Origin of the sequence: Streptomyces sp. NPDC086147, assembly GCF_040702165.1 — a bacterium.
Taxonomy (GTDB): Bacteria; Actinomycetota; Actinomycetes; order Streptomycetales; family Streptomycetaceae; genus Streptomyces.
Genome location: NZ_JBFBJO010000005.1, coordinates 171,135 through 399,940 on the forward strand (window position 1 = coordinate 171,135; position 228,806 = coordinate 399,940).

General features: G+C 72.8%; 191 protein-coding genes, 6 tRNA genes, 4 pseudogenes and 2 riboswitches (2 of these 203 cut by a window edge). Of the genes and pseudogenes, 81 read left to right on the forward strand and 120 right to left on the reverse strand.

Annotation, left to right across the window (positions count from 1 at the left end; genetic code table 11):
- The 7 genes from AB0398_RS13925 to AB0398_RS13955 form a co-directional block, all read right to left on the reverse strand.
- Nucleotides 1-86, reverse strand: partial view of a hypothetical protein gene (locus AB0398_RS13925; RefSeq protein ID WP_366374768.1) — the start only. Its footprint begins 586 nt before the window's first position; the window shows 86 of its 672 coding nt (coding positions 1-86); its start codon is at nt 84-86; its stop codon lies beyond the left edge, outside the window.
- Nucleotides 83-508 (reverse strand): thioesterase family protein, encoded by a 426-nt coding sequence (locus AB0398_RS13930; RefSeq protein ID WP_366374769.1) that lies wholly within the window; start codon nt 506-508, stop codon nt 83-85. Before AB0398_RS13930 ends, AB0398_RS13925 begins: the two co-directional genes overlap by 4 nt.
- 7 nt (nt 509-515) lie before the next feature.
- On the reverse strand, nt 516-2,180 hold the full coding sequence (ettA, locus tag AB0398_RS13935) for an energy-dependent translational throttle protein EttA (protein WP_053648792.1): 1,665 nt from the start codon (nt 2,178-2,180) through the stop codon (nt 516-518).
- A 265-nt stretch (nt 2,181-2,445) separates the two neighbouring features.
- A complete protein-coding gene (locus tag AB0398_RS13940; protein WP_366374771.1) occupies nt 2,446-3,918 on the reverse strand; it encodes a Cys-Gln thioester bond-forming surface protein in 1,473 nt (490 codons plus the stop codon).
- Between the two features lie 225 nt (nt 3,919-4,143).
- Nucleotides 4,144-4,722 carry a single-stranded DNA-binding protein gene (locus AB0398_RS13945; protein ID WP_366374772.1) on the reverse strand — a complete coding sequence of 193 codons (579 nt, stop codon included), beginning with the start codon at nt 4,720-4,722 and terminating at the stop codon, nt 4,144-4,146.
- A 186-nt stretch (nt 4,723-4,908) separates the two neighbouring features.
- On the reverse strand, nt 4,909-6,786 hold the full coding sequence (locus AB0398_RS13950) for a GTPase (protein ID WP_366375224.1): 1,878 nt from the start codon (nt 6,784-6,786) through the stop codon (nt 4,909-4,911).
- Nucleotides 6,787-6,793: 7 nt separating this feature from the next.
- Nucleotides 6,794-8,404 carry a dynamin family protein gene (locus tag AB0398_RS13955; protein WP_366374773.1) on the reverse strand — a complete coding sequence of 537 codons (1,611 nt, stop codon included), beginning with the start codon at nt 8,402-8,404 and terminating at the stop codon, nt 6,794-6,796.
- Between the two features lie 301 nt (nt 8,405-8,705).
- Between AB0398_RS13955 and AB0398_RS13960 the strand changes: the two genes are divergently transcribed.
- A tRNA-Arg gene (locus AB0398_RS13960) sits at nt 8,706-8,778 on the forward strand.
- Here AB0398_RS13960 and AB0398_RS13965 read toward each other — a convergent pair.
- The 3 genes and pseudogenes from AB0398_RS13965 to AB0398_RS13975 form a co-directional block, all read right to left on the reverse strand.
- Nucleotides 8,740-9,228 carry a DUF317 domain-containing protein gene (locus AB0398_RS13965; protein ID WP_366375226.1) on the reverse strand — a complete coding sequence of 163 codons (489 nt, stop codon included), beginning with the start codon at nt 9,226-9,228 and terminating at the stop codon, nt 8,740-8,742. The two genes, AB0398_RS13960 and AB0398_RS13965, sit on opposite strands and share 39 nt — an antisense overlap.
- A gap of 140 nt (nt 9,229-9,368) precedes the next feature.
- Nucleotides 9,369-9,650 (reverse strand): annotated as a pseudogene (locus tag AB0398_RS13970) (DUF317 domain-containing protein); the annotation flags it as partial.
- Between the two features lie 220 nt (nt 9,651-9,870).
- A pseudogene (locus tag AB0398_RS13975) lies at nt 9,871-10,172 on the reverse strand (hypothetical protein); the annotation flags it as partial.
- 266 nt (nt 10,173-10,438) lie between these two features.
- On the opposite strand from AB0398_RS13975, the gene AB0398_RS13980 reads away from it, so the two are divergent.
- On the forward strand, nt 10,439-11,338 hold the full coding sequence (locus AB0398_RS13980; RefSeq protein WP_366374775.1) for a GNAT family N-acetyltransferase: 900 nt from the start codon (nt 10,439-10,441) through the stop codon (nt 11,336-11,338).
- 668 nt (nt 11,339-12,006) lie between these two features.
- On the opposite strand, the gene AB0398_RS13985 is transcribed toward AB0398_RS13980, so the two are convergent.
- On the reverse strand, nt 12,007-14,160 hold the full coding sequence (locus AB0398_RS13985; RefSeq protein WP_366374777.1) for a HEAT repeat domain-containing protein: 2,154 nt from the start codon (nt 14,158-14,160) through the stop codon (nt 12,007-12,009).
- 230 nt (nt 14,161-14,390) lie between these two features.
- Nucleotides 14,391-15,325 (reverse strand): annotated as a pseudogene (locus AB0398_RS13990) (LysR family transcriptional regulator).
- An 89-nt stretch (nt 15,326-15,414) separates the two neighbouring features.
- On the opposite strand from AB0398_RS13990, the pseudogene AB0398_RS13995 reads away from it, so the two are divergent.
- The 3 genes and pseudogenes from AB0398_RS13995 to AB0398_RS14005 all read left to right on the forward strand — a co-directional run.
- Nucleotides 15,415-15,708, forward strand: a pseudogene (locus AB0398_RS13995) (alcohol dehydrogenase); the annotation flags it as partial.
- Nucleotides 15,709-15,833: 125 nt separating this feature from the next.
- A complete protein-coding gene (locus AB0398_RS14000) occupies nt 15,834-17,075 on the forward strand; it encodes an FAD-dependent oxidoreductase (RefSeq protein WP_366374779.1) in 1,242 nt (413 codons plus the stop codon).
- Between the two features lie 55 nt (nt 17,076-17,130).
- On the forward strand, nt 17,131-18,072 hold the full coding sequence (locus AB0398_RS14005) for an RNA polymerase sigma-70 factor (protein WP_366374781.1): 942 nt from the start codon (nt 17,131-17,133) through the stop codon (nt 18,070-18,072).
- A 40-nt stretch (nt 18,073-18,112) separates the two neighbouring features.
- On the opposite strand, the gene AB0398_RS14010 is transcribed toward AB0398_RS14005, so the two are convergent.
- Nucleotides 18,113-19,462 carry an esterase-like activity of phytase family protein gene (locus AB0398_RS14010; protein ID WP_366374783.1) on the reverse strand — a complete coding sequence of 450 codons (1,350 nt, stop codon included), beginning with the start codon at nt 19,460-19,462 and terminating at the stop codon, nt 18,113-18,115.
- A 240-nt stretch (nt 19,463-19,702) separates the two neighbouring features.
- Here AB0398_RS14010 and AB0398_RS14015 point away from each other — a divergent pair, with 240 nt between their 5' ends.
- The 3 genes from AB0398_RS14015 to AB0398_RS14025 all read left to right on the forward strand — a co-directional run bounded on the left by AB0398_RS14015 (nt 19,703) and on the right by AB0398_RS14025 (nt 23,648).
- A complete protein-coding gene (locus AB0398_RS14015) occupies nt 19,703-20,851 on the forward strand; it encodes a winged helix DNA-binding domain-containing protein (protein WP_366374785.1) in 1,149 nt (382 codons plus the stop codon).
- A 244-nt stretch (nt 20,852-21,095) separates the two neighbouring features.
- Nucleotides 21,096-22,013 carry a factor-independent urate hydroxylase gene (gene pucL, locus AB0398_RS14020; protein WP_366374787.1) on the forward strand — a complete coding sequence of 306 codons (918 nt, stop codon included), beginning with the start codon at nt 21,096-21,098 and terminating at the stop codon, nt 22,011-22,013.
- A 375-nt stretch (nt 22,014-22,388) separates the two neighbouring features.
- Nucleotides 22,389-23,648: a transposase gene (locus tag AB0398_RS14025; protein ID WP_366374789.1), complete on the forward strand. Its 1,260-nt coding sequence runs from the start codon at nt 22,389-22,391 to the stop codon at nt 23,646-23,648.
- Between the two features lie 33 nt (nt 23,649-23,681).
- On the opposite strand, the gene AB0398_RS14030 is transcribed toward AB0398_RS14025, so the two are convergent.
- The 4 genes from AB0398_RS14030 to AB0398_RS14045 all read right to left on the reverse strand — a co-directional run bounded on the left by AB0398_RS14030 (nt 23,682) and on the right by AB0398_RS14045 (nt 29,327).
- A complete protein-coding gene (locus AB0398_RS14030) occupies nt 23,682-25,712 on the reverse strand; it encodes a helix-turn-helix domain-containing protein (protein ID WP_366374791.1) in 2,031 nt (676 codons plus the stop codon).
- 260 nt (nt 25,713-25,972) lie between these two features.
- Nucleotides 25,973-26,854 carry an AfsR/SARP family transcriptional regulator gene (locus AB0398_RS14035; RefSeq protein WP_366374793.1) on the reverse strand — a complete coding sequence of 294 codons (882 nt, stop codon included), beginning with the start codon at nt 26,852-26,854 and terminating at the stop codon, nt 25,973-25,975.
- 332 nt (nt 26,855-27,186) lie between these two features.
- Nucleotides 27,187-27,648 (reverse strand): anthrone oxygenase family protein, encoded by a 462-nt coding sequence (locus AB0398_RS14040; protein WP_366374795.1) that lies wholly within the window; start codon nt 27,646-27,648, stop codon nt 27,187-27,189.
- Between the two features lie 68 nt (nt 27,649-27,716).
- On the reverse strand, nt 27,717-29,327 hold the full coding sequence (locus AB0398_RS14045; RefSeq protein WP_366374797.1) for a von Willebrand factor type A domain-containing protein: 1,611 nt from the start codon (nt 29,325-29,327) through the stop codon (nt 27,717-27,719).
- A gap of 214 nt (nt 29,328-29,541) precedes the next feature.
- Between AB0398_RS14045 and AB0398_RS14050 the strand changes: the two genes are divergently transcribed.
- On the forward strand, nt 29,542-30,267 hold the full coding sequence (locus AB0398_RS14050) for a DNA-binding response regulator (protein ID WP_366374799.1): 726 nt from the start codon (nt 29,542-29,544) through the stop codon (nt 30,265-30,267).
- A gap of 15 nt (nt 30,268-30,282) precedes the next feature.
- On the opposite strand, the gene AB0398_RS14055 is transcribed toward AB0398_RS14050, so the two are convergent.
- Entirely contained in the window at nt 30,283-31,176 is an 894-nt protein-coding gene (locus tag AB0398_RS14055; protein WP_366374801.1) for an ABC transporter permease subunit, read from the reverse strand.
- Nucleotides 31,173-33,974, reverse strand: coding sequence for an alpha/beta fold hydrolase (locus AB0398_RS14060; protein ID WP_366374803.1), 2,802 nt, complete (start codon nt 33,972-33,974; stop codon nt 31,173-31,175). Before AB0398_RS14060 ends, AB0398_RS14055 begins: the two co-directional genes overlap by 4 nt.
- 188 nt (nt 33,975-34,162) lie before the next feature.
- On the opposite strand from AB0398_RS14060, the gene AB0398_RS14065 reads away from it, so the two are divergent.
- Nucleotides 34,163-34,600, forward strand: a complete 438-nt coding sequence (locus AB0398_RS14065; protein WP_366375228.1) for a GNAT family N-acetyltransferase — start codon at nt 34,163-34,165, stop codon at nt 34,598-34,600.
- Between the two features lie 134 nt (nt 34,601-34,734).
- On the opposite strand, the gene AB0398_RS14070 is transcribed toward AB0398_RS14065, so the two are convergent.
- The 5 genes from AB0398_RS14070 to iolC all read right to left on the reverse strand — a co-directional run bounded on the left by AB0398_RS14070 (nt 34,735) and on the right by iolC (nt 41,132).
- Complete coding sequence (locus AB0398_RS14070) at nt 34,735-35,544, reverse strand: zinc-binding dehydrogenase (RefSeq protein WP_366374805.1); 810 nt, start codon at nt 35,542-35,544, stop codon at nt 34,735-34,737.
- 190 nt (nt 35,545-35,734) lie between these two features.
- A complete protein-coding gene (gene mmsA / locus AB0398_RS14075) occupies nt 35,735-37,246 on the reverse strand; it encodes a CoA-acylating methylmalonate-semialdehyde dehydrogenase (RefSeq protein WP_366374807.1) in 1,512 nt (503 codons plus the stop codon).
- A gap of 14 nt (nt 37,247-37,260) precedes the next feature.
- Nucleotides 37,261-39,126, reverse strand: coding sequence for a 3D-(3,5/4)-trihydroxycyclohexane-1,2-dione acylhydrolase (decyclizing) (gene iolD / locus AB0398_RS14080; protein ID WP_366374809.1), 1,866 nt, complete (start codon nt 39,124-39,126; stop codon nt 37,261-37,263).
- Nucleotides 39,127-39,228: 102 nt separating this feature from the next.
- Complete coding sequence (iolB, locus tag AB0398_RS14085) at nt 39,229-40,095, reverse strand: 5-deoxy-glucuronate isomerase (protein ID WP_366374811.1); 867 nt, start codon at nt 40,093-40,095, stop codon at nt 39,229-39,231.
- 11 nt (nt 40,096-40,106) lie between these two features.
- Nucleotides 40,107-41,132, reverse strand: coding sequence for a 5-dehydro-2-deoxygluconokinase (iolC, locus tag AB0398_RS14090; protein WP_366375230.1), 1,026 nt, complete (start codon nt 41,130-41,132; stop codon nt 40,107-40,109).
- Nucleotides 41,133-41,339: 207 nt separating this feature from the next.
- On the opposite strand from iolC, the gene AB0398_RS14095 reads away from it, so the two are divergent.
- Together AB0398_RS14095 and AB0398_RS14100 are read left to right on the forward strand one after the other, a co-directional pair.
- The gene (locus AB0398_RS14095; RefSeq protein WP_366375232.1) at nt 41,340-42,251 is read left to right on the forward strand and encodes a sugar phosphate isomerase/epimerase; all 912 of its coding nucleotides are present in this window, start codon (nt 41,340-41,342) and stop codon (nt 42,249-42,251) included.
- Between the two features lie 274 nt (nt 42,252-42,525).
- A complete protein-coding gene (locus AB0398_RS14100; protein ID WP_121828166.1) occupies nt 42,526-42,723 on the forward strand; it encodes a MerR family transcriptional regulator in 198 nt (65 codons plus the stop codon).
- A 139-nt stretch (nt 42,724-42,862) separates the two neighbouring features.
- Here AB0398_RS14100 and AB0398_RS14105 read toward each other — a convergent pair whose 3' ends face one another.
- On the reverse strand, nt 42,863-45,178 hold the full coding sequence (locus AB0398_RS14105) for an MMPL family transporter (protein WP_366374814.1): 2,316 nt from the start codon (nt 45,176-45,178) through the stop codon (nt 42,863-42,865).
- A 165-nt stretch (nt 45,179-45,343) separates the two neighbouring features.
- Here AB0398_RS14105 and AB0398_RS14110 point away from each other — a divergent pair, with 165 nt between their 5' ends.
- The 3 genes from AB0398_RS14110 to AB0398_RS14120 all read left to right on the forward strand — a co-directional run bounded on the left by AB0398_RS14110 (nt 45,344) and on the right by AB0398_RS14120 (nt 48,644).
- Nucleotides 45,344-46,021: a TetR/AcrR family transcriptional regulator gene (locus tag AB0398_RS14110; RefSeq protein WP_366374816.1), complete on the forward strand. Its 678-nt coding sequence runs from the start codon at nt 45,344-45,346 to the stop codon at nt 46,019-46,021.
- Nucleotides 46,022-46,070: 49 nt separating this feature from the next.
- Nucleotides 46,071-46,295 (forward strand): heavy metal-associated domain-containing protein, encoded by a 225-nt coding sequence (locus AB0398_RS14115; protein WP_366374818.1) that lies wholly within the window; start codon nt 46,071-46,073, stop codon nt 46,293-46,295.
- Nucleotides 46,296-46,394: 99 nt separating this feature from the next.
- Nucleotides 46,395-48,644, forward strand: coding sequence for a heavy metal translocating P-type ATPase (locus tag AB0398_RS14120; RefSeq protein ID WP_366374820.1), 2,250 nt, complete (start codon nt 46,395-46,397; stop codon nt 48,642-48,644).
- 386 nt (nt 48,645-49,030) lie between these two features.
- On the opposite strand, the gene AB0398_RS14125 is transcribed toward AB0398_RS14120, so the two are convergent.
- The 5 genes from AB0398_RS14125 to AB0398_RS14145 form a co-directional block, all read right to left on the reverse strand.
- The gene (locus tag AB0398_RS14125; protein ID WP_366374822.1) at nt 49,031-50,320 is read right to left on the reverse strand and encodes a citrate synthase; all 1,290 of its coding nucleotides are present in this window, start codon (nt 50,318-50,320) and stop codon (nt 49,031-49,033) included.
- Between the two features lie 179 nt (nt 50,321-50,499).
- Nucleotides 50,500-52,725, reverse strand: coding sequence for an ATP-dependent RecD-like DNA helicase (locus tag AB0398_RS14130; RefSeq protein ID WP_366374824.1), 2,226 nt, complete (start codon nt 52,723-52,725; stop codon nt 50,500-50,502).
- A 109-nt stretch (nt 52,726-52,834) separates the two neighbouring features.
- Nucleotides 52,835-53,638, reverse strand: a complete 804-nt coding sequence (locus tag AB0398_RS14135; RefSeq protein ID WP_366374826.1) for a sugar phosphate isomerase/epimerase family protein — start codon at nt 53,636-53,638, stop codon at nt 52,835-52,837.
- Entirely contained in the window at nt 53,635-54,786 is a 1,152-nt protein-coding gene (locus tag AB0398_RS14140) for a dihydrodipicolinate synthase family protein (RefSeq protein WP_366374828.1), read from the reverse strand. The genes AB0398_RS14135 and AB0398_RS14140 overlap by 4 nt, the downstream gene beginning before the upstream one ends.
- 112 nt (nt 54,787-54,898) lie before the next feature.
- Nucleotides 54,899-56,050, reverse strand: coding sequence for a Gfo/Idh/MocA family oxidoreductase (locus AB0398_RS14145; RefSeq protein ID WP_366374830.1), 1,152 nt, complete (start codon nt 56,048-56,050; stop codon nt 54,899-54,901).
- Nucleotides 56,051-56,184: 134 nt separating this feature from the next.
- On the opposite strand from AB0398_RS14145, the gene AB0398_RS14150 reads away from it, so the two are divergent.
- Complete coding sequence (locus tag AB0398_RS14150; protein WP_366374832.1) at nt 56,185-57,231, forward strand: LacI family DNA-binding transcriptional regulator; 1,047 nt, start codon at nt 56,185-56,187, stop codon at nt 57,229-57,231.
- 52 nt (nt 57,232-57,283) lie between these two features.
- On the opposite strand, the gene AB0398_RS14155 is transcribed toward AB0398_RS14150, so the two are convergent.
- The 14 genes from AB0398_RS14155 to AB0398_RS14220 form a co-directional block, all read right to left on the reverse strand.
- Entirely contained in the window at nt 57,284-57,658 is a 375-nt protein-coding gene (locus tag AB0398_RS14155) for a nuclear transport factor 2 family protein (protein WP_366374834.1), read from the reverse strand.
- Between the two features lie 104 nt (nt 57,659-57,762).
- A complete protein-coding gene (locus AB0398_RS14160) occupies nt 57,763-58,965 on the reverse strand; it encodes a PLP-dependent aminotransferase family protein (RefSeq protein WP_366374836.1) in 1,203 nt (400 codons plus the stop codon).
- Entirely contained in the window at nt 58,962-60,347 is a 1,386-nt protein-coding gene (locus tag AB0398_RS14165; RefSeq protein WP_366374838.1) for an MFS transporter, read from the reverse strand. The genes AB0398_RS14160 and AB0398_RS14165 overlap by 4 nt, the downstream gene beginning before the upstream one ends.
- Nucleotides 60,344-62,965 (reverse strand): ATP-grasp domain-containing protein, encoded by a 2,622-nt coding sequence (locus AB0398_RS14170; RefSeq protein WP_366374840.1) that lies wholly within the window; start codon nt 62,963-62,965, stop codon nt 60,344-60,346. Before AB0398_RS14170 ends, AB0398_RS14165 begins: the two co-directional genes overlap by 4 nt.
- A gap of 99 nt (nt 62,966-63,064) precedes the next feature.
- Nucleotides 63,065-64,315, reverse strand: a complete 1,251-nt coding sequence (locus AB0398_RS14175) for a biotin carboxylase (protein WP_366374842.1) — start codon at nt 64,313-64,315, stop codon at nt 63,065-63,067.
- Nucleotides 64,312-65,601, reverse strand: a complete 1,290-nt coding sequence (locus tag AB0398_RS14180; RefSeq protein WP_366374844.1) for an amidohydrolase — start codon at nt 65,599-65,601, stop codon at nt 64,312-64,314. Before AB0398_RS14180 ends, AB0398_RS14175 begins: the two co-directional genes overlap by 4 nt.
- Before the next feature lie 7 nt (nt 65,602-65,608).
- Nucleotides 65,609-67,039, reverse strand: coding sequence for an MFS transporter (locus AB0398_RS14185; RefSeq protein ID WP_366374846.1), 1,431 nt, complete (start codon nt 67,037-67,039; stop codon nt 65,609-65,611).
- Complete coding sequence (locus AB0398_RS14190) at nt 67,036-67,752, reverse strand: hypothetical protein (RefSeq protein ID WP_366374848.1); 717 nt, start codon at nt 67,750-67,752, stop codon at nt 67,036-67,038. Before AB0398_RS14190 ends, AB0398_RS14185 begins: the two co-directional genes overlap by 4 nt.
- A gap of 61 nt (nt 67,753-67,813) precedes the next feature.
- Nucleotides 67,814-69,160, reverse strand: coding sequence for a diaminobutyrate--2-oxoglutarate transaminase family protein (locus AB0398_RS14195; RefSeq protein WP_366374850.1), 1,347 nt, complete (start codon nt 69,158-69,160; stop codon nt 67,814-67,816).
- A 4-nt stretch (nt 69,161-69,164) separates the two neighbouring features.
- Nucleotides 69,165-71,540: a carbamoyltransferase HypF gene (gene hypF, locus AB0398_RS14200; protein ID WP_366374852.1), complete on the reverse strand. Its 2,376-nt coding sequence runs from the start codon at nt 71,538-71,540 to the stop codon at nt 69,165-69,167.
- A gap of 29 nt (nt 71,541-71,569) precedes the next feature.
- Nucleotides 71,570-72,598, reverse strand: coding sequence for a hydrogenase expression/formation protein HypE (gene hypE / locus AB0398_RS14205; protein ID WP_366374854.1), 1,029 nt, complete (start codon nt 72,596-72,598; stop codon nt 71,570-71,572).
- A 29-nt stretch (nt 72,599-72,627) separates the two neighbouring features.
- Nucleotides 72,628-73,212, reverse strand: a complete 585-nt coding sequence (locus AB0398_RS14210) for an isochorismatase family cysteine hydrolase (protein WP_365538520.1) — start codon at nt 73,210-73,212, stop codon at nt 72,628-72,630.
- Between the two features lie 269 nt (nt 73,213-73,481).
- Nucleotides 73,482-74,069 (reverse strand): GNAT family N-acetyltransferase, encoded by a 588-nt coding sequence (locus AB0398_RS14215; RefSeq protein WP_366374856.1) that lies wholly within the window; start codon nt 74,067-74,069, stop codon nt 73,482-73,484.
- A gap of 205 nt (nt 74,070-74,274) precedes the next feature.
- A complete protein-coding gene (locus AB0398_RS14220; RefSeq protein WP_366374858.1) occupies nt 74,275-75,075 on the reverse strand; it encodes a hypothetical protein in 801 nt (266 codons plus the stop codon).
- A gap of 409 nt (nt 75,076-75,484) precedes the next feature.
- Here AB0398_RS14220 and AB0398_RS14225 point away from each other — a divergent pair, with 409 nt between their 5' ends.
- Entirely contained in the window at nt 75,485-76,408 is a 924-nt protein-coding gene (locus AB0398_RS14225) for a LuxR C-terminal-related transcriptional regulator (RefSeq protein WP_366374860.1), read from the forward strand.
- 18 nt (nt 76,409-76,426) lie between these two features.
- Here the strand turns inward: AB0398_RS14225 and AB0398_RS14230 are convergent, their stop codons facing one another.
- Nucleotides 76,427-77,386, reverse strand: a complete 960-nt coding sequence (locus AB0398_RS14230; RefSeq protein WP_366374862.1) for an EamA family transporter — start codon at nt 77,384-77,386, stop codon at nt 76,427-76,429.
- A gap of 108 nt (nt 77,387-77,494) precedes the next feature.
- Here AB0398_RS14230 and AB0398_RS14235 point away from each other — a divergent pair, with 108 nt between their 5' ends.
- Both AB0398_RS14235 and AB0398_RS14240 read left to right on the forward strand, forming a co-directional pair.
- Nucleotides 77,495-78,406, forward strand: a complete 912-nt coding sequence (locus AB0398_RS14235) for a LysR substrate-binding domain-containing protein (protein WP_366374864.1) — start codon at nt 77,495-77,497, stop codon at nt 78,404-78,406.
- 304 nt (nt 78,407-78,710) lie between these two features.
- On the forward strand, nt 78,711-80,573 hold the full coding sequence (locus tag AB0398_RS14240) for a glycoside hydrolase family 3 protein (RefSeq protein ID WP_366374866.1): 1,863 nt from the start codon (nt 78,711-78,713) through the stop codon (nt 80,571-80,573).
- Between the two features lie 59 nt (nt 80,574-80,632).
- On the opposite strand, the gene AB0398_RS14245 is transcribed toward AB0398_RS14240, so the two are convergent.
- From AB0398_RS14245 to speB, 5 genes are all read right to left on the reverse strand, one after another.
- Complete coding sequence (locus tag AB0398_RS14245) at nt 80,633-82,102, reverse strand: aminopeptidase (protein WP_366374868.1); 1,470 nt, start codon at nt 82,100-82,102, stop codon at nt 80,633-80,635.
- A gap of 99 nt (nt 82,103-82,201) precedes the next feature.
- A complete protein-coding gene (locus tag AB0398_RS14250; RefSeq protein WP_366374870.1) occupies nt 82,202-82,624 on the reverse strand; it encodes a hypothetical protein in 423 nt (140 codons plus the stop codon).
- Nucleotides 82,625-82,707: 83 nt separating this feature from the next.
- The gene (locus AB0398_RS14255) at nt 82,708-86,427 is read right to left on the reverse strand and encodes an ABC transporter ATP-binding protein (protein WP_366374872.1); all 3,720 of its coding nucleotides are present in this window, start codon (nt 86,425-86,427) and stop codon (nt 82,708-82,710) included.
- A gap of 215 nt (nt 86,428-86,642) precedes the next feature.
- The gene (locus AB0398_RS14260; protein WP_366374874.1) at nt 86,643-88,325 is read right to left on the reverse strand and encodes a thiamine pyrophosphate-binding protein; all 1,683 of its coding nucleotides are present in this window, start codon (nt 88,323-88,325) and stop codon (nt 86,643-86,645) included.
- Nucleotides 88,326-88,431: 106 nt separating this feature from the next.
- Nucleotides 88,432-89,409, reverse strand: coding sequence for an agmatinase (speB, locus tag AB0398_RS14265; RefSeq protein ID WP_366374875.1), 978 nt, complete (start codon nt 89,407-89,409; stop codon nt 88,432-88,434).
- A 143-nt stretch (nt 89,410-89,552) separates the two neighbouring features.
- Between speB and AB0398_RS14270 the strand changes: the two genes are divergently transcribed.
- The gene (locus AB0398_RS14270) at nt 89,553-91,079 is read left to right on the forward strand and encodes a PucR family transcriptional regulator (protein WP_366374877.1); all 1,527 of its coding nucleotides are present in this window, start codon (nt 89,553-89,555) and stop codon (nt 91,077-91,079) included.
- 9 nt (nt 91,080-91,088) lie between these two features.
- Here AB0398_RS14270 and AB0398_RS14275 read toward each other — a convergent pair whose 3' ends face one another.
- Together AB0398_RS14275 and AB0398_RS14280 are read right to left on the reverse strand one after the other, a co-directional pair.
- Nucleotides 91,089-91,403: a hypothetical protein gene (locus AB0398_RS14275; RefSeq protein WP_366374878.1), complete on the reverse strand. Its 315-nt coding sequence runs from the start codon at nt 91,401-91,403 to the stop codon at nt 91,089-91,091.
- Nucleotides 91,404-91,567: 164 nt separating this feature from the next.
- Nucleotides 91,568-91,765, reverse strand: coding sequence for a hypothetical protein (locus tag AB0398_RS14280; protein ID WP_366374879.1), 198 nt, complete (start codon nt 91,763-91,765; stop codon nt 91,568-91,570).
- 199 nt (nt 91,766-91,964) lie between these two features.
- Between AB0398_RS14280 and AB0398_RS14285 the strand changes: the two genes are divergently transcribed.
- Together AB0398_RS14285 and AB0398_RS14290 are read left to right on the forward strand one after the other, a co-directional pair.
- Entirely contained in the window at nt 91,965-92,759 is a 795-nt protein-coding gene (locus AB0398_RS14285; protein ID WP_366374881.1) for a helix-turn-helix transcriptional regulator, read from the forward strand.
- Nucleotides 92,752-92,967 (forward strand): DUF397 domain-containing protein, encoded by a 216-nt coding sequence (locus AB0398_RS14290; RefSeq protein WP_366374883.1) that lies wholly within the window; start codon nt 92,752-92,754, stop codon nt 92,965-92,967. The genes AB0398_RS14285 and AB0398_RS14290 overlap by 8 nt, the downstream gene beginning before the upstream one ends.
- Nucleotides 92,968-93,122: 155 nt before the next feature.
- On the opposite strand, the gene AB0398_RS14295 is transcribed toward AB0398_RS14290, so the two are convergent.
- The 3 genes from AB0398_RS14295 to AB0398_RS14305 form a co-directional block, all read right to left on the reverse strand.
- A complete protein-coding gene (locus AB0398_RS14295) occupies nt 93,123-93,782 on the reverse strand; it encodes an RloB family protein (protein WP_366374885.1) in 660 nt (219 codons plus the stop codon).
- Nucleotides 93,782-95,041 (reverse strand): ATP-binding protein, encoded by a 1,260-nt coding sequence (locus AB0398_RS14300; RefSeq protein WP_366374886.1) that lies wholly within the window; start codon nt 95,039-95,041, stop codon nt 93,782-93,784. Before AB0398_RS14300 ends, AB0398_RS14295 begins: the two co-directional genes overlap by 1 nt.
- A gap of 108 nt (nt 95,042-95,149) precedes the next feature.
- Nucleotides 95,150-95,755 carry a hypothetical protein gene (locus AB0398_RS14305; protein ID WP_366374888.1) on the reverse strand — a complete coding sequence of 202 codons (606 nt, stop codon included), beginning with the start codon at nt 95,753-95,755 and terminating at the stop codon, nt 95,150-95,152.
- A 164-nt stretch (nt 95,756-95,919) separates the two neighbouring features.
- Here AB0398_RS14305 and AB0398_RS14310 point away from each other — a divergent pair, with 164 nt between their 5' ends.
- From AB0398_RS14310 to AB0398_RS14325, 4 genes are all read left to right on the forward strand, one after another.
- Nucleotides 95,920-97,068, forward strand: coding sequence for a helix-turn-helix transcriptional regulator (locus tag AB0398_RS14310; RefSeq protein ID WP_366374890.1), 1,149 nt, complete (start codon nt 95,920-95,922; stop codon nt 97,066-97,068).
- A 104-nt stretch (nt 97,069-97,172) separates the two neighbouring features.
- Nucleotides 97,173-98,330 carry an acyl-CoA dehydrogenase family protein gene (locus tag AB0398_RS14315; RefSeq protein WP_366374892.1) on the forward strand — a complete coding sequence of 386 codons (1,158 nt, stop codon included), beginning with the start codon at nt 97,173-97,175 and terminating at the stop codon, nt 98,328-98,330.
- Nucleotides 98,331-99,215 (forward strand): acyl-CoA thioesterase II, encoded by an 885-nt coding sequence (gene tesB / locus AB0398_RS14320; RefSeq protein ID WP_366374893.1) that lies wholly within the window; start codon nt 98,331-98,333, stop codon nt 99,213-99,215.
- Nucleotides 99,216-99,234: 19 nt separating this feature from the next.
- Nucleotides 99,235-100,218, forward strand: a complete 984-nt coding sequence (locus AB0398_RS14325) for a cation diffusion facilitator family transporter (protein ID WP_366374895.1) — start codon at nt 99,235-99,237, stop codon at nt 100,216-100,218.
- Nucleotides 100,219-100,252: 34 nt separating this feature from the next.
- Here AB0398_RS14325 and AB0398_RS14330 read toward each other — a convergent pair whose 3' ends face one another.
- Nucleotides 100,253-101,032, reverse strand: a complete 780-nt coding sequence (locus AB0398_RS14330) for a phosphatase (protein ID WP_366374897.1) — start codon at nt 101,030-101,032, stop codon at nt 100,253-100,255.
- Between the two features lie 66 nt (nt 101,033-101,098).
- On the reverse strand, nt 101,099-101,698 hold the full coding sequence (locus AB0398_RS14335) for a TetR/AcrR family transcriptional regulator (RefSeq protein WP_366374898.1): 600 nt from the start codon (nt 101,696-101,698) through the stop codon (nt 101,099-101,101).
- 87 nt (nt 101,699-101,785) lie between these two features.
- Here AB0398_RS14335 and AB0398_RS14340 point away from each other — a divergent pair, with 87 nt between their 5' ends.
- From AB0398_RS14340 to AB0398_RS14380, 9 genes are all read left to right on the forward strand, one after another.
- The gene (locus tag AB0398_RS14340; protein ID WP_366374900.1) at nt 101,786-103,393 is read left to right on the forward strand and encodes a carboxyl transferase domain-containing protein; all 1,608 of its coding nucleotides are present in this window, start codon (nt 101,786-101,788) and stop codon (nt 103,391-103,393) included.
- Nucleotides 103,394-103,491: 98 nt separating this feature from the next.
- The gene (locus AB0398_RS14345; protein ID WP_366374902.1) at nt 103,492-105,432 is read left to right on the forward strand and encodes a biotin carboxylase N-terminal domain-containing protein; all 1,941 of its coding nucleotides are present in this window, start codon (nt 103,492-103,494) and stop codon (nt 105,430-105,432) included.
- A gap of 14 nt (nt 105,433-105,446) precedes the next feature.
- On the forward strand, nt 105,447-106,364 hold the full coding sequence (locus tag AB0398_RS14350) for a hydroxymethylglutaryl-CoA lyase (RefSeq protein ID WP_366375234.1): 918 nt from the start codon (nt 105,447-105,449) through the stop codon (nt 106,362-106,364).
- Nucleotides 106,365-106,372: 8 nt separating this feature from the next.
- Nucleotides 106,373-107,533 (forward strand): acyl-CoA dehydrogenase family protein, encoded by a 1,161-nt coding sequence (locus AB0398_RS14355; protein ID WP_366374904.1) that lies wholly within the window; start codon nt 106,373-106,375, stop codon nt 107,531-107,533.
- A gap of 173 nt (nt 107,534-107,706) precedes the next feature.
- Entirely contained in the window at nt 107,707-108,630 is a 924-nt protein-coding gene (locus tag AB0398_RS14360; protein ID WP_366374906.1) for a siderophore-interacting protein, read from the forward strand.
- A gap of 191 nt (nt 108,631-108,821) precedes the next feature.
- The gene (locus AB0398_RS14365; protein WP_366374908.1) at nt 108,822-110,261 is read left to right on the forward strand and encodes an aspartate aminotransferase family protein; all 1,440 of its coding nucleotides are present in this window, start codon (nt 108,822-108,824) and stop codon (nt 110,259-110,261) included.
- A 55-nt stretch (nt 110,262-110,316) separates the two neighbouring features.
- Nucleotides 110,317-111,576, forward strand: a complete 1,260-nt coding sequence (locus AB0398_RS14370; protein WP_366375236.1) for a SidA/IucD/PvdA family monooxygenase — start codon at nt 110,317-110,319, stop codon at nt 111,574-111,576.
- Nucleotides 111,573-112,103: a GNAT family N-acetyltransferase gene (locus AB0398_RS14375; protein ID WP_366374910.1), complete on the forward strand. Its 531-nt coding sequence runs from the start codon at nt 111,573-111,575 to the stop codon at nt 112,101-112,103. Before AB0398_RS14370 ends, AB0398_RS14375 begins: the two co-directional genes overlap by 4 nt.
- Nucleotides 112,100-113,890, forward strand: coding sequence for an IucA/IucC family siderophore biosynthesis protein (locus AB0398_RS14380; RefSeq protein ID WP_366374912.1), 1,791 nt, complete (start codon nt 112,100-112,102; stop codon nt 113,888-113,890). Before AB0398_RS14375 ends, AB0398_RS14380 begins: the two co-directional genes overlap by 4 nt.
- A gap of 480 nt (nt 113,891-114,370) precedes the next feature.
- Here the strand turns inward: AB0398_RS14380 and AB0398_RS14385 are convergent, their stop codons facing one another.
- The 3 genes from AB0398_RS14385 to AB0398_RS14395 all read right to left on the reverse strand — a co-directional run bounded on the left by AB0398_RS14385 (nt 114,371) and on the right by AB0398_RS14395 (nt 115,160).
- The gene (locus AB0398_RS14385) at nt 114,371-114,628 is read right to left on the reverse strand and encodes a cupin domain-containing protein (RefSeq protein ID WP_366374914.1); all 258 of its coding nucleotides are present in this window, start codon (nt 114,626-114,628) and stop codon (nt 114,371-114,373) included.
- Entirely contained in the window at nt 114,582-114,827 is a 246-nt protein-coding gene (locus AB0398_RS14390) for a DUF397 domain-containing protein (RefSeq protein WP_366374916.1), read from the reverse strand. Before AB0398_RS14390 ends, AB0398_RS14385 begins: the two co-directional genes overlap by 47 nt.
- 180 nt (nt 114,828-115,007) lie before the next feature.
- On the reverse strand, nt 115,008-115,160 hold the full coding sequence (locus AB0398_RS14395; RefSeq protein ID WP_366374918.1) for a hypothetical protein: 153 nt from the start codon (nt 115,158-115,160) through the stop codon (nt 115,008-115,010).
- Nucleotides 115,161-115,338: 178 nt separating this feature from the next.
- Between AB0398_RS14395 and AB0398_RS14400 the strand changes: the two genes are divergently transcribed.
- A complete protein-coding gene (locus AB0398_RS14400; RefSeq protein WP_366374919.1) occupies nt 115,339-115,977 on the forward strand; it encodes a DUF5753 domain-containing protein in 639 nt (212 codons plus the stop codon).
- Entirely contained in the window at nt 115,974-116,159 is a 186-nt protein-coding gene (locus AB0398_RS14405; protein ID WP_366374921.1) for a DUF397 domain-containing protein, read from the forward strand. The genes AB0398_RS14400 and AB0398_RS14405 overlap by 4 nt, the downstream gene beginning before the upstream one ends.
- A gap of 41 nt (nt 116,160-116,200) precedes the next feature.
- On the opposite strand, the gene AB0398_RS14410 is transcribed toward AB0398_RS14405, so the two are convergent.
- Both AB0398_RS14410 and AB0398_RS14415 read right to left on the reverse strand, forming a co-directional pair.
- Nucleotides 116,201-116,824 (reverse strand): LysE family translocator, encoded by a 624-nt coding sequence (locus AB0398_RS14410; RefSeq protein WP_366374923.1) that lies wholly within the window; start codon nt 116,822-116,824, stop codon nt 116,201-116,203.
- 132 nt (nt 116,825-116,956) lie between these two features.
- Entirely contained in the window at nt 116,957-118,588 is a 1,632-nt protein-coding gene (locus AB0398_RS14415; protein ID WP_366374925.1) for a beta-N-acetylhexosaminidase, read from the reverse strand.
- 193 nt (nt 118,589-118,781) lie between these two features.
- On the opposite strand from AB0398_RS14415, the gene AB0398_RS14420 reads away from it, so the two are divergent.
- A complete protein-coding gene (locus AB0398_RS14420; RefSeq protein WP_030210307.1) occupies nt 118,782-119,057 on the forward strand; it encodes a hypothetical protein in 276 nt (91 codons plus the stop codon).
- Between the two features lie 71 nt (nt 119,058-119,128).
- A complete protein-coding gene (gene glmS / locus AB0398_RS14425) occupies nt 119,129-120,946 on the forward strand; it encodes a glutamine--fructose-6-phosphate transaminase (isomerizing) (RefSeq protein WP_366374927.1) in 1,818 nt (605 codons plus the stop codon).
- 124 nt (nt 120,947-121,070) lie between these two features.
- Here the strand turns inward: glmS and AB0398_RS14430 are convergent, their stop codons facing one another.
- Together AB0398_RS14430 and AB0398_RS14435 are read right to left on the reverse strand one after the other, a co-directional pair.
- Nucleotides 121,071-121,640, reverse strand: coding sequence for a GPR1/FUN34/YaaH family transporter (locus AB0398_RS14430; RefSeq protein ID WP_366374928.1), 570 nt, complete (start codon nt 121,638-121,640; stop codon nt 121,071-121,073).
- A 162-nt stretch (nt 121,641-121,802) separates the two neighbouring features.
- Nucleotides 121,803-122,324, reverse strand: a complete 522-nt coding sequence (locus AB0398_RS14435) for a universal stress protein (protein WP_030210300.1) — start codon at nt 122,322-122,324, stop codon at nt 121,803-121,805.
- Between the two features lie 433 nt (nt 122,325-122,757).
- Here AB0398_RS14435 and AB0398_RS14440 point away from each other — a divergent pair, with 433 nt between their 5' ends.
- The 7 genes from AB0398_RS14440 to AB0398_RS14470 all read left to right on the forward strand — a co-directional run bounded on the left by AB0398_RS14440 (nt 122,758) and on the right by AB0398_RS14470 (nt 130,951).
- Nucleotides 122,758-123,093, forward strand: a complete 336-nt coding sequence (locus tag AB0398_RS14440; protein WP_366374930.1) for a hypothetical protein — start codon at nt 122,758-122,760, stop codon at nt 123,091-123,093.
- A gap of 422 nt (nt 123,094-123,515) precedes the next feature.
- On the forward strand, nt 123,516-124,685 hold the full coding sequence (locus tag AB0398_RS14445; RefSeq protein ID WP_366374932.1) for a helix-turn-helix domain-containing protein: 1,170 nt from the start codon (nt 123,516-123,518) through the stop codon (nt 124,683-124,685).
- 154 nt (nt 124,686-124,839) lie between these two features.
- Complete coding sequence (gene orn, locus AB0398_RS14450; RefSeq protein ID WP_366374934.1) at nt 124,840-125,442, forward strand: oligoribonuclease; 603 nt, start codon at nt 124,840-124,842, stop codon at nt 125,440-125,442.
- A gap of 139 nt (nt 125,443-125,581) precedes the next feature.
- Nucleotides 125,582-125,654, forward strand: a tRNA-His gene (locus AB0398_RS14455).
- A 202-nt stretch (nt 125,655-125,856) separates the two neighbouring features.
- Entirely contained in the window at nt 125,857-127,539 is a 1,683-nt protein-coding gene (gene aspT / locus AB0398_RS14460) for an aspartate-alanine antiporter (protein ID WP_366374936.1), read from the forward strand.
- Between the two features lie 9 nt (nt 127,540-127,548).
- The gene (gene aspT, locus AB0398_RS14465) at nt 127,549-129,252 is read left to right on the forward strand and encodes an aspartate-alanine antiporter (protein ID WP_366374938.1); all 1,704 of its coding nucleotides are present in this window, start codon (nt 127,549-127,551) and stop codon (nt 129,250-129,252) included.
- Nucleotides 129,253-129,301: 49 nt separating this feature from the next.
- Complete coding sequence (locus AB0398_RS14470) at nt 129,302-130,951, forward strand: bifunctional aspartate transaminase/aspartate 4-decarboxylase (RefSeq protein ID WP_366374940.1); 1,650 nt, start codon at nt 129,302-129,304, stop codon at nt 130,949-130,951.
- A gap of 90 nt (nt 130,952-131,041) precedes the next feature.
- Here the strand turns inward: AB0398_RS14470 and AB0398_RS14475 are convergent, their stop codons facing one another.
- The 3 genes from AB0398_RS14475 to AB0398_RS14485 all read right to left on the reverse strand — a co-directional run bounded on the left by AB0398_RS14475 (nt 131,042) and on the right by AB0398_RS14485 (nt 134,837).
- Entirely contained in the window at nt 131,042-132,550 is a 1,509-nt protein-coding gene (locus AB0398_RS14475; RefSeq protein ID WP_366374942.1) for a cellulose binding domain-containing protein, read from the reverse strand.
- Nucleotides 132,551-132,708: 158 nt separating this feature from the next.
- Nucleotides 132,709-134,139 carry a HAMP domain-containing sensor histidine kinase gene (locus AB0398_RS14480; RefSeq protein WP_366374944.1) on the reverse strand — a complete coding sequence of 477 codons (1,431 nt, stop codon included), beginning with the start codon at nt 134,137-134,139 and terminating at the stop codon, nt 132,709-132,711.
- On the reverse strand, nt 134,136-134,837 hold the full coding sequence (locus tag AB0398_RS14485; RefSeq protein WP_366374946.1) for a response regulator transcription factor: 702 nt from the start codon (nt 134,835-134,837) through the stop codon (nt 134,136-134,138). Before AB0398_RS14485 ends, AB0398_RS14480 begins: the two co-directional genes overlap by 4 nt.
- A gap of 87 nt (nt 134,838-134,924) precedes the next feature.
- Here AB0398_RS14485 and AB0398_RS14490 point away from each other — a divergent pair, with 87 nt between their 5' ends.
- Nucleotides 134,925-135,533 carry a hypothetical protein gene (locus AB0398_RS14490; RefSeq protein WP_366374948.1) on the forward strand — a complete coding sequence of 203 codons (609 nt, stop codon included), beginning with the start codon at nt 134,925-134,927 and terminating at the stop codon, nt 135,531-135,533.
- Nucleotides 135,534-135,557: 24 nt separating this feature from the next.
- Here the strand turns inward: AB0398_RS14490 and AB0398_RS14495 are convergent, their stop codons facing one another.
- Together AB0398_RS14495 and AB0398_RS14500 are read right to left on the reverse strand one after the other, a co-directional pair.
- The gene (locus tag AB0398_RS14495; protein WP_366374950.1) at nt 135,558-136,421 is read right to left on the reverse strand and encodes a fused MFS/spermidine synthase; all 864 of its coding nucleotides are present in this window, start codon (nt 136,419-136,421) and stop codon (nt 135,558-135,560) included.
- Nucleotides 136,422-136,487: 66 nt separating this feature from the next.
- A complete protein-coding gene (locus AB0398_RS14500; RefSeq protein WP_366374952.1) occupies nt 136,488-136,931 on the reverse strand; it encodes a hypothetical protein in 444 nt (147 codons plus the stop codon).
- 224 nt (nt 136,932-137,155) lie between these two features.
- Between AB0398_RS14500 and AB0398_RS14505 the strand changes: the two genes are divergently transcribed.
- Entirely contained in the window at nt 137,156-138,454 is a 1,299-nt protein-coding gene (locus AB0398_RS14505; protein ID WP_366374954.1) for a tetratricopeptide repeat protein, read from the forward strand.
- Nucleotides 138,455-138,464: 10 nt separating this feature from the next.
- Here the strand turns inward: AB0398_RS14505 and AB0398_RS14510 are convergent, their stop codons facing one another.
- On the reverse strand, nt 138,465-139,061 hold the full coding sequence (locus tag AB0398_RS14510; protein WP_366374956.1) for a histidine phosphatase family protein: 597 nt from the start codon (nt 139,059-139,061) through the stop codon (nt 138,465-138,467).
- Nucleotides 139,062-139,206: 145 nt separating this feature from the next.
- On the opposite strand from AB0398_RS14510, the gene AB0398_RS14515 reads away from it, so the two are divergent.
- From AB0398_RS14515 to AB0398_RS14545, 7 genes are all read left to right on the forward strand, one after another.
- Nucleotides 139,207-140,079 (forward strand): phosphatase PAP2 family protein, encoded by an 873-nt coding sequence (locus AB0398_RS14515; RefSeq protein ID WP_366374957.1) that lies wholly within the window; start codon nt 139,207-139,209, stop codon nt 140,077-140,079.
- The gene (locus tag AB0398_RS14520; protein WP_366374958.1) at nt 140,012-141,163 is read left to right on the forward strand and encodes a hypothetical protein; all 1,152 of its coding nucleotides are present in this window, start codon (nt 140,012-140,014) and stop codon (nt 141,161-141,163) included. Before AB0398_RS14515 ends, AB0398_RS14520 begins: the two co-directional genes overlap by 68 nt.
- Before the next feature lie 37 nt (nt 141,164-141,200).
- The gene (locus tag AB0398_RS14525) at nt 141,201-142,790 is read left to right on the forward strand and encodes a hypothetical protein (RefSeq protein WP_366374959.1); all 1,590 of its coding nucleotides are present in this window, start codon (nt 141,201-141,203) and stop codon (nt 142,788-142,790) included.
- A 73-nt stretch (nt 142,791-142,863) separates the two neighbouring features.
- Complete coding sequence (locus AB0398_RS14530; protein ID WP_366374961.1) at nt 142,864-144,195, forward strand: AAA domain-containing protein; 1,332 nt, start codon at nt 142,864-142,866, stop codon at nt 144,193-144,195.
- 191 nt (nt 144,196-144,386) lie between these two features.
- The gene (locus tag AB0398_RS14535; protein WP_366374963.1) at nt 144,387-144,743 is read left to right on the forward strand and encodes a hypothetical protein; all 357 of its coding nucleotides are present in this window, start codon (nt 144,387-144,389) and stop codon (nt 144,741-144,743) included.
- 222 nt (nt 144,744-144,965) lie between these two features.
- Complete coding sequence (locus tag AB0398_RS14540) at nt 144,966-145,592, forward strand: hypothetical protein (RefSeq protein WP_366374965.1); 627 nt, start codon at nt 144,966-144,968, stop codon at nt 145,590-145,592.
- Nucleotides 145,583-145,656: transfer RNA gene (locus AB0398_RS14545), tRNA-Lys, on the forward strand. Before AB0398_RS14540 ends, AB0398_RS14545 begins: the two co-directional genes overlap by 10 nt.
- 80 nt (nt 145,657-145,736) lie before the next feature.
- Here AB0398_RS14545 and AB0398_RS14550 read toward each other — a convergent pair.
- Nucleotides 145,737-146,990, reverse strand: a complete 1,254-nt coding sequence (locus tag AB0398_RS14550) for a M6 family metalloprotease domain-containing protein (RefSeq protein ID WP_366375238.1) — start codon at nt 146,988-146,990, stop codon at nt 145,737-145,739.
- A 394-nt stretch (nt 146,991-147,384) separates the two neighbouring features.
- Here AB0398_RS14550 and AB0398_RS14555 point away from each other — a divergent pair, with 394 nt between their 5' ends.
- Nucleotides 147,385-149,211 carry an EAL domain-containing protein gene (locus tag AB0398_RS14555; protein WP_366375240.1) on the forward strand — a complete coding sequence of 609 codons (1,827 nt, stop codon included), beginning with the start codon at nt 147,385-147,387 and terminating at the stop codon, nt 149,209-149,211.
- 148 nt (nt 149,212-149,359) lie between these two features.
- On the opposite strand, the gene AB0398_RS14560 is transcribed toward AB0398_RS14555, so the two are convergent.
- Both AB0398_RS14560 and AB0398_RS14565 read right to left on the reverse strand, forming a co-directional pair.
- Nucleotides 149,360-151,057 carry a glycosyl hydrolase family 18 protein gene (locus tag AB0398_RS14560; protein ID WP_366374967.1) on the reverse strand — a complete coding sequence of 566 codons (1,698 nt, stop codon included), beginning with the start codon at nt 151,055-151,057 and terminating at the stop codon, nt 149,360-149,362.
- A gap of 254 nt (nt 151,058-151,311) precedes the next feature.
- Nucleotides 151,312-152,409, reverse strand: a complete 1,098-nt coding sequence (locus tag AB0398_RS14565) for an LLM class flavin-dependent oxidoreductase (protein ID WP_366374969.1) — start codon at nt 152,407-152,409, stop codon at nt 151,312-151,314.
- Between the two features lie 488 nt (nt 152,410-152,897).
- Between AB0398_RS14565 and AB0398_RS14570 the strand changes: the two genes are divergently transcribed.
- Both AB0398_RS14570 and AB0398_RS14575 read left to right on the forward strand, forming a co-directional pair.
- Nucleotides 152,898-153,656, forward strand: a complete 759-nt coding sequence (locus tag AB0398_RS14570) for an IclR family transcriptional regulator C-terminal domain-containing protein (protein ID WP_366374971.1) — start codon at nt 152,898-152,900, stop codon at nt 153,654-153,656.
- A 76-nt stretch (nt 153,657-153,732) separates the two neighbouring features.
- A tRNA-Lys gene (locus AB0398_RS14575) sits at nt 153,733-153,806 on the forward strand.
- A gap of 51 nt (nt 153,807-153,857) precedes the next feature.
- Here AB0398_RS14575 and AB0398_RS14580 read toward each other — a convergent pair.
- From AB0398_RS14580 to AB0398_RS14600, 5 genes are all read right to left on the reverse strand, one after another.
- Nucleotides 153,858-154,532: a response regulator transcription factor gene (locus AB0398_RS14580; RefSeq protein ID WP_366374973.1), complete on the reverse strand. Its 675-nt coding sequence runs from the start codon at nt 154,530-154,532 to the stop codon at nt 153,858-153,860.
- Nucleotides 154,451-155,761, reverse strand: coding sequence for a sensor domain-containing protein (locus tag AB0398_RS14585; protein WP_366374975.1), 1,311 nt, complete (start codon nt 155,759-155,761; stop codon nt 154,451-154,453). The genes AB0398_RS14580 and AB0398_RS14585 overlap by 82 nt, the downstream gene beginning before the upstream one ends.
- 242 nt (nt 155,762-156,003) lie before the next feature.
- Nucleotides 156,004-156,597, reverse strand: coding sequence for a lytic polysaccharide monooxygenase (locus AB0398_RS14590; RefSeq protein WP_366374977.1), 594 nt, complete (start codon nt 156,595-156,597; stop codon nt 156,004-156,006).
- Between the two features lie 184 nt (nt 156,598-156,781).
- Nucleotides 156,782-158,785 (reverse strand): SPFH domain-containing protein, encoded by a 2,004-nt coding sequence (locus AB0398_RS14595; RefSeq protein WP_366374979.1) that lies wholly within the window; start codon nt 158,783-158,785, stop codon nt 156,782-156,784.
- Nucleotides 158,786-159,044: 259 nt separating this feature from the next.
- Nucleotides 159,045-160,397 carry a peptidoglycan-binding protein gene (locus AB0398_RS14600; protein WP_366374981.1) on the reverse strand — a complete coding sequence of 451 codons (1,353 nt, stop codon included), beginning with the start codon at nt 160,395-160,397 and terminating at the stop codon, nt 159,045-159,047.
- 183 nt (nt 160,398-160,580) lie between these two features.
- On the opposite strand from AB0398_RS14600, the gene AB0398_RS14605 reads away from it, so the two are divergent.
- Nucleotides 160,581-160,654 (forward strand) — tRNA-Lys (locus tag AB0398_RS14605).
- A gap of 69 nt (nt 160,655-160,723) precedes the next feature.
- Here the strand turns inward: AB0398_RS14605 and AB0398_RS14610 are convergent.
- From AB0398_RS14610 to AB0398_RS14670, 13 genes are all read right to left on the reverse strand, one after another.
- Nucleotides 160,724-161,383: a class F sortase gene (locus AB0398_RS14610; RefSeq protein WP_366374983.1), complete on the reverse strand. Its 660-nt coding sequence runs from the start codon at nt 161,381-161,383 to the stop codon at nt 160,724-160,726.
- 2 nt (nt 161,384-161,385) lie between these two features.
- Nucleotides 161,386-162,009: a hypothetical protein gene (locus AB0398_RS14615; protein WP_366374985.1), complete on the reverse strand. Its 624-nt coding sequence runs from the start codon at nt 162,007-162,009 to the stop codon at nt 161,386-161,388.
- Nucleotides 162,010-162,097: 88 nt separating this feature from the next.
- Nucleotides 162,098-162,877: an HAD-IIA family hydrolase gene (locus AB0398_RS14620; protein WP_366374987.1), complete on the reverse strand. Its 780-nt coding sequence runs from the start codon at nt 162,875-162,877 to the stop codon at nt 162,098-162,100.
- A 79-nt stretch (nt 162,878-162,956) separates the two neighbouring features.
- The gene (locus tag AB0398_RS14625; RefSeq protein WP_366374989.1) at nt 162,957-164,501 is read right to left on the reverse strand and encodes an alkaline phosphatase family protein; all 1,545 of its coding nucleotides are present in this window, start codon (nt 164,499-164,501) and stop codon (nt 162,957-162,959) included.
- A gap of 135 nt (nt 164,502-164,636) precedes the next feature.
- Nucleotides 164,637-165,695, reverse strand: a complete 1,059-nt coding sequence (locus AB0398_RS14630; RefSeq protein WP_366374991.1) for a 2-aminoethylphosphonate ABC transporter substrate-binding protein — start codon at nt 165,693-165,695, stop codon at nt 164,637-164,639.
- Nucleotides 165,696-165,739: 44 nt separating this feature from the next.
- Nucleotides 165,740-166,537, reverse strand: coding sequence for an ABC transporter permease subunit (locus AB0398_RS14635; RefSeq protein WP_366374992.1), 798 nt, complete (start codon nt 166,535-166,537; stop codon nt 165,740-165,742).
- Nucleotides 166,524-167,378 (reverse strand): 2-aminoethylphosphonate ABC transporter permease subunit, encoded by an 855-nt coding sequence (locus AB0398_RS14640; RefSeq protein ID WP_366374994.1) that lies wholly within the window; start codon nt 167,376-167,378, stop codon nt 166,524-166,526. The genes AB0398_RS14635 and AB0398_RS14640 overlap by 14 nt, the downstream gene beginning before the upstream one ends.
- Nucleotides 167,371-168,480, reverse strand: coding sequence for an ABC transporter ATP-binding protein (locus AB0398_RS14645; protein ID WP_366374996.1), 1,110 nt, complete (start codon nt 168,478-168,480; stop codon nt 167,371-167,373). The genes AB0398_RS14640 and AB0398_RS14645 overlap by 8 nt, the downstream gene beginning before the upstream one ends.
- Nucleotides 168,477-169,160 carry a phosphonatase-like hydrolase gene (locus AB0398_RS14650; protein WP_366374997.1) on the reverse strand — a complete coding sequence of 228 codons (684 nt, stop codon included), beginning with the start codon at nt 169,158-169,160 and terminating at the stop codon, nt 168,477-168,479. Before AB0398_RS14650 ends, AB0398_RS14645 begins: the two co-directional genes overlap by 4 nt.
- A gap of 5 nt (nt 169,161-169,165) precedes the next feature.
- Entirely contained in the window at nt 169,166-170,287 is a 1,122-nt protein-coding gene (locus AB0398_RS14655; protein ID WP_366374999.1) for a TIGR03364 family FAD-dependent oxidoreductase, read from the reverse strand.
- Nucleotides 170,288-170,422: 135 nt separating this feature from the next.
- Nucleotides 170,423-171,181, reverse strand: a complete 759-nt coding sequence (locus tag AB0398_RS14660) for a GntR family transcriptional regulator (RefSeq protein ID WP_366375001.1) — start codon at nt 171,179-171,181, stop codon at nt 170,423-170,425.
- Between the two features lie 126 nt (nt 171,182-171,307).
- The gene (locus tag AB0398_RS14665) at nt 171,308-172,471 is read right to left on the reverse strand and encodes a hypothetical protein (RefSeq protein ID WP_366375003.1); all 1,164 of its coding nucleotides are present in this window, start codon (nt 172,469-172,471) and stop codon (nt 171,308-171,310) included.
- Nucleotides 172,472-172,673: 202 nt separating this feature from the next.
- Entirely contained in the window at nt 172,674-173,744 is a 1,071-nt protein-coding gene (locus tag AB0398_RS14670; RefSeq protein ID WP_366375005.1) for an ROK family transcriptional regulator, read from the reverse strand.
- A gap of 56 nt (nt 173,745-173,800) precedes the next feature.
- On the opposite strand from AB0398_RS14670, the gene AB0398_RS14675 reads away from it, so the two are divergent.
- Entirely contained in the window at nt 173,801-174,895 is a 1,095-nt protein-coding gene (locus AB0398_RS14675) for a Gfo/Idh/MocA family oxidoreductase (protein ID WP_366375007.1), read from the forward strand.
- Nucleotides 174,892-175,374: a heme-degrading domain-containing protein gene (locus AB0398_RS14680; RefSeq protein ID WP_366375009.1), complete on the forward strand. Its 483-nt coding sequence runs from the start codon at nt 174,892-174,894 to the stop codon at nt 175,372-175,374. The genes AB0398_RS14675 and AB0398_RS14680 overlap by 4 nt, the downstream gene beginning before the upstream one ends.
- Here AB0398_RS14680 and AB0398_RS14685 read toward each other — a convergent pair.
- From AB0398_RS14685 to AB0398_RS14705, 5 genes are all read right to left on the reverse strand, one after another.
- Nucleotides 175,346-177,124, reverse strand: coding sequence for a choice-of-anchor A family protein (locus AB0398_RS14685; RefSeq protein WP_366375011.1), 1,779 nt, complete (start codon nt 177,122-177,124; stop codon nt 175,346-175,348). The two genes, AB0398_RS14680 and AB0398_RS14685, sit on opposite strands and share 29 nt — an antisense overlap.
- A gap of 168 nt (nt 177,125-177,292) precedes the next feature.
- Nucleotides 177,293-178,150, reverse strand: coding sequence for a fumarylacetoacetate hydrolase family protein (locus AB0398_RS14690; protein WP_366375013.1), 858 nt, complete (start codon nt 178,148-178,150; stop codon nt 177,293-177,295).
- Nucleotides 178,151-178,286: 136 nt separating this feature from the next.
- Entirely contained in the window at nt 178,287-179,027 is a 741-nt protein-coding gene (gene yidC / locus AB0398_RS14695; RefSeq protein ID WP_366375015.1) for a membrane protein insertase YidC, read from the reverse strand.
- A 99-nt stretch (nt 179,028-179,126) separates the two neighbouring features.
- Nucleotides 179,127-179,441, reverse strand: a complete 315-nt coding sequence (locus AB0398_RS14700; protein ID WP_366375017.1) for a DUF6412 domain-containing protein — start codon at nt 179,439-179,441, stop codon at nt 179,127-179,129.
- Nucleotides 179,442-179,524: 83 nt separating this feature from the next.
- Complete coding sequence (locus AB0398_RS14705) at nt 179,525-180,049, reverse strand: helix-turn-helix domain-containing protein (protein ID WP_366375019.1); 525 nt, start codon at nt 180,047-180,049, stop codon at nt 179,525-179,527.
- Nucleotides 180,050-180,166: 117 nt separating this feature from the next.
- Here AB0398_RS14705 and AB0398_RS14710 point away from each other — a divergent pair, with 117 nt between their 5' ends.
- The 5 genes from AB0398_RS14710 to AB0398_RS14730 all read left to right on the forward strand — a co-directional run bounded on the left by AB0398_RS14710 (nt 180,167) and on the right by AB0398_RS14730 (nt 185,840).
- Complete coding sequence (locus AB0398_RS14710; protein ID WP_366375242.1) at nt 180,167-181,570, forward strand: MFS transporter; 1,404 nt, start codon at nt 180,167-180,169, stop codon at nt 181,568-181,570.
- Nucleotides 181,571-181,742: 172 nt separating this feature from the next.
- Complete coding sequence (locus AB0398_RS14715; protein ID WP_366375021.1) at nt 181,743-182,741, forward strand: SEC-C domain-containing protein; 999 nt, start codon at nt 181,743-181,745, stop codon at nt 182,739-182,741.
- 70 nt (nt 182,742-182,811) lie between these two features.
- Nucleotides 182,812-183,258, forward strand: a complete 447-nt coding sequence (locus AB0398_RS14720) for a very short patch repair endonuclease (RefSeq protein WP_366375244.1) — start codon at nt 182,812-182,814, stop codon at nt 183,256-183,258.
- Nucleotides 183,251-184,237 (forward strand): DNA cytosine methyltransferase, encoded by a 987-nt coding sequence (locus AB0398_RS14725; RefSeq protein ID WP_366375022.1) that lies wholly within the window; start codon nt 183,251-183,253, stop codon nt 184,235-184,237. Before AB0398_RS14720 ends, AB0398_RS14725 begins: the two co-directional genes overlap by 8 nt.
- The gene (locus AB0398_RS14730) at nt 184,221-185,840 is read left to right on the forward strand and encodes a DNA cytosine methyltransferase (protein ID WP_366375023.1); all 1,620 of its coding nucleotides are present in this window, start codon (nt 184,221-184,223) and stop codon (nt 185,838-185,840) included. The genes AB0398_RS14725 and AB0398_RS14730 overlap by 17 nt, the downstream gene beginning before the upstream one ends.
- Before the next feature lie 13 nt (nt 185,841-185,853).
- On the opposite strand, the gene AB0398_RS14735 is transcribed toward AB0398_RS14730, so the two are convergent.
- Genes AB0398_RS14735 through AB0398_RS14745 form a run of 3 tightly spaced genes read right to left on the reverse strand, consistent with a single transcriptional unit; the run spans nt 185,854 to nt 189,848 of the window.
- A complete protein-coding gene (locus AB0398_RS14735; protein WP_366375025.1) occupies nt 185,854-186,717 on the reverse strand; it encodes a DUF6339 family protein in 864 nt (287 codons plus the stop codon).
- A complete protein-coding gene (locus AB0398_RS14740) occupies nt 186,714-187,709 on the reverse strand; it encodes a hypothetical protein (RefSeq protein WP_366375027.1) in 996 nt (331 codons plus the stop codon). The genes AB0398_RS14735 and AB0398_RS14740 overlap by 4 nt, the downstream gene beginning before the upstream one ends.
- Before the next feature lie 3 nt (nt 187,710-187,712).
- Entirely contained in the window at nt 187,713-189,848 is a 2,136-nt protein-coding gene (locus AB0398_RS14745) for a helix-turn-helix transcriptional regulator (RefSeq protein ID WP_366375246.1), read from the reverse strand.
- A gap of 617 nt (nt 189,849-190,465) precedes the next feature.
- Between AB0398_RS14745 and AB0398_RS14750 the strand changes: the two genes are divergently transcribed.
- The 6 genes from AB0398_RS14750 (at nt 190,466) to AB0398_RS14775 (ending at nt 202,974) form a co-directional block, all read left to right on the forward strand.
- Nucleotides 190,466-190,627 (forward strand): hypothetical protein, encoded by a 162-nt coding sequence (locus AB0398_RS14750; RefSeq protein ID WP_366375029.1) that lies wholly within the window; start codon nt 190,466-190,468, stop codon nt 190,625-190,627.
- Nucleotides 190,628-191,070: 443 nt separating this feature from the next.
- Complete coding sequence (locus AB0398_RS14755; protein ID WP_366375248.1) at nt 191,071-195,531, forward strand: DEAD/DEAH box helicase; 4,461 nt, start codon at nt 191,071-191,073, stop codon at nt 195,529-195,531.
- Nucleotides 195,528-197,435: a UvrD-helicase domain-containing protein gene (locus AB0398_RS14760; RefSeq protein WP_366375031.1), complete on the forward strand. Its 1,908-nt coding sequence runs from the start codon at nt 195,528-195,530 to the stop codon at nt 197,433-197,435. The genes AB0398_RS14755 and AB0398_RS14760 overlap by 4 nt, the downstream gene beginning before the upstream one ends.
- The gene (locus tag AB0398_RS14765) at nt 197,432-200,686 is read left to right on the forward strand and encodes a helicase-related protein (protein ID WP_366375033.1); all 3,255 of its coding nucleotides are present in this window, start codon (nt 197,432-197,434) and stop codon (nt 200,684-200,686) included. The genes AB0398_RS14760 and AB0398_RS14765 overlap by 4 nt, the downstream gene beginning before the upstream one ends.
- A complete protein-coding gene (locus tag AB0398_RS14770; protein ID WP_366375035.1) occupies nt 200,683-202,542 on the forward strand; it encodes a DUF1998 domain-containing protein in 1,860 nt (619 codons plus the stop codon). Before AB0398_RS14765 ends, AB0398_RS14770 begins: the two co-directional genes overlap by 4 nt.
- Before the next feature lie 129 nt (nt 202,543-202,671).
- On the forward strand, nt 202,672-202,974 hold the full coding sequence (locus AB0398_RS14775; RefSeq protein ID WP_366375037.1) for a hypothetical protein: 303 nt from the start codon (nt 202,672-202,674) through the stop codon (nt 202,972-202,974).
- A 135-nt stretch (nt 202,975-203,109) separates the two neighbouring features.
- Here the strand turns inward: AB0398_RS14775 and AB0398_RS14780 are convergent, their stop codons facing one another.
- The 4 genes from AB0398_RS14780 to AB0398_RS14795 all read right to left on the reverse strand — a co-directional run bounded on the left by AB0398_RS14780 (nt 203,110) and on the right by AB0398_RS14795 (nt 207,070).
- The gene (locus AB0398_RS14780) at nt 203,110-204,378 is read right to left on the reverse strand and encodes a DUF445 domain-containing protein (protein WP_366375038.1); all 1,269 of its coding nucleotides are present in this window, start codon (nt 204,376-204,378) and stop codon (nt 203,110-203,112) included.
- Between the two features lie 11 nt (nt 204,379-204,389).
- On the reverse strand, nt 204,390-205,379 hold the full coding sequence (locus AB0398_RS14785) for an ATP-binding cassette domain-containing protein (RefSeq protein ID WP_366375040.1): 990 nt from the start codon (nt 205,377-205,379) through the stop codon (nt 204,390-204,392).
- Nucleotides 205,380-205,389: 10 nt separating this feature from the next.
- Nucleotides 205,390-206,166, reverse strand: a complete 777-nt coding sequence (locus tag AB0398_RS14790) for an ABC transporter permease (protein ID WP_366375250.1) — start codon at nt 206,164-206,166, stop codon at nt 205,390-205,392.
- A 103-nt stretch (nt 206,167-206,269) separates the two neighbouring features.
- Nucleotides 206,270-207,070, reverse strand: coding sequence for an ABC-2 family transporter protein (locus AB0398_RS14795; RefSeq protein ID WP_366375252.1), 801 nt, complete (start codon nt 207,068-207,070; stop codon nt 206,270-206,272).
- Nucleotides 207,071-207,228: 158 nt separating this feature from the next.
- On the opposite strand from AB0398_RS14795, the gene AB0398_RS14800 reads away from it, so the two are divergent.
- Nucleotides 207,229-209,661, forward strand: coding sequence for a transglycosylase domain-containing protein (locus tag AB0398_RS14800; protein WP_366375042.1), 2,433 nt, complete (start codon nt 207,229-207,231; stop codon nt 209,659-209,661).
- On the opposite strand, the gene AB0398_RS14805 is transcribed toward AB0398_RS14800, so the two are convergent.
- From AB0398_RS14805 to AB0398_RS14815, 3 genes are all read right to left on the reverse strand, one after another.
- On the reverse strand, nt 209,655-209,975 hold the full coding sequence (locus AB0398_RS14805) for a multidrug efflux SMR transporter (protein ID WP_366375043.1): 321 nt from the start codon (nt 209,973-209,975) through the stop codon (nt 209,655-209,657). The two genes, AB0398_RS14800 and AB0398_RS14805, sit on opposite strands and share 7 nt — an antisense overlap.
- Before the next feature lie 30 nt (nt 209,976-210,005).
- A riboswitch (guanidine-III (ykkC-III) riboswitch) is annotated at nt 210,006-210,080 on the reverse strand.
- 83 nt (nt 210,081-210,163) lie between these two features.
- Nucleotides 210,164-210,502, reverse strand: a complete 339-nt coding sequence (locus AB0398_RS14810; protein WP_030210124.1) for a co-chaperone GroES — start codon at nt 210,500-210,502, stop codon at nt 210,164-210,166.
- 79 nt (nt 210,503-210,581) lie between these two features.
- On the reverse strand, nt 210,582-210,902 hold the full coding sequence (locus AB0398_RS14815) for a DUF3618 domain-containing protein (protein WP_366375044.1): 321 nt from the start codon (nt 210,900-210,902) through the stop codon (nt 210,582-210,584).
- Nucleotides 210,903-211,043: 141 nt separating this feature from the next.
- On the opposite strand from AB0398_RS14815, the gene bcp reads away from it, so the two are divergent.
- The 5 genes from bcp to AB0398_RS14840 all read left to right on the forward strand — a co-directional run bounded on the left by bcp (nt 211,044) and on the right by AB0398_RS14840 (nt 214,685).
- Nucleotides 211,044-211,517: a thioredoxin-dependent thiol peroxidase gene (gene bcp / locus AB0398_RS14820; RefSeq protein WP_121829874.1), complete on the forward strand. Its 474-nt coding sequence runs from the start codon at nt 211,044-211,046 to the stop codon at nt 211,515-211,517.
- Between the two features lie 109 nt (nt 211,518-211,626).
- The gene (gene proP / locus AB0398_RS14825) at nt 211,627-213,123 is read left to right on the forward strand and encodes a glycine betaine/L-proline transporter ProP (protein ID WP_366375045.1); all 1,497 of its coding nucleotides are present in this window, start codon (nt 211,627-211,629) and stop codon (nt 213,121-213,123) included.
- Between the two features lie 153 nt (nt 213,124-213,276).
- Nucleotides 213,277-213,927 (forward strand): HNH endonuclease, encoded by a 651-nt coding sequence (locus tag AB0398_RS14830; RefSeq protein WP_366375046.1) that lies wholly within the window; start codon nt 213,277-213,279, stop codon nt 213,925-213,927.
- Nucleotides 213,924-214,601 carry an HNH endonuclease gene (locus tag AB0398_RS14835; protein ID WP_366375048.1) on the forward strand — a complete coding sequence of 226 codons (678 nt, stop codon included), beginning with the start codon at nt 213,924-213,926 and terminating at the stop codon, nt 214,599-214,601. The genes AB0398_RS14830 and AB0398_RS14835 overlap by 4 nt, the downstream gene beginning before the upstream one ends.
- A 9-nt stretch (nt 214,602-214,610) precedes the next feature.
- A tRNA-Leu gene (locus tag AB0398_RS14840) sits at nt 214,611-214,685 on the forward strand.
- A gap of 45 nt (nt 214,686-214,730) precedes the next feature.
- On the opposite strand, the gene rdgB is transcribed toward AB0398_RS14840, so the two are convergent.
- The 4 genes from rdgB to AB0398_RS14860 form a co-directional block, all read right to left on the reverse strand.
- Nucleotides 214,731-215,333, reverse strand: a complete 603-nt coding sequence (gene rdgB / locus AB0398_RS14845; RefSeq protein WP_366375050.1) for an RdgB/HAM1 family non-canonical purine NTP pyrophosphatase — start codon at nt 215,331-215,333, stop codon at nt 214,731-214,733.
- A gap of 23 nt (nt 215,334-215,356) precedes the next feature.
- On the reverse strand, nt 215,357-215,737 hold the full coding sequence (locus AB0398_RS14850; RefSeq protein WP_366375052.1) for a hypothetical protein: 381 nt from the start codon (nt 215,735-215,737) through the stop codon (nt 215,357-215,359).
- Between the two features lie 116 nt (nt 215,738-215,853).
- Complete coding sequence (rph, locus tag AB0398_RS14855) at nt 215,854-216,585, reverse strand: ribonuclease PH (RefSeq protein ID WP_366375054.1); 732 nt, start codon at nt 216,583-216,585, stop codon at nt 215,854-215,856.
- 132 nt (nt 216,586-216,717) lie between these two features.
- On the reverse strand, nt 216,718-216,999 hold the full coding sequence (locus AB0398_RS14860; protein WP_366375254.1) for a PTS glucose/sucrose transporter subunit IIB: 282 nt from the start codon (nt 216,997-216,999) through the stop codon (nt 216,718-216,720).
- 186 nt (nt 217,000-217,185) lie between these two features.
- Here AB0398_RS14860 and AB0398_RS14865 point away from each other — a divergent pair, with 186 nt between their 5' ends.
- Together AB0398_RS14865 and AB0398_RS14870 are read left to right on the forward strand one after the other, a co-directional pair.
- Nucleotides 217,186-218,484 carry a PTS transporter subunit EIIC gene (locus AB0398_RS14865; protein ID WP_366375056.1) on the forward strand — a complete coding sequence of 433 codons (1,299 nt, stop codon included), beginning with the start codon at nt 217,186-217,188 and terminating at the stop codon, nt 218,482-218,484.
- Between the two features lie 256 nt (nt 218,485-218,740).
- On the forward strand, nt 218,741-220,006 hold the full coding sequence (locus AB0398_RS14870; protein WP_366375058.1) for a PTS transporter subunit EIIC: 1,266 nt from the start codon (nt 218,741-218,743) through the stop codon (nt 220,004-220,006).
- Between the two features lie 93 nt (nt 220,007-220,099).
- On the opposite strand, the gene AB0398_RS14875 is transcribed toward AB0398_RS14870, so the two are convergent.
- Nucleotides 220,100-220,852 carry an MBL fold metallo-hydrolase gene (locus tag AB0398_RS14875; RefSeq protein ID WP_366375060.1) on the reverse strand — a complete coding sequence of 251 codons (753 nt, stop codon included), beginning with the start codon at nt 220,850-220,852 and terminating at the stop codon, nt 220,100-220,102.
- Nucleotides 220,853-221,052: 200 nt separating this feature from the next.
- On the opposite strand from AB0398_RS14875, the gene AB0398_RS14880 reads away from it, so the two are divergent.
- The gene (locus tag AB0398_RS14880) at nt 221,053-221,523 is read left to right on the forward strand and encodes a type II toxin-antitoxin system PemK/MazF family toxin (protein ID WP_366375062.1); all 471 of its coding nucleotides are present in this window, start codon (nt 221,053-221,055) and stop codon (nt 221,521-221,523) included.
- A gap of 16 nt (nt 221,524-221,539) precedes the next feature.
- Here AB0398_RS14880 and AB0398_RS14885 read toward each other — a convergent pair whose 3' ends face one another.
- The 9 genes from AB0398_RS14885 to AB0398_RS14925 form a co-directional block, all read right to left on the reverse strand.
- Entirely contained in the window at nt 221,540-222,490 is a 951-nt protein-coding gene (locus tag AB0398_RS14885; protein WP_366375064.1) for a cysteine synthase, read from the reverse strand.
- 1 nt (nt 222,491) lies between these two features.
- Nucleotides 222,492-222,770 carry a MoaD/ThiS family protein gene (locus AB0398_RS14890; RefSeq protein ID WP_366375065.1) on the reverse strand — a complete coding sequence of 93 codons (279 nt, stop codon included), beginning with the start codon at nt 222,768-222,770 and terminating at the stop codon, nt 222,492-222,494.
- 93 nt (nt 222,771-222,863) lie between these two features.
- Nucleotides 222,864-223,001 (reverse strand): putative leader peptide, encoded by a 138-nt coding sequence (locus AB0398_RS14895; RefSeq protein WP_366375066.1) that lies wholly within the window; start codon nt 222,999-223,001, stop codon nt 222,864-222,866.
- 44 nt (nt 223,002-223,045) lie between these two features.
- Complete coding sequence (locus AB0398_RS14900) at nt 223,046-223,831, reverse strand: ABC transporter ATP-binding protein (protein ID WP_366375068.1); 786 nt, start codon at nt 223,829-223,831, stop codon at nt 223,046-223,048.
- 25 nt (nt 223,832-223,856) lie between these two features.
- Entirely contained in the window at nt 223,857-224,951 is a 1,095-nt protein-coding gene (locus AB0398_RS14905; RefSeq protein ID WP_366375070.1) for an iron ABC transporter permease, read from the reverse strand.
- Nucleotides 224,948-225,922, reverse strand: coding sequence for an ABC transporter substrate-binding protein (locus AB0398_RS14910; protein ID WP_366375072.1), 975 nt, complete (start codon nt 225,920-225,922; stop codon nt 224,948-224,950). The genes AB0398_RS14905 and AB0398_RS14910 overlap by 4 nt, the downstream gene beginning before the upstream one ends.
- Before the next feature lie 59 nt (nt 225,923-225,981).
- Nucleotides 225,982-226,055: riboswitch (cobalamin riboswitch) on the reverse strand.
- 31 nt (nt 226,056-226,086) lie between these two features.
- A complete protein-coding gene (locus AB0398_RS14915; protein WP_366375074.1) occupies nt 226,087-226,515 on the reverse strand; it encodes a M67 family metallopeptidase in 429 nt (142 codons plus the stop codon).
- Between the two features lie 89 nt (nt 226,516-226,604).
- Complete coding sequence (locus AB0398_RS14920) at nt 226,605-228,032, reverse strand: amino acid permease (RefSeq protein ID WP_366375075.1); 1,428 nt, start codon at nt 228,030-228,032, stop codon at nt 226,605-226,607.
- A 367-nt stretch (nt 228,033-228,399) separates the two neighbouring features.
- On the reverse strand, nt 228,400-228,806 hold the 3' portion of the coding sequence (locus tag AB0398_RS14925; protein ID WP_366375077.1) for a DUF2017 domain-containing protein. It continues 181 nt past the right edge of the window; only the last 407 of its 588 coding nucleotides appear in the window; its start codon lies beyond the right edge, outside the window; the stop codon is at nt 228,400-228,402.

Here is a 228,806-nt window from a genome sequence, read left to right on the forward strand (position 1 = left end):
TCGTAGTGGACGAGCCGGGCGAGGAAGGCGGCGAGGGCCGCCGCCTCCCGGGCGTCGGCGAAGTGCAGCGGCGCGAGGACGGTCATGCGGCGGCGGTCATCCCGTCGTCCACGTACTCCTCCAGGAAGGCGCGCTCCTCGGCGCTGATCCGCCGGGGCCGCTGCGCCTCCAGGTCGAAGGGCACGACGACCGTGGACGCCCGTACGTACACCGTGTCGGGGTCCTTGATCTCGTACGCGATCGTCAGCGACGCCGCGCCCATCTTCGTGACCCACGACTCGACGGTCACCGGCTCGTGCCGGTGGACCAGCGGCCGCACGTAGTCGATCTCGTGCCGGGCCACGACGGACCCGCCGGAGAACGAAGGGGAGCCGTTCCCCGGCGCCAGGCGGAACATGAAGTCGATCCGCGCCTCTTCCAGGTACCGCAGGAAGACGACGTTGTTGACGTGCCCGAAGGCGTCCATGTCCGACCAGCGCAGGGGGCAGCTGTAGATGTGCCTCGCCATGGGACCGTCAGCCCCGGGTCAGCTTCTTGTGGGTGGCGCGGTGCGGACGGGTGGCGTCCGGGCCGAGCCGCTCGACCTTGTTCTTCTCGTACGACTCGAAGTTGCCCTCGAACCAGAACCACTTGGAGTCGCCCTCGTACGCCAGGATGTGCGTGGCGACCCGGTCGAGGAACCAGCGGTCGTGGGAGACGACCACGGCGCAGCCGGGGAAGTCGAGGAGCGCGTTCTCCAGGGAGGACAGGGTCTCGACGTCGAGGTCGTTGGTGGGCTCGTCGAGGAGCAGCAGGTTGCCGCCCTGCTTGAGGGTGAGCGCCAGGTTGAGGCGGTTGCGCTCACCGCCGGAGAGCACGCCGGCCGGCTTCTGCTGGTCCGGGCCCTTGAAGCCGAACGCGGAGACGTAGGCGCGGGACGGCATCTCGACCTGGCCGACGTTGATGTAGTCCAGCTCGTCGGAGACGACGGCCCACAGCGTCTTCTTCGGGTCGATGTTGGAGCGGCCCTGGTCGACGTAGGAGATCTTGACGGTCTCGCCGACGCGGATGTCTCCGGAGTCGGGCTTCTCGAAGCCCTGGATCATCTTGAAGAGCGTGGTCTTGCCGGCGCCGTTCGGGCCGATGATGCCGACGATGCCGTTGCGCGGCAGGGTGAAGCTGAGGTCGTCGATGAGGACCTTGTCGCCGAAGGCCTTGGAGAGGTTGTTGACCTCGACGACGACGGAGCCCAGGCGCGGGCCCGGCGGGATCTGGATCTCCTCGAAGTCCAGCTTCCGCATCTTGTCGGCCTCGGCGGCCATCTCCTCGTAGCGGGCGAGGCGGGCCTTGGACTTGGCCTGGCGGCCCTTGGCGTTGGAGCGGACCCACTCCAGCTCTTCCTTGAGGCGCTTCTGGCGCTTCTCGTCCTTGCGGCCCTCGACCTTGAGGCGCTCGGCCTTCTTCTCCAGGTAGGTCGAGTAGTTGCCCTCGTAGGGGTGGGCGCGGCCGCGGTCGAGCTCCAGGATCCACTCGGCGACGTTGTCGAGGAAGTACCGGTCGTGGGTGATGGCCACGACGGTGCCCTTGTACTGGGCGAGGTGCTGCTCCAGCCAGTTCACGGACTCGGCGTCGAGGTGGTTGGTGGGCTCGTCGAGCAGCAGGAGGTCGGGGGCCTCCAGGAGCAGCTTGCAGAGCGCGACGCGGCGCTTCTCGCCACCGGAGAGGTTGCCGACGGGCCAGTCGCCGGGCGGGCAGCCCAGGGCGTCCATGGCCTGCTCCAGCTGGGCGTCGAGGTCCCACGCGTTGGCGTGGTCCAGGTCGTCCTGGAGCTTGCCCATCTCCTCCATGAGCTCGTCGGTGTAGTTCGTCGCCATCTCCTCGGCGATCGCGTTGAACCGGTTGAGCTTGCCCTTGACCTCGGCGACGCCGTCCTCGACGTTCTCCAGGACCGTCTTGGACTCGTCGAGCTTCGGCTCCTGCATGAGGATGCCGACCGAGTACCCGGGCGACAGGAAGGCATCGCCGTTGGAGGGCTGCTCCAGGCCGGCCATGATCTTCAGCACGGTGGACTTACCGGCGCCGTTCGGGCCGACCACACCGATCTTCGCACCGGGCAGGAAGCTCAGCGTCACGTCATCGAGGATGACCTTGTCGCCGTGCGCCTTGCGCGTCTTGCGCATGGTGTAGATGTACTCAGCCAAGAGAAACCGTCCGGCAAGGAGTGAGTGGGCAGATACACCCATCTTGCCTGACCGCCGGCCCCGGGCGGAAACCGGTAAGCCCGCCGACGGGGGCGCGCGGGGGCGGGCGCCGGGCGCGGAAGGGGCGGTACGGAGGGTTTCCGGCCTCCGGACGTGCGACGACCCCGGCCGCGGGCGCGGTCCGGGGTCGCACGGGATCACGGGGCGGGCGCCGTGTGACGCACCTCACTCAGCGGGGGCGGGGGCCAACACCCGGGGCCTCGGCTCAGTCGTCGGTGGTCTTCTTCCTGCGGAGGAGGAACATCGCGCCGCCGCCGACCACGACGAGCACGGCGGCGATGCCGGCGATCACCGGGGTGGCGCCGGAGCCGCCGGTCGCGGCGAGGTCTCCGGCGGTGGGGCCGGTGGTGCCGGTGCCGCCGCCCACGGTGTCACCGCCGGTGGTGCCGCCCGTGCCGCCCTTGGCGCCCTTGACGGACGGGGCGGGGGCCGGGGTGGAGGGCGCCGCGCCGGGGGTGGTCGCCGAGGGCTTCGGGGCGGGAGTGGCCGTCTCGCAGTCCAGGACGCCTTCGAAGGTCTGCTCGAAGTCGTTCGGGCCGGTGAGCGTGAACTTGTACGCCTCGTCCTCGGCGAGCTCGACCGGAATGGCCTTGGTCTCGCCGCCGGGGACCGTGTAGGCGGTGCCCTTCAGTTCGAAGGTCCAGTCCTCGTCGCCCTTGTTGGAGGCGATGACCTCCAGGCCGCCCCCGGCGCAGTCCTTGGCGACCGTGACGGCCGGTACGGCACCCTTCTCTGCCCAGGCCGCGGCGGCCTCGGCGGTGACGGTGGAGCTGCTGGAGCCGGCCAGGATCATGGTCTGGCTCTTCTCCTTGACGCTGACGAAGGCGCGGCCGAGCGGAACCTTCGTGGTGGCCTCGGCCCTGATCCCGGCCGTGCCGCCCTCGGTGTCCTGCGGCACGTCGACGAAGACCTCGGCGCCGTCCCGGGCCTCGGCGACCGGCTTGCCGTCCTTGTCGACGACGCCGGTGCCGGCCGGGGCGCCGGGGACCACGGAGAGGGTGGCCACGGCGGCGTTGGTGGAGACCTTGATCGGGCCGAGCCTGTCGCCGGCCCCGCCGGCGACGGAGGCCGGGGACAGACTGAGGGAGGACTTGGGCTCCCGCGCCTTGACGGCCTTGCCGAACAGGTACTCGGTCACCTTCCGCGCGTTCCCGTCGACCGGCGTCGCGTCGACCTTGTCCGAGTAGCGCCAGATCGCGGCCTGCGTGGCGGCGGCGGCGGTCTCCCGGGTCAGGCCCTTGACGCCGGCCTTCTCGCCGAGGGCGGCGACCGGGATGTTCGGGTAGGAGTTCTCCAGGATCCAGAGGATCTTGCCCGCGTCGGGGTTGTCGTGGAGGGACGACTGGCCCCAGCCGACCTCCTTGTACTCCTTGTCCTCGTAGGCGCTGGTCCGGAAGTCGATGCAGTAGGTCTGGAGGTTCCCGCCGTTCTCGACCTTCATCTCGAAGAGGCCGCCGCTCTTCTCCCAGACGCGCTGCTCGCCGCCGACCTTCTCGGTGACCCTCACCTTGGCGGAGATCTTCAGCCGGCCGAGCACGGTGGAGGCGCCGCCGTTGTCGGCCGGGCCCTTCGCGGCGGCGGAGCCCGCGACTCCCGTCACACCGGCGGCGACGAGCCCCGAGACCAGAGCGGCGGCGGCGAGGCGACGTACAACGTCCCGCCCACGAACTGAAAACATCCGATTCCCCTCCGGGCGAGCCGCTCCGCGAACAGCGTTGTTCCGTACGGGAGGAGCGCGCGCCGACAGACTCACAGACTCGATGGGCTCACGTGCCACATGAGTACCCGGGAATCCTAGGGACGCGAAAGAGCCGGGTGCCCGGCCGTATGGTCGGGCAACCATTCCGTCTCGGAATCGTTATCACGTGGCACGAGTTGGTCGACAAATCGCCATGACGCAACGTCAGGAAGCGGTTACCAGAAGGTCTTCAGCGTTCGTTTCCTCGCCTTTTCCTCCGTTTCCCTCCCTCGAAGCCGCTGTTTCCGCCGCCCCTCGCGCCTCCTCCTCCGCTTCGGCCACGGCCTCCGCCACCGCCTCCGTCCAGGGGTCCGCCTCCGGCGCCGGCCCGAGCGCGGGCCCGTCGCCCGGGTGCGGCCCCAGGTCCGTCCGCGCCCGGGACTCGGCCCGCGCCGCGCGCCGGAAGGCCGCCGTCCCCCGGGTCAGGTCGTGGCCCACCGCCAGCGCGTCCACGTCCACGAAGGTCTTGCGCTGCCCGTCGCGCTCGTCCTCCCGGACCCGCAGCCGGCCGTGCACCACGAGCGGTTCCCCGACCGAGACCGAGGCCGCGAGGTTGGCCCCCAGGGAGCGCCAGGCCGAGACCGTGTAGAAGCTGGTGTTCCCGTCGGACCAGAGGTTCCGCTCCCGGTCCCAGCGGCGCGCGGTCACCGCGAACCGGAACCGGGCCACCCCGCCCGTCACCGTCTCCCGGTACTCCACCGCCGTCGCCACGTTGCCGACGAGCGTCACGGTCGTGTCGTTCATGGTCCCGCCCCCATCCGTCTCCGCCGGACACCCTTCGGCCGGGCGCCCTTCGCTCCTCATGGTGGGACGGGCCGACGAATCCCGCCGGAGCCTGTGGAAAACCCCGCGACAGCGGACGACCGCCCTACCCGGAAGGGTGAAGACCGGAGGCCGCGCGGGGAATCCCCTGAGCCGCCTCGGGCCCCACTACCTCCCCCGCGCGCCCGCGCGGGTCGCGCCCAGCCGCCTCGTACCGGAGCGGTGTCCGCCCACGACGCGGGCCGACACGCCCATGACGCGGGCCGACGGGCGCGTGCCCACCACCGTCGCGTACTGCTCGCGCACCTCGCGGTAGCGGACCAGCTCGGCCGCCACCGGGTCGAGCACCCGGGCCCGGCCGCAGGCGGCGGCCGCCTCGCGCAGGCGGCGCTCGGCCTCCTGTCCGTACCGGCGCGCCGGCCCCTTCACCGCGCCCTCGCAGGCCCATTCGACGAGCGGGCCGCCCACGATGCCGGCGAGCATCACGAGGACCGGCGGGAGCAGGCCGGGCTCCACGACGCCGATGATCTGCCCCACCAGCCAGAGGGCGCCGAAGATCTGGAGGAGGGTCATCACGACCTGGGCGAGGACGGCGGCGGGCCACCAGGCGGGCCGGGGCGGCCGGGCCGCCGGGTCGCCGAGGGAGAAGGCCAGTTCGTCCAGGGCCTCGGGGAGGCCGTCCGCCCCGCGCGTCGCCGCCTCGCACACGGCCTGCGCCCACGGGGCCGGGAGGCCGCGCGAGGCGTCGTCGGCGACGATCCGCACGGCCTGCTCCACGCGCTGGCGTGCCGTCAGCTCCTCCTCGGGGGGCGTGGGGCGCGGGTCGGTGGGGCCGTGCGCGCGCTTCCGCTCGTACCAGCGGTAGAGCCGCAGCCAGGGGGTGCCGCAGGCGCGGATGGCGCCCCGGCGCCAGACCCGCTCGGCGGCCTCGCCGGCGGCCTGGGCGCCGACGGCGGCCGAGAGGCGGTCCGTGAAGGCGTCCCGGGAGCGTTCGTCGAGGCCGGCGCGCCCTTCGGCGACGTACGCGGAGCGCAGTTTCGCGGCGGCGGCGTCGATGTCGGCGGAGAGGCGGCGTTCGGGGGCGGTCTTCTCCTGGACGAAGCGGGCGACGAGTTCGCGCAGGTCGGGAACGCCCTCGCCGGTCAGGGCGGAGAGGGCGAGGACGGTGGCGCCTGGTTCGCCGTGCTCGCCGAGGGCCACGCCGTCCTCGTCGAGGAGGCGGCGCAGGTCGTCGAGGACCAGGTCGACGGCGTCGGTGCCGAGCCGGTCGATCTGGTTGAGGACGACGAAGGTGACCTCGGCGTGTCCGGCGAGGGGGCGGAGGTAGCGCTCGTGGAGGGCGGCGTCGGCGTACTTCTCGGGGTCGACGACCCAGATGACGCCGTCGACGAGGCCGAGGACCCGGTCGACCTGGTCGCGGTGGGCGGTGACGGCCGAGTCGTGGTCGGGCAGGTCGACGAGGACGAGGCCCTGGAGCCCGGTGTCGCCCGTGCCGCCGGCGAGGGGCCTGCGGCGCAGCCGGTTGGGGATGGCGAGCCGGTCGAGGAGTCCGGCGGCGCCCTCGGACCAGCTGAGCGCGATGGGGGCGGCGGTGGTGGGGCGGCGCAGGCCGGTCTCGGAGACGGAGACGCCGGCGAGGGCGTTGAAGAGGGTGGACTTGCCGCTTCCGGTGGGGCCGGCGAGGGCGATGACGGTGTGCCGGGAGGAGAGCCGCTGGCGGGCGGCGGCCTCGTCGAGCACACGCCCGGCCTCGGCGAGCGCGTCGCTCTCCACGCGCGCGCGGGAGAGGCCGACGAGCTCGTGGAGGGCGTCGAGGCGGTTGCGGAGGGGGCGGCCGTAGTGCCCGCCGAAGGAGGCGGGCGGATCCTCGTCGCGGTCCGCCCCACCGTCCTCGGACCCCTTCTCCGGCCCCTTCCCGGGCCCCTCGTCGAGGGCGGCGGCGGCGCGTTCGCTCGCGCGGCGCGCGATCAGCCCGTCGTCCCAGCGGTCGCGGTCACGGGCCTGGTCGCCGTCGAGGCCGAAGTCCCGCTTGCGGCCGTCTTCCAGCTGCACGTCACTTCTCCTTCTGCAGTACGGAGAGCGCGGCGATCAGCTCCGCCTGCGGCTCGGGGGTCACGTCGAGCGCGTCGAGGGGGGCGAGGCGCCGGTCGCGTTCGGCGTGCAGGACCCGGTCGACGTACGAGAGGACGAGTTCGCCGCCCTTGTCGCGCAGGCGCAGGGCGGTCTGGGCGCCGAGGAGTTCGGCGAGGCGTTCGCCGGCGGGCCGGGTGCGGCGGCCGCCGAGGAGGGAGGCGGCGAGGAGGGCGGCGACGGTGTCGGCCTCGGGCAGGGCGCCGCGGGCGCCGGCCGGGCGCTCGACGGCCCCCACCTCCTCGTCGGCCAGTTCTTCGAGCACGCGGCGCCAGCGGCGGATCTCGACCCCGATCCGCTCGCCGGTCTCCCGGTCGGCGCAGGTCGGCGCCGGACCGAGGGCCTCGGCGGCGGGCTCGTGGCGCCAGCCGTCCCGCACCCGCTCCTCGGCGGCGGAGACCGCGCAGTGGAGGAGGGCGGCGAGGGACTCGGCGAGGGCGTCCAGGAGTTCGTCGGCGGTGCTGTCGCGGGGGTAGGCGCGCCAGCGGGCGCGGGCGTCGCCGGCGAGGACGTCCCCGCGGCCGAGCTGCTTGCGCACCCGTCTGCCCTGCTCGTGGTAGGCGGCCTCGACGACGCCGCCGAGGCGGACGGCGGCGGCGTACTGGGCGGAGACCGCGCCGGCCAGTTCGGGCAGCCGGGTGTCGAGGGAGTCGATGACGCCGAAGGCGGTGCGGTCGGCGGCCTGCTGGTGGGCGGCCGGGTCCTGGGCGCGGTGGGCGAGCCAGCCGCGGAGGGCGGCGACGGCGCTGTCGGGCAGCAGTCCGCTGCCGCCGCCGGTCGACTCGGGCAGTTCGGGGATGGTGAAGCGGGGGACCTCGCCGAGCCCGGCCTTGTCGAGCAGGGCGCCGTACTGGCGGGAGATCTCGCCGATGACCTGGTGGGGGACGCGGTCGAGGACGGTGACGAGGGTGGCGTCGTACTCCTTGGCGGTGCGGAGCAGGTGCCAGGGGACGGCGTCGGCGTACCGGGAGGCGGTGGTGACCATGACCCAGATGTCGGCGGCGCAGATCAACTCGGCGGCGAGGAGACGGTTCTCGACGACGAGGGAGTCGATGTCGGGAGCGTCGAGGAGGGCGAGGCCCCTGGGCATGGAGGAGGCGGTCTCGACGCGGAGGGCGTTGTCCTCGGGGGCGGGCCCGTCGACGGGGTGGTCCTCGTCGGCCTGGGGCAGCCAGACGCGGGTGAGCTGCGGGAGGACGCGCATCCCGGCGAACCAGTGGTGGTCCTCGGGGTGACAGACCAGGACGGGGGTGCGGGTGGTGGGTCTGAGCACGCCGGCCTCGCTGACGCGGCGTCCCACAAGGGAGTTGACGAGCGTGGACTTCCCGGCTCCGGTGGAGCCGCCGACGACGGCGAGGAGCGGGGCGTCGGGGTCCTTGAGCCGGGGCACCAGGTAGTCGTCGAGCTGGGCGAGCAGCTCGACCCGGTTCTGGCGGGCGCGGTCGGCGCCGGGAAGCGGGAGTGGGAGACGCACGGCGGCGACACGGTCGCGCAGGGCGGAGAGTGCGTCGATCAGCTGAGGCCGTTCGTCCAAGGTCACCACATGCGAAGAATGCCCAATTTACGCGTGTTTTTGAAGCGTATGGGGGCCCTGCGCGCCGAAGAAAAGGGCGGTGGCCGGAACACGGGGCATAACGAGTGCACAACACCCGCCCCGAGCGATGCGAAAAGCGCTGCGCGAATCGCACCTGCCTGCGATTATCGTTCCGCTTCACCGAACCTACACATCGTGCCACGCAGGTGAAGCAACCGGGCCAAGGCGATCGGAGCCCTATCCTTGTCCCGGCAGGCCACACCCCACCCACCAGGGGCTCCTGGCCGCACGGCCACCACCGGCCCCCGTAGCTCAGTGGATAGAGCAGGTGCCTTCTAAGCACTTGGCCGCAGGTTCGAGTCCTGCCGGGGGCGCAAGACCGGGACCCTCCTTCGGGAGGGTCCTTTTTGCTGGTCAGGGGCGATTCCAGGTCGGGGCGAGGAGGTCGGGAGGGCACCCTCGTTGGCTGGATCTGCCCGGCTGAACCCGGTCAGAGGCGGTCCCTGGCGGCTGGATTTCCCGAAAACTTCCCGAAGTTTCGACGCCGCCCGCTGTCCTGCCTCACTCGGATCCGCGTGCTCTCCTCTGCCGCCGGGCGGCTGGGGGACGACATCCACCCGCCCCTCGACGCCGGCGGGCGGGCAGGAGCGCGGCACGGGGTAGGGAGAGGCGAGCGAGGCGGCGAGGATCGCGGCCAGATCGTGGGGCGTGCTGCCGCCGAAGGTCGCGCACCACAGGTACGGATCGCCGACGGAATGTTCGGCCCACACCTGCCGGCCGAAGCGCCCGGACCGAGGATCGGCATCGCGAACGGCCGGGGGCACCTCCTCCAGCGAAATGCCGGAGGAGAGTCCGGGGCGGAAGCGGCGACGTGCGGGCGGTCGATGTCGCGTAGCCGGCCTCGGTCACAGGCTGCCGCGAGTACGGTCTCTGGGCCGCCGAAGGAGAAGGCGGGTTCCGTACGGGTGCCTAGGGCGAGAAGGAAGTCGGTCAACGCCTCGTGCGGGACGCCGGCGGTGAAGTACGCGTTCCACTCGGGCAGGCCGCTACCGGAGTGCGACCGGGCAGAGATCTGCCGGGCAACCGCAAGGCTCCCCGGTTCGAACGAGAGGCGGCACGAGTCCACTCGGCACCGCACAACCCGTTGGGGCTCACCACAGCCGGAGGCGCTTCGCATCGAACTGCCGCCAGGCCGCTGTCGCGTCCAGTCGATGGTCATCGACCCGGACTCCAGAACGCGGTTCATGCGGGAGCGGCTGCTACCCGAACAGTCCGCCCGCAGGTGGGCCTCAGGAGCAGGCTGCGCACGATCCGCTCGGTCTGCGCGAGTGCGGCTCGTGACCTCAGACCGCTCGCCGACGCCGAGCTGTACGACGCCTCGGTCGAGTGACGGACCAGGAGGCAGATCGGCTGTGGAAGGGCGACTGCCCGCTTCAGCGGGCGCGCCCGGTGCTCCGGCTGGAGATCGGGTTGCCGCTGTGGACCTCGTCCCCGGTGACCCAGCCCACGTGATGTCCGGCGTCCGGGAACCGTTCGATCATCGTGCGGGCCGGTTCCGGCCTGGTCGCAAAGACGGTGCCCTCGCCGGGCTCCGCTGCTCGGCAGTGGTCCGGGTTGTGTGTCCAGGAGCGCGAAATGTACGGCTCCCGGCCCACTCCGCGATCGTCCGGCAGTTTTCGCGCGGCAGGTCCGACAGCGAGCCGCGCATCAACCGCCCGGCCCGCAGGCGAGGTTCACAGCGGCTGCAGCGGCCGGCGATCCGGCCCACGGCCGCCTCGGACGCCTCCCGCCGACGTGCGGGGCCTTCGAGGGAGCTCTGCGTCGTCCCGCGAACCCCTCCTTCACGGGGCGCGGAAATCCGTGGACCGACCCACAGAAGATCACGTACGGTGTGGCTCCACGCCCTGAGACGGACGGAAGGAGGCGAGTGCCGTGCAGTTCACACCTTTCCAGCGCTCCCTCTTCCGCTGTCCCGGCGTGGTTCGTCAGTTCTGACCGGGAGCGCTCCAAGCAGCCTGTATCCCGGAGGAATCCATGACCGATCCGGTCATCCGCGCGCTCTCCGCGAGCGACGCCCATCTCTTCGACGCACTCCCCGACCCCCTGGGCGCCCGTGAAGGCCATCGGCGTACCCGGTTCCGCCCCGACTGGAAGCGCGTCGCCCTGCGCGACGGCGAGGTCGTCGCACGCGGCGCGTGGTGGGGCGGACCCGACGACTCGGAGCCCGTCAACATCAACTGGTTCGACGTGGCCGAGGGCGAGGAGGAGGCCGGGGCCGAACTCCTGCGCTCCGCTCCCTGGCAGGTCGAACTGGAGATCAACCTGCCCGGCGGCTGGCGGGACGAGCCCGACCTGCGCGCCGGCGCCGAGGCGCGCTTCGCCGCCGCACGGGCCGCGGGGTACGAACTCCTGGTGGAACGCTTCCTGTACCGCTGGACCCCGGAGCGAGGTCTGCCCGAGCGGCCCGGACGGCTGCGCTTCAGCGCCGAACCCGACGACACCGTGTTCTTCGACGCGTTGCGCCGCATCCACTCCGCCACCCTGGACGCCCACGCGCTCAGGGCCATCGAGGAGGGCGGCCTCGACCAGGCCGCCCAGGAGGAACTCGACTTCTTCCACTGGTGCCCCTCCCCGCGGGAATGGTGGCAGACCGCACACACGCCGGAGGGCGACCTGGCCGGCATCCACATCCCGGCCCACAACCCCTCCGGCCCGACCATCGGCTTCATCGGAGTCGTCCCGGAACAGCGCGGTCACGGCTACGCCTACGACCTCCTCGCGGAGTGCACCCACCTCCTCGTCGAGCAGGGCGCGGAGTTCATCGGCGGAGCGACGGACCAGGCCAACTTCCCCATGGCCGCGAACTTCGCCAAGGCCGGTTTCCCCGTCATCCGTGAACGCATCAACTTCCACCCGGCGGGCCGAGCGGCCTAGCGAGGAGTAGCACGCGTGGAATGGCCGCCGTCTCGTCGTCAGTCCACACATCGACGATGATCAACGGTGGCCCCGCCCGTTCCCGTACAGGCCCCACCAGCAAGATCAGGATCTACAGCTGGAGTACTGAGCACTTGGCCGCAGGTTCGAGTCCTGCCGGGGGCGCTTTTCTCCGTACGGCTTGGGACCCTCCTTTGGGGGGGGTCTTCTTGCTGGTCGGGGGTGTTTCTCGGGAGGCGCGGCCGGGGTCGTCGGGGCTCGTGGGGCGGTGCGCCGGCGCTGGGGCGGCTGATCGAGGCCGCCGACCGGGACGCCGTGCTCGGTGCGATGTGCCCGTGGGTGTCGATGGATCAGCTGGGGGTGTCGGCGGGAGAGGGCTGGGAGGAGTGGGGGCACTCGCCGCTCCCGGCGCTGTTCGCCCGTCCCGGCGGATACGAGGTGGTGACCCGGCCCCGGCCCCGGCCTGGAGAGGTGGTCCGGTTGTCGACGGCCGACCCCGTGGAGGCCGTCGCGTCCGCGGCGCGTTCGGTACGGGGCCGGGGCGGCTCTCCGGCGGAGGAGCCGTACGCGTGGCCGCCCGAGGTGGAAGCGGTCCTGCGGGACGCGGGCCGGCACCCCGGGCGTTCCGTTGCCCGGCTCCGGGTGACCGGGCCTCCGTACCCGCCTCGTCAGGACGCCGTCGTCGTGGGGTTCCCGCACGCGGCGAGCAGTGCCCGGGCGCGGTTCCGGAAGGATTCGTCCTGGTCGATGACGCGGTCCTCGATGCCCGAGCGGACCACCCGGGCGTCGCCGTCGGCGAGGACGGCGAGGCGGCGCAGAAGGTCGTCGGTGAGGGCGGCGGCGCCGAGGGCTTCCAGGGCGTCGCAGGCGCCGGCCGGGTCGGCGTCCAGTTCGGCGGACGTCAGGGCGGCCGCGGCGAGGGCGGTGCGGTCCGGGGTGGCGGAGTCCGCCACGGCGACGAGGGCCAGTATCGCGGCCGGGGCCTGGACCGGATCGCCGAGGGCCGCCCGCAGGCGTGCGGTGAGCGGGCGTCCGGCCGGGCCGAGGAGCGCGGTCGCACGGGCCGCCCGTGCCACCGACCAGCGGGACCACTGGTTCCGTTCGGCGCGCGCGAAGACCGATTCCAGGACGGCGACCACCGGGTCCGGGTCCCCCGTGACGTGCCACAGGGCCTCGGCGAGGGCGGTGCCCGTGTCGAGGGCGGGCATGGTGCTGTTCTCCGGGTCGCCGAGCGCCCCGTGCAGGAGCGGCGCCAGGGCCGCTCCCCGGGGCCCGAGCGCGGCGGCGAGCCGGGCGGCCTCCCTCAGGTCCCCGCCGTCGCGCCCGAGTTCGTGTGCGAGGCACCGCAGCAGCGGCGCGGGGTCGTCGGTGAGGTCGTACAGGGCCTTCGCCGCCGGAAGGACCTCCTTCTCGGCCGCCGCCCGCAGCGCGGCGACGACCGGGGCCCGGTCCGCCGGGGCGCCGTCGGCGGCGACGGCGGCGAGGGCCCGGGAGGCCTGCTGCGGGAAGTGCGGGAGCGCCGCGCACAGCTCGGGCAGCGCGGCCACCGCCTCGGCGCCCCACCCGGCCAGCAGGTTCGTCAGCCGCCAGGGCTCGTTGCCGCTCAGCTCCGCGGGTCGGGCGAGGCGGGCGCGGACCGCGTCGAGGAGGCCGCCGTCGTACGGGAAGGCGTGGTGCTGCGGATCCAGGAGTCCGGTGGTCGCGCCGAGGGCGCGCGGGCGGCGTCCGAGGCCGGCGGCGAGGAGCGGGGCCGCCTGCGCGGGAGCGACGAGCACGAGGGCGGCCAGCGCGCGGTCGGCGTGGTCGTCGGCCCGGTCCGGGTTCCGTCCGGCGAGCGGGAGGAGGACGTCCGCGGCGGCTTCGGCGGCGCTGCCCAGCCGGCCGAGGAGCGACGCCGTGCCGACCACCGACTCCTCGTCGACGGCCGCCGCGCACAGGCTCCGCACCAGCCGTCGCGGGGCGCTGCGCGAGAGCGCGCAGGCGCGGTCGGCCGCCCAGCGGCCTTCGGCCCGCACCTCGGCCCGGTCGTCCCCCAGGGCCGCGTCGACCAGGGCGAACGCCGCCTCGCGCTCCGGCTCGTGGTCCCGGCCCAGGAGGATCTCGACGACGGAGGCCAGCGGCTCGCCGCGGTCGATGTCGAACCCGGAGCGCACGGAGCCCGCGGGCAGGAGGGAGAGCATCGCCGTGTGCGCGGCCCCGGTCCACGGGGCGCCCGCGTCGAGGTGGGCGAAGACGGCGGCCAGGCGCACTTCTGCGGGCCGGGACGGGTCCAGGGCGGCCGCCGCCTCCGCCGCCGCGTGCCCCGGGTCGAGCCGTGCGATCCCGGACAGGACCTCCGCCCGCACGGCGGGTTCGGTCTCCTCCGCCCAGCGGGCGCGCAGCACGGGCAGCACGGCCTCGGCGGCGCGGGTGTGCGAGAGGGCCCAGGCCGCGGTCCGGCGGACGTCCGGCTCGGCGTCGGTCAGCAGGGAGAGGAGGAGCGGCAACTGCTCGGCCACCGCCGCCCGTACCGCGCCCGGTGCCACACCGCACTCGTCGTCGCTCTCGGCCATGCCGCCGAGCAGCGCCAGGACGTCGGCCGTGCGGTGGCCGGCCGCCGCGATCCCGGCGAGGAACGGGGCCGCTTCCGCGCTGGCGGCGTAGACCGTTCCCTGGTGCAGCACGCTCCCGTACAGCTCCGACAGCGCCTCGTCCGCCGCGTCCGCGTCGGTGCCGGTCAGGGCCCGCAGCAGGTCGGGGACGTCCTCCGCGCTGCCGTACGCGTGGGAGGAGGAGGCCCAGGGGAAGGCGTCCAGGCCGTCGAGCGGGTGTACGAGATCCATGCGGAGCATCGTGCCAGCCACCTCTGACAGCGCTCTGGGCGGGCGGGCCGGGCGTGTTGGGTGGACCGGGCATGTCGGGCGGGCCGTGAAGGATGTCGTACGCATACGGGACGGGACGAGGTGTCGCCGGGGTCGTCGGCCAGTACGGTCAGGGCCGTCAATGGAAGGAGAAGGTGGTGCGAACGTCGCGTTCCACGGTCATGGTCCTCCTCGGCCGGTCCGGGGCCGGCCTACGCGGTGTCCCCCGGGGAGAGCGGCGCCGGCGGTTCCGGAAGCCAGTCGCGGGCGGGGTCGTACTCCAGCCATCTGCTCCGTCGCGCCTCGGCGGCGCAGGCGGCGGTGAGGCGGGGCAGGCCGGGGTGTTCGTCGCCGGTGCGCCACAGCAGGGACCAGGCGTAGGCAGAGCGGGGTGGGGTCGACCAGAGGTACGGAGCGGAGGCAGGGGGACGTCGGCGGGCAGCAGGGAGAAGCGGCGCGGGTCCTCCGCGATCCCGGCGAGGAAGTGGGCGAGGCCCAGGTTGACGCTCGCGGCCCGGCCGCGGACGCCGAACCGGTCGGCGAACCGGTGGAGGAAGTCGAGCCGCTCCAGCGCGCCGGGCGCCCACAGCACGCCGTCGCTCAACTGCTCCGGCCGAAGCGCCGGTTCGGCCGCGAGGGGGTGGTCGGCGCTCAGTACGGCGTCCACCGGTTCGAGGCGGACCAGGCGGTGGGTCAGGCCCGCGCGCAGCGGGGGGTGGACCCGGCCGAAGGCCACGTCGACGTCGCCCGCGAGGAACGCGCCCGTCACCGACGCCAGGTCGCGCCCGTGTCCGAGGGTCAGCTTTCCCGAAGGAAAGGCCACTTGGGCGAGCGTGCGCGTCGGCGCGTAGAGGTGGCCCCAGACGTCCACGCGCAGCGGGCGCTCCACCCCTGTCACGGAGGCGACCGCCGCGTCGGCGGCCTCCAGCGTCCGCCGGGCCGGGCCGAGGAAGCGCCGGCCGGCCCCGGTGAGGGAGACTCCCCGGCCGTCGCGCAGGAACAGCGGTGCGCGGAGCAGGGATTCGAGCCACGCGATCCTCTTGGAGAGGGCCTGCTGGGAGATCCCGAGCGTTTCGGCCGCCCGCCCGAAGTGCAGCTCCTCGGCGGCGCGCACGAAGGCGCGCACCTGCGCCACGTCGAGATCCACGGCCCCCACCTTAGGTGACAACCGACGGTTGTCGGCCTCTCCCCTCCGTTGTTGGATCGGCGGCCGGGCACCGGGTTTGCATGCCCGGCATGCAGAGACTGATTCCCACCGGGGAGGCGGCGCGTCCGGTCGCGTTCGCCGAGGTCCCCCAGCCCGTACCGGAGCCGGGGGAGGTACTGGTCAAGGTGGAGGCATTCGCGCCGAACCGGGGCGAGACGTTCCTCCTCGAAGACCCCGAGCCGGGGTTCTCGCCCGGCAAGGACGTCGCCGGGCTCGTCGTCCAGGAGGCGGCGGACGGCTCCGGGCCCGCCGTCGGCACCCGTGTGGTCGGGCATCCGGCGCGGGGCGGCTGGGCCGAGTACGCCGCCGTGCCCGTCCACTCCCGCTCCGGCCGTCCACGGGGAGTGATACGCGTCACAAGCCACCGGGGATGTCACAAAAAACCGTCGCGCGGTGTCTTGAGGACGAGCCCCTCGAAGGGGCGCCCCCCTTGAACGGAGGAGACACCATGACCGGGAACACCGAGGTGGTCGTGATCGGCGGCGGGTACGCCGGTGTCATGGCGGCCAACCGGCTGACGCGGCGCGACGACGTGACGGTGACGCTCATCAATCCGCGCCCGTCGTTCGTCCACCGGGTCCGGCTGCACCAGCTGGTCGGCGGGACCGGCGAGGCGGTCTTCGGCTATCCGGAGGTACTGGGCGGACGCGTCCGGCTGGTGGTCGGCAGCGCCGTGCGGATCGACATGGCCGGGCGCCGCGTGGAGCTGGCCGACGGCGGCACGGTCGGCTACGACCACCTGGTCTACGCGGTGGGCAGCGGGAGCGCCGACCCGGGCGTGCCGGGGGCCGCCGAGTTCGCCCGGCCGCTCGCCTCCCTGGAGGAGGCCGAGCGGCTGCGGCCGGCGCTGGACGCCGCGCCCGCGACGGCGCCGGTGACGGTCGTCGGGGCCGGTCCGACCGGCATCGAGACCGCCGCCGAGCTGGCGGAGGCCGGGCGTGCCGTGACGCTGGTCTGCGGCGGCGTGCTCGGCCCGTACCTGCACTCCCGGGGCCGGCGCTCGGTCGCCCGGCGGCTGGACCGGCTCGGGGTGGCCGTGCTCGACGGCCCCGGCACGAGGGTGACGGAGGTGACCCGCGCGACCGTGCGGCTCGCCGACGGGCGCGAGCTGCCGAGCGCGGTGACGGTCTGGACGGCCGGGTTCGGCGTGCCGGACCTGGCCGCGCGCAGCGGGCTGAGCACCGACGCGCTGGGCCGCCTGCTCACCGACGAGACGCTGACCAGCGTCGACGACGAGCGCGTCGTCGCGGCCGGCGACTCGGCGGCGCCCTCGGGCCTGCCGCTGCGGATGAGCTGCCAGGCGGCGATCCCACTGGGCGCGCGGGCCGCCGACACGGTGCTCGCCCGGATCGCGGGGGAACGGCCCGAGCCCCTGAACGAGCTCTTCGCCGGCCAGTGCATCAGCCTCGGGCGGCAGGAGGGCATCTTCCAGTTCGCCCGCCGCGACACCGCCGTCCGGTTCCACATCGACGGGCGCGCGGGCGCGAAGCTCAAGGAGAAGGTGTGCGCGGGCATCGTCGGGCACCTGGCCGGCGAGGCGGACGACCCCGGCTCGTACCGCCTCCACCGCATTCCCGGCGGCACGCGGCGCCGGCGGCTGGCGCGGGCCGGGCGTACGGAGCAGGCTCTTGCCCCGGAAGCGCTCCCGCGGGCCGCCGACGACCAGTCCCGGTCCCGAGCCCGGTCCTGAAGGAGCCGACGTGAAGCAGCCCGATGTGGAAGCGTCCGATGCGAGGGAGTTCTGCGTGAGCGAGTCCGAGAGGGGGGCCTCCGGGGCGAGGGCTTCCGAGACGGGGGCCTCCGGGACCGACCCCGCCACCGACGCTTTCGTCGCCCACCGCAATCTGCTCTTCACCGTCGCGTACGAGATGCTCGGCTCGGCGGCCGACGCCGAGGACGTCCTCCAGGAGACCTGGCTGCGCTGGATCGAGGTCGACCCGGCGGAGGTGCGCGACCGGCGCGCGTACCTGGTCAGGATCACGACCCGGCAGGCGCTCAACCGGCTGCGCGCGGCGAGCCGTCGACGGGAGGCGTACGTCGGGCAGTGGCTGCCCGAGCCGCTGCTGACCGCGCCGGACGTGGCCGAGGACGTCGAGCTGGCCGAGAGCGTGTCGATGGCGATGATGCTCGTCCTCGAAACGCTGTCGCCGACCGAGCGCGCCGTCTTCGTGCTGCGCGAGGCCTTTGACGTCGGTTACGACGAGATCGCCGCCGCCGTCGGCAAGAACCCCGCCGCCGTCCGCCAGATCGCGCACCGCGCCCGCCGGCACGTCGACGCCCGCCGGCCCCGCCGGGTGGTCTCCCCGTCCGAGGCCAGGGCGGCCCTGGAGTCGTTCCGGAACGCCGTCGAGGCCAGGGACCTCCGAGGCCTCCTCGACGTGCTCGCCCCCGACGTCGTCCTGGTGAGCGACGGCGGCGGCGTCAAACGGGCCGCGCTGCGGCCGGTCGTCGGCGCCGGGAAGGTGGCCCGCTTCTACCTAGGCGGCTCCGCGAAGGCCGGGGTCGCGGTCACCTGCGAGCCCACCGCGGTCAACGGCGACCCGGCGCTCGCCGTGTACCTGGACGGTGAGTTCGACGGCGTCATGGCGCTCCGGGTCGAGGACGGGCGCGTCACCGGCCTCTACTACGTCCGCAACCCCGAGAAGCTGACCCGCGTCGCGTCGGAGACCCACCTCACCCTGCGGTGAGGGCGAGGGGGGCCGAAACGCGAGGACCGGGGCCGGGACGTCAGCGGACGGGGCGGTCGAGCCGCACCTTGACGAGGGTGGTCTCCACGCCGCTGTCGACCAGGCGCCCCTTCGCGTCGAAGGCGCCGGGGCCGTCCGTCATGCCGAAGTCGTTGTCGTTGAGCAGGACGAGGGTCGAGGAGCCCTCGACGGCGACGCCCTCGATCTTGCCGGGGACGCCCTTCACCGTGTTGAGGTCGACGACCAGGCGCTTCCGCAGGACGGGCACGCGCGCCGACGCCGGGTCGTCGAGCTGCTCCAGGGTCGGCTGCGCGCCGGTGTCCCAGACGGAGCCGAGGATGTCGTCGGAGCGGCGGAGGCGGACCTCGTGGAGGCGGGCGGACTTGTCGGTGCGCTCCTGCACGAGGAGGCGGTCGCCGCCGAGGGCGACGAGCGCGGAGAGCTTCAGCTCGGAGGTCTTGGTCTGGCCGGGCTCGACGGTGCCGACCGGGTCGAAGCGGTAGGCGTACTCGGCGGTGACCCGGTTCTTCCGCGGCGAGAAGCGCAGCAGCCGGGTGGTGCGGGAGTCCTTGCCGGCGGCCTCGTCGGGGTTGAGCAGCGGGCTCTGGAGGCCGAGGACGAGGTCGCCGTCGGGGAGCAGCGCGAGGCCCTCGAAGCCGCGGTTGACCTTGCGCTTGAGGAAGATCGCGGGCAGCGACTCGACCACGGGGTAGCCGGCGCCGGTCAGACCGAGCCCCCGGGGCACGTGGCGGGCGAGGACCCGGCCCTTCGCGGAGACGTGGACGAGGGACGGCCCGTACTCGTCCACCAGCCAGAAGCTGCCGTCGCGGTCCCGCACGATGCCCTCGGTGTCCAGGCCGTTCGGGTCGTACGGGAGCGGGGTGGAGGCGTCGTACGTGTAAGGGGCCTCGTCGCGGCCGGGCTGGTTGGACAGACCGGTCACGGGGGCGCCGTGGGAGGTGGTGATCGGGATGGTCCGCAGGACCTGGATCCGGCCGCCGACGGCGCGGATCTTCACGATGGCCGGGTCGAAGCCGGGCACGGGGAAGGTGCGGCGCTTGTCCTTGCCGATCTCGATCTGGCCGTTGGGGCCGCGGTCGGTGACGGTCCAGTACTCGCCGCGCCGCTCGGCCGGGAACAGGTCGCTGCCGATGCCGCCCAGGTCGATGTCCCGGTCGTCCGCGACGCTGCCCGGGAGCATGCCGTTGCTGAACGCGGCCAGCGGGATGTCGGGCAGGGTCGCGGTGGAGACGACGCGTCCGGCGGAGCCCTCGGGGCCGCGGTGCGCCGGCGCCCCGTCCGCCGTCCCCCCGACCACCGTGAGGGCGAGCGCGGCGGACAGCGGCAGGACCACGGCGGCGGGCCGGCGGCGCAGGAGGCGCGGAATCATCTGGGGGAACTCCCTCGGAGCACATGGAGGACGGGGACAGGGACGGAGACGGAGACGCCGGTGTGGAACGGCGCCGGTGACGGCGGGCCCATGGTCTGTTTCCGGCCACAACGTGAGGCGACGCGTGCGCGACGACGGGGCGATCCCCGGGTGAACGCGCGGATCCGCCGCCCGTACCGCACCCACGGCTCCGTCCGAAAACGCGTTCGGGGCGCCCTCACCACGCGAGAGAATCGCCCCATGCCGATCACCTCGCGCGCCCTCAACCGCTCCACCCTCGCCCGGCAGTTGCTCCTCGCCCGCGAGCCGATCGGCGTCGAGGACGCGGTGCGGCGGGTGGTGGCGCTCCAGGCGCAGCAGCCGGGTTCGCCGTACGTGGCGCTGTGGAACCGGGTCGCGGGCTTCGAGCCGGAGCGGTTCGACGAGGCCCAGAACGGGTTCCGGGTGGTCCGCTCGACGCTGCTGCGGCTCACCCTCCACCAGGTGCACGCCGACGACTACCGGATCTTCCGGGAGGCCATGGAGCCGACGCTGCGCGGCGGGCGCCTCCACGACCCCCGGTTCGCGGCGGCCGGATTCACGCCCGCCGACGCCGACGCGCTCCTGCCCGGCCTGCTCGCCCACGCCTCGGAGGCGCGGACCGGGGCCGAGCTGCGGGAGCTGATCGGACGGGGCCGGGACGGCCCGGTGGCGTCCGTGGTCTGGCGGATGGTGCGGCAGTACGCGCCGCTGTGGCACGCGCCGACGGGTCTGCCGTGGGCGTTCGGGAGCGCGCAGTCCTTCGTCGCGGCGGCCGAACGGCCCGCGCTCGCCGACCCGGAGGCGTCCGCCGCCGCCCTGGCCGTACTGCTCCGGCGCTACCTGGCGGGGTTCGGACCCGCCTCCGTGGCGGACATGGCGCAGTTCACGACGGCGCCCCGGCGCCTGGTGCGCGAGGCGGTCCTGATGCTGGAAGGAGGGCTGGAGCGGCTGGAGTCGGCCGACGGGACGGTGCTGTACGACGTCCCGGGCGCGCCGCTCCCCGAGGGGGAGACCCCGGCCCCGCCGCGCCTCCTCGCCATGTGGGACAGCGTCCTCCTCGCGTACGCCGACCGCTCCCGGATCATCCCGCCCGCGTACCGGAAGCTGGTGATCCGGGTGAACGGCGACACGCTGCCGACGCTCCTGGTCGACGGGTACGTCGCCGGGGTCTGGCGGCCCGTCGACGGCGGGATCGAGGCCACGGCCTTCCACCCGCTGTCCGCCGGGGACTGGGCGGGCCTGGCCGCCGAGGCCTCGGCGCTCGGCGGCCTCCTCGCCGCCAGGGACCCGCTGGTGTACCGGCGTTACGGCCACTGGTGGGACAAGGGCTTCCCGGCGGCCGAGACCCGGGTGCTGCCCACGGGCTGACGGACGGACGCCCCCCGACCGCCGCCGTCCGGGGCCCGTCGCCGCGCGCTCCGGACCATTGCCAGGCGGCCGGAACGCACATATCTTCGAGCCGAAACCTACGGACCGGGATGCTCGTCAGTCCCGGGGCGGTCCGCCGTTCACGGGCCGGACGGCGGGGAGCGGACCCTCGGGACGACGGGGGCGCTGGACGCCGGGCGTACGGGATATCCGTATCCACGTACCCGCGGGAGCTGAGCAGCACATGAGCAAGCACGTCCTGGCACAGAACCAGTACGGCAAGGCCGAGAACCGGATCGTCGCCGTGACCCGCAAGGGCGACGAGGGGGCCTGGCACGAGATCCGCGACCTGAACGTGTCGGTGGCGCTGCGCGGCGAGTACCGCGACGTGCACCTGACCGGCGACAACGGCAACTGCCTGCCGACCGACACCACCAAGAACACGGTCTACGCCTTCGCCAAGGAGCACGGCGTCGCCTCCCCCGAGGCCTTCGCGATCCACCTCGCCCGGCACTTCGTGGCCTCGCAGCCGGTCATCCACGAGGCGCAGATCCGGGTCGAGGAGTTCGCCTGGGAGCGGATCCCGGTCCCGACGCGCAAGGAGCAGCACTCCTTCGTCCGCAAGGGCCAGGAGGTCCGCACCGCGCAGGTCACCTACTCCGGGACCACCGGCCTCCAGGTCCTGTCGGGCCTGAAGGAGCTGACGGTGATGAACTCGACCAACTCCGAGTTCCACGGCTTCGTCAAGGACCGGTACACGACGCTCAAGGAGGCGTACGACCGGATCCTGGCCACCAAGGTGACCGCCCGCTGGGCGAACTCGGCCACGGCGGCGGCGGACCCGGAGCACGACTGGGACCGCTCGTACGAGAAGGTGCGCCGGCACCTCCTTGAGGCGTTCGCGGAGACGTACAGCTACTCGCTCCAGCAGACCCTGCACGCGATGGCGGACCGGGTCCTGGACCATGTGTCCACGGTCAACGAGGTGCGGCTCAACCTGCCGAACAAGCACCACTTCCTGGTCGACCTGGAGCCGTTCGGCCTGGAGAACGACAACGAGGTGTACTTCGCGGCCGACCGGATGTACGGCCTCATCGAGGGCACCGTCCACCGCCAGGGCGTGCAGCCGGTGATCGCGACCGGTGACTGGATCACCGCCTGAGTCGGCGGCACTCCTGAACGGCGGGCGCGTCGGGGCGAGGCGCACGGGCCCGGTTCCCGGCCTGGGGCATTAACCGGGCGGGCCCGTGCCGCCTCGCTCTGCGATGGTCCGGCCACGCAGTGCGACGGGTCAAAGCCCGGCCGCCGAGTCTGTCAGATCCCCCCGAGGCCTTCCCGGGAGTCTCGGGGAGGTCCTGCGGTGGCCCGTCGCGGGACGGCGGGGAGGGCTGTGACCTGCGCGGAAGGAGGGGGCGGTGGTCCGGCCACCATCCGGCGGCCGATTCGGGTGCCGGGTACACCTCGTCCCCGGAGGGGGTGAGGCGCGACGGTGGTGGTGCAGCGGGAAGGAGCTGCGCAACCTTCGGGCAGGAGTCTCGTGAGTACATCCGTCGCAACCAAGCGCAGGGCCACCACCGGGGGCATCGCCCCGGCCGTCCCCCTGGGCGCCGCCAGGTCCGTCGGCGCGGCCGGTTCGCGCGAGGACGTCTACGCCGAGCTGTGTTCCGCGCTCTTCTCCGGCTTCGCCCGCCGCGACCAGCGCCTGAAGGCCGAGCAGTACCTGCACGGTCTGCTCACCGCGCAGGGCCGCAAGTCGATCCGCAACATCGCCGCGCAGATCGGCGGTCCCGCGGCCGAGCAGAGCCTGCACCACTTCGTCTCCAGCTCCACCTGGGACTGGCAGCCCATGCGGGCGGCGCTCGGCCGCTACCTGGAGCGGAACGGCTGCCCGCAGGCCTGGGTGGTGCGGCCCATGCCGATCCCGAAGGCCGGGGAGCACTCGGTGGGCGTGGACCGGCGCTTCGACCCGGAGCGCGGTCAGGTCTTCCACGGACAGCAGGCCTTCGGCGTGTGGTTCGCGGGCGAGGAGCTGAGCGTCCCGGTCAACTGGCGCCTCTTCCTGCCGGACCCCTGGGTGAACGACCGCACGCGGCGCGACCGCGCGGAGGTCCCCGAGGAGGCCGGCGAGGAGACCCTGGAGGAGTGCGCGGTCTCGGCGGCGCTCGACACCGCCCGCTGGTCCGACGTCACCCGCAAGCCGGTCCTCATCGACATCCGGGGCGGCGCGGGCCGCGCGGCCCTCACCCGGCTCGCCGCGGCCGGGGTGCCGGTCGTGGCCCGAATCGGTCCGGGCTCCCGGCTCGCGATCGCGGACCGCTCGCTGCCCGGCTTCGGGGCGGGCCCGCTGTCCGCCGTACAGATACTGGAGTCCCTCAAGGGACTGCGCCGGCCGGTGAGCTGGGTGGACACGGTGGGGGGCGTGCGGACCTCGCGGACCTCGCTCGCCACGGCCGTCCGGGTGGCGCTGCCGACACCGGGCGGGGAGCGGATGCGTCCGCTGGTGCTGCTCGGCGAGTGGGACGACCCGCGGCGGGCCCCGTCCCGGGTGTGGATCAGCGACCTGACCGGTTCGCAGGTGGGCACCCTGCTGCGGCTCACCAAGCTCGCCCGCCGGGTGGAGCGGGACTTCGCGGAGGTCGGTGAGGAGGCGGGGCTGCGGGACTTCGTGGGCCGCTCGTTCCGCGGCTGGCACCGTCACATCACCCTGGCCTCGGCGGCTCACGCGGCGACCGTCCTGGCCACCCAGTGGGACGCGGGCTACGACTCCGGCTACGGCTCGCGGCGCTCGGCGAGCTGAGTCCGGCGCGTACGGGACGGTCCTGGCCCCGCGTCAGGCGCCGCGCTCCGGCGGGCGGGGCGGTTCGGGGGCGACGCGGCCGCGGGCCAGGGCCTCCCGGGTGCGCTGGAGCCGGAGCGCGAGCTGCACCTCCAGAACCTGTCCGGGCCTCTGCCACTCGGGCCCGAGGAGGTCGCCGATCCGCTCCAGGCGGCGGGAGACCGTGTTCGGGTGGACGTGCAGCGCCTCGGCCGCGTTCGTCGGGCTGCCGCCCGAGGCGAAGTACGCCTCCAGGGTGTGCGTGAGGTCGGTGAACCGCTCGGCGTCGTAGTCGAGGACGGGCCCGATCGCCGACTCCACGAAGCCGTCCACGTCGTTGTCGTCGGAGAGCAGCAGCCCCAGGAAGCCCAGGTCGCGCACGGAGGCCGCGGAGCCGGTGCCGCCGAGGGCGCTCATCGCGTCGAGGCAGCGCCAGGCCTCCCGGTGCATCCGCGCGACGGCGTCCGGGCTCCAGCCGGGTCCGGCGGAGGCGACGGAGACGGGGTGCCCGAGCAGCGGGGACAGCTCGGCGGCGACGGCCCGGGCGGCGGCCGAGGCGTCGTCGCCCGGCAGCAGCAGCACGATGCAGCCGCCCTGCACGGTCTTCAGACCCGAGAGGCGGTACGCGTACGAGGACGCCCACACGACCGCCCGGCCCTGCTCGCCGCCCTCGGGCCGGGCGAGCACGAGGACGTGCGGCCGGCGCAGGTCGACGCCGAGGCGGCCGGCCCGCTGGGCGATCTGCTGGGGCGCGTGCGGCGGGTCCGCGATGAGGTCGTCGAGGAGCTCGTCGCGGACGGGGCCCTCGGCGACGGCCGTGGAGCGCCGCATGAGGAGGAGGAAGGCGACGGACTGGGCGGCGAGTTCGAGGAGCCGTTCGTCCTCGCCGGTGAGTCCTCCGGCGGCGTGGACGACGAGGCCGCCGAGGTCCTCGGAGCCGGCGATGACCGGCGCGACCCAGGTGTCGGCGGCGGCGAGGACCGGGCGGCGGCGGGCGTGGGCGTCGAGCGAGGCCTTCTCGACGGCCTCCTGGACGGCCTCCTCGTCGAGGCCGGGGATCTCCCCGATCAGGGCGAGGGTCCGGCCGCCGGGGTCGCGGATCAGGACGCTCGCGTCGAGGGCGTCGGCGGCGGCCTTGGCGACGTTGCACAGGTCGCCGCCCGCGAGGACGAGGTTCATGATGCGGCCGTGGGCCTCGCTGACGTGCCGCATCCGGGTGAGCCGGGTGCGCACCCGGGAGCTGTCCCGCTCCAGTTCGGAGACCTCGGCCCGGGTCCGGTCGAGGAGGCCTGCCTTCTCGACGGCGAGGGCGGCCAGGTCCGCGAGAGCGGCGAGGAGCCCGATCTCCTCGGAGGTGTGGTGGCGGACGCGCCGGTCGGCCCCGAACAGGGTGCCGATGACGGTCTCTCCGCTGCGCAGCGGCGCGGCCACGATCGCGTGCAGTCCCTCGGCGCGCAGGGCGGCCTCGGCGGCCTCGTCGAAGGCGGGGGCGTGGACGCCCGCGTCGAGGGAGCCGGAGGGGGCGAACCGCTCGTCGGCGAGGTAGTCCGGGGTCCAGACGGGCTCGCCGTGGAGCTGGACGGCGCCGCCGAGCCCGTACCCCTCGGCGATCCTGAGGCCGGGGGTGAGGCGCGGCCCTTCGACGCGGCCGGGGAGGGTTCCCTCGGTGGTGTGGACGTAGCAGGCGCCGTGCGGGCCGCGCAGGGTGACGTACGCCAGGTCGAGGCCGAGGAGCCGGCGGGCGCGGCGGGTGATGACGTGCAGCAGGCCGTCGAGGTCGTAGGAGAGGGTCAGGTCGCGGGCGGTGTCGGTGAGGGCGTCGAGTCCGGCCTCGCGGCGCGCGTCCTGGGCGCGTTCGGCGTGGACCTGGCCGGCGAGCACGACGGCCCGTTCGAGGCGGCCGAGGTCCTCGCGGCCGAGACCGTCCCGGCGGGCCTCGTCGAGGAGGGCGTCGAAGCGGGCGGGCGGGGCCTGCCGGGCGAGGAGATCGAGGACCGTGAGCAGCGCGTCGGCACCACCGGCTCCGTCGGCGCCGTACGTGGTCATGGTCCAGTCCCCCGTATGTCGAGCGAAATAGGGCACCTCGGAGGAAACCCGTCCTGCCCGCCGAAACTAATTCGGCTTCGGAAGCCGGTCAACGGTGAGTTGCGGCACTTCATTCCCTCCGGTGCCGGGGAGGGGCCGGGTGACGGTCGGCGGTCGGCCGTCCGGTGGTCGCCGGGTGGCCCTCCGGCGGTGGCCGGGCGGCCCTCCGGGAGCGGCCGCGCGGAACTGACCGGCCGTCAGTCCGGTCGCCGGCCCGGCCGTCAGCCGAAGGAGCCCGCGGGGACGAGGCGGGGGCGGGGCGGGGCGTACTGGGTGGGGACCCGGAGGCCCAGGGCGGGGCGCTCGCCGGTGTGCCGCACGGCCAGGACCGAGCGCTGGAGGCGCCGCAGCCGCGCCGAGGGCTCCGTGCCGCTCTCGGCCTTGAGGGCGAGGCGCAGCCGCTCGTACGCGGTGAGGGCCTCGTCGTGCCGGCCGCAGCGCAGCAGGGCGACCATGAGGTGGGCGTGGAGCGGCTCGTTGGCGCGGTAGCGGGCGACGAGTCCGGTGAGCTCCGGGACGAGTTCGGCGTGCCGGCCGAGGCCGAGCTGTGCTTCGAGCCACTGGTCGAGGACGCTGAGCCGGGAGGCTTCGAGGCGCTCGATCTCCCTGCGGAGCCGGGGGCCCGCGGCGACGCCCGCGTACGGGTCTCCGCGCCACAGGGCCAGGGCCTCGCCGAGGCGGAGCGCGGCGCGCTGGAGGTCGCCGGCCTCCATGGCCCGGTAGCCGGCCCCGGCCGCGCGCTCGAACTGCCAGACGTCGTGGGCGCCGCCGCCGGTGTCGAGCCGGTAGCCGCCCGGCTGGGAGACGAGGACCGCGTCGGCGGTGCGCCGGTCGGACCAGCCGGCCCGCGGGTCGGCGGGGGCGGTGGCGCGCAGCGCGTCGTCGACGAGGGCGCGCAGCCCGGCTATGTGGGCCTGGAGCTCCGCGCGGGCGCCGCGCGGCGCGCCGGACGGCCACAGCTCCTCGGTCAGGACCGTCACGGGGACGACCTGGTCGGCACTGGCCGTGAGCAGGGCGAGGAGCTGTCGGGGCGCGGCCGCCGTCGGGGTGATCGACACCCCGTTCTCGCGTACCGACAGCCCCCCCAGGATCCGGACGTCCACCTTGCCCCCTCAGTGCCTGTGCGGTGTCTGCGCGCGGGATGACTCTCGATGATTAGAAAAGACCCCCGTAGGCATGTCAATAAGAAACCGGAGGGTACGGAATCACCTCCCCGGATATCAGGGTGATCCACCCTCTTTGTCCGGCTTTGGGCGCATCAAGTTTCTGCCAGTGACTGATAATCGACCCGTGGCGAAAGTCTGTTTCCGGACTCGGGGGTATGCTTTTGGGGGTCCTTCGCGGGCAGCGGAGGTGTCCCGACCCGCGACTTCACGCCACAAACAGACGCTCCGGTACGGTTCCGGATCGGACGGGACGGATGTTTCGGGCGGCCTCAGAGCACGGCGGCGGCGGTGAGCAGGCCGAACGAGACGGTGATCAGGGCCGTGCGGACGCGGTGGAAACCGTTCCACCGGCCCTCGAAGGCGGCCCGGGCCGCCGAGGGGTCGCCCCCGGGGTCGCGCGCCAGGGCGTTGTTGAGGGGGATGTTGCCGCCGAGGGTGACCAGGTGGTTGAGGACCGCGCACACGAGCCCCGCGAGGACGCACCACTTCTGCGCGCCGGTGCGCCCGGCGACGGGGACGAGGAACGCGGCGGCGGGGAAGACGATCACGCCGAGGAAGACGGTGAGGAACACGGCCCTCGGCACGTACTCGTTGATCCGGCGCATCGCCGTGACGAACCCGTCGTCCGTCAGACGGGCGAGCGCGGGCATGATCCCGGTCAGGAAGATCAGCATGAAACCGGCGTAGAGACCGGTGCAGACGACGGCGAGGGCGAGCAGCAGGGTGGCCATGGGCCATTCTGTCCCGCTGCCCGCCCCGGGCGTCAGGTGTGCGCGGCGGTGCTTCGGGCCTGTGCGCGTCAGCTGTACGGGTCGCCCGAGCGCAGCTCCCCCTCTCCCGGCCGGCCCGGCTCCGACGGTTCCTGCGACGGGCCGCGCAGGGTCTCCGCCTTCCGTACCGACTCGGCGAGTTCCCGCACCACCGCCGAGCCGGACCGTCCGGCGATCGCGTCGGCGCGTGCCGCGAGGGTCCCGAGCCCCGGCGCCCCCGGGAGCGCGCCGCCCCGCAGGGCGTCCGCGAAGTAGGCGGCGACGGCGGTCAGTTGCAGGCTGTCGTGGCCGGGGCCCCAGATGTCGGCGGTCAGGGCGCCGGTCGCGACGGTGCCGGAGCGCTCGCGCGGGGCCCGGGTGGCGGGGTCGAGCCAGCGGACGGTGGCGGTGGCGACGGTCCCGGTCGCCCCGGGCCTGGTCCTGACCGCGTACAGCGCGGTGACCGTGTGGCCGGCCCCGATCTCACCGCCGTCCACCCGGTCGTTGCGGAAGTCCTCGTCCGCGACCTCCCGGTTCTCATACCCGATCAGCCGGAACTTCTCGACGGTCCGCCGGTCGAAGGCGACCTGCGCCTTGGCGTCGCGGGCGCGCAGCTCGACGTGGGCGGGGAGCTGGTCGACGAAGACCTTGCGGGCCTGCGCCGTGGTGGAGACGTACGTCGTCTGGCCGTCGCCCCGGTCGGCGAGCTTCTCCATGAACGCGTCGCCGAACTCGCTGCCGACCCCGACGCCGAAGAGGGTGATCCCGTACTTCCGGCGCTCCTCGCCGATGCGGGCGAGGATCGTCTCCGCCTCGGTGGAGCCGGTGTTGGCGAGCGCGTCGGAGAGCAGGACGACCCGGTTGGTGGCGCCCTCGCGGTGTCCGGCGACGGCGGTGTCGTAGCCGGTGCGGACGCCGGCCTCCACGTTGGTGGACGCGCTGGTGGCCAGGGAGCCGACCACCTCGCGGATCCGGTCCCGGGCCTCCCCGACGCGGGTCATGGGCAGCCGGGTCTCGGCCTCGGAGCTGAAGGTGACGAGCGCGATCGAGTCGTCGTCGCGGAGTTCGCCGACGAGCAGCCCGAGGGACTCCTTGACGAGGTCGAGCCGCCCCGGCTCGTCCATGGAGCCGGAGACGTCGACGACGAAGGTGAGGGCGGCGGGCGGGCGTCCGCCGCTCCGGTCCGCGCCCCGGGTGGCGAGGCCGACCCTGACCAGGGACCAGCCGTCCCGGCCGGTGCGGGCGCCGTCGAGGGTGACGCCGAAGCCGTCGTCGGCGGGGCGTTCGTAGTCCGGGCGGAAGCTGTTGACGAACTCCTCGGGCCGCACGGTCGCCGGGTCGGGCAGCCGCCCGTCGGCGAGGGCGCGGCGGGCGTACCCGTACGAGGCGGTGTCCACGTCCAGGGCGAAGGTGGACAGGTAGTCGGGCGCGGGCGACGGGGACCGCCGCTCGCCCTCCTCGGGGGCGGGCGCCCCGGTGCGGCCGCCATCGGGCGGGGCCGGGGCGGTGCGTCCGCCCTCCTTCGCGCTCCGGTCGGCGGTGCCCCCGTCGCCGGACGCGCCGCAGCCCGTGAGGACGATTCCGGCGGCGAGCAACCCCGCGATCACGGCCGGGACCCGGGACCGGCGGGGCCGGGCCCCCCTCGTCTCGTTCCGTTCCATTCCATCTCCCCCTCTTCGTACGGCATTTGTCAATGTGACGAACCGGGGCCCCGAAAAGAGCAGTCGAAGGGGTTGCGGATGGATCTCGATGCGGCAACGGCGACACGGGTGAACTCCGGTGGCATGGATTCGCCATCCTTCTCAACAGGGGTTGTCACCGTGTGCAGTCACATGCGTACATGGAGTGGACATCGATCGGCGGGGGTGGTCAGCGGTGGCAGAGAGCGCGGGCTCCGTGATGCTCGCCCGTTCGGCGATGAACCGGGCCGCGACCGAGGGACAGCGGCCCCTGGGGCGTCCGGTCCGGGGCGCGCGGCGCATCAGTGCCGCGCTCGCCGGGCTGGCCGCCTCCACCCGGCACGAGTTGCTGACCTTCGACGACCCGGTCGCGTCCGCGGGCTACGCGATCCCCGAGCCGTTCCTGGAGCTGGCGGGAGCGTGCATGCGGGCCGCGGCGGAGCGGGCCGACGAGGTGCGGAGGATCGTCCCGCGGCACGCGCTGCCCCGGCTCGGGGAGTCGCTGCGGATCCCCGGGCAGGCCCGGCTGGTGGAAGCGATCCCGTTCAAGATGATCCTCGTCGACCGGACGGTGGCGGCGATCCCGCTCGATCTGGAGCTGCTCTACAACGGACTGCTGCTGATCCGCGACCCGGTGGTGGTGCAGGCGCTCGTCCGGGTCCACCAGATCTGCTGGGCGCTGGCCGAGGATCCGGCGGCCTGCGCGGTGCCGTCCCCGTCGCCGCCGCCGGACGACCTGCCGTCCCAGCTGCGGCCGGTGCTCGACGCCCTCCTCGCGGGGCTCACGGACGAGACGGCGGCGGCCCGGCTCGGCATGTCCGCGCGGACCTACAGCCGGCGGGTCGGCGAGCTGATGGCGGCCCTCGGCACGACGAGCCGCTTCCGCGCGGGTGCGGAAGCGGCTCGCAGGGGGTGGTTGTGAGGGTCGTTCCCCCGGTCAGGACACGATGTCCTTGCGGGCGAAGCCCCGGAAGGCGAGGGCGAAGAGGACCAGGGCGTACGTCAGGGAGATCGCCGTGCCCTTCACCATGCCGCCCCACTCCAGCTGGGGCTGGAGCGCGTCGATCCAGGCGAACTGCCAGTGCGCGGGCAGGAAGTCGCGCCAGTCGCCGAGCGCGGTGACGGCGTCCAGGACGTTGCCGACGATGGTCAGGCCGACGGCGCCGCCCACCGCGCCGAGCGGGGCGTCGGTGCGGGTGGACAGCCAGAAGGCGAGCCCGGCGGTGACCAGTTGGGAGGCGAAGACGAAGGCGACGGCGATCGCGATCCTGAGCAGGGCGTCCTCGGCCGGCACCGAGCCGCCGGTCGGCAGCCGGAGCGGCCCCCAGCCGTAGGCGACCGTGCCCGCCGCCAGGGCCACCAGCGGGAGGAGGACCATCGCGGCCGCGCTGTAGCCGAGCGCGACCGCCAGCTTCGAGGCGAGGAGCCGGGACCGGGGCACGGGCGCGGCGAGCAGGTAGCGCAGCGAGGACCAGCTCGCCTCGGAGGCGACCGTGTCCCCGCAGAAGAGCGCCACCGGGATGACGAGGAGGAAACCGGCGGAGACGAAGAGGCAGGTGGCCGCGAAGTTGGCGCCCGAGGTCGTCGCCGTGTCGATCAGGGTGACGCGGCCGTCGCGGTCGTCGTCCCCGGCGCCGCCGATCGCGAAGGCCGCGATCAGGACGAACGGCAGGGCGACCAGGATCGCGCCCATCACCAGGGTGCGGCGGCGCTTCCACTGGCGCAGGACCTCGACGCGCAGCGGCAGGGTGCGGCCGGGCCGGTAGCCGGGGGCGGACTCCGCCGGGCCTTCGGTCGTGAGGGTGCTGGGGGTGCCGGGGGCGCTGCTCATGCGGCTCCTCCTCCGATCAGGGTCAGGAACGCGTCCTCCAGGCGCCGGTGCGGCCCGACCCCGGTCAGCGGCACGTCCAGGCGGACGAGTTCGCCGATGAGGGCGGTCACGTCGGCGCCGTCGAGCCGGACCAGGAGTCCGGCGTCGGTGCGGGCGGCCGAGCCGACGCCCGGCAGGGCGCCGATCTTCTCGACGAGGGCGTCCGGGAGGACGGGGACGGGGGTGCCGTCGGGGGTGCGTTCGGCGAGGGTCACGAGGAGGGTGTCGCCGGAGCCGGTGATCTCCGCGACCGGGCCGGCCTGCACGAGCTGACCCCGGTCCATGACGACGAGGTGGGTGCAGGACTGCTCGACCTCCGCGAGGAGGTGGCTGGAGACGATGACGGTGCGGCCCCCGGCCGCGTACCGGATCATCACCTCGCGCATCTCGCGGATCTGCGGCGGGTCGAGTCCGTTGGTCGGCTCGTCCAGGATCAGCAGGTCCGGCAGGCCGAGCATGGCCTGGGCGAGGGCGAGGCGCTGCCGCATGCCCTGGGAGTAGGTCCGCACGGCGCGTTCCAGGGCGCCGCCCAGGTTCGCGATCCGCAGGGCCTCGTCGACGTGGGCGTCCTCGGCGGGACGGCCGGTGGCCTTCCAGTACAGGTCGAGGTTCTCCCGGCCCGACAGGTGCGGCAGGAAGCCGGCGCCCTCGACGAAGGCGCCGACGCGGGAGAGGACCGGGGCGCCGGGCCGGATCGCCTGGCCGAAGACCCGGATCTCGCCCTCGTCGGGGGCGATGAGGCCCATCAGCATGCGCAGGGTGGTGGTCTTCCCGGCGCCGTTCGGGCCGAGGAGGCCGAGGACCTGGCCCTGCTCGACCCGGAAGGACAGGTCCTTGACGCTGTACCGCTCGCCGCCCTTGTACTTCTTGGAGAGGCCGGAGATCTGGAGCGGTACGGGGACGAGCTCCGGGTCCGGGGCGGGCGCGGCGGTCCGGCGGCGGGCCGTCAGGAGCAGCGCTACGGCGACGGCGAGACCGGTCAGCGGCAGGCCCCACACCCACCACGGCAGGCCGGCGGCCCGGGTGGTGAGACCGGGCGCGGTGGGCACGGTCAGCGGGCCCTCGACGGCGACGGTGTAGGCGGCGGGGGCGACCGGGGAGGCGTAGCCGAGGTCGGTGGCGGCGACGACGAGCCGCAGCCGGTGTCCGGCCTCCACCTCGTGGTCGATCGCGGGCAGCGTCAGGGTGACGTCGCGGCCCGTCCGGGCGCCCTCGACGCGGACGGGGGCGACGAGCTGGGAGGGCAGCACCTGCTGCCGGCCGTCGGGGCCGACGTCGTACACCTTGGCGAAGAGGACGGCGGAGCCGTCGGCGGCGGTCGAGGTGACCCGGACGCGGACGGTCGGCGCGCCGGTGATCCGCAGCTCCTCCGTCCGCGGCTTCGCGTCGAAGCGGGCGTGTTGGCCGGGGAAGTCGAGGGAGAGGCCGACGCCGAGGGAGGAGAGGCCGGAGAGTCCGCCGCCGAGGCCGGGGACGGCGGAGACGGCGGGCGGCGCGGCGCCCGGTGGGTTGGCGAAGGTCTGCGGCGCGCCGGCGAGGGGGACGGCCGTGGTGCCGGCGGCGAGGCCCGGGTAGCGGTCGGCGGTCGCGGCGCGCAGGGTCGCCCGGCCGTTGGTGGAGTCGACGCCGCCGGTGCGGCTGACGCGGAAGGCGGGGCCGGTGTCGGCGGAGGCGTCCCGCTTCAGCCAGCGGTCGAACCAGGCGCCGACGCGCCGCTCGACGCGCTCGGTCTCCTGGTCGCCGCCGTCGTGGCCGCCGGCGGTCCAGTCGACGGCGACGGGGGCGCCGTTGGCGGCGATGGCGCGGGCCATGGCGTCGGACTGGGCGAGGGTGAACAGCGAGTCGGAGCGGCCCTGCACGAGGAGCGCGGGCACCTTGATCCGGTCGCCGACGGCGGAGGGGCTGCGGGCTTCGAGCAGGGCGCGGGCGGCGGCGTCGGGCTTCCCGGAGACGGCGACGCGCTGGTAGAGCGAGCACAGCTCGGCGGTGAACCGGCCGCAGGCGGGGGGCTTCCCGGGGGCGGGGGCCCTGCCGGACGCGGCGGGAGCCTGCCCGCCTCCGGCGGCGGTGGCTCCGCCGGAGGCGGGTGCGTCACCGGGGGCGGGGGTCTCGCCGGTGGCGGGCCCGTCGCCCGCGCCCGGTCCGATCCCGGCGCCCGCGCCGTTCCCGGCGGAGAAGAAGATCCCGGCCCAGAGCTTCTTGAAGACGCCGTTCGGGAAGAGGGCGTCGGCGAGGTTCCAGTACGTGATCCGGGGGGCGATCGCGTCGACGCGCGGATCGTGCCCGGCGGCGAGCAGGGAGACCGCGCCGCCGTAGGAGGCGCCGCTGACGCCGATGCGCGGGTCGCCCGCCTTGTCGAGGAGGACCTCGGGCCGGCCGGCGAGCCAGTCGATCAGCCCGCTGACGTCCTTCACCTCGTACGCCGGGTCGTTGAGGCCGATCTCGCCCGTGGAGGCGCCGAAGCCGCGGGCGGACCAGGTGAGGACGGCGTAGCCCTCGCGGGCCAGGCCCTCGGCCTGGGCGCGGACGTCCTCCTTGGAGCCGCCGAAGCCGTGGCCGAGCAGGACGGCGGGCCTGCGCCCGTCGCCGTCGCCGGTGAAGTACGAGGTGTCGAGCCGTACGCCGTCGACGTCGAGCGTCCGGTCCGCGCGGTGCACGGGCGGTGGATCGTCCGAGGCGACGGCGGTCCAGGTGCCGGCACCCGCGAGGACGGTGAGCGCGGCGGTGACCGCGGCCCACCGGGGAAGTCGGAGTCGCATGGTCCCGAGCCTAAGCGGGCCCGCCGCGGACCACGGCTCCCGAAAGGCGGAGGTCCCGCACCTCCTGGGGTCGTACGGGGCACGGTCCGCGTACCGCGGGCGCGGTACGCCGATCGGACCGGACCCGGGGGTGTGCGTCCGGCATGATCGGCGGGACGCACACCCCCAGGTCCCATGGAGGAGACGTGATCGAGATCCGGCGGGCGACGACGGCGGCCGAGCTGCTCGCGGCGGAGCACCTCTACGACGGCCCGGCGCGGAAGGAGTGGGCGGACCGCTTCCTGGCGGCGCCGGGACACCTGATGCTCATCGCCTACACGGAGGACGGCTTCCCGGCCGGTTTCGTGTCCGGGGTCGAGATGACCCACCCGGACAAGGGCACGGAGATGTGCCTCTACGAACTGTCCGTGGACGAGGACCACCGCCGGCGCGGCACGGGCCGCGCCCTGACGGAGGCCCTGCTCGCGGCGGCCCGGGAGCGCGGCTGCCGGGGCGCCTGGGTGGGCGTGGACACGGACAACGACCCGGCCCTGGCGACGTACCGGTCGGCCGGGGCGGCGGACGAGGGGGTGTTCGCGATGCTGGGGTGGACCCTGCCGGACGGGGAGGCGGCGCCTCCGGCCTGAGCGCGTCCCCGTACCGTCACGGCGGTACTGCGGCAGTACGGAGGGCGGTCGGCGCGGCGGTGGTCGGCGCGGTGGCACGGGGACGCGCCGGGTGCTCCCGTACCCCGCCCCCGTACCCCGTACCGCCGCCCGGCTCAGGCCCCCACCCTCAGCACGGCCTTCCCCGTGTTCTCGCCGGCTTCGAGGATCCGCTGCGCCTCCGGCACCCCGGTCAGCTCGTACTCGGCCGTGATGTCGATCCGTACGGCACCCGACCCGGCCAGGGCGAGCGCCGCGAGGGCGTGGCGGCGGACGGCGGCGGGGTCTCTGCGGGAGAGGTCGATGAGGTTGTAGCCCGCCAGGACGCGGTTGTTCATCCACATCGGGAGGACCGGCAGGGTGAGGTCGGGGTGGCGGGCCGCCTCGCCGTAGACCAGGACCCGGCCGAAGGGGGCCAGGACCTCGAAGCTCGCCAGGCGGGTGGGGCCGCCGACCGGGTCCAGGACCAGGTCCACGCCCCGTCCGGAGGTCGCCTCCCGCACCGCGTCCGGGAAGCCGTCCCGCAGGAAGACCTCGTCGTAGCCGAAGCGGGCCGCGTACTCCGCCTTCTCCTTCGTGCTCACGGTGCCGTAGACCGCCGCCGCGCCCAGCGACCGGGCGAGCTGCGCCGCCGCCGAGCCGACCCCGCCCGCCGCCGCGTGCACGAGGACCGTGTCCCCCGGGGCGATCCGGCCCGCCCCGGCCAGCACCCCGTACGCGGTCGTCAGGACGAGGGTCGCGGCACCGGCCGTGCGCAGGTCCAGGCCCGTCCCCGCCAGGGAGAAGACGAACTCCGCCGGTGCCACCGCGTACTCCGCGTAGCCGCCGCCCTCGACGAGGTACGCGGCGACCTCCTCGCCGGGCGCGAGGCCCGTCACGCCCTCGCCGAGCGCCGCCACCGTCCCCGACGCCTCCCGACCGGTCACCGTCTCCCCCTGTACGGGCGCCCCGCGACCGCCGGCCGCTCGCGCACGTGATCGTCTCCGGTGCTTCCGATCGCCGGAACCGCCGGCCGGGACGTCGTATTCCCCCACCGGGGAGGGTGGTTGGCGTCGTGTCCGGGAACGCCGAAGGCCCCCGGGGCGCGGGTGCGCTCCGGGGGCCGTGCTCGTCCCGTCAGTGGTTGCGCGGGAAGCCCAGGTCGACGCCGGCCGGGGCGTCGGACGGGTCGGGCCAGCGGGTGGTGACGACCTTGCCCCGGGTGTAGAAGTGCACGCCGTCGTTGCCGTAGACGTGGTGGTCGCCGAAGAGCGAGTCCTTCCAGCCGCCGAAGGAGTGGTAGCCCACCGGGACCGGGATCGGGACGTTGACGCCGACCATGCCGGCCTCGACCTCCAGCTGGAAGCGGCGGGCCGCGCCGCCGTCGCGGGTGAAGATCGCGGTGCCGTTGCCGAACGGCGAGGCGTTGATGAGGGCGAGGCCCTCCTCGTACGTCCCGGTGCGCAGCACGCACAGGACCGGGCCGAAGATCTCGTCCCGGTAGGCCGCGGCCGTGGTGGGGACGCGGTCCAGGAGGGAGAGGCCGATCCAGTGCCCGTCCTCGTGGCCGTCGACGGTGTACCCGGTGCCGTCGAGGACGACCTCGCAGCCCTCGTCCGCCGCGCCGCGCACGTAGGAGGCGACCTTGTCGCGGTGGGCGGCCGTGATGAGCGGGCCCATCTCGGAGGTCGGGTCGGTGCCGGGGCCGATCTTGATCTTCTCGGCGCGCTCGCGGATCTTGTCCACCAGCTCGTCCGCGATCGAGCCGACGGCGACGACCGCCGAGATCGCCATGCAGCGCTCGCCGGCCGAGCCGTACGCCGCCGAGACGGCCGCGTCGGCCGCCGCGTCGAGGTCGGCGTCCGGGAGGACCAGCATGTGGTTCTTGGCGCCGCCGAGCGCCTGGACGCGCTTGCCGTTGGCGGAGGCGGTGGTGTGGATGTACCGGGCGATCGGGGTGGAGCCGACGAAGGAGATCGCGGAGACGTCCGGGTGCTCCAGGAGCCGGTCCACGGCCACCTTGTCGCCGTGCAGGACGTTGAAGACGCCGTCCGGCAGACCGGCCTCGGCGAGCAGCTCGGCGATCTTCAGGGACGGGGAGGGGTCCTTCTCGCTCGGCTTGAGGATGAAGGTGTTCCCGGTCGCGATGGCGATCGGGAACATCCACATCGGCACCATGGCCGGGAAGTTGAACGGCGTGATGCCGGCGACGACGCCGACCGGCTGGCGGATGGACGCCACGTCCACGCGGTTGGAGACCTGGGTGGAGAGCTCGCCCTTGAGCTGGGTGGTGATGCCGCAGGCCAGGTCGACGATCTCCAGGCCGCGCGCGACCTCGCCGAGCGCGTCGGAGTGCACCTTGCCGTGCTCGGCGACGATCAGCTCGGCGATGGCGTCGCGGTTCGCGTCGAGCAGGGCGCGGAACTTGAAGAGGATCGTGGTGCGCTGGGCCAGCGAGGAGGTGCCCCAGGTGGCGAAGGCGGCCTTGGCGGCGGCCACCGCCGCGTCGACCTCCTCGACCGAGGCGAGCGCGACCCGGGTGGTCACGGCGCCGGTGGCCGGGTCGGTGACCGGCCCCCAGTTGCCCGACGTGCCCTCGACGGCCTTGCCACCGATCCAGTGGTCGACGGTCTTGACGGTGTTCGTCATGACGAAATGCTCCTTCAGAGATGGCGGCGTCGGGCGGTGACGTGCCGGTCGTACTCCTCCCGGGCCTTGACCGCCGACGGGCGGGTCGAGGTCTCGGCCACGGGCACATCCCACCACGCCGCGGCCGGGGGCGGGCCCGACACTGTGTCGGGCGTTTCGGTCTCGACGTAGACACATGTGGGAACGGTCGCCGCCCGTGCGTCCGCGAGGGCTTCCCGCAGGTCACGGACGGTGCGGGGGCGCAGCACCCGCATGCCGAGGGAGGCGGCGTTGGCGCCGAGGTCGACGGGGAGCGGCGGTCCGGTGAAGCCGCCGTCCGCGTCCCGGTAGCGGTAGTCGGTGCCGTACCGCTCGGCGCCGACGGCCTCCGAGAGGCCGCCGATGGAGGCGTACCCGTGGTTCTGGAGGACGACCAGCCTGAGCGGCAGGCGCTCCTGCACGGCGGTGACGATCTCGGTGGGATTCATCAGGTACGTCCCGTCGCCGACGAGCGCCCAGACGGGCCGGCCCGGGGTGGCGAGGAGGACGCCGATCGCGGCGGGGATCTCGTATCCCATGCAGGAGTAGCCGTACTCGACGTGGTACTGGTCGGCGGAGCGGGGCCGCCACAGCTTGTGGAGGTCGCCGGGGAGCGATCCGGCGGCGTTGATCAGGATGTCGCTCCCGTCGACCAGGGTGTCGAGTGCGCCGAGGACCTGTGTCTGGGTGGGCCGGGCGTCCTCGTCGGGGACGGCGTACGCGGCGCCGACCCGGCGCTGCCAGTCGCGCTTGGCGGAAGCCCACTCCTCCGGGTCCCGCGACCGGTGGCCGTCCAGCGCCCCGGTGAGGGCGGTCAGGCCCTCGCGGGCGTCGGCGACGAGCGGCAGCGCGGCCTGCTTGTGGGCGTCGAAGCCGGTGACGTTGAGGTTGAGGAAGCGGGCGCCCCCGGGGAAGAGGGTCCCGGAGGCGGTGGTGAAGTCGGTGTACCGGGTGCCGACGCCGATGACGAGGTCGGCGGTGCGGGCCAGGGCGTCGGCGGTCTCCGTACCGGTGTGGCCGACGCCGCCGACGTCGCAGGGGTGGTCGTACGGCAGGACGCCCTTGCCCGCCTGGGTGGTGGCGACGGGCAGGCCGGTCCGCTCGGCGAAGGTCCGCAGGGCCTCCTCAGCGCCGCTGTACCGCACGCCGCCGCCCGCGACGACCAGGGGCCGCTCGGCGGCCTTCACGGCCCGTACGGCCGCGTCGAGTTCGTCCGCGTCGGGGCGGGGGCGGCGGACGCGCCAGGTCCGCTCGGCGAAGAACTCCCCGGGCCAGTCGTACGCCTCCGCCTGCACGTCCTGGGGCAGGGCGAGGGTCACGGCGCCGGTCGCGGCCGGGTCGGCGAGGACCCGCACGGCTTCGAGGGCGGCCGGGACCAGGGCCTCGGGGCGGACGACCCGGTCGAAGTACGCCGAGACGGGCCGCAGGCAGTCGTTGACGGACACGTCGCCCGCGTAAGGGAGTTGGAGCTGCTGGAGGACGGGGTCGGCGGGCCGGGTCGCGAAGGTGTCGCCGGGGAGGAGCAGGACGGGAAGGTGATTGATGGTGGCGAGGGCGGCGCCGGTGACGAGGTTGGTGGCGCCGGGGCCGATGGAGGTGGTGACGGCGTGCGCGGAGAGCCGGTTCGACTGCCGGGCGTAGCCGACGGCGGCGTGCACCATGGCCTGCTCGTTGCGGCCCTGGTGGAAGGGCATCGGGGAAGCGTTCTCCACGAGCGCCTGGCCGATCCCGGCGACGTTCCCGTGGCCGAAGATCCCCCAGGTGGCGGCGATCAGACGGCGGCGCTCGCCGTCGCGCTCGGTGTACTGCGCGGCGAGGAAGCGCACGAGGGCCTGGGCGGTGGTGAGCCGGACGGTGCTCATGCGTGCCTCCGCGTGCGCTCCGGGGTCGGGCGTGCACGGCTCATGCGTGCCTCCCCGTGTCCTGCGGGGCCGGCCGGACGGTGCTCGTGCGTACGCCTTCGTTCACGCGTACCCCTCCGTGTGCTCCGGGTGGAAGCTGATCCTCCACTCCCGTTCGGGCCCAGGGCCCGCCATGACGTTGAGGTAGTAGAGGTCGTGGCCCGGCTGGGCGATCGAGGGGCCGTGCCAGCCGTCGGGGACGAGGACGGCGTCGCCGTCGCGGACCTCGGCGAGCAGGTCGGCGCCGCCGGGCCGGGAGGGCGAGATCCGCTGGTAGGCGAGGCCGTGCGGACCCTCGACCTCGTAGTAGTAGATCTCCTCCAGGACGGATTCGGCTCCGGGGCGGTGCTCGTCGTGCTTGTGCGGCGGGTAGGAGGACCAGTGGCCGCCGGGCGTGACGACCTCGACGGCGATGAGCCGGTCGCAGCCGAAGGCGTCGGCGGAGGCGAAGTTCCGCACCTCGCGGGCGCGGTCGCCGCTGCCCCGGGTCTCGACGGGAACCTCCGGCGCGGGGCCGTAGCGGGCGGGGAGTCGTCGCTCGCACTTCGCTCCTGCCAAAGCGAAGCGGCCCCCCGCGCCGGAGGCGATCTGGGTGTGGGCGTCGCGCGGTACGTAGGCGAAATCGGTCACTCCGTCGAACACGCTCGCGCGCCCCCGGAGTTCGAAGATCCCGCCGTCGACGCGCACGCTACAGGCACCGGCGAGGGGAAGCACGGTCCATTCGGAATCCCCGCTCGCGAAGGAGTGGAGCTCCCCCGGCCCGAGGGTGAGAACCCGGAGCGCGGAGTACGTCCATCCGGCCCGCTCCGGGTCGACGTCGACCGCGTACGGGCCCCGGGCGGCGGTCCCGGCGGGGAGGTGCAGGGAGGCGGGACGGGCGGCGCGGTGGGCGTCGGGCCGGCCGTCGGAGGGCTCGGGGCTGGGGCTCATGGCGGACATCCCTACCCCTTTTCCGGAGGTGTTCCCGTACCGGTCGCACCCGTTCCGTCCGCGCCCGCGCCGGTCGTCCCCGTTCCGCCCGCGCCGATCGTCCCCGTCCCCCTGGCCAGGGCCTCCGCGATCTCCGCCGGGTCCGGCATGGCGGAGGAGCAGGCGAGCCGGCCCGCGACGATCGAACCGGCGGCGTTGGCCCGGCGCAGGGCCTCTTCGAGGTCCGGGCCGGCGAGGAGGCCGTGGACGAGCGCCCCGCCGAACGCGTCGCCCGCGCCCAGGCCGTTGACGACCTCCACCGGCAGCGGCGGCACCTCGGCGCGGGTGCCGTCGGCGGCGAGCGCGAGGACGCCCTTGGGGCCCTGCTTGACGACGGCGAGCCGGACGGTGCCGCCGTCGGAGGCGAGCAGGGCGCGGGCGGCGGCCTCCGGGTCCCGCTCCCCCGTCGCGACCTCGCACTCGTCGAGGTTGCCGACGGCGACGGTGGCGTGGCGCAGGGCCTCGGCGTAGTGCGGGCGGGCCTCGGCCGGGTCCGTCCAGAACATCGGCCGCCAGTCGAGGTCGAACACGGTGGTCCCCCCGGTGCCGGACCTGGCCCTCAGCGCCTCCAGGGTCGCGGTGCGGCTCGGCTCGGCGCACAGGCCGGTGCCGGTGGCCCAGAAGACCCGGGCGGCGCGGATCGCTCCGAGGTCCAGCTCGTGCGGGTGGATCTCCAGGTCGGGGGCCTTGGGCAGCCGGTAGAAGTAGAGCGGGAAGTCGTCGGGCGGGAAGACCTCGCAGAAGGTGACGGGCGTGGGGTACGCGGCGGCCTCCGTCACCCAGCGGTCGTCCACGCCGAAGCCCTCGAGCTCCCGGTGCAGGAAGGTGCCGAAGGGGTCGGCGCCGGTGCGGGAGACGAGCGCGGTGCGCAGGCCGAGCCGGGCGGCGGCGACGGCCACGTTGGCCGGGGAGCCGCCGAGGAACTTGCCGAAGCTCTCGACCCGGTCGAGTCCGACGCCGGTCTGGAGCGGATAGAGGTCCACGCCGAGGCGTCCCATGGTGATCAGGTCGTACGGCTCCGTCTCCACGCGCCTCCTTCCGCTCCCGGCCCCGTCCCCAGGTCTAATCCCCTACCCGGAGGGTGTCAACGACATGTCCGGACATACGGACCACCGGCGCGCTTGACGGTGTCCCCGGCCCCGGTCAGGGTGGCTGTCATGACGAAGCCGTCCCCGCAGCCGTCGTCCCGGCCGTCCCCGTCTTCGATGCCGCCCCCGTCCTCGGCGCCGTCCAGGATCCGGGTCGGGTCCGCTCCGGACTCGTGGGGCGTGTGGTTCCCCGACGATCCCCGGCAGGTGCCGTGGCAGCGCTTCCTCGACGAGGTGGCGGGCGCCGGGTACGAGTGGATCGAGCTCGGCCCGTACGGCTATCTGCCCACCGATCCGGCGGTGCTCGCGGAGGAGACCGCCCGGCGCGGTCTGCGGGTCTCGGCGGGGACGGTCTTCACCGGCCTGCACCACGGCCCGGACGTCTGGGACCGGACCTGGGCGCACGTCGCCGAGAACGCGGCCCTGGCGCAGGCGATGGGGGCGGGCCACCTGGTCGTCATCCCGTCGTTCTGGCGGGACGACCGGACGGGCGAGGTCCTGGAGGATCCGGTCCTGACCGCCGGTCAGTGGCGGGACCTGACCCGGCTCACGGAGCGGCTGGGCCGGGAGGTGCGCGAGCGGTACGGGCTGCGGATCGTCGTCCACCCGCACGCGGACACGCACCTGGACGGCGAGGAGAGCGTGACGCGCTTCCTGGACGCCACCGACCCGGAGGCGGTCTCGCTCTGCCTGGACACCGGGCACTACGCGTACGCCGGCGGGGACAGCGTCGAGCTGATCGAGACCTACGGCGAGCGGATCGGCTACCTCCACCTGAAGCAGGTCGACCCGGCGGTCCTGGCGGAGGTGGTGGCCGCGGGGACGCCGTTCGGCCCGGCGGTGGCGCGGGGCGTGATGTGCGAACCGCCGTCCGGGGTGCCCGCCCTGGAGCCGGTGCTCGCCGCCGCCCGCGCCCTGGACGTGGACCTCTTCGCCATCGTCGAGCAGGACATGTACCCGTGCGATCCCGAGGTCCCGTACCCGATCGCCCTGCGCACCCGGCGCTTCCTCCGCTCCTGCGGAGTGTGACCGGGGCCGTGCCGCCCGCCTACCGCACCGGTCCGGGGCGGCGCACGCGGACACACCGGCGGTCCGATGCGTCACTTCCGTCACGTACGTCCCTTCTTCGTCACGCTTTTCTCCGTTACGCGGCCTTCCCGTCACAGGCGCGTGACAGCCGTTCCCCTGCTGTCTGAAGGGGTCGTTGCAGGGGGCACAGGCTCAGTGATCGCCGACGCCCACCCGCAGCGCCCCCGAACGGCACCCCCGCCGCCGCTGCGCGGTGCGCAGGGAGGTACCAGGCATGACGGACAAGAGGCTCTGGTCGTACAAGGACATCGCGGCGCACATCCGGGTGCAGCCGGACACCGTCCGCTCCTACCGGAAGCACGGACTGCTCCCGCCGCCCGACCACGTCGAGTCGGGCAAGCCCTTCTGGTACGCGGACACGATCCGCGCCTGGGTCGCGAGCCGCCCCGGCAACCGGAGCCGCCGCGACTGACCCCGTCCCCCGCACATACGCCCGACGCCGGGTCCCGGATCCCCCTCCGGGACCCGGCGTCCTGTCATGACGGGCCCGGCGTCCTGTCGTAACGGGCCCGGCGTCCTGGTGTGACGGGATCAGCGGGCGCGTGGCGGGATCAGCGGGCGGCGCTGTACTCCTTGTCCCTGCCCTCGGCGGTCTCCTCCGGGGCGGCGGGCCCGGCCGGGGCGTCCGACTCGCTGAGGCCGAAGCGGTCGTGGAAGCGGCGCAGCGGCCCCGGGGCCCACCAGGTGAAGCGGCCGGTCAGCTTCATCACGGAGGGGACGAGGAGGCTGCGGACCACCATCGCGTCCATGAGGACGGCGAGGGCGACCCCGAGGCCGAGCATCTTGGTGTTGGTGACGCGGGCGGTGCCGATGGCCACCATGACGACGGCGAGGATGACGGCGGCGGCGGTGATCAGGCCGCCGGTGCGGCTCAGGCCGAAGCGGACGGAGTGCTCGTGGTCGCCGGTGGCGTCGTACTCCTCCTTGATCCGGGAGAGCAGGAACACCCCGTAGTCCATGGAGAGTCCGAAGGCCACGCAGAACATGAGCACGGGCAGGGTGGTCTCGATGTCGCCGGTGGGGGTGAAGCCGAGGAACCCGGCGAGGTGCCCGTCCTGGAAGACCCAGACGACGGCGCCGAACATGGCCGTGAGGCTCAGGGCGTTGAGGACGACGGCCTGGACGGGGATGACGACGCTTCCGGTGAGCAGGAAGACCAGGAGCAGGGTGACGAGGACGATGGCGCCCGCCGCCCAGGGCAGCCGCTCGGCTATGGCGTCCTTGGAGTCGGCCAGGACGGCGGCCGGACCGGTGACGGAGATGTCGAAGGGCGCTTCGGCGGCCCGCAGCTCTCCGACGACCCGCTGGGCCCCGGCGCCGACGGCCTCGCCGTCGGGCACGACGGTGAAGTAGGCGCGGGCGGAGGCGCCGCTGCCTGCGGCGACCGGCCCGTCGGCCCGGCCGACGCCGTCGATGACCTCGATGCGTTCGCGGAAGGCCGCGTACTGGGCGGGGGTGGCCGGGCCCTCGGCGAGGACGGTGATCCTGCCGCCGGGGTCGCCGGGGAAGCCGTTCCGCAGCTCGTCCTGGACGATCCGGGAGGAGGCGGTGACGGGGAGCTGGCGGTCGTCGGCCGTACCGAACTTCACACCGAGGAAGGGCAGTCCGAGGAGGACGAGCCCGGCGGTGGTGAGGACGGCGAAGACGGGCGCCCTGCGCATCACCAGGCCGGCGGCGCGCGCCCAGCCCGCTCCGGCGGCGTCCTTCCGGGGCTCCCGGCCGCGCCGGACCAGGCGCCGCAGGTCGAGGGCGTCGACCCGGTGGCCGAGCAGCACGAGGGCCGCCGGGAGCAGGGTGAGGGCGGCGGTGGCGGCGAGGAGGACGACCGCGATCCCGGCGTACGCGAAGGAGCGCAGGAAGTACTGCGGGAAGACCAGCATCGCGGCGAGCGAGACGGCGACGGTCAGGGCGGAGAAGAGCACGGTGCGCCCGGCCGTGCGCAGGGTGGTGCGGACGGCGGTGCGCGGGTCGGCGCCGGCGGCGAGCTCCTCGCGGTAGCGGCGGACGACGAACAGGGCGTAGTCGATGGCGAGTCCGAGGCCGAGCGCGGTGGTCAGGTTCTGCGCGAAGACGGAGACGTCGGTGAACTCGGTGAGGCCGCGCAGGATCGCGTTGGTGCCGAGGATGGCGACGATGCCGACGCCGAGGGGCAGCAGGGCGGCGACGGCGCTGCCGAAGACCATGACGAGCAGGACGAGGGTGAGGGGCAGGGCGATGAGCTCGGCCCGCAGCAGGTCCTCCTCGATGAGCGTCTGCATCTCGTGGCGGACGGCGAGCTCGCCGCCGAGCGCGACCTCGACGGGGCCGTGGACGCCCCGGTAGGCGGGGGCGATCCGGTCCAGGAGCTCCGCGGCCCCCTTCTCCTCGCCGGTGATCCGGGCGGCGATCACAGCCTTGCGGCCGTCCTCGGAGCGCAGGGCGGGCGAGCCGGTGGACCAGTAGGAGCCGACGCCCTCGACGCCCGGTTCGGCGGCGAGCCGCTCGGCGAGCCGCCGGGCCTCGGCGGCGACGGCCGGCGCGTCGGTCCCGGCCGTGCCGGAGTCGACGAGGAGGAGCAGGTTGGGCCGGGAGCCGGGGAAGTGCCGCTCCAGGGCCTCGGACGCGTACGTGGACTCGGCGGCCGGGTCCTCCCAGCCGCCGCTGCCCATGCGGTCCGCGACCCCGCCCCCGGCCAGGACGGCGAGGGCGGTGAGCACGAGGGCCACGAGCAGGGTGAGCCGGGGTCGCGCGGTCACGAACCGCGTCCAGCCCCCGGTCCGGGGCCCGGCCGCAAGGCCGTTCCCCGACCCGCTCCCGGGTCTGCCCCCACCTGCGGTTTCTCCTCCGCCACCGGACCCGCCGGGTGCGGTTTTCTTGACTTCGGCCATGACGCGGTGTCCCCTTCACCTGACCCGTGCGCTCACGCTTCCCGGCAGGACGCACGGGTCCCCCATTGCCATAAACTGGCAAACACGAGCGATCACTCGCGTTTCCCAAGAATGCGAGCGACCTCTCGCATTTGTCAAACGGGTCGAGGAGAGCTGGGGACAGCCATGTCCGAAGAACCGAAGCCGCGCCGCCGCCAGGCGCGGGGCGAGCGACGCATCGCGCAGTTGCTCCAGGCCGCCGCGGACGTCTTCTGCGCGAACGGCTACACGGCGACCAGCACCAACGCGATCGCCCGCGAGGCGCACGTCTCGCCCGGCACGCTCTACCAGTACTTCCCGAACAAGGAGGCCATCGCGATCGAGCTGGGCGGCCGCCTGCTGCACGACATGCGGGAGGCGCACGGCCAGGCGTTCACGGCGGAGAACCTCGCCCTGCCGCTGCCCGAGCTCCTGGACGCGGTCATGGACCCGCTGATCGAGTTCAACTGCGCCAACCCGGCCTTCCTCGCCCTGATGCACGGCTCCGAGATCCCCGGCCGGATCGCCGAGGAGCACGACGAGCTGCACGCGACCCTGCTCACCCGGGTGGAGGGGGTGATCGGCCACTACGCGCCCACGCTGTCCGCCGCCGAGCGGGGCCGGATCGCGGGGATGACCTTCGCCGCCTTCAAGGGGGGCCTGAGCCTCGTCCTCGCCGCACCCGAGGGGCCCGAGCGGGACGCCACGGTCGCCGAGCTGAAGACGCTCCTGCTGCGCTACCTCTCACCCCTGGTCGAGGAGCGGCCCGACGCGGCGGAGCCGGGGGCGACACGGTCCGGCGCGAGTGGAATTCATACCCCCTAGGGGTATAAAATCGATCCCGTACGGCTCCGAACCCTACGAGGAGAACGCCATGGCCGCAGAGACGAAGAACGAACTCACCACCGTCTACCAGGTCAAGGGCATGACCTGCGGGCACTGCGAGGGCGCCGTCTCCGGCGAGATCTCCGGCCTCCCCGGCGTCACCTCCGTCACGGCCGTCGCCAAGACCGGCGAGGTCACCGTCGTCTCCGACGCCCCGCTCGACCGCGAGGCCGTGCGCGCCGCCGTCGACGAGGCCGGCTACGAGCTGGTCTGACCGGAGGCCGGCCACCGGCCGGCCCGACCGCCGGACCGCCGGCGCCCCGCGGGGTCGTACCGTTACCGGGTACGGCCCCGCTCCCGTTTGGAACCGCTGATGACGTCCACGATCACCGAGCTGACGATCGGTGGCATGACCTGCGCCTCCTGCGCCGCCCGCGTCGAGAGGAAGCTCAACCGGCTGGACGGGGTGACCGCGACGGTCAACTACGCCACCGCGAAGGCGCGGGTCGAGCACCCGTCGGACCTCCCGGTCGGCGAGCTGGTCGCCACCGTCGTGAAGACCGGCTACACCGCCGAGGAACCCCCGCCGCCGGACCCCGGGCCCGATCCCGTACGGGAGGACCCGGAGGATCCCGCGTCCGGCCCCGTACGGGAGGACCCGGAGGACCCCGAGCTGACCTCCCTCCGGCAGCGGCTGACCGTCTCCGCCGTCCTCGCCGCGCCCGTGGTCCTGCTCGCGATGGTCCCCTCGCTCCAGTTCGACAACTGGCAGTGGCTCTCGCTCACCCTCGCCGCCCCCGTCGTCGTCTGGGGCGGACTGCCCTTCCACCGGGCCGCCTGGACCAACCTCCGGCACGGCGCCGCCACCATGGACACCCTCGTCTCGGTCGGCACCCTCGCCGCCTTCGGCTGGTCCCTCTGGGCGCTCTTCCTCGGCGACGCGGGCATGACCGGCATGCGGCACGGCTTCGACCTCACCGCGGACCGCTCCGACGCCTCCTCCGCGATCTATCTGGAGGTCGCGGCCGGGGTGGTCGCCTTCATCCTGCTCGGGCGGTACCTGGAGGCCCGCGCCAAGCGGAAGGCGGGCGCCGCGCTGCGGGCCCTGATGGACCTCGGCGCCAAGGACGTGGCCGTCCTCAGGGACGGCGCGGAGGTGCGGATCCCGGTCGCCGGGCTGCGGACCGGCGACCTCTTCGTCGTGCGCCCCGGGGAGAAGATCGCCACCGACGGCACCGTGACCGAGGGCGCGTCGGCGGTCGACGCCTCCCTGCTCACCGGCGAGTCGCTGCCGCTCGACGCCGTCCCCGGCTCGGCCGTGACCGGCGGCTGCGTCAACGTCTCGGGCCGGCTGGTCGTCGAGGCGACCCGGGTCGGCGCGGACACCCGGCTGGCCCGGATGGCGAGGCTCGTCGAGGAGGCGCAGAGCGGCAAGGCCGCCGTCCAGCGGCTCGCCGACCGGGTCTCGGCCGTCTTCGTGCCGGTCGTCCTGCTGCTCGCGCTCGGCACCCTCGCGGGGTGGCTCCTGGCGACGGACGATCCGACGGCCGCGTTCACGGCCGCCGTAGCCGTCCTGATCATCGCCTGCCCGTGCGCCCTGGGCCTCGCGACCCCGACCGCGCTCCTGGTCGGCACCGGCCGGGGCGCCCAGCTCGGCATCCTGATCAAGGGCCCGGAGGTCCTGGAGTCCACCCGCCGGATCGACACGGTCGTCCTCGACAAGACCGGCACGGTCACCACCGGCCGCATGCGCCTGGCCGGGATCCGGGTGTACGGCGGGACGTACGGCACCGAGGGCGCCGACGAGGACGGGCTGCTGCGGCTCGCGGGCGCCCTGGAGCACTCCTCCGAGCACCCGGTGGCCCGCGCGGTCGCGGAGGCCGCCGCCGAGCGGTGCGGCCCGCTGCCCGTGCCGAAGACCTTCGAGAACGTCCCCGGGCTCGGGGTGCGCGGCTCGGTCGACGGCCGGCTCGTCGTCGTCGGGCGCGCCGCCCTGCTCGCGGCGGAGGGGATCGAGGTGCCCGCGGCCTCCGAGCCCGGCGTCGTCCACGTCGCCTGGGACGGGGTGGCCCGGGGCACCCTGACCGTCGCCGACACCGTCAAGGACACCAGCGCCGAGGCGGTCGCCCGGCTGCGCGCCCTGGGGCTGCGGCCGGTGCTGCTCACCGGGGACCACCGGGCGGCGGCGGAGGCCGTGGCGGACGAGGTGGGCATCGACGAGGTGATCGCCGAGGTGCTGCCCGAGGGGAAGGCGGAGGTGATCCGTCGGCTCCAGGGCGAGGGGCGGACGGTCGCCATGGTCGGGGACGGCGTGAACGACGCCGCCGCGCTCGCCACCGCCGACCTGGGACTCGCGATGGGTACGGGCACGGACGCGGCCATCGAGGCGGGCGACCTGACCCTGGTCCGGGGCGACCTGCGGGTCGCGGCGGACGCCGTCCGGCTCTCCCGGCGGACCCTGGCCACGATCCGGGGGAACCTCGGCTGGGCCTTCGGCTACAACGTGGCCGCGCTGCCGCTCGCGGCGGCCGGACTGCTCAATCCGATGATCGCGGGACTCGCGATGGCCTTTTCGTCCGTGTTCGTCGTCTCCAACAGCCTGCGGCTCCGACGGTTCGCATGAGTTCACCTACACGTGATGCACAGGACCTTCACACCGAGACCTAGATCACAGATATTGTGGGGTAACCATCTGGGCTGTTCGTGGGTCTAAGTGGGCGATGCCGAGAACGTCTTGGGGGACGTTCATGGGATGTCTTGGGGGACGTTCCAGGCAAGCGTTGGCCGGGGCACGTGCACCGGGGAGCTTTGAGCGGCCCTCCCGTACGTACCCCGGCAGACCGCGTCGCGCCCGATCCGCGCAGCCACCGGCTGACGCCGGCAGACGCCCGGCCCGGATCCCGTGGGGGGAATCCGCACCGGGGGATATGGGAAGCGCCCCGCTCGCCGACCCGTGGGGGGATCGGGGAGCGGGGCGCTTCTCGCTTTCCGGTGCGCCGCCGCGGAGGGCTAGCGGGCCTCGACCGGGACGAAGTCGCGCAGGACCTCGCCCGTGTAGATCTGGCGCGGGCGGCCGATGCGGGAACCCGGCTCCTTGATCATCTCGTGCCACTGGGCGATCCAGCCGGGAAGGCGGCCGAGCGCGAAGAGCACGGTGAACATCTCGGTCGGGAAGCCCATGGCGCGGTAGATCAGACCCGTGTAGAAGTCCACGTTCGGGTAGAGGTTGCGCGAGACGAAGTAGTCGTCGGAGAGCGCGTGCTCCTCCAGCTTGAGCGCGATGTCCAGGAGCTCGTCGGACTTGCCGAGCGCCGAGAGGACGTCGTGCGCCGCCGCCTTGATGATCTTGGCGCGGGGGTCGAAGGACTTGTACACCCGGTGGCCGAAGCCCATCAGGCGGACGCCGTCCTCCTTGTTCTTCACCTTGCGGATGAAGGAGTCGACGTCGCCGCCGTTGGCCTTGATGCCCTCCAGCATCTCCAGGACCGACTGGTTGGCGCCGCCGTGCAGCGGACCCCAGAGGGCCGAGATGCCGGCGGAGATCGAGGCGAACATGTTCGCCTGCGAGGAGCCGACCAGGCGCACGGTGGAGGTCGAACAGTTCTGCTCGTGGTCCGCGTGCAGGATGAGCAGCTTGTCGAGCGCCGAGACGACGACCGGGTCGAGCTCGTACTCCTGCGCCGGGACCGAGAAGGTCATGCGCAGGAAGTTCTCGACGTACCCGAGGTCGTTGCGCGGGTAGACGAACGGGTGGCCGATCGACTTCTTGTACGCGTACGCCGCGATCGTCGGCAGCTTGGCGAGCAGCCGGATCGTGGAGAGGTGGCGCTGCTCCTCGTCGAACGGGTTGTGGCTGTCCTGGTAGAAGGTGGACAGCGCGGAGACCACCGAGGACAGCATCGCCATCGGGTGGGCGTCCCGCGGGAAGCCGCGGAAGAAGTTCTTGACGTCCTCGTGGACCAGCGTGTGCTGCGTGATCTCGTTCTGGAAGGTCGACAGCTCGTCGACCTTGGGCAGCTCGCCGTTGATCAGCAGGTACGCCACCTCCAGGAAGGAGGAGCTCTCGGCCAGCTGCTCGATGGGGTAGCCGCGGTACCGCAGAATGCCCTGCTCACCGTCGAGGTAGGTGATCGCGGATTTGTAGGCGGCGGTGTTGCCGTATCCGCTGTCCAGGGTGACCAGACCGGTCTGGGCTCGGAGTTTCCCGATGTCGAAGCCCTTGTCACCGACGGTGCTCTCGACCACCGGGTAGGTGTATTCACCGTCCGCGTACCGCAGTACTACAGAGTTGTCGCTCACGTCATCCCTCACCGACGTAGTGCCTCTTCTTCGAGGTGCCCTGACTGTCTCTACCATCCCCCATTTGGCTCAGGAGAGTGCACTCGGGGTCGACCATTGGGCCAATTGGAGGCACTCAGTGCCGCCAACCTTCATATCCTGCCCCCTTCGCCCCGGTTCCGGTACCCCTCCGTGATCTTTCACACGAGGGCGGGCCCTGTGAGGCGGTGGGCGAGTGCGGTAAAGCGGCGGCCCGCCGAGACCGTGCGCACCGCCTGGGCGATCGCACGGCGGGAGCCGACCAGGACGACCAGCTTCCGGGCCCGGGTCACGGCCGTGTAGAGCAGGTTCCGCTGGAGCATCATCCAGGCACTCATCGTGACCGGAATCACCACCGCCGGATACTCGCTGCCCTGCGAGCGGTGGATGGTGACCGCGTACGCGTGGGCGAGTTCGTCCAGCTCGTCGAAGTCGTAGGGCACCTCCTCGTCCTCGTCCGTCCGCACGGTCAGGCGCTGCTCGACGGGGTCCAGGGCGGTCACGACACCGACGGTGCCGTTGAAGACACCGTTGGCCCCCTTGTCGTAGTTGTTGCGGATCTGGGTCACTTTGTCACCCACCCGGAAGACGCGCCCGCCGAACCGCTTCTCCGGGAGGTCCGGACGGGCCGGGGTGATGGCCTGCTGGAGCAGTCCGTTGAGCGCGCCCGCGCCCGCCGGGCCCCGGTGCATCGGGGCGAGGACCTGGACGTCCCGGCGCGGATCGAGGCCGAACTTGGCCGGAATGCGGCGGGCCGCGACCTCCACGGCGACCCGGGCGGCGTCCTCGGTCTCCTCCTCGGCGAAGAGGAAGAAGTCCGGCAGGCCGTCGGTGCGCGGGGGCGTGCCGGCGTTGATCCGGTGCGCGTTGGTGACCACGCCGGACTGCTGGGCCTGCCGGAAGATCCGGGTCAGCCGGACCGAGGGCACGGGGCTGCCCGGGGCGAGCAGATCGCCCAGGACCTCGCCCGCGCCGACCGAGGGGAGCTGGTCCACGTCCCCCACGAGCAGCAGGTGGGCGCCCGGGGCCACCGCCTTCACCAGCTTGTTCGCCAGGAGGAGGTCCAGCATGGAGGCCTCGTCGACGACGACCAGGTCCGCGTCCAGGGGCCGGTCCCGGTCGTAGGCGGCGTCCCCGCCGGGCTTGAGCTCCAGGAGCCGGTGGACGGTGGAGGCCTCGGCGCCGGTCAGCTCCGCGAGGCGCTTGGCGGCCCGCCCGGTGGGGGCGGCGAGCACCACCCTGGCCTTCTTGGCGCGGGCCAGCTCCACGATGGAGCGGACCGTGAACGACTTGCCGCAGCCGGGGCCGCCGGTGAGGACCGCGACCTTGCGGGTCAGGGCGAGCCGCACGGCCTCCTCCTGCTCGGGCGCGAGGGAGGCGCCGGTGCGGGTCGCGAGCCAGGCCAGGGCCTTGTCCCAGGGCACGTCCCGGAAGGCCGGCATCCGGTCCTCCTCGGCCCGCAGCAGCCGCCGGAGCTGCCCGGCGAGGGACAGCTCGGCCCGGTGGAACGGGATCAGGTACACGGCGGTGACCGGCGTCCCCTCCGGCCCCGGCACGGTCTCCCGCACGACCCCCTCGGGGTCCTCGGCCAGCTCGCCCAGGCACTCGATGACGAGGCCGGTGTCGACCTGGAGGAGCTTCACCGAGTCCGCGATCAGCCGCTCCTCGGGCAGGAAGCAGTGCCCCTGGTCGCTGGACTGCGACAGGGCGTACTGGAGGCCGGCCTTCACCCGGTCGGGGCTGTCGTGCGGGATGCCGACGGACTGCGCGATCCGGTCGGCGGTGAGGAAGCCGATGCCCCACACGTCGGAGGCGAGCCGGTAGGGCTGGTTCCTCACGACGGAGATCGAGGCGTCCCCGTACTGCTTGTAGATCCGGACCGCGATGGAGGTGGAGACGCCGACCTCCTGGAGGAAGACCATCACCTCCTTGATCGCCTTCTGCTCCTCCCAGGCGGCGGTGATGTTCCTGGTCCGCTTGGGACCGAGCCCCGGGACCTCGATGAGCCGCCCCGGGGACTCTTCGAGGATGTCGAGGGTGTCGAGCCCGAAGTGCCGGGTGATGCGGTCGGCGAAGACCGGCCCGATGCCCTTGACCAGGCCGGAGCCGAGGTAGCGGCGGATGCCCTGGATGGTGGCGGGCAGGACGGTCGTGTAGTTCTCGACGGTGAACTGCTTGCCGTACTGCGGATGGGACCCCCAGCGGCCCTCCATCCGCAGCGACTCCCCCGGCTGGGCGCCGAGCAGCGCGCCGACGACCGTGAGGAGGTCACCGGCCCCGCGCCCGGTGTCGACCCGGGCGACCGTGTAGCCCGTCTCCTCGTTGGCGTAGGTGATCCGCTCCAGGACCCCTTCGACCACTGCCGGACCGCGACCCTCGTTGGACATGTGTCGACCGTAGCGAAGGGGTCGGACAGGAGGGGGACGGGCCCGTGGAGAACCTTCGGTTCCGGATGCGGGAAGGGCCGCCTCCCGGAGCCGCCGCTCCAGGGCGCGGTCAGACCTCCAGGAAGCGCCGCAGCGTCTCCTCCAGGACCTCCGCGCCGTCCCGGATCCACAGGTCGTCGTTGAAGAGTTCCACCTCCACCGGGCCCGTGTAGCCGGTCCGTTCCAGGAGGTCGGTCCAGGCGCGGAGGTCGATCGCGCCGTCCCCGAGCTGGCCCCGGCCGTTGAGGACGCCGGCCGGGAGGGGGGTGATCCAGTCGGCGAGCTGGAAGGAGTGGATGCGGCCGGTCGCGGCCGCGCGTTCCACCGCCGCCGGGGCCCGGTCGTCCCACCAGAGGTGGTACGTGTCGACCACCACGCCGACCTGCTCGGCGGGGAACCGTTCCGCGATGTCCAGGGCCTGGTCCAGGGTGGAGACCGCGCAGCGGTCGGCGGCGTACATCGGGTGGAGCGGTTCGACGGCGAGGCGGACGCCCCGCTCCCCCGCGTACGGGGCCAGTTCGCCGATCGCCTCCGTGATGCGGGCCCGGGCGGCCGGGAGGTCGGGGAAGGCGGGGGTGAGGCCGCCGGAGACCAGGACCAGGGTGTCGGTGCCGAGGGCCGCCGCCTCGTCGACCGCCGCGCGGTTGGACGCGAGCCGGTGGTCCGAGGTGAAGAAGCCGCCCCGGCAGAGGGTGGTGACCTCCAGGCCCGCCTCCCGCACGAGCGCGGCCGCCGCCTCGACCCCGTACTCCCGGACGGGTTCGCGCCACAGGCCCACGCCCCGGACGCCCAGGCGGACGCAGTGGGAGACGAGGTCGGGGAGGGGGAGCTGTCTGACCGTCATCTGGTTGACCGAGAAGCGCTCGGGGTTCATCGCGGGACTCCGTGGACCGTGAGGAGGGACCTCATCCGGGACTCCGCCAGCGCCGGGTCGGGGAACAGGCCGAGGCCGTCCGCCAGTTCGTAGGCGCGCGCGAGGTGCGGGAGGGAGCGGGCGGACTGGAGGCCGCCGACCATCGTGAAGTGGTCCTGGTGGCCGGCCAGCCAGGCCAGGAGGACGACGCCCGTCTTGTAGTAGCGGGTCGGGGGCCGGAAGAGGTGGCGGGAGAGGTCCACCGTGGGGTCCAGGAGCGCGCGGAAGGCCTTCGTGTCGCCCGTGTCGAGGGTGCGGACCGCCCGCGCCGCCAGGGGGCCCAGCGGGTCGAAGATGCCGAGCAGGGCGTGGCTGAAGCCCTGTGCGTCGCCCTCGATCAGCTCCGGGTAGTGGAAGTCGTCGCCCGTGTAGCAGCGGACGCCGTCGGGGAGGCGGCGGCGCAGCTCGACCTCGCGCCGGGCGTCCAGGAGGGAGACCTTGACGCCGTCGACCTTGTCCGGGTGGGCCGCGACCACGTCGAGGAAGGTCTCCGTCGCCGCGTCGAGGTCGGCCGAGCCCCAGTAGCCGTCGAGCGCCGGGTCGAACATCGGGCCGAGCCAGTGCAGGATCACCGGTTCGGAGGCCTGGCGCAGGAGGTGGCCGTAGACGTCGAGGTAGTCCTCGGGGCCCGTGGCGGCCTCCGCGAGGGCGCGGGAGGCCATCAGGACCGCCCGCGCGCCCGACTCCTCGACCACCGCGAGCTGTTCCTCGTACGCGGCGCGGACCTCCGGCAGCGTGCCGCGCGCGAGCTGGTCGGTGCCCGCGCCGCAGGCGATCCGGCCGCCGACGGCCCTCGCCTCGGCGGCCGAGCGCCGGATCAGCTCGGCCGCCCCCGCCCAGTCGAGGCCCATGCCGCGCTGGGCGGTGTCCATGGCCTCCGCGACCCCGAGGCCGTGGGACCAGAGGTGGCGGCGGAAGGCGAGGGTGGCGTCCCAGTCGACGGCGGCCGGGCCGTCGGGGGTGGTGTCGGCGTACGGGTCGGCGACGACGTGCGCGGCGGAGAAGACGGTGCGGGAGGCCGGGGGGCCGGCCGGGGCGAGCGCCAGGGGGTCGGTGCGGGGCTCGTAGGTCCGCAGACCGCCGCCGGGGGCGGGGAGGCGGAGCGTCATGGGGTCGTCTCCCGGGTGGCGGGGTGGCGGGTCGTCAGGGGGTCGTCTCCCGGGTGGCGGGTCGCCACGGGGGCGGTTCCGGAACGTCCGTTCGCCGGGGGCGGGGGCGTCGTCACAGCGTCACCTCCGGGACCTCCAGGCGGCGGCCCTCGGTCGCCGACCGCAGGCCCAGTTCCGCGAGCTGGACGCCCCGGGCGCCCGCGAGCAGGTCCCAGCGGTAGGGCTCGTCGAGGACCACGTGGCGCAGGAACAGCTCCCACTGGGCCTTGAAGCCGTTGTCGAAGCCGGCGTTGTCCGGGACCTCCTGCCACTGGTCCCGGAAGGACTCGGCGGCCGGGACGTCGGGGTTCCAGACCGGCTTCGGGGTGGCCGAGCGGTGCTGGACGCGGCAGCCGCGCAGTCCGGCGACGGCGGAGCCGTGGGTGCCGTCGACCTGGAACTCGACCAGCTCGTCGCGGTGGACGCGGACCGCCCAGGAGGAGTTGATCTGGGCGACGGCCCCGCCCTCCAGCTCGAAGATCCCGTATGCCGCGTCCTCGGCGGTGGCCTCGTAGGGCTTGCCGTGCTCGTCCCAGCGGCGCGGGACGTGGGTGGCGACGTGGGCGGTGACGGAGGTGACCCGGCCGAAGAGCTCGTGGAGCACGTACTCCCAGTGCGGGAACATGTCGACGACGATCCCGCCGCCGTCCTCGGCGCGGTAGTTCCAGCTCGGGCGCTGGGCCTCCTGCCAGTCGCCCTCGAAGACCCAGTAGCCGAACTCGCCCCGTACGGACAGGATCTCGCCGAAGAAGCCGCCGTCGATCAGGCGCTTGAGCTTGAGCAGGCCCGGCAGGAACAGCTTGTCCTGGACGACGCCGTGCTTGATGCCCCTCTCGGCGGCGAGCCGGGCGAGGTCGAGGGCCCCGGCCAGGTCCCCGGCGGTCGGCTTCTCGGTGTAGACGTGCTTGCCGGCGGCTACGGCCTTCCGGATCGCGTCGGCGCGGGCCGGGGTGACCTGCGCGTCGAAGTAGATGTCGACGCGCTCGTCCGCGAGGACCGCGTCGAGGTCGGTGGACCACTCGGTGAGGCCGTGGCGCCCGGCGAGGGCGCGCAGGGCGGGCTCGCGGCGGCCGACGAGGACGGGCTCGGGCCAGAGGACCTCGCCGTTCCCGAGGTCGAGTCCGCCCTGTTCGCGCAGGGCGAGGATGGAGCGGACCAGGTGCTGGCGGTGTCCCATGCGGCCGGTGACGCCGTTCATGGCGATGCGGACGGTCCTGCGTGTCACGGAAGGTTCCTCTCTCCGGGTGGGGCGTGCGCGATCGCCCGTGTTTCCCGCGTGCGATAGAAAGCGCTTTCTACAGACGGGGACGCTAGCCTGCCGACAACGCCGCCCACAAGGCCCCGGAGGTACGCACCGCGATGACCGTCACCCTGGCGGACGTGGCCGCCCGCGCACGGGTCTCCCCCGCCACCGTCTCCCGCGTCCTCAACGGCAACTACCCGGTGGCCGCGTCCACCCGGGAACGGGTGCTGCGGGCCGTGGCCGACCTCGACTACGTCCTCAACGGCCCCGCGAGCTCCCTCGCCGCCGCCACCTCCGACCTGGTCGGCGTGCTGGTCAACGACATCGCGGACCCCTTCTTCGGGATCATGGCGAGCGCGGCGCAGACCGCGATCGGCTCGGGCGCGTCCGGGCGGGGCGGGGGCGAGAAGCTCGCCGTCGTCTGCAACACCGGCGGCTCCCCCGAGCGCGAGCTGACCTACCTCACGCTGCTCCAGCAGCAGCGGGCCGCCGCCGTGATCCTCATGGGCGGCTCCCTGGAGGACCCGGAGCGGCTGGCGGCGACGGCCGCCAAGCTGTCCAGGCTCGCGGACGCGGGGACCCGGGTCGTGCTGTGCGGGCGCCCGCCGGTGGAGGGGGACGCGCACGCGGCGGCCCTCGTCTTCGACAACCGGACCGGCGCGCGCCGCCTCACCGAGCACCTGCTCGGCCTCGGCCACCGGCGGATCGGCTACGTGGCGGGCCCGGCCGACCGGACGACGACCCGGCACCGCCTGGAGGGGCACCGGGAGGCGCTGGCGGCGGCCGGGATCCCGGAGGGGCCGACGGTCCACGGCCCGTACGAGCGGGCCTCCGGCCACGGGGCGGCGGGCGAACTCCTCGCCCGCGACCCGGAGCTCACCGCGATCGTCGCCTGCAACGACACGGTGGCCCTCGGCGTCTGCGCGGCCCTCAGGGAACGCGGCCTGGACGTCCCCGGCGACGTCTCCGTGGCGGGCTTCGACGACCTGCCGTCGGCCCTGGACACGGTCCCGTCCCTGACGACCGTCCACCTCCCGCTGCACGAGGCCGGCGCCCGCGCGGGCCGCCTGGCGACATCCTCGGAGGACCCCCCGCCGGGTGGCCTCGTGACGGTCCCGGCGGAGGTGGTGGTGCGGGGGTCGACGGGGGAGCCCCGGACATGAACGGAGCGGGGGCCGCCCGTCCGGCCGGCCCCCGCTCCGTTCCCGTCCCGCGTCAGATCGCCGCCCGGTAGAAGTACGTCCTCCGGTACGCGATCTTGCCGTCCCGGACCAGGTACGTGTCGGCGAAGCCCTCGTCCAGGGCCGTGCCGTCGCGGCTCGCGCCGCGGAAGCGGCCCCAGCAGGCCGCCGCGGCGAGGCCGCCGGTGACCTGGTCGACCTCGTGGGCGCCCGAGGCGATGATCCGCTCGTGCTCGTAGAAGTGGCGGATCCGGTCCAGGCCCTCCAGGGCCGGATAGCCGGGGCGCTCGTAGACCGCGTCGTCGGCGAAGACCTCGCCGAGGTCGTCCCACGTGCGGGAGTCGACCACCTGGAACAGCCGGGCCACCAGTGAGTCGGCGGTCACCTGGGGGTGTGTGCGTGCCGTCATGACCGTGCTCCTTCGGTGCGTGTCGTCGGAAGGGCGGGGCGGTGCGGGTGCGCGCCGGGAGGGTGGTTCGGCGCGCACCGGTGGGGCGTGCTCGGCGGGGTGGTTCAGTGCGCGTCGGCGCGCGCCTTGTCGAAGGCCGTCGCCAGTCGGGAGACGCCCTCCCGGCGCTGCTCCTCGTCGAGGGTCGCGAAGGAGAGCCGCAGCAGCCGGGAGCCGTCCTGCTCGATGCAGAACGGCGCTCCGGGCACCAGCGCGAGCCCCTGGGCCAGGGCGTGTTCGTACAGCAGGTCCGAGGTGACCCGGGGGTCGTCGACGGAACACCAGAAGAACAGGCCGCCGCGCGGGTCGTCGAAGCCGAGCCACGGCAGCCGTTCGCGCAGCAGCGCCGCCGTCGCCCGCGCCTTGTCCCCGTACAGGGTGCGCAGGCGGGCGAGGTGGGCGGGGAGGAACGACGGGTCGCCGAGGAGTTCGGCGAGGACGTGCTGCCCGAAGGTGTTCGTCTGGAGGTCGCTGCTCTGCTTGGCCGCCACCAGTTCGCGGACCAGGCCCGCCGGCGCGGTGAGTCCGGCCACCCGGAACCCCGGGCACAGCGTCTTCGACAGGCTCATCAGCCGGATCACCCGGTCGCCGTGCACGTCCGTGGACGGCAGCCGCTCCCCCTCGAACGCCAGGTCGCCGTACGGGTCGTCCTCGACGATCAGGAAGCCGTAGCGGCCGGCCAGGGCCGCCAGGTCCCGGCGGCGCTCCTCGGTGAGCACGCCGCCGGTGGGGTTGTGGAAGTGCGGGACGACGTAGACCAGTTTGGGCCGGGCTCCGGCCGCGAGCCGCTCCGCCAGGACGTCGGTCCGCATGCCGTCGCGGTCGGTGGGCAGCGGCAGGAGCCGGGCCCCGGCGCCCCGGAAGGACTGCACGGCGCCCAGGTAGCTGGGGTCGTCCAGGGCCACCTGGTCGCCCTCGTCGAGGAGCGTCCGGGCCACCAGGTCCAGGCCCTGCTGGCTGCCGCCGGTGACCATCGCCCGTTCCGGGCCGACCGGCGCGCCGGTCTCGCCCGCGCGCCGGGCCACCGCCTCGCGCATCGCCGCGGTGCCCGCCGTGGGGGCGTACTGGAGGGCGGAGGCGGCCGACCGGGAGAGGATCCGGTCCGTCACCTCCGCGAGGCGGGCGACCGGGAAGCTGTCGGGGGCCGGGATGCCCCCGGCCATCGACAGGACGCCCGGCGCGTTGGCGGCCGACAGGATGCGGTCGATGGCGTCGGAACGGCCCCAGGAGGTGCGCCGGGCGAGGAGCCCGGAGAAGTCTTCCGTCATGACGTCACCGCCGTCTTCTCCGAGCCCTCCGGCTCCGCGCCGATCTGCGGCGGGAAGTCCTTCAGCCGCCAGACCGGGGACAGGAGCACCACGAGGACCGCCGAGAGGAAGGCCCCGGCGGTCACGAACAGCGTCTCGCGCAGGCCGATCAGGTCGCCCAGCCAGCCGCCGACGAGCGCGCCGAGCGGGAGCATCCCCCAGGACACGAAGCGGTAGCCGGCGTTCATCCGGCCGAGCAGTTCGTCCGGGGTGATCGACTGGCGCAGGCTGATGATGTGGATGTTGGCCATCGTGCCGCCCGCGCCGATCAGCGCGAACGCGGCGACGAACAGGACCAGGGTGAGGATCCCGTCGTTCGCCGGGGCCAGCGGGATGATCACGGGCGCGGCGCAGCACAGCACGAGCGCCGTCAGGATCGCGGGGCCGAGCCCCATCGCCCGCTTCAGGCTCCGGGCGACCAGGGAGCCGCCGAGCGAGCCGACCGCGCCGGTGCCGAGCAGCAGGCCGATCGTCCCCGGGGAGAGGTCCAGGCGGCGGGCCGCGTACAGCACGAAGACGGTCTGGAGCGACATCCAGCAGAAGTTGTAGAGCCCGGACTGCAGGGCGCAGGCCCGCAGGTGGGCGTTGTGCCAGATGATCCGGATGCCGTCGCCGACGCTCTTCCACAGGCCGGTGCGGCGCTCGGGCACGACCGGCGGCGGCTCGGGCCTGCGGACCGCGAGCAGCGTGGCCACCGAGACCAGGTACGAGGCGCCGTTGATGAGCAGGGCGTACGGCGCGGTGACCCAGCCGATGAGCAGACCGGCCAGGCCGGGGCCGCCGATCTGCGCGAGGGAACTGGTGCCCTGGAGCTTGCTGTTGCCCTCCACCAGGTGTTCCTTGCCGATGAGGGTCGGCAGGTACGACTGGTAGGCGACGTCGAAGACGACGGTGAGGACCCCGATGAGGAGGGCCGCCACGTACACGAACTCGATGCGCAGCAGGTCCGCCACGGCGAGCAGGGGGACCGCCGTGACGAGCAGCGCGCGTCCCACGTTCGCCGTGATCATCAGCGGGCGGCGGCGGACGCGGTCGACCCAGACCCCGACGAGCAGGGTGACGAGCAGGAACGGGGCGTAGGAGGCGGCGTTCACCAGGCCGACCTGGGAGGAGGACGCGTCCAGGGTGAGCACCGCCGTCAGCGGCAGGGCCAGGGTGGTGACCTGGGCGCCGATCTGGGAGATGCCCTCGCCCGTCCAGAACTTCATGAACTCGGCGTCGCGCCACAGCGCTCCGCGCTCGCGCCCCCCGGCGGCGGGCGCGCCGCCGGGGGCCGCCGGGCCGGCCGGCTCCGTGGAGCCGGCCGGGCCCGTCGAGCCGTTCGAGTCGGTGGACTCGGTCACCTTTCGCCCTCGCCGTCCGCCGGGTCGGCCACGTGGAAGGCGCAGCCGATCTGGGCGCCGCGCAGCATGCTGACGATGCCGACGGCCGGGTCGGTGACGCCCCGGGCCAGGGTGCCGGCGTATTTCCCGTCGACCATGAGGGTGCCGTAGGCGACGGCCATGTCCTCGGTGGTGACGCCGTCCTCGGAGAGGAACCGCTCGGTGGTCGGGAGCAGACGGCGCTGGAGGACGAAGGGGCCGCCAACGGCCTGGTGGAGCTTCTCCACCCACTCCTTCTGGTCGGTGGTCCAGCCGGGGGTGACGCCGACGCCGCCGTAGAGCAGCGTGGGCTTGAGGACCAGGAGGTCCTTGTTGGCGACGGCGTACGGCAGGAGGTCGATCTTCTCGCCCTCGAAGGTGACCTTCTCGTCGCGGACGAAGCGGGTCCAGGGCAGGATCCGGTCGACGAGGGCGCGCTCGTCCTCGGTGAGGGCGGCCCGGTTGCGCTCGTCGCTGAGCATGGCGAGGCTGCCCTTGTTGCCGTACAGCTCGCAGTCGAGCGAGGCGAACAGCTCGACCTGCCCGGCCTCGGCGGCGTCCAGGAGCGGGTTGACGAGGTCGTACGTGCGCGGCTCGTCCGGCATCTCGCCGGGCAGGAACAGGCGGTAGACGACGTCGACGCGCCGCCCGTCGTACACGACCGCGCCGTCCTCGTAGGTGAAGTCCCCGAGGTGGCAGACGACCGGGTCGAAGCCGAGGTCCTTGAAGGCGGGGACGACGAACTCCATCCAGCACTTGGACTTCTCGAAGCCGTCGGGCCAGTCGGTGATGGCGAGCAGCGGGCGCTCGGTCCCGGCGAGGGAGGGGGCCTGGCGGCGCAGCACGTCGGTGATGCGGGCCAGCGGGTCGGGGTAGACCAGGTTCTCGGCGGCGGCGAAGGCCGCGAACTCCTCGTCCTTGATCAGGGCGCGGGCGAACTCGCCCATCTGCCAGCCGCCGAGCGAGGTGCCGGTGTTCAGTTCCATGAGGCGGAAGCCGTCGGTCTCGCGGTAGAGGTCGGCGCGGGACAGCGGCGGGATCTCGTCGACCGCGCCGCGCAGGACCAGGTCGGCCTGGGTGGCGCTCATGCCGACGGCCTCGGCGAAGGCGCGCAGGTCGCCGCCGAAGAGGCGGGCGGGGACGGACTTGAGGAGTTCGAAGAGGCCGTTGAGGTCGCGTTCGAGGCCGGCGACGTCGTCGGCGCTGAGGAAGACGGGGCGGTTGAGGCCCTCGCCGCCGCCGGCGCCGTAGCGGAACCACTCGACGCCCCGGACGCCGGAGACCGTCATGCGGGCAGCGGTGCGCTCGTGGTCGAAGAAGCGGCGGGTGACGGCGTTCTCGACGCGGGCGCCGAGCTTGTGGGTGCCGGCGCCGGTCACCTCGGTGCGGGAGAGGCCCTCGGCCCGGTCCAGGGCGCGGCGGGTCTCGACCGGGTCCGCGCCGACGGCGATGAGGGCGGCGGAGCGCGGGGTGAGGCCGCGCGGCGGGAGCTGGAGCTCGTCGCCGGGCTCGGCGAGGGCCACGGCCTCGACCAGGCCGTCGACCTCGGAGGGGTCGGGCAGGACGACCCGGTCGATGGTGCCGTCGTACGAGGGGTAGAGGAAGCGGATCTCGCCGCTGAGCGCGCGGGTCGGGGTGAGGTCGGGGACGCGCTCGAAGGCGATCTCGGCGGCGGCGACCGCGAGGTCGATGCCGGTGGCGAGCTGGTGGACGTGCGGGATGAGGTCGCCGCCGAGGCGTCCGTTCAGCTCGATCAGGCGCGGCCCGTCGGTGCTGACGCGCAGCTCGGTGTGGGTGACGCCGTAGTCGACGCCGACGGCCCGGTGGGAGTCGCGGACCAGCTCCACGACGGCCTCGGCCCACGGCTCGTCCTGCCAGCCGGTGACCAGGTGGCCGACCTCCTCGAAGTACGGCTGGGGGCCGAGGCGCTTGCGGGCGACGCAGACGGGGGTGACGACGCCGTCCACGACGGTGCTGTCGACGCTCAGTTCGGGGCCCTCGACGTACTCCTCGACGAGGACGGTGTCGGCGGTGCCGGCGCCCTGGAGGCGGCTGGCGGCGGCGAGCCGGTAGGCCTGGCGCAGGCCGTCGGCGTCGCGGGCCACCATGACGCCGAAGCTGCCGCCGAGGGTGCGGGGCTTGACGACGACGGGGAAGCCGATGGCCTCGGCGGCGGCGACGGCCTCGTCCTCGCTCGCGGCCGGGGCGTGGCGGACGGCCGCCATCCCGGCGGCCTCCAGGGCCTGGCGGGTGGCGTACTTGTCGCGGCAGACCTTGGCGGCGGCCGGGTCCATGGCCCGCAGGCCGAGGCGCGCGGCCACCGAGGAGACGGCGGCGAGCGACCACTCGTCCCAGGTGACGATCGCGGCCTCGGCGACCTCGCCGCGCAGGTCGGCGACGGAGGGGAAGAGCTTGTGCGCGTCCGTCGTGTCGGCGATCCGGTGGGTGTCGACGTACTTCGCCTGCCAGCTGGGCGCCTCGGGGGCGATCAGGGTGACCTCGTACCGCGCGGCGAGGGAGGCGAGCGCGTACTCCCGGTACTGGCGGATGCGGCTGCCGACCAGGATGACGCGCGGGCGTTCGGTGGTCTTGACGGACACGGTGTGTGTTCCTTTCCGATGCGGGCGGTGCGTGGGGCCGGGGTGTGATCCGCCGGACCGGCCCCGGGTGTGGCAGGTGGTGCGGGTGGGACCGGCCGGTCACGCGTCCAGGGGGGTGCAGGTGAGCCGGAAGCCGTTCGCGGAGGCCCCGATGGCCTCCTCCACGGCCGCGGTGGACGGGCCGCGGAAGCGGAAGCGGGTGCCGACGTGCTCGTATCCGCTGATCGGCGGGACCCGTTGGCCGACGGGCACGTGCAGCACCGCGTACGGCTTGCGCTCCTCGGCCGGCGGCGCGGTCCAGTCGGCGCGTTCGACCAGGCAGGGCGCCGGGACGGGCAGCGGCAGGAGCAGGTAGCCGCCGACCTCGCCGGTCTTCGGGGCGGGCAGGACCGGCGCCCGGCCGAGCTGGATGTCGGCCGCCGCGGCCATCAGGTCGGCGCCGTGGACGTCCCGCCAGGTGAAGGGGATCTCGCCGCCGCCGACCCGGGCCCCGCACTCCAGGAAGACCGGGACGGGGCCGCCGTCCGCTCCCCGGGTGACGAACGCCTCCAGGTGGAAGACCCACGGCCGGCCCCCGCCGAGGGCGGCCCCGACGGCGGCGGCGAACGGCTCCACGGCGGCGAGCAGCACCGGGTCGTCCTCCTCGACCGAGCCCAGCCAGTTGCCCTGGGTGAAGTCGGCGCAGGTGCCGCCCACGTAGCGGGAGGCGGTCCAGCCGCCGAGCCGGTCGCCCTCCCACAGGCCGTCGATGTGCAGGATCGGGGCGTCCACGTACGTCTGGGCGAGGAACGGCTCGGCCGCGAGGTCGGCGGCCAGCTCCGGGTGCGCGTCCAGGTCGGCCTCGGAGTCGAGCCGGACCACTCCCCTGCTGGCGGTGCCCCGGTGCGGCTTGCAGACCAGCGGCCAGCCGTGGGCGCGCCCGAACTCCCGTACGGCGTCGGGGTCGGGGACGTGGGCGAGCGTCGGCACCGGGAGGCCGGCGGCGGCCACCGTCGTGCACATCAGGAGCTTGTCGCGGAAGACGGCGAGTTCCTCCGGGGTCTGCCCGGCGATCCCGAACTCCTCGCGGACCAGGGCCGCCGTGTCGAGGTCGCCCTCGTTGAGCGCGATCAGCGCCTCCGGCGGGCCGTACCGCTCGACGAGCGCGGCGAGGGCCGCGCGGACGGCGGGCAGGTCGTCGGTGAGGCCGACGGTGACGACGGCCTCGGCGTCCCCGGGGACGGAGGCGCGGCCGAGTTCGGTGCTGATGTAGGTGACCCGGTGGGTGCCGTGGTCGACGTAGTCGGCGTAGAGCGCGTGGGTGTCCCGCCAGCGGTGCAGGACCGTCACGTGCGGGCGGGGCCTGGTCATGCGGTCGTCTCCTCCGCGTCCGCCGGGGAGGCGGACAGCCAGGACAGGGCCGCCGCCACCATCGAGCGGACGCCGACGAGCAGGGCGGGGCCCGACTGCGGGGCGAAGGTGGGGGCGTGGTTCTGCGGGATGTCCTCGTCCAGGCGTCCGGCGGCGAACGCGGCCGTGAACACCTCCGGGTCGAGGCCGCCCCAGAACCAGTACACGGACGGCACCTGGGCGGCCGTCGCCAGGATGCCGAAGTCCTCGCTGGCCGTGGTCGGGCCCATCGTCATCACGGCCCCGTCGCCGAAGGCCTTGCGGTGCGCGTCGGCGACCCGCTCGGCGGCGGCCGTGTCGTTGACCGTCATCGGCAGGTGGTAGACGGAGGTGATCTCCGGCTCGGCGGTCGCGCCGGCCGCGTCCGACTCGGCCTTCGCCAGGCGCTCGATGGAGGCGAGGACCTTGTCGCGGACGGGCGCCGAGCTGGTGCGGACGTTGATGCCGAGCTCGGCCGTGTCCGGGATGACGGCGGCCGTGGTGCCCGCGTGCAGCTTGCCGACGGTGACCACCACCGGCTCCTGGGCGGGGGTCTCGCGGGAGACGATGGTCTGGAGCCGCAGGACGAGCGAGGCGGCCATGAGGACCGGGTCCACGGCCGACTCCGGCTTGGAGCCGTGGCCGCCGCGCCCGAAGAGCTTCACGGTGATGGAGTCCGTGGCGCCCATGACGGTGCCGGGGCAGGTGGCGATGAGGCCGACGGGGCCGGGGCCGACGTGCTGGCCGAGGATGACGTCCGGCTTCGGGAAGCGCTCGAACAGGCCGTCGTCGACCATCGAGCGGGCGCCGTAGCCGCTCTCCTCGCCGGGCTGGAAGACGGCCACGACCGTGCCCTTCCAGTGCTCCGTGCGGGAGGAGAGCAGCGCGCACGCCCCGATCAGGGCGGCCACGTGCAGGTCGTGGCCGCAGGCGTGCATCACCGGGACCTCGGCGCCGGAGTCGTCGGTGGCGGTCACCGTGCTCGCGTACGGCAGGCCGGTGGCCTCCTTGACCGGCAGGGCGTCCATGTCGGCGCGGAGCATAACCACGGGGCCCTCGCCGTTGCGCAGGACGGCGACCACGCCGGTGCGGCCCACGCCGGTGGTGATCTCCCAGCCGCCCTGCGCCGCGAGCCGCTCCGCGACGAGGGCCGCCGTGCGCTTCTCCTGGAAGGCGAGCTCGGGGTGGGCGTGCAGGTCCTGGTAGTCGGCCTCCAGGGCGGGGAACAGCGGTTCCAGCGCGTCGAGCACTGCGGTCAGGGAGTCCATGGCGTCCTCACTCGGAGACGGGGGTGTCGGGAAGGGGGTGCTCGCGCACGCCCCAGGAGGCGAGCAGCGCCGCCGCGCAGGTGATCGCCGGCCACCACGGCACCCAGCCGCCGTGGCCGGCGGAGCGCAGCCACTCGGCGAGGGCCGGGAAGGTGCCGCCGAAGAGGCTGATCGCGAGGGCGGCGGGCAGGCCGACGGCGACCGCCCGGACGGCGGGCGGGAAGAGCTGCCCCGCGAAGACGTTGCTGACGGCGAGGGGCAGGGCGAGCAGGAACAGCAGCACCACCGTGACGACCGGGACGGGCACCCGGCCCGCGACCATGCCGGCGAGCAGCGGTACGGAGCCGAGCGCGAGCCCGGCGAAGCCGGTCCGCAGGACGGGCAGGGCCCCGAACCGGTCGGCCGCCTTCCCCGCGGCGAGCATGCCGCCGAGGAGCGCCACCATGCCGAGGAGCAGGGCCCCGGAGGCCTCCTCCTTGGTGGCGGCGCCCGCGGCGGCGGCGTACGCCGGGAAGTCGACCGTGAGGAAGTAGAAGACGGTGGTGGCGCCGGAGGTGATGGCGAACACCACGGAGAGCGGCCCGAGGTGGGCCCGCAGGACGGGCCAGGGGCTCGCGCCGCGCCCGCGCTCGCGTTCGCGCGCGTCCTCGGTGAAGACCTCGCTCTCGGCCGCGCCGCGCCGGATCCACAGGGCCGTCAGACCGAGCAGCGCGCCGAAGACGAAGGCGAGGCGCCAGGCGCCGTCCTCGACGCCCGCCTCCCCGAACACCCCGAGCAGGACGCTGAGCACGATGAACGACAGGGCGCTGCCGAGGACCACGCCGCCGTAGGAGATCGCGCTGTAGAAGTACCGGCTGCGGCCGGGGGCCGTCTCGGTGACGTACGCGGCGGCGCTCGGGTTCTCGGCCCCGACGGACAGGCCCTGCACGAGCCGGGCGGCGACCACGAGGAGCGGGGCCGCGATGCCGATCGAGGCGTGGCCGGGAATCACCGCCAGGAGCAGCGAACCGGCCGCGATCAGGCCGACGGTGAGGGTGAGTCCGAAGCGGCGCCCCCGGGTGTCGGTGAGCCGCCCGATGACGACGCTGCCGAGCGGCCGCACCAGGAAGCCGAGCGCGAAGCCGAGGTAGGCGGCGATCAGCCGGGCGGTGGGCGAGGAGCCGGGGAACAGCTGCTCGGCGAAGTACGGCGCGAGCACGCCGTAGATCGTCCAGTCGTACGCCTCCACGACGGACCCGACGCTGGCGGCGAGGAGTTCACGACGGGGCTTGCGGGCGGGGGCGGGGGCCTTGCCGGCCGGGGTGGCGGGAGCGGGGGCCCCGGGCCCGGGCCCGGGGGCCGCCGCGGCGGTGGCGGGGGCGGTGCCTTCGGCCGGTGCCGCCGGGACCGTCGTCCCGGCCGGAGGCACCGCCCCCGTGCCTATCTCCGACGTGCTCATCCGGCCACCCCGTACACCCGTGCGCCGTCCCCGTCCCCGTGTCCGGCCGGGTGCGGGACCGCGTGCAGGCGGGCGCCGACGGCCGGGAGGTCCGCCAGGCCGGTCAGGCCGGTGAGGACCGGGATGCCGGCCTCGGCGAGGGCCTTGGCCGCCGGGCCGTCGCGCTCGGCGCTGTCGGTGGCGACCAGGGCGGCGCCGCGCTCGGCGAGGAGCGCGACGGCGTCCGGGGTGAGCCAGGGGCCGTCCGGGCGGCCGGTGTGGACGACGACGGCGTGCCCGGCCGGTTCGAAGGGCGCGAGCGCGAGCCGGTCGGCGACCGGTTCGTCCGTGCCCACGAGCCGTACCAGGGCGACGGGCAGGTCGACCAGGCCCTCGATGCCCTCCGGCGCCCCGGCGGGCCGGTCGAGGCGGGTGCCGGGGCCGGTCAGGTCGACCATGCGGCGGACGGGGGCGCCGTCCTCCGCCCCGGCCGTCCCCGTGTTCCGCGAGCCCTTGTGCGGCTCCTGGATCAGCTCCTTGCGGCTGATGGTGGTGCCGCCGACCATCAGCAGCCCCAGGTGGCGCACGAGGAGTTCGCCGAGTTCGGCGTCGTCGATGTCGTCACCGGGGATGTCGAGGCGGAAGCCCTCGGTCCGCAGGGATCCGCCGTTGCTGAAGACCACCTCGGCGTCGAAGTCGACCCGCCACTGCCCGGCACCGGTTGCCGTCGTCATGTGCTTCGTTCCTTCACTCGGTCACGTGGTTCGCGTGGTGCGCCGCTCCGGGAGCGGACCCTCAGGCACAGTCGATGAGGGCCTTCTCCAGGGCGCCGACCACTTCGTGGAGCTCTTCCTCCGTGATGGTGAGGGGCGGAAGGAGCCGGAGCACGGCGCCGTGCCGACCGCCGCTCTCCAGGAGCAGTCCGTGTTCCAGGCAGGCCTTCTTGACGCGGCGGGCGCGGTCGCCGTCGGCGGGCCGGGCGCCCAGGGCGTCGGCCTCGCCGGCCGGGTCGACGAGTTCGACGCCCCACATCAGGCCCTTGCCGCGGACGTCGCCGATCTCCGGACGGGTCAGGGCGAGGCGCCGCAGCAGGCCGCCGAGCAACTCTCCCTTGACGGCGGCCTTCTCCACGAGTCCTTCTTCGGCCAAGACGTCCAGGGCGGCGGCGCCCGCCACCAGGGCGATCTGGTTGCCGCGGAAGGTGCCCGCGTGGGCGCCGGGCCGCCAGGCGTCGTACCTGCCGTGGTAGAGCATCAGGGCGAGCGGGAAGCCGCCGCCGACCGCCTTGGAGACGAGGACGGCGTCGGGTTCGATGCCGGACTCCTCGAAGGCCCACATGGTGCCGGTGCGGCCCCAGCCGGCCTGGATCTCGTCCAGGACGAGCGGGATGTCGAGGCGGGCGGTGATCTCGCGCAGTCCGCGCAGCCACTCGGGGGGCGCGGGGATCACGCCGCCCTCGCCCTGCACGGCCTCCACGAAGACGGCGGCGGGCTTGGTGATGCCGCTCTCGGGGTCGGTGAGCAGCCGCTCGATGTAGGTGAGGCCGACCCGGATCCCCTGGTCGCCGCCGAGGCCGAAGGGGCAGCGGTAGTCGTAGGGGTACGGCAGGTGGTGCACGTCCGGCATCAGCGAGGCCACCGGCTCCTTGGCGCCCAGGTTGCCGGTGAGGGCCAGCGAGCCGGCCGTCATGCCGTGGTAGGCGCCGTGGAAGGCGAGGACGGTGCGGCGGCCGGTGGCGGTCTTGAAGAGCTTGATCGCCGCCTCGGTGGCGTCCGCCCCGGCGGGTCCGCAGAACTGGGTGCGGAAGGTGTCGGCCATCGTGCCGGGCAGCTTCTCGTAGAGCGCCGACAGGAAGGCGTACTTGGCGGGGGTGGTCAGGTCGAGTGCCTGCTGCACCTGGCCGGATTCCAGGTACTCGCGGACCCGGCGCAGCACCTCGGGGTGGTTGTGGCCGAGGGCGAGGGTGCCGGCGGCGGCCAGGCAGTCGATGTACTCGGTGCCGTGGCCGTCGCGGACGCGGGCGCCGTGCCCGTCCTGGAGGACCTGGCCGAAAGCGGTGGCGTAGGTGCGGGCGCCGGATTCGCGGGCCTGGACGTACGCGTAGATCTCGTCCGGTGTGGGGGCGGTCGTGCGGGTGGTCACGTCATCACTTCCCAGGGGATGTACGGGCGTCCGCGACCATGACCTGGCCGAGGGCGATGCCGCCGTCGTTGGTCGGGACCTGTCGGTGGACGTAGGTGTCGAAACCGTCGGCGGTCAGCCCGGTCAGACAGTTGAGCAGCAGGAACTCGTTGAGGAACACGCCGCCGGAGAGCACGACCTGGTGCACGCCGGTCTCCTCGCGGAAGGCCCGGCAGCGGTCGCGGACCATCTCCACGACGGCGGTGTGGAAGCGGCGGCTGATCCGGTCGGCGGGCAGGCCGGCCGCGAGGTCGGCGGCCATGGCACGGATCACGGGCCGGGGGTCGACCTCGACGGGGCCGTCCGCGTCGGGCGTGCGGGCGTCGAAGCGGTAGGCGGTCTCCGGGGCGGAGTCGCGGGCGAGCAGGCCCTCCAGTTCGATGGGGCCCTGGGCCTCGTACTCGGCCAGGGAGCAGACCCCGGCGAGCGCGGCGGCGCCGTCGAAGAGGCGACCCATGCTGGAGGTGGCCGGGGAGTTGATCCCCCGGGCGGCCATGGTGGCGTACACGTGCCGCTGCTGCTCGTCGAGCGCGGCGAGGGCGGGGAAGGCGGCGACGGCCTTGTCCCGGTCGCCGTCGAAGGCGTCGAGGGCGAGGGCGTAGCCGGTGCGGACGGGTTCGCGGACGGCCTGGTCGCCGCCGATGAGGGGCAGTCGGCGCAGGCGTCCGACGCGCCGGTAGGCGGCGTAGTCGCCGAGGAGGAACTCGCCGCCCCAGACGGTGCCGTCCTCGCCGTAGCCGAAGCCGTCGAAGATCACGCCGAGGGTGGTGCCGGTGACGTGGTTCTCGGCCATGCAGGAGGCCATGTGGGCGTGGTGGTGCTGCACCTCGACGACGGTCCGGCCGGCGCCGTCCTCATCGAGCGCCGCCCGGGTGGAGCGGAACTGCGGGTGCAGGTCGTGCGCGGTCAGGCGCGGCTCCAGGGCGTAGAGCCGGGCGAGGTGGCGGGCGGTGCGCCGGTGGGAGGCGAAGGTCTCGTCGTTCTTGAGGTCGCCGATGTGCTGGCTGAGGAAGACCTTGCTGCCGTGCGACAGGGCGACCGTGGTCTTCAGCTCGGCGCCGAGCGCGACGGCGGGCGCGACCTCGCGGCCGACGTCCACGGGGTACGGGGCGTAGCCGCGGGCCCGTCTGATGAACTGGAGCAGGGGCGCGTCCAGTGCGTCGTGGACGGAGAGCCGGACGACGGAGTCGTCGACGCGGATCTCGATGTCGCGGTCGTGGTAGAGGATGACGTCCGCGATCCCGAAGAGCTGTTCCAGGGCCTCTTCGTTGCGGTACGCGATGGGGTAGCCGGAGATGTTGCCGCTGGTCATCACCAGTGCTTCCAGGCCGGGTTCGTCCAGGAGCAGGTGGTGGTGGGGCGCCGAGGGCAGCATGATCCCGAGGTTGGGGTTGCGGGGCGCGACCGACTCGGGCAGGGCGTCCGGCTGCTTGCGGGCGAGCAGGATGGGCCGGGCCGGGGAGCGCAGGACGTCGATCTCGTCCTCGGAGAGGACGGCGAGGCGCTGGGCGGTGGCCAGGTCGCGGACCATCACCGCGAACGGCTTGGAGTCGCGGCGCTTGCGGCGGCGCAGCAGGGCCACGGCCTCGGGCTGGGTGGCGTCCACGGCGAGGTGGAAGCCGCCGACGCTCTTGACGGCGACGATCCCGCCGTCGGCGAGGACCTCGGCGGCGCCGCGCAGGGCGGTGTCCCCCTCGGTGGTGCGGCCCTCCCGGTCGGTGAGCAGGAGCCGGGGCCCGCAGTCGGGACAGGCGTTGGGCTGGGCGTGGTAGCGCCGGTCGAGCGGGTCCTCGTACTCGGCCTTGCAGGCGGCGCACATGGTGAAGGACGCCATGGTGGTGGCCGGCCGGTCGTAGGGCAGGTCCTGGATGATGGAGTAGCGCGGACCGCAGTTGGTGCAGTTGATGAACGGGTAGCGGTGGCGCCGGTCGCGCGGGTCGCGCAGCTCGCCCTGGCAGTCGCCGCAGACGTGGGTGTCGGCGGGGAGCAGGGCGGTGCGGACGCCGGAGTGTTCGCTGTGGACGATGGTGAAGGGGCCCGCGGGCACGCTGCCCGCGGGGAGCCCCCGGGTCACCACGACACCGTCGACGCGGGCGAGTTCGGGCGCGCGGTCCTTCAGACCGGCGGCGAACTCGGCCAGGGCGGCGTCCGGACCGGACGCCTCCACGAGGACACCCTCGGGGTCGTTGCGGACCCAGCCGGAGAGGCACAGTTCACGGGCCAGCTTGTAGACGAACGGCCGGTAGCCGACGCCCTGCACCACCCCGGTGACCCGCAGCCGCCACTCCTCGGCGGCCGGCGGGGAGGTCGCGGTGTCCGGTGGAGACGTCACGGTGCTCATGGTGATCCCCTCGTTTCCTGGTCGGATCCTCAGCAGAGCCGGGGCAGTTCGGCCCCGAGGAGTTCTTCGAGCTGCGTCTCCCGGCCGTCGGCGTCCCGCAGCAGCACCAGGGCCCCGGTGTCCTCGGAGACCTCGCCGATGGTGACGGCGTGCTCGCCGTACCGGAGCGAGCGCAGCGCCGCCAGGACGTCCGCCTCGGCGGCGGGGTCGACGAAGACGGCGAGGCAGCCCTCGTTGGCGCAGTGCAGCGGGTTGATGCCGAGCATGTCGGCCGCCATGGCGGTCTCGTGCTGGATCGGCAGGCTGGGGGTGTCGACCCGGATCGTGCGGCCGAGCTTCCCGGCGTACTCGTGGAGGACGGCGGTCAGTCCGCCGCGGGTGACGTCGCGCATCGAGCGGACGGCGCCGGCCGGCACCCGGTCGAGTACCCCGTCGACGAGGTTGTTCAGCGGGGCGCAGTCGCTTTCGACGCGCTGCTCGAAGCCGAGGCCCTCGCGGATGGAGAGCAGGTGGACGGTGTGGTTGCCGATGGGGCCGCTCAGGATCACCTTGTCGCCGGGGCGCACGTCGGTCATGGAGAGCGGCTCGCGCTCGAAGACGCCGACGCCCGCGGTGTTGAGGTAGAGCTGGTCGGCCTCGCCCTTGCGGACCACCTTGGTGTCGCCGCCGACGATCTGCACGCCGGCCTCGCGGGCCGTCTCGCGGATCGACACGAGGACCTGCGTGAGGCGGTCGATCGGCAGGCCCGTCTCCAGGATCAGGCCCAGGGTGAGGTACTTGGGGCGGGAACCGGCCACGGCGAGGTCGTTGACCGTGCCGCAGACGGCGATCTTGCCGATGTCGCCGTTGCCGAAGAACGGCGGGTCGACGACGAAGGAGTCCGTCGTCATGGCGATGCGTCCGGTCTCGACCGGGAGGATCGCGCTGTCCTCCATGATGCCGATGTAGACGTCGCCGAGGGTCTCGGCGATGAGCTGGACCAGTTCCTGGCTCAGCTTCGCCCCGGTGCCGTGGTCGAGGAGGATCTCGTCACTGCTGCCGCCCGTGCTCGCGGTCATGGCTGCTCCTGGGTCGGGGAGGGTCGCGGTCACGGGGTCTTGATGTTCTTGCGGGGCAGGGTGCCCTCGGCGTCGAGGACGCTGATGACCTCGGCGGAGTCGGAGACTGTGGCGCAGTAGCCGTCCAGCCACTCCAGGGCGCGGTCCTTGTCCTCCTGGCGGGCGGAGACGACGCAGTCGGAGGGGACCCAGATGTTGTAGCCGCGGAAGAAGGCGTCGGCGGCGGTGGTCTGGACGCAGATCTGCGTCTGCATGCCGGTGATGAGGACGGTGTCGACGCCGAGGGCCTGGAGGCGCTCGTGCAGGTCCGTCTCGTAGAAGCCGGAGTCCTTGCTCTTCTCCATGACGACGTCCTCGGGGGCGAGGAACTCCTCCAGGACCTCGGCGCCGCGGGTGCCGCGCTGGACCGGGAGGTGACCGTCGTAGCGCTCGGCGTTCGGGTCGTCGGGGTCGTTGACGAGCTGGAGGTGGAAGACGTGGTGGCCGCGGCGGCGGATCTCGTCGAGGAAGCCGGTGAAGTGCGGGGTGGCGGCGGCGACGGCCGCGACGCGCTCGGGGTTCTTCTCCACGAGCTCGTACTGGAGGTCGTTGGTGAGGACGGCGATCTTGGACATGGGTGTGCCCTTCGGTGAGGCCGTGCGGGTGTGTGGGCGCCGGGCGCGCGGAAGGGCGCGGCGGCGGGAAGGGTGCTCCGGGACGGTCGGTGGCGCGCCGGGCCGGGTGCGGGCACGGCGGGGCCGGCCCGCGGGGCGCGGGCGGGTCCGGGAGAGAGGTGAGACGTACGCGCCGGGGGCGTCCGGAGGGACGGGGGCGGTACGGGAAAGGGGTGCTGCGGGAGGAACGGTGGTACGAGGGGAACGCGGTGCTGCGGAGAGCGCAGGGGTCAGCCCGCGAGGGCGGCGCTCTCCCGCTGCGGCTCGTGCAGCCAGGTGCCGGTGGCCTCGAAGTGGGCCAGGACGTCGGCGATCCGCGCGTACAGGTAGTGGCCGGTGACGGCCTCGCGCCCGTCGAGGCGGGCGTAGTCGGGCAGCTGCCCGTACTCGCGGAAGCCGAGCCGCTCCCAGAGGCCGACGGGGCCGTCGCTGCGGACTTCGAGGGTGATGACCTCGCAGCCCATGTCGCGCGCCTTGTGCAGGGCCACGGACCAGCCCTCCAGGAGGAACTCGCCCCGGCGGTCGGGGGCGATGACACATCGGCGCATGTCGACGATGTGGCGGCGGGCCGGCAGCGGGGCCCGGGCGAGGGTCACCATGCCGACGATCCGGTCGTCCTCCTCGTCGCGGACCGCGAGGACGTCGATCGCGCCCTTGCGCAGGTCGGCGTCGAAGGCCCGCATCAGCGGCAGGCCCTTCTCGATCCCGACGGGCTCGTAGAAGCCGAGGGTCTGCTCCTTGACCGCGACGGCGTCCATCAGCTCGATCATCTCGCGCATGTCCTTCTCGGACAGTTCGCGCGGCCATTCGTATCGCATGGGTCTTCCCGTGGGTTTGCCGGACGGTGGGCAGCCCGCGGGGACACCGGACACCGCCGCCCCGCGCCGCCCGGCGCCGCGGCGGGCGGCGTGGGGCGGGGGTATGGGTACGCGGTGTCCGGTGTCGCCGTGGGGTGTTCGGGTGCCGGGCGGGTCCGCGGCGCGCTCCGGGGCGGCGACGCCCCGGAGCTCCGGACCCGGAGCGTCAGACCGCGGCGACCCGAGCCTGCAGGTTGGTCTGCACGGCGGCGCCGGGCGAGACCTGCGTCAGCTGCGACGGGTCGGACCCGAGGCCGAGGACCGTGGCGGCGTAGACCTCGACGAAGTACGAGACGAAGAGGGAGTTGATCTTCGTGAGGTGCTCGACGAAGCGCTCCTCGTCCTCCTCGTCCTTGATCACGCGCATGATCATGTTCCAGACCATGTCGACGTGGTCGTCGTCCTCGTCGAGCGCGAGGTGGGCACGGGCGCCCTTGGTGTTGTTGGCGCCGACGTGCTGCTCCATGATGTCGAGCCAGTCGGGCTGGGTCTTGCCCGCGATGTACTCGAGGTAGAAGCCGCTGATCATCGAGGCGAGCGGGCCCTCGGTGGCGAGCGTGTAGTAGAAGTAGCCGTTGAGCAGCTCGGTGGCGAAGGTCGGACGGATCGCGTAGATCTCCTCGTCCGTCATGCCGACCTTGTGCAGGTCGCCGGCGAACATGCGGTCGTGGCGGCCCTCCTCGGCGCCGTACAGGCCCCACTCCTTGGAGAGCTGCGGGTCGCGGGTGGCCCAGTAGTTGGCGACCAGCGGGTCCACGGCGCGCTTGAGACCGATCCGGATCATGGTCTCCACGTTGTGGCGCTTGTAGAGGTCCATGTCGAACTTGTTCGCGTCGAGCATGCCCTCCGCGCCCTTGCTCTTCTCGTAGAAGTCACGCTCGAACTTCAGGAGGAGCTCGTCCACGCGCTTGCGGAACTCGGGGCGCTGGAGGCTGGAGTACGTGTTGTACGACTTGCTACGAGGCATGGTCATCCCCATCCGAGGTCGTTGATCACTTTGCCCTGGCCGGATCCGGCGAGGAATGCGCGCTCTTCCTGGGTACCGGTCCCCTGGACGAGAAGGAAGGACAGAGCCGCGGAAGCCGTGATCGCGAGAATGTTCCTCGCTGCACGTGCCATGGAAAACCCCTACCTTTCGGATGAGCGTTGAGGTCGTCAGCGCTTCGCTCATCCTCCGGCGGAAAGCCGTTTCTAGGCCAGTCCCCTCTGGGATCATGTTGCTCCTGGCGGAAACATGACAGGGGGATACAGTGAATGAAACCGACAGAAGCGGTGCGATTACCCCGCCGCTGCTCCACGAATCGGCGGATCGTTTGTACCGCTTCGTATCGGAATCGCCCAGGTGCACCGTCGAAGCGGCGGCGGAGGCCCTCGGCATGGACCGGCACGAGACCGACGAGGCGGTCCGGGACCTGCGCGAACTGGGGCTGCTGAGCACCGACACCAGCGGCAACAGCGGCACCACGGGCACCACCGGTACCACCGGCACCGGTACGGAACCCCTGGTCCCGCATCCGGTGGACTTCGCCCGCGTGAAGGTCCTCAACCCGCTCCAGCGGGAGCTGAACCGCGCCCAGGCGCTCGTCGACGAGCTCCGGAGCGGCCTGGACCGGCTGGAGCTGTGCACTCCGCGCTCCCAGCACTCCCACTGCTCGCTGGAGGTCGTCCACGAGCTGTCCGACGTGCGCCGGCTGATCACCGGCTTCGCCGACGAGTGCTGCGAAGAGGCGCTCACCTCGCAGCCGGGCGGCGCCCGCGTGGAGGAGGTGCTCATCGACAGCATGGACCGCACGACCAGACTGCTCGGCCGCGGGGTCAGGATGCGGACGCTCTACCAGCACACCGCCCGCTTCAGCCCCGCGACCCTCTCGTACGTCGACCTGGTGACCCCCCTCGGCGCCCAGGTCCGCACCCTCGCGGGCGGTTTTCCGCGCTGCATCATCTTCGACCGGAAGATCGGCATCCTGCCGCTCGTCAACGATTCGAAAGGCGCCGTGATCGTACGGGACCCGCAGGTCGTCGCTTTCGTGGCGGAAGCCTTCGACCGGGTCTGGACGACCGCTTCCGACCTCTCCCCGGAGGAGCGCCGTTCCGACCGGGTGGCGGCCACGTCCGAGATTCAGCACGCCATTATCTCGCTTCTCACCCAAGGGGAATCGGACAAACGAATAGCCCAGGTCGTCGGAATTTCCCTGCGTAATTGCCAGCGACACATCTCCCACATCATGAAAAGCATCGGCGCCCGCAACCGGCTGCACGCGGGCTACCTGCTGAGCAAGGAGCCGTTCGGCGGCCATTAGCCGGTGGCGTCCGGCGGGTCACGGCCCCGACAGGCCGCCGCCGGAGGGGCCTCCGCTGGGCAGCGGGTCCCGGGGAGCCGTCTCCCGTTCCGCGGGCGTCACCGCCGGCGGGGCCGGGGGCGGCGTCCCCTTCCACAGCGACGTCAGCGCCACGCCGCCGACGAGCAGCGCCGCCGCGCACCAGCGCAGACCGCTGATCCCCTCGCCCAGGAACAGCGCGGCCGACGACATCCCGAAGACCGGCACGAGGAGCGAGAAGGGAGCCACGGAGGAGGCCGGGTAGCGGCGCAGGAGCCAGCCCCACGCGCCGAAGCCGAAGATGGTGGTGATCCAGGCGACGTAGACGATGACGCCGACGCCCGTCCAGTCCAGTCCGCGCAGCGCGGCGAGGTCCCGCTCGGGTCCCTCCAGAAGGAGGGAGAGGACGAGCAGCGGCAGGACGGGCACGGTGCTGACCCAGACCATGAAGTTGAGCGCGTCGGGCGGGGAGGCCTTGCGGGTCAGGACGTTGGAGACGCCCCAGCAGACCGCGGCGCCGATCACCAGGAGGAAGCCGATCAGGGGGCCCGAGGTGCCCTCGTCGACCGCCGCGACCGCGATGCCCGTGAGGGCGATCGCCATGCCCGCCACCTTGACCCGGCCCGGCCGCTCGCCGAGGGCGACGAAGGCGAACAGGGCCGTGAAGACGGCCTGGATCTGGAGGATCAGCGAGGAGAGCCCGGCCGGGGCGCCCAGGTCCATGCCGATGAAGAGCAGGCTGAACTTGACCACGCCCAGGACGAGTCCGACGCCCAGGATCCACTTCCAGGCCACCTTGGGGCGGCCGACGAGGAAGACGGCGGGCAGGGCCGCGGCGAGGAACCGGAGGGCGGAGAAGAGCAGCGGCGGGAAGTGGCCGAGACCGATCTCGATGACGACGAAGTTGACTCCCCAGACGGCGGCGACCAGCGCTGCCAGGGCGATGTGTGCGGGGCGCATGGTCCGAGGATCCCCTCGGCGACCGTGTAGCACCAGCACGGATCGCTACATGATGGGATGTAGCAACGCTTCATCCCGCGCTCCTCCGAACCCTCCGAGGTGGTCACCGTGCTGGACATCGGCCGTCTGCGGGCCCTGCACGCCGTCTCCGTCCACAAGACGGTGGGCGCCGCGGCCGAGGCCCTGGGGTACACCCCGTCCGCGATCTCCCAGCAGATCACCAAGCTGGAGCGGGAGACCGGCACCACCCTGCTCGAACGGCAGGGCCGGGGCATCCGGCTCACCGACGAGGCCCACCAGCTCGCCGCCACGACGAGCCGGCTCCTCGCCCTGATGGAGGAGGCGGAGGTACGTCTGGAGGAGCGGCGCGGCAAGCCCTCCGGGCGGCTCACGATCGGCTGCTTCCCGAGCGCGGCGCGCGGTCTGATGCCCCGGGCGCTCGCGGAGCTGGCCCGGCGCCACCCCGACGTGGACGTCCGGCTCTCGGAGGTGGACACGCACCTGTCGGTCGACCTGGTGGCCCGGGGCGTGATCGACCTGGCCGTGGCGCACGACTGGGACATCGCGCCGCTGCCGGCCCCGCCCGGGGTCGAACAGGCGGTCGTCGGCGACGACCTGTGCGACATCCTCGTCCCCCGGGACCATCCGCTGGCGACGCGGGAATCGGTGCGGCGGGAGGAGCTGGCGGGCGAGCGGTGGATCTCTCAGCCGCCGGGCTCGGTCTGCCACGACTGGCTGGTACGGACGCTGCGGGCGACCGGGTACGAGCCGCTGATCGTCCATCAGGCGGGCGAGAACCACACGCAGGTGGCGCTCGTGGCGGCCGGCCAGGGCATCGCCCTGGTCCCCCGCCTGGGACGCGGGGCGCTGCCGCCGGAGGTGACGCCGATCCGCCTGGACCCGATGCCGAAGCGCCGCCTGCACGCCATGTGGCGTACGGGCGCGGCCCGCCGCCCGGCGATCCGCGAGACGGTGAGCACCCTCCAGGAACTCTGGCCGTCCATAGCGTCCCGGGCCTGACGGGCCCGACGCCGGGCGATCCCGTACGCCCCCGCACGGACCCGCCCCGGGCAGCACCCCGCGAACCCCCACCGAGCAGTCGCCCCACAAGCCCGCCGCCAGGCGATCCCCCACGGCCCCGCCCCGGGCAGCACCCTCACCGAACGGTCACCCCACGGCCCGCCGCCGGGCGACCCCGCACCCCCTCCACTCAGGCCCGCCGCCAGGCGATTCCCGCGCGGGTCCTTGACCTGGCAGTTACTTTCCGGCTATCCGTGTCCCCTTGGAAGTTTCCTTCACCCCCGCACGGCCGGAAGGAGCATCAGTGCACCACCGCGCCCCCGCACCCCCCTCCGCCCCCGCTCCCGTCCCCTCCCCCGCACCCTCCCGACGCACCCTCCTCGCGGTCACCGCCGCCGCCGCGGTCGCCGCCGTCACCGGGACGGGCACCCCCGCCCTGGCCGCGCCCGAGCGGTACGACGACCGGAGGCTCCGGCGGATCGTCGACCGGATGTCCCTGGAGGAGAAGGTCGGCCAGCTCTTCGTGATGCGGGTGTACGGGCACTCCGCGACCGATCCGGACCCGGCCGACGCCGACGCCAACCTCGCCGAGATCGGCGTCCGCACGGCCGCCGAGCTGATCGCGCGCTACCACGTCGGCGGGATCATCTACTTCTCCTGGGCCCACAACACCCGCGACCCGCAGCAGATCGCCGACCTCTCCAACGGCATCCAGCGGGCCGCCCTCGCCCAGCCCGTCCCGGTCCCGGTGCTCGTCTCCACCGACCAGGAGCACGGGATCGTCTGCCGGGTGGGCGAGCCCGCCACCCTGCTGCCCGGCGCGATGGCGCTCGGCGCCGGCCGCTCGCACGCCGACGCCCGCCGGGCCGCGCGGATCGCGGGCGCCGAACTCGCCGCGATGGGCGTCCGGCAGAACTACGCCCCGGTCGCCGACGTGAACGTCAACCCGGCCAACCCGGTCATCGGCGTCCGCTCCTTCGGCTCCGACCCGCGCGCGGTCGCCGGACTCGTCACCGCCCAGGTCGAGGGCTACCAGCGGGCCGGGGTCGCGGCCACCTCCAAGCACTTCCCGGGCCACGGCGACACCGCCGTGGACAGCCACTACGGCCTGCCGACCATCACCCACACCCGGGAGCAGTGGGAGGAGCTGGACGCCCCGCCGTTCCGCGCCGCGATCGCCGCCGGGATCGACTCGATCATGACCGCCCACATCGTGGTTCCCGCGCTCGACCCGAGCGAGGACCCGGCGACCCTCTCCCGGCCCATCCTCACCGGCATCCTGCGCGAACGGCTCGGCTACGACGGCGTGGTGGTCACCGACGCGCTCGGCATGGAGGGCGTGCGCACCAAGTACGGCGACGAGCGCGTCCCGGTCCTCGCGCTCAAGGCGGGGGTGGACCAGCTCCTCAACCCGCCGAAGCTCGACGTCGCCTGGAACGCGGTCCTGACCGCGGTCCGCACCGGCGAGCTGACCGAGGCCCGGCTCGACGAATCGATTCTGCGCATCCTGCGCCTGAAGGCGAAGCTGGGCCTGTTCCAGCAGGCGTACGTGACCCGGACGGGCGTCGAGCGGGTGGTCGGCACGAAGGCCCACCTCGCGCAGGCCGACCGGATCGCCGAGGCGACCACCACCCTGCTCCTCAACGAGGGCGGCCTGCTGCCGCTGCGCCCCGCGCGCCACCGCTCGGTCCTGGTCGTCGGCGCCGACCCGGCCTCGCCGTCCGGCACCACCGGGCCGCCCACCACGACCCTGGCGACCGCCCTGCGGGAGCTGGGGTTCACCGCGACGGCGCTCTCCACCGGGACGGCCCCGACCACCGCGAGGATCGACGAGGCGGTGGCGGCGGCGGCCGGCAGGGACGTGGTGGTCGTGGGCACGTACAACGTCACCGCGACCAGCACCCAGCGCACCCTGGTGGCGCGGCTCGCGGCGACCGGGGTGCCCGTCGTGACGGTCGCGATCCGCAACCCGTACGACGTCGCGCACCTGACGGGCCAGCGGGCGACGCTCGCCGCGTACTCCTGGACCGACGTCGAACTCCGGGCCGCCGTCCGGGTGCTGGCCGGGCGGGCGAGGCCGGTGGGCCGGCTCCCGGTGTCGGTGCAGAGCGCGGACGACCCGGCCCGGGTGCTGTATCCGGTCGGGTACGGCCTCTCGTACCGCTAGGGGACGAAAAAAGGGGGGCGCACCCGGCCGGGTGCGCCCCCTCCTCACGTCACCGGAGGTTACGGCCGCAGGCCGTGCTCCCGCGTCGCCTCCTCGTCGACCGCCCGGTCGAGACGGGCGTCGAAGCGGGCCAGCGGCTGCGCCGCCCGCTCGGCCGGGGCGGGGACACCGGCCCAGGCGAGGATGCGGGCGGTGGCCTTCGCGCGCTCGGCCTCGACCAGGCCCTCCACGTTCGCGCCGTGGTTGGCGCCCGGGGCCACGTACACGTAGCTGTCGCGCGCGCCCTTGCCCAGGCGGAACTTCTCGGAGCCCCACGGGTCGTTGCCGCCGTAGACGAAGAGCATCCGGCGGGCGTTGTTGCGGACCCAGGAGTCCACGTCCTTCATGGCGCGCGGGTCGAACTTCATCGGGATCTCGCGCGGCACGAAGTTGCGGGCGGGCTGGTAGCCGTAGCGGCTCAGGCCCTTGAGGTGCGGCTGCTTGATGAAGGGCGCGCCGAGCTGGGTCGCCGCCTGGTAGTAGTACGGCGTGTACGTCTCCAGGCCCTGGTCGGTGTAGGCGGACCAGCCGGAGTAGGCGTCGATCGTGTCGTACACCTCGTCGTCGGTCGCGGTCTTCGCCACCGGGATCTGGTCGCAGACGTCCTGGCCGTAGTACTGCCAGAAGCCCCACACGAAGTCGAGGACGACGGCCTCGTAGGCCTTGTCGAGCGTGCCGACGGTGTTGAAGGTGGCGCCCTGCGCCTCGGCCCACGCCTTGTACTTGGCCTGGAGCGGCGCGCGCCGGACGAGCGCCTCGCGCTGGAGGTCGTTCAGGCGGTCGCGGCACTCCTTGGTGCCGACGGTCGCGAAGAAGCGGTCGTAGGCCGAGTCCTCGTCGTTGACCACGTCGTTCGGCGCGACGTAGGCGACGACGCCGTCCATGTCGCGCGGGTAGAAGCGCTCGTAGTAGGTGGCGGTCATGCCGCCCTTGGAGGCGCCGGTGGAGAGCCACTTCTTGCCGTAGATCTTCTTCAGGGCGGTGAAGATCCGGTGCTGGTCGCTGGCGGCCTGCCAGATGTTCAGCTTCGACCAGTCGGCCGGCTGGGGCCGGGACGGGGTGAAGAAGCGGTACTCCATGGAGATCTGGTTGCCGTCGACGATCCGGGTCGGCTCGGCCCGGCTCGGCGTGGTGCTCAGGTTGTATCCGCTGGTGCGGAAGACGGTGGGGCGGTCGGTATCCTTGTGGAGGACCGAGATCCGCTGCTGGAACGTGCCCTTCCACGGGCGCGCGTGGTCGATCGGCTGTTCGTAGTTCAGGACGAAGAAGCGGTAGCCGGCGTACGGCTTCTCCTCGATCAGGGTCATTCCCGGGATCGCCAGGATGCGGTCCTTGATGTCCTTGGCGGCGGCCTGGTCGGCGGCCCCGCCCCGCGAGTCGGCGACGGACGCGGTGTCGGTGTCCGTGTCCGCGGCGGTGGCCACGCCGGTGGAGCCCACGGTGCCTATCAGCACCGAGAGCGACAGCAGCAGCCTGAGCGACGTGCGCATGCACCCTCCCCATGATTCACAACGGTGTCGCGAACCTAGCGGGGGCAACGTGTGGACCGCCAGACCCAGTTGGTCCTTACTCGTGAACTTTCCTGTGCTTCAGCACAGGATCCACCCCGTGGAGGTCCCCCGGCCGGCCACCGAACCCGCCGCCCGGACGCAGCGGTTGAGGGCGTGCACGGTGAGGGTCCCGGTCTGCCGGTCGAACCGACCGGACCTGACGGCGGGCCGGCCGCCGCGCGGCTGGATCGAGACGGACATGGGCCGGCGGGGCCCCGAGGCCCTGGCGACGGTGAGGGCGCAGACGTACTGCCGGGTCCGGTAGAGGCGCAGCTCCCCGGTGGGGAAGGCGATCGTCCGGGTGGGCCGCCCCTGACACGCGGAGACGGCGTCGGCGGTGCCGGCCCCGGGGCCGGCGGGGAAGGGCAGCAGGAGCAGCGCGAGGGCGGTGAGCAGCGGTACGAGGACACGGGCGGGCGTCCGCCGCCCGCGCCGTGCGGCCGGCGTGTCGTCCGTGGCCATGCGTTCCCCTCCCGGGCGTAGCTCCGCACTGGTGTACGGGACTACGACGCACCGACCCCTCGAACGGTTGCCTGCGGTACGCCTCAGGCCTCGATCCGCGCCGGCTCCGCCTCCCCGACGAAGGTGCTCCAGAGCTTCGCGTACCGGCCGCCCAGGGCGAGGAGTTCGTCGTGGGTGCCGTCCTCCGCGACCCGGCCGTGGTCCATGACGACCACCCGGTCGGCGCGGGCGGCCGTGGTCAGGCGGTGGGCGACGACGAGGGTGGTGCGGCGGCCCGCGACGCGGTCGGTGGCCTGGTTGACCTGGGCCTCGGTCGCCAGGTCCAGGGCCGCCGTCGCCTCGTCCAGGAGCAGGACGTCCGGGTCGACGAGTTCGGCGCGGGCCAGGGCGACGAGCTGGCGCTGCCCGGCGGAGAGGTTCCGGCCGCGCTCGGCCACCTCGTGGAGGTAGCCGCCGTCGAGCGTGGCGATCATCTCGTGGGCGCCGACCGCGCGGGCCGCCGCCTCCACCTCGGCGTCGGTCGCCTCCGGCCGCCCGTAGGCGATGGCGTCGCGGACCGTCCCGGCGAAGAGGTACGCCTCCTGGGGGACGACCCCGAGCCGGTGCCGGTACGCGGTGAGGTCGAGGTCCCGCAGGTCGGTGCCGTCGGCGGTGACCCGGCCGGCCGTGGGGTCGTAGAACCGCGCGACCAGCTTGACCAGGGTGGACTTCCCGGCGCCGGTCTCGCCGACGAAGGCGACGGTCTGCCCGGCGGGGATCCGCAGGTCGACCCCGGTCAGCGCCTCTTCCTCGTCCCCGTACGCGAAGGAGACGTCCTCGAAGGCGATCTCGCCGCGCAGCGAGAGCACGTCCAGGGGCGCGTCGGCGGCGGCCGTCGACGTCGGCTCCTGGAGCAGTTCCTGCATCCGCTTCAGGGAGACGGCGGCCTGCTGGTAGCCGTCGAAGACCTGCGAGAGCTGCTGCACGGGCGCGAAGAACAGGTCGATGTAGAGGAGGTAGGCGACGAGGGCGCCGGTGGTGAGCGTGCCGGCCTCGATGCGGTTCGCGCCGACGACCAGGACGGCCGCGGCGGCGGCCGAGGACAGCAGGGTGACGAACGGGAAGTAGATCGAGATCAGCCACTGGCCCCGGACGCGGGCCTCGCGGTAGGAGTCGCTGCGCTCCGCGAACCGCTCGGCGCCGGAGCGCTCGCGGCGGAAGGCCTGCACGATCCGCAGCCCGGCCACCGACTCCTGGAGGTCGGCGTTGACGACGCTGATCCGCTCGCGCGCCAGCTCGTACGCCTTCACGCTGGAGCGCCGGAAGAAGTACGTGGCCACGGCGAGGACCGGCAGGGTCGCGAAGACCACCAGGGCGAGCTGGAGGTCGAGCACGAGCAGCGCGACCATGATCCCGAAGAAGGTCACGACGGAGACGAAGGCGGTGACCAGGCCCGTCTGGAGGAAGGTGGACAGGGCGTCCACGTCCGTGGTCATCCGGGTCATGATCCGGCCGGTCAGCTCGCGCTCGTAGTAGTCCAGGCCGAGCCGCTGGAGCTGGGCGAAGATCTTCAGGCGCAGGGCGTAGAGGACCCGCTCGCCGGTGCGGCCGGTCATCCGGGTCTCGGCGGTCTGCGCGACCCACTGGACGAGCACGGTGACCAGGGCGAGCGCGGAGGCCGCCCAGACGGCGCCGATCGCGAGCCGGTTCACGCCCTCGTCGATGCCGTGCCGGATCAGGACGGGCAGCAGCAGGCCGGTGCCGGCGTCGAGGGCGACCAGGCCGAGGCTGATGAGCAGGGGGATCCCGAAGCCCCGGAGCAGCCGGCGCAGGCCGTAGGCGTCCTCGGGGGCCACGGCCCGCGCCTCGTCGACGTCCGGGACGTCGGTGGCGGGCGGCAGGGCCGCGACGGCGGCGAGCAGCTCGGGAGTGGCCCCGGGCACGGCGCTCTCCCGGCCGGCGGCCCCGTCCCGTACCCACAGGGTGGGGGTGATGCCCCGCTCGGCGTCGAACTCGGCGTCCAGCTCGTCCCGCAGCGCGCGGTCCTCGGCCGGGGCCGGCGGGGTGACGTGGCCGGGCGAGACGGCGCCCAGCTCCTCGGGGTCGGTGAGCAGGCGGCGGAAGAGCGGGGAGCGCTCCTCCAGCTCGGCCTGGGTGCCGATGTCGGCGAGGCGCCCGCCGTCGAGGACGGCGATGCGGTCGGCGAGGTTGAGGGTGGAGCGGCGGTGGGCGATGAGCAGGGTCGTACGGCCCGCCATCACCGACTTCAGGGCCTCGTGGATCTCGTGCTCGACCCGGGCGTCCACGGCGGAGGTGGCGTCGTCGAGGAGCAGCAGCCGGGGGTCGGCGAGGATCGCGCGGGCGAGCGCGACGCGCTGGCGCTGGCCGCCGGAGAGGGTCAGGCCGTGCTCGCCGACCTTGGTGGCGTACCCCTGGGGCAGCTCGTCGATGAACCGGTCGGCCTGGGCGGCGCGGGCGGCGGCCTCGATCTGCTCGTCGGTGGCGTCGGGGGCGCCGTACGCGATGTTGGCGCGGACCGTGTCGGAGAAGAGGAAGGAGTCCTCGGGGACCAGGCCGACGGCGGCGCGCAGCGAGTCGAGGGTGAGCTCGCGGACGTCGTGGCCGCCGACGAGGACGGCGCCCCGGGAGACGTCGTAGAAGCGGGGCAGCAGGAGCGAGACGGTCGACTTGCCGGAGCCGGAGGCGCCGACGACGGCGACGGTCTCGCCGGGCCGGATCTCCAGGGAGAACCCGTCGAGCACGGGCCGCCCGTCCTCGTAGGCGAAGGTGACGTCGTCGAACTCGACGGTGGCGGGGGCGTCGGCCGGCAGCTCCTTGGTGCCGTCCCGCACCACCGGCTCGGTGTCGATCAGGTCGAGGACGCGCTCGACGCCGGCGCGGGCCTGCTGGCCGACGGTGAGGACCATGGCGAGCATGCGGACCGGGCCGACGAGGGAGGCCAGGTAGGAGGAGAAGGCGACGAAGGTGCCGAGGGTGATCTGGCCCTTGTAGGCGAGCCAGCCGCCGAGGGCGAGGACGGCGACCTGGCCGAGGGCGGGCACGGCCTGGAGGGCGGGGGTGTACCTGGAGTTCAGCCGGACCGTCCGCAGCCGGCCGGCGAAGAGCCTCCGCCCGGCCTCGCGGATCTTGCCGGTCTCCTGGTCCTCCTGCCCGAAGCCCTTGACGACCCGGACGCCGGACACGGCCCCGTCGACGACCCCGGCGACCAGGGCGGCCTGCTGCTGGGCGTGCCAGGTGGCGGGGTGGAGGCGGGTGCGGCTGCGCCGGGCGATGTACCAGAGGGCGGGGGCGACGGCGAGGGCGACGAGGGTGAGCGGCGGGGAGAGCCAGGCCATGACGCCCAGCGAGATCAGGAAGAGCAGGACGTTCCCGACGGTCATCGGGAGCATGAAGAGCAGGCTCTGGATGAGCTGGAGGTCGGTGGTGGCCCGCCCGACGACCTGCCCGGTGGACAGCTCGTCCTGCCGCCGCCCGTCGAGCCGGGTGATCGTGCCGTACATGTCGGTGCGCAGGTCGTGCTGCACGTCGAGCGCCAGGCGCCCGCCGTAGTAGCGGCGCACGTAGGTGAGGGCGTAGACGAGGACGGCGGCCCCGATCAGGAGCCCGGTCCAGGTGGCGAGGTCCCGGGTCTTCGTCCCGATGACGTCGTCGATGATCACCTTGGTGAAGAGCGGCACGAGGGCGAGGACGCCCATGCCGACGAGGGACGACCCGAGCGCCAGGAGCGTGTTCGCCCGGTACCGCCAGGCGTACCCGGCGAGCCTGCGCGCCCAGCCCTGCTGTTTCTCCCCGACCGCCGCCACGTGTGGCCTCCCGTTCCGTCCTGCCCTACCGGAAGGCCCAACGCGGCCGACGTGGGATTTCATCCCGCCGCAACAAAGATCGGACCGCGGACGGAGGGGGACTCGGTCCCTGGTCCCGGGCCGTCCGGGCGAACGGGTCGCGGCGGCGCGGGTGGGGAAGCCCGGAGCCGCCGCTCCCGTGAGGCGCACCGGGCCGGAAGGGGCACCGGGGCGCCTCACAGGTGCGTCGGCTCGAACATCCGCAGCAGGGCCGGGAGGACGACCACCGAGGGGCCCGGGGTCGCGAGGGACTTCGCGAGGTCGGCCGCCAGGGTGTCGGGGGTGGTGAGGACGCCGGGGACGCCGAAGGACTCGGCGAGGGCGACGAAGTCCGGGCGGGTCAGCTCGGTGCCGGTGGCCTCGCCGTACGCGTCGGTCATGTACTCGCGCAGGATGCCGTAGCCCCCGTCGTCCACGATCAGCCACGTCACGTCGAGGCCGTACTGCTTCGCCGTGGCCAGCTCCGCGAGCGAGTACATCGCGCCGCCGTCGCCGGAGACCGCCAGGACCGGCTGGGAGGGGTCCGCGACGGCCGCGCCGAGGGCGGCGGGGAAGGCGTAGCCGAGGCCGCCGGCGCCCTGCGCGGAGTGCATGGTGTTCGGGTGCCGGGCGTCGAAGGCCGACCAGGCCCAGTACGCGAGGATCGTCATGTCCCAGAAGCTCGGGGCCCGGGCCGGGAGCGCCTCGCGCACGGCGGCGACGACCCGCTGCTCCGTGTCGAGGTCCTGGGCGGCGATCCGGTCCCGGACCCGGCCGAGGACGGCCGCGACCCGCTCGGGGGCGGTCGGGTCGGTGCGCTCCCCGACCGTCTCCAGGATCGCCTGGAGCGCGAGCCGCGCGTCGGCGTGGATGCCGAGCGCCGGGTGGTTGGACTCCAGCTTCCCCGCGTCCGCCTCGATCTGGATCACCCGGCCGCGCGGGGCGAAGGTGTGGTAGTTCGAGGACAGCTCGCCGAGCCCGGAGCCGACGACGAGGAGGACGTCGGCGTCCTCCAGGAAGTCGGTGGTGTGCCGGTCCTCCAGCCAGGACTGGAGGGACAGCGGGTGCTTCCAGGGGAAGGCGCCCTTGCCGCCGAAGGTGGTGACCACGGGCGCGTCGATCCGCTCGGCCAGGGCCCGCAGCTTCCCGGACGCGTCGGAGCGGACGACCCCGCCGCCCGCGACGATCACGGGCCGCTCGGCGTGCGCGAGCAGATGGGCCGCCACCGCCGTCAGCTCGGGGCGCGGCACGACCTCCTCGGGGGTCGCGTCCATCGCGGTGACCACCGGCAGCGTCGTCTCCGCCGTGAGCACGTCCTGCGGGATCTCCACCCAGACGGGCCCGTGCGGGGCGGTCAGCGCCGACTCCCAGGCGGCGGCGATCGCGGAGGGGATCTGGGACGGCGTGCGGGCCGTGTGGACGGACTTCACGACGTCCCGGAAGGAGGCCTGCTGGTCGCGCAGCTCGTGCAGGTAGCCGTGCCGGCCGCCGCCGAGCCCGGCCGCCGGGACCTGGCTGCCGATCGCGACGACCGGGGCCGAGGCGGCGGCCGCCTCCTGGAGCGCGGCGAGCGACAGGAGCGCGCCGGGCCCGGTGGAGAGCAGCAGCGGGGCCGCCTCGCCGGTGATCCGGCCGTACGCGTCGGCGGCGAAGCCCGCGTTGTTCTCGACGCGCAGGCCCACGTACCGCAGCGGCGAGCGGCGCAGCGCGTCGAACATGCCGAGCGCGTGCTGCCCCGGGATCCCGAAGACGGTGGTCGCGCCGAGCCCGGAGAGGGTCTCGACGACGAGGTCCCCGCCGGTCCGCCCCGGCGGCGGGTTCAGGGCCGCCTCGATCTGGGCGGGCGTGGGGCGCAGGACCAGGTCGTGGTCGTGGGTCATGGCGGGTCCCTCGGGGCGGTGGCGGAGTCGGTCGGGGCGCGGCCGGGAGCGGCCGCGCCCGACGGTCACCAGTGTCGCGCGGGGCGGGAGGTCCCCGCTCCGGCGGCTACTTCGCCGCGCGGCCCGCCGCGATCTGGCGGGACATGATCGTCGTCAGCTCGTACGCCGTGTGGGAGGCGGCGACGGCGGTGATCTCGGCGTGGTCGTAGGCCGGGGCGACCTCGACGACGTCGGCGGAGACCAGGTTGCAGGAGGACAGGCCGCGCAGGATCTCCAGGAGCTCGCGGGAGGTCATGCCGCCCGCCTCGGGGGTGCCGGTGCCGGGCGCGTGGGCCGGGTCGAGGCAGTCGATGTCGATGGAGATGTACAGCGGGCGGTTCCCGATGCGCTGGCGGAGCTGGTCGGCGACCTCGTCGGCGCCGCGCCGGTAGACGTCGGCGGAGGTGACGATGCCGAAGCCCATCTTCTCGTCGTCGGTCAGGTCCTGCTTGCCGTACAGCGGGCCGCGCGTGCCGACGTGCGACAGCGCCTCGGTGTCGAGGATGCCCTCCTCGACGGCCCGGCGGAACGGGGTGCCGTGGGTGTACTCGGCGCCGAAGTAGGTGTCCCAGGTGTCGAGGTGCGCGTCGAAGTGGAGCAGGGCGACCGGGCCGTGCTTCTTGGCGACCGAGCGGAGCAGCGGCAGCGCGATGGTGTGGTCGCCGCCGAGGGTCATCATGCGGGCGCCGGTGCCGAGGAGGTCGTCGGCGGCGGCCTCGACGGTCTCGACGGCCTCGTTGATGTTGAACGGGTTGGCGGCGATGTCACCGGCGTCCGCGACCTGCGCGAGGGCGAACGGGGAGGCGTCCTGCGCCGGGTTGTACGGACGGAGCAGGCGGGAGGCCTCGCGGATGGCGTTGCCGCCGAAGCGGGCGCCGGGGCGGTAGGAGACGCCGCTGTCGAAGGGGACGCCGACCACGGCGACGTCGGCGGTGCCGACCTCGTCGAGCCGCGGCAGCCGGGCGAACGTCGCGGGACCGGCGTACCGCGGGACGCGGGACGAGTCGATCGGGCCGCGGAAGGCGTTCTGGTCGCTGCTGCTCATGGTCGGGTCCTCCGGGGGGCGAGGGGGGTGCGGTCCGGCTCGGTTCTCCGGCGCGGTTCTCCGGCACGACGGTAGACGCCGGGAAAGCGGCGCAGAAGTGTACGTTCCCTCCACTCTACGAGCCGATGATGTACGAAGGGTCCATGACGACGAGCCCCGCGCCCCCCGCCTCCACTCCCCCGGCCCCGCCGGTCTCGCTGGCCGCGCTGCTCGCCCGCCGGGACCTGGGCCTGCGGCTGCTCGCCGGACCCGGGAACGTACCGCTGCACTGGGTGCACACCTCGGAGATGGCCGACCCGTACCCGTACCTGCTCGGCGGCGAGCTCCTGATGACGGCGGGCGTGCAGCTCGCCGATCCGGCGCGGTACGTGGAGCGGGTGGTGGAGGCGGGGGCGGCGGCGCTCGCGTTCGGGGTGACGCCGGTGTACGACACGGTCCCGGCGGAGCTGGTCGAGGCCTGCGCGCGCCGGGGCCTCCCGCTCCTGGAGGTGCCGCCGAGGACCCCGTTCACGGCGGTGGCGCGGGCGGTGTGGCGGCTGATGGCGGAGGCGCGGCTGCACGAGCTGCGCCGGGTGACGGAGGCCCAGCGGTCCCTGGCGACGGCTGCGGCGCGCCCGGCCCCGGTCCCGGCGGTCCTCGGCGCGCTCGCCGCCCGGCTCGGCGGCCGGGCGGTCCTCCTCGCCCCGGACGGCACGGAGTCGGCGGCGGCCGGCCGGGAGGTCCCGGCGGAGGCGTCCCGGGCGCTGCGGGAACTGGCGGGGGTGCTGGGCCCGCGCCCCGGCGGCCCGGCGTCGGCGGGCGGAGAAGGCGGAGGCCCGCGCCCCGGTGGCCCGGCCTCCGCGAGCGGCGAGAGCGGAGGCCTGCGCCTCGCCGCGTACGCCCTGGGCGGCGGCGACGGTCTGACCCTGGGGGTGGCGACGGACCGGCGGGACCCCGGCGACCACACGATCACGGGCGTCGCGGTGGTCCTGCTCTCGCTCCTGACGGCCCCGCACCGGGGCGCGGACGCGGCGGCCCGGGACGGGGCCCTGGTCCGGCTGCTCCTGGGCGCCTCCCCGGCGGAGGCGGCGTCCGCCCTGGACCCGGGCCCGTGGACGGTGGTCCACGCGCGGGGCGGCGACGGCACCCCGTTCGCGACGGCGGACCTGGCGGCGGCGCTGGGGACGGCGCTGGTGGCCTCCGGCACCGGGGCGGAGGCCCTTGGGGAGGCAGGAGCGGCCCGTGTCTCCGGGGCGGCCCCCGCCTCCGTACGACTCCTTCTGCCCGCGTCTTTCGCCGTCACCGCTCGACCGGGCTGGTTTCTCGGCGTCTCCGCCCCGGCCGCGGCGGCGGACCTCCCCGCCGCCGACCGGCAGGCGGCGCGGGCGCTGCGCCGGGCGGAGGCCACCCGGTCGGCGCTCGTGCGCCACCGCCCGGGCGGCCTCGCGTCCCTCGTGGACCCGGACGAGGCCGCCGCCCACGCCCGGACCCTCCTGGCCCCCCTGAACGAACCGCTGAGGGAGACCCTGCGCGCCTGGCTCTCCCTGCACGGCAGCTGGGACCGGACGGCGGTGGCCCTGGACGTCCACCGCAACACCGTCCGCCAGCGCGTCACCCGCTGCGCGACGCTCCTCGAACGGGACCTGGACGACCCGGACGTACGGATGGAGCTGTGGTTCGCGCTCTCCTGACGGCCGGCGCTACTCGGGGTGCCCGGCCCGGACGGCCGCCGCCGCGAGCCGCGCACCTCGGCTGCGCGCGACCCGGTGCACCTCGCGCAGGGACTCCGCCAGGCGGGCGACGACGTAACGGAGCTGCTCGGGGGTCGCCGAACGGTCGCCCAACAGGTCGTCGACGTGCCCGAGGAGATCGGCGGCCATGCCGAGCTGCACGCTCTCGATGTCGTCGGCGACGCGGGACACGTACCCCTCACCGTCGCCGACGAGGTAGCAGGGCTTGCCCTCGGGCCCGGCCCAGGGGAGCAGCCGGGCGCCTTCCGTGGAGTGCCGCGTCACACCGTCACCTCCTGTCCGTGGACGACGCGGGGGTCGATGTCGACGCCGTGCACGGCGATCCAGAGCGCACGGGGACGGCTCCGCCGGAGACGGGCCCCGGCCTGGCGGCTCTCGTGGGCGAGGAGGTAGGGCCGGATGAGCGGGGTGTCCTCTCCCCGGAAGTACTACTCCGGAACGCGGAGGGGAACGGGGTCGGGCTCGGGCACGTCCCGCACGAGGACGAGGGCGGGAACGTCTCGTACGAGGGCGGGCACGTCGCGTACGGCGACGGCGCAGGCGCACGGCGGATGCCGGTGTTCGGGCGGTGGAGGCCACAGGAGCCGCAGCAGCGGGGTGAGCATCCGGGCGATAGAGTGCAACACGTCTTCGACTCCTGTGGGTTGAGGGCCACGCCCCCGGACCGCCACATCGGTCGCGGGGGTCTCGCGTACTCGGCTGCGCCAGGCCTGCCGGCCCGACGAGATCTCGCTCTGTAGCGATTCCCTCACAGCGTGATACCGCCGCGGCTACCCTGAACAGGGGGTTCGAGGTGACAGAGCCTTTGTCACAAAGGAGTCGAGGATGAGCAACGTCTACGGGGAGTGGCTGAAGGCGCAGCGCGGGATCGCCGGCCTCACCCAGCAGCAGTTGGCCGACATCGCGATCATGACCCGTTCGCACATCGCCCACATCGAGGCGGGCCGCCGGATCCCGTCCCAGGAGGACGCGCGGCGGCTGGACAGGGCGCTGGGCACGGGCAACGTCCTACAGAGCTTCCTGCCGCAGCAGGACGTGGCGGTCGCGGACTACTTCGAGACGGCGCTGGAGCTCGAACAACAGGCGACGGTAATCCAGGAGTTCGCACTGTCCCTTGTGCCCGGCATCCTCCAGACCGAGAGGTACGCCCGTGCTGTTCTGCGGCCGAGTGTCACCCCTCGGAGTGAACAGGAAGGTGACAAGCTCCTTGTCACACGGCTGAAGCGGGCGAAAATCCTCTCCGACCCCGCCACTCCGTTATTCTGCGTCCTCCTGGACGAGGCGGTGCTGCGTCGCCACGTCGGGAGCCCGGAGATCATGGCGGAACAACTGGCCCATGTCATCGGCTTGGCGGAGCGCGAGCGGGTTCGCGTACACGTCCTCCCCTTCGGGGTGGGCTATCACCCGCTGCTCCAGGGGATGTTGTCGCTGATGATGTTCGACGACCAGCCGCCGGTCGCCTACGGCGAGGGCGTGCTCATGGGCAGGCTGCACGATTCGCCCGCTCTGGTCGAGACCTTGCAGCGCACCTACACTCTCGCCTTGGGCGACGCGCTCCCCCGCAAGGAATCACTCGCTCTCCTAAGGGCGACGGCAAAGGACTACGGGCACCATGACTGACCGCACCATCCCCAACGCAGCTGCGCTGAGCGGCTGGCGCAAGTCGTCACACAGCAGTGGGGACGGCGGCAGTTGCGTGGAGGTCCTGGACGGCCACCCGTCAGGCGTCCCGGTCCGCGACTCCAAGACCCCCCACGGTCCCGCACTGGTCTTCGCATCCGGCGCTTGGTCATCGTTCGTGACAGCCGTGAAGTCGGACAGACACTGAGGCGTCCTCAACGGTGACCACTTCCGGGTCCCGATGAGGACGAGGTCGGCGTGGGCGATGTCGTCGATGTCTTCGCACGGGTGGCGGTAGCCCTTGGCCCGGGTGGCCGCACCCGCTCACCGGTGAGCCGCCGATCGCCCCGAGCCCCGCAGAGATCAGTAGGCGGTGATGCCGAGCCCCTCTTCGACGAACTCGTATACGTCCGTGTACGGGTCCCGCAGGTCCTTGGCCTTGTGGGCGGGGTGCTGGGCGTTGATCTCCTGGGCCCGCTTCTTCGCGAGGGCGAAACTGCCCTTCGGGATCTGCTCGGGCAGGACGCTCTTGATGTTCTCGGCGTCGTTCGCGAAGGGGAGGAGCTTCACCGCCTCCCCGCAGACGCCGCCGAAGGTGCTCTGAACCGGCTTGTGGTGGAGCAGCCGCCAGAGCTCGAAGCAGGGGTGTGAGAAGGCGATCCGCACGCCCGCCTCCTTCGCCAGCTTGAAGGCGTCCGGGATCTGCTCGTGCTGGTCCCTGTCGAAGAGGCACCAGACCTCGGGCCAGAACTTCTCCGCCAGCTTCGCCTTCTTCGCGGCCCGTGTCTCCTCGCGCATCAGCCGCGCCGCCGCGTCGACCAGAGTGATGGGCTTGCGCTGCGACCCGGGCACGGTCGCGTTGGCGATCCGGACCTCGATGCCGTTCGCACCGGCCCGGCCGCGCACGATCTCGATGTACTGGGGCTCGGTCACCCGGCCCTCGGTGAAGACGTGGACGATCTTGTTCCGCCGCTGCCCCTTGCTCGCGGGCCCCAGCGAGTCCTTCCCCCTCGTACGCGCCATCAGCTGCCGCTCCGCTCCGCCTCGTACTCACGTTCCCGCTCGTTCGCCGCCAGCAGCCGCCGCGCGATCTGCCCCTCCAGCAAAGCGGGAACGGCTCCGAACGCCCCGGCCAGATAGGACTTCATCAGGTCCTCTTCCTCCCCGGGGGAGGCCGCGGTCAGCGGGTAGAGCTGGGTCGCCCCGTCATCGTCCTTCTCGGTGAGCCACACCTGCGCGGGCTCAAGGAGACGGCCCCCGCTCGGTGTGGTGAGGACGGACGGGTCGTGCGAGGTGAAGACGAGCTGCGCGCCCTTGGGATTGGCCTGGGGGTCGTGGAAGAGCCTGACGACCTCGGCCGCGAAGCGCGGGTGCAGGCTGGCGTCGAGCTCGTCGACGAGCAGGACGGCGCCTTCGTCCAGGGCCAGCAGCAGCGGGCCGAGCAGGGCGAACCACGAGCGGGTGCCGTACGACTCGTGGCGCCAGTCGAGGGAGACGTCCCCCGCGGCGGACCGGTGCGTGAGGCGCACTTCCGGGCGTCCCTTGCCCCCCTCGACCGTCTCCGCACCGGTGATGCCGAGGTCCGCGACCCGCAGCAGTTCGTTGATGCGGCGTGCCCGGGCGCCCGACAGCTGACGCGTCGTGAACGTCTCCCGTTCCTGGCGCTCGACCTCGGGGTCGATCAGCCAGAGGTTCCGACGGAACCAGTGGAACAAGGGGGTGAGCTGCGGGTGGTTGTCCGTGCCCGCCGTGGAGAGCACCAGGGCGTTCGGCCGGGTGCGCCGCTCCAGGCCGGCGCGGTCCTTCACCCGGGTGCCCGGCCAGTCGTAGACCTTGGTACGGGAGGCGTCCCGGTCCAGCCACACCTGCCGGTGACCGCGGGGGTAGCTGTGCAGCCACTCGGCCTCGATCCGCTCGGAGCCCAGCTCGAAGCCGTACGTCCAGCGGATCCCGTCGAGGACGAGGTCCACCTCGTAGAAACTCGACTCCTCGGTGCCCTTGGCGTCCAGTGCGAAGGGGACGCGGTCCGTGCCGTCGTACGAGGCCCAGCGCGCGTAGGAGTTCTGCACCGCGCTGCTCATGTCCGTCATCGCGGCGAGGACGTTCGACTTGCCCGAGGCGTTGGCGCCGAAGACGCCGATCAGGGGAAGCACGCCCACCGCGCCGCCGGGCAGGTCGACGCGCCGGGCGGCAGCGCTCGGCGCGTCCTCGGTCACGACGAAGGTCAGTTCTTGTTCGTCGCGCAGTGACCGCACATTGGCCGTGCGGAATCTCAGCAGCATGCCGGCCCCTCTCCGCCGCCAGCGTAGTAGGTGGGCACGACAGCGGCGCGCCCGGATTCGGAACGCGCCGCTGCGGAGCTGTGGTGGGCCCTTGGGAGGGCCCTCGGATCAGTGGAGCTTGTTGACGGCGGTCTTCGTCGTCGTCTTGAAGGCGGTCAGCGGGGCGTCCTCCAGGTCGCCCATCTGGCCCCAGCGGACCAGGGTGACGGTGCGGCCGTCGCGGCCGACGGAGAAGAGGTGGATGTCGGTGCTGCCGATCTGCGGGTCGGCGGTGTCCAGGCTGTAGACCCAGGCGCCCTCCTCGACGGCGACCTTGCCGTGGGAGGCGCTGACGGCCTCCAGGCCCGGGTTCTGCTGCTCCAGGAGGGGGCCGCAGCCGGCGAGGGACTTGCGGAGGGTGTCGACCAGCTTCACGGCGTCGGCCTCGGTGCGGGCGACGGTGGTGACCTGGACGCCGTTGGTGTCGAGCTCGGTGCTGAACTCGCGGTAGCGGGTGTTCTGCGCCGGGATCTTGTACGGGGCGCAGAGGACGCCGCCGTTCTCCGGGACGCCGGCGAAGATCTGGGTGGCGGTCCACGGCGTCGACGACGGCGGCATCTGGGAGGCGGCGAGGAAGGCGGGCTGGGCGGCGGCCTGCGCCGGGGCCGTGGCGAGGGCCGCGAGGCCCAGGGCGGCAGCGGCGGCGGTGACGAGTGCGGTGCGGAGCTTGTTCATGGTGGTGGATCCCCCGTCGGGTCGTTCGGTCAGTGCTCCACCAGCGTCGGGGGCGGGGCCTGCCGCCCGCAACGGTGACGCGCCCGCCCTCCGTCCCGGAACCATTCCACCCCCGCTGACGTGCAAGGACGTGAAGGGTGGGACGCGGGATCAAGGGGGATGGAATGCCGAAGGACGCCGCCGTCGAGGAGTTCGCGGGGCTCGTGCGCGCACTGAAGGCGCGGGACGGGAGGAGTTACGAGGCGTTGGGCCGGCGGCTGAGCGTCAGTGCGTCCACCCTCCACCGCTACTGCTCCGGCGCGACCGTCCCGGAGGAGTTCGCCGTGGTCGACCGGCTCGCCCTGCTGTGCGGGGCGGACGAGGAGGAGCGGCGGGCCCTGGAGGCGGCCTGGACCCGCGCGGACGGCGCCCGCCGCCCGGCGGCACCGGAACCCGGCGCGGAGCCGGAGCCGGTGTCGGAACCCGCGCCGGCCCCGGAGGCCGCGCCCGCCCCCGAGCCCACGCCCGCGCCCGAACCCGTGCACGCGCACGTGCCAGACCTCCCGCCCGCGCGGCGGGGGCGGCGGTGGGGGTGGCCGGGCCTGGTCTGCGGGGCGCTGGCGGTCGTGGGGGCGGTGACGCTCGGAGTCGTACTCCTGCCCGGGAAGGCCCGGGAGCGGGCCGTCGAACCACCGGTGCCGCTGACGTGGACGGTCGCCTCGGACCTCTGGAAGAACGGGTGCGGGCACACCTACCTCGTGGAGCGGACGCCCCCTCCCCCGCCGGAGGCGGCCGACGCGCGGAGCTGGGCGGTGGCGCAGGGGGCCGTGGACGGCGGGGAGACCCTGGTGCGGGTGTCGGTGCAGGGCAGGGGCGCGGCGGCGGTGGTGCTCCAGGCGCTGCACGTGCGGGTGGTGGAGCGGGGCGCGCCGCTGCCGTGGGCGGCGTACCGGACGGACGACGGGTGCGGCGGGGCGGTGACGCCGCGCCGCTTCGAGGTGGACCTGGACCGGCCGCGGCCGGTGGCGCGGTCGCTGGACGGATACGACGCCTCCGGGCAGGAGGGCCGGACGCTCCCGGCGGTCTCCTTCCCGTACGCGGTCAGCGCCGCCGAGCCGGAGGAGCTGCTGGTCTCGGCGGGGGCGGCGGGGTGCGACTGCCGCTGGTACCTGGAGCTGGAGTGGAGCTCGCAGGGGCGCCGGGGCACGGTCCGGATCGGGGACGAGGACGGCGCGCCCTTTCGGACGAGCGGGGCGAAGGGGCGGCCCGTGCACGGGTACGACTCCGTGGAGCGGGCCTGGATCACAGGCCAGGAGTCTGGACAGAGCGGGTGACCGATGGGTAACTTCGACTGATACAGGCTGAGCAAGCGCTTAGGCACATGCCGGAGCGTCGGAGCGACCGGCCGGACCAGGACAGGAACCGAAGGAGGCGGCTCGTGCGCCGTACCGTATTCAACGAGGACCACGAGGCGTTCCGGGAGACCATCCGGGCCTTCATCGAGGCCGAGGTCGTCCCGGTCTACGACGAGTGGTTCGCGGCCGGCCAGGCGCCCCGCGACTTCTACTACAAGCTCGGCGAGCTGGGCATCTTCGGCATCAACGTGCCCGAGGAGTTCGGCGGCGCGGGCCTGGACACCCACAAGTTCGAGGCGGTCCTCTACGAGGAGACCTCGCGCGCGGGCGTCCAGTTCGGCGGCTCCGGCGTCCACGTCCTGCTGGCCCTGCCGTACCTGAAGATGCTGGCCACCGAGGACCAGAAGAAGCGCTACCTGCCGAAGTTCGTCTCCGGCGAGGAGATGTGGGCGCTCGCCATGACCGAGCCGGGCACCGGCTCCGACGTCGCGGGCATGAAGACCACCGCCAAGCTCTCCGAGGACGGCACCCACTACGTCCTCAACGGCGCCAAGACCTTCATCACCGGCGGCGTCCACGCCGACCGCGTGATCGTCTGCGCCCGCACCTCCGCCCCGTCGGCCGAGGACCGCCGCTTCGGCATCTCGCTCTTCGCCGTGGACACCAAGTCCGAGGGCTACTCGATCGGCCGCAAGCTCGACAAGCTGGGCCTGCGCACCTCCGACACCGCCGAGCTGGCGTTCGTCGACGTCAAGGTCCCGGTCGAGGACCTGCTCGGCGAGGAGGGCAAGGGCTTCTCCTACCTCGGCCACAACCTCGCCTCCGAGCGCTGGGGCATCGCCTTCGGCGCCTACGCGCAGGCCAAGGCCGCCGTCCGCTTCGCCCAGCAGTACGTCACGGACCGCACGGTCTTCGGCAAGACGGTCGCCTCCTTCCAGAACACCAAGTTCGAGCTGGCCGCCTGCCAGGCCGAGGTCGACGCCGCCGAGGCCGTCGCGGACCGCGCCCTGGAGGCCCTGGACGCGGGCGAGCTGACCCCGGCCGAGGCCGCGAGCGCCAAGCTGTTCTGCACCGAGGTCGCCCACCGCGTCATCGACCGCTGCCTCCAGCTCCACGGCGGCTACGGCTACATGAACGAGTACCCGATCGCCCGCCTGTACGCCGACAACCGCGTCAACCGCATCTACGGCGGCACCAGCGAGATCATGAAGTCGATCATCGCGAAGTCGATGGGCCTGTAAGTGCCCGAGCCCGAGGCGCACACCTCCGGCGCCCTGGACGTCCTGCTCGATCTGCTCGACCTGGAGCCGATCGAGCGGGACATCTTCCGGGGCCGGTCCCGGTCCTCGCTCGTCCCCCGCGTCTTCGGCGGCCAGGTGGCCGCCCAGGCGCTGGTGGCGGCGGGCCGGACCGTGCCCGAAGACCGTCTCGCGCACTCCCTGCACGCGTACTTCCTGCGCCCCGGCGACCCCGGCGCGCCGATCGTGTACTCGGTCGACCGCATCCGGGACGGGCGCTCCTTCACCACCCGCCGGGTCGTCGCCGTCCAGCACGGGCAGCCGATCTTCCACCTCTCCGCCTCCTTCCAGGCGTACGAGGAGGGGCTCGACCACCAGGCGGACATGCCGGCCGCGCCGGACCCGGAGTCGCTGCCGACGGCCGCCGAGACGCTGCCCCGGCACCTGCCGGAGGACGTGGCCCGGCGCCTGGTCGAGGCGCGGGCCGCCGTCGACCTGCGGTACGCGGACACCCCGCCGTGGGGCTCGGTCGGCGAGCCGCGCGAGCCGCGCTCGCAGGTGTGGTTCCGCACCAACGGCAAACTGGCCGACGACCCGCTCCTGCACGTCTGCCTGGCGACGTACGTCTCCGACATGACGCTGCTCGACTCCGTCCTGCTCGCGCACGGACGGGGCGGCTGGGCCGTCGGGGACGTGGTGGGGGCCTCCCTCGACCACGCGATGTGGTTCCACCGGCCCTTCAGGGCCGACGAATGGCTCCTGTACGACCAGGAGTCGCCCTCCTCCGCCGGCGGGCGCGGCCTCGGCCAGGCCAGGATCTGGACGCGGGACGGGAAGCTGGCCATCTCGGTCATCCAGGAGGGTGTCGTTCGCGTGCCGCGCTCCTGACCGGGCATACGTTCCGACCATGGGCGGAAAGGCGAAGGACGGGACGGGCGTCGCCGAAGGCGGCGGGAACACCGGGAACGGCGAGAGCACCTTCACCGTGCTCGTGGCGGCGGGCGCGAACCTCGGGATCGCCGTCGCCAAGGCCGTGGCCGGCCTCATCAGCGGGTCGAGCGCGATGATGTCGGAGGCGGCCCACTCCCTCGCGGACACGGTCACCGAGGTCATGCTGCTCACCGCGCTCAAGCGGAGCGGGAAGCCGGCCGACGAGGACCATCCGGTCGGGTACGCGGGCGAGCGGTACGTCTGGGCGATGCTGGCGGCCGTCGCGACCTTCGTCGGCGGCGCGGTCTTCTCCGTCTACGACGGGATCCACACCCTCACCCACGGCGAGGAGCTGGGCGACCCGCTCGTCTCGTACGTCGTGCTCGCGGTCGCCTTCCTCCTGGAGGGCTTCTCGCTGCGGACCGGCGTCCGGCAGGTGCGGGCCGAGGCCAGGCAGCGGAAGTCCCCCTTCCTCGCCTATCTGCGGCGCACCCCCGACACCACCGTCAAGGCGGTCGTCATGGAGGACTCGGCCGCCCTCGCCGGACTGCTGCTCGCGGCGGGCGGCCTGCTGGGCGGGCAGCTCACCGGCTCCGGCGTCTGGGACGGCGTCGCCTCGATCCTCATCGGCGCCCTGCTGGTGTACGTGGCCTGGGTCCTCGGCCGCTCCAACGCCGAGCTGCTCGTCGGCCGTCCGCTGCCGAAGGAGACGCGGGACGCCGTGCGCGCGGAGCTGCTGTCCGTCCCGCAGGTCGCGGGCGTGCTCGATCTGACCACCCTCATCCAGGGGCCGGGCGAGGCACTGATCGCCGCGAAGATCGACTTCCGGGACGGGGCCACGGCCGAGGAGATCGAGTGGGCCTGTGAGGAGGCCGAGAACCGGCTCCACGCGCGCGTGCCCGCGGTCCGCCGGGTGTACCTGGACCCGACGCCGGGCCGGGACCGGCGCGGGCCGGAGTGAGGCCGGGGAGCCGTGTGCCCGTGGATCGGCCCGATCAGCCCAGACCGGCCGCGTCGAGCAGGTACGCGGTCATCGGCTCGTAGTAACGGGGGTCAAGGACGTGGTCGTCGAGCGGGATCGTGACCTGCATGGTGCCCTCGGCCTCGCCCAGGAAGAGGGCGGGGTCGTTGCAGTCCGCGTAGCCGACGGAGTCGATGCCGCGCTGGCCCGCGCGCCCGGCCCAGCCGTGGTCCGCGACCACCAGGTCGGGCGCGGGCTCGCCGAGCACCTCCAGGCCGTCCAGGATCGCGTTCATCGGCTCCGGGGAGTGGGTGTGCCAGAGGCTGGCGCCCCGCTCGAAGACGGCGACGTCCGCGAACTGCACGACGTACCCCTCGTCCGCGATCAGGCCGCCGGGGATGCGGACGATGTCGCAGCCCCGGGCGCGCAGCGCGGCCGCGACCCGGCTGTGGACGTCGATGAGGGAGCCGGGGTGGCCGGTCGCGAAGAGGACCCGCTCGCGGCCCTCGGCGGCCTTGCGCAGCCGGGCGGCCGCCCGGTCGAGGGCGTCCACGGTCAGCTCGGGGTCGATGGTGTCCTGGCCGCTCCGGTGGGCCGGGTCGTCGACGACGCCGCACCGCTCGGCCATCACGGCGAGCACGTCCTGCTCGTCGGTCCAGCGGTCGCCGAGCTCCAGGCCGAGCCAGTAGTGCCGGTCGCCGTTGGCGAGCCTTCTGTAGTGGGAGAGGTTGTTGTCGCGCGGGGTGGCGACGTCTCCCGCGATCCGGGTGCGGACGAGGTGCTCGACGAGGGCGGGGCGGCTGAGTATCGGCATGGGACTCATTCTGTCCGAGCCCCGGGCGGGGCGGGGACCGGATTCCGCCTCTCGGACGACCGGGGCCTAACCGGCCGCGAGCGCCCCGAAGGCCCCGTGCGCGAGGCGCCTCAGCAGCTCCTCCATGGGGCGGCGGCCGAGGGCGGCCAGGTGGGGGGTGGAGTTGAGCAGGCCGAAGACCGCGTGGACGGCGGTGCGGGCCTCGCTCTCGGAGGCGTCCGGGTAGAGCTCGCGGACCGCCGTCACCCACAGTTCCACGTACTGCCGCTGGAGCTTGCGGACCCGCTTGCGGTCCTCGTCCCTGAGCCGGTCCAGCTCGCGGTCGTGGAGGGTGATCAGGGGCCGGTCGTCGAGGGCGAAGTCGATGTGCCCGTCGATGAGGGCGCCGAGCAGGGCCCGGGGGTCGCCGCCCGCCTCCCCGACCCGCAGCCGGCCGCCGTCAAGGAGCCGCTCGCTGATGCCGACGAGCAGCTCGGCGAGCATCGCGTCCTTGCCGGGGAAGTGGCGGTAGAGGCCGGGGCCGCTGATGCCGACGGCGGCCCCTATCTCGTCCACGCCCACGCCGTGGAAACCGCGCTCGGCGAAGAGGCGGGCGGCCTCCTTGAGGATCTGCTCGCGGCGCGTGGGGGCGTCGATCCTGCCGCCGGCGGTCGTAGTCGTGGCCATGCGCTTCATCCTAGACAACCCCGTTAGCGCTCGTTAACCTGTCCGCCATACGTTAACGCTCATTAACCGGACAAGGGAGATCGGTCGATGCAGCAGGCACCCGTGCTGGCGAGTGCGGCGGATCCCGCCTCGCCGGCCTGGCAGGCGAACGAGGCCGCGCACCACGAGCTGGCCGCGACCCTGCGCGCCAAGCTCGCGACGGCCGCGCTGGGCGGAGGTGAGAAGTCCCGGGCGCGGCACACCGCACGCGGCAAGCTGCTGCCCCGGGACCGGGTGGACACCCTCCTCGACCCGGGCTCGCCGTTCCTGGAGCTGGCCCCGCTCGCGGCCGACGGCATGTACGGCGGCCAGGCCCCGGCCGCCGGCGTCGTCGCGGGCATCGGCCGGGTCTCCGGCCGCGAGTGCGTGATCGTCGCGAACGACGCCACCGTCAAGGGCGGCACCTACTACCCGATGACGGTGAAGAAGCACCTGCGGGCCCAGGAGGTGGCGCTGGAGAACCGTCTCCCCTGCCTCTACCTGGTCGACTCCGGCGGCGCCTTCCTGCCGATGCAGGACGAGGTCTTCCCCGACCGGGAGCACTTCGGCCGCATCTTCTACAACCAGGCCCGGATGTCCGGCGCGGGCATCCCGCAGATCGCGGCCGTCCTCGGCTCCTGCACGGCCGGCGGCGCGTACGTGCCCGCGATGAGCGACGAGGCCGTGATCGTGCGGAACCAGGGCACGATCTTCCTCGGCGGCCCGCCGCTCGTGAAGGCCGCGACCGGCGAGGTCGTCACCGCCGAGGAGCTGGGCGGCGGCGAGGTCCACTCCCGGATCTCCGGCGTCACCGACCACCTCGCCGAGGACGACGCCCACGCCCTGCGGATCGTGCGGAACATCGTCGCCACGCTCCCCGGGCGCGGCCCGCTCCCCTGGCCGGTCGAGCCGGCCGAGGAGCCGAAGGCCGACCCGTACGGGCTGTACGGGGCCGTGCCCGTCGACTCCCGCACCCCCTACGACGTGCGCGAGGTCATCGCCCGGGTCGTCGACGGCTCCCGCTTCCAGGAGTTCAAGGCCGAGTACGGGCAGACCCTCGTCACCGGCTTCGCCCGCATCCACGGGCACCCGGTCGGGATCGTCGCCAACAACGGCATCCTGTTCGCCGAGTCCGCCCAGAAGGGCGCGCACTTCATCGAGCTGTGCGACCAGCGCGGCATCCCGCTGGTGTTCCTCCAGAACATCACCGGCTTCATGGTCGGCAAGGCGTACGAGCACGGCGGCATCGCCAAGCACGGCGCCAAGATGGTCACGGCCGTGGCCACCACCCGGGTCCCGAAGCTGACCGTGGTCGTCGGCGGCTCGTACGGCGCGGGCAACTACTCGATGTGCGGCCGGGCGTACTCGCCCCGCTTCCTGTGGATGTGGCCCAACGCCAAGATCTCCGTCATGGGCGGCGAGCAGGCCGCCTCCGTCCTCGCGACCGTCAAGCGCGACCAGCTCGGCGACGACTGGAGCGCGGAGGAGGAAGAGGCCTTCAAGGCCCCGATCCGCGAGCAGTACGAGACCCAGGGCAGCGCCTACTACGCGACCGCGCGGCTCTGGGACGACGGGGTCATCGACCCCCTGGAGACCCGGCAGGTCCTCGGCCTCGCCCTGACCGCCTGTGCCAACGCGCCCCTGGGTGACCCCCAGTTCGGCGTCTTCCGGATGTGAGAGGGCCCCAGGAGATGTCCCAGGAGATGCAGTCCACGGATGTGAGGGGCCCCGGGGAGACACCGTCCACGGGTGCGAGGGGATCCCAGGAGAGGGAGATGCGGTCCATGTTCGACACCGTCCTCGTCGCCAACCGGGGCGAGATCGCGGTCCGGGTCATCCGCACCCTGCGGGAGCTGGGCGTGCGCTCGGTGGCCGTGTACAGCGACGCGGACGCCGACGCCCGGCACGTGCGGGAGGCGGACACGGCGGTGCGGATCGGCCCGCCGCCGGCGGCCGAGTCGTACCTGTCCGTGCCCGCGCTGCTGGACGCGGCCCGCCGCACCGGCGCGCAGGCCGTCCACCCCGGCTACGGCTTCCTCGCGGAGAACGCCGCCTTCGCGCGGGCCTGCGCCGAGGCGGGGCTCGTCTTCATCGGCCCGTCCGCCGAGGCGATCTCCCTGATGGGCGACAAGATCCGGGCGAAGGAGACCGTGAAGGCGGCGGGCGTGCCCGTCGTCCCGGGCGCCGCCGACCCCGAACTGGCCGAGGCCGCCCGCGAGCTGGGCGCGCCCGTGCTGCTCAAGCCCAGTGCGGGCGGCGGCGGCAAGGGCATGCGGCTCGTGCGGGACCTGGCGGTCCTGGACGAGGAGATCGCGGCGGCCCGGCGCGAGGCCCGCGCCTCCTTCGGCGACGACACGCTGCTCGTGGAGCGGTGGATCGACGGGCCCCGGCACATCGAGATCCAGGTCCTGGCCGACGCCCACGGGAACGTGCTGCACCTCGGCGAGCGCGAGTGCTCGCTCCAGCGGCGCCACCAGAAGATCGTGGAGGAGGCGCCGAGCGTCCTGCTCACCCCGGAGCTGCGGGCGGCGATGGGCGCGGCGGCGGTGGAGGCGGCCCGGTCCTGCGGCTACGTGGGCGCGGGCACGGTCGAGTTCATCGTCCCGGGCGGCGACCCCGCCTCGTATTACTTCATGGAGATGAACACCCGGCTCCAGGTCGAGCACCCGGTGACCGAGCTGATCACCGGCGTCGACCTGGTGGAGTGGCAGCTGCGGGTCGCCGCCGGGGAGCCGCTGCCCTTCGCGCAGGAGGACGTCCGGCTGGACGGCTGGGCGATCGAGGCCCGGATCTGCGCCGAGGACCCCTCCCGGGGCTTCCTGCCCTCGGGCGGCACGGTCCTGGCGCTGAACGAGCCGCAGGGCGGCGGAGCGCGTACGGACTCGGGTCTGAGCGAGGGCACGGAGGTCTCGTCCCTCTACGACCCGATGCTGTCGAAGGTCATCGTGCACGCCCCGGACCGCCCCACGGCCCTGCGCCGCCTGCGCGCGGCCCTCGCGGACACGGTCACCCTCGGCGTCCCCACCAACGCGGGCTTCCTGCGGAGGCTGTTGGCCCACCCGGACGTGGTCTCCGGAGACCTGGACACCGGTCTGGTGGAGCGCGAGGCGGAGGGTCTCGTCCCCAAGGACGTGCCCGCGGAGGTGTACGCGGCGGCGGCGGCCGTACGGCTCGCGGAGCTGGCCCCGGCGCCCCGGGACGGCTGGACCGACCCCTTCTCGGTGCCGAACGGCTGGCGCCTGGGCGGCGCTCCGGCCCCGCTCGCCTTCCCCGTACGCGTACCGGGCCTCGAACCGGTCACGGTCGAGGCGCCGCCCGGCGCCCGGGTCACGGACGCCTGGGTGACGGTCGTCGTGGACGGGGTCGCCCACACGTTCCACCGGGCCGGTGCCTGGCTCGGCCGGGACGGGGACTCCTGGCACGTGCTCGACCACGACCCGGTCGAGGCCGCGCTCAGCGGCGCCGGGCACGGCGGGGCCGACACCCTTGCCGCGCCGATGCCCGGCACCGTGACCGTGGTGAAGGTGGCCGTCGGGGACGAGGTGGAGGCCGGGCAGAGCCTGCTCGTCGTGGAGGCGATGAAGATGGAGCACGTCATCTCCGCCCCGCACGCCGGCACCGTCACCGAGCTGGACGTCACGCCCGGCACCACCGTCGCCATGGACCAGGTCCTGGCCGTCGTCACCCCGCACGAGACCCCCGGGGAGGACGCGTGAGCGCCGGACTGCCGATGACCGTCCCCGGCCGCGGGCTCCCCGCCCGGGTCCGGATCCACGAGGTCGGGGCCCGCGACGGCCTCCAGAACGAGAAGGGCGCCGTCCCGACGGAGGTGAAGGCGGAGTTCGTCCGGCGCCTGGCCGCCGCCGGGCTGTCCACCGTCGAGGCGACGAGCTTCGTGCACCCCAAGTGGGTGCCCCAACTGGCCGACGCCGAGGACCTGTTCCCGCTGGTCCGCGACCTCCCGGTCCGCCTCCCGGTCCTGGTGCCGAACGAGCGCGGGCTCGACCGGGCGCTCGCGCTCGGCGCCCGGGAGATCGCGGTCTTCGCCTCGGCCACCGAGTCCTTCGCGAAGGCCAACCTCAACCGGACCGTCGACGAGGCCCTCGCCCTCTTCGCGCCGACCGTCATCCGGGCCATAGAGGCCGGTCTGAAGGTCCGCGGCTATCTGTCGATGTGCTTCGGCGACCCCTGGGAGGGCCCGGTCCCGATCGAGCAGGTCGTCCGGGTCACCAAGGCCCTCGCCGACATGGGCTGCGACGAGCTGAGCCTCGGCGACACCATCGGCGTGGCGACCCCAGGGCACGTGGAGGCCCTGCTCACCGCGCTGAACGAGGCCGGGATCCCCACCTCCCGCCTCGCCGTGCACTTCCACGACACCTACGGACAGGCCCTGTCCAACACCCTGGCCGCGCTGCGGCACGGGGTGACCACGGTCGACGCCTCCGCCGGCGGCCTCGGCGGCTGCCCGTACGCGAAGAGCGCGACCGGCAACCTCGCCACCGAGGACCTCGTGTGGATGCTCGACGGCCTCGGCATCGAGACCGGGGTCGACCTGGCCGCCCTCACCGCCACGAGCGTGTGGATGGCCGAACAGCTGGGCCGACCGAGCCCGTCCCGTACCGTCCGCGCCCTCTCCCACAAGGAGTGAACAGCCCCATGTCCCTCGACCACCGGCTCTCCGCCGAGCACCAGGAACTCCGCCGCACCGTCGAGGCGTTCGCCCACGACGTGGTCGCGCCGAAGATCGGCGACTACTACGAGCGGCACGAGTTCCCGTACGAGATCGTCCGCGAGATGGGCCGCATGGGCCTGTTCGGGCTGCCGTTCCCCGAGGAGTACGGCGGCATGGGCGGCGACTACCTGGCCCTCGGGATCGCCCTGGAGGAGCTGGCCCGGGTCGACTCCTCGGTGGCCATCACCCTGGAGGCGGGCGTCTCGCTCGGCGCGATGCCGCTCCATCTCTTCGGCACCGAGGAGCAGAAGCGGGAGTGGCTGCCGAGGCTGTGCGCGGGCGAGCTCCTGGGCGCGTTCGGCCTGACCGAGCCCGGCGCGGGCTCGGACGCGGGCGGCACCCGCACGACGGCCGTCCGCGACGGCGACGAGTGGGTCATCAACGGCTCGAAGTGCTTCATCACCAACTCGGGCACGGACATCACGGGCCTGGTGACGGTCACGGCGGTCACCGGCCACAAGCCGGACGGCCGCCCGCTGATCTCCTCCATCATCGTCCCCTCCGGCACCCCCGGCTTCACGGTCGCGGCCCCGTACTCGAAGGTCGGCTGGAACGCCTCGGACACCCGCGAGCTCTCCTTCACCGACGTCCGGGTCCCGGTCGGCAACCTCCTCGGCGAGGAGGGCCGCGGCTACGCGCAGTTCCTCCGCATCCTGGACGAGGGCCGGATCGCCATCGCGGCGCTCGCGACGGGCCTCGCGCAGGGCTGTGTGGACGAGTCCGTGAAGTACGCGAAGGAACGTCACGCCTTCGGCCGCCCGATCGGCGACAACCAGGCCATCCAGTTCAAGATCGCGGACATGGAGACCCGGGCGCACATGGCCCGGATCGGCTGGCGGGACGCCGCCTCGCGCCTGGTCATGGGCGAGCCCTTCAAGAAGGAGGCGGCCATCGCGAAGCTGTACTCCTCCACGGTGGCCGTGGACAACGCCCGCGAGGCGACCCAGATCCACGGCGGCTACGGCTTCATGAACGAGTACCCGGTGGCCCGCATGTGGCGCGACTCGAAGATCCTGGAGATCGGCGAGGGCACCAGCGAGGTGCAGCGGATGCTGATCGCGCGGGAGTTGGGCCTGTCGGCCTGATCCCGTGCGCGCGAGGGCCCGTCGTTCCCGTGAAGGGGGCGGCGGGCTCCGTCGTGTCCGGCTCCGGGCACCCCGACCGACCGGCAATTATGAGGTTAGGCTAACCTATGTTCGCCGCCGATCGAGTCGGCCCCGCACGCCCGGGAGACCCGTACTGAAAAGGTGCCCGCCCCATGACGCACGCCGAGACCGCCCCCTTCCGGTTCTTCTCGCTCCGGGTCGACCGGACGCGACGGCTCGGCCCGTCCCTGGTCCGGGTCACCTTCACCGGGGAGGACCTGAAGGACTTCGCCGCCGGCGGCCGCGACCAGTCGCTCTCCCTCTTCCTGCCGCACCCCGGCCAGGATGCCCCCGTCCTGCCGCCCCTGGACGGGCAGGACATGTACGCGATCCTCGGCGCCTGGCGGGCGATGCCCCACGGGGAGCGGGCCGTGATGCGCTCGTACACCGCCCGCGAGCAGCGCACCGGACCGGACGAGCTGGACATCGACTTCGCCCTCCACGAGGACGGCGGCCCGGCCTGCCGCTGGGCCGGGAGCGCCGGGCCCGGCGACCGGGTGGTCGTCCTCGGCCCCGCCGTGGCCGACAACACGGCCGTTCGTTTCCGGCCACCCGAGGACGCCGACTCCGTCGTCGTCTGGGCGGACGAGACGGCCCTCCCGGCGGCCTCGGCGATCCTGGAGTGGCTGCCGGCCGGGACCCGCGCCCGGGTCTTCCTGGAGGTCCCGCACTCCGGCGACCGGACCGCGCTGCCGACCGCCGCCGACGCCGAGGTCACCTGGCTCGTACGGGAGGAGGGGGCGCCGTCCGCCGTGGACGCGGTGCGCGGGGCCGAACTGCCCGGCGACTCCCCGTACGTCTGGATCGCGGGCGAGTCCGGGTCGGTGAAGGCGCTGCGCAGGCACTTCGTGCGGGAGCGCGGACTCGACCGGCGCCGGGTGACGTTCGTCGGGTACTGGCGCGAGGGGCTGTCCGAGGACGCCCTGCGCGAGGTGCCGGACGAGACGCGGGAGGACGCGGCGCGCGACGGGGCGGTGCGGGACGAGACGACCCGCACCGAGACGGCCCGCGACGAGAAGGTCCGCGACGAGTCGTAGGCCCGGCCCGCCTCCGCACCCGCCCCTCCTCCCCGTCACGTAATCCATCTCACTCAAGCCACCCCGGTCCAGGGTGGCTTGAAGGCACCGGATATCAGAAAATTAGGTTAGGCTCACCTACATTCCACTGATCGCCTCCCCCCGGCAGTCCCCCACGTCCCCTCAGCGTTTCCTCCCGAAAGGGTCCCCGCATGCGCTCCCACCTGCTCAACGGCACCACGGCGGAGAGCTATCGTCGCTCCGCCACCGAAGGCGTCGAGCGGGTGGCGGACAAACTCGCCTCGGTGCGCGGGCCGTTCACCGGCACCACCCCCGCCGAGCTGGCCCCCGTCATCGACGCCGTCGACCTCGACCGGCCACTCGGGGACGTCTCCGCCGCCCTCGACGAGCTGGAGGACGTCTACCTCCGCGACGCCGTCTACTTCCACCACCCCCGCTACCTCGGCCACCTGAACTGCCCGGTCGTCATCCCCGCCGTCGTCGGCGAGGCCGTCCTCTCGGCGGTCAACTCCTCCCTGGACACCTGGGACCAGAGCGCCGGCGGCACCCTCATCGAGCGGAAGCTGATCGACTGGACCAACGGCCGGGCCGGCTTCGGGCCCGCCGCCGACGGCGTGTTCACCAGCGGCGGTTCGCAGTCCAACCTCCAGGCCCTGCTGCTCGCCCGCCAGGAGGCCAAGACGGACGACCTGTCGAAGCTCCGGATCTTCTCCTCCGAGTGCAGCCACTTCAGCGTCCAGAAGTCGGCCGGCCTCCTCGGCCTCGGCGCCGGGGCCGTCGTCTCCGTCCCGGTCGACGCGGAGAAGCGGATGCGGGCCACCGCCCTCGCCGCCGAGCTGGCCGCCTGCCGCGCCGAGGGCCTGGTCCCGATGGCGATCGTGGCCACCGCCGGCACCACCGACTTCGGCTCCATCGACCCGCTGCCCGAGATCGCCGCCCTGGCCGACGAGTACGGCGCCTGGATGCACGTCGACGCCGCCTACGGCTGCGGACTGCTCGCCTCCCCCACCCGGCGCCACCTCCTGGACGGCATCGAGCGGGCCGACTCGGTCACCGTCGACTTCCACAAGTCCTTCTTCCAGCCGGTGAGTTCCTCCGCGCTCCTGGTTCGCGACGGCGTCACCCTGCGCCACGCGACCTACCACGCGGACTACCTCAACCCGCTCCGCACGGTCGCCGAGAAGATCCCGAACCAGGTCGACAAGTCCCTCCAGACCACCCGCCGCTTCGACGCGCTCAAGCTCTGGATGACCCTGCGGGTGATGGGCGCCGACGGCGTCGGCGGGCTCTTCGACGAGGTCTGCGACCTGGCCCGGCAGGGCCACGCGCTGCTCGCCGCCGACTCCCGCTACGAGGTCGTGGTCGAGCCGAGCCTCTCCACGCTCGTCTACCGCTACGTCCCCGCCGGCGACGCCGACCCCGAGGACGTCGACCGGGCCAACCTGCACGCCCGCGAGGCCCTGTTCGCCTCCGGCGAGGCCGTCGTCGCCGGGACCAAGGTCGACGGCCGCCAGTACCTCAAGTTCACCCTGCTCAACCCCGAGACCACCGCCGCCGACATCGCGGCCGTCCTCGATCTGATAGCCGGCCACGCCGAGCAGTACCTGGGAGAGAACCTTGTCCACGCCTGAGAAGGCCCTGTCCGAGACGGCCGCGTCCGGGACCGCCGCACACGACACGGCTCGGATCCACGACTTCATCGGCATCGGGCTCGGTCCGTTCAACCTCGGACTCGCCTGCCTGACCGAGCCGATCGACGAGCTGGACGGCCTCTTCCTGGAGTCCAAGCCCGGCTTCGAGTGGCACTCCGGGATGTTCCTGGAGGGCGCGCACCTCCAGACCCCGTTCATGTCGGACCTGGTCACCCTCGCGGACCCGACCTCGCCGTACTCCTTCCTCAGCTACCTGAAGGAGAAGGGCCGCCTGTACTCGTTCTACATCCGGGAGAACTTCTACCCGCTGCGGACCGAGTACAACGACTACTGCCGCTGGGCCGCCGACAAGCTCACCTCGATCCGCTTCTCGACCACGGTCACCGCCGTCACCTTCGACGGGGCCGCCGAGGTGTACGAGGTGGCCACCGAGGGCGGCGCGACGTACCGCGCCCGCCGGATCGTCCTGGGCACCGGCACCCCGCCGTACGTCCCCGAGACCTGCCGGGACCTCGGCGGCGACCTGATCCACAACTCGCGCTACCTGCAGAACAAGGCGGAGCTCCAGAAGAAGCGGACCATCACCCTGGTCGGCAGCGGCCAGAGCGCCGCCGAGATCTACTACGACCTCCTGAGCGAGATCGACGTCCACGGCTACCGGCTCAACTGGGTGACCCGCTCCCCGCGCTTCTTCCCGCTGGAGTACACCAAGCTCACCCTGGAGATGACGTCCCCGGAGTACGTGGACTACTTCCACGCGCTGCCCGAGCGAACCCGCTACCGCCTGGAGACCGAGCAGAAGGGCCTCTTCAAGGGCATCGACGGCGAGCTCATCAACGCCATCTTCGACCTGCTCTACCAGAAGAACCTGAACGGCCCCGTGCCCACCCGGCTCCTCACCAACTCCGCGCTGCACAGCGCCGCGTACGACGAGGAGAGCGGCACGTACGCGCTCGGCCTGCGCCAGGAGGAGCAGGAGAAGGACTTCGCCCTGGAGACCGACGGCCTGATCCTGGCCACCGGCTACAAGTACAGCGTCCCCGCCTTCCTGGAGCCGGTCCGCGACCGCCTCCGCTGGGACGGGCAGGGCCGCTTCGACGCCGCCCGCAACTACGCGATCGACACGACGGGCCGCGGGATCTTCCTCCAGAACGCCGGCGTCCACACCCACTCGATCACCTCGCCCGACCTCGGCATGGGCCCGTACCGGAACACCTACATCATCGGCGCGATGCTGGGCTACGAGTACTACCCCGTCGAGAAGACCATCGCCTTCCAGGAGTTCGCCGTATGAGCGTCCGCTTCCGCCCGCTCGACCCCGTCCAGGACGCGGAGCTGCTCCACGGCTGGGTCACCCACCCCAAGGCCGCCTTCTGGATGATGCAGGACGCGAGCCTGGAGGACGTCGTGCGCGAGTACACGGCCTTCGCCGCGAACCCGCACCACGAGGCGTTCGTCGGCCTGGTCGACGGGGTCCCCGCGATCCTCATGGAGCGCTACGACCCGGCCCACCTGGAGCTGGTCGGCCTCTACGACCCGAAGCCGGGCGACGTCGGCATGCACTTCCTGGTCGCGCCCACCGACACCCCCGTGCACGGCTTCACCCGCAAGGTGATCACCGCCGTGATGGCGGAGCTGTTCGCCGACCCGGCGACCGCCCGCGTGGTCGTCGAGCCCGACGTCGACAACAAGGCCGTGCACGCGCTCAACGCGGCCGTGGGCTTCGTGCCCGAGCGCGAGATCCAGAAGCCGGAGAAGAAGGCGCTGCTGAGCTTCTGCACCCGGGCGCAGTTCGAGGCCGCCGTGGGAGCCGCCGCATGAGCACCGTTCCGCAGACCACCGACCCCGTGGCCCACCTCACCCCCGGGCGCTGGGCCGACGCCAACCGCGCGCTGATCCGCAAGGGTCTGGCCGAGTTCGCCCACGAGCGGCTGCTCGACCCGCGCGAACGGGGCGACGGCCGGTACGAGGTCCTGTCCGACGACGGCGCGACCGCGTACCGCTTCGCCGCCGACCGGTACGCCCTCGACCACTGGCAGATCGACCCGGCGTCGATCACCCGCCACCGGGGCGACGAGGAACTCCCTCTGGACGCGCTCCTCTTCGTCACCGAGCTGCGCGGCGCCCTCGGCCTGAGCGACGCGATCCTGCCGGTCTACCTGGAGGAGATCTCCTCCACCCTGGCCGGCACGGCCTACAAGGCGACCAAGCCGCGGGTGTCCTCCGCCGACCTGGCCCGCGCCGGCTTCCAGGCGATCGAGACCGGGATGACCGAGGGCCACCCCTGCTTCGTCGCCAACAACGGGCGGCTGGGCTTCGGCGTCGACGAGTTCCGCGCGTACGCCCCCGAGGCGGCGAGCGACATCCACCTGGTCTGGCTGGCCGCCCGCCGCGACCGGGCCGCCTTCACCGCCGGGGCGGGCATCGACTACGAGACCTTCGTCCGCGCCGAGCTGGGCGACGCGGCGGTGGACGGCTTCGCGGCGGTCCTGGCCGCCCGCGGCCTGGACCTCGCCGATTACCTCCTCATGCCGGTCCACCCCTGGCAGTGGTGGAACAAGCTGTCCGTCACCTTCGCCGCCGAGGTGGCGCAGGAGCGCCTGGTGTACCTGGGCGAGGGCGACGACGCGTATCTGGCGCAGCAGTCGATCCGTACCTTCTTCAACACCTCGGACCCGGCCAAGCACTATGTGAAGACGGCCCTGTCGGTCCTCAACATGGGCTTCATGCGGGGCCTTTCGGCCGCCTACATGGAGGCGACCCCGGCGATCAACGACTGGCTGCACGAGCTGATCGAGAACGACCCGGTCTTCAAGGCCGCGCGCTTCTCGATCATCCGGGAGCGGGCGGCGGTCGGCTACCGGCACCTGGAGTACGAGGCCGCCACCGACCGCTACTCCCCCTACCGCAAGATGCTGGCCGCGCTCTGGCGCGAGTCGCCGGTGCCGTCCCTCGCGGAGGGCGAGCGGCTGGCGACGATGGCCTCGCTCCTTCACGTGGACCACGCGGGCGCGTCCTTCGCGGGCGCGCTGATCGCGGAGTCGGGCCTGGAGCCGGCGGTCTGGCTCCGCCGGTACCTGGACGCCTACCTCCTCCCGGTCCTCCACAGCTTTTACGCGTACGACCTGGCGTTCATGCCGCACGGCGAGAACGTGATCCTGGTCCTCGACGAGCGCGGCGCGGTCGTGCGGGCGGTCTTCAAGGACATCGCCGAGGAGATCGTCGTCATGGACCCGGACGCGGTCCTGCCGCAGGCGGTGGAGCGGGTCCGCGCCGAGGTCCCGGAGGACATGAAGCTCCTGTCGGTCTTCACGGACGTCTTCGACTGCTTCTTCCGCTTCATGGCGGCGACGCTCGCGGCGGAGGGCGTCCTCGACGAGGACGGCTTCTGGCGCACGGTCGCGGAGCGCGTGCGCGGCTACCAGGAGGAGCACCCGGAGTTCGCGGCCCGCTTCGAGCGGTACGACATGTTCGCGGAGACCTTCGCCCTGTCGGCCCTCAACCGCCTCCAGCTGCGCAACAACAAGCAGATGGTGGACCTCTCGGACCCGTCGGCGGCCCTCCAGCTCGTCGGCGACCTGGTGAACCCGATCACCCGCTTCGCCTGACCCGAGGACCTTCCCGAGACCGGTGCGGGCCCCGACGGAGTACGGTCACTCCGCCGGGGCCCGCACCTTTCGTTCCCTACCGACGGTCACCCCCCTCCGTAGGGGCAGGAGTCCCCGTCCTCGCGCGGGCAGGCGATGAGCGCGCGTGACACGTACTGCTGCGCCTTCGAGCAGTAGCCGAGCACCACGTCTTTCCCGGCCTGTCAGCCGCAGCGTCTCCCGGGCGCGCTGGAGCCGGTCCCAGACCGGGAAGTGCTCCTGGTCCACGGGAGGGTTCTGGGTCAGCTCCCCCTCGATCCAGGAGGCGGCCTCCTCCACGTCGGCGTACGTGGCCACCACCTGGGCGGCGGACCGCCGCAGCCAGTCCTTGATCTCGATCGGCGGGTGGTCGGCCGGTACTTCACCGCGCCCGATCGCCGAGTCCGGGTAGGACCGGCCGGTGTACGCGTACGCGTGCCAGTGCCGTGATGCGGGCCCCCGTCATCCCGCGACACGGGCGGCGGCCTTCCGCGCGACCTCGGCCACGCGCCCGGGTTCCAGGAGCAGGAGGGCCCCGATCAGGCACTCGCGCGTCATCTCGGACGCCAGCCAGTGGAACGTGCGCTCCTTGAGCGCGAACGTCAGGTGCAGGGAGGGCTCCCCGCCCACGGCGTACGGCGAGTGGACGTAACCGCGCGGCAGCCAGAAGACGTCACCGGGCTCCAGAGCGAACGACTGGCCGGGAGCCGTTCCAGCCACGGGCGAAGGCGGTGATCTCCTCCGCGCTCATCCGCAGCTCCCGGCCGGCTCCCTCGGGCTTGCTGTCACCGAGCGCGTATCCGCCGCCGTGCGGCTCGGCGAGCGTGATGCGGCTCTCCATGTTCCCGTCGCTGTCCGCTCCGCCGCCGCAGAGCGCGGCGAAGTCGCCGGACACCTCCCGCTCGTACAGATCACTCATTGCCGTGGGTCTCCTGTCTCTGTCCTCGATGTCTTCGATGGGGACTGGGTCCCGCCCCCGGACGGTCTTGCCGGACATCACCGGGGGCGGGACGCGACCGCCGCCCCTGGAACGAGGGAGCGGAGTCATGGGGGTTCACCCGGGAGGGCGGAGAACCTCGACCGGGCCCGTTTATGCAGGTCAGAGCAGCTTCTCCGGTGGAGCTTCCACCTTGAGGGTCATCTTCGGCGGGTCGTTCTGCGTACGGAAGACCTCACCGAGCCGGACCGTCTTCCCGTCGGTGTCGGCGACGAAGACGCCGGCGGCGGGGAGGGACGAGGGGTTGTCGCACACGGGCACAGCCGCTCCTCTCTGTAGCGGTTTCACTCCAGGTGGCGTCAGCGTGACCTAGGGTCAGGGCTTCTTCGACTGGCCGACTAATCGCGAGAGAAGGAAGAGTCGTGGTCAATCGCAAGGAGCCGAGGCCGGACGCAAACCGCCGACTCTCCCTTTCTCACGGAAGGGGGACCGAGTGTTCGACACCGCCTCCATAAGGGACTCGTTCGAGTGCAGGTGGCACGAGATGCGACGTGGCAGCCTGCTGGAAGGGTTCCCGGAGTACGTCGGCCACGAGAGGCGGTCGGTCGAAATCCGGCTCTTCGAGATCGGCATCGTTCCAGGCCTCTTGCAGACCCCGGAATACGCTCAAGCACTGGCCACGAGCGACGTGAGACGTGGCTCGGTCACGCGCCAACAGGCCTACGAACGCGTCTCGTTGCTTGCCGAGCGACAGGCAACGGTGGCACGGCAGAACCCATTGCTGGTCGTCGTGCCGGACGAGAGCTGTATCCGCCGCCCTGTCGGCGGGAGGGCGGCGATGGACGCCCAGCTTCAGCAGCTGGTCGCCTTCGCCGATTCGCCCCAGACCATGCCCCGGGTAGCCCCGTTCTCCATCGGAGAACGGGGCTCGTTCGATCTCCCCATCTGCCTGTCCACCTTGGCGGACCGGTCTGTGATCGCGTACGCCGAATCCCACTTGCGGGGGTTGGTGGAGCGGGAGAGCAGCGCCGTACGACCCCTGCTCGCGCGCTTCCTCCAACTCCAGGCCGAATGCCTCTCCCAGGCAGACTCCGCGTCCATGATCGAGCAGGCACGAAAGGGCATGCCGTGACGACCGAATCCTCCCGTTGGTACAAGTCCTCCTACGGCTCCGGCGGCGGCGAGTGCATCGAGGTCGCCACCAACCTCGCCCCCACCCACGGCACCGTCCCCGTCCGCGACTCCAAGCAGCCCGCCGGCCCCGCCCCCGCTTTCGTGGCCTGCGTCCGGGACGGCGGGTTCGGCGTCGGCTGAGGGGCCGTCCGTGCGGCGGTGAAGCCGAAGAGGACGGCCCCTCACCCCACGAGGACCTCGACGGAGATCGTCACCGCCAGTACGACGTACACGGCGCACGCCCCGCAGTTCAGCACGACCGTCGCCTTCGACGAGCCGGTGAGCCGTGTGCGGAAGGAGCCCGCCAGCATCCCGATGCCGCCGTAGAGGACCACCTCCATCAGGACGTTGATCGCGCCGAGGAGGGCCATCTGTGCTCCGGGGTCCTCCGCGTCCCCCAGGAACTGCGGGAGGACCGCGAGGTAGAAGAGGATGATCTTCGGGTTCGTCAGGCTGATCAGCAGCCCGCGCAGGTACCACCGGCCCGATCCGACGTCACCGTGTCCGTCGATCGCGCGGCGCGCGCTGCGCAGGGTCGTGTACGCCAGCCACAGCAGGTAGGCCGCGCCCACGATCCTCACCGCGTCGAGCAGCGACGGGTGCGAGCGGGCGATCTCCCCCAGCCCGGCGACGACGGCTGCGGCGTAGACGCTCATGCCCGTGCCGATGCCCAGGATCGCCTTCAGGGCGGAGCGACGGCCGCCCTCCAGGCCCACCGCGAGCATGTAGGCCATGTCGGGCCCGGGCGGGCCGAGGAAGAGCAGGATCACCGCTATGTAGCCCGGCAGTACCGATAAGTCCACCATCGTCCAGCGCCTCCGGCCTCGTCGTGGTCGCCGTCCGTCTCCCCGTTTCCGTCCGGGCGATTCGGGTTCCGCGCACACGAGGGACGCCCGGCCGGGATCCTGTCCGGCCGGGCGTCCCTTTTCGGCGGGCCGTTACGGCGCCGGCCAGGGCACCTCCGGCGAGCGGTACCAGTCGATGCCGAGGGCCTCGAAGCGCGGGGCCTGTTCGGCGAGGCGGACCTTGTACGCGTCCCAGTCGTGGGTCGCGGCCGGGGACCAGCCCAGTTCGGCCACGCCCGGCAGGCGGGGGAAGGCCATGACGTCGAGGTCGCCGGTGGTGGCGAGGGTCTCCGTCCAGAGGGGGGCCTCGACGCCCCGGACGGCGCTCTCGGGAGCGCCGGGCAGGTAGGCCGCCGGGTTCCAGTCGTAGGACCGGCGGACCTCGACGTATCCGGCCCAGGAGAGGCCGAGCTTCGTCTCCTTCGTGTACTTCATGTCGAGGTAGGTGCGGTCGGCGGGCGAGAGGATCAGGCCGGTGCCGTTCCGCGCGGCGGCGGCGACCCGTTCCTTCTCCTCGGCGGGGGTGCGGTCGAGGCCCCAGTACTGGACGAGGGCGCCGGGGGCGGGGGTGGTGCCGGTGAGCTGGTGCCAGCCGACGACCTTCTTGCCGTACTTGGCGACGACCGGCTGCACCCGGTCCATGAAGGCCACGTAGTCGGCGTGGCTGGTGGAGTGGGCCTCGTCGCCGCCGATGTGGAGGTAGCGGCCGGGGGTGAGGGCGGCGATCTCGCGGATCACGTCGTCGACGAAGTCGTACGTGACCTGCTCGGGCACGCACAGGGAGCTGAAGCCGACCTTGGTGCCGGTGTAGAGAGGCGGGGCGACGCCGTCGCAGTTGAGCTCGGGGTAGGAGGCGAGGGCCGCGTTGGTGTGGCCCGGCACGTCGATCTCCGGGATCACCTCCTGGTGGCGGGAGGCGGCGTACCGGACGATCTCCCGGTACTCCTCCTTGGTGTAGGAGCCGCCGGGGCCGCCGCCGACCTCGGTGGAGCCGCCGTAGGTGGTGAGGCGGGGCCAGGAGTCGACGGCGATGCGCCAGCCCTGGTCGTCGGAGAGGTGCAGGTGGAGGGTGTTCACCTTGTAGAGGGCGAGCTGGTCGATGTACCGCTTCACCTCGTCGACGGTGAAGAAGTGGCGGGCGACGTCGAGCATGGCGCCCCGGTAGGCGTAGCGGGGGGTGTCGGTGATCGTGCCGCCCGCGACCTTCCAGGGGCCCTTCTGGACGGTCCCGCGCTCGACGGCGGAGGGCAGCTGCTGACGCAGGGTCTGGACGCCGCGGAAGAGTCCGGCGGGGCGGTGGGCCGTCAGGGTGATGCCGTCCGGTCCGGAGCGGAGCCGGTAGCCCTCGTCGCCGAGGGCGGTGTCGGCGCCGAGCCGGAGCCGGATGCCGCCGCGGCCCGCCTGCTCGTCGACGACGGGCAGCGGGAGGCCGGTGGCGGGCCGGAGCAGTCCGGCGAGGTAGTCGCCGATCTCCCTGACCTCGCGGGAGGCGGTGTTCACCCCGATGCGGGTGGCGGTGGTGAGGGCGTAGGGCTCGCCCCCGGGGGTGACGGAGGCGGGTACGGGGACGATGCGGCCGAGCGGGCGGACCTCGGGCTCGGCGGCGGCCCGGGGGCCGGGCGCCTTGCCGTCGGCCTCGGCGGCGGCCTCGCCGCAGCCGGCTCCGGCGGCCGCGACCAGGAGCAGGGATCCGATCAGGCGCGGAATCCTTCGGCGCTGTCTCACGGGCGGGCTCCCCTTCGGATGGTCGACGCGTCTGTCGTTTTCTATATCCGAACCGCACCCCTGTGTACCGCTGCCTTCGCCGGAGGCCAAGGTCTAGGCCAATCACCCGATTCGGAGAGGGAAATCGACCTCCCCTGCCCGATTTCGGGCAGGATTCTTGCGTGGGGGCGGAGGTACCCCTCAGTATTCACGGGTGCTCGAACGCCGCCCGTCGCACGACGACCTCATCGACCATCTGGTCCGCAGCACCGCGCTCCAGCGCGGTGAGGCCGCCCGGGTGGTGCTCGACGTGCTGGCGTACTTCGACGAGACGACCGAGGAGTTCGTCCGCCGCCGCCACCGCGAACTGCAGTCCGGCGGGGCCGTGAACGCCGAGATCTTCGAACGGATCGCGGCGGAGCTGCCGCACCGGGCCGTGGCACCGCCGGAGCTCTCGCTCCGGCAGCTGCGCCGGATCGTGTACGGCTGAGCGGCCGCACCTCCCGAAGCATTCGCCCGGGCGGCCGAGTACATCCACTGACCTGGAGGGGTTTCACCTTTATGTGCGGAATTGTCGGTTACATCGGTAAGCGCGACGTGGCACCGCTGCTGCTCGAAGGCCTGCAGCGCCTGGAGTACCGCGGATACGACTCGGCCGGCATGGTCGTCACCAGCCCGAAGGCCACCGGCCTGAAGATGGTGAAGGCCAAGGGCCGGGTCCGTGACCTGGAGGCCCGCGTCCCCAAGCGCTTCACCGGCACCACCGGCATCGCCCACACCCGCTGGGCCACCCACGGCGCGCCGAGCGACGTCAACTCGCACCCGCACCTGGACCCCGAGAACAAGGTCGCCGTCGTCCACAACGGCATCGTGGACAACGCCCAGGAGCTCCGCGCCAAGCTGGAGGCCGACGGCGTCGTCTTCGCCTCCGAGACGGACACCGAGGTCATCACCCACCTCATCGCCCGCTCCCAGGCCGAGACCCTGGAGGAGAAGGTCCGCGAGGCCCTGAAGGTCATCGAGGGCACCTACGGCATCGCCGTGATGCACGCCGACTTCAACGACCGCATCGTCGTCGCCCGCAACGGCTCGCCGGTCATCCTCGGCATCGGCGAGAAGGAGATGCTCGTCGCCTCCGACGTCGCCGCCCTGATCGCCCACACCCGCCAGGTCGTCACCCTCGACGACGGCGAGATGGCCACCCTCAAGGCCGACGACTTCCGCACCTACACGACCTCCGGCGCGACCACCACCGCCACCCCGGAGACCGTCGAGTGGGAGGCCGCCTCCTACGACATGGGCGGCCACGACACCTTCATGCACAAGGAGATCTCCGAGCAGCCCGACGCGGTCGACCGCGTGCTGCGCGGCCGGATCGACGACCGCTTCTCCACCGTGCACCTGGGCGGCCTGAACCTGGACCCGCGCGAGGCCCGCACCATCCGCCGCATCAAGATCCTCGGCTGCGGCACCTCGTACCACGCCGGCCTCATCGGCGCCGGGCTCATCGAGTCCATGGCCCGCATCCCCGCCGACGCCGAGCCGGCCTCGGAGTTCCGCTACCGCAACCCGGTCGTGGACCCCGACACCCTCTACATCGCCGTCTCCCAGTCCGGCGAGACCTACGACGTGCTCGCCGCCGTCCAGGAGCTCAAGCGGAAGGGCGCCCGCGTCCTCGGCGTCGTCAACGTGGTCGGCTCCGCCATCGCCCGCGAGGCCGACGGCGGCGTGTACGTCCACGCGGGCCCCGAGGTCTGCGTCGTCTCCACCAAGTGCTTCACCAACACGGTGACCGCCTTCGCGCTGCTCGCCCTGCACCTCGGCCGCATCCGCGACCTGTCCGTCACCGACGGCAAGCGGATCATCGAGGGCCTGCGCAAGCTGCCCGCGCAGATCCAGGAGATCCTGGAGACCGAGGACGAGATCAAGAAGATCGCCGCGGAGTACGCCGGCGCCCAGTCGATGATGTTCATCGGCCGCGTCCGGGGCTACCCGGTGGCCCTGGAGGCCTCCCTCAAGCTGAAGGAGATCTCCTACATCCACGCCGAGGCCTACCCCGCCTCCGAGCTCAAGCACGGCCCGCTCGCCCTCATCGAGCCGGCCCTGCCGACGGTCGCGATCGTCCCCGACGACGACCTGCTGGAGAAGAACCGCGCCGCCCTGGAGGAGATCAAGGCCCGCAGCGGCCGCATCCTCGCGGTCGCGCACCAGCCGCAGGCCAAGGCCGACCACACCATCGTCGTGCCGAAGAACGAGGACGAGCTGGACCCGATCCTCATGGGCATCCCGCTCCAGCTCTTCGCGTACCACACCGCCCTCGCCATGGGCCGCGACATCGACAAGCCGCGCAACCTGGCCAAGTCCGTCACGGTCGAGTAGCAGCGGGGTCCGGGCCTGTCCCCCGGACCCGCCGCCGGGCCTGTCCCCCGGCGCCGCCCGACCTGACACACGACGGTCCCCGTGCACACACCTCCCGTGCACGGGGACCGTCGTACTTCCCGGACTAGCCCGCGGCGGCCGGGGCGCTCTCCGCCGTCCGGCGCCGGAGCGCCGTCGGCCGGCCCGCGACGGCGGCCGTGGCGCCGTACCAGGCGAGCAGTCCGGCGACGGCGGCGACCCAGCCGCCCGCCTTCCCGAGGCCGCCGTTGCCGGCCAGGGCGTCGATGCCCAGGAGCAGCAGGGCGACGAACAGCAGCCCGTACACGCCCTGTCCGAAGAGCCCGCCGCCCGAGGCCGCCAGGGTCAGCGTGAGCGCGAGGAGCGCCCACAGGAGCAGGAAGACCCCCACGGCATCGGCCGAGGCGCCGCCGCCGACGGCGGTCCCCCAGGTGAACCAGAAGGCGCCCAGCGCCGTGTGCGCCGTGCCCTCCCTGGTGTCACCCGCGCGCAGCGCGAGCAGGCCGGCGAGGAAGAGCGTCACCCCGCCGACCCAGGTGGCGAGGCCCGCGGCGTCCGTCGCCGCGACGTTGTCGATGACACCGGTGCCGCCCAGACCGAAGGCCAGGAGGGTCAGTCCGAGTGCGAGGTGGCCGAGCGTGGAGCTGGTGTTTCCCGCGGCGACGTCGTTGTCCACGGCGGGCTCCCTTCAGATGCGCAGTCGTGCTGCGTGAGCTGCTGTGTTCCGTGGCCTTTATCTACCCTTCACAAGTACACAATTCACCTGAGGAAGGCCGAAATTATGGCCGGATGACGGCAGTTGGGAGGGTGAGAAGAAAGCGGGGGAACGGGACGGCGTCTACGGGATGACGACGACGGGCCGCTGGGCGCGGCGCGCGAGGCGGCCGGCCACCGAGCCGAAGATCCGCCCGACGATCCCGTGCGTGGAGCCGACCACGATCGCGTCGGCCGAGTACTCCCGGCCGACCTCCTCCAGCTCGTGGCAGATGTCGCCGCCGCGCTCGACCAGGATCCACGGCACCTCGGCGAGGTGCTCGGCGCAGGCCAGCTCCAGACCGAGGACCTCGGTGCGGTGGTCCGGCACGTCGACGAAGACGGGGGGCTCGCAGCCGGCCCACACCGTGGTGGGCAGCCGGTTGGCCACGTGCACGATGATCAGGCCCGAGCCGGAGCGGCGGGCCATGCCGATGGCGTACGCGAGGGCGCGCTCACTGGACGTGGAGCCGTCGAAGCCGACGACGACCCCGTGCCGGAAGGCCGGGTCGCAGGCATGACGTGGCTGTTCGACCGCGAGGGGGTCGACCGTGGAGTCGGCGACGCGCTTGCGGTCCGCGGGTTCGGGGAATTCGTGACCGGCCATCGGTGTCTCGGCGAAGAGGGTCCTCGTGGGAAGGGACGGGAGAAGGGGGAGAGGAACGACGGGTGACGGCGGAGCTGTGTCCGGGAATCATCTTCCCAAGCCCATACCCCCAAGGGTACGGCCGCACTCCTCTCCTGCCCAGGGCCCACCGCGTCTCGCCCGGCGGGCACACCGCTCGCGCGCGGCGTTCCAGGGAGCATGCACGAGCGCTTCGGGATCTGGCAATGCCGGTTGTGTCCTACAGGCGTCCGCCCGGGGGCCGGAGCCGGACGCTCCCGGGAGGCGGGCCGACGGGTGCGTGCGGGACCGGGGGCGCGCGTGCGGGACCGGGGCCGGAACCCCGCGCGGGGCCGAACGGCCGTCGCCGAGAGTGACCGGAGCGCTCCGTTCCTCGTTGCCACAGGTCCGCCCCACCGTCGCAGGGAGAGCGCCCGTGCCCGTACCGCCGACCGCCGCCCGGTCCTCCGCCGTCCCCACCCCGACGCTCGGCGCGCCCCGCGCCCACCGCCGCACCGACGCCCCTCCCGCACCCGCGGGAGCGGAGGAGAAGGGGGACAGGGGGGAGCAGGCCGCCGGTGACGTCGTCCGCTGGGCGGCCTTCTGCTGCGTCCTGGTCCCGGTGGTGCTCGTCGTCTACGGCACCTCGCTCGCCGGTGCGGCCGGGGCCGCCCTCGGCCTCGTCTCGGTGACGGCGGCCTGCCGGGTGCTGCTGCGACGCTCGGAGCGGGGTCTCCGCGCGGAGACCGCGCGCGGCGGACGCCGGCACTAGCTCCGGAAGGGGTCCCCGGACGCGCGGAACCCCCTTCGAGTTGACAGGCTCGCACACCCGAACCCATACGTTTTCAGCCAACTTCCGGTGACCGGCGAGTCCTTGGCGTAACGATTGGCCAACCTCGGGCCCGACATCCCCGGAAGCCCCGTCCCAAGGGGTCAGACCCCCCGTGTACCGGGGCGTTCATCCCCCCGCCGCGCCCCTCGCGAGCCTCCGGACGCGAGGCCTCGCCAGCGATCGCTTCGCGCCAAGTTGCCTTGTCGACAATCCACCGGTTGGAGAACTTGTCACGCCGGCGCCACGGGACGCAGTAGATTCGATCATGGGTACCGAAGACTGGGGTCTCGTGCAAAACCGAGGGGAAACGTGCAGGAGCGACACGACCAGGGAGACGCGAACACCGAGGGGGGCTTAGCGTCATGAGCCAGGACTCCACCGCACCGGAGGCCGGACGGAAACTGTCCGGGCGCCGCCGTCGCGAAGTCGTCGCGGTGCTGCTGTTCAGCGGCGGCCCCATCTTCGAGAGCTCCATCCCGCTCTCCGTGTTCGGCATCGACCGGCAGGACGCCGGAGTGCCACGTTACCGGCTGCTCGTCTGCGCCGGCGAGGAAGGACCGCTGCGGACCACCGGCGGGCTCGAACTCACCGCGCCGTACGGCCTGGAGGCCATCGGCCGGGCGGGCACCGTCGTCGTCCCGGCCTGGCGGTCGATCACCTCGCCGCCGCCGCCGGAGGCGCTCGAAGCGCTGCGCCGCGCACACGAGGAGGGGGCCAGGATCGTCGGGCTGTGCACCGGGGCGTTCGTCCTGGCCGCGGCCGGACTGCTCGACGGCCGCCCGGCGACCACACACTGGATGTACGCGCCGACGCTCGCCAAGCGCTATCCGTCGGTCCACGTGGACCCGCGGGAGCTCTTCGTCGACGACGGGGACGTACTGACCTCCGCCGGCACCGCGGCCGGAATCGATCTGTGTCTGCACATCGTGCGGACCGACCACGGCACGGAGGCCGCGGGCGCCCTGGCGCGCCGGCTGGTCGTCCCGCCGCGGCGCAGCGGCGGCCAGGAGCGCTACCTCGACAGGTCTTTACCCGAAGAGATCGGCGCCGACCCGCTGGCCGAGGTCGTCGCCTGGGCGCTCGAACACCTCCACGAGCAGTTCGACGTGGAGACGCTCGCGGCGCGCGCGTACATGTCACGGCGGACCTTCGACCGCCGGTTCCGCTCCCTCACGGGCTCGGCCCCGCTCCAGTGGCTGATCACCCAGCGGGTGCTCCAGGCGCAGCGGCTGCTCGAAACCTCCGACTACTCGGTCGACGAGGTGGCAGGCAGGTGCGGCTTCCGCTCCCCGGTGGCCCTGCGCGGCCACTTCCGGCGCCAGCTCGGCTCCTCGCCGGCGGCCTACCGGGCGGCGTACCGCGCCCGGCGTCCGCAGGGCGAGGCCGGTACGACGGTGCTCGACCCGATCGTGCCCGCCCAGCTCACGGCCGGCGTACGGCGGCCGGGCCCGCCGCTGGAGCCGGGGAAGCCGCCGTCCGACGCCTACGCGTCCGGACGGCCCTCCCTGCCGGGCCAGCGCAGCGCGCCGTGACCGGGGCGCCGTAACCGAGAGACCCGCGGCCACAAGCCGCGCACCGCAGGAACGACGGGCGTCCGGGGGCACCTCCCCCGGGCGCCCGTCGGGCTGCCGGGCCGGGCGTCGCGGCCCCGGTCATGATGCGCCGGACAGGCCCTAAGGTGGACGCATGAACGATCGCATGGTGTGGATCGACTGCGAGATGACCGGGCTCTCGCTGACGGACGACGCACTCATCGAGGTGGCCGCGCTGGTCACCGACTCGGAACTGAACGTGCTCGGCGACGGCGTGGACATCGTGATCCGCCCGCCGGACGCCGCCCTGGAGACCATGCCGGAGATCGTGCGCCAGATGCACACGGCCTCGGGACTGCTCGACGCGCTGCCGGGCGGCACCACGCTCGCCGACGCCGAGGCCCAGGTCCTCGCCTACGTCCGCGAGCACGTCAAGGAGCCCGGCAAGGCTCCGCTGTGCGGGAACTCGGTCTCCACCGACCGCGGCTTCCTCGCCCGCGACATGCCCGCCCTGGAGGGCCACCTGCACTACCGGATCGTCGATGTCTCCTCGGTCAAGGAGCTGGCCCGCCGCTGGTACCCGAGGGCGTACTTCAACAGTCCGGAGAAGAACGGCAACCACCGGGCGCTCGCCGACATCCGCGAGTCCATCGCCGAGCTGCGCTACTACCGCGAGGCGGTCTTCGTCCCGCAGCCCGGCCCCGACTCGGAGACCGCGAAGCGGATCGCGGCGCGCCACGTCCTGCCCTCGGAATGACGCCGGGATGACGCCGGAATGACCCCCCGCTCGCGCCCTCGCACGCCCCTCCGGGAAACGTGGGCGCGAGCACCCTCCCGGACCCTGTAGACTTCTTCTCGGCCGGTCGGGGAAACCTTCGGGAAAACCGCCGGTCATGGTGGGTATAGCTCAGATGGTAGAGCACCTGGTTGTGGTCCAGGATGTCGCGGGTTCGAGTCCCGTTACTCACCCTCGCAGGAGAAGGCCCCGATCCGTGGAGACACGGATCGGGGCCTTCCGCATGCGCGGCCCTCTTCGTGCGCGGCGACGCACGGCGGCCTCCGGCTCAGCCGTTCGGGCGAAGCGATGATCCATTTGCCCCCGCCCGCTGCTAACTTCCCCATATGCCCCATATCACCATGTTTCACCTTGCCGAAGGCGGGGTGAGGGGGGATGGGGATCCTGCGTGACCATCCCGAACTCGTCCTCTTCCTCTCCCTCGCGGCCGGCTACCTCGTCGGCAAGCTGCGCGTCGGACCCATCACCCTCGGCGGCATCTGCGGCACCCTGATCGTCTCGCTGCTCCTCGGGGCCTGGACGAAGGCCACCGTCTCCGACGACGTGAAGACGATCTTCTTCGCGCTCTTCATCTTCTCGCTGGGCTACATGGCGGGGCCGCAGTTCTTCGCGAACCTCAACAGGAAGAGCCTCCGCTTCTTCGCCCTCTGCCTCATCGAGGTCGTCTGCGTCGTCGGCATCGCCCTCGGCCTCGCGGAGGCCTTCGACCTCGACGTCGGCACCGCCGCGGGCATCCTCGCCGGCGCCGCCACCGAGTCGGCGGTGGTCGGCACGGCCACCGAGTCCATCGGCGAGCTGTCCGGCCTGACCCAGCAGCAGATCACCCAGTACCAGGGCCACGTGGCCACCGCGTACACCGTCTGCTACCTGTTCGGCCTCGTCACCATCGTCATCTACACCAGCCAGATCATGCCGATGCTGATGCGGATCAACCTCCGCGACGCCTCGCGCGAACTCTGGGAGCGGATGCGCGGCGAGGGCGGCGGCCTGGAGTCCGACGAGCGCGAGGCGCTCCCGGGCCTGGTCGGCCGGACGTACCTGGTCACCCACGCCGACGGGACGAAGGTCGGCGACCTGGAGCGCTCGCTGGGCGGCCGGGTCACCGTCGAGGCGGTGAAGCGGGGCAGCAAGGTCCTCACCCCTCCCCCGCCCGGCTTCGCGCTCACCCTCTCCGACCTGGTGCTCGCCGTCGGCCGGCGGGCCAACATCATCGAGGCGGGCCGGGTCATCGGCCCCGAGACCCCGGCCGTCCCCGGTCTGGACACCCCGCTCGCCACCACCCAGGTCTCCCTCACCGACAAGGCCGTCTCCGGCAAGTCCCTGGACACCCTCTCCAAGGAGCACCCCGAGTTCTCCTCCGGCGGGGTGTACGTGACGGACGTGCTGCGCAACGACCAGCACCTGCCGGCCACCCCCGAGACCGTCGTCGACCGCGGTGACGTGCTCACCCTGGTCGGCGCCCGCTCGGGTCTCGGGAAGCTGGCGTCCAGGATCGGCGCGACCGTCAGGAACGACGCCACGGACTTCATCTACCTGGGCCTCGGCATCGTCTGCGGTTCGCTGCTCGGCCAGGTCGTGGTCGAGTTCGGCGACGTCCCCATGTCGCTCGGCACCGGCGGCGGCTGTCTGATCTCCGGACTGCTCTTCGGCTGGTTCCGCTCCCGCACCCAGACCTTCGGCGCCTTCCCCCCGCAGGCCGCCACCACCCTCAAGGACATGGGCCTGGCCATCTTCATCGCCTGTACGGGCCTGGTGTCGGGCCCGCAGGCCTGGCCGCTGCTCAAGGAGTACGGGGCGCTGCTGCCGTTCGCGGGGATCGCGATGGTCCTGGTGCCCGCGACGATCTCGCTGATCGTCGGCCGCAAGCTCCTCGGCATCGAGAAGCCCCTGCTCATCGGCGCCATCGCGGGCCAGCAGTGCTCGACCCCGGCGATCACCTCGATCACCCAGGTCGCGCAGAGCTCGGTCCCGATGCTCGGCTACACGATCACGTACACCCTCTCGAACTTCCTCCTGCCCCTGACCGGGCCCCTGCTCGTCGGCATCCTGGGAGCGTGAGGCGGCGCGATGATCGACTTCCTGAACCGGAACGTCTTCCAGCCCCATCCCGAGCTGCTGGTCTTCGTCACCGTCGCGCTCGGCTTCCTCTTCGGCAGGCTCCGCTACCGGGCCATCGCGCTCGGCGCCGTCACCGGCTGCCTGGTGGCCGGACTGCTGCTCGGCGCGCAGTTCAAGGTCACGATCGACGCCACGGTGAAGAACCTCTTCTTCACCATGTTCCTCTTCGCCCTCGGCTACAAGGTCGGCCCGCAGTTCTTCCGGGGACTGAGGAAGGACGGCCTGCCGCAGGTCGTCAACGCCCTCGTGGTCTGCGTGACGGGCCTGCTCGTCTCCTGGGGCTTCGCGGTGATGCTCGGGTACGGCCCCGGGCTCTCCGCCGGCCTCCTCGGCGGCGCGCTCACCCAGTCCGCCGTCATCGGCGTCGCCCAGGACGCCATCGGCAACCTGCCGGGCCTCTCCGCGGACCAGGCGAAGTCCGAGGGGAACCTGGTCGCGATCGGCTACGCCGTCACGTACCCGCTCGGCACGATCCTCTGCGCGCTGCTCCTCGCCAACGTCCTGCCCAGGCTGTACAGGCGGGACCTGGCCGCCGAGTCGGCGCAGCTCGCCAAGGAGCTGGACGCCCCCGGCGACGACCCCGACCTGGCCGAGGGCTACTACGAGGTCGTGCTGCGCGCGTACCGCGTCGAGCGCCCCGACCTCGCCGGGCGCACCATCGACGACTTCGAGCAGCAGCAGAAGGCGCTCGGCCGCCGCGTCTACATCACCCGGGTCCGGCGGGACGGGAAGGTCCTCGACCACGACCAGGCGACCGTGCTCCGCGAGGGCGACACGGTGGCGGTCAGCGCGCTGCGCGGCTCGCTCGTCGAATTCGACCCCCTGACCCACGTCGGGCCGGAGGCGGACGACGTCGAACTGCTCGGGTACCAGACGGAGACCCTGCACGTGGTCGCGTCGGACAAGGCCCAGCTCGGCAAGAGCATCGCGGACCTGCGCCGCGAGCCCTTCATGGTGGGCGTGTACGTCGACAGGCTCTACCGGGCGGGCGCCGAGTTCCCGTACCGCCTCTCCACCACCGTGGAGCGCGGCGACACCCTGGTCCTGACCGGTCCGAAGCGGCTCGTCGACCCAGCGGGCCGGGCGATCGGCAAGCCCGTGCCGACCTCCTTCGCCACCGACATGCTCTGGGTGGGCCTCGGCATCTTCCTCGGCGGCTGCGTCGGCATCCCGGCCCTGACCGTGTCGGGCGTGCCGATCTCGCTCTCCACCTCCGGCGGCGCGCTGATCATGGGCCTGGTCTTCGGCTGGATCCGCGGCAAGTACCCCACGTACGGCAACGTCCCGCCCGGCGCCCAGTGGTTCATGGACACCCTGGGCCTGTGCCTGTTCGTCGCGGTCGTCGGCATCAACGCCGGGCCGAGCTTCACCAGCGGCCTGGCGTCGGCCGGCTGGGGGCTGCTGCTGTGGGGCGCGGTGGCCACCGTGATCCCGCTGCTCGTGGGCTTCGCCGTCGGCCACTACGTCCAGAAGATCCGCTTCCCGATCCTGATGGGCGTCCTGGCCGGCGGCCAGACGACGACCGCGGCGATCGGCGCGATCAACGAGCAGTCCCGGTCGCAGATCCCGACCCTCGGCTACACGATCCCCTACGCGGTGGGCAACGTGCTGCTGACCATCTGGGGCGCCGTGATCGTGATCCTCAACCACTGACGGCCCCGCGAGGACCGTCGCGAACTCCCCTCGTACGTAAGGACATCCCGTGCCCAAGACCACGTTCACCCGCGAGGAGATCAAGTCCTTCGCGCAGCTCTCCCCGTTCGAGCTCAAGGACACCTTCATCTCGCTCGCCAGGGCGGCCCAGGAGGACCAGCCGGGGCAGAAGGACAAGTCGCAGGTCCAGATGCTCAACGCGGGCCGGGGCAACCCGAACTGGGTGGCCACCGGGCCCCGCGAGGCCTTCCACGCCCTCGGCTACTTCGCCCTGGCGGAGTCCCGCCGGGTGTGGACCGCCGACGACCTCGGCGGCATGCCGGAGGTGAAGGGGTCCGGCGAGCGCTTCGACGCCTTCGTCCGGCAGCACCCCGGCCTGCCGGGCATCGAGCTCCTGGAGAAGAGCGTGGCGCACGCCGTGGAGCGCTTCGGCTTCGACCGGGACTCGTTCCTGCACGAGCTGACGGACAGCTCGGTCGGCGACAACTACCCCGTGCCGGACCGGATGCTGCCGCACGCGGAGCGGATCGTGCGCGGCTACCTCGACGACGAGATGTTCGGCAAGGAGCCGCCTACCGGGAACACGTCGCTCTTCGCGACCGAGGGCGGCACGGCCGCCATGTGCTACATCTTCGACTCCCTCATGAAGAACGGGCTGTTGAGGAAGGGCGACCGGATCGCGCTGATGGTGCCGGTCTTCACGCCGTACATCGAGATCCCCGAGCTGGACACCTACGACTTCGACGTGGTGAAGGTCGAGGCGAACCTGTTCACCGAGACCGGGGTGCGCCAGTGGCGCTACCCGGCCGAGGAGGTCGCCAAGCTGGAGGACCCCTCGGTCAAGCTGGTCTGCCTGGTGAACCCGTCGAACCCGCCGTCGCTCGCGCTGAGCCGGCGGGTCGCGGACCAGATCAAGGAGATCGTGGCCTCGAAGAACCCGAACCTGCTGATCGTCACGGACGACGTGTACGGGACGTTCGTGCCCGGCTTCCGCTCGATCGCCGCCGACCTGCCGCGCAACACGCTGCTCGTGTACTCGTACTCCAAGCACTACGGCGCCACCGGCTGGCGGCTCGGCGTGATCGGCCTGAACGACGACAACGTGATCGACGCGATGCTGGCCGGGCTGCCCCGGGAGGAGAAGGACCGGCTGGCCGAGCGGTACGGGACGCTGACCCTCGAACCGGAGAAGATGCGGTTCATCGACCGGATGGTGGCGGACTCGCGGCAGGTCGCGCTCAACCACACGGCCGGGCTCTCGCTGCCGCAGCAGGTGATGATGGTGCTCTTCTCCCTCTTCGACATGCTGGAGGAGGGACAGGCGTACAAGGAGCGGATCCGCGGGATCGTGAACCGGCGGCTCGGCCTGCTCCTGGAGGGCGCCCGCATGAAGATCTCGGAGGATCCGGCGCGGGCCGCCTACTACATCGAGCTGGACCTGCTCGCGGAGGCCGAGCGCGTGCACGGCAAGCCGTTCGCGGACTTCCTGGAGAAGACCTACGAGCCGGTGGACCCGCTGTTCCGGCTGGCGCGGCAGACGGGCGTGGTGCTGCTCAACGGCGGCGGCTTCGACGGGCCCGAGTGGTCGGTCCGGGTGTCGCTCGCCAATCTGGACGACCTGGACTACCTGAAGATCGGCCACGAGCTGCGGTCGATCTTCGACGCCTACGCGGAGGAGTGGCGGGCCTCGGGATCCTGAGCGGCGGTACGAGGAGGGGCGCGCCCCGGTCGGGGGTAGGGGGTCGACCGGGGCGCGCGGTGTGGGGGGCACAGTGGTTCTTCGGGGGGCCTACCGGTAGGCGGCGAAGGCCTTCGTGAAGGCCAGCGGCTGCTGGAGGATCGAGGAGCAGGTGGCGTCGGCGCGGTTCACGGCGCCGTCCGGGCACTGCTTGTCACGGGTCGAGGACCACATCGAGAGCCAGCCGAGGCCCTTGGACTTCGCGAAGTCGACGAGCTGGACGGCGTCGTCGACCGTGAAGATCTCGGTGGTGACGTCGTTGACGCCGATCATCGGGGTGACGGCGACCGCCTTCCAGGCCGCCGCGTCGGAGAGCCCGAGGACGCCCTTGATCTGGGCCTGGGTCGCGGTCGCGGCCTGGATCGCGTACGTGCCCATGTCGGCGCTGTACGCCGGGCCGTAGTCCATCGCCATGATGTTGACGGCGTCGACGCGGACCCCGTTCCGCTTGGCGTCCGCGAGCAGGTCCACGCCCGGCTGGGTCAGGCCCTCGGGCATGACCGGCAGGGTGAAGGACACGTTCAGGCCCGGGTGGTCCTTCTGGAGCGCGGCGATCGCCTGCGAGCGGCGGGTGTTGGCGGCGGTGTCCGGCAGGGCCGCGCCCTCGACGTCGAAGTCGACCCTGGTCAGCCCGTACTGGTCGACGACCTTGCCGTACGCGGCGGCGAGCGCCGAGGCCGAGGAGCAGTTCAGGGCCAGCTCGTGTCCTGCGGCGCCGCCGAAGGAGACGCGGACGTCACCGCCCTTGGCGCGCAGGGCGCCGATCTGGGCGGCGACCCTGTCGTTCGCCAGGTCGGTGACCCCGCCCCACAGCGGGGCGCAGGCGCCGCCGGAGGTGATGAAGGCGAGGTTGAACTCCTTCACGCCGGTGGCGTCGGCGGTGGCGAGCAGGTCGTACGCCGGGTAGAGGGAGGTGTCGACGTACGGGGCGAACTTCGCGCCGGTGACGGGGGCCGGCGTGGAGGCCGTCGGGGTGGGCGTCGGGGCCGGGGTCTGCGTCCGCGTGGGGGTCGGCACGGGGGCCGTGGTGGCGGTCGCGGTCGGGGTCGGCTTGACCGTCGCCGTGGGGGTGGGGGTGGCGGTGGGCTGGTCGGTGGGGCGGCCGCTGGGGGTGGGTGCGGGGCCTCCGGCCGAGCAGGACGCCTTGTCGATCAGGCAGTTGGCGGGGTCGCCCGCCTCGCCCGCGGCGGAGGTGACGAAGCCGACGGTGACGGACTGCCCGGGGGCGAGCTGCCGGTTCCAGCTCGCGGGCCTCACGGTGACGTGCCGGCCGGAGACGGTGTGCTCGCCGTTCCAGAGGGAGCCGATGGTGGTGCCGGCCGGGAGGTCGAACTCCAGGGTCCAGTCGGACCGGGCGGCGGACGTCTCGTTGGTGACGACGTACTGGCCGGTGTAGCCGCCGGTCCAGGAGCTGGTCCGGGTGTAGGCGGCGCCGACGGAGGCGGCCTGGGCGGTGCCGGTGAGCGCGAAGGCGGCGCCGCCGACGACGGCGGCCGTGACGACCGCCGCGACGGCCTTGGTCCTCGTACTCGCCCTGCGCCGGTGCGATCGGGTGCCCATGGCGTGCCTGCCTCTGCGTGCGGAAGTGGGGGTGCGGCAGCACGCTAGCGAGCGGGGAACGGACAAAGCGGGTGATCGGGGGCGGGGGTGGCGATCCTTAGGGTCCGCTTAAGGTGCCCATCGGAACCAGGAAAGGTTCTTCCCGGCTTCCCCGGGGCTCAGCCCTCCCGGGCCCGTCGCGTCCCCGTCCCCCCGCGCCTGCGGCGGGCCGGGCGGTGGCCCCGGTGGCCGTTCGCGCCGTGTGCGCCCGCCGGGCCGCCCGCGCCGGCGCGGCCGCCGAGGCCGATCCAGACGCGGACCTCCGTACCGCCGAGGACCGAGCGGCCGATGCGGACGTCGCCGCCGGTGCCCTCCGCCACGCGCCGCACGATGTCGAGGCCGAGGCCCGTGGAGCCGTCCCGGCCGCCGCTGTTGCCCCGGGCCAGGGCGGCGGCCGGGTCGGCGATGCCGGGGCCCGCGTCGGAGACCAGGACGATGACGGCGTCGTCGCCGTTGTGGACGTCGATGGAGAAGGCCGTGCCCTCCGGGGTGTGGCGGAAGACGTTGCCGAGGAGGGCGTCGAGCGCGGCGACGAGTTCGGGCCGGGCGACCGGGATGCGGACCGGGCGCTCGACGCCCGCGACCCGCACCCGGCGCCCCTCGTCCTCGGCGAGCGCCGACCAGAAGTCCATGCGTTCGCGCACCACTTCGGCGGCGTCGCAGCCCGCGCCGGGGCCGGTCGCCTGGGTCTGCGGCTTCGCCTCCCGGGCCGTGCGGATGATGATGTCGACCTCGCGCTCCAGCTGTTCGACGGCCGCGCGGGTCTGCTCGGCGGCCGGACCGGAGCCGAGCGAGGCCGCGTTGAGCCGCAGGACGGTCAGCGGGGTGCGCAGCCGGTGGGAGAGGTCGGCGGCCAGCTCCCGCTCGTTGGCGAGGAGCTGGACGACCTGGTCGGCCATCGAGTTGAAGGCGACGGCGGCGGACTTGAGCTCCGGCGGCCCCTCCTCGGGGACCCGGGCGCCGAGCCGCCCCTCGCCCAGGTCGTGGGCGGCGCCCGCGAGCCGCTGGGCGGGCTGGACCATGCGGACGCCGAGGCGGTCGGCGACGGCGACGGAGCCGACGATCAGGGCGGCGCCGACCCCGGCGAGGACCAGCCAGGCGGTGCCGACGCCGTTGGACACGTCGCCCTCGGGGACGAAGAGTTCGACGACCGCGACCCGGCCGCTGCTGAGCGCGGTGGGCTGGAGCAGCGCGAAGCCGCCGGGGACCTCGGTGATCGAGGCCCGGCCGAGCTCCCGGGTGGCCGTGAGCTCCTCCTCCCCCGCCCGGCGGGTGCCGATCTCCAGGGGCGCGCCGCCCGGCGCCTCGGCGGGGACGTGGACGGCGAGCCGGCCGGCGGCCCCGTCCTCGGTGGTGGCGACGGCCTTGTCGAGTTCGTCGCGGTCGGTGGTGATGGCGAGGACGGGGGCGAGCCCGGCGGCCCGCCGTTCGGCGTTGGAGACGGCCCGGTCGCGGGCCATCTCCCTGACGACGAGCCCGAGGGGGACGGCGAAGGCGACCACGACCATGGCGGTGACGGCCAGGCACACCTTGACGAGCGCCCACCTCACGGCCGGGGCTCCCCGGGCGGCTCCAGCTTCACGCCCACCCCGCGCAGGGTGTGCAGGTAGCGGGGCCGGGCGGCCGTCTCGCCCAGTTTCCGCCGCAGCCACGACAGGTGGACGTCGATGGTCTGGTCGTCGCCGTAGGACTGCTGCCACACCTCGGCGAGCAGTTCCTTGCGCGGGACGACCACGCCGGGCCGTCCGGCGAGGAAGGCGAGCAGGTCGAACTCGCGCCGGGTCAGGTCCAGGGGCGTGCCGTCCAGTTCCGCCTGGCGGCGCAGCGGGTCGACGGTGAGCCCGCCGACCCGGATGATCCGGGAGGGCGGTGCCTCGCCGGCGCCGGACCGGGCGCGGCGCAGGACGGCGGCCATCCGGGCGGAGAGGTGGTCGACCGAGAAGGGCTTCACGAGGTAGTCGTCGGCCCCCGCGTGGAGGAGCCGTACGATCTCGGCCTCGTCGTCCCGGGCGGTCGCGATGATCACCGGTACGTCGGTGAGGCCGCGCAGCATCTTGAGCGCCTCGGACCCGTCCAGATCCGGCAGTCCGAGGTCGAGGATGACCACGTCGAAACGGAAATGGGCGACCTCGCGCAGCGCCTCCAGTGCCGTGCCGACGCTCCGTACGGTGTGGGACGCCTCGGAGAGCTGCCGGATGAGGGCGGAGCGCACGAACTGGTCGTCCTCGACCACGAGCACACTTGCCATGGGCGGCACCGTACGCCATGCGGGCGGATCATCGGACAATGTCCACCCTCTGATCCGGAACGGCCGGGGGTGGTGCACTATGGGCCGGTGCGAAGAGGACTGGTTCACGCCCTGGCCTGGTCACTCGCCACCGGCGCGGCGGTCACCCTGTCCTGGTGGGGAGTGCACACCGTGCTGTCCGGAACCGTGTACGACCCGCCGCGCGCGCTGCCCGTGCCGCTCTGGGCCGCGGACGGGACGCACGGTCCCGACGGCGGTCCGCTGACCTCCTCGACCCGGTATCCCGGCCCCGACCCGTCCGCGTCCGCCGCGCCGGAGACCGGACCGGGCGGCGGTCCGACGCCCTCGGCCACCCCGTCCGGCACCCCTTCGCGGCGCCCGAGCCCGACGGCGGAGACCCCGGCGGCCCCGCCGCCGAAGACGGGTTCGGACGCGGGCGGGGGCTCCGGACCGGAGTCCGGCTCCGGCTCGAACGTGAAGAGCTACGCCGTGGACGGCGGCCGGGTCGCCTTCGACCTCGGGGAGACCTCGGCCGAACTGGTCTCCGCGACGCCCGCCTCGGGCTGGCAGATGCAGGTGTGGAAGCAGACGACCTGGATCCGGGTGACCTTCACCCGGGACGGCCGCGAGCTGTCGGTCTTCTGCGTGTGGCACGACACCGCGCCCCGCGTGGAGATCGAGGACCGGGCGATCTGACGGGCTGTCCGGCTGTCCGGATTCCTAGCGGAAGACGGAGGCCGGCGGGGCCGGGGACGGCTTGGCGTTCGCGTCGGTGACCGGGGCCGCTCCCCCGGCGAAGTCGGCGAGGGGCCGGCCGTGTTCGACCCGGCCCGGGTGCGGGTCGGTGGCGACCCTGCGGGTGAGTTCGGCGACCGGGAGCTCCCGGTCGGAGGCGAGCAGGACGGCGTTGCCGAAGCGGCGGCCGCGCAGCACGGTCGGGTCGGCGGTCAGGGCCAGTTCGGGGAAGACGGCGGCGGCCGTGGCGATCTGGCCGCGCAGATGGACCAGCGGCGGGCCGTCGGCCAGGTTCGCCGCGTAGAAACCGCCGGGCCGCAGCGCCCGTCGCACCTCGGCGAGGAACTCGGTGCTGGTCAGATGGGCGGGGGTACGGGCTCCGCCGAACACGTCCGCGATGATCAGGTCCGCCCAGCCGTCCTGGACCTTGGCGAGGCCGGCGCGGGCGTCGGTGGAGCGGACCCGTACGCGGGCGCCGGGGTCGAGCGGCAGTTCCCTGCGGACGAACCGCACCAGGGGCCCGTCGAGCTCCACGACCTGCTGCGTGGAGCGGGGCCGGGTCGCGGCGACGTAGCGGGCGAGGGTGAGGGCGCCGCCGCCGAGGTGCACGGCCTGGATCGGGCGGTGGGGCGGGGCGGCGAGGTCGGCGACGTGGCCGAGGCGCCGCTGGTACTCGAAGGAGAGGTACGTCGGGTCGTCCAGGTCGACGTGCGACTGCGGGGCGCCGTCGACGAGCAGCGTCCAGGCGCGCGGGCGCTCCCGGTCGGGTACGAGTTCGGCGAGGCCGCCGTCGACGGTCTCGGCGACGGGGGCTGCCGCCGCCCGGTCACGCTGTTTGTTCCTGGCCATCGGTCCATTATCGGACGATCGGACCGCGACCGGCGTGCCCGGGGCCGCCGGACCGGGCCCCGGGGCTCAGCGGCAGCCGTCGGCGGCCTCGATGAGCCGGGCCGCCTCGCCGAGCGCCTCGCGCAGGACGACCGGGTCGGTGACCGGGTCGGTGTCGCCGGGGGGCAGCAGCCAGCCGGCCGGGCGGGGGGCGCCGCCGGCCGGTTCGGGCAGCTCCGGCAGCTCGGGGAGGCGGAGGCCGCGCCCCGAGGTGCGCGTACAGGCGCTGCCCGGCACGTCCCAGGCGGCGGCGGTGCCGGGCGGCACCAGGAAGCCGAGGGTGTCACAGGTGCCGTCGTGCACCACCGGGCCGACGGCGGGGGCGCCGGTGCGGCGCAGGATGTCGACGGCCTCCAGGCCCTGGCGGACCGGCACGGTGACCAGGTCCCAGGCCTCGGCGGCGGACTCGGCCCCGGCGGCGCCCGGGGCGGGCACGGGCCGGGCGGCCGACTGTGAACCGATCTCCGACATGGGACCCCTCCTCGCTCCATGAGGAGACACGTTCCGTCTCTCCCTACGGTTCAACGCCCGTGCCCGTCAACGGCTACGGCGGTTTCCCGCCGCAAAGGATGGCAGTTCATGGCAGATCGCAGGCGAGATATCCGATTTGTAGCCAAACTCTGCGTAGGCATTCGGTCACAGCGGGTACGTTTCTGCCGCCGGACCACCCGGCAGCACCAGGAGAGGGCTCGGCCATGGCGATGTCACGGGCAGTTCCCAACCTCGCCTTCCGCAGACTCCGCGGACAGCAGTCGCCGGCGGAGTTCGCCGCGGCCGTCCGCCGGGCGGCACGGGAGATCGGCGAACAGGTCGCGTGCGACGCCCGCTACATCGGGCGCGTGGAGGCGGGCGAGATCCGCTGCCCGAACTACGCGTACGAGCGGGTCTTCCTGCACATGTTCCCCGGACTCGGCCTCTCCGACCTGGGGTTCTCCGCACGGGAGACGGTGCGCGGCCGGCGGCAGACCGTCCCGGCCGGGGCGTCGTCCCCCGCCGCCTCCACGACCCGGAACGATGAGGAGAGCGACGTGCTGCGTCGCGCATTCATGACGAGCGGCTCCGCCACCCTGGCGGCCGCCTCGCTGGGACTCGGCGGCCCCGCCGTCGCGATCCCCAGCCCCCGCGGGACCCACCGGATCGGCGAGACCGAGGTGCGGGCCGTCGAGGACGCCGTGCGGCGGATCCGGCTGCTCGACGACCGGCACGGCGCCGACGGGCTCTACAAGGTGGCCGCCCAGCCGCTCCGTACCGCCTACGCGCTGCTCGACGCCGGCACCACGGCCCGCCGCTCCACCGAGGACCGGCTGCACGCGGGCGCGGGTGAACTCTCCCTCTCCGTCGGCTGGCTGGCCCACGACTCGGGCCGGCACGAGGACGCGCGCTCGCACTACGCCGAGGCGCTGGCGACCGCGCGCGTGGCGGGAAGCTCCGGGAACGCGGCCCTGGAGGCGCACGCCTTCTGCAACACGTCGTTCCTGGCCCGGGACACCGGCCGCCACCGGGAGGCGGTCCGGGCGGCGCAGGCCGGGCTGCGGGCCGCGCGGTCCCTGGACTCGGCCCGGCTGCTCTCCCTGCTCTCACTGCGGGAGGCGTGCGCATGGGCGGCGCTCGGCGACCGGTCCGCCTGCGAGCGGGCCCTCGGCCGCGCCCACTCCTTCTTCGACCGGGGCCCGGCCGACGGGGACCCGGAGTGGATGTCCTTCTTCGGGGAGCCGGAGCGGGAGGCGCAGGAGGCCCAGTGCCGGGCGGCGCTCGGCGACTGGGGCCGGGCCGCCCGCCACGCCCACCGGGCCACGGTCCTGCAGAACCCGCACTTCGCCCGGAACCTCGCGCTCTACCGCGCCCAGCTCGCCCGGGACCTGGCGCACGCGGGCCGTCCGGACGAGGCGGCGGCGGAGGCGCGCCGGGTGGTGGACTCCCTCGACGGCATCGCCTCGGCCCGCATCCGCGAACTCCTCGCGGAGACGGGCCGGGTGCTGGCGGCGGTCCGCTGAGGCGGAGGGCCTACTGCTCCAGGTGTCCGGTGTCGTTCCAGCGTTCGAGCGCCGGGTCGCCGTACGCCCAGCCCAGGACCGAGAGGCTCGTCGGGTCGAGGCGGATGCGGGCGGCGAAGGAGACGTCCTCGCCGAGCCAGCGGGCGCCGATGGAGCGCAGGATGTGCCCGTGGGCGAAGACCAGGACGTCCCGGTCGGCGGAGCGGGCCCACTCCACGACCTCGTCGGCGCGGTCCGACAGCTGCGCCAGGGTCTCTCCGTCGGGGACGCCGTCGCGCCAGATGAACCAGTCCGGCTGCCGTTCCTTGATCTGGGGCGGGGTGAGGCCCTCGTACGCCCCGTAGTCCCACTCCATCAGCGCGTCCCAGGGCTCGGCCCGGTCGCCGAAGCCGGCGAGGGCGCAGGTCTCGCTCGCCCGGACCAGGGGGCTGGTGCGCACCTCCACGCCGGGCAGGCCCTGCCAGGGGCCGCGGTGCAGGCGCTCGCCGAGCAGCTTCGCGCCGCGGCGCCCCTCTTCGAGCAGCGGGATGTCGGTCCTGCCGGTGTGGCGGCCGAGGAGCGACCACTCGGTCTGGCCGTGCCGGGCGAGCAGGATGCGCGGTGCCATGGGAAGGCTCTCCAGAGGTTCGCGGTGCGGACGTGCTCCTTCCATCATCGCCCACCCGAATTCGGGGCGACACGCGGGCAACCTCCGGGTGCCCTCCGGCGTCCCCTCCCCCGGGCCGTACGCCATACGGGAGGGGACCTTGTCCATGCGCAAGCCACGCTGGTGGGCCGAGCTGTCACTGATCGGCGTCGTGTACGCGGCCTACACCGGCGGGCGGCTGCTCGTGCGGGGCGACGAGGCCTCGGCCGTCGACCACGGCCTCGCGATCCTGCGTCTGGAGGGGCTGCTCGGGATCGACGCCGAGCGCCCCCTGAACCGGCTGTTCACGGACGTCCCCGCGCTCGGGATCCCGGCGGACTTCGCGTACGCCACGCTGCACTACCTGGTCACCCCGGTGGTCCTGGTGTGGCTGTTCCGGCGGCGGCCCGCGCACTACCGGGCGGCCCGCGCCTGGCTGATGGCGTCCACCCTGCTCGGGCTCGTCGGCTTCACGCTGCTGCCGACCTGTCCGCCCCGGCTGCTCGACGCGGCGCACGGATTCACCGACACGATGGCCCACTTCAGCGCGTACGGCTGGTGGGGCGGCGAGGCGAGCGCGCCGCGCGGGCTCGGCGGGATGACCAACCAGTACGCGGCGATGCCCAGTCTGCACGTGGGGTGGGCGCTGTGGTGCGGGGTGATGCTGTGGCGGTACGGGCGGACTCCGCTCGTGAAGGCGCTCGGGGCGGCGTATCCGCTGCTCACGACGGTGGTGGTGATGGGCACGGCCAACCACTACCTGCTCGACGCGGTCGCGGGGGCGGCCGTGATGGGGGCCGGGTTCCTGCTCGCCCCGCACGCGCTGCGGGCGGTCGACCGGCTGCGCGCGCGGGTGGGAACGAGGGGAAGCGCGGGGGCCGGAACGGGGGAAGCCCCTCCGGTTGTCAGTGGGGGATGCGAGACTTTCGCGGGTGAGCACATCCCCGGACAGCGGTCCGTCGCGACCGCCGCAGACGACACGTCGACACCTGCTCGCTGAGCTGCGCGGACCGGGGGTCGCACCGCGTCCGCTGGACGCGCGGGCGCTCGCGGCGCTCGCCGCCAACCCCGGCTGCCGGCGGCGGGCCCTGCTCGACGGCGCCGGGGTCGACAAGTCCGCCCTCGCGGCGAAGCTCGGCTCCCCGGCCCCGTTCGGGCAGTCGCAGTTCGCGATCGTGCGGGGCAACTCCTTCGAGGCGAAGGTGAAGGCGGACGGCGGGCGCGAACTGCTGCGGCTGCTCGGGGTGGAGGAGCCCGGCGAGGTGTCCGTGCCCGACCTGTCGGCGGCCGGGCCCGAGGGCCGGGTGGCGCGCACGGCGCTCGCGCTGCGGGAGGCGACCGGGTCCGGGGGGTGGACGCTGCTCGACCATCCGCTGCTCGCCCTGGAGGTGGCGGGCTCCCCGGTCTACCTGGAGCCGGACGCGGTGGTGGTGCGCCCCGGCGGCGGGTGGACGGTGGTCGAGATCAAGTCCTTCCCGACGGTGGACGGTTCGGCCGACGCGGCGAAGGTGGGCGCGGCGGCCCGCCAGGCCGCCGTGTACGTGCTGGCGCTCGAACGGGTGGCGGCGGTCACGGAGGGCGCGCGGGTGGCCCACTCGGTCCTCCTGGTCTGCCCGAAGGACTTCTCGAACGTGCCGACGGCCTCGGTCGTCGACGTGCGCAAGCAGCGGTCGGTGACCCGGCGCCAGTTGGACCGGCTCACCCGGATCGACGAGATCGCGGACGCGCTGCCGGAGGGCGTCAGCTTCGACGTGGCGGAGCGCTCGCCGGAGGAGCTGACGGCGTCGGTGGAGTCCGTGCCCCACCAGTACGCGCCGGAGTGCCTGGCCGCCTGCGAGCTGGCCTTCCACTGCCGGTCGCGGTCGCGGGAGACGGGCGCGGTGGAGACCCTGGGCCGTTCGGTACGGGGCGAGCTGGGCGGCCTGACGACGGTCGGCGCGGTCCTGGCGGCGGCGCGCGGCGAGGCGGGCGACCCGGACGACCCGGCGGTGGCGGCCCTGCGGCGGGCCAGGGCCCTGCGCGAGGAGGCGCTGGCGTCGGCGCCCGCCCGCACCCCCCGGGAGCACGTCGAATGCCCCTGCTGACGTCCCTTTCCCGCACCGCGCCCCGGGAGGGCCTCGCATGTCGCTGATCTCCACGCTGGCCCGGATGGAGGCCGTCGAGTCGGGCCGGGCGCAGCCGCTCGCGACCGTGCGGCACCGGCGGGTGTGCGAACGGCCGCTGGTCCTGGTGCCGTTGACCACCGCCGGTGAGGCGGGCGCCCCGCTGGGCGCGCTCGTCGGCACCGACCCCGAGGAGCCGAGGCTCCTGGTGGTGCCCCAGCCCCGCGACCGCGACCTGCGGTTCGCGTTCCTCGCGGACCTGGCCGAGGAGGTCCTGCCGTACGTCGACGCGTTCGCGGACGTCGTCGAGCTGATCGAGCGCAACGAGACGGACGCCGAGACCGGCAAGAAGGTGCGGGTCGAGGTCGAACTGTGCGCGGACGCGCCGCAGTTGATCGTGCCGAGCCGGGCGGGCGTGGAGTACGTGCGGCTGCTCGGGCGGTCGACGCGGTTCCGGCGGACGGCCGAGCAGGACCCGGAGACGCCGTTCCCCGCGCCGCCCCGGGTGCCGCTGCTCGGGCGCTGGCTGACGCACTTCGGGGAGCGGGCCCGGGTGCCCGGCTCCTCGCTGCTGCTCGCGGCGACGGACCTGCTCAACCGGCACTGGGCGACCGGCCAGTCCTCCCTGGAGGACCAGCACCTGGGCGCGCTGCTCGCCTGGATCGCCCCGGAGGACGGGATGTCCGGCCGGGAGGGGGCGCTGCGCGCGGAGGCGGGCCGGGACGAGCGGGGGCAGCTCTTCTGCCCGCCCGCCGGGCCCGCCACGGACCCGGCCTTCGACAACCGGCTGCTCGCGCCCGCGATCGAGCGGTACGACCGGGCCCGGCAGGCGTCCGGCGCGGCCGAGGACGCCGAGGCGGCCGAGCGGGCCCTCGGCGAACTGCTCGCGGCCGAGCGGGAGGTGCGCCGGCTCGTCGCCTCGCAGCTCAAGCCGACGTGGGAGGCGGTGTGGCGGGCGGTCGGCCTGCTGCGGGGGCTGCCGGAGGGGGCCAGGGTCGAGGACCGCTGGACCCGGGACCGCTGGTCCTTCACCGCCCACCGGGACCGGGTCGCGGCCGGCGAGCCGCCGCAGCCGCGCCGGGACGACGCGGTGACGGCGGCGCGGAAGCTCGCGGCCCGCGAGCAGGCGCAGGGGCAGCTGGAGGCGCAGGAGGCCCTGGACGATCCTCTGGTCCTGGCGGGCCGGCGGCTCGCGGGCGAGGCGTTCGCGGCGGAGGTGGTGGAGGTGACGATGGCGTGGACGGAGTCGAAGCGGCCCGCGCCCCGGCCGCTGCTCACGGTCCGCACGGACGACCGGCCGCACCTGGACGAGCGGGTGCGGGTGTACCGCTCGCTCGACGGGAAGCCGCAGACGGCGGAGTTCGTGCGGTACGAGGAGGACGGCGCGCTGGTGCTGCGGGTCCTGGACCGGATGGGCCGGTCGAAGGAGCCGGCGGAGGGTTCGGTGCCGGAGAAGGGCGAGCGGATCGCCTGGACGCTCTTCGAGCACGACCAGCGGACCGGACCGAAGCTGCCGGACCCGGAGGAGACGCCCTGGACGCACGGCGGCCCGCCCCGGGCGGACGCCGTGGAACTGCCCGACCCCGTGACCCCGGAGGACGTGCTGTGACCGTGTTCGGCCCGGCCGGTCCCCGAGAGCGCGTCATGACCGTGTTCGCCCCTGTGATCCCCGAGGACGTGCCGTGACCGTGTTCGATCCCTCCGCCGAGGCCGGGCGGGCGACGGCCGCCATCCTGGCGGACACCCTGCACGGCACCGCGCGGGGCGTGGTGGTGGACTCCCCGCCGGGCGCCGGCAAGTCGACGCTCGTGGTGCGGGCCGCCCTGGAACTGGCCGCCGCCAGTCGCCCCCTGATGGTGGTCGCGCAGACGAACGCGCAGGTGGACGACCTGGTGCTGCGGCTCGCCGAGAAGGAGCCGGACCTGGAGGTGGGCCGGCTGCACTCCAGCGACTCCGACCCGTACGACAAGGCGCTCGACGACCTGGAGAACGTGCGGAAGTCGGCGAAGGCGGGCGATCTGGCCGGGCTTCCGGTGGTGATCTCCACGGCCGCCAAGTGGGGGCACGTGAAGAACGTCGAGCCGTGGGCGCACGCGATCGTGGACGAGGCGTACCAGATGCGCTCGGACGCGCTGCTCGCGGTGGCGGGGCTCTTCGAGCGGGCGCTGTTCGTGGGCGACCCGGGGCAGCTGGACCCGTTCTCGGTGGTGGGAGCGGAGCAGTGGGCGGGGCTGGCGTACGACCCGTCGGCGAGCGCGGTCTCGACCCTGCTCGCGCACAATCCGGAGCTGCCGCAGCACCGGCTTCCGGTGTCGTGGCGGCTGCCCGCGTCGGCGGCGCCGCTGGTGTCGGACGCGTTCTACCCGTACACGCCGTTCCGCAGCGGCACCGGGCACGGGGACCGGAAGCTGTCCTTCGGGGTGCCGTCGGACGGCTCGGGCCCGGACCGGGTCCTGGACGAGGCGGCCGAGTCGGGCTGGGGCCTGCTGGAGCTCCCGGCCCGGCACACCCCGCGCACCGACCCGGAGGCGGTGGGCGCGATCGCCCTGGTGGTGCGGCGGCTCCTGGACCGGGGCGGGGTCGCGGTCTCGGAGCGCGCGGAGGTCCCCGTGCCCCTGACGCCCGACCGGATCGCGGTCGGCACCGCCCACCGCGACCAGGCGGCGGCGGTCCGGGCGGCGCTCGCGGACCTGGGCGTGTCCGGGGTGACGGTGGACACCGCGAACCGGCTCCAGGGGCGCGAGTACGACGTGACGGTGGTCCTCCACCCGCTGTCCGGCCGCCCGGACGCGACCGCCTTCCACCTGGAGACGGGCCGCCTGTGCGTCCTCGCCTCCCGGCACCGGCACGCGTGCGTGGTGGTGTGCCGCGCGGGCGTGGCGGACCTGCTCGACGAGCACCCGTCGACGGAACCGGTCCAGCTGGGCGTGGCGGTCTCGTTCCCCGACGGCTGGGAGGCGAACCACGCGGTCCTCTCCCACCTGGAGGAACACCGGGTGGTCTGGGCGCCGTGATCCCGGGGACTCGGCCGGAGGTCCCGGCTCCGGGACGCCGGACGGGACCCGGGGGCACGCGGTCCGGGGTTCGCGCTCTTGCGGGGCGCGGGACAATGGAGGGCGGCCCGGAGTTCCGGGCCGTGTCCGTGGGCGGTCGGGACCGGGTGCGGGCACGCCCGTGCGAGACCTGTGCGAAGAGGAGAACGACGATGGCGGAATCCGCGGAGCGGGGCGGGCAGCGGCGGCTTCGGCCGGCGCCGCTGATCTTCGAGCCTGCCGAGGCGTCCGCCGATCCGGAGCACTTCTTCGACCTGGAGTCGCTCGACGACCCGCGGGAGCTGCTGTCCCGGGCGACGGAGCTGACGCTCGCGTTCCGGGCGGCGACGGACCGGGCGATCGAGTTCCAGGCGATCGCGGCGGCGCAGCTGGCCGATCCGCGCCGGTTCGACCGGCTGACGGTGGCCGACGTCGCCGAGCGGGCCCAGTGGACCGAGGACTACGCCCGCAAGATGATCGAGTTCGGCCGCGACCTCATCCGGGCGGGCGGGCGGCCCGCGGAGGACTGAGCCGGGGAGGCGGTGGCCTGCCGCGCGACGCGGGGGCGTGTGATCGTCGTCCTGGAGCGTGGGGGCGCGATACGGGGGCGCGCATGGCCGGAGACACGCGTGGTGACCGAAAACCACCCCTGGCATATGCCGAGGGCGCACGATACTCCTCCGCCGCCCCTCCTGTCCGGGATTCCGAGAACCCTCGGAAACCGTCCCGTCACTCCCGGTACATCTGGACGCATGACGACGTGGCTGCGCGACGAGACCCCGCACGACATGTTCCGGTTCCTCCGGGAGGGCGACGAGGGGCGGCACCAGACCGCCCGGGTGACCGCCGACGGGGCCTCCTGGCTGGCCTCGGCCGCCGTCGGGCGGGGGGCCGCGCTCGCCCGCTGGGAGTCCCGGCCGTCCTCGCCCGCCGCGCTGCCCTGCGGGACGGTCTTCGACGTCGTCAACGTGGACCCGGTCTTCGGGCGCCGGATGCTGGACGAGCTGTGGACGGAGGGCCCGGGGTCGGGGCCCGTCGCGGTCCACCGGGGCCGGATGATGCTGTTCGCCGCGCCCGGCACGGCCCAGCGGCTGCCCGCCCTGCTCGACTGGGAGGAGTGGGGCGACGCGGTGCCCCGGCCGCTCTGTCACGGGCTCGGGGACGCGGTGACCGTGCCGCCGCTCGCGCCCTCCGACTCCGCCGGGCCCCGCTGGCTGGTGGCCCCCGACACCCGGCACCCGTGGCTGCCCGGCCCCGAGGTCGTCCTCTGGGCCTGCGTGCGGGCCGTCCGGGCGGCTTCCGCCGCCGACGTGCGGGTATCGATTTTTCCTCCCGCCGATCCGGGTGCTAATGTCTACGACGTCAGCAGGCGCCGCTAGCTCAGTTGGTTAGAGCAGCTGACTCTTAATCAGCGGGTCCGGGGTTCGAGTCCCTGGCGGCGCACAGACGGAAGAAGCCCCTCGCGGAAGCGGGGGGCTTCTTCGTGTGCCGGGACGATCACGGCCCGCGCCGGAGCGAAACCGTCAGTCCCCGCCCGTCGGGGTGATCCTGACCGTCCAGACGTCCGACCCCGACCGGTCCATGACCTCGATCCGGACCCCGGACCCCGGCACGGTGAGGGTCTCGCCCTCCTCCAGCGGGGCGTCCGCGAGCGGCGGGTAGACCGAGCGCTCCCAGCAGGCCTCGGTGCGTGGGTGCGCGTCCACGACCTCGACCGGGCCGTCCCCGGAGGCCGTGGTGCCCCGCACCCGGTAGACGAGTACGCCCTCCGTGCAGGTCTCGGCGTTGTTCCCGGCGTCGCTCCTGGCCTCGATCGCGAGGACGCTGTCGGGCCCGGTGCGGACGACCGCGAGCCGGGTGCCGAGCGCGCCGCCGTCCCCGGCCGGGGCGTCGGTCGGCTCCAGGCCGACCACCCGGGGCTCCGGGCCCTGGACGCAGGTCACCTGCGCCCGGGAGAGCCAGCCGAGCTTCCACTTGTGCCAGCCGAAGAGGTCCGGGGAGAGCCCGAACTGGCTGCCCATGACGTCCCAGTCGCCCACGTGGGTGTCCCAGTCGCCCTTGCCGTCCTCCGGACGGTGGTAGAGGTCCGGCAGGTCGAAGACGTGGCCGGTCTCGTGGGCCAGGACGTTGCGGTCGGGCGGGTGCCGCTCGAAGACCGTGACGACCCGCCGGATCTCGGTGCCGTCGACCTCCAGCGGGCGGTCCAGGTTGACCACCTTGGTCGCGTCGGAGTCCACGCCCGGCGCGTCCGGGTCCGCGACCAGGTAGACGATGTCGTACCGGGAGAAGTCGACGTCCGCGTCGGCGGCGGCGACCGCGTCGCGGAGGTACTCGGCCCGCTTCCCGGCGTCCCAGTCCCGCCGTATGTCGTACGCGCCCGACTCGCGCGGCATCGGGGTCCACGTCGTGCGGGCGTGCGGGGTCAGGGTGAAGCGGCCGTAGGAGGCGCGCTCGAAGAAGTCGCCGGTGCCGGGGAAGTGGTCGGCGGCGAGCTCGGCCGGGGTGGTGAGCGGCTCGGAGTCCGGGAAGGACAGGAAGACCATGACCGCGTCGAGGTTCCGGTCCGGGCGCTGGTAGGAGCCGTTCCAGGTGTCGAGTCCGAGCGAGTGGTGGGCCTGGGTGCGGGGCAGGGCGCAGGGGTTCGCGGCGGGCACGCCGACCGCGGGGCCCGCGACGAGCCCGGTGGCGGCCAGGGCGGCGAGCGAGGTGAAGGCGGCCGCGCCGGCGCGCAGCCGCGGGCGCCGCTCCCCTCCCCCGGGTGGCTGCTGACCCCTCACGTCGACCTCCGGATCACGAATGCGGGACACCCCACCCACCTTGTGATGATTTGCTTAATTTCGCACTTTTCCATTGCCCCGGTCGGGTGAGTGCGCACCATCGCGTCGACGCGACACGGACGCGATTCAGCTCACGGAAAGTCACATTCGGTCGCCCCGCCGACGACCCGTGTCAGAGCCGGGCAGAAACGATCGGGCAGGGTGGCGCGGTGGGGATCCTCACAGCGCCGGACGGCCCCCGGGGGCGCCCCTTGGCTGGAACGGCCGCCCGGCCTGGCCCTATGATCGGCTCACTCTTCCTCGGCCGACCGTCCCGTCCCGTACGACCGGCCCGACTGCACTACGGGAGCGAGCGGTGAGCGGAACCCCCGAAGGACCGGTGCACCAGGAGCCGGTGGAGACACGCACGGCCGAGCCCGCCCTCACGGAGCGTGACGCCGGACGCCGGGAGGCCGAACTCCGCGACTACCGCGCCGCCTTCCGGGTCGCCCGGCTCGCCATGGCCCTCGTCGACCGGGACGGCGTGGTCGTCGCGGCCAACGACTCCCTCGGCGCCCTCTTCGGCACCGCGCCCGGGGCGCTCCGCGAGCAGGCCGCCGCCGACCTCGTCGACCTCGCCTCCGACGGACGCACCTGGCACGCCTACCGCGAGGTGCTGCGGGGCCGCCGCTCCCGCTTCCGCTGCACCCGCCGCCTCAAGCAGCCCGACGGGCGCTCGCTGTGGGCCGAGGTCACCGTCGCCCCCGTGCCCGGCGACCGGCGGGTCCTGCTGTCGATCGCGGACATCAGCGACCGGCGCGAGCTCCAGGCCCGCCTGCGCCACCTCCAGATGCACGACCCGGTGACCCGGCTGCCCAACCGCGCCCTCTTCTTCGAGCGCCTCTCGGCCGCCCTGGACGCCGACCGGCAGGAGGGCGGGACGCGGACCGAGTCGTACGCGTCGCACCGGTCGTACGAATCGCACGGGTATGGCAGAACAGGGCGGATCGGCCTCTGCTACATCGACCTCGACGGCTTCAAGGCGGTCAACGACACCCTCGGCCACCGGGTCGGCGACCGGCTCCTGGCCGCCGTCGCCGCGCGGCTGACCGAGTGCGCGGACAGCGACGGCTACACCCGCAGCGGCGGCCACCTGGTGGCGCGGCTCGGCGGGGACGAGTTCGTGATCCTGGTCGAGGACTCCACCGGGACGGAGCAGGTGGCGGACCTGGCGCGCGCGGTGCTCGACGCGCTCCAGGAACCCTTCGACCTGGCCGGGCAGCGGCTCTCGGTCTCCGCCTCCATCGGCGTGGTCGAGCGCTCCGGACAGGGGACGACGGCGACCGCCCTGATGCAGGCCGCCGACACCACGCTGTACTGGGCGAAGGCGGACGGCAAGGCCCGCTGGACCCTCTTCGACCCCGAGCGCAACGCCCACCGGATGACCCGGCAGTCGCTCTCCTCCACCCTGCGGCCGGCCGTGGAGGGCGGGGAGTTCGCCCTGGAGTACCAGCCGCTCGTGGACCTGTCCGACGGGGCCGTGCGCGGGGTGGAGGCGCTGGTGCGCTGGCACCACCCGCAGTTCGGCCCGCTCGCGCCGAATCGGTTCATCGGGATCGCCGAGGAGGACGGCTCCATCGTGGAGCTGGGCCGCTGGATCCTGCGCACCGCCTGCCACCAGGCCCGGCAGTGGCAGAAGGACCACCCGCGCGAGCGCCCGCTCTTCGTGAGCGTCAACGTGGCGGTCCGTCAGGTCTGGGACTCCGACCTGGTCGCGGACGTGGCCGGGATCCTCGCGGAGACCGGGCTCGCCCCGCACCTGCTCCAGCTGGAGTTGACCGAGTCCGCGGTGATGGGTTCGGCGGGCCGGCCGCTCCAGGCGCTCCAGGCGCTGAGCGACATGGGGGTGCGGATCGCGATCGACGACTTCGGCACCGGCTACTCGAACCTCGCCTATCTGAGCCGGCTCCCGGTCTCCGTGCTCAAGCTGGACGGCTCCTTCGTGCGCGGCTTCCAGGACGAGGAGCACGCCAACCCGGCCGACGAGCTGATCGTCGAGGCGCTCGTCCAGCTCGCGCACCGGCTCGGGCTCACGGTCACCGCCGAGTGCGTCGAGACCGCCGGGCAGGCCAGCCGGCTGCGGCGGATCGGCTGCGACACGGGGCAGGGCTGGCTGTACTCGCGGGCGGTGGCCCCGGACCGGATCGCGGAGCTGATCGGCACGGAGCCGCTGCCGGCCTGAGCGGCGCTCCTCCCGTACGGCCGCGTCCGGAGCCGTACGCGCCCGCGTGCGTACGCGGAACCGCCCCCGCGCATGGGAACTGCCCCCGGCCGGAGGGACATTCCGGGCGGGGGCAGTGGTCATGAGGGGTTCAGCGGGGGTCGGGCACTCAGCAGGCGCCGAGGTCCTGCCAGACGCCCCACTCACCGGTGGTGCCGGGGGCCTCGTTCTGGGTCCACCACTTGGCCTTGTACTTGCGGCCGTTGTGGGAGACCTCGTTGCCGGAGTTGTAGACCGTGCCGGCCACGTACGCCGGGAGCGAGCCGCAGCCGGTGGTCGGCGGGGTCGTCGGAGGCGTGGTGGGCGGGGTGGTCGGCGGCGTCGTGGGAGGCGTCGTCGGCGGGGTGGTCGGCTCGGTGGTGGTGCCGCCGAGCGCGGTGTTGATCTGCTTCAGGAGCGTGGCGTTGTTGTCCAGGCCGAGCAGGGAGTACATCATCGCGCCGGCCAGGCCGCGCTGCTTGCCGTAGTCCACCCGGGCCTGGATGGACTTCTGGTTGAGGCCGGTGAAGAACTCGCCGTCCTTGTAGAAGTACGAGGACTTCGACTGGTCGTCCCAGAAGGTGGTCGACGGGTTGTCGACGATGCCGCCGAGCTCCTTGTAGTGCGCGATGCCGGCCTGCTGGCTGAGCGGGCGGGCGCCGGAGCCGCCGGTGGCGGTCTGCGCGAGGCCGTTGGTGGTCCCGGCCGGGACGCCCTTCCAGCCGCGGTAGTAGAACTCGTAGCCCAGGGTCAGCTTGTTGGCGGGGAAGCCGCCCGCGATGCCGTAGGTCGGGTTGCCGTCGATCCAGGAGTCGATGGCCGCGTCGACGCTGTACTTCTCGGTGCCCGGCGCGATCACGTCGGTCGGGTCGTTCGGGGAGGGGTACAGCGGGGACTGGTGGTACGTCGGCCCGTCGCCGTCCCAGGCGCCGTGCATGTCGTACGTCATGATGTTCGCGTAGTCGAGGTACGCGCCGATCTTGTCCGTCTCGATGTACTTGATCTTGTCCTGGCCGGCCGGGAGGGCGGCGGTCAGGAGGTACTTCTTGCCGCCGTTGGCCGCGCCGTACGCGTCGAGCTGCTTGCGGAACTCGGCGAGCAGGAGGGTGAAGTTCTGCTTGTCCTCGGGGCCGTAGTGGTTGCCCAGGTGGCCGCCGGAGGAGCCGGGGTACTCCCAGTCGACGTCGATGCCGTCGAAGATGCCGGCCGCCGTGCCCGGACCGCCGTAGCCGCCCTCGACCGGCAGGTTGCCCTTGAGGTACTGGTCGATGCAGGAGGAGACGAGCTTCTTGCGGCTCGCGTCCGTCTTCGCCGCGTCGTGGAAGTACTTGGAGTAGGTCCAGCCGCCGAGCGAGATGTTGATCTTCAGGTGGGGGTACTTCGCCTTCAGCTCCTTGAACTGGTTGAAGACGCCCACGATCGGCTGGTCCCACTTGTCGGCGACGCCGTCGACGCTGTCCGCCGCGCTGAAGGACTTCTGGTAGTCGGCGTACGAGTCGCCCGCACCGTCACCCGCGTTGGGGTTGTTGTCGTCGCCCGCGGCCTTGTTGGCCTGGAAACAGGTGAGGTTGGTGGGGTGGATGTTGCCGAACGAGTAGTTGATGACGTCCAGCTGGCTCGCGATGCCCCGGGTGTCGAGGTGCTTGGGGTAGAACGCGTTGCCGTAGACGCTCCACTGGTCGTAGTACGCGATGCGCACATTGCCCGAGGAGGCGGTGGTCGAGGTGGGGGCCGCCTGGGCGGAGCCGAGTCCGGCGGTCGCCGCGAGCGCGCCGGCGGCGAGGGCCGAGCTCAGGAGCGCGGCGATCAATGACTTACGGGGGTGCACGTGCGGCCTCCGGATGGGGGTACTGGGTGGTGCCGTACAGGAGCTGGAGCAGTGATAACCGGCGCGTGAACGGTGAGTCAATGGTCTGAACCAGATTGAGGACTAGACCAATTGGCGGAAGAAAGCCCTTGTCAGAGGCGTGCAGCACAAAACGGAACCGCCCGCCACCATCGGTGACGAGCGGTTTAAGGTTCCTTTAGGGAAGGCGGGGAGTTCGTTCGACGGTGAACCAACCGGCCTCGGAAATCCGGGTTTTACCCGGCGGCCTCCGTCCCGGAACGCTCCTCGGCGAGCTCCGGCATCCCGTACGCGTCCGCGATGAGCTCGTAGCTCCGCAGCCGCGCCTCCCCGCCGTGCGCGTTGGCCGTGATCATCAGCTCGTCGGCGCCGGTCCGCTTCCGCAGGTCGTCCAGGCCCGTGCGGACCTCGTCCGGGGTGCCGTGCACGACGTTCGCGAGCCAGCCGTCCACGAACTCCCGCTCGGCCGGGCCGAAGGCGTACGCCTCCGCCTCCTCCGGCGTCGGCACCAGACCGGGCCGGCCGGTGCGCAGCCGCAGCATGGCGAGCGCCCCGGAGAGGACCTGGCGGCGGGCCTGCGCCGCCTCGTCGGCGGCGAGCGCCGAGACGCCGATCAGGGCGTAGGGGGCGTCGAGCGCCTCCGAGGGGCGGAAGGAGTCGCGGTAGAGGTCGAGCGCCGGGATCGTGTTCCTGGCCGAGAAGTGGTGGGCGAAGGCGAAGGGCAGCCCGAGCACGCCGGCGAGCCGGGCGCTGAAGCCGGAGGAGCCGAGCAGCCAGATCGGCGGGCGTCCCTTCGGCCCCTGCACCGGACCGGGCACGGCGTGGATGCGGGCGTACGGGTGCCCGTCCGGGAAGTCGTCGTCCAGGAACCGGGTCAGCTCCGCGAGCTGCTCGGGGAAGTCGTCGGCGCCCTCGTTCAGCCGGTCGGTGCGGCGCAGGGCGGCGGCCGTGGCGCCGTCGGTGCCGGGGGCGCGGCCGAGGCCGAGGTCGACCCGGCCCGGGGCGAGGGCCTCCAGGGTGCCGAACTGCTCGGCGACGACGAGCGGGGCGTGGTTGGGCAGCATGACGCCGCCCGAACCGAGCCGGATGCGCCGGGTGTGGGCGGCGAGGTGGGCGAGGATGACCGCCGGGGAGGAGGAGGCGACCCCGGGCATGGAGTGGTGCTCGGCCACCCAGTGCCGGTGGAAGCCGCGCCGCTCGGCCAGCCGGGACAGCTCGACGCTGGTGGCGAGGGCCTGGGACGCGGTCCGCCCGCTGCCGACGGTCACCAGGTCCAGTACGGACAGCGGTACGGGCGCGGTGCCCCGTGCCTCTCCTCGAATGGTGTCGGTCACCGTCGGGACCCTCCTCGGCAGACGTGCGGACGCATGGTGTGCGGATGTACGGGAGGAAGAACAGGAGGGGGTCTCCGTTTATTCCGTGGCCCTTCCACGCATTCCTTCCCGCCGCCTCTGCGCCCTCCTCCGCGCGCCCCTTCGTACGCCCCTCCGCGCGCCCTCGTGCGCGCCCCGGAGGCGGCGACGCGTTCCCGCCACCCCCTTTCCGTACGTTCTCGGCCACCGGAAGGGGGTCCTCCGGCGTCCGCTTCCCCGTGGAAAATCTTCCGGCCGGGGCGGCCCGAACGCATGCGCGAGTACGGGGGCGCACGCCCCTGACCTGAGGATCTGCACGGAATGCGTGACAGTGGCATATGCCAGAGTGGCGCGTCCCAGATGAGGGCCCGGGCCCTCCGCATCATTCTCGCCAACAGCCGCCCCGTAAACGGTCCTTGGCGGTTATCGTGGTACGAAAGCTTGCGGTCACAACCTGGTAGGGGGAAACCGTGGCGCTGAAGCCCGAGCCCACCGCGCCGTTCCACTCGGTGCAGTACGCCCTGCGCGTCCTGGAGACGGTCTCACGGCACGGCGGCGGAGTGACGGACGCCCAGATCGCCCGCGAGACCGGCCTCCCCGTCGCCCACCTCTCCTCGCTGCTGCTCATGCTCCGCCGCGAGGGATACGTCGAGCAGGTCGCCGACGGCGCCTATGTCGTCGGGGACTCCCTGGTCCTCCTCGGCTCCGGCATGACCCGCCGCGAGGCCCTGGAGGCCAAGCTCCAGGAGACCCTGACCGAGCTGCGCGACTCCGTCGGTGCGGCCGTCTACATCAGCCGGTACATCGACGGCGAGGTCAAGATCACCCAGTTCGCCGACGGCCCGCGCACGCCCAAGGTGAACGAGTGGGTGGACTTCCGCTCGGCGGCGCACGCCAGCGCCGTCGGCAAGTGCCTGCTCACCCAGCTCGACCAGAACGGGCGGCGCGACCACCTCTCCCGCCACAAGATCGCCCGGCTGACCTCCCGGACGATCACCAGCGAGCGGATCCTCTTCTCCAAGCTCGACAGCCAGCCGGCCACCGTCCCCGTGCTCGACCTCCAGGAGTACGCGGTGGGCACGGTCTGCGCAGCCGTGCCGCTGACGGCGGGCGCGTCCGTGGGCTGTCTGGCGCTCTCCCTGCCGATCGAGCACGCCCACCGGCTGCGCGCGGCGGCCGACACGCTCAACCGCAGGGCCGCCCCGGTGGTCCTCTCGCTGGCCATCTGACCGCCCTCCCGCGGGGCCGCCGGACCGGCGGTCACGAGCACCCCGCGGGACCGGGTAGTATTTTCTCTGTCAGCAGGCGCCGCTAGCTCAGTTGGTTAGAGCAGCTGACTCTTAATCAGCGGGTCCGGGGTTCGAGTCCCTGGCGGCGCACAGACGGAGAAGGCCCCTCGCGGAAGCGGGGGGCCTTCTCGTCGTGCCCCCTCATGCCTTCAGGTAGGTCAGGACGGCGAGGACGCGCCGGTGGGTGTCCTCGGCCGGGGGCAGGTCCAGCTTGGCCAGGATGTTGCCGATGTGCTTGCCGACGGCCGCCTCGGTCACCACGAGCCGGCGGGCGACCGCGCCGTTCGAGTGCCCCTCCGCGACCAGGCCCAGGACCTCGCGCTCGCGCGGGGTCAGCGCCTCCAGCGGGTCCCGGTGGCGCCGCAGGAGCTGCCGCACCACCTCGGGGTCGACGACCGTGCCGCCGTCCGCGACCCGGGTCAGCGCGTCCAGGAACTCCTCGACCTGCCCGACCCGGTCCTTCAGGAGGTAGCCGACGCCGGTGCCGTCGCCCGTGTCGAGGAGGTCGGCGGCGTAGCTGCGCTGCACGTACTGGCTGAGGACGAGGACCGGCAGGCCGGGCCGCTCGGCGCGGAGCGCGACCGCCGCGCGCAGCCCCTCGTCCCGGAAGCCGGGCGGCATCCGCACGTCGGTCACGACGACGTCGGGACCGTGGGCGGCGACCGCCGCGCGCAGGGCGTCGGCGTCCCCGACGGCGGCGACGACCTCGTGGCCGAAGCGGGCCAGGAGCCCGATCAGCCCCTCCCGGAGGAGGACGCCGTCCTCGGCGAGGACGACGCGGAGCCGGCGGGGGCGGTCTGCTGCGGTGCGGGACAAGGGATCTCCACTCGGAGGAGGGTCGGCCCGCCCGGCGGGCTCGTGATCGTGAGTGTGCCATCGAGGACGGCGATGCGGTCGGCGAGCCCGGTGAGACCGCTCCCCCGGGCCGGGTCCGCCCCGCCGCGCCCGTCGTCCTCGACGTCGAGCCGCAGCACGCCGTGCGCGTGCCGGGCGGTGATCCGGGCCCGGCGGGCGCCGCTGTGCCGGCCGACGTTGGCGAGCGCCTCGCAGCCCGCGAAGTAGCCGGCGCTCTCCACGGCCCGGGGCAGCCGGGGCAGCTCGACGTCGGTGTCCACGGGGACGGCCGAGCGGTCGGCGGCGTCGGTGAGGGCGGGGCCGAGGCCGTAGTCGGCGAGGACCTGCGGATGAATGCCGTGGATCAGCTCGCGCAGCTCGGTCAGGACCTGCCCGGCCTCCGCGTGGGCCTTCGCGAGCTGGTCGGCGAGCGGTCCCGGCGGGGCGTCGAGGCGGGCGAGGCCGAGGGTCATGGTGAGGGCGACCAGGCGCTGCTGGGCGCCGTCGTGGAGGTCGCGCTCGATGCGGCGCCGCTCGGCCTCGAAGGCGTCGACGAGCCGGGCCCGGGAGGCGATGACCTCGCCGATCCCGGCCGCCGGGGCGTCGCGCGGGGCGAGCAGGGCGCGGGCGAGCGCGGCGCGGGCCCCGGCGACGGCGGCGAGCGGATACGCGAGGGCGAGGAGGAGCACGGCGCCGAGGAGGGCGGTGGCGAGGGCTCCGGGCCAGGTGGTGACCAGGTACGCCTTGACGATCTTGGCCTCGTGGCCGTCGGCGGCGAGCTGGACGGGGGCGCTCAGCAGAGCCAGGGGCAGGCCGGCGCCGACGGCGAGGACGAGCAGGTCGAGCGGCCACAGGACAGTGGCGAGCAGCAGGGCGTACGCGAACTCCCGCCAGGTCGCCGGCTCCCCGGCCCGCAGCCGGAGCCAGGCGGCGAGGCCGGGGGCGGCGGGGACGCGGTGTGGGTCGGGGGCCGGGTCCCGGTCCACGAGCCGGAGGCGGAACCGTTCGAGCGCGCCGAGGGCCGGGCCGGAGAGCAGGAGCGGCGGCAGCCCGACGAGGAACAGCGAGAAGACCCCGAGGACGAGGAGGACGAGTCCTGCGGCGGCCCCGGCGAGCGCGCCGGTGGCCAGGTAGGCGGCGGCCCGCCACGGCCAGGGGCCGAGGAGGAAGCGGGGCCGGGTGAGCGCCTGCCAGGGCGTACGGGGTTCCATGGGCGCCCACGGTAGGCCCGGCGGCGCGGGCGGGGCCATGGGGCTGGAGGGTGGGGAGGGGGTGGGGCTGGACCCACCTTCGGGGTGGGTGGGGTGGAGTTGCGGTGGGGTGGGGCCGGGCATGCCTCCGGGCCCGGGGTACGGCTCGCGCCCCGGGTCCGGGATGGCGTCCGGACGTGCCGGATCCACGGGGAGCGCGGAGGCCGTGCTCCCCGTGGGCCCGGACTACGACCGCCGGAGCGTCAGAACTTCACGTCCGAGCAGGCGTAGAAGGCGTTCGCGGTGTCCGCGACCGTCCACACCGCCAGGATGAGGTGACGGCCCGTCTTGCCCGCCGGGAGGTTCCCGGAGTGCGAGAGGGTCGCCGGCGGCTGCTGGTTGTTGTAGGGAACGGTCAGGAACGGCTGGGGGTCGAGGGCCGCCCGGGTGAGCGGCTGGCTCGGGTTCCACCCGTTCTTGGTGATGTAGTACTTGAAGTCGGTGGTGCGGTGACGGGCCGTGAACTGCCAGCGGAAGCTGTAGTTCTGACCCGCCGTGACGCTCGTCGCCGGCCAGTTGCCGCCGCGCGGGTCGTCGAGCTGGGCGAACGGGCCGTTCCCGCCGGCACAGATCTTCCCGTCGGCGGGCCCGGCGGCCGGGAAGCCCTTGAGCCCCTCGACCGACTGCGGCTCCCACTGGATGTTGCCGCAGTTGGTCACGGTGCCGTTGGCACAGAGCTTCTGACGGCTGATCGGCGAGTCGGTGTAGCCGTGGCTGCCGGCGCTGCCGGTGCCCAGGAGGGTGACGCCGGCGACGCCGAGCGCCACCACCGTCGCGCCTATCGATTTCTTGCGCATGCTGTCGCTCCAGGAGAACGTGGGGGAGTTCCGTCGGGTCGTGCTGCACGCGTGCAGGTGGTGCGGGTGACACGGATGGTGCGGGTGGTGCGGGTGTTTCCCTGTTCTTTGCCGTACGGCGATGACGCATTTTGGTCTGGACCAAGTAACAAGGTATGGACCGAACTTGGCCCTGTCCATCCCCTCAGGCCCCCTCGGCGGAAGACGTCCTTCCCGTGTAGAACGCCACCGTCAGGTCCTTGACCAGCGCCTTGCGCTCGTAGTCGTCCAGCTCGACCAGACCACGACTGGTCAGCCGGTGGACCACGTCGTCCACCGCGTCCACGATCGACGTCAGGACGGTGTCCCGGTGCTTCGCGTCGAGCGCCGCGATCCGGCTGCGCCGCATCGCCGTCGCGACCTCGGGGGCGTACTCGATCCGCGTCGGCTGCGCCGAGAAGACGTCCAGGCCGACCGGCGCGCACTCCGCCGACAGCATCCGCGTCAGGGCCTCGCCGACCGCCTCCGCGTCCCGGAGCGTCGGGGCGTCCTCGTGGAACGCGTCCGCCGGGAGCTGCGAGAGCACCCGGGCCATCGCCGCCTCCACCTGCTCCCGCAGGTACTCCTCGTGGCCGTCGACCCCGAGCGACGCGCGGACCGTGTCCCGCACCCGCCAGACCACCAGGACGACCACGTCGAGCGCCGTGCCCCGCGCGTCCACGGCCGGCAGCGGCTCGCTGCGCCAGTGCCGGAGCCGCACGTCCACCCGGCGGCGCAGCAGCAGCGGGCTGACCCAGATCAGACCGGTGCGGCGGACCGTGCCGCGGTAGTCCCCGAACAGCGTCAGGACCCAGGCGTACCCGACCCGGCCCCGGCCGAGGCCGCCGAGCGCGAAGAGGACGGCCACCACGCCGAGGGCGAGCAGGACCCACTGGCCGAGGTGGACGCCGTAGTACGGGCGGACCGGGAGCCGCAGCATCCGCGCCGCCTCGTCGGGCACCGCGCCCGTCCACCACACGACGACCGCGCACCAGGCGAGCGCCAGGGCCCCGCCGACCACCCCGACCCAGCCGGGCAGCACCGCCCCGGGCCGCTCGGCGAGCGCGGGGTCGGCGGTGGGGGCCGGACGGGAGGAGGGGAGCGGGGCCGCGTGCCGGGCCCTGCTCTTCGCCGCCGTACGGGCCGGGGGCTCGGCCGCCCGGTCGGTACGGCCCGGGGCCAGGATCTTCGAGGGGCCCGGGATGCCGGGCGTGCGGGCCTTGTCCGGGGAGACGGGCGCGGACATGGCGAGGGTGTCGGGTCCGCCGTCGTCCTTGGCGCGGGGGGCGGCGGCGGTCTCCGGCTCGTCCCGGAAGAGCAGGTGCACGGGGATGGAGCCGGTGGTCTCGGTCCCGATCACGTTCTTCCGCCGCGCCACCCGCACCACCCCGGCGACGGGCAGGGCGACGACGGCGACGCGGGCGCCCTTGATCCGCCCGAAGTCGGGAGCGGTGGCCCCTGCGGGGGGCCGGGGGGCGGGCGGGTCGTCCTGCGGGGCCGTCGGGGCGGTACGGGACGGGGTCGCGGCGGGGCGGGCCGTCGCGGCGGTGGGGCGGGACGGGAGGGGCGGGGTGGTCGGGGCGGGTGCCGCCGGGGACGTGCCGCCCTTCGCGGACGCCTTCGCCGGGGTGGGTTCGGGCGCCTCCGGCGAGGGGGTACGGGTCGGCTTCTCCGTGCGCGCTCCCGGCGCGGTGGTGGCCGGAGCCGTGGGCGCCCCGTCGGCGGCGGGCCGCGCGGTGCCGGTCCTGCCCGGCGCGGCGGGGGCGGTCGCCACCTGTGCGGCGGGGGCGGAGGGCCCGTCCGCGGGGCCGGTGCCGGTGGCGGGGTCCGTCCCCGGCTTCCCCGGCTCCGTACCGGATGCGGAAGCCGGGTCCGACTTCGTATCGGGGACGGAACCGCCCGAGCGTCCCGCCGCCGGGACGGTCGGGGCGGGAGCGGTCGTCGCCGGAACCGCCGGCGCGACGGCCACAGAAGCCGACGGGGTCACCGTCTCCGGAGCCTTCTCGGTCTTCGGCGCACCGGTCACCGGGACCGCCGGAGTACCGACCGTCAAGCCCGACGGGATGCCGGTCACCGGGACCGCAGGAGCCTCGGCCGCCGGGGCGCCGGTCACCGGGACCGCCAGGACGTCGGGCGTCGGGGCCGCCGGAGCAGCGACCGCCCGGAGCACGGGAGCATCGGCCGCCGGGGCCGCCGGCGCACCGACCGCCTGGAGCGCAGGAGCATCGGCCGCAGCGGCATCGGCCGCCGCTGTCGGGGGGTCGGCCGGTGGTGTGCGGGGCGGGTTCGTCGGGGGTGGGGACGTGCGGGGAAGGGTGCCGTCCGTCAGGCGTCTCGCCGTGCGGGCCGCGTCACGTGAGGCCGCCGCGCCGGAGTCCGCGGGGTTCGGGGTCGATGCCGTCATTCGGGTCCACCTCATGCTCTCGGGGTCATCGGAACAAGCGCCGCCAGGTCTCCGGGCCCGGGTGACCGTCGGCCGCTCCGCCGCGCCAGCCCTGTGCCCGCTGGAACGCCTCGACGTTGCGGCGGTCCGCCTCCGTCCAGCGCGGACCGGGTCCCGACAGGTAGTGCTTGCCGAAGCCCCGCTTCACCAGTTGTTTGCCCAGCTTCTCCACATATGCGTTGGATTGGCCCTTACGGAAGTAGCCACGCCCGGGAAAGGGCGTCGCATGCGCGCTCGGCCCGCCCGAACCACTCGAACCGCCGATGCTCCGGCCCTTGCCGGTCACGAGCAGCTTCCACGTGTGGGGCCCGGGCAGGCCGTCCGCCTCCTTGCCCCGCCACCCCTGCGCCTGCTGGAACGCCCGGGTCGCCCGCCGGTCCGCCCCGGTCCACCGCGGGTCGGGCCCCACGGCGTAGAACTTCTTGGCGCCGCGCGCGACGAGCAGCTGTCCGAGCCGGGTGACGTGCGCGTTCTTCTTGCCCGGCCCGAACTTCGCCGCGCCGGGGAACGCCGGCACCGTGGACGTCTCCCCGCCCCCGGCGCCGCCGCTCACGACGCCCTTGTAGCGGTAGGCCACGTACCGGTCGGAGTTCTCCCAGTACGCCATCGGCGTCGTCTTCTTCCGCGCGTGCGGCTTGGTCTGCTCGTACGCCGTGTAGGAGGTGCGCGTGTCGTCGGTCCAGCCGCCGAAGACCGTGACGTGCGAGCCCCGGGTCGGGTCGGCCGGGTTGTGGAAGAGCAGGATGTCGCCGGGTTGGAGGTCGGCGCGGGCGATCTTCTCGCCGAAGCGGCCGAGGCTGCCGGTCCACTCGTTGCCGCGCAGGTTCCAGACCATGGAGATGTAGCCGGAGCAGTCCTGGCGGTAGCCGTCCGTCCAGTACTTCTCCATGGAGTACGGGACCCGCGCGGCGACCCACAGCTTGGCGCGGTCGATGATCTCGGCGCGGGTCGTCGGCCGCAGCGCCTCGGTCGCGGCCTGGCCCGCCGCCGGGGTGGCGGTCGGACCGGGCCCGGGAGCGGGGGCGGGCCCGCCGTGCAGCGGCCCCCGCCCGCCCTGCGGCGTGTCCGTCGTGTCCGTCGCGTCCGCAGCCGCGTCCACCGGCGTGTCCGGCGGCGCGTCCGGCGCGCGGAAGAGGGCGGCCGCCGCGTCGGTCCCGCCGCTGCCCAGGACCACGCCCGCCGCCGTCACCAGGACCAGGGCGCGGCGGGCGCCGTGGGCCGCCGGGTGGCCGCCCGCCCGGACCGGCAGGCCGAGGGCGAGGTCGCGCCGCTGCCGGGCGCAGCCCGGGCAGGCGCAGTCGGCCGCCGGTTCGAACTCCTCGAAGACCGGCACGCTCATGCGATCCCCTCCACACTCGTCAAAGATCTTTCGACCGTCGTTCGGGTCGTCAATATGGCAACTGTCCCGATAAATAGCATTTTGACGGATCGAAGGACTGATACGACCATCCGACAGGCCGGAGGCGACGGTTATTGGTCAGGAGCACGTCTTCGCGTCAGGTAGAGTTCTCTCTGTCAGCAGGCGCCGCTAGCTCAGTTGGTTAGAGCAGCTGACTCTTAATCAGCGGGTCCGGGGTTCGAGTCCCTGGCGGCGCACGCAAGGTCAAGGCCCCCTCACCGATGGTGAGGGGGCCTTGATCGTTGTCGGGCACGGGAGCGGGGCCTTCAGCCTCCCGTGAGGTATCCCGACACCACCACGTTCGCCGTGTAGGCGCCCGCGTCGCGGTCGAAGGTGCCGCCGCAGGTGATCAGGCGGAGTTCGGCGCGGCCGGGCTCGCGGGGACCGTAGACCTTCGCGGCGTCGAAGTCCTCGCGCGGGAAGACCTGGACGTCGTCGACCGTGAACTCGGCGACCGAGCCGTCCGTCCGCGTGACGAGGACCTTCGCGCCGGGGCGGGCCGCGCTCAGGCCGTAGAAGACGGCCGGGCGGGTCTCGGTGTCGACGTGACCGACGAACAGGGCCGCCCCGGCCGCACCCGGCGCGGTGCCGGGGCCGAACCAGCCCACGGTGCCCGGTGTCGCGAAGGGCGGCGGGTCGACGGCGCCCGTGGCGTCCAGGCCGCGCGCCGTGACGGGCGCGTCGACGCCGAGCGAGGGGACCTCGATCCGCCGGGGCGCGACGGGCGCGAGCGGCGCGCGGGCCGGGGGCAGCTCCGCGCCGGGCGGACGGCCGACGGCGGCGATGTCGCCGGTGGTCGGCCCCGAGCTGCCCGCGGAGCCCTCGACCGCCCCGCCGCCCCAGAGCCAGAGGCCGAGGAACAGCAGGGCCCAGGCCGTACCGGTGACGAGTCGCCCGGTGCCCGCCGGGCGGGTGCCGGACGGCACCGTCACTCCGTATCCGTGCTCGTGCCCCTGCCGGAGGAGCCGTCGGTGCGGCGGCGGGAGCTGCGGAGGGCGACCGCCACGGCGGCGAGGGCGGCCATGCCGAGGCCGAGCACGGTGTACGGGGTGCCGAGGCCGTTCTCGCCGGCGGCCTGGGCGACGCCGGGGGCGGCGGGCGCGGCGAAGGCGGCGGCGCCGCCCCCGCCTGCGCGGACCGGGGCGACCGGGGTCGCGTGGTGGGTCGGCTCGTGGGTGGGCCGGTGGGTCGGTCCGTGGCGCTCGACCCGTACGGCGCCGGCGTCGTGGTGCTCGTGGCCGTCGCAGAAGACGCTGATCGCGTACGTGCCGGCGTCGAGCCCGGACCGGAGGGTGGCGTCGCCGTGCATCGGGTGCTTTCCGCCGTCCCGGCCGACGAGCTTCGCGTCGGCGGTGAAAGCCCGGGACCTCGCGGCGCCGGTCGTGCCCTCGCAGCCTTCGACCCGGACGTCCACGTCGTCGCCGGGGGAGGCGGTGGACGGGGTGACGGTGACCTTCACCCCGTCGTGGGCGTGCGCGGCGCCGGCCGCGGGAGCCAGGACGAACACGAGAGCCGCCCCCGCGGCACGGATGGCGATGGGACCTGAACGCATCGTGACCTCCTGCTAGGAAGGATCACCCGTTCCGGTGGCTTTCGCATCCGGAAGCGGCCGTCCGGGCCGTTCCGGGCCGTCCCGGGCCTCAGACGCGGTCGACGATGTCCGCGATCGAGTCGACGATCCGGGACGGGCGGAACGGGTAGCGGTCCACCTCGGCCTGCGTCGTCAGACCCGTCAGGACGAGGAAGGTCTGCATGCCCGCCTCCAGGCCGGCCAGGATGTCGGTGTCCATCCGGTCGCCGATCATGGCGCTGGACTCGGAGTGGGCGCCGATCGCGTTGAGCCCGGTGCGCATCATCAGCGGGTTCGGCTTGCCCGCGAAGTACGGCTCCTTGCCGGTGGCCTTGGTGATGAGCGCGGCGACCGAGCCGGTGGCGGGGAGCGGGCCCTCCAGGGAGGGGCCGGTCTCGTCGGGGTTGGTGCAGATGAAGCGGGCGCCGGCGTTGATGAGCCGGACGGCCTTGGTCATCGCCTCGAAGGAGTACGTACGGGTCTCGCCGAGCACCACGTAGTCCGGGTCGTGGTCGGTGAGGACGTAGCCGATGTCGTGCAGCGCGGTGGTGAGGCCGGCCTCGCCGATGACGTACGCGGTGCCACCGGGGCGCTGGTCGTCGAGGAACTTGGCGGTGGCGAGGGCGGAGGTCCAGATGTTCTCGACGGGGACTTCGAGGCCCATCCGGGCGAGGCGGGCGTGCAGGTCGCGGGCGGTGTAGATCGAGTTGTTGGTGAGGACCAGGAAGGGCTTCCCGGTCTCCCGCAGCTTCTTGATGAACGCGTCGGCGCCGGGGATCGGCACGCCCTCGTGGATGAGGACGCCGTCCATGTCGGTGAGCCAGGATTCGATCGGCTTGCGCTCTGCCATGGGTGCGGGACTCCTGCCGTGCATGTCGTGCGGGTGCTGGGGGCGCCGCGACTGCGCTGTGGCGACGCCCCAAGCCTAGTCAGGATGTCGTGATCTTGACCCCGTCGATCGTCCAGTACCAGTTGTTGCTGCCGGTGTAGCGGAAGCGGAAGCTCACGGTGGAGGCGCCGGAGGGGACCGGGACCGTGAGGGACTGGGGCTGGGAGAGGACGTCGGCGGTGTAGCTCTTGACGACGGTCGGGGTGCCGCCGTTGAAGCTCGCCAGGACCTGGGCGGTCTGGGAGCCCTCCTGGCGGTAGAGGGTGGTGAAGCCGAGGGTCACCGAGGACGCGCCCGAGACGGCGTGCGCGGGCGTGACCAGGGTGGAGTCGTACGTCCCCGAGAAGGTCTTGTCGGCCCACTCGTCGGAGTCGGCGACGGCGAAGACGCCCCGGGCCCGCACGTTCAGCTCGCGGGACTGGTCGCGCTGGGAGCGGGACCAGAACTCGTCGGTGGCGAAGGACCAGCCGCGCCACTCGGTCACGCCGCCGGTGCCCATCGCGTTGTTGATCACGGACCAGCCGCTGGGCGCGGTGCGGGTGAAGCCGAGGACCCCGGCGGGGATGCCGGTCTCGTCGACGCGGCCGGTCAGCGACCCGTACAGGGTGTCGAAGGGGTCGGTGGAGCGCTCCTGGATCGGCTTGCCGTCCAGGCCCCAGGACGGGTCGGGGACGATGCCGAGCTGGTGGAAGACGGTGGCGGCGACGTCGACGAGGCGGGTGTCGATGGGGCGGGCGCCGGCGGCGATGCCGGGGCCCTGGGCGAGGACGAAGGTGCGCCGTTCCTCGACGGCGGAGCCGCCGTGGCCGCCGCCGTCGGTGTGGCCGTGGTCGGTGGTGACGATGACGGTCCAGCGCTCCGAGGCACGGGACGGGCGGGCCTCGATCGCGGCGAGGAGCCGTCCGAGGTAGGCGTCCTGGACGTCGATGGCGTCGAGGTACTTGGCGTGCGCGGCGCCGTAATTGTGGCCGATCTCGTCGGTCTCGCCGAAGTAGACGAAGAGGACGTCGGGGTTCTGGTTCCGCAGGACGTCCTCGGTGATGTCGGTGATCACCTTGTCGTTGACGACGTAGTCGTTGTTGTAGACGAGCTTGGCGTCGGCGCCGGGGGTGACGGTCCCGTGGGTGTCCAGCTCGGGCCAGTCGACGGCGGCGAAGAGCGAGAGGCCGGGGCGGACCTGGTTCAGGCGGGCGAGGAAGCCGGGGTAGCGGCCGTAGTTCTTCCCGGCGAAGGTGTTGTCCTTCACGCCGTGCTTGTCGGGCCAGACGCCGGTGGAGATCGTGGACCAGCCGGGGCCGGAGGAGGTGGCGGCCATCGGGTTGGCGTAGAGCAGGGAGCGGCCGTAGGTGCCGTTGGCCATCAGGGACTTGAGGGTCGGGGCCTTGGCGGCGTCGATCCGGTCGTACCGCAGGCCGTCCATGCCGACGACGAGCACCTTGTCCTTGCTGGTGCCGTCGGGGAGCGTCGGGGCGGCGGTCGTGGCCGCCAGGGCGGTGGGGGCGGCGGCGAGTCCGGTGGCGGCGACGGCGGCGGTGGCGCCCGCGGCGGCGAGCACGGTGCGGCGGGAGATGCCGGTGAGCGGCATGTCGGGGTCCTCCGTGGAAGGGGTGGAAGCGGGCCGGGCGCAGCCCAACGCCCCCGATTCCCCGGGGGCGTTGGGTCCGTACCCGTTATCCTTTCGCGATCCGCGCGCGCGTTCCAGGGGCCGTACGGTGAACTCTCAGCTTCCGGTGGCGGACTTCCACGCGTCGACGTACGCCGTCAGGTTCGCGTCGATGTCGGCCCAGTCCGGTTCGAAGACCTCGACGCCTTCGAGGAGCTTGGCGAGTTCGACGGCGTTGGCGTCGGTGGGCTCGACGTCCTTGCGGGCCGGGAAGCCGCCGCCGACGGCGCTGACCTCGCGCTGGGCGCCCTCGCTCAGCAGGAAGTCGAGGAGCTTCCTGCCGTTCTCGGCGTGCGGGGCCTTGTTCACCAGGCCGGCGGCGTACGGCAGCGCGAAGGTGGTGGGCCTGCCGTTCCCCTTGGCCGGGAACCAGATGCCGAGATTCGGCATGGACTTGGACTGGGCGAAGTTCATCTGGACGTCGCCGTTGGCGACGAGGAGTTCGCCCTTGTCCACCTTGGGGGCGAGCTTGGAGGTGGAGGAGGACGGGCCGACGTTGTTGGCCTGGAGCTTCTTCAGGTACTCCATGGCCGGGGCCTGTCCCCCGAAGTCGTGCATCGCCTTGATGAGGACGGCGGTGCCGTCGCCCGCGACGCCGGGGGTGGAGTACTGGATCCGGTCCTTGTACCGGGCGTCGAGCAGCTCCTCCCAGCTCTTGGGCGCCTCGGGCAGCTCCTTCTTGTTGTGGACGAAGCCGAAGTAGTTGTTGACGACGGAGGTCCAGGTGCCGTCGGCCGCCTTGTCGGCGCCGTCCACCCGGTCGGCGCCCTGCGGCGCGTACTTCTGGAGCAGCCCCTTGGAACCGGCCTGCTGGATGAAGGGCGGCAGGGTGACGAGGACGTCGGCCTGGGTGTTGCTCTTCTCGCGGAGGGCGCGCTGCACCATCTCGCCGGAGCCGCCCTCGACGTACTCGACCTTGATGCCGGTCTGCTTCTCGAAGTCCTCGAACACCTTGTCGTACCATCCGTCGCCCGCCTCGCCCTTGAGGCCATCGGCGCTGTAGACGGTGACGACCTTCTCGTCGGAGGCGGCGGAGGAGCCGCCGCAGGCGGTGAGGGAGGCGGCGAGGACGAGGGCGCCGGTGACGGCGGCGACCGGCTTGGCGTGCGTAAGCATGGCGTTGTTCTCTCCTGACGGTACGGGACTCGGCGGTACGGGACTCAGCGGTACGAGGCTTTGGTGCGGACGCGGGAGACGGCGAGCAGGACGAGCAGGGTCGCGGCCATGAGGACCACGGCGAGCGCCGAGCCGGTGAAGAGGGAGCCCCGGTCGGTGGCGGTGAAGACGAGCACCGGCAGCGGCGTCCAGTCCGGCGGGTAGAGCATCATCGTGGCGCTCAGCTCTCCCATGGAGAGGGCGAAGCAGAGCCCGGCGGCGGCGTTCAGGGACGGCAGCAGGAGCGGGAGCCTCACCCGGAGCAGGACGTACGAGGGGCGGGCGCCGAGACCGGCCGCCGCCTGCTCGTACATCGGGTCCAGGCGCCGGATCGCGGCCGAGACCGACTGGTGGGCGAAGGCGGTGACGAGCACGGTGTGGGCCAGGATCACGATCCAGCGGGTGCCGTTGAGGAGCACCGGCGGCTGCGAGAAGGCCACGAGGACGGCGAGGCCGACCACCACGGACGGCACGGCGACCGGCAGCATGAAGAGCGCGTCCACGATCCGCCGGCCCCGCTTCCCCAGGGCCGCCGAGGCGAGCGCGGCCCAGGTGCCGGCGGTCAGCGCGATCAGGCTGGCGGCGACGGCCGTGACCAGGCTGGTGGTCAGAGCTTGGAGGGACTCGCCGCGCACGGCCGCCGCGTAGTGGGCGGTGGTCGGCCCGGAGGGGAAGGCGCCGGACCAGTGGGTGGCGAAGGAGGCGGCGAGGACGACGAGGAGGGGCAGCGCGAAGAGCGGCACGAAGAGGACGGCGAACAGGGCCCAGGCCGTCCACCTGCCCGTACGGCTATGCACCAGCACGGCGGCTCACCCCCCGGTAGAGGGCGTACAGGCCGGTGGAGAGGACGACGTTGACGACGGCGACGACGCAGGCGGCGGCGTAGTCGGATTCGAGGATCGCCTTGCCGTAGACGAGGGTCGGGAGGGTCGTGACGCCCTTGGCGCCGGTGAAGAGGACGATCCCGAACTCGTTGAGGCACAGGACGAGGACGAGACTGCCGCCGGCGGCGAGCGCGGGCAGTGCCTCGGGCAGGATCACCTGCCGGACGATCCGCAGCGGCCGGGCGCCGAGCGAGGACGCCACCTCCAGCTGGGCCGTCTCCATCTGCGAGAAGGCGGCGAGCAGCGGGCGCATCACGAACGGGGTGAAGTACGTGATCTCGGCGAGCAGGACGCCCCACGGGGTGGTCAGGAACCGGAAGGGCCCGGTGGCGGCGCCGGTGGCGTCGGTCCAGATCCCGTTGGCCATGCCGACCGTGCCGTAGAGGAACAGCAGGGCGAGCGTGATCAGGAAGGACGGGAAGGAGAGGAAGACGTCGATGAACTTCGCCACCGCCTTCGCGCCGGGGAAGGGCACGAACGCGATCACGAGCGCGAGGGCGAAGCCGAGGACCAGACAGCCGGCGGTGGCCGCGACGGCGATCCACACGGTGGTGACGAGGGCGTCGCGGAAGGACGCGGAGCCGAGGACGGCGGCGTACGCGCCGGGGGCCAGGGACTCGCGGACGACGAGGGCGAGCGGGTAGAGGAAGGCGAGGCCGAGGACGGCGACGGGGGGCAGGGCCCAGACCCAGGCGGGTGCGGTGCGGGGCCGTCGCCTCTCGGGGGCGGCCGGGGCGGAGACGCTCAGGGCGCTAGCCACCGGACACCCCCGGACCGCCGGCCGCCTCCGGACCGCCGGTCACCCCCGCCGTGAGCAGCACCGCGTCCTCGGGCGCGAAGTGCAGGGTGACCTCGGCGCCCAGCGGAGGCGTCTCCCGCAGTTCGCGGACGTCCGCCTTCACGCGGTGGCCCGCCACCTCGACGTACAGCCGGTGGGTGGAGCCGCGCCACTGGACCTCGGCGATCCGGCCCCGCAGCGCGTTCGGGCCGTCGCCGAGGCCGACGAGGTGGGGGCGGACGCAGAGGGTGGCCGAGGAGCCGGGGGCCGCTCCCCCGTTCGCCACCTTCAGCTCCGTCCCGCCCAGGGCCGCCCCGTCCGTGCCCACCGTCACCGGCAGCAGGTTGGCGTTGCCGACGAAGGAGGCGGTGAACTCGGTGCGGGGCCTGCGGTACAGGTCCTGCGGGGTGCCGCAGTCCCGGAGCCTGGCCCGGTCCATGACGGCGATCCGGTCGGCCAGGGTCAGCGCCTCGACCTGGTCGTGGGTGACGTACAGGATCGACACGTCGGGCAGTTCGCGGTGGAGCCGGGCCAGTTCGGCCAGCATCCCGGAGCGCAGCTGCGCGTCGAGCGCCGACAGCGGCTCGTCGAGGAGGAGGACGTCGGGCCGTACGGCGAGGGCGCGGGCGATGGCGACGCGCTGCTGCTGCCCGCCGGAGAGCTCCCGGGGGTGGCGGCGGGCGTAGTCGGCCATGCCGGTCATCTCCAGGGCCTCGGCGACCCGCCCGGGGATCTCGGCCTTCGGGACCTTGCGGGCCTTGAGGCCGAAGGCGACGTTGGCGTCCACCCGGAGGTGCGGGAAGAGGGCGTACTGCTGGACGACCATGCCGATCCCGCGCCGGTAGGGCGGCAGGTCGGTGACGTCCCGGTCCCCGATGAACACCCGTCCGGAGACCGGCCGGACGAACCCGGCGACGGCCCGCAGCGCGGTCGTCTTGCCGGATCCCGAGGGCCCGAGGAGGGCCATGACCTCGCCGGGCTCCACGGTCAGGTCGAGGGAGTCGAGGACGGTGGTGGAGCCGTAGGCGACGGAGACGGCGTCGAAGCGGATGCCGCTGGTCGTCCCCCGTGCTTCCGTGGTCATGCCTCGTACTCCCTGATCAGCTCGGGGAGTTCGGCGACGGAGGCGAGGACGCGGGTGGCGCCGTGCTCCTTCAGCGCGGCCTCGCCGTGGGCGCCGGTCAGGACGCCTGCCACGATCCCGGCACCGGCGCGGACGCCGGAGAGCATGTCGTACGAGGTGTCGCCGGCGACCGCGATCCGGCGCACGTCGTCGACGGCGCCGGTGCGCAGGAGCGCGCCGAGGACCATGTCGGGGTACGGGCGGCCCCGGCCGCCGGTGTCGGCCGGGCAGAGGGTGAGGCCGACGAGGTCGCGCCAGCCGAGGGCGTCGAGGATGGCGTCCTGGGTGACCCGGGCGAAGCCGGTGGTGAGGACGACGGTCCTGCCCTGCTCCTGGAGGGCGGCGACGGTCTCGGCGGCGCCGGGGATCGGGGCGATCCTGCCGTCGGCGACGAGCTCCCCGTACGCCTGCTCGAAGGCGAGGTTGGCTTCCTGGGCGCGCCGCTCGTCGCCGCCGAGGAGGTGGCGGAAGACGGAGATCTTCGACTCGCCCATGGTGGCGCGGACGTGGCCGATCATGGCGGCCGGGTCCTCGCCGAGGCGTTCGGCGGCGACGGTGAAGGCCTGCTCGACGAGGCCGTCGTCGGCGACGGTGGTGCCGGCCATGTCGAGGACGACGAGGTTCATCTTGTGTGTGGTCATGGGGTTCACCAGCCCAGTTCGTTCGCGGTCGTCTCGGCTACGGCGGGCGAGCAGGTCATGCCCCGGCCGCCGGGTCCGGTCACCAGCCACACGCCGTCGCGGACCTTCTGGCGGTGCACGACCCGGGTGGTGTCGACGCACTGCGCGTACACCCCGGCCCAGCGGCGCCGGATCCTCGGCAGCGGGCGGCCGAGGAAGGACTCGACGACGCGGGTGAGGTGCTCGTAGGGGTCTTCGAGGGTGTCGAAGGCGAAGGGGTGCTCGTACTCGTGGGTGTCGCCGATGGTCAGTCCGCCGTCGAGCCGCTGGACCATGAGGAGCTGCATCCGGTAGGCGGCGGCGGTGGGGTCCTGTGCCTGGCCCGCGTTCAGCGCGTCGAGGGCGCCGGAGGCGTAGGCCGGGTAGTAGCGGAAGGAGTCGGCGTCCGCGACGGAGGTGGTGAGCGGTTCGCCGAGCGGGTCGGTCTGCATCATCTGGAGGCGGACCCGGCGGACCGGGATCTCGCCGGCGACCTCGCGGACGAGGCCGGAGAGCCAGGCGCCGGTGCACAGGACGACGGCGTCGCCGCCGTGCACCTCGCCCCGGTCGTCGCGGACGGCGTGCTCGCCGACGACCTCGCGGACCTCGCGGTTCGGCAGGAAGGTGTACCTCCCGGTGGCGAGCAGGGCCTCGCGGAGGGCGAGCTGCGCGGTGCGGGGCTCGACGGCGGCGTCCCGCTCGCACCGGAGCGCGGCCTCGAACTCCCCGCGCAGGGCCGGGTTGACCGCGCGGGCCTCGTCGGCCGTGAGCAGCTCGTAGCCGCGGGCGGCGGCGTCGGGGCGGGCCACGGCGGCCTCGGCGACGGCGAGTTCGAGCGCGTTCCGTACGGGGGTGAGGGAGCCGATGGCCCGGAAGCCGATCCCGGGGACGCGGGCGCCGATGCCCTCCCAGAGTTCGCGGGCGCGCAGGGCGGTGTCCAGCTCCTCCCCTCCGGCGCGGCCGCTCACCCAGATCTGGCCGAAGTTGCGGAGGGAGGCTCCGCGCGCCTCGGCCTCGCGCTCGATGTGTACGACCTCGTGGCCGCGTTCCACTGCGTGCCAGGCGTGCATGGTTCCCACCACGCCGGCTCCTACGACGATCACCTTCATGCCGACGACGGTCGCGGGGACGGGTGGCCCGGACGGGGCCGGTGGACGACGGGACGGTGAACGGGCCGCCAAACTTGGACCAGACCCGTTACCTTTTCGTGATGTCACGGTCTTCCGGGGCGGGGTCTTCTCCCGTCAGTCCTGGCGGCCCAGGTGCGTGGTGAAGCTGAAGCGGTCGCCCCGGTAGAGGGTGCGGACCCGCTCCAGGGGCCGGCCCCCGGTGTCCCGGGAGACGCGGTGGAGCAGCAGCATCGGGAGGGCGGGCGGCGTGCCGATCAGCAGGGCCTCGCGCGGGGTCGCGAGGACGGTCTCGATGCGCTCGTCGGCGTCGCCGAACGCGATGCCGAGCCGGTCGTGGAGGTAGGCGTAGAAGGAGGAGTCCGGGTCGAAGTCGGCGTCCAGGCGCGGGGCGCGGGCCTCGGAGACGTACGTGCTCTCCAGGCCGACCCGCTCGTCGTCGGCGAGCAGCACCCGCTCCATGTGCCAGACGGGCTCGCCGCGTTCGGCACCGACCTCGGGGGCGAGCGCCTCGGGGCAGGGGAAGCGGTCGAGCGAGATCAGGCTGCGGCCGGGGCGGCGGCCCTGGCGGCGCACGCCCTCCGTGTAGCTGGCGAGCGAGAGGGGCTGTTCGAGCTTGGGGCCCGCGACGACCGTGCCCCGGCCCCGGCGGCGCAGCCGCCCCTCCAGGAGGAGTTCGCGGATCGCCTGCCGGACGGTCTCGCGGGACACCTCGTACCGGACGGCGAGGTCGCGCTCGGTGGGCAGTGCCCCGCCCTCCCCCAACTCGTCCACCATCAGCGCGAGTTTCGCCTTGACGGCGTAGTACTTGGGGACGCGCCCGTGCTCGGGGACGCCGGAGCGGACGGGGGCGCCGGGAGTGCTCTGGTAGTTCACCGGGGGATGGTCGCAGACGGGGGTGAACGGGGAGGTGTACGGAGGGTGACGCGGGGGTGGGGAGAGCCTCCGGCGGGGGTGGGTTCCGCTCCTGGGGGCAAGGGTCCGGCTCACGGGGAGCGCGGTTCAGGTACGGCGGTGGCGGCGGCCCGCGCGGACGAGGACGGCGCCGAGCAGGAGCAGGGCGGCGGCGAGGGGGGCGAGGGCGCGGGCCCGGGCGTCCGACGCGCTTCCGGTGTGGGCGAGTTCGGGAGTGCCGGGAGGTGCGATGGCGGGTGCCTCCCCGGACGTCTCCCCGAGCGCGGCCCCGGACGGAGAGGGGCCTGCGGGGGTGGCGGAGGGAGCGGGAGGAGGGGACGCGGGGCGCGCGGGGGGCGTCGCTCCGGTCGGGGCGGCGGATCCGGCCGGCTCCGTCGGCCGCCGGGACGTCCTGGGCGGCTCCGACGGCTTCGGCGGTTTCGTGCTCTCCGTGCGCGTCGGCCGCTCCGTGCCGCTCGGCGGTTCGGCGGGGTCGGCCGGGGCCGTGGTCCCGGGAGGCACGGGGGGACCAGTGGGTACGGGGGGCTCGGCGGGCCCCGGGGGCTCGGCCGGGGTGTCCGGGGCGGGGGGACCGACGGTCAGGCGGTAGTCGCCGGAGTCCCCGATCCACTCCCCGTCCGCACCCCGGCGCTGCACGATCGCCGCGTTGACCACGACCTCGTCGGGGGCCGTCCCCGCGCGGAAGGCGAGGCGTACGGGGACGGTGAGGGTCTCGCCGGCGGGGACGGCGAAGCCGCCGAAGTCGGTGAACACGCCCACGTTCTCGGCCTCCGAGGTCCCTTGGAAGGCCACGGGGTGCCAGCGCGCGGCCCCGGCGTCGTAGAACTCGAAGCGGATCTGCTCCGGCCGGAGGGCCCGGTCGCGGTCGGTGAGGACGAGCACCAGGTGGATGCCGGAGCAGGGCGACCCGGTGGTGTTCGTGAGGTCGAGCCGCCAGTCCCGGAAGGGGCCGCCCGGCGTGTAGCGGGCCGGGCCGCCGTGGATCCGGGTGTCGAGCGGGAAGGCGTCGTCGTCCGGGGTGCCGCAGCCGGGGACGGACGGGTCGGGGGCGGGGATGGCGGGGGGCTGCGGGGCGCCGGGGGGTTCGGGGGCGGCGGGGGCGGGCGCTCCGGGGCCCGGGGCCGTCGCCGCCGGGGCGGGGGTCGCCGTCGTCGTCGCCGGGACGGGGGCCGCGAGCGCGAAGGGGGCCGCCACGGCGGTCGCCACGGTCACGGCGCGGACGCTGCGCAGTCGCAGGGGTGCGGATGCCATGGTGCCGGTGCCTTTGCTGATCGCGGGCAGGGGGACGGCCGCGACGCTGCCAGGCGGGAGGGCGCGGGCCGGGGAGCGACACCGGGGGCTCCTCCGGAAGGACCGGGAATCCGCCCGATCAGCCTACTTTCCGACAATCCGATCAATCGGAGCGAGGGGCGTAGGCATAGGCAGGGGAAGAGGAAGAACAGGACCGACCCGATCACTCCTTCCCGAAGACCGGCGCCAGGATCAGCCACGCCGCCCCCTCCGCCACCGCGTCCCGCTCCGCGACGACGCCCACCGGGGCCGTCAGGCCGAGGCCGGCGAGGACGTCCCGCACCCCGTCCGCGAAGACCTCCGGCGCGGCGAGCACCGCCCGGCCGCCCAGGAGGACCTGGTCGATGTCGAGGAGCCGTACGAGGTTGGCGGCGCCGGTGCCCAGGATCCGCGCGGCCCCGGCCGGTTCGCCGCGCGCGACCTCCGCCAGGCACAGGACCTCCAGGCAGCCGCGCCCGCCGCAGCCGCACGGCGGCCCGTCGAGCTGGACGGTCTGGTGGCCCAGTTCGCCCGCCCCGGTCCTGTCCCCGCGCAGGGGCGCGCCGCCGAGGACGAGGCCGGCGCCGAGGCCCGTACCGAGGTGGACGTAGGCGAAGGAGCCGGGGGCGCCGGGCCGCAGGGCGAGGCCGAGGGCGGCGGCGTTGGTGTCCTTGTCGAGGACGACGGGGAGCCCGAGGCGGCGGGCCAGCTCCTCGCGGACCGGGTGGCCGGCCCACTCGGGGAAGCCCGTGACCCGGCCGGGCACTCCGGCCCGGTGGTCCAGGGGTCCGGGCATGGCGACCCCGGCGCCGAGGACGGTCCGCCCCTCCCCGCCCGCGTCGAGGAGCGCCCGCACCTCCTCCGTCACCGCGTCCAGGACCGGCCCGGCCCCCGCGCCCAGGTCCACCGGGCGGCGGCGGAGGGCCACGGGCGCGCCCGCGAGGTCGGTCAGGAGGACCGTCAGCTCGTCGCGGTCGAGGTGGACGCCGACGGCGTGCGCGGCGGAGGGGACCAGGCACAGAACGGTACGGGGCTTGCCGCCGGTCGAGGCGCGCCGGCCCGCCTCCGCCGCGAGGCCCTCGGCCCGCAGCCGCGCGGTGATCTTGCTGACGGCCTGCGGGGTGAGCCCGGTCCGCTCGGCCAGCTCCAGACGGCTGATCCCGCCCTCCCCCGCCACGCGCAGCAGATCGAGCACGAGCGCGGCGTTGTGGCTGCGCAGCGCGGGTACGTTCACTCCACCCAGGTCTTTCCTCACGCTCCCATTGTCGCCGCCGCTTGCACTTTGGCAACAGCGTTGCTTAAGTGAGGAACATGACTGGCACCGACTCCCCCCGCACCCCCCTCCGCGTCGGACTCGTCGGCTACGGCCTCGCGGGCTCCGTCTTCCACGCCCCGCTGATCGCCGCCTCCGAGGACCTCGTCCTCGCCGCCGTCACCACCGGCAACCCCGAGCGGGCCGCCGAGGCCCGCGCCGCCCACCCGGGCGTACGGGTGGTGGCGAAGCCCGGGGAGCTGTGGGCGCCGGGCGCGGAGGAGCTGGACCTGGTCGTCGTCGCCTCCCCCAACAAGACGCACGTCGAGGTCGCCACGGCCGCCCTGGAGGCGGGCCTCCCGGTCGTCGTGGACAAGCCGCTCGCCGGGACCGCCGCCGAGGCGCGCGGGCTCGCCGCCCTCGCCGAGGAGCGGGGCCTGCTGCTCTCGGTCTTCCAGAACCGCCGCTGGGACAGCGACTTCCGCACCCTGCGCCGCCTCCTGGACGAGGACGCGCTCGGCGAGGTCCAGCGCTTCGAGTCCCGCTTCGAGCGGTGGCGGCCGAAGCCGAAGGGCGGCTGGCGCGAGTCCGGCGCGCCGGAGGAGATCGGCGGGCTCCTGTACGACCTGGGCAGCCACGTCGTGGACCAGGCCCTCGTCCTCTTCGGCCCGGTGGTCTCGGTGTACGCCGAGTCGGACGTGCGCCGGCCGGGCGCCGAGGCCGACGACGACACCTTCCTCGCGCTCACCCACGCGAACGGGGTCCGCTCGCACCTGTACGTGAGCGCCACCACCGCCCAGCTCGGCCCCCGGTTCCGGGTGCTCGGGCGGCGCGCGGGCTTCGTGAAGTACGGACTCGACGCCCAGGAGGCCGCCCTGCGCGACGGGCTGCGGCCCGGAGCCGGCGGCGCGGCCTGGGGCGCGGAGCCGGAGGAGCTGTGGGGCCGGCTCGGCGCGGGCGAGTCGCCGCTGACCGGCGGCGGCGACCCGGTCGAGTCGCTGCCCGGCGACTACCCGGCGTTCTACGCGGCCGTCGCCGCCGCCCTGCGCGGAACCGGCCCGAACCCGGTCACCGCGCACGAGGCCGCCGACGCGCTCGACGTCCTGGAGGCGGCGCGGAAGTCCGCCCGCGAGGGGATCACGGTGGCGCTGTGAGCAGCTCCGAGGTCGTCGAACTGGAGGCCCAGGAGGCCCGGTTGATCCTCCCCCGGTTCACGTACGAGGACGCCTGGGCGCTCGGCACGCTCCTCGTCTCCCTGGCCCGGGAGCGGGAGGCGCCCGTCGCGATCGACGTGCGGCGCGGGGCGCAGCAGCTCTTCCACTGCGCGCTTCCGGGGTCCAGCGCGGACAACGACGCCTGGATCGACCGCAAGCGACGGGTGGTCGAGCGGTACGGCGAGAGCTCGTTCCTGGTCGGGGCCAGGTTCCGGGCCAAGGGGACGACGTTCGAGGCGTCCTCGCGCCTCGACCCCGACCGGTACGCCGCCCATGGCGGTTCGTTCCCGATCGGGGTCGAGGGCGCGGGAGTGATCGGCTCGGTCACGGTCTCGGGGCTGCCGCAGGCCGAGGATCACGCCCTGGTCGTCGAGGCGCTGGAGCGACTGCTCAGTTCGTACGGCGCCGACGCCGGCTGATCATCACGAGGACGCCGCCGCCGAGGGCGAGGACGACCGCGGTGGCGCCCATGACGATCTTCCCGGTACCGGCACCGGTCTCGGAGAGCTCGCCGTTCGGACCGTGGTGGTCGCCGCCGGAGTCGCCGTAGCCACCGGTGGAGCCGTGCCCGCCGGAGCTGCCGGTGCTGCCGGTGCCGCCTGAACTCCCGTGCCCGCCGGAGCCGCCGTGGCCGCCGGACCCGTTGGAGCCGCCGGAGGCGCTGTGCCCGCCGGGCCCTCCGGTACCACCGGAGTCACCGTGCCCGCCGGAGCCGTTGGAACCACCGGTGTCGTCGCCGTACCCGCCGTCACCACCGCCGCTCGTGTGGTCGGTGGGGGTGGGGGTGGGGTCGGTCGGGGTGGGGGTCGGATCCGTGGGGGTGGGAGTGGGATCCGTGGGCGTCGGGGTCGGGTCGGTCGGCGTGGGAGTCGGGGTCGGATCCGTCGGGGTCGGCGTCGGATCCGTGGGAGTCGGAGTGGGGTCCGTCGGGGTCGGCGTCGGATCCGTCGGGGTGGGGGTCGGATCCGTGGGGGTGGGAGTGGGATCCGTGGGCGTCGGGGTCGGGTCGGTCGGTGTGGGAGTCGGGTCCGTGGGCGTCGGTGTGGGAGTCGGATCCGTCGGGGTCGGCGTCGGATCCGTCGGCGTGGGTGTCGGCGTCGGATCCGTGCAGGACGGCAGGTCCCCGTTGAACGGGTAGGCGTGGAACTCCTGACCGCCGCCACCGCTCGCCGCCGAGGTGTGCGTCAGGTTGCCGGTGGTGAAGAAGCGGCCGTTCATGCCGGGCATGGTGACGGTCGCGGTGCTGGCCTGGTTGCCGATCAGGACGCTGCCCGCGAACTGGGCCGTGCCCTCGAACGTCACTGTCGTGGCGTCGGGGAAGTTCCACAGGACCCGCTCGCGCAGGCCGTCCGGAAGCTGGTTGATGTACGTGTCGATCGTGCGGCTGGCGCCGTAGACGTTGACGAGGACGGTCGCGTCGTCCGGGATGCCCGCGAAGGTGATGCCCTGCTGGCCCTCGGCCGCCGTCTCCAGGTCGAAGTCGACGTCGAAGACCTGGAGCGACGAGGCCCCGTCGCCCGTGAAGAGGGTCTCGAAGCCGTTGTTGACGGCGGTGCCGGTCGTGGCGCGGTGGGCGCCGCCGACGTAGGCGTAGCACTGGCTCGCGTCGGTGAGCTGGTCGCGGAGGGCGGCGTACGGCGCGGCGGCCGCGTCGTCCTGGACGGCGTCCGGGATCACGGTGCCGGAGAGGGTGCCTCCGTACCGTGTGACGCCGGTGACCGTGCCCTCCTCGGTCACCACGCGCTGGCCCGCGGCGACCGTCAGGTTCTCGCCGACCGTGAAGAAGTCGGTGCCGTTGTCGGGCGGGACTCGGGAGCCGACCGCGACCCCGACGTTGTAGACCCCGGAAGCGTCCGCACGCTTGTTCATGTCGAAGTCGCCGAGGACCACGACCTTGCCCTCGGCCTCGGCCGCGGCTTCGCGGACGAGGAGGTCGCTGCCGACGAAGACGTTGATGTTGTTGTCGCGGTACACGACGGGGCCGTTGCCGGGCTCCGGGTACACGGCGGGGCAGTTGCCCGGCAGGCAGGGCCCGAGGCCGCCCGGGAGGGGGTCGGCGTGGCCGCTGACGGCCAGGGTGCCGACGAGGGCGGTGGCCGCGACCGTGGACGCGGCGATGAGGGCGAGGCGACGCCTGTCCCGCCCCCGCGTGGGGGAGATTCGTTCCATATCGGGCAATATGCAAAATGCGCATGAAAATGGCGACGCCCCACGCGGGGCGCCGCCCATTTCACAACGGAAGGGCCCAGGCAGGAGCCCTCCCCGACGGCCTCACAGCCCGCCGCCGGTACGGACACATCACCCGTACGGCCCCGCCGCCCTCAGGCCCTCGCGGCCTCAGGCGCCCTTGAGCTCCTGGCGCTGCCGCCCGAGCCCCTCGACCTCCAGCTCGACCACGTCGCCGGGCCGCAGGTACGGCTTGGGCTCCGGCTGCCCCATGGCGACGCCGGCGGGCGTGCCCGTGTTGATGACGTCGCCCGGGTAGAGGGTCATGAACCGGCTGACGTACCGGACGACCTCCGCGACCGGGAAGATCTGGTCGGAGGTGTGGCCGTCCTGCTTCAGCTCGCCGTTGACCCAGAGCCGGAGGGAGAGCGCCTGCGGGTCGGGCACCTCGTCGGCGGTGACGAGCCAGGGGCCGAGCGGGTTGAAGGTCTCGCAGTTCTTGCCCTTGTCCCAGGTGCCGCCGCGCTCGATCTGGAACTCGCGCTCGGAGACGTCGTGGGCGACCGCGTACCCGGCGACGTGGGCGAGGGCCTGCTCGTCGGTCTCCAGGTAGCGGGCGGTGCGGCCGATGACGATGGCCAGCTCCACCTCCCAGTCGGTCTTCACCGAGCCGCGCGGTACGAGGACGGTGTCGTCCGGGCCGACGACGGTGTCGGCGGCCTTGAGGAAGACGACGGGCTCGGCGGGGGTGGCCTGGCCGGTCTCGGCGGCGTGCCCGTGGTAGTTGAGGCCGATGCACACGACCTTGCCGATCCGGCCGACGGGCGGGCCGACGCGCAGCCCGGTGGCGTCGAGCGGGGGCAGCACCCCGGCGCCGGCCGCGGCGCGGATCCGGTCGAGGGCCCCGGCGTCGGCGAGCAGGTTGCCGTCGACGTCATCGACGAGGGCGGAGAGGTCGCGGAGGGTTCCGCCCTGGTCGAGGAGGGCGGGACGCTCGGCTCCGGGCGGGCCGACACGCAGCAGCTTCATGGTCTTCTCCCTGTGGTCGAGGCGGGCCCGGGAGGGCCCTGGGGTACCCCGGCCGATGGAGTGCGGCCATCGGAGGATTGGTCGATCCTCCAAGAGAACGGGCCGCTCTGCAAGACCCCGCCCACGCAGTGGACCCTTACGCGCGAGTAGCAACGGCGTCGCCGGCCGCCTCCTCCTTCGGCGTACGGAAGAGGAAGGCCCGTTCGACGACGGTCCAGGCGGTGCTGGTGACGACGTAGAGGGCGGCGGCGAGCGGGACGACGGCGACCGTGATCAGGGTGGCGAAGGAGAGCAGCGGCATCACCTTGGTGATCGCGCCGGCGCCGGGGGTGGGCTGCCCGAGGTCGAGGGGCTGGGCGGCGAGCTGCCGCTTGGTGTGGCGGTAGCCGAAGGCGGCGACGGCGGCGACGATCGCGAACAGGACGAGGTAGACCAGCCCGGCCGGACCGAACGGGCCGCCGTGGGAGAGGGCGTCGGCCCAGCGGTCGCCGAGCGGGGCGGCGAAGAGGGTGTGCCCGGCCATCCGGTCGCCGGCGAACAGGTGGTACATCAGGAGGAAGGCGGGGGCCTGGAGCAGGCTGGGCATGATGCCGGCGAAGGGGGAGACCTTCTCCTTCGCGTGCAGGTCGAGCATCGCCTTCTTGAGCCGCTCGGGGTTCTTGGCGTGCTTCTTGCGGAGCGCGGCGAGCTGCGGGGCGATGCGGGTGCGGGCCTTCTGGCCGCGGGCGGCGGCCCGGGAGAGCGGGTGGACGGCGAGCCGTACGAGCGCGGTGAAGAGGACGATCGCGGCGGCGGTGGCGGTGGTGGCGAAGAGCGGCTGGAGCAGCTCGGCGAGCCGCTCGACCAGGGCGGCGAAAAGGGACATGAGGTCGGACATGGGGGAGCCCTCCGTGGGGTCTCGTCGTGCCGGGGAGAGGTGCGTTTCTCGGCATGACGGATCCGCGCGAGGGGTTCCGAGGGGGTGTCCGGGAGCTCCCTACGCGGCCGTCGGGAGGGGACGGCCGGGAGCCCGGGGTCTGCGGCGGCCCGCGGCGTCGGGGTCGCGCTGCGGCAGGAAGGCGGTGCGCCGTTCGCGGTCGCGCATGGCGGTGCGTACGGCGGTGGGCGGCACGGCCGGAGCCGTACGGGCGCCGGACAGGGCGTGGAAGAGGCTGGCCGCGGCGAGGGCGACGGCGGCGGAGACACCGGCTCCGGCGAGGGCGCCGGCCCCGTCGGACAGGAGCAGTCCGGTGAGGGCGAGCAGGAAGAGCAGCAGTGCGACGACCCGTGGGGCCGGGGTCATGCCCGTCATGCCGTCACCTCCTCCGTACCGCCGGTTCCTCTCGGTGAAGACGCACGGCGGGACGGGGAAGTTCCCCTGTCCCACCCCTCGATCTAGGCGGTCTCCAGGGGTACGAGGAGGCGCCGGGGTCGCAGCAGGGCGCGGCCGACGGGGTCGGCGGGGTCCGGGTCGAGCCCGGCGCCGGGCCGCATCTCGACGTCGGCGGGCGGAACGGGGAGGCGGCAGGCGGGGCATTCGCCGTGCGGGCCGAGCTCGGTGCCGCAGCCGGCGTGGTGGAAGTGGCGCATCGGCAGGGTGCCGGGGAGCTCGGTCCGGGCCCAGGAGCCGAGCGACCACAGGACGGGCCAGAGGGCGAGGCCGCGCCCGGTGAGGACGTACTCGTCGCGCGGGGGCGACTCCCGGTAGCGGCGCCGTTCGAGGACGCCGACCTCGACGAGGGCCTGGAGGCGGGCGGCGAGGACGGCGCGGGGGGCGCCGAGGTGGGCGAGGAAGTCGCCGTAGCGGCGGACGCCGTAGAAGGCGTCGCGCACGACGAGGAGGGTCCAGCGCTCGCCGACCACTTCGAGGGCGCGGGCGATGGAGCACTGCTGCTGGGCGTAGTCCTTGCCGAGGGCCATGGGATCCATCGTACCGAAGAGGGTTCACTGAACGAACCGACCTGATACGTTGAGTTCGTTCACCGAACCGACCGATCGGCCGACAGGTGGAGGCCCGCCGTGCCCCGACGAACACCCCTGGTCCGTCCCCGCACCTCCGCCCCGCCTCCCGAGGGGCACCCGGGCGGCGCCACGCTCGCCGTGACGGCGACCGCGACCGCCGTCGCGCTGATGAACTACACGGCGCCGATGCCCACCCTCCCCGCCGTGGCGGCCGCCCTCGGAACTTCCCCCTCCGCCCACGCCTGGCTGCTCAACGGCACTCCGCTCGGTCTCGCCGCGTTCCTCCTGGTGGCCGGCGGCCTGGCCGACGCGTACGGGCGGCGCCGGGTCTTCCTCCTCGGCACGCTCGCCCTCGGCCTCACCACCGCGCTCGGCGCCCTCGCGGACTCCACGCCCGCCTTCACGGCGGCCCGGATCGCCCAGGGCGCGGCGAGCGCGGCCGTCCTCGCGGGCAGCCTGGGCCTGCTCGCCCAGGCGTACCCGGCGGGCCGGGACCGGATCAGGGCGACGGGCGTGTGGGGCGCGTCGGTGAGCGGCGGCATCGCCCTCGGCCCCCTGCTCGCGGGCGCGCTGGGCCTGGTGGACTGGCGGCTGGCGTACGGAGCGCTCGGGGCGGCGGCGCTGGTGACGACGGCGGCGGGAGCGCGCTGGCTGCCGGGGCCGACGAAGGCCCGGAGCGGAACGGGAACGCCTCCGGAGCCGACGACGGCCCCGAACAGAACCGGAGCACCCCGCCCGGACGTCACGGGGGCGGTGACCCTCGGCCTGGCCCTGTCGGCGCTGCTCACGGCGCTCACCCTGGGCAGGGACGGCTGGCTGCGCCTCCCGGTGGGCCTCCTGCTCCTGGCCTCGGCGGCCCTGACGGCCCTGTTCGCGTGGGTGGAGACCCGGCGGAAGAACCCCATGATCGACCTGGCGCTGCTGCGGCGGCCGGCGTTCCTGACGTCGACGCTCGGGGCGCTCTTCACGGGCCTGGCGGTGATCGGCCTGTTCAGCGTGGTGCCGGCGCTGCTCCAGGCCGGCACGGGGATGTCGCCACTGGATACGGCCTGGCTGTTCCTCCTCTGGTCGGGAACGGCCTTCGTGGCGGCCCTCCAGACCCGCCGCCTGGCGGCCCGGCTCTCCGCCGCGCACCAACTGACCCTGGGGTTCGTCCTGTCGGCGGCGGGCGTACTGACGTTCCTGGGGGCGCTGGAAGGCCACGCGGGCGCGTGGCGCCTCCTCCCGGGCCTGCTGGTGGCAGGCGCGGGCAGCGGCCTCCTGAACGCGGCGCTCCCCCGGCTCGCGGTCGACTCCGTACCGCCGGAGCGGGCGGCGATGGGCTCGGGCGCCAACAACACCGCCCGCTACATCGGCTCCTCGGCGGGGGTGGCCCTGACGCTCGCCCTGGCGACGGCGGGCCCGGACGCGGCCCTGGCGGCGTCGGCGGCGCTGGCGCTGACGGGGGCGGCACTGACGCTCGTACTGGCGCGGTGCTGACGCTCGTGCCGGCGGGGAAAGAGAGATCGCCCACTCCCTCCGGACGAGTACCGGCCGAAGACCCGAAACCCCGCAGGTGAGACCGGCGGCCCTCGCGCCGCCCCGCCCCCGGAGGCACGACGGGACCCGCCGTGCCAACTCTCCGGGGCCGCACAGCAGTACGGTGGGCTGCATGCGCCCCGACACGCCTGCAGCCCACACCACCGAAGCCGAGCGCCTGCTGCGCACCGCCGCGCAGTACCCGGGTGACCGGGAGCCCCTGTACCTCCGGGCGGCGGCCCACCTGGAGCTGGCGGGCGACCGCCCGGGCGCGACGGCCCTCTACGACGACCTCCTGTCGTCCGAGCCCGTGGACCCGAACCTGATCAGGGCGCTGAAGGCGGCGAACCTGTGGGAGTACGGGCACGAGGCCGAGGCGCGGGCGATCATCGAGGGCCTCCGGGGCGCCCGTCCGTCGGAGGCGGCACCGTGGGAGATCGCGGCGGAGACGCTGGAGGCCCACGACGAGCTGGAGGAGGCGGAGTCGACCCTGACGGAGGCGGCGAGACTCCTGCTGACCACCCCGGACGACCTCCCCCACGCGACCCGCTCCCTGATCACGACCCGGCACCGGGTCCGCCGCATGCTGGCGCTGCCGCACGACGACTGGGACGCCCTGGCGGACCGGCTGCACGCGGGGGCGGTCCCGCTGGACGAGCTGCACGACCCGAAGCGCCTCTGGTCCCTGGGCTCGGAGGACCCGGCGGAGCTGCGGGCGGAGATCGCCCGCCTCCGCTCCGAACTGGGCACCTACCGCACGGCCCTCTCCCGCCCCTTCCCGGTCGCGGTCCTCCACTGGCCGGAACCGGAACTGGACGAGCTCCTCGCGGCCTACCCGGAGCTGGAGGCCGAGTACCCCACCTACACGGCCCACCTCACCGACATCGAGGCCTCCCTCCGCGAACTCGCCCAGGCCGGCACCCCCAACCTCGGCATCGTCCGCGCCACGGTCCCCTCCTACGAGGCCTTCGCCGCCTCGGAATCCACCCGCCCCTCGAACGCGGACCTCCTCCCCCAGTACGCCACCACCCTGGCGGCCCGGGGCCGAGCCACGGCGTGGCCGCCGGCTCGGGGGGCGGAGTGCTGGTGCGGGTCGGGGGAGACGTACGGGAAGTGTCACGGGTCGGAGTGATGTCCGGCCGGTCCGACAGAATGCGGGTGTGACCGAAGCCGTTCCGTCCTCTCCCGCAGTCTCGGCCCGCATGAGCCGCCAGGGCTCCCGCGACACCGCCCAGGAACTGGCGGTACGCCGGCTGCTGCACGCCTCCGGCCTGCGCTACCGCGTCAACGTCCCGGTCCCGGGCATGTCCCGCCGCACGATCGACATCGTCTTCGGCCCGGCCAAGGTCGCCGTCTTCCTGGACGGCTGCTTCTGGCACGGCTGCCCCCTACACGCTACGCAGCCGAAGTCCAACGCCGAGTGGTGGCGCGCGAAACTCGACAAGAACATGGCCCGCGACCGCGAGACGACGACCCACCTCGAAACCCTGGGGTGGACGGTCCTGCGGTTCTGGGAGCACGCGTCGACGGAGGAGATCTCGGCGACGGTGCGCGCGGCGGTGGACCGGAAGAAGAGCGAGCGGATCCAGGCGGGACGGAAAACACTCGTACAGGACCCCCGAGGGAACGGGCGGGCGACGGATGCCTGATCGACTCCGCTTCGTGGACGTCTGCTCCGGTGCCGGCGGGCTGGCGTCGGGACTGGAGGAAGCGGGTTTCTCCCCCGTACTCCTTCTCGACAACAAACCCCAGGCGCGCGAGACGCTCCTGGCCAACAGGCCGCACTGGAACGTAATCTGCGAGGATCTCGTTCAGTTCCTCCCGGACGAGCACCCGGAGACCCTCGACGTCGATCTCCTGTCGGCCGGCCTGCCGCGGGTGAAGGCCTCGGCCGCCGTGGGGCGTGCTCACAGCGATCAAGAACTGCGGCTTCTCACCGCCACGATCCTTCTGCTCCACTCGATCCGGCCGCGTGCCCTCCTGCTGGAGAATCTGCCCGCGCTGATCGACTCCCCGGCCTATGCGGGCATCCGGAAGTTCGTCGAGGCCGAGCTGACCCACCTCGGCTACCGCTTCCACTGGTTCGTACTGAACGCGGCAAACTTCGGTGTGCCCCAGGAACGCAGGCAGGGCATCCTCGTGGCGCTCAAGGAGCGGTGGTTCCACGCTTTCGTCCCGCCGGAGCCGACCGTGGACGAGTACGTTCCGGTCGGTCGGGTACTCCTTCCCTCCATGAGGTCCCGGGGCTGGCGCGACGCCGAGGCCTGGGCGGCCCAGGCCTCGGCCGTGGCGCCCACTCTGGTCGGAGGATCGGAAAATCGTGGCGGCGCCGACCTCGGACCGTCCGGCACGAAGCGTGCCTGGGCCCGTATGGGGGTGAACGCCGGATCGCTGGCGGACGAGGTGCCGGGGCCGGAGTACGCATGGCCCCGCTCGGACGACCCGGCGCTGATGGTGAAGATCACGGTGGACCAGGCGGCCCTCCTGCAGTCGTTCCCCCCGGACTGGCGCATCATGGGGCGGAAGACGGCCCGATACCGACAGATCGGCCACGCCACTCCTCCGCCGGTGGGTCGGGCGCTCGGCGCGTCCATAGCCACCGCTCTGGGCGTTGTCCACAGCCCCTAGACAAGACGTCCTGTACACCCCTGTGCGCCGGCTAGACTTCAGGCCCATGAGCCACATCGATACGGAAGACTCCTCACCTGCGGATTTCCACATCCTGGACCTCTTCGCGGGCCCGGGGGGACTGGATGTGGCAGCAGACGCGCTGGGGTACCGGGTGACCGGTATCGAATGGGACGCGGGGGCATGCGCCACTCGTGGCGCGGCGGGAATGGACACCTTCCACGGAGACGTCCGCAAGTACCGTGCCGCCTTCTTTCCACGCGCCCAGGTACTGACCGGAGGGCCCCCCTGCCAGACCTTCACCGTCGCCGGGCACGGCGCGGGTCGTAGGGCGCTGGACCAGGTGCTGGATTACGTCGGAGAGCTGCACCGGGTCCTGCGCGAGACCGAGGAGCAGCCCGGCGATCCACAGGCCTGGCTGCGGATCTTCCGGACCTGGCGGGGCATCCACGAGGAACTGAGGCGCAAGGAACTCGAGGCCGAAGCGATCAGGCACGAGAAGCGCAACCTGGAACAGCGCAGGACCGAGGCGCGCAAGTCCATGAAGGGCCGCCTGGAGCGACAGGGGGCCTCGGCGAAGGAGATCAGGGAGTTCCTGAAGGGGCTCAAGAAACCGCGGACCATCGTGCTCGTGGACGACGAGCTCCAGGACCTGCTCAAGGTCTTCGTCGGTCTGGACGACAAGCTTGCCGAGCTGAAGGACCGGCTGGAGGAACTGGGCGACGAGCGGACGGGGCTCGTCCTGCAGCCGCTGTGGTGGGTGATCGAGCGGAGCAGGCGGCCCGGATCGGAGCCGTACGAGGCCGTCGTCCTGGAACAGGTGCCGGCGGTGATGCCGGTGTGGAAGCGGTACGTCGAGGTTCTGTCCTCCCTCGGCTACCGAACCACGACACAACTCATGCACACAGAGGCTTTCGGCGTTCCCCAAACCCGACGGCGTGCTGTGCTGATGGCCCGCTTCGATCGGTCCGACCTCCCGGAGGGCCCCGGGCCCGGACTCCTCTGGCCTGTGCCCGAGACGCACGAGCTCTACCACCGGAGGGGGACGTTCACCCGCCTGCCGAAGGCGAATCGGTCGGACACCCTGTTCTCGGAGAAGCCGGAGCACTGGATCTCCATGGAGGCCGCCCTCGAGCGCGCGGAGAAGCACTCGGTCAAGGTGCGCCGTCGCCCTCCTTTCAGCGTCGTCTCCAACTACGGAACCGGAGGCGTGCCGGAGGCACGTGGCCGGCGTGACCACGATGATCCCTCCGCCACGATCACGGGGAAGGTGTCGCGCAACCGTGTGGTCCACAAGGAGACCGACAAGGACCTCGAAGACGGCCTCGGACGTTTCAACAGTGCCGAGGCGGGGGCGCTCCAGACGTTTCCCGCGACGTACCCCTGGAGCGGGAACGACATCTCGCAGCAGATCGGCAACGCGGTTCCTCCCCGGCTCGCCCTGCACGTGCTGCTGCACGTACTGGAACCCGAGCTGGACGAGAAGGAGGCCGAGGCCAGGCTGGAACGGGGAATCGAGGAACTGGAGGCCTGGGAGCCCAAGGAAACGGTGGAACCCTTGAGGCACCGCGGCCTCAAGGGCCACCCGCTCACCGGCAGATGACCCTTCCGCCCCTTCAGTCCTTGGGTGCCCGGCCCCGTACCGGCGCCGTCTCGAAGAGTTCGACGAAGTAGTCGGTGAGCTTCCGCACCGTCTCCTCCGGGACGGGCTCCTCCTCGGGCCCCCTGGGCAGGGTGTGTCGCGGGACCGAGGGCGCCGTCCCGGCCTCCGCGATCCACTGGCGCAGTACCTCGGGGTCACGCGGCTCGTCCTCGGCCAAGGCGTCGTAGACGAGGGTCGCACCGGCGGCACTGATCGCCGTCATGAGACCTTCGATCTCACGACCGGTGGTGATCCCCCGCCCCAAGACGCCCACCAGGGCCTGGGCGGTGGGTCGGTGGTCGACGAGGTCGCGCCGCAGCGCCGAGTGGATCAGGTCCTGGTTGCCGCAGGCCGCCTCGACCGGGGAGTAGTCGCCTCCGTTGCGGAACATCTCCGCCGCCCACCACAGCCGCGAGAAGCACTGACGGTCGGGCGCGCCCTTGAACCGCTCCGAGTTGATCTTCGACGTGGTCGGGGAACCGTGACGCCAAGCAACGTAGTCCGGAGCGACGGCGAGTGCGAGATGGGTCCACAGCCTGCGGTCCGCCGCCTCCCGTCGGGTGAGGCGGAGCGTCGCGTGCAGCCGGGGCGCCAGCCAGCCGTCGGCACGGGTCCGGCTTTCGCCGAACCCGTGCATCGCGTCCTCCACCAGTTCCCTGAGCGGTTCGGCCTCCCAGCGGGCGTCGTCCTCCGCCAACGGTTCGACGACCTTGGCGAGGTCCACGCCCCCGTGCCCCCGGACCCCCGCGAGCAGGTCCTCGTTCAGGAAGGGGTCGGCCGCCGCCGCGGACAGCAGGCCGAGCCTCTGGGGGACGTAGTGCGGTTTCTCGATCGTCATGCCTTGTCCCCTCGGTTCAGCTGCTGAAGTCCGCGCAGGGCGCTGGTGAGCGCCTTGCTGGCGCCGGCACGTCGCACGGCCGCGTAATGGATGCGGGTCTGGAGTTCCACCCATCCCGCCTCGCCGGTGCGCCGACGGTGGACCCGACGAAGCGCCTCCTCCGGGCGGACACCCGGAATCACGTCGGGGAGCATCTCGCGGAGCACCTCGCCCTGCCAGTCGGTCGGAAAGACGGGGGTTCCGTCGGGCTCCACCTCCAGATCACCCACGGAACTGTGGAAGACCGCGGTCCACACGTCGGTGGCCATCTGGGAGACGAGCATCTCGTGGACCTTGCTCTCGATGCCTCCGCTCTCGGCGCCGAGGAGATCGGAGAAACCCTCGATGTCGGAGTTGACCAGCACCGCCGGCAGCCGGCCCGAGGCGTCCACGATCCAAGGGGCGTCCGCGTACGCGTGCAGCCACTCCCGCGAGGTCTTCGAGAAGCTCACCTGCTTCACATCGAGGCTCAGGCCACCGAGCGGCTCCTCAGCGACCACGTCGACGGTCCAGTCGTCGTCGGTCTCCGCCAGCGATCGGCCCGGTACATCGTCGATCGTGGCGACGGCCTGGACCGCGAGCGTGGCACGCCCGACGTGGTCGTCACGGAACACCTCGACGGTCCCGGACCACTCCTTGCCCTCCGGGGTGTCCTGCTTGAGGTCGACGGCGGTGCGCACGTTGGTCTCGCCGTCGGTGAGCACCGCCAGGACCCGCAGTTCGCTCCACGCGGAGTCGGGAGCGTTGGCACCGGGAGGCAGCGTGGCGGAGAGACCGATCCTGGCCGACACCCAGTCCTCGTGCTGTGCCACCCCGAGGGCGACGGTCCGCTGTTGGGTGGAGTACGCCGACGTGTCCAGTTGGTCACGGGTGCCGTCGGGCAGTCTGAGCGAGGCCGAGGTCACCCTAAGGGTGATCGGGCGATTGAGCCGCTTGTACGGGTAGAACTTCATGTCTCATTCCCCCTTGCCGGTGCGCAGTTCGAGGACGAGCCGGGTGAGCGCGGTGCGGACCGGATGACTGGTGACATCGGTGGAGCCGCTGAAGACGGCTCGCCGGGCACCGGGCGAGAAGCGGAGCACGCCGTCCTCGACCTCACAGCCCTCCACCGCGACGAGTTCCGCCCAGTCGAGTCGGGGACGACCGCCCGACCTCACGTCGAGCAGGACCACCGGCGTCATGGCCGGCAGCTCGTCCGCACGGGGCAGCTTCACCTCTGCGGTGATCCGCCATTCCCCTGCCTCTCCGATCGAGGCGTCCAGCCCGTCCAGCTCCGGCAGGACCGCCCCGGGGGCGCGCCTGGGCGCGGTCTTGCGGGAGACGGTGAGCGCCTTCCGCAGCTTCGCGCCTCCTTCGCCGCCGGACCGCTTCGGCTTGGCGACCAGTTCCTTCACGGCCGAGTTGACCTCGGTGGTCAGACGGGCGATGCGGTGGTGCGCGGTGTGCGACCAGCGCAGGGTGAGTTCCTCCGTCTGACCCCAGCGGTCGTGCTCGGGCGGCTCGGCCGCCCGCAGGAATTCCTCGGCCTCCTGCGCGAAGGGAGCCTTCTCCCCGGCCGCGTGCCCCGTCAGGAGGACGGCCTGGAAGGAATTGACGCCCAGGGGGAGCCCGGCGACACCGGACTTCTTGATGGTCATCCTGTTGCCGCGCAACGAGTGGACCTGGTTCGGAACACCGTCCTTGTCCCCGGCCTCCGTGACGAGGAGTACGGCTTGATGCGTGCCGAGCATGCCTCGGCGCCCGCCTTCGAGCGGAAGCTTGAACGGGACCTGGCGAAGGGCGACCTGGCCGGCCTCGGTGAGCCGATCCACGGTCGTTCCTTCGTAGAAGGAGCGCAGGGCCCTGGTTCGGGCGGGCTGGGTCCGGGTGGGGTCGACCTTCTCCTCCTCCAGGACCACCTGTCCGTTGCGGAGCGTACGGACCGAGGTCTCCAGGAGTGGAAGCCGGCTTCCACCCCCGGTCATGGCCGCCCAGAAGTCCCGTTCCAGTGCCTCGACCAGTCGCCGGTGCATGGACTGGATGTCGCGGGTTCCGTCGTCGTCGATGCCGTCCTCGTCGTCGACGTCACGGTCGGGAGCGCTCTGGTCGAGGCTCGCCACGTCGTGGGCACCGACGATGAGGAAGGAGGTGCCCGGCTCGTCGCTGTCGCGGGTCAGGTGGAGACGTTCTACCGTCTCCTCGTCCGACCACCAGGAACGGGCCACCCGGGCGCCCGGGCTGTCCGGGTCGGGGCGCCCCAGCCAGGCGGGTCCCGCGTACGTTTCGCCGCCGACGGAGCGCCACGGCAGTTCCAGTCGTCCGACGAGGCGGCGTTCGGTCCGCCCTTCGTGGGGGACCGAGAGCGTGGAGTTGATCAGAACCATGCCGAGCGCGCTGGTCGCCCAGAGCGTCGCCTTGCCGAGTCCGAAGGAACCGCCGGCTCCACGCCCCGACTTCAGGCTCTCCAGCTGGCGGCGGACGACGGCCGCGAACTTCCCGTCGCCGTAGTCGTCCCCGGTGAGGCCGGAGGCGTTGTAGTCGTCGATCCGGAGGAGGACCAGCCGCCCCTTCTCGAACATGTCGCGCACTCCCGCGTCCACGACCCGGCCGACCTTCTGGTGGGAGGCCGACTCCGAGACCGCGGCGTAGTGGGGGTGGAGGTCGTCCCAGAGGAGGGCCTTGCGGAAGGCGTCCAACGCCTCGCCGGTCAGCTCGTGGATGGTGTACCGCACCCGGACCGGGCGGCCGTTCTCCGTGAGCCGTTCGTCGAGGCTGTTCTGGCAGGTCTCCCTGGCGAGGACCTGGACGTCGGCGTCGAAGGCGAAGGCAGCGGCGTTTCCGCCGTCACGGCCGCCGTCGGGATAGCCAGGCCGGTGATACCAGGTGATGGGAAGGCCCGCCTGCGTGTCGGTGGTACGCGTGTGCACTGTGCCGATGTCCGTGCCGAGCGCCTTGGCGATCTCCTCCATCACGGTCGGGCGCGGCACCGACCGCTTGGTGATCCAGGCCGAGACCGCGGCGCGGGTCAGCCCCAGTTCGTCCGCCAGTTCCGCCTGTGTCTTGCCCGCGAGCTTGAGCTGACGGGCCAACCAGGGCCCGAACTCCTCACCCATCTCCACAGGACCACCCCACTCCTCGTTGTGTTTCTTGGGCCACGAGCAGGCTAATTTGACGAAGAGATCACTGTCAACCGAAACTTGACCACACCCACCCAAGACGTCAGTACAGTCACTCGATCCCTTAAATTCTGAATGTCCGACTTGATGCTTTTGTGAGCACATCCAGATCGCACGAAAGTTCGAATTTAGAGATGCAGGGGTGGCCGAGAACCGCTTTTTTGCGTTTTCCGCGAAGAGGGTGGCGCCGACGCCGATTTTGCTCTAACGTCAGCATCGTCGAGAAATACGTCCCGCCCGGATCACCCACCGAGGCGGCCTTGGGACAGGTGTACCCTTACCACCATTTCAGTCGGAAACACGCTCACGGGGACTCAAAAAGGATCCCGCAAGAGGGTGGCGCAGCAGGGGAACTTCCCCTACGGTTCGGACAGGAAAAGCGCACCGGAATCGGAGCACCCTCGTCGAAGCAATCGATGGGGTTCCGAGACATGCGCCCAGACCCCCTTTCACCGAAATTCCGGCGTAAGGGCCACCAGCCAGGAAAGCGGGCAAACCTGACCATGGAAGAAAATTCGGGGGAGTCGGGGTCGTGCGAGGACCTCGATTTGTGCATGCGGGACCTCAGCGCCCTGGAAACCAGGCTGAAGAAGGCACCCGACGAGGGTTCGACGAAGGAGATTCTGAACGAATTCGGGACGACGCTCAAGGCACTGCGCGAGCATTACGGACTGGACTTCCCTCCTCACGGGACCGTGAGCAACGACGGCTGCTGACGCCTTCTGCGCGCGGCAACAGCACGACCCGCGACGGGCCGGCCTTGTGCAAGGCCCTGCCCAATCCGGATTCCTTGCACAAGGCCGGCCCGTCGCGGTCCTTCACCGACCGTCCTCCGATCAACAGGAGTCGCAGAAAAGTGTCATCCGCCTCGTCCTCGTCCCAGGTGGTCCGAACCGTCCTCGAACAGTCGGCCCGCGTTCTGCAGACCTACGAAGTCGACCCCGGACTGATTCCGGAGCACGCCAACAGCGAACGACGAATCACCCAGGGCGGATACGGAGACCGCCAGCTCTTCGAGCTCGTGCAGAACGCGGCGGACGAAATCGCCGGCACGTCCGGAGGAACCGTTCACGTCGTCCTCACCGCCACGCATCTCTACTGCGCGAACGAGGGCTCTCCCGTCTCTCCCGAGGGGGCGGAGACCATTCTCCGCATGAGCATGTCGCGCAAGCGGGGAGGTCAGATCGGCCGTTTCGGCGTGGGCGTCAAATCCGTTCTGGTAGTCACCGACGCACCCCAGTTCTTCAGCAGCACCGGTTCCTTCGGTTTCGACCGCGAATGGGCGTACGAATGCATTCGCTCGGTGCCCGGCGTCCAGGAGCACCTGGGCGGAAATTTCGAGTCCCCGGTGCTGCGCATGGCACGACCCCTCGACATGGCCGCCGAACGTGCGCAGGATCTCGTTCTCGACGAACTGCTCGGCTGGGCCACCACCGTGGTGCGTCTGCCGCTGCTTCCCGGCGCCGCCGACCGGCTGGCCCAGGACATGCACGGCAGCCGGACGCGTGCCGGTTCCTCCCGCGAGGAGTTCCCTCTCGGCTTCCAGCTCCTCTCCCCCCACGTGGCGAAGGTCGTCCTGGAGGACCGCCGGCCCCGTCCCGTCGCCCGTCGCGTACTGGCCACCGAGCAGCAGGGCGATCTGCACACGATGATCGAGGAGCGGACGGGGAAGCCCACCGCCACCAGCCGGTGGCGGGTCTTCACCGTCACCCACGAGCCGGGGCCAGCCGCCCGCGCCGACGCCGGTGAACTGCACGACCGCCTCGCCCTCGACCTCGCCTGGGCCGTGCCGGCACTGGAGGAGGACCGGACGAGCGGACTGTACGTCTCTCCGAAGTCGCGTGGCCGTGGCCGCTTCTGGTCCTTCTTCCCCACGAAGTACGAGATGTCCCTGAGCGGCATCCTCAACGGGGCCTGGAAGACCAACGAAGACCGGCAGAACCTGCTCGACTCGTCGGCGTTCAACGAGGAGATGATCAAGGTCTCGGCGTCCCTGGTCGTAGATTCGCTCGCCCGGCTGGCCCCGGCCGAGGACCCCGCCGCCTACCTCCCCCTGCTGCCCGGTCGTGTGAAGGAGTCGATCAGCTGGGCGGACGAGTTCCTGACCCAGGAGATCTGGGCACGGACCGCCGTGCGACCCTCGCTGCCCGACCAGGACGGAACCCTTCGCGTACCGACCACGCTGCGTCTCCACCCGCGCCTCGACAAGGACCCGAAGGGCCCGGCGAGCTGGCTGCGGATGTGGCACGAGTGCCCCGGTCGCCCGGTGGGCTGGCTGCACCCCAGTGCCGAGGCCGATCCCCTGCGGGCCGGAAAGGTGGAGCACGTCCTTGCCGCGGCCGGACACGAGCGGGCCGGTGTCCGGGAGTGGCTGGAAGCTCTCGTCGAATGCGGCACCGTCGAGGCCTCGACGGTGGCGATCCGCATCCTCGCGGACATGGTCGAGACCGGCTCTCTCCATGCCGAAGAAGCCCGAAAGGCACGGATCGTGCTCACCGAGGAACACGGCTTCGTCGCTCCCGTGCACGGACGGGTCTTCCGCCGCGCCGAAGAGGGCGGGCTGCGCGAGTCCCTGGTGTACGTGGTCGACGAGATCGCCCGCGACCCCTCGCTCGCCCATGCCCTCGGTGTCCTCGGCATTCGGGAGGCGGACGCCGAGGGACGGTTCATCAGCGTCCTCGACCAGGGTTTCGACGGGTACGGGGACACCGAGTGGAAGCGCTTCTGGGAGCTGTTCCGGCAGGCCGGAGGACGCAGCCTGACCCACAAGTTGCTGGAGCGCGTTCCGAACCCGCGCGACACGCTGCGCGTGCGGACCGCGGACGGGAGGTTCCGACCGGTGCGCGACTGCATGTTGCCCGGCCCGGTCGTCGATCCGCAGCGCGATCCGAGCATCGCCGTCGACAAGGAGTTCCACTCGGACGACCTCTCCTTCTTTCCCGAGATCGGGCTGCGGGAACGTCCTTCGGCGGCGGTGCGGCCGGAGGGCGAGGCATGGTTCGAGGAGTACCGGGAGGCGGTCCACTCGTCCTACCTGCGCACCTTGGACGACCGGGCCCCTCGTCCCTCGCTCGCCCGGATGAAGGTGGAGGGTTCCGCCGTCGGCGGCCCCCTGCACCTGTTCCGCGCGCTGTCGGAGGAGTCCCGTGCCGCTTTCCTGAAGGTGCTGCCCGACGATGCCGTCGTGGACAACTGGACCCGACAGATCGGTGCGCAGACGAGCACGCGCCAGGCGGTCGCTTCGCCCATCCGTTGGCTGCTCAGGAAGTACGGAACCGTCTCCACCTCCCAGGGGCTCAAGCCCCTGCGAGAAGCGGTCGGGCCCCAGTTGGCCGCCTACCGCGACGTGCTGCCGGTGGCCGACATTTCTCCGGAGAAGGCCCGCAAGCTCCGTCTGCCGACCACAGTCGACGAGGTCCCGGCCGACCGTTGGCAGAACCTCCTCGTCGAGGTGTCCCGCAGCGAGGACGACTCCTTCGTCGGCGCCACCTACGTGATGCTGACCCGGTTCGGCGCGGAGTTCCCCGAGGACACGCTGACCCGATGCCGGATCGGCGACGTCTGGGGCGCCCGCCCCGACGACGAGATCACCGTCGCGGTCGGCGCCGCCGAGTATCGGGCACTGCGTGCCGAACAGCTCCCCGCGCTGCTCGTGACGAGGCCCGAGGACGCCGAGCTGATGGTCGAGAAGTGGGGGATGCTCCGCTACGCCGACGTCATCAGCCGGGAGACCCGCGAGGTCCCGGACGGCGACCCGGTGCCCCTCGTCGAGCTGTACCCCGGACTGCGCCAGCGGTTGAACAGCACCAACCGGAACAGCCTGGTGCAGCGGTGCGCCGAGCTGGAGGAGGTGATCCGCACCCCCAACGGAACGAAGCCACGTCAGTTGGACGCGGTCCGCCAGGGCGGCACGGTGAAGGTCCGCATCCCGCTCGACCCGGAGCCGATGCTGCGCCTGATCGACCGCGAACTGGAGATCGGGCTCGGCACGGCCGGTTGCAGGGCCGTCATGGAGCACCAGGATCGCATGGCCCGGGACAGCGAGAAGAAGGCCGCGATCAAGGCCGTACGCGATGCGCAGGACGTGGTCACGAAGATCGAGCTGCTGATCGGGGCCGACGCCCTGCGGTCCGGGCTGCCCGAGGGCCTGATGGACGCCGAACTGCAGGAGACCGACGGCACGGAACCGACCGGTCACCGGATCGCCCAGATGGCATTCAACGCACACGGCGACGGAGTGCTCCAGCAGCACGCCCGGGACATCCAGGCCCGGTTCCCGAACGCTCCGGTCGGCTACGGGGGCTCGTCAGCAGCCATCACATTCGTCTCCGACCTGAAGCTGCCGGTGTCGTTCGCCGGTTCCCGGACTCCGTCGCCGCCTGCCTTCGAGACGGTGGACGGCCCCCGGGACTTCCCCCGCCTCCACGACTACCAGGAGGACCTGGTCCGCAACATCAGCGTCCTCCTCGACCGGCTGGCCCCGCAGCGGGCCATGCTGTCGCTGCCCACGGGCGCCGGCAAGACCCGGGTCACCGCAGAGGCCGTGATCCGCTGGGTGAAGCAGGTGGGTGATCTGCAGGGTCCGCTGCTGTGGATCGCGCAGACCGAGGAGCTGTGCGAGCAGGCCGTGCAGAGCTGGAAGTTCGTCTGGGGCAAGGTAGGTGCGGAACGCCCCCTCGCCATCAGCAGGCTCTGGAGCACCAACGAGGTGGGGGACGTCCTCGACCACCCGCACCTCGTCGTCGCCACGGACGCCAAGCTGGAACGCTGTCTGGGCACCGAGGCGTACGACTGGCTGCGCCGCGCTTCCCTGGTGATCGTGGACGAAGCGCACACCGCCGTCTCCAAGCGCTACACGGGCATCCTGGGGCATCTGGGCCTGACCCAGTTCGAGACCGAACGACACCTGCTGGGCCTGACGGCCACCCCGTTCCGGAACACCAATGAGGAGGAGACCCGCCGGCTGGCCAACCGCTTCGGCAACAAACGGCTCGACGAGGGTGTCTTCCCGTCCGGTGATCCCTATCGGGACCTCCAGGAGTGGGGCATGCTCGCCCAGGTCGAGCACCGCACCCTGGAAGGAGGTCGGATCGAACTGACCCACGAGGAGAAGGTACAGGCCGACCGAATGGCGACGCTCGCGCGCGCGGCCGAGCAGCGGCTCGCCGACGACCATGCCCGCAGCCGCCGTATCGTCGACGAGGTGGCCGCCCTCCCCGAGGACTGGCCGACCCTGCTCTTCGCCACTTCCGTCGATCACGCCAAGTACCTGGCGGCCATGCTGAACGACCGGGGTGTCACCTCCGCGGCCGTGGACTCGACGACGAGCGCCCAGGACCGGCGTCGGCGCATCGAGGACTTCCGGTCGGGCCGCATCCGGGTCCTCACCAACTACGGCGTTTTGACCCAGGGGTTCGACGCGCCTGCCACCCGTGTCGTGGTGGTGGCCCGTCCGGTCTACAGCACCAACGTCTACCAGCAGATGATCGGCCGCGGGCTGCGCGGTCCGAGGAACGGCGGCAAGGACACCTGCCTGATCCTCAACGTCAGCGACAACATCGCGAACTTCGACACCCGGCTCGCGTTCACCCAGTTCGAGCACCTCTGGAGCCGCAAGTGACCGACCCCTACCTCGACAGCCCTCCGCTCACCCCCGAGCAGGAGGACGTGGTCCGGCAGCCCTGGAGTGCCCGGGTCCTGGTCACCGCGGGCGCCGGAGCGGGCAAGACGCACACCTTGGTGCGCCGGCTCGACGCCCTGTGCGGACACGAGGACCCGGAGGAGGCCTTGGAGGCCGCCGAGATCCTGGTGCTCACCTTCTCCCGAGCCGCGGCACGCGAGCTGCGCGAGCGAATCGCCCGACACGGCGACCGGGCCCGCCGTGTCCGGGCGCAGACCTTCGACGCGTGGGCGTACGGGGTGCTCCTGCAGGCGTACCCGGACGGGGATTGGGGCGCGACCGGATTCGACGAACGAATCACGGCCGCGGCGCATGCGATCGAGAAGGGGGCCCTGGAGGCGGGGGACTCCGTTCCGCCCGCCCATGTCGTGATCGACGAGGTGCAGGATCTGCTGGGCTCCCGTCGTGAACTGGTGGAGACGCTTCTCGACCGGTATCAGGACAGTTGCGGTTTCACCGTCGTCGGTGACGCCGCCCAGGCCGTCTACGGCTTCCAGATCGAGGACCTGGCCGAACGTTCCGACGAGAACGGTCGGTTCTTCGACTGGCTGCGTTCCTCGTACGCCGACGACCTGGTGGAACTGCACCTCACACGGAACTTCAGGGCCGCCACTCCCGAGGCCGGAGTGGCGCTGGCCCACGGTCCGCTGCTGCAGCGGATCAACGACGCGGATCGGGCGGCGACGCTGTACGAGGAGCTGCGCGACCTGCTCCTGGAGCCCGTGAACGGCTTGGGCGACCTCACCGATCCGCTCGTCCTGGGCGGCTTGCGGGACGTCTCCGACACCTGCGCGATCCTCACCCGTGACAATCGACAGGCTCTGGTGGTTTCCGACCTTCTCCACGAGCACGGGATCGCACACCGGCTGCGGCGCCCCCTCGAAGAACGGCCGGTCCCGTACTGGGTGGCCGAGTTGTTGCGCCGTACCGAGGCGACCGTTCTCACCGAGGAGAGGTTCCGTGCGCTGCTCGCAGAGATCCCGCTGCCGTACGAACCGAACACGACCGCCCTGTGGGCGGTTCTGCGTCGCGCCGCACGCGGGGCCGGACGCAACGCGCTGGATCTGGAACGACTGCGCCGCTCGGTCGCCGAGGGCAGGTTCCCCGACGAGGCGGCCGATCCGGAGACCTCCCGGCTCGTCGTCTCCACTGTGCACCGCGCCAAGGGACTCGAGTTCGACCGAGTGATCGTCCTGATACCGCCGAGCGTCGCCGAGCTCCACAGGCAGTACAAGAAGGACGTGTTGGACCTCCCCGCCGAGGCCCGGGCGCTCTACGTGGCGATGACACGTGCCCGGCAGGACCTCTACTACGTGAACAGCCCCGAACTTCCGCTCCTACGACGGGCCGACAGCAGGAAGAACGGCCGCAGGTACGTGGGGGGATGGCGGTCGTACGACAGGTACGGGATCGTCGCCGAGCCGGGCGACATCGGCCGGGACCACCCGCCCGGCCACGAGAGCGACGCCGTGACGACCCAGGCATACCTCCTGGAACAGGTCGCTCCGGGACACGAGGTGGTGCTCCGCAAGCGCCACGACGTGCCGTTGGGAGAGCACCAGAGCCCGCCGTACGCCCTCATGCACGACGGGCGGGAGATCGGTGAGGCCTCGGAGTACTTCCGCGAGGAACTCTTCCGGGTGCAGAAGGTCAATCCGACCTGGGACCCCTGGTGGCCCGACGAGATCCGCGGCCTGCGGATCGACACCCTGGAGACCGTGACGGGCAGCACCGCCGCCGGCGCCAACGCCGGCCTCGGAGAGCGGGGCGTGTGGATCACGCCCAGGATCACCGGCATCGGTCGGTACCGACGGGCCGAGAACAACGAGGAGACGAGCGCATGACACACACGGGAGGCCGGCATTCCGAGCACTACCGGGTCCGGGACGAGGAGATCCTGGTGGGCCTGCGCCGCGAACTCCTCGGTCCTTCTCCCGATGCCGCACCGGACGATTGGGACGAGGTGCTCACCCAGGACGCTCCGATCGACCGCTACCTCGCGGGCATCCTCTACCCGAGGCCCGCGAACGCGGCCGCGCAGGAGCGCAGGAACGAGGACGAGCAGGAGCAGGAGGGCTTGGACCGGGCTGCGGTAGGTCCCCGTGACGCCGGCGAGGAGTCGGCCACGACGGACGACACCGGCGCGGGATCCCGTCGCCCCTCGTCGATGGGGCTCACCTTCGCGGTGGACCCGGCCATGGGCGACACGATCGTGATCCGGGCCCGAGCCGCCGTCTACGAGGCGACCGACGTGGACGGCAACCCCGTCCCGGCCCGGCGCGCCGAGGCCCGCACCACCTCCGACCAGCAGGAGCGGTGGCGACGCAAGGTGCTCGAACTGCGAGAGGCTCCGGTCGACGTGACCGTGCCCGACCCCAACAAGGTCGAAAAGCTCGGCCACGACGTGGAACTGCGCGTCAACGTCCGACGCCCGGACCCGGTGACCGGCACCGTCACGGTCACCGTCACCCTGGTCAACGCCCGGCGGGTCGGCGAGCACGACCTCCAGGACGCCGCCTCCCTCTTCCAGTGCGGGATCGTCGTTCGCGCGGTCAACGGCTCCAGCGCCTTCGTCGAACGTTCGGCCCCGACCGCTGCCCACGACCCGGAGGTCGCTGTCGGCCGACTGCTCCACCGCCATGCCCCGACCTTCGCCGTCGGCCACGGCTGCGCCGCGGAATGGGATTGGACGCCGCCGCCGATCGGCATGACCGAATCCGTATCGGCTGCGGTGACCGAGGTGCGCAGCGAGTTCGTGCCCACCGTGGAGGTGCTGCTCACCGACTCCAACCCGGAGATCGACAGCTCCGCCCTGTCCATGCTGGGTCTCGCCGAGGGCTCGGACACCGAGATCCTGGACGCTCTGGGAGCACTGGTAGCGGGCTACGCGCACTGGATCGACCGGAAGGAGGCGGAAGCCGCGGCCCTGATCGGCACGGTGCACGAGAAGCCGGCACGCGAGCAGGTCGAAGCCTGTCGCGAAGCCCTCGGAAGGATCCGTGAGGGTATCGGACTCCTCGGTGACAAGCCCGACCTGATGCGGGCGTTCCGACTCGCGAACCGGGCCATGGCCGATCAGCGTGCCCGCAGTGCCTGGGTCAAGGACGGACGGGTCGGCGCTCCGGATCCGAAGGCCGGCCGCTGGCGTCCCTTCCAGATCGCTTTCCTGCTGCTCTGCCTTGCCGGTATCGACGACCCCCGGCACGACGACCGCGACGTCGTGGACCTGCTCTGGTTCCCGACCGGTGGTGGCAAGACCGAGGCCTATCTCGGTCTGATCGCGTTCACCTCGTTCCTGCGCCGCATCCGGCGCGGCGCCGAGGGCGGCGGTGTCACCGTACTCATGCGGTACACGCTGCGGCTGCTCACGCTCCAGCAGTTCGAGCGTGCCGCGATCCTGCTCTGTGCCATGGAGCTGATGCGGCGCGACCTGCCCGCGGAGTTGGGCACCGAGCAGTTCTCCATCGGCATGTGGGTCGGCCGGTCGGCCACCCCGAACACCCTTCAGGAGGCCGAGGAGAGGCTCGCGGAGCTCCGCAGGGATCCGGACAGGCGCCTGGCCACCAAGAACCCCGTACAACTGCACGCCTGTCCCTGGTGTGGCACACGTCTGGACGCCCGCGACTACGAGGTCGACCCCGACGAGAAGCGGATGCACGTCCGCTGCCCCGGTGAGAGCTGCGAGTTCACCGGTGGTCTGCCGGTCCACCTGATCGACGAGGCCGTCTACGACGCCCGCCCGACCCTGGTGATCGCCACTGTCGACAAGTTCGCCTCGATGCCGTGGCGACCGGCCACCTCGGCCCTCTTCAACCGCGATGAGCCGACCGACCGCACACCACCCCCCGAGCTGATCGTCCAGGACGAGCTCCACCTCATCTCGGGCCCGCTGGGAACGCTCACCGGCCTCTACGAGACCGCTGTGGACGCGCTCGCCGACCACCCCAAGGTGATCGCCTCCACGGCAACCATCCGTCGTGCCTCCCATCAGGGAAAAAACCTGTTCAACCGTGGTGTGCGCCAGTTCCCGCCGGCCGGACTGGACTCCCGCGACTCGTGGTTCGCGGTGGAGACACCGCGGGAGGAGAAGGCGAGCAGGCGCTACGTCGGGCTGTTCGCTCCCGGCACCAGCCAGTCCACGCTCCTCATCCGCACCTACGCCACCCTGATGCACCGTGCCAAGCAGGCCCGGACGAAGGACGAGGTGCGTGACGCGTACTGGAGCCTCGTGGGCTATTTCAACAGTCTCCGGCTGCTGTCTGCCGCCGAACTCCAGGTGCACGACGACGTCGTGGCCTACCTGGAACTGCTCGCCGAGCGGGAGGGAGTGGAAGTCCGGTCCGCCGCGAACTACTCGGAGCTGACGAGCCGGGTCGACGCCAGCGAGATTCCCACCCGCCTCAAGGGCATCGAGAAGAAGCTCCCCGACGAGGACGCCGTGGACGTCCTCCTCGCCACCAACATGATCGCGGTCGGCGTCGACGTGGACCGACTCGGCCTGATGGCCGTGATGGGCCAGCCCCAGACCACCGCCGAGTACATCCAGGCCACCAGCCGCGTCGGCCGTGCCCATCCCGGCCTGGTCGCCGTCATGCTCAACGCGACCCGCTCCCGCGACCGCTCGCACTACGAGAACTTCCTGCACTTCCACTCCGCCCTGTACCGCGAGGTGGAGTCCACGTCCGTCACCCCCTTCTCCGCCCGTGCCCGTGAACGCGGCCTGCACGCCGTGATCGTCGCCCTGGCGCGCATCATGCTGCCCGAGGCGCGCCCCAACGACGCCGCCGGAGGTGTCGAGTCCTACGAGTCCCGGCTCCGCGGGGAGATCAAGGACGTTCTCGTCAACCGCGTGCGCAAGGTGACCCCGGAGGAGACCGAGGCCGTCTCCCGCGCCTTCGACGGGTTCGTCGACTGGTGGTGCAAGGAGGCCGACATCCACGGCGGTCTCCTCTTCGAACCGAAGAAGGGCGACCGCAGGCCGTCGCTCCTGAAGCCGTACAGCGACGAGTCCGAGAACGACGAAGCATGGGGCACCCTGTGGAGCCTGCGTGACGTCGACGCCGAGTCCGCCCTGTTCATGGAGGCATCCCGATGACCCCGCCCCCCGCGCGACGCCGCCGCACCGAAACGGGCGGTCGTGCGCCTGCCCACAATCTGCCCCGTCGGGGCGCGGTACGCCGCTCCCAGGCGATCACCACGTACGGTGTCGGGTCCCTGATCGCCGTCGACCACGAGTCCTTCGTCGTCTCCGGCCTGGACGGAGCAGACACCCACTGGAGGCTCGACGAATCACCCAAAATTCACGAACGTCGGCTCGCCCGCCTTCTGGGCGTCCAGTACTTCCGGCTGCCTCCCGCCTCCGACGAGACCAGCAAGGACGGGATCCGGGTCCGTCGCTTCCCCGTCATGCACTCGTGCCCCGAATGCGACGAGCTGCGTCGGCACCGCGACTTCAACCCGCCCCCCGGCAAGAGCGTCTGCGGCACCTGCGAGGCCGACCTGGTCCCCTCCCGCTTCGTGATCGCCTGCGAAGCGGGACATCTCGACGAGTTTCCCTACTGGCACTGGGTCCACCGGGCGGCCGGCGCCGGAACGACCACCGCGGGCCAGTGCGGGGGAACCCTCAAGCTGCGCTCCTCCGGACGCAGTTCGTCCCTGCGTTCCATCGTCGTCTCGTGCACCTGCGGGGTTCCGGAGGTCTCGATGGAGGGCTCCTTCCGCAAGAAGGCCCTGAAGGACCTCGGGCTCCGCTGCCGCGGCACCCGTCCGTGGCTGGGTACGTCCGTCCCCGCCGATTCCTGCGGATTCGCCCCCCGTACTCTCCAGCGTGGTTCCTCCGCGGTGTGGCAGCCGGTGTTGAAGTCGGCGCTCTCCATCCCGCCGTGGAGCGACGGGCGTGCCGACCCGCTCGCCGAGCACTGGGATCAGCTTCGCGAACTGAACGGACGCGAGGAGATCGAGATGTGCCTCAAGTTCGTCTTCAAGGGCGAGTGCCCGGTGCCCGTCGACGAGATCATGACCCTCCTGGCCGCCGAACGCGAGGAGGACCCCGAGGGAGAGGAGGCCCCGAGCTTCGACCACCGGTACCGCGCCCTGCGCCACAAGGAGTACGAGCGCCTCCGCGCCGGCAACGACGAACGCGCCCGTTCCCGCGACGAGCAGTTCGTCTGCGAGTCCCCGCTCGGAGACCCGGCGGAGCTGCGTCCGCTGGGAATCACCGACCCCATGCTGGTGAAGAAGCTCCGGGAGGTCCGTGCCCTCAAGGCGTTCACCCGGCTCGCCGAGCCCGACATGTCGACCGAGGGCAGGGAAGCCGTGCTCTCCACTTCGGACCTGCCCTGGTTGCCCGCCATGGAGGTCCGCGGCGAGGGCGTCTTCCTCCGCCTCGACGACACACGGCTCGACGAGTGGTCGCGCTCGGCCGCCGTGGCGGCACGCGCCGAACGAATGCGCACCGCACACGAGAGGCTCATGGGGCAGCGCGCCGCCGATCCGACCCTGGTGCCGCCGTCCCCGGCCTCCCCTCGCATGGTGCTGCTCCACACCCTGGCCCATGTCCTCATCAACGAATGGAGCCTCGACGCCGGGTATCCCGCCGCCGCACTGCGCGAGCGTCTGTACGCCGACGCCGACATGGCGGGAATCCTCGTCTACACGGCGACGAGCGACTCCGCGGGAAGTCTCGGTGGCCTCGTGGCCCAGGGCGAGCCGGACAGCCTCGCCCACACGGTCCGCGCCGCTGTGCGGCGTGCGGAATGGTGCTCCTCCGACCCGCTCTGCGTCGAATCAGAGGCGTCCGGCACCGGCGGTACCAACCTCGCCGCCTGCCATGCCTGCGTGATGCTCCCGGAGACGAGCTGCGAGCACAACAACATCCTCCTCGACCGTGCGCTGCTCGTGGGCACACCGGAGGATCCGGGGATCGGTTTCTTCGCACACCTGCTGTCCTGACGTGCGGCCACGGGCGGGTGTGCGCCGGGACCGGCATCGGCAGGCAACAGGTCCGGGGGCGGCACCGCCTCTGTGGGGCCCTGGTTAGTCTCGTACGGAGAGACGTCGATTCGAACAAGAGGTGGCCCCATGCCCCGCATCCCCTCCCCCCTCACCGCCGCCGCCGGACTCGTCGGCGGGTACGCCGTCGCCCGGTGGACCAAGAAGCGGCCGCTCGGTGGGGCCGTGCTCGCCGTGGCCGGCGGGGTGGCCGCCCGGGAGTGGCAGCGGGCGGGCGGGGCGAAGGCCTCCGTGGGGCTGACGTCCGCCTACGTCGCCGCGTTCGCCGGGTCGCACCCGCTCGCGAAGAAGATCGGCGCCTGGCCCGCCGTCTTCTCCGTCGCCGGGGCCGTCGCCGCCGCCTCCTGGGCCGTCACCCGCGACAAGGGCTGAAGCGCACGCGTCCTGGTGGCCGTCACCCGCGACAAGGACTGAGCCCGTACGACAAGGGCTGAAGCCCGGGGGAACGGGGCCCGGGGCCCTCGTCCACCAGGACCCGAGCCCCGGACCGGCAGGCCCCCGCAGGGGCTAGCCCCCCAACCCGTGGCTCACCGTATAAATCAGCAGCCCCGCAAGCGCCCCCACCACCGTCCCGTTGATCCGGATGAACTGCAGGTCGCGGCCGATGTTCGCCTCGATCTTCTTCGAGGTCTGGGTGGCGTCCCAGCTCGCGACCGTGTCCGTGATCAGGGACGTGATCTCGTCGCGGTAGGTGGTGACGAGGTACGCCGCCGCGTCCTCCGCCCAGCCGTCGACCTTCGCCTGGAGGCGGGTGTCCGAGGAGAGGCGCCGGCCCAGGGAGATCAGGGAGGCGCGGGCGCGCAGGCGGAGCTGGCTGTGGTCGTCCTCCGCCGCCGCGATGATCAGGGAGCGGACCGACGACCACGCCGAGGCGATGATGTCCTGGACCTCCGGGCGGGCCAGGAGGTCCGACTTCAGGCGCTCGACGCGGACCCGGGTGTCCGTGTCCGACTGGAGCTCGACCGCGAAGTCCGCCAGGAAGCGGTCGATCGCCCCGCGCGCCGGGTGTCCCGGCATGTCCCGCATCTCCGTGACGAAGCGGAGCAGTTCCTTGTAGACGCGCTCGCCGATCCGCTTGTCCACGAAGCGCGGCGTCCAGCCCGGCGCCCCGCCCTGGACCGCGTCCATCACCGAGTCCCCGTGGGTGACCAGCCAGTCGTGGGCCCGGGTGCAGATCAGGTCCACCGCCCGGCGGTGCGCCCCGTCGTCGACCACCTTCTCCAGCGTCTTGCCCAGGGGCGGCGCGATCTCCACCGCCTCCGCCCGCCGGGTGATCGCCTCCCCCACCACCGCCTGCACGTCCGCGTCCCGCAGGACCGTCAGCGCGCCCCGCAGGGCCGTGGACAGCTCCGCGACCACCCGGTCGGCGTGCGCCGGTTCCGCCAGCCAGGCGCCCAGGCGGCCGCCGACGCCCAGGGCGGTCAGCCTGCCCCGTACGACGTCGGCGGAGAGGAAGTTCTCGCCGACGAAGGTGCCGAGGGACGTGCCCAGCTGGTCCTTCTTCTTCGGGATGATCGCCGTGTGCGGGATCGGCAGCCCCAGCGGGTGCCGGAAGAGGGCCGTCACCGCGAACCAGTCCGCGAGCGCGCCCACCATCCCCGCCTCCGCCGCCGCCGCGACGTACCCCGCCCAGGCCCCCGCCCCGGAGTTCCGCGCCCACGTCGCCAGCGCGTAGACCACCGCCACGAAGAGCAGCAGGGACGTCGCCAGCGCCTTCATGCGCCGGACTCCCCTGCTCTTCTCCTCGTCCGCGGCCGTGTACGAGAAACTCACCATGCGTCGACCTCCTACCTCAGGGACTCCCGGCGCTCCTCCCGAGTTCCCCCGTACATCTTCGCGATCACCGCCTCGATGTCCGGTTCCCGCACCGACAGGTCGACGAGCGGATGCGCGGCGGCCACCGCGGCGACCAACGGCGCGGCCGAGTCCGTCGCCGGGAAGGCGAGCCACTGGCGGGGGCCCTCCGCCCGTACGAAGCGGGCGCCGGGCACCTCGATCGGGGGCAGCTCGCGCTCCAGGTCCACCACCAGGAGCCGTTCGCTCTCCCCCACCTCGTGCAGCCCCGACAGCTCGCCGTCGTACATCAGGCGCCCGTGGTCGATGACCATCACCCGGGAGCAGAGCTGCTCGATGTCGGTCAGATCGTGCGTGGTCAGGAGGACCGTCGTGCCCCGCTCCCGGTTCAGGTCCCTCAGGAACTCCCGCACCTTCGCCTTCGACACCACGTCCAGGCCGATCGTTGGCTCGTCCAGGTACAGCACCTCCGGATCGTGCAGCAGCGCCGCCGCGATGTCGCCGCGCATCCGCTGCCCGAGCGAGAGCTGCCGCACCGGCACGTCGAGCAGTTCCCCCAGGTCCAGGAGGTCCACGCAGCGGTCCAGGTTCTCGCGGTAGCGGGCGTCGGGGATGCGGTACATGCGGTGCATCAGCGTGTACGAGTCCCTCAGCGGCAGGTCCCACCAGAGCGTGGTCCGCTGCCCGAAGACCACCCCTATCCGCCGGGCGAGGCGGGTGCGCTCGCGGGACGGGTCGATGCCCGCGACCCGCAGCCGGCCGCCGCTGGGGGTGAGGATGCCGGTCAGCATCTTGATGGTGGTGGACTTCCCGGCCCCGTTGGGGCCGATGTAGCCGACCATCTCGCCGCGCTCCACCCCGAACGAGATCCCGTCGACCGCCCGGACCTCCCGCTTCTCGCGGCGGACCAGGCCCGCCCGGCGGCGGACCGTGAAGACCTTCTCCAGCCCGTCCAGATGGATGAAGGGTTCGGTGGACGACATCCCGGAGTCCTCAGCTTCCTGTCGATCGGTACGAGCGGATCCCCGCCCGCCAGGCGAGGCCCGCGACCCCGCAGCAGACCAGCGCCACCGCGGGCGAGGCGAACACCGCCCAGTCCGGCACCCCCGCCGGGGCCGGCCGGCCGAGCACGTACAGGGCGGGCAGCCAGCTCACGAACGCCAGCGGCACCACGTACACCACGCCCCGGACCAGCTCCTGCGCGAAGATCGACGGCGGGTACTGGAGGAGGGTGTTCCCGCCGTACGTGAAGGCGTTCGTGACCTCGGCCGCGTCCTGGAGCCAGAAGAGCGCGGACGCGCCGATCACCATCACCGCGCCGAAGATCACCGCCCCGCAGACCACCGTCACCGGCAGCAGCACGACCTTCACCGGCGTCCAGTCCACGTCGAGCAGGAACAGGCTCCAGACCAGGACGAGCAGCGCCTGCGCGACCCGGCCGAAGCGGCGCAGCGCGAACTTGTCCGCCGCGACCTGCGCGAGCAGCGGCGCCGGGCGCATCAGGAAGGTGTCGAGCGAGCCGTCCCTGACCCGCCTGCCCATCCGCTGGAGCGAACCCATCGTCAGGTCCGCGGTCCCGAAGGCGGTGCCGGCCGTCCCGTACAGGAAGGCGACCTCGGCGAAGGAGAAGCCGCCGAGCCCCTTCACCTGGCCGAACATCAGGAGGATGACGACGAAGTCGAAGAAGGTGACGCAGAAGCTGTTGAAGAGGGTCAGGGCGAAGGAGAGGCGGTACGCCATCGTGGAGCGGATCCACATGGCCGCCACCATCCGGTACGTACGGAGGGCGTCGCCGAGGCCGTCGTGGGTGCGGGACGGGTCGTCCGGTTCGCCGTGCGTACGGGAGCGGGCCCCGTCCGGAAGGCTCGTCGTCTCAGCCACCCTGCACCACCACCTTCCGCGTCGCCATCGCCTGCACCGCCCGGCCCGTGCCGAGCAGCGCCAGGGCCCAGCAGCCCTGGAAGGCGTACGCCCCCGCGAGCTCCCAGCCCTCGTACCGTCCCAGGTAGACGTCGGCCGGGACCTGGAGGAGGGAGGCCCAGGGCAGCATCCGGGCGATCTCGCCCAGGGCGCCCGGGAAGACGTTCAGCGGGAGCAGCATCCCGGAGAAGAACAGGCCGGCCAGCCAGGCCACCTGCATCACGCCCTGGCCGTCGAGCAGCCAGAACGCGCTCATCGCCACCAGGTACCAGAGCGCGAAGCCGACCACCGAGCCCAGGACCACCGCGAGCAGGAACGCCGCCCAGCCGCCGGGGCCGGAGGGCAGGGTGAAGCCGAAGACGAGCGCGCCGAGCGTCATCGGGGCGGCGCCCCGGCCGAGGAGCTGGAAGCCGGCCCGGCCCGCGTTGGCCGAGAACCACCAGGCCTGGAGGTCGGCGGGGCGGTAGAGGTCGACGGCGATGTCCCCGGTCCTGATCCGTTCGATCAGCTCCTCCTCGAAGCCGCCGCCCATCAGGCCGCAGACGGTGAGCAGGGCCTGCCCGATCCACACGTAGGCGAGGGCGTCGTCCATGGAGTAGCCGCCGAGGTGCGGCCGTTCGTTCCAGAGAGCGATGTACGTGTAGGAGAGGACGAGGCCGAAGACGCTGTTGGTGAAGACGCCCGCCACCGTCGCCACCCGGTAGGTGGCGTAGCGCCGGAACCCTCCCGCGGCCACCGTCGCGTACAGCCGCAGCATGGGGGTCCCTTTCCGAGGGGGTGGACGGAGGCGAAGCGCACGACCCTAGTGGGCGCGCCATGTCCGACGCGACCCGTTTTCTCGTCACATTCGCGGCGCGTTATCTTCGAGTCGCTTTCATGACTTTTGGTGCATTACGGGCAATATGAGATGCCATGTCCCCTTCCTCGTCCCCTTCCTCCGGTACGAACCCGGGCGCGGGCCCCGGTACGAGCACCGGCACGGGCTCCGGTACGAGCCCCGGCACCGGAACCGGCTCCGGTACGAGCGGCCCGAGCGACCCGAGCGGCACCTCCTGGACCTCCCGCCCGGGCTGGGAGCCGAGGGATCCCACCCTGCGCCCGCCCGAGCGGGCGGCCGTCCCCGTCCCCGCGCCCCGCCGCCGGCACCGCCGCCGAGGCCCCTTCCGGCGCTTCCTCCGCCGCCTCCTCGGCACGCTGCTCCTCGGCACCCTGCTCCTCGCCGGCGCCCTCACCGCCGGATACCTCCTGGTGGAGACCCCGCCCGCCAACGCCGCCGCCGTCGCCCAGTCCAACGTCTACCTCTACCGGGACGGCACCCCGCTCGCCCGCGACGGCGAGGTCAACCGCGAGAGCGTCCGGCTCGACCGGATCCCGCTCACCCTCCAGCGGGCCGTCCTCGCCGCCGAGGAGCGCGACTTCGCCACCTCCCGGGCCGTCGACCCCAAGGCGATGGTCCGCGCCGCCTGGAACACCGTCACCGGCAAGGGCCGCCAGTCCGGCTCCACCATCACCCAGCAGTACGTCAAGAACTACTACCTGGGCCAGGAGCAGACCCTCAGCCGCAAGGCCAAGGAGTTCTTCATCGCGATCAGGCTCGGCCGCGAGAAGAGCAAGCAGGACATCCTCCAGGGCTACCTGAACACCAGCTACTTCGGACGCAACGCGTACGGCGTGCAGGCCGCCGCCCGCGCCTACTACGGCAAGGACGTCGAGCGGCTCGACACCGCCGAGGGCGCGTACCTCGCCTCCCTGCTCAAGGCCCCCAGCGCCTACGACGTCGTCGCCCACCCCGAGAACCGCGCCAAGGCCGTCGCCCGCTGGCACTACGTCCTCGACGGCATGGTCACCGAGGGCTGGCTCGACCGGACCGGCCGCGCCGCCCTCCGCTTCCCCGACCCGCAGACCGCACGCGCCGTCAACTCCCTGTCCGGACAGCGCGGTTACGTCGTCCAGGCCGTCGAGGAGTACCTGACGAGCCGCGGGATCGTCGACGAGAAGACCCTCGCCGGCGGCGGCTTCCGGATCACCACCACCCTGGAGCCCGACAAGCAGGAGGCCCTCGCCGAGGCCGTCGAGGACCGGGTCGTCTCCCGGCTCGACCCGGACCGCAACCCCGCCGACCGCTTCGTGCGCGCCGGGGCGGCGGCCGTCGACCCGGCGAACGGCCGGGTCCTCGCGATGTACGGCGGGATCGACTACACCCGCCAGTACGTCAACAACGCCACCCGCCGCGACTACCAGGTCGGCTCCACCTTCAAGCCCTTCGTCTTCACCGCCGCCGTCCAGGGCGGCGCGCAGACCCAGCAGGGCCGGCCGATCACCCCGGCCACGCTGTACGACGGGACCAACCGGCGCCCGGTGGAGGGCTGGGACGGCGGCCCGTACGACCCGGCCAACGAGGACGACGCGAGCTACGGCGTGATCCCCGTCGGCACCGCCACCGACCTGTCGGTGAACGCCGTGTACGCCCAGATGGCCGTCGACGTCGGCCCCGCGCACGTGCGGAGGACCGCGATCTCCCTCGGCCTGCCCGGCTCCACCCCCGACCTCACCGCCTCCCCCTCCATCGCGCTCGGCGCGGCCACCGCCAGCGTCCTCGACATGGCCACGGCGTACGCGACGCTCGCCGCCCACGGCAGGCTCGGCGCGTACACCCTGGTGGAGGACGTCACCCGGGGCGGCGAGAGGCTGGCGCTGCCGGCGCCCCGGACCCGGCAGGCGGTGACCCGCGAGGCCGCCGACACCACCACGTCGATCCTCAGGAGCGTCGTCGAGACGGGCACGGGAACGGCCGCGCAGACCGCCGGACGCCCGGCGGCGGGCAAGACGGGCACGGCGGAGGACGACAAGGCCGCCTGGTTCGCGGGCTACACCCCGGAACTCGCGACGGTCGTCGCGCTGATGGGCCAGGACCCCCAGACGGGCCACCAGGAACCGCTCTACGGCGCGCTCGGCGTGGAACGGGTCGCCGGGGGCGGGGCGCCCGCCGAGATCTGGGGCCGCTTCACCCGCGCGGCCCTGGCCGGAACGCCCCCTCGGGAGTTCGAACTCCGGCTGATGCCGGGGGTGGAGGCCGGGGGGCCGGCGCCCGCGTCGCCGACGCCGAGCGCGGGCGCGGACGGGCCGGAGGAGTACGTGACCGGGGAGGCGGGCCCGGAGGCGGCACCGGTGCCGGCCCGTGGCCCCGAACCGGACGGCCGGAACGCCGACCCGGGCGCGCGGGGCGCCGGACCGGGCGCGTGGAGCATCCGCCCGGGGCCCGGCGCGCGTCCCGGCCCCGGCGCCCCCGCCCTCCCCCGTACCGCCGAACGGGGTGCGCCCGGCGACCGGCGGGGCGGTCAGTGACCCGAGGTCGCCTTCAGACCCACCACGGCCACGAGCAGCAGACAGACGAAGAAGATCCGGGCGGCGGTCGCCGGCTCCCCCAGGACCACCATGCCGAACACCGCCGCACCGGCCGCGCCGATGCCGACCCACACGCCGTACGCCGTACCGATCGGCAGGGTCTTGGCGGCCTGCGACAGCAGCACCATGGAGGCGACGATCCCGACGCCGGTGAACACGCTGGGCCAGAGACGGGTGAAGCCCTCGGTGTACTTCATACCGATGGACCAGGCGACTTCCAGCAGACCCGCGACGACGAGCAGGATCCAGGCCATGACGACACCTCCGTGAGACGGAACAACAGGGGTGCGTCGTCTTGTCGTGTGCCCGGTACGGCGCGTCTCGTCGGGGTCCTTCCAGGCTAACAAAGAAAGGGCGGAGGCCCCGGTGACCATGGTCACCGGGGCCTCCGCCCGCACTGTCCTACAGATAGAGCCGCGTCCTCCACGGATAGAACCCGGTCCTACAGATAGAGCCCGGTCGAGTCGGACGTCCCCTGGAACCGGTCCGCCGCCACCGCGTGCAGGTCCCGCTCCCGCATCAGGACGTACGCGACGCCCCGCACCTCGACCTCGGCGCGGTCCTCGGGGTCGTACAGGACCCGGTCGCCGGTCTCGACGGTACGGACGTTCTGGCCGATCGCGACCACCTCGGCCCAGGCGAGGCGACGGCCGACGGCGGCGGTCGCCGGGATCAGGATGCCGCCGCCCGAACGCCGCTCTCCCTCCGGGGAGTCGGTACGGACCAGGACCCGGTCGTGGAGCATCCGGATGGGCAGCTTGTCGTGGGTGTTCTCGCTCACGGGGTGAACCTACCCGCCCGGGCGTGTCGCCCGCGCACGGGAACCGTGATCACCGGCCGTACCGCTGGCGCCGGGACCGTCACCCCTTGCCCTTGCGGCCGGCCACGGCGATCAGCCCGACGACCGCGACGACCGCGAGCGCCGCCGGGACCACGCGGTCCAGACGGGGCGCGCCGTCCGCGTGGGTCAGATGGGCCTTCACGTCCGAGACGACCCGGTTGACGGCGACGAAGGCGCGGCCGGCGGTCTGGTCGACCGTCGAGGCCACCTTCGCCTTCGCGTCCCCGATGATCGTCTTCGGGTGCACCCGAATGCCGATCTCGTCGAGAGTGACGGCGAGCTGCTCGCGTCGGCGGACGATGTCCGCCTCGATCTGCGCAGGGGTCCTGGCGTCCGACACCGCACTGCCTCCGTAGTCGTGATCGCCGTGATCGTCGTGATCCGGTCGTTGGTGGACAGTCTGTCAGTTCCGCCGCCGAAGGGTCGCCCCAGACCCCCATTAGGCTCTGGACGCGTACGCGAACGTTTCCCGAGGAGAGCCATGAGCGAGCGACTGCAGCCCGGCGACACCGCCCCCGCCTTCACCCTGCCCGACGCGGACGGCAACGAGGTCTCCCTCGCGGACCACCGGGGCCGCAAGGTCATCGTCTACTTCTACCCCGCCGCCCTCACCCCCGGCTGCACCAAGCAGGCCTGCGACTTCACCGACAACCTGGAGCTGCTCGCGGGCGCGGGGTACGACGTCATCGGCGTGTCGCCGGACAAGCCGGAGAAGCTGGCGAAGTTCCGCGAGAAGGAGGACCTGAAGGTCACCCTGGTCGGCGACCCGGAGAAGAAGGTCCTGGAGGCGTACGGCGCCTTCGGCGAGAAGAAGCTGTACGGCAAGACGGTGACGGGCGTGATCCGCTCCACCGTGGTCGTCGACGAGGAGGGGAAGGTCGAGCGCGCCCTCTACAACGTGAAGGCCACCGGCCACGTCGCCAAGATCATCCGGGACCTGGGCGTCGAGGCCTGACGCACCTCCGGAATGTGACGGGGATCGCACTCCGGACGATCCCCGTTTGCGATCGGCACGACCGCGCAGAAGAGCCTCTTGTGTGTTTCCGGAGAGAGGACGAACGGTCATGCCGGCCACCGATCACGACCCCGCGGCCGACCCCGGGGCCCTGAGACGCCACCCCCGGCTCTTCAGGGCCGTCAACCGGCGCAAGCAGCCCAGGCTGCGGCGGACCGACATCACGGTGACGGACGAGGCGGCGGTCAAGCGGGCCGTGAAGGCGGCCTCGCTCGGCAACGCCATGGAGTGGTTCGACTTCGGCATCTACGCCTATCTCGCCGTCACCCTCGGACACGTCTTCTTCCCGTCCGGGAACGACACGGTCCAGCTCCTGTCGTCGTTCGCGACCTTCGCGGTCGCCTTCCTGGTCCGCCCGCTCGGCGGCATGTTCTTCGGCCCGATGGGCGACCGGCTCGGCCGCAAGAAGGTCCTCGCGCTGACCATGATCCTGATGGCGGCCGGCACCTTCGCGATCGGCCTGATCCCGTCGTACGCCTCGATCGGCTTCTGGGCGCCGGTGCTCCTGATCGCCTTCCGGATGCTCCAGGGCTTCTCGACGGGCGGTGAGTACGGCGGGGCCTCGACCTTCATCGCCGAGTACGCGCCCGACCGGCGCCGGGGCTACTTCGGCAGCTTCCTGGAGTTCGGCACCCTGGCGGGGTACGTCGGCGCGGCCGGCCTGGTGACGGCGCTCACCGCGTGGCTCGGCTCCGACACGATGGAGGCGTGGGGCTGGCGCGTGCCGTTCCTGGTGGCGGGGCCGCTGGGCCTGGTCGGCCTCTACCTGCGGATGCGGCTCGACGAGACGCCGGCCTTCCAGCGCCTGGAGTCCGACGCGGCGCACCCGTCGGAGGCGGCGGACGCGGTGGAGACCACGACCAAGGGCGACCTGGCGAAGATCTTCCGGCAGCAGTGGCCGATGCTGCTGCTGTGCGTGGCGCTGGTGGGCGCGTACAACATCACCGACTACATGGTCCTGTCGTACATGCCGACGTACCTCTCGGACGAGCTCGGCTACAGCGAGACGCACGGCCTGCTGATCCTGCTCCTGGTGATGGTGCTCCTGATGCTGGTCATCACCCGGGTGGGCAGGCTGAACGACCGCTTCGGCCGCAAGCCGGTCCTGATGGCGGGCATGCTGGGCTTCCTCTTCCTCTCCCTGCCGGCGTTCCTGCTGATCGGCCGGGGCGGGATCCCGGCGGTCACGGCGGGCATGCTGATGCTCGGCCTGTCGCTCGTCTGCATGCTCGGCACGATGTCGGCGGCGCTCCCGGCCCTCTTCCCGACGGACGTCCGTTACGGCTCCCTCTCGGTGGGCTACAACCTCTCCACGTCCCTCTTCGGCGGCACGACCCCCCTCGTGATCACGGCCCTGATCGGCGCGACCGGGAACAACCTGATGCCGGCGTACTACGCGATGGGCGCGGCCCTGGTCGGCGTCATCGCCGTCGCCTGCATGAAGGAGACGGCCCGCCAGCCCCTGGAGGGCTCGCCCCCGTCGGTGGAGACCCCGGAGGAGGCGGCGGAGATGGTGATGGCCCGGGCACCGGAGCCGAAGTTCTGACCTCTCCTCTTCGACGAACGGCCCGCACCGGTTTCACTTCCGGCGCGGGCCGTTCGCCTTTCCCGCCGGTTGCGATATTCGTACGCGATATGACGTGACCGTCCGATATTCGGCTCGTTGATCTGTACGAGATCCGTACAAGGAGGGGGCCGGATGGGGACGAGCGCGTACACGCGGGAACGGCTGGAGTCGGCCGCGCGGGGAGCACGGACGCTGACGGAGGCGCTGGAGCGGCTCGGGGTGGACCCGAAGAGCTCGACGCGACGGTACGTGGCCGACCGCATGCGGAAGCTAGGCGTGGACACGTCCCACTTCGAGCGGGAGGGCGTCCGGTGGGCCCGGGAGGTCCTGGAGGAGGCGGTGGCGGCGTCCACGAACATGTGCGAGGTGCTGCGGCGGCTGGGGGTGGAGGTCGTGGGCGGGCAGCACACGCACATCAGTCGGCGGGTGAGGGCGTACGGGATCGACACCTCGCATTTCGTCACCCCGGTTCGGACCGAGTACATGCGGTTCAACCAGCGACGCCGAACACCTGCCGAGGTGCTGATCGAAGACGAATCGCCTCGCGCCAGACGTTCCGGCGGCAGGCGTATCAAAGAGGCGTTGCGGGAGTCCGGTGTCGAGAACCGATGTGCGCTGTGCGGGAACGAGGCGCTGTGGCTGGGTGAAGATCTCCCCTTGGAGGTCGACCACATCGACGGCAACTGGCGGAACAATCGCATCGAGAACCTGCGACTGCTCTGCCCCAACTGCCATTCGACGACGGACAGCTACCGGGGACGAGGCAAGGGGCATATCCGGTGAGGGCGGGCATCCGCTACACGCGCGAACGGCTGGCCGATGCGGCTTCGCGGTGCGCGAGCGTCGAGGAGGTCATGGACTTCTTCGGCATGGAGCCGTGCGCCAAACTCCGCCGCTACCTCCTGAAGCGCTTCGCCGACTACGGCATCGACATCTCGCACTTCCCCCACCGCCGGCGCGGCGGCCCCCCGCCTCGCCCGGCGGTGGAGGATCTGCGGAACGCGGTCGGGAATTCCCTCTCCATCGCCGGCGCCCTGCGCCTCCTGGGCAGGCCGGACAGCGGGCAGATGCGTGCCCTGTTCCGGCAGTGGACGGTGGAGGCGGGCCTGACCACCGCTCACTTCCTCGGGCAGGCGCACCAGCGTGGCAAGCCGAGCCCGAACGCCACGTCACCAGAGGACGTGCTGGTCAAGCACGACAAGAGGTACCGAACGACGACGGCAAGGCTGCGCCGCGCACTGTCCGAGGTCGGAGTGCCCGAGCAATGTGTTCGATGCGGCGTCGGGCCCGAGTGGCTCGGCAGGCCCATGACATTGGAGGTCGACCACATCAACGGGGACTGGCGCGACAATCGACGGGAGAACCTGCGTCTGCTGTGCCCCAACTGCCATGCGATCACGAGCACGTGGTGCAGGGGAGGCAAGCGTTACGCCGCTTCCGGCAGGGCAGTAAGGTAGGCGGCGTCTGGGCCCGTATCCCAGCTGGTTAGAGGACGCCGTTTTAGAGGCGGTGCGTCGTGGGTTCGAGTCCCACCGGGCCTACAGGAAAGGCGCGGCGCCTTCGTGGTGCCGCGCCTTCGCCGTGCCTCAGCCCAGCAGCTCCCGCACCACCGGCACCAGTGACCGGAACGCCTTGCCGCGGTGGCTGATCGCGTTCTTCTCGGACGGGGTCAGTTCCGCGCAGGTGACGGTGTGGCCCTCGGGCTGGAGGATCGGGTCGTAGCCGAAGCCGTTGGTGCCGGCGGGGGTGTGGCGGAGGGTGCCCGGCATGGTGCCCTCGACGACGCGTTCCGTGCCGTCCGGGAGGGCGAGGGCGGCGGCGCAGGCGAAGTGGGCGCCGCGGTGTTCGTCCGCGATGTCGGAGAGCTGGGCCAGGAGCAGGTCCAGGTTGGCGCGGTCGTTGCCGTGGGTGCCGGACCAGCGGGCGGAGAAGATGCCCGGGGCGCCGTTGAGGACGTCGACGCAGAGGCCCGAGTCGTCGGCGACGGCGGGCAGGCCGGTGGCCCGCGCCAGGGCGTGGGCCTTGAGGAGCGCGTTCTCCGCGAAGGTGACGCCGGTCTCCTTGACGTCGGGCACCTCCGGGTACGCGTCCGCGCCGACGAGTTCGAGGTCGAGGCCCGCGTCGGCGAGGATCGCGTGGAGTTCGGTGATCTTTCCCGCGTTGCGGGTGGCGAGGATCAGACGGGTCATGGGGATGATTGTCCCAGGGGCGGTCAGCCCGGCGTGCAGACCTTCGTGACCTCGCCCGCCGCGTTCGTGATCGGCGTGATGTCGGGGGTGGTGTCGCCGTTCCTCACCGCCGTGCGGACGGAGTCGACGCCCTTGGTGAGGTCGTCGACGGCCTTGGAGAGGTCCGCGTTGTCGGTGGTGTCCTTGAGGTTGCCCAGTTCGGTGGAGATCGAGGTCAGGGCCTCCTCGATCTGCGTCGGGTCGTTCGAGGCGCTGGACACGGCCTGCTGGAGCTTGTTGACCGAGGTGGCTATCGCGTCGGCGGTCTTGACGCAGTCCATGGCGGTGTCGAGGGCCGCGCAGCCGCTCAGGACGGTGGTGAGCGTGGCGGCCGTGGCCACGGCGAGTGCGATGCGGCGCTTCAAGGTGGGTCCTCCCCCTGGGTGGGACGGGTGGGCGCACGGATCGTATCCGCGCGCCCGTCGTCCGTCAGGACGCCGTGGCGTCCGGGAGGGTTCCTCGGGGGGCCTCGGCGGGTTCCTCAGAGGGTTCCGTCGAGGGCCTTGCGCTGGATCTCGGCCAGGTCGGCGCAGCCGCCGGAGGCCAGGTCGAGGAGGGCGTTGAGCTCCTTGCGGTCGAAGGGCTCGGCCTCGGCGGTGCCCTGGACCTCGACGAAGCGGCCGTCGCCGGTGCAGACGACGTTCATGTCGGTGTCGGCGCGGACGTCCTCCTCGTAGCAGAGGTCGAGGAGCGGGACGCCGTCGACGATGCCGACGGAGACGGCGGCGACGGTGCCGGTGAGGGGCTTGCGGCCGGCCTTCACCAGCTTCTTGGACTGGGCCCAGGCGACGGCGTCGGCGAGGGCGACGTACGCGCCGGTGATGGCGGCGGTGCGGGTGCCGCCGTCGGCCTGGAGGACGTCGCAGTCGAGGACGATCGTGTTCTCGCCGAGCGCCTTGTAGTCGATGACGGCGCGCAGGGAGCGGCCGATGAGGCGGGAGATCTCGTGGGTGCGGCCGCCGATCTTGCCGCGGACGGACTCGCGGTCGCCGCGGGTGTTGGTGGAGCGGGGCAGCATGGAGTACTCCCCGGTGACCCAGCCCTCGCCGCTGCCCTTGCGCCAGCGCGGGACGCCCTCGGTGACGGAGGCGGTGCAGAAGACCTTGGTGTCGCCGAAGGAGATGAGGACGGAGCCCTCGGCGTGCTTGCTCCATCCGCGTTCGATGGTGACGGGGCGGAGCTGTTCGGCGGTACGGCCGTCGATGCGAGACATGGGTCGAGCCTAGCGGGGTGCGGGGAGGGGTCCGTTCCGCGTCGGCGTCCGGGTGGCCGGATAAAGGCGAGGGGCCCGTTCCCCTGCCGGAACGGGCCCCGCCGACGCGAGCCGGTCGCTCGCGTCAGGTCCTCACATCATGTCTTCGATGTCCGCGGCGATCGGGTCCGCGTCGGTGCCGATGACGACCTGGATGGCGGTGCCCATCTTCACGACGCCGTGGGCGCCGGCGGCCTTCAGGGCGGCCTCGTCGACGAGGGCGGGGTCCACGACCTCGGTGCGCAGGCGGGTGATGCAGCCTTCGACCTCTTCGATGTTCTCGATGCCGCCGAGCCCGGCGACGATCTTCTCAGCCTTGGTGGCCATGCGTTTCTCCCTGTCGTTCCGTTCGCGAGGACGCGAATCCCGGCGCACCTGCGGTCCGCTTTGACACGGTAACCCACGGTTGGCCCAACTTCGCGAGCGAGTGCAGCCGTTCTGCCGAATGATGACGATCACCGGCGGCCTGTCCTCAGCGGGCTCCCGGAGCCTACCGCAAGTGGTCTACACCAGTGTGCAACGAGACGCGTACCCGGCTTGTTCCGGGCAGGGAGGACGCCGATGAGTGCCGACAGCGCCGCAGCCGCGCCGAAGAAGTCCTGGGGCAGCGGTCTCTTCCAGGGGCTCCAGAAGATGGGGCGCAGCCTCCAGCTGCCCATCGCCGTCCTGCCCGCCGCCGGCATCATCAACCGGCTCGGGCAGCCGGACGTCTTCGGCGCGGACGGCCTCGGCTGGGACAACGTCGCCAAGGTGATGGCGGGCGCGGGCGGCGCGCTGCTCGACGGCGGTCTCGGTCTGCCGCTGCTGTTCTGCATCGGCGTCGCGATCGGCATGGCGAAGAAGGCGGACGGTTCGACGGCGCTGGCGGCGGTGGTCGGCTTCCTCGTCTACTACACGGTGCTCCAGCAGTTCCCGAAGGACTGCCCGGAGGGGACGCGGGACATCAGCGGCGGCTGCCTGGGCGCGGACGACGCCTTCGCCGAGTACACGTACCAGAACCCCGGCGTCTTCGGCGGCATCGTCATGGGTCTGCTCACCGCGTACCTGTGGCAGCGGTTCCACCGGACGAAGCTGGTCGACTGGCTGGGCTTCTTCAACGGCCGCCGTCTCGTCCCGATCATCATGACGTTCGTGGCGATCGCGTTCGCCGCGCTCTGCCTGTGGGTCTGGCCGCCGATCGGCGACGCCCTGGAGAGCTTCAGCGACTGGCTGGTCGGGCTCGGCGCGTGGGGTTCGGGCATCTTCGGCGTGGCGAACCGGGCGCTGCTCGTCATCGGCCTCCACCAGTTCCTCAACGTGCCGATCTGGTTCCAGTTCGGCACGTACACGAAGCCGGACGGCAGCGTGGTGCACGGCGACATCCCCATGTTCCTGGCGGGCGACCCGGAGGCGGGCCAGTTCCTGACGGGCTTCTTCCCGATCATGATGTTCGCGCTGCCGGCCGCCGCGCTGGCGATCACCCACTGCGCCAAGCCGCACCGGCGCAAGGAGGTCGGCGGTCTGATGCTGTCGGTGGCGCTGACCTCGTTCGTCACCGGCATCACGGAGCCGCTGGAGTACTCGTTCCTCTTCATCGCCCCGGTCCTGTACGCGATCCACGCGGTGCTGACCGGCGTCTCGATGGCGGTGACCTGGGCGCTCGGCGTGAAGGACGGCTTCAGCTTCTCGGCCGGCCTGATCGACTACGTGATCAACTGGAACCTCGCGACGAAGCCGTGGCTGATCATCCCGATCGGTCTGGGCTTCGCGGTCGTGTACTACGTGATCTTCCGGTTCGCGATCGTCAAGTTCAACCTTCCGACACCCGGCCGCGAGCCGGAGGAGGTCGAGGCGGAGATGGAGCGCGACAACGTGAAGTGAGCCCGCCGCACCTCCCTCGGCGGGACGCCCCAGGCCCCCGGACCCCATGGTCCGGGGGTCTTTCCATGCCCGCTACGGAGCGTGTTCGAGCGGGTGAGAATTCACAGGTTCCTTATCTAAGTCGCGCGTGCTAAAACTGGTCTACACCACTCATTGGTGTAGACCACGCGGTCCAGACCACCGCGTTCCACGAGACGCCGCCGTCACCCCCTTTTCCGTGTCCTCCGGCGGCGCCTTGCCTTACTGGAGGAAGTTGATGAGTACGGCCACCGCCCAGGCCGCCGCTCCCGCGAAGAAGCGCGGATCCGGCCTGTTCCAGGGCCTGCAGAAGGTCGGTCGCAGCCTGCAGCTGCCGATCGCCGTACTGCCGGCCGCGGGTATCTTGCTCCGTCTCGGCCAGGACGACGTCTTCGGCAAGGACGGTCTCGGCTGGGACAAGGTCGCGAAGGTATTCGCCACCGCCGGCGACGCGGTCTTCGCCAACCTGCCGCTGCTGTTCTGCGTCGGCATCGCCATCGGCTTCGCCAAGAAGGCCGACGGTTCCACCGCCCTCGCCGCCCTGGTCGGCTTCCTGGTCTACAAGAACGTGCTGACCGCGTTCCCCGTGACCGAGGGTGTCGTCAACACCACCGCGAACAACGGTGTCGACGTCGCCGCCACCTACAACGACCCCAAGGTCCTCGGCGGCATCGTCATGGGCCTGCTGGCGGCCGTCATATGGCAGCGGTACCACCGCACCAAGCTGGTCGACTGGCTCGGCTTCTTCAACGGACGCCGCCTCGTCCCGATCCTCATGGCCTTCGTCGGCACCGTCATGGGTGTCTTCTTCGGTCTGGTCTGGGAGCCGATCGGCAACCTCATCACCGACTTCGGCGAGTGGATGACCGGCCTGGGCGCCATCGGCGCGGGCGTCTTCGGCGTCGTCAACCGCGGTCTGCTCCCGATCGGCATGCACCAGTTCGTCAACACCGTCGCCTGGCAGGAGATCGGCTCCTACAAGGACTCGGCCGGTGCCGTCTGGCACGGCGACCTGCCGCGCTTCTTCCACGGTGACCCGACCGCCGGTCAGTTCATGTCCGGCTTCTTCCCGATCATGATGTTCGCCCTCCCGGCCGCCGCGCTCGCCATCACGCACTGCGCCCGCCCGGAGCGCCGCAAGGTCGTCGGCGGCATGATGGTCTCCCTCGCGCTGACCTCGTTCGTCACCGGCATCACCGAGCCGATCGAGTTCGCGTTCATGTTCATCGCCCCGCTGCTCTACGTGATCCACGCGGTCCTGACCGCGGTCGCCATGGCCGTCACCTGGGCCCTGGGCGTGCACCACGGCTTCAGCTTCTCGGCCGGCGCGATCGACTACTTCCTGAACTGGGGCCTCGCGACCAAGCCGTGGATGATCATCCCGATCGGCCTCGTCTTCGCGGTGGTCTACTACGTGCTCTTCCGCTTCGCGATCACCAAGTTCAACCTCCCCACCCCGGGCCGCGAGCCCGAGGAGGAGGTCGAGGACCTCACCAAGGCGTGAGTCCCGCCCTGTCACGCCGGAAGGCCCCGGAACCGTCCAGGTTCCGGGGCCTTCCCCGCGCCCGGGCCGCGTGCACCGCGCCCGATTCCGTGCTCAGACCTCGTACACCGCGCCCGATCTCGCCAGCTCCGAGGGCCCCGCGTACACCTCGCGCGCGTCCGCCAGGTTCCGTTCGCCGTCCGTCCACGGCGGGATGTGGGTGAGGACGAGGCGGCCCACCCCGGCGCGGGCCGCCTGGGCGCCGGCCTCGCGGCCGTTGAGGTGGAGGTCCGGGATGTCCTCCTTGCCGTGGGTGAAGGAGGCCTCGCAGAGGAAGAGGTCGACGCCCTCGGCCAGCTCGTCCAGCGCCTCGCAGGTGCCGGTGTCCCCGGAGTACGCGAGCGAGCGGCCGCCGTGCTCGACCCGGATGCCGTACGCCTCGACCGGATGGCACACCTTCTCCGTGCGGACGGAGAACGGGCCGAGCTCGAAGCCGCCCGACTTCAGCGTGTGGAAGTCGAAGACCTCGCCCATCGCGGTGGGCGACGGCGTGTCCGCGTACGCCGTGGTCAGCCGCTGCTCGGCGCCCTCCGGCGCGAAGACGGGGATCGCGTCGCAGCGCCCGCCCTCGTGCCGGTAGTACCGGGCGACGAAGTACCCGCACATGTCGATGCAGTGGTCGGCGTGCAGATGGCTGAGGAAGATCGCGTCGAGGTCGTACAGACCGATGTGGCGCTGCAACTCGCCCAGGGCGCCGTTGCCCATGTCGAGGAGCAGCCGGAAGCCGTCGGCCTCGACGAGGTAGCTCGAACAGGCCGATTCCGCGGACGGGAACGACCCGGAGCAACCGACGACGGTGAGCTTCATGGAGCGTGAACCTCCGTGGACGGGTGCGGGAATGCGCAGGGGAGGGGAGGCTGTGCGGTCTGTCGAGCGTAAGGCGCGCCGGGGCCCGTCGCTCCTTCGCGGTGGCCGGTTGTGGGCGAACTCACGGGCTCTGTCACCGGTTCGGATGGATGCCGACCCGCCACGGCGCAGGGAGCCGCGCGCCGGTACCGTCGTGCGGTATGGACACGTCGTGGTGGCCCGCACTGGTCGGGGTCGTGGTGCTCGCGCTCGTGGTGGCGCTCGTCGACGGGCGGAAGCGGTCGCCGCGCCGCCCCTCCTCCCGCCGTCCCCCGGGGCGGACCCGGCCGCCGGCCCGGCCCGCCGAGCCGCGCGGGGGGCGGGGGCCGAAGGCCGGGGAGATCTGGTGGGCCGACGTGCCCTTCGAGGACGGGCCCGGGTCCAAGGACCGGCCCTGTCTGGTGCTCGCGGTGCGCGGGAGCGGCGCGCTCGTCGCCAAGATCACCAGCAGGCACCACGAGGAGCGGCCCGGGGTGATCGCGCTGCCGCCGGGGACGGTGGGCGACGCGCGGGGGCGGCCGAGCTTCCTGGAGACGGACGAGCTGCGGAACGTGCCGGTGGCGGATTTCCGGCGGAGGGTGGGAGAGACGGACCCGGCCCTGTGGGACCGGGTCCGTCATCTCGCGCGCTGAGGACCGCGGAAGCGGCTCAGGCCCAGAGCTGGCCCTGGACCGTCTCGATGGCCTCTTCGGTCGTCGCGGCCGTGTAGAGGCCGGTCGACAGGTACTTCCAGCCGCCGTCGGCGACGACGAAGGCGATGTCGGCGCTCTCCCCCGCCTTGACGGCCTTGTTGCCGACGCCGATGGCCGCGTGCAAAGCCGCGCCGGTGGAGACGCCCGCGAAGATGCCCTCCTGTTGCAGGAGTTCACGGGTGCGGGTGACCGCGTCGGCGGAGCCGACGGAGAAGCGGGTGGTGAGGACGGAGGCGTCGTACAGCTCCGGTACGAAGCCCTCGTCGAGGTTGCGCAGGCCGTAGACGAGGTCGTCGTAGCGCGGCTCGGCGGCCACGATCTTCACGTCGGGCTTGTGCTCGCGCAGGTAGCGGCCGACGCCCATCAGGGTGCCGGTGGTGCCGAGCCCGGCCACGAAGTGGGTGATCGAGGGCAGGTCGGCGAGGATCTCGGGGCCCGTACCGGCGTAGTGCGCACCGGCGTTGTCGGGGTTCCCGTACTGGTAGAGCATCACCCAGGACGGGTTCTCGGCGGCGAGCTCCTTGGCGACGCGCACCGCCGTGTTGGATCCGCCCGCCGCCGGGGAGGGGACGATCTCGGCTCCCCACATGGCGAGCAGCTGGCGCCGCTCCTCGCTGGTGTTCTCGGGCATGACGCAGACGATGCGGTAGCCCTTGAGCTTGGCGGCCATGGCGAGGGAGATGCCGGTGTTGCCGCTGGTCGGCTCCAGGATGGTGCAGCCGGGGGTGAGCCGGCCGTCCTTCTCCGCCTGCTCGATCATGTGGAGCGCGGGGCGGTCCTTGACCGAGCCGGTGGGGTTGCGGTCCTCCAGCTTCGCCCAGATCCGGACGTCGTCCGAGGGCGAGAGCCGGGGGAGGCGGACCAGCGGCGTGTTGCCGACCGCCGCCAGCGGGGAGTCGTAGCGCATGTCAGACCATGCCGCCGGCCACGGCCGGGAGGATCGTGACGCTGTCGCCGTCGGAGAGCTTGGTCTCGATGCCGTCGAGGAAGCGCACGTCCTCGTCGTTCAGGTAGACGTTGACGAAGCGGCGGAGCTTGTCGCCGTCGACGATGCGAGCCTCGATCCCGGTGTGGCGGGTCTCCAGGTCGGCGAACAGCTCGGCGAGGGTCCCACCGTTGGCCTCGACGGCCTTGGCGCCGTCGGTGTAGGTGCGGAGGATGGTCGGGATGCGGACCTCGATGGCCATGGCGTGGGCTCCTGTCGGAAGTGGCGTGACGGTCGCGCTGCTGGGGCCCCGCGCGGAGGGGATCGTACGGTGGGGGGGTGCTCGGCCGGCCGCTCAGAGCGCGGCGCGGACCGGGCGGACCGCTGTTCCGCTCGTACAGATCGCGCTGGCGAGGCGGCCCAGGTCGACGTGCAGGCGGGCCACGAGCAGGGGCGTGCTCGGCGTCTCTTCGCTCACGTCGTGGGAAACCATGGGCTCATCGTATCGATTCCCGGTCCGGGTTCCGGAATGTGATCTCACATGGTGGATGCTTCCTGACCGCCTGCCGGACCGTGCAGGTAGACGACGGTCGGGCTGCCGGTCCTGGGGTGCGGGAGGACCTCCGCGTCCACGCCGTAGACGGCGTCGAGGAGGGCCGGGGTGAGGACCTCGGCGGGGGTGCCGCCGGTGACGACCCGGCCGCGTTCCAGGACGTAGATCCGGTCGCAGTACGCCCCCGCCAGGTTGAGGTCGTGCAGGGCGAGCAGGTTGGTGGTGCCCAGGGCGCGGACGAGGGCGAGGACGTCGAGCTGGTGGCGGATGTCCAGGTGGTTGGTGGGCTCGTCGAGGACGAGCAGGGCCGGATCCTGGACGAGGGCGCGGGCGACCAGGGCGCGCTGGCGCTCGCCGCCGGAGAGGGTGGGGTACGGGCGGTCGGCGAAGCCGGTGAGGCCGACGCGGGCGAGGGCGGCGTCGGCGTGCTCGCGGTCGGGGGCGGTGTCGCCCTCCCAGAAGCGCTTGTGCGGGGAGCGGCCGAGGGCGACCAGTTCGCGGACGGTGAGCTCGAAGTCGGTGCCGGTGTCCTGGGGGACGGTCGCGACGCGGCGGGCGCGGGCCTTGGGGCCGAGGGCGCGCAGGTCGTCGCCGTCGAGGAGGGCGCGTCCGGCGGTGGGGGCGAGGGTGCCGTAGACGCACCGCAGGAGGGTGGTCTTGCCGCTGCCGTTGGGGCCGATGAGGCCGACGGTCTCGCCGGGGCGGACGGTGAGGTCGACGGAGCGGAGGCGGTCCTCGTACGAGAGGCCCTCCAGGCGCAGTTCGGTCACGAGGGGTCCTCCGGGCGGGGTTCGGTCACAGGAGCGCTCCTTCGGGGCGGCGGCGCATCAGCCAGAGGAAGAAGGGGCCGCCGACCAGGGCGGTGAGGACGCCGACGGGGAGGTCCTGGGGGGCGATGAGGGTCCGGGCGCCGAGGTCGGCGAGGACCAGGGCGAGGGCGCCGCCGAGCGCGGCGACGGGCAGCAGGCGGCGGTGCGGGGCGCCGACGGCGAGCCGGGCGGCGTGCGGGGCCATGAGGCCGATGAAGCCGACGGCGCCGCTCGCGGAGACCATGACGGCGGTGACGAGGGAGACGAGGACGAAGACGGCGGCGCGGAAGCGGGCGGTGTCGAGTCCGAGGACGGTGGCGTCCTCCTCGCCGACGAGGAGCAGGTCGAGCGGGCGGGCGAGGGCGAGCAGGACGCCGAGGCCGAGGACCAGGACGGCGGCGGGCAGGACGAGGACGTCCCAGCGGGCGCTGCCGAGGCCGCCGAGGGACCAGTACAGCGCCTCGCGGAAGTGCTCGGGGCGGCCGGCGGCGGCCAGGATCAGGGTGGTGAGGGCGGAGAGGATGTAGGAGACGGCGACGCCGGCGAGGACGAGCCGGGGGCCGGTCATGGTGCCGCCGCGCCGGGCGAGTCCGTAGACGAGGACGAGGGAGACCAGGGCGCCGGCGAAGGCCCCGGCGGGCAGGGCGAGGGTGGTGGTGATCCCGCCGCCGACGCCGACGACGAGGACGAGGACGGCTCCGGCGGAGGCGCCGGAGGAGATCCCGAGGAGGAAGGGGTCGGCGAGCCGGTTGCGGACGAGGGCCTGGAGGACGGTGCCGACGACGGCGAGTCCGGCGCCGACGACGGCGCCGAGCAGGAGCCGGGGCAGCCGTACGTCGAGGACGATCGTCCGGTACGGGGAGGGGCCGGCCCGGCCGGTCAGGGCGTCGAGGACCTGACCGGGCGGGACGCGGACGGAGCCGAGGGCGAGGGAGGCGAGGCAGGCGGCGGCCAGGGCGAGCAGGAGCCCGGCGACGACGGCCGGGTGGGACAGCCGGCCGGCCGGGGGCCGGGGGCGCGGGACCCGCGCCGGAACGGTCCGCTTCTCCGTGGTGCCGGGGGCGCGGGTCCCGGTGCTCATCGGGCGGCCGGGTGGAGCTGGGCGGCCAGCTTGTCTACGGCGTCGGGGACGCGGACGCCGAGGACCGCGTCGGAGAGCGGCATCACGGCGAACCGGCGGTTCTTGATCGCGGGGACGTCCTTGAGGGCGGGGTCGTCCAGGAGCCGCTTCTTCTTCTGCTCGACGGTGGTGGAGCCGTAGTCGTAGATGACGACGACCTCGGGCTTGCGGGCGACGACCTCCTCCCAGGAGGCGTCGCCGAAGGGCTTGTCGAGGTCGGCGAAGACGTTGCGGCCGCCGGCGCGGGTGATCAGCTCGTTGCCGATGCCCTTGCCGCCGGCGGTGGAGGCGGTCTTGTCGCCGCTGTCGTAGACGAAGACGGAGACGGGCTCGACGCCCTTGAGGCGCTTCTCGTTGGCGGTGATGGTGGCGCGGGCCCCGGCGATCCACTTCTCGGCCCGGTCGGCGACGCCGAAGGTGCGCCCGACCTCGCCGATCTCCTGGTAGAGGTCGTCCACGGAGGTCTTCCCGGAGGCGCAGTACTCGGTGTTGAGGCGGGTGGATATGCCGGCCTTCTTCAGGTCGTCGCGGCCGCGGCCGTCCTTGGCGTCGAAGGCGGAGGAGTAACCGCCGTAGACGAAGTCGGGGTCGGCGGCGAGCAGGGCCTCCTTGGAGGGGTACTCCTTCGCGAGGACCGGGACGGAGTCGTACGCCTTCTTGTAGGCGGGCAGGACCTGGTCGTCGAGGTAGGCGGTGCCGACGAGGGACTTCTCCAGGCCGAGGGCGATCATGATCTCGGTGACGTGCTGGTTCATGGTGACCACGCGCTTCGGCGGGGCCTGGAAGGTGCTCTTCACACCGCAGTTGGCGACGGTGTACGGGAATCCGGGGGCGGCCTTCGCGGGGGGCGCCTGCTCCGCGGGGGCCGAGCAGCCGGCGAGCAGGGGGACGAGGGCGGCTGCGGGCAGCAGGACGCGGCGGGGCCAGGACATGACGGTGTGCCTCCTCCGGGGATTTCCACGTCCCCGTCCGGTGGTGGGAGGCGGCAGGTCAGTTCCTGGCTCCCGGCGTCCGTGGACGCCGGTCACAGTGGCGGGACCGTGCCGGATTCGCACCGGCTTCCTGGGTCCTGCCGCCCGGGTTCCGGGTCAGTGTCTCAGGCGTCGTACGCCGCGACGACCTCGACCTCTTCCTCGGTGACGACGCCGTCGACGATCGAGTAGGAGCGGAACTGGAAGGGTCCGGCCCCGTCGGTGTCGGCGGTGGAGACGAGGACGTAGTGGGCGTGCGGCTCGTTGGCGTAGGTGATGTCCGTGCGGGACGGGTAGGCCTCGGTCGCGGTGTGCGAGTGGTAGACGATCACGGGCTCCTCGTCCCGGTCGTCCATCTCGCGGTAGAGCTTGAGCAGGTCCGCGGAGTCGAACTCGTAGAAGGTGGGCGAGCGGGCCGCGTTGAGCATGGGGATGAAGCGCTCGGGGCGGCCGGTGCCGGCCGGGCCCGCGACCACGCCGCAGGCCTCGTCCGGGTGGTCCGCGCGGGCGTGTTCCACGATCTGGTCGTACAGGGCCCGGGTGATGGTCAGCATGGCGACAGGATAAGCAGAGGGGCCCTCCCGTACCGAGGAGTGGTACGGAAGGGCCCGCATGCTGGGACGGGTTTGGTTTTCGTCCGGGATCAGGAGCGCTTGGCGAAGGCCGCGCCCTCGGGGTTGCGGGACTTCAGGACCAGGTAGGAGACGCCCAGGATGAGGCCCCAGACCGGCGCGCAGTAGAGGGAGACGCGGGCGCCCTCGTCGATGCCCATCATCACGATGACCATGCCGATGAAGAGGAGCGCGAACCAGCTGGTGTACGGGGCTCCCGGTGCCTTGAAGGCGGACTCGGGCAGCTCGCCGCGGTTCGCCTTGGCCCGGTAGCGGATCTGGCAGACCAGGATCATGATCCAGGCCCACATGCCGGAGATGGTGGCGAAGGAGACGACGTACTCGAAGGCCTTGCCGGGGGCGACGTAGTTGATCCAGACGCCGACGAGCATCAGCGAGGCCGAGAAGGTCAGGCCGAGCAGCGGGGTGCCGTTCTTCGTGAGCTTCGTGAAGACCTTCGGGCCCTGGCCGTTGAGCGCGAGGTCGCGCAGCATGCGGCCGGTGGAGTACATGCCCGAGTTGCAGGAGGAGAGGGCCGCGGTCAGCACGACGAAGTTGACGATGGCGGCGCCGACGCCGAGGCCCATCTTCTCGAAGGCGGCGACGAACGGGGAGACGCCCGGCTGGAACTCGGTCCACGGCACGACCGACAGGATCATGATCAGGGCGCCGACGTAGAAGACGGCGATGCGCCACGGCACGGTGTTGATGGCCTTGGGCAGGACGGTCTTCGGGTCCTTGGACTCGCCGGCGGTGACGCCGACCAGCTCGACGGCGAGGAAGGCGAACATCACGATCTGGAGGGTCATCAGCGTGCTGCCGACGCCGTTCGGGAAGAAGCCGCCCTGGTTCCACAGGTGGGCGACGGTCGCGGTGTCACCGGCGTCGGAGAAGCCGACGGTGAGGATGCCGGCGCAGATCAGGATCATGCCGATGATGGCGGTGACCTTGACCATGGAGAACCAGAACTCCAGCTCGCCGAAGAGCTTCACGGAGATCAGGTTGGCGCCGTAGAGGACGAAGGTGAACACCAGGGCGGAGATCCACTGCGGGATGTCCCACCAGTAGGTCATGTAGGTGGCCGCGGCGGTGACCTCGGTGATGCCGGTGACGACCCAGAAGAGCCAGTACGTCCAGCCGGTCACGAAGCCCCAGAACGGGCCGAGGAACTCGCGTGCGTACTCCGCGAAGGAGCCGGACACGGGGCGGTACATGAGGAGCTCGCCCAGGGCGCGCATGATGAAGAAGATGACCAGGCCCGCGATCGCGTAGGCCAGGATGAGGCTGGGTCCGGCCTTGTGGATGGCCTTGCCCGCGCCGAGGAAGAGTCCGGTGCCGATGGCACCGCCGATCGCGATCATCTGGATCTGCCGGGCGCCGAGGCCACGCTGGTAGCCCTCGCCGCCGCCCACGGCCCCGTCGGTGCCGTCGTGCTGCTTGTCGACCTGCACAGAGGTCATGGTGGTGCGCCTTTCTCCATGCTGATCCGCGCGACCGCGAGTGCGTCTGCCGCGGACCAGATCCTGATCCCCCCGGATGTGGATGGAGTGCCACCGGCGGTCAGCCGGCCCGAGCGCCCTCGGGAACAGGGGTGGCGTCCCCGAGCGGTCGTGAAGATTTATCACGGGGTGGGCGGCGATCGAGGGAGTTGCGCGTGGCGCGGGTCACATAAAAATACGGACGTACCGGACTCAAGAGGGCCAAGCGGACGCTCGCATAACGCATTCGTTATCCGGATTTGAGCGTCCGCTGAGCGAACAGTCGGTGTCGCGGCCCTTCCGGGCGGCCCTCGGGAGGGCAGCGGGGTCGCGGGAGGAACAGCGGGCCTCAGGAGGACAGCAGGGTCTCCACCAGGGATTCCTGGAGGGCGCCCAGCCAGAGGTACGCCATCACCATCGGCTTGCGCGGGTCGGAGTCCGGCAGCCGGTAGAGCCGCTCGCTCTCCTCGTCGTCGGAGACGTCCAGGCGGGTCCCGATGGTCAGCCGGAGGTCGTTGAGCGTGCCGAGCCAGGCGCGGGACTCGTCCGGGGAGAGCTTGAGGACCGCGCCGCCCTCCCCCGCCGCCTCGGTGGCGAGGGAGTCCAGGGCGCGCACCACCACGAGGGCGTCCTCGCGCTTGCGGGACCGCAGGTCGTTCTCGGTGTAGCGGCGGAAGTCGGACGCGGCCGCCCGCAGCTCCTCGGTGTCGTCCCCGTACGCGTCGGGGAAGAGGCGCCGCAGGGCCGGGTCGGACG

Excerpts from the sequence above, each read along its gene's own strand:
- AB0398_RS13930 (WP_366374769.1), bottom strand. The coding sequence starts at position 508 with ATGGCGAGGCACATCTACAGCTGCCCCCTGCGCTGGTCGGACATGGAC.
- AB0398_RS13940 (WP_366374771.1), bottom strand. The coding sequence starts at position 3,918 with ATGTTTTCAGTTCGTGGGCGGGACGTTGTACGTCGCCTCGCCGCCGCC.
- AB0398_RS13945 (WP_366374772.1), bottom strand. The coding sequence starts at position 4,722 with ATGAACGACACGACCGTGACGCTCGTCGGCAACGTGGCGACGGCGGTG.
- AB0398_RS13980 (WP_366374775.1), top strand. The coding sequence starts at position 10,439 with ATGACCGATCCGGTCATCCGCGCGCTCTCCGCGAGCGACGCCCATCTC.
- AB0398_RS13985 (WP_366374777.1), bottom strand. The coding sequence starts at position 14,160 with ATGGATCTCGTACACCCGCTCGACGGCCTGGACGCCTTCCCCTGGGCC.
- AB0398_RS14000 (WP_366374779.1), top strand. The coding sequence starts at position 15,834 with ATGACCGGGAACACCGAGGTGGTCGTGATCGGCGGCGGGTACGCCGGT.
- AB0398_RS14010 (WP_366374783.1), bottom strand. The coding sequence starts at position 19,462 with ATGATTCCGCGCCTCCTGCGCCGCCGGCCCGCCGCCGTGGTCCTGCCG.
- AB0398_RS14015 (WP_366374785.1), top strand. The coding sequence starts at position 19,703 with ATGCCGATCACCTCGCGCGCCCTCAACCGCTCCACCCTCGCCCGGCAG.
- pucL (WP_366374787.1), top strand. The coding sequence starts at position 21,096 with ATGAGCAAGCACGTCCTGGCACAGAACCAGTACGGCAAGGCCGAGAAC.
- AB0398_RS14030 (WP_366374791.1), bottom strand. The coding sequence starts at position 25,712 with ATGACCACGTACGGCGCCGACGGAGCCGGTGGTGCCGACGCGCTGCTC.
- AB0398_RS14040 (WP_366374795.1), bottom strand. The coding sequence starts at position 27,648 with ATGGCCACCCTGCTGCTCGCCCTCGCCGTCGTCTGCACCGGTCTCTAC.
- AB0398_RS14045 (WP_366374797.1), bottom strand. The coding sequence starts at position 29,327 with ATGGAACGGAACGAGACGAGGGGGGCCCGGCCCCGCCGGTCCCGGGTC.
- AB0398_RS14055 (WP_366374801.1), bottom strand. The coding sequence starts at position 31,176 with ATGAGCAGCGCCCCCGGCACCCCCAGCACCCTCACGACCGAAGGCCCG.
- AB0398_RS14060 (WP_366374803.1), bottom strand. The coding sequence starts at position 33,974 with ATGCGACTCCGACTTCCCCGGTGGGCCGCGGTCACCGCCGCGCTCACC.
- mmsA (WP_366374807.1), bottom strand. The coding sequence starts at position 37,246 with ATGACGAACACCGTCAAGACCGTCGACCACTGGATCGGTGGCAAGGCC.
- iolD (WP_366374809.1), bottom strand. The coding sequence starts at position 39,126 with ATGAGCACCGTCCGGCTCACCACCGCCCAGGCCCTCGTGCGCTTCCTC.
- iolB (WP_366374811.1), bottom strand. The coding sequence starts at position 40,095 with ATGAGCCCCAGCCCCGAGCCCTCCGACGGCCGGCCCGACGCCCACCGC.
- iolC (WP_366375230.1), bottom strand. The coding sequence starts at position 41,132 with ATGGGACGCCTCGGCGTGGACCTCTATCCGCTCCAGACCGGCGTCGGA.
- AB0398_RS14095 (WP_366375232.1), top strand. The coding sequence starts at position 41,340 with ATGCCGCCCCCGTCCTCGGCGCCGTCCAGGATCCGGGTCGGGTCCGCT.
- AB0398_RS14100 (WP_121828166.1), top strand. The coding sequence starts at position 42,526 with ATGACGGACAAGAGGCTCTGGTCGTACAAGGACATCGCGGCGCACATC.
- AB0398_RS14105 (WP_366374814.1), bottom strand. The coding sequence starts at position 45,178 with ATGGCCGAAGTCAAGAAAACCGCACCCGGCGGGTCCGGTGGCGGAGGA.
- AB0398_RS14110 (WP_366374816.1), top strand. The coding sequence starts at position 45,344 with ATGTCCGAAGAACCGAAGCCGCGCCGCCGCCAGGCGCGGGGCGAGCGA.
- AB0398_RS14115 (WP_366374818.1), top strand. The coding sequence starts at position 46,071 with ATGGCCGCAGAGACGAAGAACGAACTCACCACCGTCTACCAGGTCAAG.
- AB0398_RS14120 (WP_366374820.1), top strand. The coding sequence starts at position 46,395 with ATGACGTCCACGATCACCGAGCTGACGATCGGTGGCATGACCTGCGCC.
- AB0398_RS14130 (WP_366374824.1), bottom strand. The coding sequence starts at position 52,725 with ATGTCCAACGAGGGTCGCGGTCCGGCAGTGGTCGAAGGGGTCCTGGAG.
- AB0398_RS14135 (WP_366374826.1), bottom strand. The coding sequence starts at position 53,638 with ATGAACCCCGAGCGCTTCTCGGTCAACCAGATGACGGTCAGACAGCTC.
- AB0398_RS14140 (WP_366374828.1), bottom strand. The coding sequence starts at position 54,786 with ATGACGCTCCGCCTCCCCGCCCCCGGCGGCGGTCTGCGGACCTACGAG.
- AB0398_RS14150 (WP_366374832.1), top strand. The coding sequence starts at position 56,185 with ATGACCGTCACCCTGGCGGACGTGGCCGCCCGCGCACGGGTCTCCCCC.
- AB0398_RS14155 (WP_366374834.1), bottom strand. The coding sequence starts at position 57,658 with ATGACGGCACGCACACACCCCCAGGTGACCGCCGACTCACTGGTGGCC.
- AB0398_RS14160 (WP_366374836.1), bottom strand. The coding sequence starts at position 58,965 with ATGACGGAAGACTTCTCCGGGCTCCTCGCCCGGCGCACCTCCTGGGGC.
- AB0398_RS14175 (WP_366374842.1), bottom strand. The coding sequence starts at position 64,315 with ATGACCAGGCCCCGCCCGCACGTGACGGTCCTGCACCGCTGGCGGGAC.
- AB0398_RS14180 (WP_366374844.1), bottom strand. The coding sequence starts at position 65,601 with ATGGACTCCCTGACCGCAGTGCTCGACGCGCTGGAACCGCTGTTCCCC.
- AB0398_RS14185 (WP_366374846.1), bottom strand. The coding sequence starts at position 67,039 with ATGAGCACGTCGGAGATAGGCACGGGGGCGGTGCCTCCGGCCGGGACG.
- AB0398_RS14190 (WP_366374848.1), bottom strand. The coding sequence starts at position 67,752 with ATGACGACGGCAACCGGTGCCGGGCAGTGGCGGGTCGACTTCGACGCC.
- hypF (WP_366374852.1), bottom strand. The coding sequence starts at position 71,540 with ATGAGCACCGTGACGTCTCCACCGGACACCGCGACCTCCCCGCCGGCC.
- hypE (WP_366374854.1), bottom strand. The coding sequence starts at position 72,598 with ATGACCGCGAGCACGGGCGGCAGCAGTGACGAGATCCTCCTCGACCAC.
- AB0398_RS14210 (WP_365538520.1), bottom strand. The coding sequence starts at position 73,212 with ATGTCCAAGATCGCCGTCCTCACCAACGACCTCCAGTACGAGCTCGTG.
- AB0398_RS14215 (WP_366374856.1), bottom strand. The coding sequence starts at position 74,069 with ATGCGATACGAATGGCCGCGCGAACTGTCCGAGAAGGACATGCGCGAG.
- AB0398_RS14220 (WP_366374858.1), bottom strand. The coding sequence starts at position 75,075 with ATGCCTCGTAGCAAGTCGTACAACACGTACTCCAGCCTCCAGCGCCCC.
- AB0398_RS14225 (WP_366374860.1), top strand. The coding sequence starts at position 75,485 with ATGGACCGGCACGAGACCGACGAGGCGGTCCGGGACCTGCGCGAACTG.
- AB0398_RS14230 (WP_366374862.1), bottom strand. The coding sequence starts at position 77,386 with ATGCGCCCCGCACACATCGCCCTGGCAGCGCTGGTCGCCGCCGTCTGG.
- AB0398_RS14245 (WP_366374868.1), bottom strand. The coding sequence starts at position 82,102 with ATGCGCACGTCGCTCAGGCTGCTGCTGTCGCTCTCGGTGCTGATAGGC.
- AB0398_RS14250 (WP_366374870.1), bottom strand. The coding sequence starts at position 82,624 with ATGGCCACGGACGACACGCCGGCCGCACGGCGCGGGCGGCGGACGCCC.
- AB0398_RS14260 (WP_366374874.1), bottom strand. The coding sequence starts at position 88,325 with ATGACCCACGACCACGACCTGGTCCTGCGCCCCACGCCCGCCCAGATC.
- speB (WP_366374875.1), bottom strand. The coding sequence starts at position 89,409 with ATGAGCAGCAGCGACCAGAACGCCTTCCGCGGCCCGATCGACTCGTCC.
- AB0398_RS14270 (WP_366374877.1), top strand. The coding sequence starts at position 89,553 with ATGACGACGAGCCCCGCGCCCCCCGCCTCCACTCCCCCGGCCCCGCCG.
- AB0398_RS14285 (WP_366374881.1), top strand. The coding sequence starts at position 91,965 with ATGAGCAACGTCTACGGGGAGTGGCTGAAGGCGCAGCGCGGGATCGCC.
- AB0398_RS14290 (WP_366374883.1), top strand. The coding sequence starts at position 92,752 with ATGACTGACCGCACCATCCCCAACGCAGCTGCGCTGAGCGGCTGGCGC.
- AB0398_RS14295 (WP_366374885.1), bottom strand. The coding sequence starts at position 93,782 with ATGGCGCGTACGAGGGGGAAGGACTCGCTGGGGCCCGCGAGCAAGGGG.
- AB0398_RS14300 (WP_366374886.1), bottom strand. The coding sequence starts at position 95,041 with ATGCTGCTGAGATTCCGCACGGCCAATGTGCGGTCACTGCGCGACGAA.
- AB0398_RS14305 (WP_366374888.1), bottom strand. The coding sequence starts at position 95,755 with ATGAACAAGCTCCGCACCGCACTCGTCACCGCCGCCGCTGCCGCCCTG.
- AB0398_RS14310 (WP_366374890.1), top strand. The coding sequence starts at position 95,920 with ATGCCGAAGGACGCCGCCGTCGAGGAGTTCGCGGGGCTCGTGCGCGCA.
- AB0398_RS14325 (WP_366374895.1), top strand. The coding sequence starts at position 99,235 with ATGGGCGGAAAGGCGAAGGACGGGACGGGCGTCGCCGAAGGCGGCGGG.
- AB0398_RS14330 (WP_366374897.1), bottom strand. The coding sequence starts at position 101,032 with ATGCCGATACTCAGCCGCCCCGCCCTCGTCGAGCACCTCGTCCGCACC.
- AB0398_RS14335 (WP_366374898.1), bottom strand. The coding sequence starts at position 101,698 with ATGGCCACGACTACGACCGCCGGCGGCAGGATCGACGCCCCCACGCGC.
- AB0398_RS14340 (WP_366374900.1), top strand. The coding sequence starts at position 101,786 with ATGCAGCAGGCACCCGTGCTGGCGAGTGCGGCGGATCCCGCCTCGCCG.
- AB0398_RS14345 (WP_366374902.1), top strand. The coding sequence starts at position 103,492 with ATGCGGTCCATGTTCGACACCGTCCTCGTCGCCAACCGGGGCGAGATC.
- AB0398_RS14350 (WP_366375234.1), top strand. The coding sequence starts at position 105,447 with ATGACCGTCCCCGGCCGCGGGCTCCCCGCCCGGGTCCGGATCCACGAG.
- AB0398_RS14355 (WP_366374904.1), top strand. The coding sequence starts at position 106,373 with ATGTCCCTCGACCACCGGCTCTCCGCCGAGCACCAGGAACTCCGCCGC.
- AB0398_RS14360 (WP_366374906.1), top strand. The coding sequence starts at position 107,707 with ATGACGCACGCCGAGACCGCCCCCTTCCGGTTCTTCTCGCTCCGGGTC.
- AB0398_RS14365 (WP_366374908.1), top strand. The coding sequence starts at position 108,822 with ATGCGCTCCCACCTGCTCAACGGCACCACGGCGGAGAGCTATCGTCGC.
- AB0398_RS14375 (WP_366374910.1), top strand. The coding sequence starts at position 111,573 with ATGAGCGTCCGCTTCCGCCCGCTCGACCCCGTCCAGGACGCGGAGCTG.
- AB0398_RS14380 (WP_366374912.1), top strand. The coding sequence starts at position 112,100 with ATGAGCACCGTTCCGCAGACCACCGACCCCGTGGCCCACCTCACCCCC.
- AB0398_RS14390 (WP_366374916.1), bottom strand. The coding sequence starts at position 114,827 with ATGAGTGATCTGTACGAGCGGGAGGTGTCCGGCGACTTCGCCGCGCTC.
- AB0398_RS14410 (WP_366374923.1), bottom strand. The coding sequence starts at position 116,824 with ATGGTGGACTTATCGGTACTGCCGGGCTACATAGCGGTGATCCTGCTC.
- glmS (WP_366374927.1), top strand. The coding sequence starts at position 119,129 with ATGTGCGGAATTGTCGGTTACATCGGTAAGCGCGACGTGGCACCGCTG.
- AB0398_RS14435 (WP_030210300.1), bottom strand. The coding sequence starts at position 122,324 with ATGGCCGGTCACGAATTCCCCGAACCCGCGGACCGCAAGCGCGTCGCC.
- AB0398_RS14445 (WP_366374932.1), top strand. The coding sequence starts at position 123,516 with ATGAGCCAGGACTCCACCGCACCGGAGGCCGGACGGAAACTGTCCGGG.
- orn (WP_366374934.1), top strand. The coding sequence starts at position 124,840 with ATGAACGATCGCATGGTGTGGATCGACTGCGAGATGACCGGGCTCTCG.
- aspT (WP_366374936.1), top strand. The coding sequence starts at position 125,857 with ATGGGGATCCTGCGTGACCATCCCGAACTCGTCCTCTTCCTCTCCCTC.
- aspT (WP_366374938.1), top strand. The coding sequence starts at position 127,549 with ATGATCGACTTCCTGAACCGGAACGTCTTCCAGCCCCATCCCGAGCTG.
- AB0398_RS14475 (WP_366374942.1), bottom strand. The coding sequence starts at position 132,550 with ATGGGCACCCGATCGCACCGGCGCAGGGCGAGTACGAGGACCAAGGCC.
- AB0398_RS14485 (WP_366374946.1), bottom strand. The coding sequence starts at position 134,837 with ATGGCAAGTGTGCTCGTGGTCGAGGACGACCAGTTCGTGCGCTCCGCC.
- AB0398_RS14495 (WP_366374950.1), bottom strand. The coding sequence starts at position 136,421 with ATGGCCAGGAACAAACAGCGTGACCGGGCGGCGGCAGCCCCCGTCGCC.
- AB0398_RS14500 (WP_366374952.1), bottom strand. The coding sequence starts at position 136,931 with ATGTCGGAGATCGGTTCACAGTCGGCCGCCCGGCCCGTGCCCGCCCCG.
- AB0398_RS14505 (WP_366374954.1), top strand. The coding sequence starts at position 137,156 with ATGGCGATGTCACGGGCAGTTCCCAACCTCGCCTTCCGCAGACTCCGC.
- AB0398_RS14510 (WP_366374956.1), bottom strand. The coding sequence starts at position 139,061 with ATGGCACCGCGCATCCTGCTCGCCCGGCACGGCCAGACCGAGTGGTCG.
- AB0398_RS14515 (WP_366374957.1), top strand. The coding sequence starts at position 139,207 with ATGCGCAAGCCACGCTGGTGGGCCGAGCTGTCACTGATCGGCGTCGTG.
- AB0398_RS14525 (WP_366374959.1), top strand. The coding sequence starts at position 141,201 with ATGTCGCTGATCTCCACGCTGGCCCGGATGGAGGCCGTCGAGTCGGGC.
- AB0398_RS14535 (WP_366374963.1), top strand. The coding sequence starts at position 144,387 with ATGGCGGAATCCGCGGAGCGGGGCGGGCAGCGGCGGCTTCGGCCGGCG.
- AB0398_RS14540 (WP_366374965.1), top strand. The coding sequence starts at position 144,966 with ATGACGACGTGGCTGCGCGACGAGACCCCGCACGACATGTTCCGGTTC.
- AB0398_RS14585 (WP_366374975.1), bottom strand. The coding sequence starts at position 155,761 with ATGGAACCCCGTACGCCCTGGCAGGCGCTCACCCGGCCCCGCTTCCTC.
- AB0398_RS14590 (WP_366374977.1), bottom strand. The coding sequence starts at position 156,597 with ATGCGCAAGAAATCGATAGGCGCGACGGTGGTGGCGCTCGGCGTCGCC.
- AB0398_RS14600 (WP_366374981.1), bottom strand. The coding sequence starts at position 160,397 with ATGAGCGTGCCGGTCTTCGAGGAGTTCGAACCGGCGGCCGACTGCGCC.
- AB0398_RS14615 (WP_366374985.1), bottom strand. The coding sequence starts at position 162,009 with ATGCGTTCAGGTCCCATCGCCATCCGTGCCGCGGGGGCGGCTCTCGTG.
- AB0398_RS14620 (WP_366374987.1), bottom strand. The coding sequence starts at position 162,877 with ATGGCAGAGCGCAAGCCGATCGAATCCTGGCTCACCGACATGGACGGC.
- AB0398_RS14625 (WP_366374989.1), bottom strand. The coding sequence starts at position 164,501 with ATGCCGCTCACCGGCATCTCCCGCCGCACCGTGCTCGCCGCCGCGGGC.
- AB0398_RS14630 (WP_366374991.1), bottom strand. The coding sequence starts at position 165,695 with ATGCTTACGCACGCCAAGCCGGTCGCCGCCGTCACCGGCGCCCTCGTC.
- AB0398_RS14645 (WP_366374996.1), bottom strand. The coding sequence starts at position 168,480 with ATGACCACGGAAGCACGGGGGACGACCAGCGGCATCCGCTTCGACGCC.
- AB0398_RS14650 (WP_366374997.1), bottom strand. The coding sequence starts at position 169,160 with ATGACCACACACAAGATGAACCTCGTCGTCCTCGACATGGCCGGCACC.
- AB0398_RS14655 (WP_366374999.1), bottom strand. The coding sequence starts at position 170,287 with ATGAAGGTGATCGTCGTAGGAGCCGGCGTGGTGGGAACCATGCACGCC.
- AB0398_RS14665 (WP_366375003.1), bottom strand. The coding sequence starts at position 172,471 with ATGGCATCCGCACCCCTGCGACTGCGCAGCGTCCGCGCCGTGACCGTG.
- AB0398_RS14675 (WP_366375007.1), top strand. The coding sequence starts at position 173,801 with ATGACTGGCACCGACTCCCCCCGCACCCCCCTCCGCGTCGGACTCGTC.
- AB0398_RS14685 (WP_366375011.1), bottom strand. The coding sequence starts at position 177,124 with ATGGAACGAATCTCCCCCACGCGGGGGCGGGACAGGCGTCGCCTCGCC.
- AB0398_RS14690 (WP_366375013.1), bottom strand. The coding sequence starts at position 178,150 with ATGAAGCTGCTGCGTGTCGGCCCGCCCGGAGCCGAGCGTCCCGCCCTC.
- yidC (WP_366375015.1), bottom strand. The coding sequence starts at position 179,027 with ATGTCCGACCTCATGTCCCTTTTCGCCGCCCTGGTCGAGCGGCTCGCC.
- AB0398_RS14700 (WP_366375017.1), bottom strand. The coding sequence starts at position 179,441 with ATGACGGGCATGACCCCGGCCCCACGGGTCGTCGCACTGCTGCTCTTC.
- AB0398_RS14705 (WP_366375019.1), bottom strand. The coding sequence starts at position 180,049 with ATGGCCCTCGGCAAGGACTACGCCCAGCAGCAGTGCTCCATCGCCCGC.
- AB0398_RS14715 (WP_366375021.1), top strand. The coding sequence starts at position 181,743 with ATGCGCCCCGACACGCCTGCAGCCCACACCACCGAAGCCGAGCGCCTG.
- AB0398_RS14720 (WP_366375244.1), top strand. The coding sequence starts at position 182,812 with ATGAGCCGCCAGGGCTCCCGCGACACCGCCCAGGAACTGGCGGTACGC.
- AB0398_RS14725 (WP_366375022.1), top strand. The coding sequence starts at position 183,251 with ATGCCTGATCGACTCCGCTTCGTGGACGTCTGCTCCGGTGCCGGCGGG.
- AB0398_RS14735 (WP_366375025.1), bottom strand. The coding sequence starts at position 186,717 with ATGACGATCGAGAAACCGCACTACGTCCCCCAGAGGCTCGGCCTGCTG.
- AB0398_RS14740 (WP_366375027.1), bottom strand. The coding sequence starts at position 187,709 with ATGAAGTTCTACCCGTACAAGCGGCTCAATCGCCCGATCACCCTTAGG.
- AB0398_RS14745 (WP_366375246.1), bottom strand. The coding sequence starts at position 189,848 with ATGGGTGAGGAGTTCGGGCCCTGGTTGGCCCGTCAGCTCAAGCTCGCG.
- AB0398_RS14750 (WP_366375029.1), top strand. The coding sequence starts at position 190,466 with ATGCGGGACCTCAGCGCCCTGGAAACCAGGCTGAAGAAGGCACCCGAC.
- AB0398_RS14755 (WP_366375248.1), top strand. The coding sequence starts at position 191,071 with ATGTCGCGCAAGCGGGGAGGTCAGATCGGCCGTTTCGGCGTGGGCGTC.
- AB0398_RS14765 (WP_366375033.1), top strand. The coding sequence starts at position 197,432 with ATGACACACACGGGAGGCCGGCATTCCGAGCACTACCGGGTCCGGGAC.
- AB0398_RS14770 (WP_366375035.1), top strand. The coding sequence starts at position 200,683 with ATGACCCCGCCCCCCGCGCGACGCCGCCGCACCGAAACGGGCGGTCGT.
- AB0398_RS14775 (WP_366375037.1), top strand. The coding sequence starts at position 202,672 with ATGCCCCGCATCCCCTCCCCCCTCACCGCCGCCGCCGGACTCGTCGGC.
- AB0398_RS14780 (WP_366375038.1), bottom strand. The coding sequence starts at position 204,378 with ATGGTGAGTTTCTCGTACACGGCCGCGGACGAGGAGAAGAGCAGGGGA.
- AB0398_RS14785 (WP_366375040.1), bottom strand. The coding sequence starts at position 205,379 with ATGTCGTCCACCGAACCCTTCATCCATCTGGACGGGCTGGAGAAGGTC.
- AB0398_RS14790 (WP_366375250.1), bottom strand. The coding sequence starts at position 206,166 with ATGGTGGCGGCCATGTGGATCCGCTCCACGATGGCGTACCGCCTCTCC.
- AB0398_RS14800 (WP_366375042.1), top strand. The coding sequence starts at position 207,229 with ATGTCCCCTTCCTCGTCCCCTTCCTCCGGTACGAACCCGGGCGCGGGC.
- AB0398_RS14805 (WP_366375043.1), bottom strand. The coding sequence starts at position 209,975 with ATGGCCTGGATCCTGCTCGTCGTCGCGGGTCTGCTGGAAGTCGCCTGG.
- bcp (WP_121829874.1), top strand. The coding sequence starts at position 211,044 with ATGAGCGAGCGACTGCAGCCCGGCGACACCGCCCCCGCCTTCACCCTG.
- proP (WP_366375045.1), top strand. The coding sequence starts at position 211,627 with ATGCCGGCCACCGATCACGACCCCGCGGCCGACCCCGGGGCCCTGAGA.
- AB0398_RS14830 (WP_366375046.1), top strand. The coding sequence starts at position 213,277 with ATGGGGACGAGCGCGTACACGCGGGAACGGCTGGAGTCGGCCGCGCGG.
- rdgB (WP_366375050.1), bottom strand. The coding sequence starts at position 215,333 with ATGACCCGTCTGATCCTCGCCACCCGCAACGCGGGAAAGATCACCGAA.
- rph (WP_366375054.1), bottom strand. The coding sequence starts at position 216,585 with ATGTCTCGCATCGACGGCCGTACCGCCGAACAGCTCCGCCCCGTCACC.
- AB0398_RS14865 (WP_366375056.1), top strand. The coding sequence starts at position 217,186 with ATGAGTGCCGACAGCGCCGCAGCCGCGCCGAAGAAGTCCTGGGGCAGC.
- AB0398_RS14870 (WP_366375058.1), top strand. The coding sequence starts at position 218,741 with ATGAGTACGGCCACCGCCCAGGCCGCCGCTCCCGCGAAGAAGCGCGGA.
- AB0398_RS14875 (WP_366375060.1), bottom strand. The coding sequence starts at position 220,852 with ATGAAGCTCACCGTCGTCGGTTGCTCCGGGTCGTTCCCGTCCGCGGAA.
- AB0398_RS14880 (WP_366375062.1), top strand. The coding sequence starts at position 221,053 with ATGGACACGTCGTGGTGGCCCGCACTGGTCGGGGTCGTGGTGCTCGCG.
- AB0398_RS14885 (WP_366375064.1), bottom strand. The coding sequence starts at position 222,490 with ATGCGCTACGACTCCCCGCTGGCGGCGGTCGGCAACACGCCGCTGGTC.
- AB0398_RS14890 (WP_366375065.1), bottom strand. The coding sequence starts at position 222,770 with ATGGCCATCGAGGTCCGCATCCCGACCATCCTCCGCACCTACACCGAC.
- AB0398_RS14895 (WP_366375066.1), bottom strand. The coding sequence starts at position 223,001 with ATGGTTTCCCACGACGTGAGCGAAGAGACGCCGAGCACGCCCCTGCTC.
- AB0398_RS14905 (WP_366375070.1), bottom strand. The coding sequence starts at position 224,951 with ATGAGCACCGGGACCCGCGCCCCCGGCACCACGGAGAAGCGGACCGTT.
- AB0398_RS14910 (WP_366375072.1), bottom strand. The coding sequence starts at position 225,922 with ATGTCCTGGCCCCGCCGCGTCCTGCTGCCCGCAGCCGCCCTCGTCCCC.
- AB0398_RS14915 (WP_366375074.1), bottom strand. The coding sequence starts at position 226,515 with ATGCTGACCATCACCCGGGCCCTGTACGACCAGATCGTGGAACACGCC.
- AB0398_RS14920 (WP_366375075.1), bottom strand. The coding sequence starts at position 228,032 with ATGACCTCTGTGCAGGTCGACAAGCAGCACGACGGCACCGACGGGGCC.